The sequence below is a fragment of the Variovorax sp. OV329 genome (assembly GCF_900114785.1).
Lineage (GTDB): Bacteria > Pseudomonadota > Gammaproteobacteria > Burkholderiales > Burkholderiaceae_C > Variovorax.
Genome location: NZ_FOUG01000002.1, coordinates 223,037 through 445,865, shown reverse-complemented (window position 1 = coordinate 445,865; position 222,829 = coordinate 223,037). Strand labels below are relative to the sequence as shown.

General features: G+C 68.1%; 216 protein-coding genes, 1 tRNA gene and 1 pseudogene (2 of these 218 cut by a window edge). 122 read left to right on the top strand and 96 right to left on the bottom strand.

Annotated elements, in window-relative coordinates; translation table 11 throughout:
* Together BM345_RS04885 and BM345_RS04880 are read left to right on the top strand one after the other, a co-directional pair.
* On the top strand, window positions 1–643 hold the 3' end of the coding sequence (locus BM345_RS04885) for an SEL1-like repeat protein (protein WP_175544900.1). It extends 1,064 nt beyond the left edge of the window; the window shows 643 of its 1,707 coding nt (coding positions 1,065–1,707); its start codon lies off the left edge, out of view; its stop codon occupies window positions 641–643.
* Window positions 640–1,683, top strand: coding sequence for an SEL1-like repeat protein (locus tag BM345_RS04880; protein ID WP_093376100.1), 1,044 nt, complete (start codon window positions 640–642; stop codon window positions 1,681–1,683). The genes BM345_RS04885 and BM345_RS04880 overlap by 4 nt, the downstream gene beginning before the upstream one ends.
* 48 nt (window positions 1,684–1,731) lie before the next feature.
* On the opposite strand, the gene ppc is transcribed toward BM345_RS04880, so the two are convergent.
* The gene (gene ppc, locus BM345_RS04875) at window positions 1,732–4,638 is read right to left on the bottom strand and encodes a phosphoenolpyruvate carboxylase (RefSeq protein WP_093376098.1); all 2,907 of its coding nucleotides are present in this window, start codon (window positions 4,636–4,638) and stop codon (window positions 1,732–1,734) included.
* On the opposite strand from ppc, the gene hemC reads away from it, so the two are divergent.
* The 6 genes from hemC (at window position 4,637) to BM345_RS04845 (ending at window position 12,355) form a co-directional block, all read left to right on the top strand.
* Window positions 4,637–5,593, top strand: a complete 957-nt coding sequence (gene hemC / locus BM345_RS04870; protein ID WP_093376096.1) for a hydroxymethylbilane synthase — start codon at window positions 4,637–4,639, stop codon at window positions 5,591–5,593. The two genes, ppc and hemC, sit on opposite strands and share 2 nt — an antisense overlap.
* Window positions 5,590–6,354 (top strand): uroporphyrinogen-III synthase, encoded by a 765-nt coding sequence (locus BM345_RS04865; protein ID WP_093376094.1) that lies wholly within the window; start codon window positions 5,590–5,592, stop codon window positions 6,352–6,354. Before hemC ends, BM345_RS04865 begins: the two co-directional genes overlap by 4 nt.
* A 155-nt stretch (window positions 6,355–6,509) precedes the next feature.
* Window positions 6,510–7,430 carry a uroporphyrinogen-III C-methyltransferase gene (locus BM345_RS04860; RefSeq protein WP_254789563.1) on the top strand — a complete coding sequence of 307 codons (921 nt, stop codon included), beginning with the start codon at window positions 6,510–6,512 and terminating at the stop codon, window positions 7,428–7,430.
* A gap of 16 nt (window positions 7,431–7,446) precedes the next feature.
* Window positions 7,447–8,739 (top strand): heme biosynthesis protein HemY, encoded by a 1,293-nt coding sequence (locus BM345_RS04855; RefSeq protein WP_093376090.1) that lies wholly within the window; start codon window positions 7,447–7,449, stop codon window positions 8,737–8,739.
* Window positions 8,740–9,007: 268 nt separating this feature from the next.
* A complete protein-coding gene (locus BM345_RS04850; RefSeq protein WP_254789531.1) occupies window positions 9,008–10,078 on the top strand; it encodes a polysaccharide biosynthesis/export family protein in 1,071 nt (356 codons plus the stop codon).
* A gap of 6 nt (window positions 10,079–10,084) precedes the next feature.
* The gene (locus tag BM345_RS04845) at window positions 10,085–12,355 is read left to right on the top strand and encodes a polysaccharide biosynthesis tyrosine autokinase (RefSeq protein ID WP_093376085.1); all 2,271 of its coding nucleotides are present in this window, start codon (window positions 10,085–10,087) and stop codon (window positions 12,353–12,355) included.
* A 75-nt stretch (window positions 12,356–12,430) separates the two neighbouring features.
* Here BM345_RS04845 and BM345_RS04840 read toward each other — a convergent pair whose 3' ends face one another.
* From BM345_RS04840 to BM345_RS04805, 8 genes are all read right to left on the bottom strand, one after another.
* Window positions 12,431–13,762 carry a glycosyltransferase WbuB gene (locus tag BM345_RS04840; protein WP_368086473.1) on the bottom strand — a complete coding sequence of 444 codons (1,332 nt, stop codon included), beginning with the start codon at window positions 13,760–13,762 and terminating at the stop codon, window positions 12,431–12,433.
* Window positions 13,755–14,951, bottom strand: a complete 1,197-nt coding sequence (locus tag BM345_RS04835) for a glycosyltransferase (protein WP_093376082.1) — start codon at window positions 14,949–14,951, stop codon at window positions 13,755–13,757. Before BM345_RS04835 ends, BM345_RS04840 begins: the two co-directional genes overlap by 8 nt.
* Window positions 14,952–14,958: 7 nt before the next feature.
* Entirely contained in the window at window positions 14,959–16,314 is a 1,356-nt protein-coding gene (locus tag BM345_RS04830) for a hypothetical protein (protein ID WP_139237462.1), read from the bottom strand.
* Window positions 16,311–17,372: a hypothetical protein gene (locus BM345_RS04825; protein ID WP_139237461.1), complete on the bottom strand. Its 1,062-nt coding sequence runs from the start codon at window positions 17,370–17,372 to the stop codon at window positions 16,311–16,313. Before BM345_RS04825 ends, BM345_RS04830 begins: the two co-directional genes overlap by 4 nt.
* Window positions 17,344–18,330: a GDP-L-fucose synthase gene (locus tag BM345_RS04820; protein ID WP_093376076.1), complete on the bottom strand. Its 987-nt coding sequence runs from the start codon at window positions 18,328–18,330 to the stop codon at window positions 17,344–17,346. Before BM345_RS04820 ends, BM345_RS04825 begins: the two co-directional genes overlap by 29 nt.
* Before the next feature lie 46 nt (window positions 18,331–18,376).
* Complete coding sequence (locus BM345_RS04815) at window positions 18,377–19,825, bottom strand: mannose-1-phosphate guanylyltransferase/mannose-6-phosphate isomerase (RefSeq protein ID WP_093376074.1); 1,449 nt, start codon at window positions 19,823–19,825, stop codon at window positions 18,377–18,379.
* Window positions 19,822–20,424 (bottom strand): sugar transferase, encoded by a 603-nt coding sequence (locus BM345_RS04810; RefSeq protein ID WP_254789529.1) that lies wholly within the window; start codon window positions 20,422–20,424, stop codon window positions 19,822–19,824. The genes BM345_RS04815 and BM345_RS04810 overlap by 4 nt, the downstream gene beginning before the upstream one ends.
* A 533-nt stretch (window positions 20,425–20,957) precedes the next feature.
* Window positions 20,958–24,071 carry an Rne/Rng family ribonuclease gene (locus BM345_RS04805; protein ID WP_093376070.1) on the bottom strand — a complete coding sequence of 1,038 codons (3,114 nt, stop codon included), beginning with the start codon at window positions 24,069–24,071 and terminating at the stop codon, window positions 20,958–20,960.
* Between the two features lie 536 nt (window positions 24,072–24,607).
* Between BM345_RS04805 and BM345_RS04800 the strand changes: the two genes are divergently transcribed.
* From BM345_RS04800 to BM345_RS04785, 4 genes are read left to right on the top strand one after another with little or no spacing between them, the layout of a single operon-like run.
* Window positions 24,608–25,678 (top strand): RluA family pseudouridine synthase, encoded by a 1,071-nt coding sequence (locus tag BM345_RS04800; RefSeq protein WP_093376068.1) that lies wholly within the window; start codon window positions 24,608–24,610, stop codon window positions 25,676–25,678.
* Window positions 25,675–26,355 (top strand): HAD family hydrolase, encoded by a 681-nt coding sequence (locus BM345_RS04795; RefSeq protein ID WP_093376066.1) that lies wholly within the window; start codon window positions 25,675–25,677, stop codon window positions 26,353–26,355. The genes BM345_RS04800 and BM345_RS04795 overlap by 4 nt, the downstream gene beginning before the upstream one ends.
* Window positions 26,356–26,365: 10 nt before the next feature.
* Window positions 26,366–26,731 carry a Rieske (2Fe-2S) protein gene (locus BM345_RS04790; RefSeq protein ID WP_093376064.1) on the top strand — a complete coding sequence of 122 codons (366 nt, stop codon included), beginning with the start codon at window positions 26,366–26,368 and terminating at the stop codon, window positions 26,729–26,731.
* Window positions 26,732–26,741: 10 nt separating this feature from the next.
* Entirely contained in the window at window positions 26,742–27,767 is a 1,026-nt protein-coding gene (locus tag BM345_RS04785) for a S49 family peptidase (protein ID WP_093376062.1), read from the top strand.
* A 12-nt stretch (window positions 27,768–27,779) separates the two neighbouring features.
* Here BM345_RS04785 and BM345_RS04780 read toward each other — a convergent pair whose 3' ends face one another.
* Genes BM345_RS04780 through BM345_RS04770 form a run of 3 tightly spaced genes read right to left on the bottom strand, consistent with a single transcriptional unit; the run spans window position 27,780 to window position 30,309 of the window.
* On the bottom strand, window positions 27,780–28,952 hold the full coding sequence (locus BM345_RS04780; protein WP_093376060.1) for an MFS transporter: 1,173 nt from the start codon (window positions 28,950–28,952) through the stop codon (window positions 27,780–27,782).
* Entirely contained in the window at window positions 28,952–29,728 is a 777-nt protein-coding gene (locus BM345_RS04775; RefSeq protein WP_093376058.1) for an SAM-dependent methyltransferase, read from the bottom strand. The genes BM345_RS04780 and BM345_RS04775 overlap by 1 nt, the downstream gene beginning before the upstream one ends.
* Window positions 29,725–30,309: a Maf family nucleotide pyrophosphatase gene (locus tag BM345_RS04770; protein WP_093376056.1), complete on the bottom strand. Its 585-nt coding sequence runs from the start codon at window positions 30,307–30,309 to the stop codon at window positions 29,725–29,727. Before BM345_RS04770 ends, BM345_RS04775 begins: the two co-directional genes overlap by 4 nt.
* Before the next feature lie 51 nt (window positions 30,310–30,360).
* Between BM345_RS04770 and BM345_RS04765 the strand changes: the two genes are divergently transcribed.
* The 22 genes from BM345_RS04765 to nagZ all read left to right on the top strand — a co-directional run bounded on the left by BM345_RS04765 (window position 30,361) and on the right by nagZ (window position 49,784).
* Entirely contained in the window at window positions 30,361–30,909 is a 549-nt protein-coding gene (locus BM345_RS04765; RefSeq protein ID WP_093376054.1) for a YceD family protein, read from the top strand.
* A 189-nt stretch (window positions 30,910–31,098) separates the two neighbouring features.
* Window positions 31,099–31,281, top strand: coding sequence for a 50S ribosomal protein L32 (gene rpmF / locus BM345_RS04760; protein ID WP_093376052.1), 183 nt, complete (start codon window positions 31,099–31,101; stop codon window positions 31,279–31,281).
* Window positions 31,282–31,342: 61 nt separating this feature from the next.
* Complete coding sequence (plsX, locus tag BM345_RS04755) at window positions 31,343–32,434, top strand: phosphate acyltransferase PlsX (RefSeq protein WP_093376050.1); 1,092 nt, start codon at window positions 31,343–31,345, stop codon at window positions 32,432–32,434.
* Window positions 32,434–33,411: a beta-ketoacyl-ACP synthase III gene (locus tag BM345_RS04750; protein WP_093376048.1), complete on the top strand. Its 978-nt coding sequence runs from the start codon at window positions 32,434–32,436 to the stop codon at window positions 33,409–33,411. Before plsX ends, BM345_RS04750 begins: the two co-directional genes overlap by 1 nt.
* A 55-nt stretch (window positions 33,412–33,466) precedes the next feature.
* On the top strand, window positions 33,467–34,417 hold the full coding sequence (gene fabD, locus BM345_RS04745; protein ID WP_093376046.1) for an ACP S-malonyltransferase: 951 nt from the start codon (window positions 33,467–33,469) through the stop codon (window positions 34,415–34,417).
* Window positions 34,418–34,428: 11 nt separating this feature from the next.
* Window positions 34,429–35,175 (top strand): 3-oxoacyl-ACP reductase FabG, encoded by a 747-nt coding sequence (gene fabG / locus BM345_RS04740; RefSeq protein ID WP_093376254.1) that lies wholly within the window; start codon window positions 34,429–34,431, stop codon window positions 35,173–35,175.
* Between the two features lie 114 nt (window positions 35,176–35,289).
* Window positions 35,290–35,529, top strand: coding sequence for an acyl carrier protein (gene acpP, locus BM345_RS04735; protein ID WP_007830471.1), 240 nt, complete (start codon window positions 35,290–35,292; stop codon window positions 35,527–35,529).
* 93 nt (window positions 35,530–35,622) lie between these two features.
* Window positions 35,623–36,867, top strand: coding sequence for a beta-ketoacyl-ACP synthase II (gene fabF, locus BM345_RS04730; protein WP_093376044.1), 1,245 nt, complete (start codon window positions 35,623–35,625; stop codon window positions 36,865–36,867).
* A 13-nt stretch (window positions 36,868–36,880) separates the two neighbouring features.
* Window positions 36,881–37,336, top strand: coding sequence for a hypothetical protein (locus BM345_RS04725; RefSeq protein ID WP_093376042.1), 456 nt, complete (start codon window positions 36,881–36,883; stop codon window positions 37,334–37,336).
* Window positions 37,333–37,980: an RNA polymerase sigma factor RpoE gene (gene rpoE, locus BM345_RS04720; RefSeq protein WP_093376040.1), complete on the top strand. Its 648-nt coding sequence runs from the start codon at window positions 37,333–37,335 to the stop codon at window positions 37,978–37,980. The genes BM345_RS04725 and rpoE overlap by 4 nt, the downstream gene beginning before the upstream one ends.
* Window positions 37,981–37,999: 19 nt before the next feature.
* Window positions 38,000–38,671 (top strand): sigma-E factor negative regulatory protein, encoded by a 672-nt coding sequence (locus tag BM345_RS04715; protein WP_093376038.1) that lies wholly within the window; start codon window positions 38,000–38,002, stop codon window positions 38,669–38,671.
* A gap of 17 nt (window positions 38,672–38,688) precedes the next feature.
* Window positions 38,689–39,747, top strand: a complete 1,059-nt coding sequence (locus BM345_RS04710; RefSeq protein ID WP_093376036.1) for a MucB/RseB C-terminal domain-containing protein — start codon at window positions 38,689–38,691, stop codon at window positions 39,745–39,747.
* A 105-nt stretch (window positions 39,748–39,852) separates the two neighbouring features.
* Window positions 39,853–41,337 carry a DegQ family serine endoprotease gene (locus BM345_RS04705; RefSeq protein WP_093376252.1) on the top strand — a complete coding sequence of 495 codons (1,485 nt, stop codon included), beginning with the start codon at window positions 39,853–39,855 and terminating at the stop codon, window positions 41,335–41,337.
* Between the two features lie 512 nt (window positions 41,338–41,849).
* Window positions 41,850–43,661 carry a translation elongation factor 4 gene (lepA, locus tag BM345_RS04700; protein WP_093376034.1) on the top strand — a complete coding sequence of 604 codons (1,812 nt, stop codon included), beginning with the start codon at window positions 41,850–41,852 and terminating at the stop codon, window positions 43,659–43,661.
* Between the two features lie 6 nt (window positions 43,662–43,667).
* Window positions 43,668–44,639, top strand: a complete 972-nt coding sequence (lepB, locus tag BM345_RS04695; RefSeq protein ID WP_093376032.1) for a signal peptidase I — start codon at window positions 43,668–43,670, stop codon at window positions 44,637–44,639.
* A gap of 24 nt (window positions 44,640–44,663) precedes the next feature.
* The gene (locus BM345_RS04690) at window positions 44,664–45,026 is read left to right on the top strand and encodes a DUF4845 domain-containing protein (RefSeq protein ID WP_093376030.1); all 363 of its coding nucleotides are present in this window, start codon (window positions 44,664–44,666) and stop codon (window positions 45,024–45,026) included.
* Between the two features lie 23 nt (window positions 45,027–45,049).
* Window positions 45,050–45,745: a ribonuclease III gene (gene rnc / locus BM345_RS04685; protein ID WP_093376028.1), complete on the top strand. Its 696-nt coding sequence runs from the start codon at window positions 45,050–45,052 to the stop codon at window positions 45,743–45,745.
* 53 nt (window positions 45,746–45,798) lie between these two features.
* Window positions 45,799–46,746 (top strand): GTPase Era, encoded by a 948-nt coding sequence (gene era, locus BM345_RS04680; protein ID WP_254789559.1) that lies wholly within the window; start codon window positions 45,799–45,801, stop codon window positions 46,744–46,746.
* Between the two features lie 18 nt (window positions 46,747–46,764).
* Window positions 46,765–47,535, top strand: coding sequence for a DNA repair protein RecO (gene recO, locus BM345_RS04675; RefSeq protein ID WP_093376024.1), 771 nt, complete (start codon window positions 46,765–46,767; stop codon window positions 47,533–47,535).
* A complete protein-coding gene (locus BM345_RS04670; RefSeq protein WP_093376023.1) occupies window positions 47,532–48,287 on the top strand; it encodes a pyridoxine 5'-phosphate synthase in 756 nt (251 codons plus the stop codon). Before recO ends, BM345_RS04670 begins: the two co-directional genes overlap by 4 nt.
* A complete protein-coding gene (acpS, locus tag BM345_RS04665; protein ID WP_093376021.1) occupies window positions 48,284–48,697 on the top strand; it encodes a holo-ACP synthase in 414 nt (137 codons plus the stop codon). Before BM345_RS04670 ends, acpS begins: the two co-directional genes overlap by 4 nt.
* A gap of 4 nt (window positions 48,698–48,701) precedes the next feature.
* Window positions 48,702–49,784: a beta-N-acetylhexosaminidase gene (gene nagZ, locus BM345_RS04660; RefSeq protein WP_093376019.1), complete on the top strand. Its 1,083-nt coding sequence runs from the start codon at window positions 48,702–48,704 to the stop codon at window positions 49,782–49,784.
* Here nagZ and BM345_RS04655 read toward each other — a convergent pair.
* The 4 genes from BM345_RS04655 to BM345_RS04640 all read right to left on the bottom strand — a co-directional run bounded on the left by BM345_RS04655 (window position 49,781) and on the right by BM345_RS04640 (window position 53,895).
* Entirely contained in the window at window positions 49,781–50,293 is a 513-nt protein-coding gene (locus BM345_RS04655) for a YgjP-like metallopeptidase domain-containing protein (RefSeq protein WP_093376251.1), read from the bottom strand. The two genes, nagZ and BM345_RS04655, sit on opposite strands and share 4 nt — an antisense overlap.
* A gap of 11 nt (window positions 50,294–50,304) precedes the next feature.
* Window positions 50,305–51,591, bottom strand: coding sequence for an Hsp70 family protein (locus BM345_RS04650; RefSeq protein ID WP_254789557.1), 1,287 nt, complete (start codon window positions 51,589–51,591; stop codon window positions 50,305–50,307).
* A gap of 23 nt (window positions 51,592–51,614) precedes the next feature.
* Complete coding sequence (lysS, locus tag BM345_RS04645) at window positions 51,615–53,153, bottom strand: lysine--tRNA ligase (protein ID WP_093376017.1); 1,539 nt, start codon at window positions 53,151–53,153, stop codon at window positions 51,615–51,617.
* 100 nt (window positions 53,154–53,253) lie between these two features.
* Entirely contained in the window at window positions 53,254–53,895 is a 642-nt protein-coding gene (locus BM345_RS04640; protein WP_254789526.1) for an LON peptidase substrate-binding domain-containing protein, read from the bottom strand.
* Window positions 53,896–53,948: 53 nt separating this feature from the next.
* Here BM345_RS04640 and BM345_RS04635 point away from each other — a divergent pair, with 53 nt between their 5' ends.
* Window positions 53,949–54,512 (top strand): YggT family protein, encoded by a 564-nt coding sequence (locus tag BM345_RS04635; RefSeq protein WP_093376013.1) that lies wholly within the window; start codon window positions 53,949–53,951, stop codon window positions 54,510–54,512.
* Between the two features lie 52 nt (window positions 54,513–54,564).
* On the opposite strand, the gene accD is transcribed toward BM345_RS04635, so the two are convergent.
* From accD to asd, 7 genes are all read right to left on the bottom strand, one after another.
* Complete coding sequence (accD, locus tag BM345_RS04630) at window positions 54,565–55,437, bottom strand: acetyl-CoA carboxylase, carboxyltransferase subunit beta (RefSeq protein ID WP_093376011.1); 873 nt, start codon at window positions 55,435–55,437, stop codon at window positions 54,565–54,567.
* A gap of 58 nt (window positions 55,438–55,495) precedes the next feature.
* Window positions 55,496–56,341, bottom strand: coding sequence for a tryptophan synthase subunit alpha (gene trpA, locus BM345_RS04625; protein WP_093376009.1), 846 nt, complete (start codon window positions 56,339–56,341; stop codon window positions 55,496–55,498).
* Window positions 56,341–57,615: a tryptophan synthase subunit beta gene (gene trpB / locus BM345_RS04620; RefSeq protein WP_093376007.1), complete on the bottom strand. Its 1,275-nt coding sequence runs from the start codon at window positions 57,613–57,615 to the stop codon at window positions 56,341–56,343. The genes trpA and trpB overlap by 1 nt, the downstream gene beginning before the upstream one ends.
* 77 nt (window positions 57,616–57,692) lie before the next feature.
* The gene (locus tag BM345_RS04615) at window positions 57,693–58,382 is read right to left on the bottom strand and encodes a phosphoribosylanthranilate isomerase (protein ID WP_093376005.1); all 690 of its coding nucleotides are present in this window, start codon (window positions 58,380–58,382) and stop codon (window positions 57,693–57,695) included.
* Complete coding sequence (gene truA, locus BM345_RS04610; RefSeq protein WP_093376004.1) at window positions 58,379–59,191, bottom strand: tRNA pseudouridine(38-40) synthase TruA; 813 nt, start codon at window positions 59,189–59,191, stop codon at window positions 58,379–58,381. Before truA ends, BM345_RS04615 begins: the two co-directional genes overlap by 4 nt.
* Window positions 59,192–59,219: 28 nt before the next feature.
* The gene (locus tag BM345_RS04605; protein WP_368086472.1) at window positions 59,220–61,910 is read right to left on the bottom strand and encodes a motility hub landmark protein FimV; all 2,691 of its coding nucleotides are present in this window, start codon (window positions 61,908–61,910) and stop codon (window positions 59,220–59,222) included.
* Between the two features lie 264 nt (window positions 61,911–62,174).
* Window positions 62,175–63,305 (bottom strand): aspartate-semialdehyde dehydrogenase, encoded by a 1,131-nt coding sequence (asd, locus tag BM345_RS04600; protein ID WP_093376000.1) that lies wholly within the window; start codon window positions 63,303–63,305, stop codon window positions 62,175–62,177.
* A 313-nt stretch (window positions 63,306–63,618) separates the two neighbouring features.
* On the opposite strand from asd, the gene BM345_RS04595 reads away from it, so the two are divergent.
* Window positions 63,619–64,017 carry an SRPBCC family protein gene (locus BM345_RS04595; protein ID WP_093375998.1) on the top strand — a complete coding sequence of 133 codons (399 nt, stop codon included), beginning with the start codon at window positions 63,619–63,621 and terminating at the stop codon, window positions 64,015–64,017.
* Window positions 64,018–64,078: 61 nt separating this feature from the next.
* Here the strand turns inward: BM345_RS04595 and leuB are convergent, their stop codons facing one another.
* The 12 genes from leuB to BM345_RS04535 all read right to left on the bottom strand — a co-directional run bounded on the left by leuB (window position 64,079) and on the right by BM345_RS04535 (window position 74,670).
* Window positions 64,079–65,149, bottom strand: coding sequence for a 3-isopropylmalate dehydrogenase (leuB, locus tag BM345_RS04590; RefSeq protein ID WP_093375996.1), 1,071 nt, complete (start codon window positions 65,147–65,149; stop codon window positions 64,079–64,081).
* Between the two features lie 34 nt (window positions 65,150–65,183).
* Window positions 65,184–65,834, bottom strand: coding sequence for a 3-isopropylmalate dehydratase small subunit (gene leuD, locus BM345_RS04585; protein ID WP_093375994.1), 651 nt, complete (start codon window positions 65,832–65,834; stop codon window positions 65,184–65,186).
* Window positions 65,835–65,860: 26 nt separating this feature from the next.
* Window positions 65,861–67,282 carry a 3-isopropylmalate dehydratase large subunit gene (gene leuC, locus BM345_RS04580; protein ID WP_093375992.1) on the bottom strand — a complete coding sequence of 474 codons (1,422 nt, stop codon included), beginning with the start codon at window positions 67,280–67,282 and terminating at the stop codon, window positions 65,861–65,863.
* Between the two features lie 38 nt (window positions 67,283–67,320).
* Window positions 67,321–68,271: a LysR family transcriptional regulator gene (locus BM345_RS04575; protein WP_093375990.1), complete on the bottom strand. Its 951-nt coding sequence runs from the start codon at window positions 68,269–68,271 to the stop codon at window positions 67,321–67,323.
* A gap of 130 nt (window positions 68,272–68,401) precedes the next feature.
* The gene (locus BM345_RS04570; RefSeq protein ID WP_093375989.1) at window positions 68,402–68,542 is read right to left on the bottom strand and encodes an entericidin A/B family lipoprotein; all 141 of its coding nucleotides are present in this window, start codon (window positions 68,540–68,542) and stop codon (window positions 68,402–68,404) included.
* Between the two features lie 161 nt (window positions 68,543–68,703).
* The gene (gene gltA, locus BM345_RS04565; RefSeq protein WP_093375988.1) at window positions 68,704–70,014 is read right to left on the bottom strand and encodes a citrate synthase; all 1,311 of its coding nucleotides are present in this window, start codon (window positions 70,012–70,014) and stop codon (window positions 68,704–68,706) included.
* An 80-nt stretch (window positions 70,015–70,094) separates the two neighbouring features.
* Window positions 70,095–70,379 carry an FAD assembly factor SdhE gene (locus BM345_RS04560; RefSeq protein ID WP_093375986.1) on the bottom strand — a complete coding sequence of 95 codons (285 nt, stop codon included), beginning with the start codon at window positions 70,377–70,379 and terminating at the stop codon, window positions 70,095–70,097.
* A 26-nt stretch (window positions 70,380–70,405) separates the two neighbouring features.
* Entirely contained in the window at window positions 70,406–71,107 is a 702-nt protein-coding gene (locus BM345_RS04555; RefSeq protein ID WP_093375984.1) for a succinate dehydrogenase iron-sulfur subunit, read from the bottom strand.
* A gap of 19 nt (window positions 71,108–71,126) precedes the next feature.
* Complete coding sequence (sdhA, locus tag BM345_RS04550) at window positions 71,127–72,938, bottom strand: succinate dehydrogenase flavoprotein subunit (RefSeq protein ID WP_093375982.1); 1,812 nt, start codon at window positions 72,936–72,938, stop codon at window positions 71,127–71,129.
* Window positions 72,939–72,941: 3 nt separating this feature from the next.
* Window positions 72,942–73,307, bottom strand: a complete 366-nt coding sequence (gene sdhD, locus BM345_RS04545; RefSeq protein ID WP_093375980.1) for a succinate dehydrogenase, hydrophobic membrane anchor protein — start codon at window positions 73,305–73,307, stop codon at window positions 72,942–72,944.
* 19 nt (window positions 73,308–73,326) lie between these two features.
* Entirely contained in the window at window positions 73,327–73,770 is a 444-nt protein-coding gene (gene sdhC / locus BM345_RS04540; protein ID WP_093375978.1) for a succinate dehydrogenase, cytochrome b556 subunit, read from the bottom strand.
* A 138-nt stretch (window positions 73,771–73,908) separates the two neighbouring features.
* Entirely contained in the window at window positions 73,909–74,670 is a 762-nt protein-coding gene (locus BM345_RS04535; RefSeq protein WP_093375976.1) for a GntR family transcriptional regulator, read from the bottom strand.
* 203 nt (window positions 74,671–74,873) lie between these two features.
* Between BM345_RS04535 and BM345_RS04530 the strand changes: the two genes are divergently transcribed.
* From BM345_RS04530 to BM345_RS30480, 6 genes and pseudogenes are all read left to right on the top strand, one after another.
* The gene (locus BM345_RS04530) at window positions 74,874–75,860 is read left to right on the top strand and encodes a malate dehydrogenase (protein WP_093375974.1); all 987 of its coding nucleotides are present in this window, start codon (window positions 74,874–74,876) and stop codon (window positions 75,858–75,860) included.
* An 18-nt stretch (window positions 75,861–75,878) separates the two neighbouring features.
* Window positions 75,879–76,670, top strand: a complete 792-nt coding sequence (gene tam / locus BM345_RS04525) for a trans-aconitate 2-methyltransferase (RefSeq protein ID WP_093375972.1) — start codon at window positions 75,879–75,881, stop codon at window positions 76,668–76,670.
* Window positions 76,667–77,683 (top strand): HpcH/HpaI aldolase/citrate lyase family protein, encoded by a 1,017-nt coding sequence (locus BM345_RS04520; RefSeq protein ID WP_093375970.1) that lies wholly within the window; start codon window positions 76,667–76,669, stop codon window positions 77,681–77,683. The genes tam and BM345_RS04520 overlap by 4 nt, the downstream gene beginning before the upstream one ends.
* Window positions 77,684–77,726: 43 nt before the next feature.
* Window positions 77,727–78,284, top strand: a complete 558-nt coding sequence (locus BM345_RS04515) for a hypothetical protein (RefSeq protein WP_093375968.1) — start codon at window positions 77,727–77,729, stop codon at window positions 78,282–78,284.
* An 85-nt stretch (window positions 78,285–78,369) separates the two neighbouring features.
* The gene (gene acnB, locus BM345_RS04510; protein ID WP_093375965.1) at window positions 78,370–80,964 is read left to right on the top strand and encodes a bifunctional aconitate hydratase 2/2-methylisocitrate dehydratase; all 2,595 of its coding nucleotides are present in this window, start codon (window positions 78,370–78,372) and stop codon (window positions 80,962–80,964) included.
* A 140-nt stretch (window positions 80,965–81,104) separates the two neighbouring features.
* A pseudogene (locus BM345_RS30480) lies at window positions 81,105–82,151 on the top strand (serine hydrolase domain-containing protein); the annotation flags it as partial.
* A 162-nt stretch (window positions 82,152–82,313) separates the two neighbouring features.
* Here BM345_RS30480 and BM345_RS04500 read toward each other — a convergent pair.
* The gene (locus BM345_RS04500) at window positions 82,314–83,129 is read right to left on the bottom strand and encodes a helix-turn-helix domain-containing protein (RefSeq protein ID WP_093376248.1); all 816 of its coding nucleotides are present in this window, start codon (window positions 83,127–83,129) and stop codon (window positions 82,314–82,316) included.
* A 129-nt stretch (window positions 83,130–83,258) separates the two neighbouring features.
* Here BM345_RS04500 and BM345_RS04495 point away from each other — a divergent pair, with 129 nt between their 5' ends.
* Window positions 83,259–86,120, top strand: a complete 2,862-nt coding sequence (locus tag BM345_RS04495) for an aconitate hydratase (RefSeq protein WP_093375963.1) — start codon at window positions 83,259–83,261, stop codon at window positions 86,118–86,120.
* 45 nt (window positions 86,121–86,165) lie between these two features.
* On the opposite strand, the gene BM345_RS04490 is transcribed toward BM345_RS04495, so the two are convergent.
* A complete protein-coding gene (locus BM345_RS04490) occupies window positions 86,166–87,080 on the bottom strand; it encodes a peptidoglycan-binding domain-containing protein (RefSeq protein WP_093375961.1) in 915 nt (304 codons plus the stop codon).
* Window positions 87,081–87,333: 253 nt separating this feature from the next.
* Here BM345_RS04490 and BM345_RS04485 point away from each other — a divergent pair, with 253 nt between their 5' ends.
* From BM345_RS04485 to BM345_RS04470, 4 genes are read left to right on the top strand one after another with little or no spacing between them, the layout of a single operon-like run.
* Entirely contained in the window at window positions 87,334–87,615 is a 282-nt protein-coding gene (locus BM345_RS04485) for a FeoA family protein (protein ID WP_254789555.1), read from the top strand.
* The gene (locus tag BM345_RS04480) at window positions 87,608–89,479 is read left to right on the top strand and encodes a ferrous iron transporter B (RefSeq protein WP_093375957.1); all 1,872 of its coding nucleotides are present in this window, start codon (window positions 87,608–87,610) and stop codon (window positions 89,477–89,479) included. The genes BM345_RS04485 and BM345_RS04480 overlap by 8 nt, the downstream gene beginning before the upstream one ends.
* Before the next feature lie 13 nt (window positions 89,480–89,492).
* On the top strand, window positions 89,493–89,777 hold the full coding sequence (locus tag BM345_RS04475) for a DUF6587 family protein (protein WP_093375955.1): 285 nt from the start codon (window positions 89,493–89,495) through the stop codon (window positions 89,775–89,777).
* A gap of 6 nt (window positions 89,778–89,783) precedes the next feature.
* Complete coding sequence (locus tag BM345_RS04470; protein WP_093375953.1) at window positions 89,784–90,983, top strand: FAD-dependent monooxygenase; 1,200 nt, start codon at window positions 89,784–89,786, stop codon at window positions 90,981–90,983.
* A gap of 19 nt (window positions 90,984–91,002) precedes the next feature.
* Here BM345_RS04470 and BM345_RS04465 read toward each other — a convergent pair whose 3' ends face one another.
* From BM345_RS04465 to BM345_RS04435, 7 genes are all read right to left on the bottom strand, one after another.
* On the bottom strand, window positions 91,003–92,223 hold the full coding sequence (locus BM345_RS04465; RefSeq protein ID WP_093375951.1) for an SMI1/KNR4 family protein: 1,221 nt from the start codon (window positions 92,221–92,223) through the stop codon (window positions 91,003–91,005).
* 34 nt (window positions 92,224–92,257) lie between these two features.
* Window positions 92,258–93,109 carry a tryptophan 2,3-dioxygenase gene (gene kynA / locus BM345_RS04460; protein ID WP_093375949.1) on the bottom strand — a complete coding sequence of 284 codons (852 nt, stop codon included), beginning with the start codon at window positions 93,107–93,109 and terminating at the stop codon, window positions 92,258–92,260.
* A 1-nt stretch (window position 93,110) separates the two neighbouring features.
* Window positions 93,111–94,394, bottom strand: coding sequence for a kynureninase (kynU, locus tag BM345_RS04455; RefSeq protein ID WP_093375947.1), 1,284 nt, complete (start codon window positions 94,392–94,394; stop codon window positions 93,111–93,113).
* A 13-nt stretch (window positions 94,395–94,407) separates the two neighbouring features.
* Window positions 94,408–95,052, bottom strand: a complete 645-nt coding sequence (gene kynB, locus BM345_RS04450) for an arylformamidase (protein WP_093375945.1) — start codon at window positions 95,050–95,052, stop codon at window positions 94,408–94,410.
* A gap of 81 nt (window positions 95,053–95,133) precedes the next feature.
* Window positions 95,134–95,448 (bottom strand): YkgJ family cysteine cluster protein, encoded by a 315-nt coding sequence (locus BM345_RS04445; protein ID WP_093375943.1) that lies wholly within the window; start codon window positions 95,446–95,448, stop codon window positions 95,134–95,136.
* A 29-nt stretch (window positions 95,449–95,477) separates the two neighbouring features.
* Window positions 95,478–96,413, bottom strand: a complete 936-nt coding sequence (gene argF, locus BM345_RS04440) for an ornithine carbamoyltransferase (protein ID WP_093375941.1) — start codon at window positions 96,411–96,413, stop codon at window positions 95,478–95,480.
* Window positions 96,410–97,615, bottom strand: a complete 1,206-nt coding sequence (locus tag BM345_RS04435; protein ID WP_093375939.1) for an aspartate aminotransferase family protein — start codon at window positions 97,613–97,615, stop codon at window positions 96,410–96,412. Before BM345_RS04435 ends, argF begins: the two co-directional genes overlap by 4 nt.
* 172 nt (window positions 97,616–97,787) lie before the next feature.
* On the opposite strand from BM345_RS04435, the gene BM345_RS04430 reads away from it, so the two are divergent.
* From BM345_RS04430 to BM345_RS04410, 5 genes are all read left to right on the top strand, one after another.
* On the top strand, window positions 97,788–98,111 hold the full coding sequence (locus BM345_RS04430) for a DUF3579 domain-containing protein (RefSeq protein WP_093375937.1): 324 nt from the start codon (window positions 97,788–97,790) through the stop codon (window positions 98,109–98,111).
* A gap of 46 nt (window positions 98,112–98,157) precedes the next feature.
* A complete protein-coding gene (locus BM345_RS04425; protein ID WP_093375935.1) occupies window positions 98,158–99,624 on the top strand; it encodes a sensor histidine kinase in 1,467 nt (488 codons plus the stop codon).
* A gap of 19 nt (window positions 99,625–99,643) precedes the next feature.
* The gene (locus tag BM345_RS04420; RefSeq protein WP_093375933.1) at window positions 99,644–100,282 is read left to right on the top strand and encodes a response regulator transcription factor; all 639 of its coding nucleotides are present in this window, start codon (window positions 99,644–99,646) and stop codon (window positions 100,280–100,282) included.
* 134 nt (window positions 100,283–100,416) lie between these two features.
* Window positions 100,417–100,923 carry a GlcG/HbpS family heme-binding protein gene (locus BM345_RS04415; RefSeq protein WP_093375932.1) on the top strand — a complete coding sequence of 169 codons (507 nt, stop codon included), beginning with the start codon at window positions 100,417–100,419 and terminating at the stop codon, window positions 100,921–100,923.
* Window positions 100,924–101,053: 130 nt separating this feature from the next.
* On the top strand, window positions 101,054–101,443 hold the full coding sequence (locus BM345_RS04410) for a hypothetical protein (RefSeq protein WP_093375930.1): 390 nt from the start codon (window positions 101,054–101,056) through the stop codon (window positions 101,441–101,443).
* Between the two features lie 109 nt (window positions 101,444–101,552).
* On the opposite strand, the gene rpsT is transcribed toward BM345_RS04410, so the two are convergent.
* Complete coding sequence (rpsT, locus tag BM345_RS04405) at window positions 101,553–101,855, bottom strand: 30S ribosomal protein S20 (RefSeq protein WP_093375928.1); 303 nt, start codon at window positions 101,853–101,855, stop codon at window positions 101,553–101,555.
* Window positions 101,856–101,960: 105 nt separating this feature from the next.
* Here rpsT and murJ point away from each other — a divergent pair, with 105 nt between their 5' ends.
* Genes murJ through BM345_RS04390 form a run of 3 tightly spaced genes read left to right on the top strand, consistent with a single transcriptional unit; the run spans window position 101,961 to window position 104,852 of the window.
* Window positions 101,961–103,526 (top strand): murein biosynthesis integral membrane protein MurJ, encoded by a 1,566-nt coding sequence (gene murJ, locus BM345_RS04400; protein ID WP_093375926.1) that lies wholly within the window; start codon window positions 101,961–101,963, stop codon window positions 103,524–103,526.
* A gap of 50 nt (window positions 103,527–103,576) precedes the next feature.
* Window positions 103,577–104,428: a SirB1 family protein gene (locus tag BM345_RS04395; protein ID WP_093375924.1), complete on the top strand. Its 852-nt coding sequence runs from the start codon at window positions 103,577–103,579 to the stop codon at window positions 104,426–104,428.
* On the top strand, window positions 104,415–104,852 hold the full coding sequence (locus BM345_RS04390; RefSeq protein WP_254789524.1) for a bleomycin resistance protein: 438 nt from the start codon (window positions 104,415–104,417) through the stop codon (window positions 104,850–104,852). Before BM345_RS04395 ends, BM345_RS04390 begins: the two co-directional genes overlap by 14 nt.
* A 34-nt stretch (window positions 104,853–104,886) precedes the next feature.
* Here the strand turns inward: BM345_RS04390 and BM345_RS04385 are convergent, their stop codons facing one another.
* The 5 genes from BM345_RS04385 to purM form a co-directional block, all read right to left on the bottom strand.
* The gene (locus tag BM345_RS04385) at window positions 104,887–105,888 is read right to left on the bottom strand and encodes a GlxA family transcriptional regulator (protein WP_093375920.1); all 1,002 of its coding nucleotides are present in this window, start codon (window positions 105,886–105,888) and stop codon (window positions 104,887–104,889) included.
* On the bottom strand, window positions 105,855–106,478 hold the full coding sequence (locus BM345_RS04380) for a DJ-1/PfpI family protein (RefSeq protein WP_093375918.1): 624 nt from the start codon (window positions 106,476–106,478) through the stop codon (window positions 105,855–105,857). Before BM345_RS04380 ends, BM345_RS04385 begins: the two co-directional genes overlap by 34 nt.
* A complete protein-coding gene (locus BM345_RS04375; protein ID WP_093375916.1) occupies window positions 106,475–107,035 on the bottom strand; it encodes an isochorismatase family protein in 561 nt (186 codons plus the stop codon). Before BM345_RS04375 ends, BM345_RS04380 begins: the two co-directional genes overlap by 4 nt.
* A 107-nt stretch (window positions 107,036–107,142) precedes the next feature.
* Window positions 107,143–108,213, bottom strand: coding sequence for an AI-2E family transporter (locus BM345_RS04370; protein ID WP_093375914.1), 1,071 nt, complete (start codon window positions 108,211–108,213; stop codon window positions 107,143–107,145).
* A gap of 25 nt (window positions 108,214–108,238) precedes the next feature.
* The gene (gene purM / locus BM345_RS04365; protein ID WP_093375912.1) at window positions 108,239–109,279 is read right to left on the bottom strand and encodes a phosphoribosylformylglycinamidine cyclo-ligase; all 1,041 of its coding nucleotides are present in this window, start codon (window positions 109,277–109,279) and stop codon (window positions 108,239–108,241) included.
* Window positions 109,280–109,422: 143 nt separating this feature from the next.
* Between purM and hda the strand changes: the two genes are divergently transcribed.
* From hda to BM345_RS04335, 6 genes are all read left to right on the top strand, one after another.
* Entirely contained in the window at window positions 109,423–110,109 is a 687-nt protein-coding gene (gene hda, locus BM345_RS04360) for a DnaA regulatory inactivator Hda (RefSeq protein WP_093375910.1), read from the top strand.
* 33 nt (window positions 110,110–110,142) lie between these two features.
* Complete coding sequence (gene pcnB / locus BM345_RS04355) at window positions 110,143–111,750, top strand: polynucleotide adenylyltransferase PcnB (RefSeq protein WP_093375908.1); 1,608 nt, start codon at window positions 110,143–110,145, stop codon at window positions 111,748–111,750.
* Entirely contained in the window at window positions 111,747–112,205 is a 459-nt protein-coding gene (folK, locus tag BM345_RS04350; protein ID WP_093375906.1) for a 2-amino-4-hydroxy-6-hydroxymethyldihydropteridine diphosphokinase, read from the top strand. Before pcnB ends, folK begins: the two co-directional genes overlap by 4 nt.
* Window positions 112,206–112,334: 129 nt before the next feature.
* The gene (locus tag BM345_RS04345) at window positions 112,335–112,979 is read left to right on the top strand and encodes a DUF47 domain-containing protein (RefSeq protein WP_093375904.1); all 645 of its coding nucleotides are present in this window, start codon (window positions 112,335–112,337) and stop codon (window positions 112,977–112,979) included.
* 10 nt (window positions 112,980–112,989) lie between these two features.
* The gene (locus BM345_RS04340) at window positions 112,990–114,000 is read left to right on the top strand and encodes an inorganic phosphate transporter (protein ID WP_093375902.1); all 1,011 of its coding nucleotides are present in this window, start codon (window positions 112,990–112,992) and stop codon (window positions 113,998–114,000) included.
* A 107-nt stretch (window positions 114,001–114,107) separates the two neighbouring features.
* Window positions 114,108–114,770, top strand: coding sequence for an FABP family protein (locus tag BM345_RS04335; RefSeq protein WP_093375900.1), 663 nt, complete (start codon window positions 114,108–114,110; stop codon window positions 114,768–114,770).
* Between the two features lie 33 nt (window positions 114,771–114,803).
* Here BM345_RS04335 and BM345_RS04330 read toward each other — a convergent pair whose 3' ends face one another.
* The gene (locus BM345_RS04330; protein ID WP_093375898.1) at window positions 114,804–115,250 is read right to left on the bottom strand and encodes an NINE protein; all 447 of its coding nucleotides are present in this window, start codon (window positions 115,248–115,250) and stop codon (window positions 114,804–114,806) included.
* The gene (locus BM345_RS04325; protein ID WP_093375896.1) at window positions 115,247–115,774 is read right to left on the bottom strand and encodes a GNAT family N-acetyltransferase; all 528 of its coding nucleotides are present in this window, start codon (window positions 115,772–115,774) and stop codon (window positions 115,247–115,249) included. Before BM345_RS04325 ends, BM345_RS04330 begins: the two co-directional genes overlap by 4 nt.
* Window positions 115,775–115,931: 157 nt before the next feature.
* Between BM345_RS04325 and rpsP the strand changes: the two genes are divergently transcribed.
* The 7 genes from rpsP to hisC all read left to right on the top strand — a co-directional run bounded on the left by rpsP (window position 115,932) and on the right by hisC (window position 120,992).
* Window positions 115,932–116,195, top strand: coding sequence for a 30S ribosomal protein S16 (rpsP, locus tag BM345_RS04320; RefSeq protein WP_093375893.1), 264 nt, complete (start codon window positions 115,932–115,934; stop codon window positions 116,193–116,195).
* 18 nt (window positions 116,196–116,213) lie between these two features.
* Window positions 116,214–116,783 carry a ribosome maturation factor RimM gene (gene rimM / locus BM345_RS04315; protein WP_093375891.1) on the top strand — a complete coding sequence of 190 codons (570 nt, stop codon included), beginning with the start codon at window positions 116,214–116,216 and terminating at the stop codon, window positions 116,781–116,783.
* A gap of 14 nt (window positions 116,784–116,797) precedes the next feature.
* Complete coding sequence (gene trmD, locus BM345_RS04310) at window positions 116,798–117,550, top strand: tRNA (guanosine(37)-N1)-methyltransferase TrmD (protein WP_093375889.1); 753 nt, start codon at window positions 116,798–116,800, stop codon at window positions 117,548–117,550.
* Window positions 117,551–117,649: 99 nt separating this feature from the next.
* Complete coding sequence (gene rplS, locus BM345_RS04305; RefSeq protein WP_093375887.1) at window positions 117,650–118,027, top strand: 50S ribosomal protein L19; 378 nt, start codon at window positions 117,650–117,652, stop codon at window positions 118,025–118,027.
* A 158-nt stretch (window positions 118,028–118,185) separates the two neighbouring features.
* A complete protein-coding gene (locus BM345_RS04300) occupies window positions 118,186–118,860 on the top strand; it encodes a CoA pyrophosphatase (protein WP_368086475.1) in 675 nt (224 codons plus the stop codon).
* A 42-nt stretch (window positions 118,861–118,902) separates the two neighbouring features.
* The gene (locus tag BM345_RS04295; RefSeq protein WP_093375883.1) at window positions 118,903–119,904 is read left to right on the top strand and encodes a CobD/CbiB family protein; all 1,002 of its coding nucleotides are present in this window, start codon (window positions 118,903–118,905) and stop codon (window positions 119,902–119,904) included.
* Entirely contained in the window at window positions 119,904–120,992 is a 1,089-nt protein-coding gene (gene hisC, locus BM345_RS04290) for a histidinol-phosphate transaminase (RefSeq protein ID WP_093375881.1), read from the top strand. Before BM345_RS04295 ends, hisC begins: the two co-directional genes overlap by 1 nt.
* On the opposite strand, the gene BM345_RS04285 is transcribed toward hisC, so the two are convergent.
* From BM345_RS04285 to BM345_RS04270, 4 genes are read right to left on the bottom strand one after another with little or no spacing between them, the layout of a single operon-like run.
* Complete coding sequence (locus tag BM345_RS04285) at window positions 120,993–122,120, bottom strand: glycosyltransferase family 4 protein (RefSeq protein ID WP_093375879.1); 1,128 nt, start codon at window positions 122,118–122,120, stop codon at window positions 120,993–120,995. It abuts the gene before it with no gap.
* The gene (rsgA, locus tag BM345_RS04280; RefSeq protein WP_093375877.1) at window positions 122,117–123,061 is read right to left on the bottom strand and encodes a ribosome small subunit-dependent GTPase A; all 945 of its coding nucleotides are present in this window, start codon (window positions 123,059–123,061) and stop codon (window positions 122,117–122,119) included. The genes BM345_RS04285 and rsgA overlap by 4 nt, the downstream gene beginning before the upstream one ends.
* 44 nt (window positions 123,062–123,105) lie before the next feature.
* Window positions 123,106–123,447 carry a 4a-hydroxytetrahydrobiopterin dehydratase gene (locus BM345_RS04275; protein WP_093375875.1) on the bottom strand — a complete coding sequence of 114 codons (342 nt, stop codon included), beginning with the start codon at window positions 123,445–123,447 and terminating at the stop codon, window positions 123,106–123,108.
* A 22-nt stretch (window positions 123,448–123,469) separates the two neighbouring features.
* Entirely contained in the window at window positions 123,470–124,729 is a 1,260-nt protein-coding gene (locus BM345_RS04270) for a M48 family metallopeptidase (protein ID WP_093376246.1), read from the bottom strand.
* Between the two features lie 37 nt (window positions 124,730–124,766).
* Between BM345_RS04270 and orn the strand changes: the two genes are divergently transcribed.
* The gene (gene orn, locus BM345_RS04265; protein WP_175544897.1) at window positions 124,767–125,387 is read left to right on the top strand and encodes an oligoribonuclease; all 621 of its coding nucleotides are present in this window, start codon (window positions 124,767–124,769) and stop codon (window positions 125,385–125,387) included.
* Window positions 125,388–125,628: 241 nt separating this feature from the next.
* Window positions 125,629–127,446 (top strand): DEAD/DEAH box helicase, encoded by a 1,818-nt coding sequence (locus BM345_RS04260; RefSeq protein WP_093375873.1) that lies wholly within the window; start codon window positions 125,629–125,631, stop codon window positions 127,444–127,446.
* 166 nt (window positions 127,447–127,612) lie between these two features.
* Here the strand turns inward: BM345_RS04260 and BM345_RS04255 are convergent.
* Window positions 127,613–127,689, bottom strand: a tRNA-Pro gene (locus BM345_RS04255).
* 39 nt (window positions 127,690–127,728) lie between these two features.
* Window positions 127,729–128,715 carry a polyprenyl synthetase family protein gene (locus BM345_RS04250; RefSeq protein ID WP_093375871.1) on the bottom strand — a complete coding sequence of 329 codons (987 nt, stop codon included), beginning with the start codon at window positions 128,713–128,715 and terminating at the stop codon, window positions 127,729–127,731.
* A gap of 228 nt (window positions 128,716–128,943) precedes the next feature.
* Between BM345_RS04250 and rplU the strand changes: the two genes are divergently transcribed.
* The 4 genes from rplU to proB all read left to right on the top strand — a co-directional run bounded on the left by rplU (window position 128,944) and on the right by proB (window position 131,877).
* The gene (gene rplU / locus BM345_RS04245) at window positions 128,944–129,255 is read left to right on the top strand and encodes a 50S ribosomal protein L21 (RefSeq protein WP_093375869.1); all 312 of its coding nucleotides are present in this window, start codon (window positions 128,944–128,946) and stop codon (window positions 129,253–129,255) included.
* Between the two features lie 12 nt (window positions 129,256–129,267).
* The gene (rpmA, locus tag BM345_RS04240) at window positions 129,268–129,528 is read left to right on the top strand and encodes a 50S ribosomal protein L27 (protein ID WP_093375867.1); all 261 of its coding nucleotides are present in this window, start codon (window positions 129,268–129,270) and stop codon (window positions 129,526–129,528) included.
* An 83-nt stretch (window positions 129,529–129,611) separates the two neighbouring features.
* Window positions 129,612–130,676: an Obg family GTPase CgtA gene (gene cgtA / locus BM345_RS04235; protein ID WP_093375865.1), complete on the top strand. Its 1,065-nt coding sequence runs from the start codon at window positions 129,612–129,614 to the stop codon at window positions 130,674–130,676.
* A 58-nt stretch (window positions 130,677–130,734) separates the two neighbouring features.
* Complete coding sequence (proB, locus tag BM345_RS04230) at window positions 130,735–131,877, top strand: glutamate 5-kinase (protein ID WP_093375863.1); 1,143 nt, start codon at window positions 130,735–130,737, stop codon at window positions 131,875–131,877.
* A gap of 24 nt (window positions 131,878–131,901) precedes the next feature.
* On the opposite strand, the gene BM345_RS04225 is transcribed toward proB, so the two are convergent.
* Complete coding sequence (locus BM345_RS04225; RefSeq protein ID WP_175544896.1) at window positions 131,902–132,402, bottom strand: CNP1-like family protein; 501 nt, start codon at window positions 132,400–132,402, stop codon at window positions 131,902–131,904.
* Window positions 132,389–133,051, bottom strand: a complete 663-nt coding sequence (locus BM345_RS04220; RefSeq protein WP_093375859.1) for an RNA pyrophosphohydrolase — start codon at window positions 133,049–133,051, stop codon at window positions 132,389–132,391. Before BM345_RS04220 ends, BM345_RS04225 begins: the two co-directional genes overlap by 14 nt.
* Before the next feature lie 124 nt (window positions 133,052–133,175).
* Here BM345_RS04220 and BM345_RS04215 point away from each other — a divergent pair, with 124 nt between their 5' ends.
* The 3 genes from BM345_RS04215 to BM345_RS04205 all read left to right on the top strand — a co-directional run bounded on the left by BM345_RS04215 (window position 133,176) and on the right by BM345_RS04205 (window position 136,894).
* A complete protein-coding gene (locus BM345_RS04215) occupies window positions 133,176–134,921 on the top strand; it encodes a proline--tRNA ligase (RefSeq protein WP_093375857.1) in 1,746 nt (581 codons plus the stop codon).
* Window positions 134,918–135,550, top strand: coding sequence for a lytic transglycosylase domain-containing protein (locus BM345_RS04210; RefSeq protein ID WP_093375855.1), 633 nt, complete (start codon window positions 134,918–134,920; stop codon window positions 135,548–135,550). Before BM345_RS04215 ends, BM345_RS04210 begins: the two co-directional genes overlap by 4 nt.
* Before the next feature lie 150 nt (window positions 135,551–135,700).
* Window positions 135,701–136,894: an MFS transporter gene (locus tag BM345_RS04205; RefSeq protein ID WP_093375853.1), complete on the top strand. Its 1,194-nt coding sequence runs from the start codon at window positions 135,701–135,703 to the stop codon at window positions 136,892–136,894.
* A 12-nt stretch (window positions 136,895–136,906) separates the two neighbouring features.
* Here the strand turns inward: BM345_RS04205 and BM345_RS04200 are convergent, their stop codons facing one another.
* The 6 genes from BM345_RS04200 to hemA form a co-directional block, all read right to left on the bottom strand.
* On the bottom strand, window positions 136,907–138,229 hold the full coding sequence (locus tag BM345_RS04200; RefSeq protein ID WP_093375851.1) for a polyamine export protein PaeA: 1,323 nt from the start codon (window positions 138,227–138,229) through the stop codon (window positions 136,907–136,909).
* Window positions 138,230–138,407: 178 nt separating this feature from the next.
* On the bottom strand, window positions 138,408–138,890 hold the full coding sequence (locus tag BM345_RS04195; RefSeq protein WP_093375849.1) for a cupin domain-containing protein: 483 nt from the start codon (window positions 138,888–138,890) through the stop codon (window positions 138,408–138,410).
* A gap of 12 nt (window positions 138,891–138,902) precedes the next feature.
* Window positions 138,903–139,229, bottom strand: a complete 327-nt coding sequence (gene grxD / locus BM345_RS04190) for a Grx4 family monothiol glutaredoxin (protein WP_093375847.1) — start codon at window positions 139,227–139,229, stop codon at window positions 138,903–138,905.
* Between the two features lie 26 nt (window positions 139,230–139,255).
* Entirely contained in the window at window positions 139,256–140,104 is an 849-nt protein-coding gene (gene prmC / locus BM345_RS04185) for a peptide chain release factor N(5)-glutamine methyltransferase (protein ID WP_093375845.1), read from the bottom strand.
* Between the two features lie 127 nt (window positions 140,105–140,231).
* A complete protein-coding gene (prfA, locus tag BM345_RS04180) occupies window positions 140,232–141,323 on the bottom strand; it encodes a peptide chain release factor 1 (RefSeq protein WP_093375843.1) in 1,092 nt (363 codons plus the stop codon).
* A gap of 108 nt (window positions 141,324–141,431) precedes the next feature.
* Window positions 141,432–142,703, bottom strand: a complete 1,272-nt coding sequence (hemA, locus tag BM345_RS04175; RefSeq protein ID WP_093375841.1) for a glutamyl-tRNA reductase — start codon at window positions 142,701–142,703, stop codon at window positions 141,432–141,434.
* A gap of 83 nt (window positions 142,704–142,786) precedes the next feature.
* Between hemA and BM345_RS04170 the strand changes: the two genes are divergently transcribed.
* On the top strand, window positions 142,787–143,062 hold the full coding sequence (locus BM345_RS04170) for a hypothetical protein (protein ID WP_093375839.1): 276 nt from the start codon (window positions 142,787–142,789) through the stop codon (window positions 143,060–143,062).
* 7 nt (window positions 143,063–143,069) lie between these two features.
* On the opposite strand, the gene BM345_RS04165 is transcribed toward BM345_RS04170, so the two are convergent.
* From BM345_RS04165 to ugpB, 6 genes are all read right to left on the bottom strand, one after another.
* Entirely contained in the window at window positions 143,070–145,505 is a 2,436-nt protein-coding gene (locus tag BM345_RS04165; protein ID WP_093375837.1) for a DUF3772 domain-containing protein, read from the bottom strand.
* A 40-nt stretch (window positions 145,506–145,545) separates the two neighbouring features.
* A complete protein-coding gene (ugpQ, locus tag BM345_RS04160) occupies window positions 145,546–146,295 on the bottom strand; it encodes a glycerophosphodiester phosphodiesterase (protein ID WP_093375835.1) in 750 nt (249 codons plus the stop codon).
* A complete protein-coding gene (gene ugpC, locus BM345_RS04155) occupies window positions 146,292–147,305 on the bottom strand; it encodes a sn-glycerol-3-phosphate ABC transporter ATP-binding protein UgpC (RefSeq protein ID WP_093375833.1) in 1,014 nt (337 codons plus the stop codon). The genes ugpQ and ugpC overlap by 4 nt, the downstream gene beginning before the upstream one ends.
* Window positions 147,306–147,313: 8 nt before the next feature.
* Window positions 147,314–148,162, bottom strand: coding sequence for a sn-glycerol-3-phosphate ABC transporter permease UgpE (gene ugpE, locus BM345_RS04150; RefSeq protein ID WP_093375831.1), 849 nt, complete (start codon window positions 148,160–148,162; stop codon window positions 147,314–147,316).
* Window positions 148,163–148,201: 39 nt separating this feature from the next.
* A complete protein-coding gene (ugpA, locus tag BM345_RS04145) occupies window positions 148,202–149,083 on the bottom strand; it encodes a sn-glycerol-3-phosphate ABC transporter permease UgpA (protein ID WP_093375829.1) in 882 nt (293 codons plus the stop codon).
* 156 nt (window positions 149,084–149,239) lie between these two features.
* Entirely contained in the window at window positions 149,240–150,550 is a 1,311-nt protein-coding gene (gene ugpB, locus BM345_RS04140; RefSeq protein WP_093375827.1) for a sn-glycerol-3-phosphate ABC transporter substrate-binding protein UgpB, read from the bottom strand.
* A gap of 149 nt (window positions 150,551–150,699) precedes the next feature.
* Between ugpB and serA the strand changes: the two genes are divergently transcribed.
* The 18 genes from serA (at window position 150,700) to BM345_RS04050 (ending at window position 169,272) form a co-directional block, all read left to right on the top strand.
* The gene (serA, locus tag BM345_RS04135) at window positions 150,700–151,935 is read left to right on the top strand and encodes a phosphoglycerate dehydrogenase (RefSeq protein WP_093375825.1); all 1,236 of its coding nucleotides are present in this window, start codon (window positions 150,700–150,702) and stop codon (window positions 151,933–151,935) included.
* A gap of 86 nt (window positions 151,936–152,021) precedes the next feature.
* Window positions 152,022–155,918, top strand: a complete 3,897-nt coding sequence (locus BM345_RS04130; protein WP_093375823.1) for a DUF3683 domain-containing protein — start codon at window positions 152,022–152,024, stop codon at window positions 155,916–155,918.
* Window positions 155,919–155,980: 62 nt separating this feature from the next.
* A complete protein-coding gene (locus BM345_RS04125; protein WP_254789522.1) occupies window positions 155,981–156,364 on the top strand; it encodes an HIT family protein in 384 nt (127 codons plus the stop codon).
* A gap of 4 nt (window positions 156,365–156,368) precedes the next feature.
* Window positions 156,369–156,791 carry a gamma-butyrobetaine hydroxylase family protein gene (locus tag BM345_RS04120; protein ID WP_093375821.1) on the top strand — a complete coding sequence of 141 codons (423 nt, stop codon included), beginning with the start codon at window positions 156,369–156,371 and terminating at the stop codon, window positions 156,789–156,791.
* A 73-nt stretch (window positions 156,792–156,864) separates the two neighbouring features.
* Entirely contained in the window at window positions 156,865–157,596 is a 732-nt protein-coding gene (gene ubiE, locus BM345_RS04115) for a bifunctional demethylmenaquinone methyltransferase/2-methoxy-6-polyprenyl-1,4-benzoquinol methylase UbiE (protein WP_093375819.1), read from the top strand.
* A gap of 30 nt (window positions 157,597–157,626) precedes the next feature.
* The gene (locus tag BM345_RS04110; RefSeq protein ID WP_093375818.1) at window positions 157,627–158,637 is read left to right on the top strand and encodes a Tim44 domain-containing protein; all 1,011 of its coding nucleotides are present in this window, start codon (window positions 157,627–157,629) and stop codon (window positions 158,635–158,637) included.
* 60 nt (window positions 158,638–158,697) lie between these two features.
* Window positions 158,698–159,255, top strand: a complete 558-nt coding sequence (locus BM345_RS04105) for a ubiquinone biosynthesis accessory factor UbiJ (RefSeq protein WP_093375816.1) — start codon at window positions 158,698–158,700, stop codon at window positions 159,253–159,255.
* A complete protein-coding gene (gene ubiB / locus BM345_RS04100; protein ID WP_093375815.1) occupies window positions 159,252–160,817 on the top strand; it encodes a ubiquinone biosynthesis regulatory protein kinase UbiB in 1,566 nt (521 codons plus the stop codon). The genes BM345_RS04105 and ubiB overlap by 4 nt, the downstream gene beginning before the upstream one ends.
* Window positions 160,818–160,879: 62 nt before the next feature.
* Complete coding sequence (locus BM345_RS04095) at window positions 160,880–162,322, top strand: high affinity choline transporter 1 (RefSeq protein ID WP_093375814.1); 1,443 nt, start codon at window positions 160,880–160,882, stop codon at window positions 162,320–162,322.
* Window positions 162,323–162,438: 116 nt separating this feature from the next.
* Window positions 162,439–162,777, top strand: a complete 339-nt coding sequence (locus BM345_RS04090; protein WP_093375813.1) for an FmdB family zinc ribbon protein — start codon at window positions 162,439–162,441, stop codon at window positions 162,775–162,777.
* A gap of 20 nt (window positions 162,778–162,797) precedes the next feature.
* Window positions 162,798–163,415, top strand: a complete 618-nt coding sequence (locus BM345_RS04085; protein WP_093375812.1) for a DUF502 domain-containing protein — start codon at window positions 162,798–162,800, stop codon at window positions 163,413–163,415.
* A gap of 57 nt (window positions 163,416–163,472) precedes the next feature.
* The gene (gene aspS, locus BM345_RS04080) at window positions 163,473–165,278 is read left to right on the top strand and encodes an aspartate--tRNA ligase (RefSeq protein ID WP_093375810.1); all 1,806 of its coding nucleotides are present in this window, start codon (window positions 163,473–163,475) and stop codon (window positions 165,276–165,278) included.
* 68 nt (window positions 165,279–165,346) lie between these two features.
* Complete coding sequence (nudB, locus tag BM345_RS04075) at window positions 165,347–165,820, top strand: dihydroneopterin triphosphate diphosphatase (protein ID WP_093375808.1); 474 nt, start codon at window positions 165,347–165,349, stop codon at window positions 165,818–165,820.
* Entirely contained in the window at window positions 165,817–166,575 is a 759-nt protein-coding gene (locus tag BM345_RS04070; protein ID WP_093375806.1) for an endonuclease/exonuclease/phosphatase family protein, read from the top strand. Before nudB ends, BM345_RS04070 begins: the two co-directional genes overlap by 4 nt.
* A gap of 71 nt (window positions 166,576–166,646) precedes the next feature.
* Entirely contained in the window at window positions 166,647–167,396 is a 750-nt protein-coding gene (folE, locus tag BM345_RS04065; protein ID WP_093375804.1) for a GTP cyclohydrolase I, read from the top strand.
* Window positions 167,397–167,402: 6 nt separating this feature from the next.
* Entirely contained in the window at window positions 167,403–167,825 is a 423-nt protein-coding gene (locus tag BM345_RS04060) for a BLUF domain-containing protein (RefSeq protein ID WP_093375802.1), read from the top strand.
* A gap of 28 nt (window positions 167,826–167,853) precedes the next feature.
* Complete coding sequence (locus tag BM345_RS04055) at window positions 167,854–168,672, top strand: DUF429 domain-containing protein (protein ID WP_093375800.1); 819 nt, start codon at window positions 167,854–167,856, stop codon at window positions 168,670–168,672.
* Window positions 168,673–168,789: 117 nt separating this feature from the next.
* Entirely contained in the window at window positions 168,790–169,272 is a 483-nt protein-coding gene (locus tag BM345_RS04050) for a BON domain-containing protein (RefSeq protein ID WP_254789551.1), read from the top strand.
* 63 nt (window positions 169,273–169,335) lie between these two features.
* On the opposite strand, the gene BM345_RS04045 is transcribed toward BM345_RS04050, so the two are convergent.
* The 6 genes from BM345_RS04045 to BM345_RS04020 form a co-directional block, all read right to left on the bottom strand.
* Window positions 169,336–169,893 carry a ferritin-like domain-containing protein gene (locus tag BM345_RS04045; RefSeq protein ID WP_093375796.1) on the bottom strand — a complete coding sequence of 186 codons (558 nt, stop codon included), beginning with the start codon at window positions 169,891–169,893 and terminating at the stop codon, window positions 169,336–169,338.
* A complete protein-coding gene (locus BM345_RS04040; RefSeq protein ID WP_093375794.1) occupies window positions 169,890–170,321 on the bottom strand; it encodes a hypothetical protein in 432 nt (143 codons plus the stop codon). The genes BM345_RS04045 and BM345_RS04040 overlap by 4 nt, the downstream gene beginning before the upstream one ends.
* Window positions 170,311–170,691 carry a phage holin family protein gene (locus BM345_RS04035; protein ID WP_093375792.1) on the bottom strand — a complete coding sequence of 127 codons (381 nt, stop codon included), beginning with the start codon at window positions 170,689–170,691 and terminating at the stop codon, window positions 170,311–170,313. Before BM345_RS04035 ends, BM345_RS04040 begins: the two co-directional genes overlap by 11 nt.
* Window positions 170,692–170,797: 106 nt before the next feature.
* A complete protein-coding gene (locus tag BM345_RS04030) occupies window positions 170,798–171,169 on the bottom strand; it encodes a hypothetical protein (RefSeq protein WP_093375790.1) in 372 nt (123 codons plus the stop codon).
* Between the two features lie 71 nt (window positions 171,170–171,240).
* On the bottom strand, window positions 171,241–171,405 hold the full coding sequence (locus tag BM345_RS04025; RefSeq protein ID WP_093375788.1) for a DUF1328 domain-containing protein: 165 nt from the start codon (window positions 171,403–171,405) through the stop codon (window positions 171,241–171,243).
* 106 nt (window positions 171,406–171,511) lie between these two features.
* Window positions 171,512–172,855 (bottom strand): CHASE3 domain-containing protein, encoded by a 1,344-nt coding sequence (locus tag BM345_RS04020; RefSeq protein ID WP_254789519.1) that lies wholly within the window; start codon window positions 172,853–172,855, stop codon window positions 171,512–171,514.
* A 155-nt stretch (window positions 172,856–173,010) separates the two neighbouring features.
* Here BM345_RS04020 and BM345_RS04015 point away from each other — a divergent pair, with 155 nt between their 5' ends.
* The gene (locus BM345_RS04015) at window positions 173,011–173,643 is read left to right on the top strand and encodes a response regulator (RefSeq protein WP_093375784.1); all 633 of its coding nucleotides are present in this window, start codon (window positions 173,011–173,013) and stop codon (window positions 173,641–173,643) included.
* Between the two features lie 139 nt (window positions 173,644–173,782).
* Here the strand turns inward: BM345_RS04015 and BM345_RS04010 are convergent, their stop codons facing one another.
* The 4 genes from BM345_RS04010 to gpmA form a co-directional block, all read right to left on the bottom strand.
* Window positions 173,783–174,196, bottom strand: coding sequence for a response regulator (locus BM345_RS04010; RefSeq protein ID WP_093376240.1), 414 nt, complete (start codon window positions 174,194–174,196; stop codon window positions 173,783–173,785).
* A gap of 153 nt (window positions 174,197–174,349) precedes the next feature.
* The gene (locus BM345_RS04005; RefSeq protein WP_093376238.1) at window positions 174,350–175,126 is read right to left on the bottom strand and encodes a HesA/MoeB/ThiF family protein; all 777 of its coding nucleotides are present in this window, start codon (window positions 175,124–175,126) and stop codon (window positions 174,350–174,352) included.
* A 56-nt stretch (window positions 175,127–175,182) separates the two neighbouring features.
* The gene (locus BM345_RS04000) at window positions 175,183–176,619 is read right to left on the bottom strand and encodes a S41 family peptidase (protein ID WP_093375782.1); all 1,437 of its coding nucleotides are present in this window, start codon (window positions 176,617–176,619) and stop codon (window positions 175,183–175,185) included.
* Between the two features lie 83 nt (window positions 176,620–176,702).
* Complete coding sequence (gene gpmA / locus BM345_RS03995) at window positions 176,703–177,446, bottom strand: 2,3-diphosphoglycerate-dependent phosphoglycerate mutase (RefSeq protein WP_093375780.1); 744 nt, start codon at window positions 177,444–177,446, stop codon at window positions 176,703–176,705.
* A 131-nt stretch (window positions 177,447–177,577) separates the two neighbouring features.
* On the opposite strand from gpmA, the gene BM345_RS03990 reads away from it, so the two are divergent.
* From BM345_RS03990 to BM345_RS03970, 5 genes are all read left to right on the top strand, one after another.
* On the top strand, window positions 177,578–177,961 hold the full coding sequence (locus BM345_RS03990; RefSeq protein ID WP_093376236.1) for a rhodanese-like domain-containing protein: 384 nt from the start codon (window positions 177,578–177,580) through the stop codon (window positions 177,959–177,961).
* 21 nt (window positions 177,962–177,982) lie between these two features.
* Complete coding sequence (gene grxC, locus BM345_RS03985) at window positions 177,983–178,243, top strand: glutaredoxin 3 (RefSeq protein WP_093375778.1); 261 nt, start codon at window positions 177,983–177,985, stop codon at window positions 178,241–178,243.
* Between the two features lie 115 nt (window positions 178,244–178,358).
* The gene (secB, locus tag BM345_RS03980; RefSeq protein ID WP_093375776.1) at window positions 178,359–178,808 is read left to right on the top strand and encodes a protein-export chaperone SecB; all 450 of its coding nucleotides are present in this window, start codon (window positions 178,359–178,361) and stop codon (window positions 178,806–178,808) included.
* A gap of 42 nt (window positions 178,809–178,850) precedes the next feature.
* Window positions 178,851–179,849 (top strand): NAD(P)H-dependent glycerol-3-phosphate dehydrogenase, encoded by a 999-nt coding sequence (locus tag BM345_RS03975; RefSeq protein ID WP_093376234.1) that lies wholly within the window; start codon window positions 178,851–178,853, stop codon window positions 179,847–179,849.
* A 106-nt stretch (window positions 179,850–179,955) separates the two neighbouring features.
* Window positions 179,956–180,639, top strand: coding sequence for a hypothetical protein (locus BM345_RS03970; RefSeq protein ID WP_093375774.1), 684 nt, complete (start codon window positions 179,956–179,958; stop codon window positions 180,637–180,639).
* Window positions 180,640–180,813: 174 nt separating this feature from the next.
* Here BM345_RS03970 and BM345_RS03965 read toward each other — a convergent pair whose 3' ends face one another.
* The 6 genes from BM345_RS03965 to metG form a co-directional block, all read right to left on the bottom strand.
* Entirely contained in the window at window positions 180,814–181,668 is an 855-nt protein-coding gene (locus tag BM345_RS03965) for a segregation and condensation protein A (protein ID WP_093375772.1), read from the bottom strand.
* Between the two features lie 15 nt (window positions 181,669–181,683).
* Window positions 181,684–181,893, bottom strand: a complete 210-nt coding sequence (locus tag BM345_RS03960) for a DUF3460 family protein (RefSeq protein ID WP_093375770.1) — start codon at window positions 181,891–181,893, stop codon at window positions 181,684–181,686.
* A gap of 30 nt (window positions 181,894–181,923) precedes the next feature.
* Window positions 181,924–183,591, bottom strand: coding sequence for a SulP family inorganic anion transporter (locus BM345_RS03955; protein WP_093375768.1), 1,668 nt, complete (start codon window positions 183,589–183,591; stop codon window positions 181,924–181,926).
* 294 nt (window positions 183,592–183,885) lie between these two features.
* Window positions 183,886–184,098 carry a SlyX family protein gene (locus tag BM345_RS03950; RefSeq protein ID WP_093375766.1) on the bottom strand — a complete coding sequence of 71 codons (213 nt, stop codon included), beginning with the start codon at window positions 184,096–184,098 and terminating at the stop codon, window positions 183,886–183,888.
* On the bottom strand, window positions 184,098–184,361 hold the full coding sequence (locus tag BM345_RS03945) for a hypothetical protein (protein WP_093375764.1): 264 nt from the start codon (window positions 184,359–184,361) through the stop codon (window positions 184,098–184,100). Before BM345_RS03945 ends, BM345_RS03950 begins: the two co-directional genes overlap by 1 nt.
* A gap of 5 nt (window positions 184,362–184,366) precedes the next feature.
* Complete coding sequence (gene metG / locus BM345_RS03940; protein WP_093375762.1) at window positions 184,367–186,448, bottom strand: methionine--tRNA ligase; 2,082 nt, start codon at window positions 186,446–186,448, stop codon at window positions 184,367–184,369.
* 142 nt (window positions 186,449–186,590) lie between these two features.
* On the opposite strand from metG, the gene BM345_RS03935 reads away from it, so the two are divergent.
* Window positions 186,591–187,070 (top strand): GNAT family N-acetyltransferase, encoded by a 480-nt coding sequence (locus BM345_RS03935; protein WP_093375760.1) that lies wholly within the window; start codon window positions 186,591–186,593, stop codon window positions 187,068–187,070.
* Here BM345_RS03935 and BM345_RS03930 read toward each other — a convergent pair.
* Both BM345_RS03930 and BM345_RS03925 read right to left on the bottom strand, forming a co-directional pair.
* Window positions 187,004–188,281 carry a patatin-like phospholipase family protein gene (locus BM345_RS03930; protein WP_093375758.1) on the bottom strand — a complete coding sequence of 426 codons (1,278 nt, stop codon included), beginning with the start codon at window positions 188,279–188,281 and terminating at the stop codon, window positions 187,004–187,006. The genes BM345_RS03935 and BM345_RS03930 overlap by 67 nt on opposite strands.
* An 8-nt stretch (window positions 188,282–188,289) precedes the next feature.
* Entirely contained in the window at window positions 188,290–188,838 is a 549-nt protein-coding gene (locus tag BM345_RS03925) for a cytochrome b (RefSeq protein WP_093375756.1), read from the bottom strand.
* Window positions 188,839–188,997: 159 nt separating this feature from the next.
* On the opposite strand from BM345_RS03925, the gene apbC reads away from it, so the two are divergent.
* The 14 genes from apbC (at window position 188,998) to BM345_RS03855 (ending at window position 205,852) form a co-directional block, all read left to right on the top strand.
* A complete protein-coding gene (apbC, locus tag BM345_RS03920) occupies window positions 188,998–190,089 on the top strand; it encodes an iron-sulfur cluster carrier protein ApbC (protein WP_093375754.1) in 1,092 nt (363 codons plus the stop codon).
* A 319-nt stretch (window positions 190,090–190,408) separates the two neighbouring features.
* Window positions 190,409–192,268, top strand: a complete 1,860-nt coding sequence (locus tag BM345_RS03915) for an NADH-ubiquinone oxidoreductase-F iron-sulfur binding region domain-containing protein (RefSeq protein WP_254789517.1) — start codon at window positions 190,409–190,411, stop codon at window positions 192,266–192,268.
* Between the two features lie 17 nt (window positions 192,269–192,285).
* Entirely contained in the window at window positions 192,286–195,153 is a 2,868-nt protein-coding gene (fdhF, locus tag BM345_RS03910) for a formate dehydrogenase subunit alpha (RefSeq protein ID WP_093375752.1), read from the top strand.
* A 6-nt stretch (window positions 195,154–195,159) separates the two neighbouring features.
* Complete coding sequence (locus BM345_RS03905) at window positions 195,160–195,756, top strand: DUF3305 domain-containing protein (protein ID WP_093375750.1); 597 nt, start codon at window positions 195,160–195,162, stop codon at window positions 195,754–195,756.
* Window positions 195,749–196,408, top strand: coding sequence for a DUF3306 domain-containing protein (locus tag BM345_RS03900; RefSeq protein ID WP_093375748.1), 660 nt, complete (start codon window positions 195,749–195,751; stop codon window positions 196,406–196,408). The genes BM345_RS03905 and BM345_RS03900 overlap by 8 nt, the downstream gene beginning before the upstream one ends.
* Window positions 196,332–198,455 carry a 4Fe-4S binding protein gene (locus BM345_RS03895; RefSeq protein WP_254789515.1) on the top strand — a complete coding sequence of 708 codons (2,124 nt, stop codon included), beginning with the start codon at window positions 196,332–196,334 and terminating at the stop codon, window positions 198,453–198,455. Before BM345_RS03900 ends, BM345_RS03895 begins: the two co-directional genes overlap by 77 nt.
* A complete protein-coding gene (locus tag BM345_RS03890) occupies window positions 198,452–199,066 on the top strand; it encodes a TorD/DmsD family molecular chaperone (protein ID WP_093375744.1) in 615 nt (204 codons plus the stop codon). The genes BM345_RS03895 and BM345_RS03890 overlap by 4 nt, the downstream gene beginning before the upstream one ends.
* 137 nt (window positions 199,067–199,203) lie before the next feature.
* A complete protein-coding gene (locus tag BM345_RS03885) occupies window positions 199,204–199,425 on the top strand; it encodes a formate dehydrogenase (RefSeq protein ID WP_093375742.1) in 222 nt (73 codons plus the stop codon).
* Window positions 199,426–199,437: 12 nt separating this feature from the next.
* Window positions 199,438–202,431, top strand: a complete 2,994-nt coding sequence (locus tag BM345_RS03880) for a formate dehydrogenase subunit alpha (RefSeq protein ID WP_093375740.1) — start codon at window positions 199,438–199,440, stop codon at window positions 202,429–202,431.
* A 9-nt stretch (window positions 202,432–202,440) separates the two neighbouring features.
* Complete coding sequence (gene fdh3B, locus BM345_RS03875; RefSeq protein ID WP_093375738.1) at window positions 202,441–203,061, top strand: formate dehydrogenase FDH3 subunit beta; 621 nt, start codon at window positions 202,441–202,443, stop codon at window positions 203,059–203,061.
* Window positions 203,058–203,318, top strand: coding sequence for a hypothetical protein (locus BM345_RS03870; protein ID WP_093375736.1), 261 nt, complete (start codon window positions 203,058–203,060; stop codon window positions 203,316–203,318). The genes fdh3B and BM345_RS03870 overlap by 4 nt, the downstream gene beginning before the upstream one ends.
* A gap of 16 nt (window positions 203,319–203,334) precedes the next feature.
* Complete coding sequence (locus BM345_RS03865; RefSeq protein WP_093375734.1) at window positions 203,335–204,570, top strand: formate dehydrogenase subunit gamma; 1,236 nt, start codon at window positions 203,335–203,337, stop codon at window positions 204,568–204,570.
* Complete coding sequence (locus BM345_RS03860; RefSeq protein WP_093375732.1) at window positions 204,567–204,971, top strand: hypothetical protein; 405 nt, start codon at window positions 204,567–204,569, stop codon at window positions 204,969–204,971. The genes BM345_RS03865 and BM345_RS03860 overlap by 4 nt, the downstream gene beginning before the upstream one ends.
* Window positions 204,968–205,852, top strand: a complete 885-nt coding sequence (locus BM345_RS03855) for a formate dehydrogenase accessory sulfurtransferase FdhD (protein ID WP_093375730.1) — start codon at window positions 204,968–204,970, stop codon at window positions 205,850–205,852. Before BM345_RS03860 ends, BM345_RS03855 begins: the two co-directional genes overlap by 4 nt.
* A 21-nt stretch (window positions 205,853–205,873) precedes the next feature.
* On the opposite strand, the gene BM345_RS03850 is transcribed toward BM345_RS03855, so the two are convergent.
* The 5 genes from BM345_RS03850 to BM345_RS03830 form a co-directional block, all read right to left on the bottom strand.
* The gene (locus tag BM345_RS03850) at window positions 205,874–207,565 is read right to left on the bottom strand and encodes a GMC family oxidoreductase (protein WP_093375728.1); all 1,692 of its coding nucleotides are present in this window, start codon (window positions 207,563–207,565) and stop codon (window positions 205,874–205,876) included.
* Between the two features lie 118 nt (window positions 207,566–207,683).
* The gene (locus BM345_RS03845) at window positions 207,684–208,139 is read right to left on the bottom strand and encodes a RidA family protein (protein ID WP_093375726.1); all 456 of its coding nucleotides are present in this window, start codon (window positions 208,137–208,139) and stop codon (window positions 207,684–207,686) included.
* A gap of 72 nt (window positions 208,140–208,211) precedes the next feature.
* On the bottom strand, window positions 208,212–209,141 hold the full coding sequence (locus BM345_RS03840) for a transglutaminase family protein (RefSeq protein ID WP_093375724.1): 930 nt from the start codon (window positions 209,139–209,141) through the stop codon (window positions 208,212–208,214).
* 1 nt (window position 209,142) lies between these two features.
* Window positions 209,143–211,791 (bottom strand): circularly permuted type 2 ATP-grasp protein, encoded by a 2,649-nt coding sequence (locus BM345_RS03835; protein ID WP_175544905.1) that lies wholly within the window; start codon window positions 211,789–211,791, stop codon window positions 209,143–209,145.
* 105 nt (window positions 211,792–211,896) lie between these two features.
* Entirely contained in the window at window positions 211,897–215,400 is a 3,504-nt protein-coding gene (locus BM345_RS03830; protein ID WP_093375720.1) for a transglutaminase family protein, read from the bottom strand.
* A gap of 117 nt (window positions 215,401–215,517) precedes the next feature.
* Here BM345_RS03830 and BM345_RS03825 point away from each other — a divergent pair, with 117 nt between their 5' ends.
* The 5 genes from BM345_RS03825 (at window position 215,518) to BM345_RS03805 (ending at window position 221,786) form a co-directional block, all read left to right on the top strand.
* Window positions 215,518–217,890: a DNA internalization-related competence protein ComEC/Rec2 gene (locus BM345_RS03825; protein ID WP_254789513.1), complete on the top strand. Its 2,373-nt coding sequence runs from the start codon at window positions 215,518–215,520 to the stop codon at window positions 217,888–217,890.
* Between the two features lie 71 nt (window positions 217,891–217,961).
* Window positions 217,962–219,482: a circularly permuted type 2 ATP-grasp protein gene (locus tag BM345_RS03820; protein ID WP_093375716.1), complete on the top strand. Its 1,521-nt coding sequence runs from the start codon at window positions 217,962–217,964 to the stop codon at window positions 219,480–219,482.
* A 20-nt stretch (window positions 219,483–219,502) separates the two neighbouring features.
* Window positions 219,503–220,459 carry an alpha-E domain-containing protein gene (locus tag BM345_RS03815; RefSeq protein ID WP_093375714.1) on the top strand — a complete coding sequence of 319 codons (957 nt, stop codon included), beginning with the start codon at window positions 219,503–219,505 and terminating at the stop codon, window positions 220,457–220,459.
* A gap of 44 nt (window positions 220,460–220,503) precedes the next feature.
* Complete coding sequence (locus tag BM345_RS03810) at window positions 220,504–221,220, top strand: zf-TFIIB domain-containing protein (RefSeq protein ID WP_302847482.1); 717 nt, start codon at window positions 220,504–220,506, stop codon at window positions 221,218–221,220.
* Window positions 221,221–221,318: 98 nt separating this feature from the next.
* Window positions 221,319–221,786, top strand: a complete 468-nt coding sequence (locus BM345_RS03805) for an SH3 domain-containing protein (RefSeq protein ID WP_254789511.1) — start codon at window positions 221,319–221,321, stop codon at window positions 221,784–221,786.
* Between the two features lie 49 nt (window positions 221,787–221,835).
* Here the strand turns inward: BM345_RS03805 and BM345_RS03800 are convergent, their stop codons facing one another.
* Window positions 221,836–222,829, bottom strand: partial view of a porin gene (locus tag BM345_RS03800; RefSeq protein WP_093375710.1) — the 3' portion only. Its footprint extends 131 nt past the window's final position; the window shows 994 of its 1,125 coding nt (coding positions 132–1,125); the start codon falls outside the window, past its right edge; its stop codon occupies window positions 221,836–221,838.

Here is a 222,829-nt window from a genome sequence, read left to right as displayed (position 1 = left end):
TGCGCTGCCGGAACGCGCCGTGGTGCCCGCCAGCGAATGGCGCGATCCCGACAGAAGCCACACGGCGTACGCCGTGGCGCCTGAAAGGGAAGGAGCGGCCGTTCCCTTCAGCGGCTACTGGATCGCCCGTCTGAACGAGTCGCATAGGGAGTTCCAGTTCGCCTGGAACGAGGGCCAGGTGCCCCAGCGCTACGCCCGCGCCGAAACCTTCGCATTCGTAAACAAGCAAGAACTGGACTGGGCACCCCCGCAGGGTGTGAGCTGGCACTACCTGGGCACGCCCGTGAAGCTGCCCGATCCGCCCGTGCACGACCTGGCCCGCCGGGGTGTGGCGCGCTTGACGCGCCTTCCCGAAGGCCCGCGGCTGGATTGCTGGGGCAGCAAGCCCTGCCCGCGCACCGGCGTGTGGGTGGGCCTGCTCGTGAACCGTGAGCATCCCTTGTTCAAGGTCTTCGATCGCCTGGACCGCCAGGCCTATGTGCAGGAGGGGCAGGCATTCCCCGACCCTCGCACGCTGGGCCTGGACGTTGCACGAGAAGAGGTGCAGTGGCTGTGGTTGGACAACGCCAACCAGCCCGGCCCCAGCGGCACCCGCATCACCTTGTCGGACCTGCATGACGACGAAGGCAGCGCCAAGGGATGAGCGTGGCCGGGCGCGTCTTGGCTGTACTCATGCTGTTTGCATTGGGCGCCTGCGACATCAACCCGTTTGACCGCCAGGCGGCCAAAGAGCCCCTGCCGCGTCACCAGGCACTCAAGACCTTCGATCCGCATCGCAAGGACTTCACCTGCAAGTACGAAGCCAACGCGGTGCCGCCCATCGATCCAGAGGCGGAGGCCTGGAACCAGGAGGCGCTGTACGTCACGCGCTATGCGCTGTGGCAGAACCAGAAGGACTGGAAGAAGGCCGAGGCGCTGTGGATCAAGGCTGCGCAGCGCAAGCACTGGAAGGCCATGATGAATCTGGCCAGTCTGTATGAAAAGGGGGAGGGCGAAAGTGCTTACCAGGGGCAGGCCCTGTCGGTGGTGAAAGCCGACCCGGACAAAGCCGTGACCATCGTCGAGGAGGCGATGCGTCTTGGCATCCCGGCGGCCTACGACAAGATGGGCAACTACCACGCCAACGGCACGGGCGGCATCCGTATCAGCGGCAGCCGCGCCTGGGCGTTCTGGCAAATGGCCGCCGACATGGGCAACCCCCAGGCCCTCACCCACATCGGCAAGGCGACCGCTGCCACCTACGACAACCCCGAGGAAGGCTTCTGGGGCAACCTGCCCATTGCCATCCAGATGCTCGAATGCGCGTTCGCTCAAGGGTTCGGACGAGCGGCCTACGAACTGGGCACCGTTCTGCAGACAGGTGATCGTGACAACGCCCGCGCGCTTAGAGTCTTGCACGAGGGTGTCAAACTGGGATGTGAGGCTTGCGCGAATGCCCTCGGCTCTAAGTTTCGGCATGGTAGTCCTGTTGTGGGCGGCAGCAAGGACCAAGCTCGTGAAGAGCGCTATGACGCTCTTGGCGACGCCCTGTACCACAACCCCGACCTTCGGTTCCCCAATCTGGACAAGGTCGTGCCCCTGCCGCCGGCGAAGCTGCCTTCGTGGGACTTGAGCCAGCCCCAGACCCTGGTCGACGCCGCCAAGGGCCCGGTTCTCGCTCAGATCGTCAAGCCCGCACGCTGAACCAGGACCAGCTGCGCGGACGCTCCGAGCAAGTCAAGCGCTTGGCATCTACCCGGTATTACGCAACCCGGCCGCCACCCCGTTGATCGAGATGTGGATGCCGCGCTGCAGCCGCTCGCCGCTGTCGCCCGCGCGATAGCGGCGCATCAGCTCCACCTGCAGGTGGTGCAGCGGGTCGATGTAGGGGAAGCGATAGCGGATGGAGCGCTGCATGTCCAGGTTGCCCTCCAGCCGCTGCTTCGCGCCCGTCACCAGACTCAGGGCTTCCGAGGTGCGGTGCCACTCGGCATCGATCATCGCGAACACCTTCTTTCGCAGCTTGCGGTCTTCCACCAGCTCGGCGTAGCGCGTGGCCAGCGCCAGGTCGCTCTTGGCCAGCACCATGTCCATGTTCGACAGCAGGGTGCGGAAGAAGGGCCACTGCGCGTACATGCGCTGCAGCAGTGCCAGGCGCTCCTTGCGCTTGGCCGGACTTCCGGCGGACTGCAGGAAGGCCTGCACGCCCGAGCCGAAGCCGTACCAGCCGGGCAGGGTGAGCCGGCACTGGCCCCAGCTGAAGCTCCAGGGCACCGCGCGAAGGTCCTCGATGCGGTGGCTGGGGTTGCGTGAGGCGGGGCGCGAGCCGATGTTGAGCTCGGCGATCTCGCGGATGGGCGTTGAGCCGAAGAAGTAGTCGCCGAAGCCCGGCGTGCCGTAGACCAGCTCCCGGTACGCGGCCATGCTGGCGGCCGAGAGTTCGTCCGCCGCCGCCGTGAAGGCCGCAGGCGCCGCCTTGGTGGTGGGCAGCAGGGTGGCTTCCAGCGTGGCGGCCACCAGCGTCTCGAGGTTGCGCCGGCCGATCTCGCGGTTGGCGTACTTGGAGCCGATCACCTCGCCCTGCTCGGTCAGGCGGATCTGCCCGCGCACGGTGCCGGGGGGCTGCGCAAGGATGGCCTGGTAGCTGGGGCCGCCGCCGCGGCCCACGGTGCCGCCGCGGCCATGGAACATGCGAAGGCGCACGGCCTGGCCCTCGGGCGCTTCCTTGGCCATTTCGTCGAACAGCGCGACCAGCGCCGCGCCGGAGCGGAACAGCTCCCAATTGCTGGTGAAGATGCCGCCGTCCTTGTTGCTGTCGGAGTAGCCCAGCATCACGTCCTGCTCGGCGCCCGAGCGGCGCACCAGCGCCGCGATGCCGGGCAGCTGGTAGAAGGCGCGCACGATGGGCGCCGCGTTGCGCAGGTCGTCGATGGTCTCGAACAGCGGCACCACGATCAGGTCGGCCACCGCGTCGCCGTCCAGCGTGCCGCGCATCAGGCCCACTTCCTTCTGCAGCAGCAGCGCCTCCAGGAGGTCGCTCACCGTCTCGGTGTGGCTGATGATGTAGTGGCGGATGGCGTCGCTGCCGTAGGTGGCGCGGGCGGCACGGGCCGCGACGAAGATCGCCAGCTCGCTCTTGGCCAGCGGCGAGTAGTCGGCGTCGGGCACGCGCAGCGGGCGGGCCTCGTCCAAGAGGCGCAGCAGCAGGGTCTGCTTGGCTTCCTCGGCCAGCGAGGCATAGGCCGGCTCGATGCGGGCGGTGGCCAGCAGTTCGGCGATGACGGCCTCGTGCTTGTCGGAACTCTGGCGCAGGTCCACCGTGGCCAGGTGGAAGCCGAACACCTCGACGGCGCGCACCAGCGGCGACAGGCGCTGCCCGATCAGCGCGGCGCCATGCTTCTCGCGCAGCGAATCCTCGATGCAGCGCAGGTCGGCCAGGAACTCGGCGGCCGTCTTGTAGGGGTTCTGCGGCGCGATGGCGTGGCGTGCCGCCTGGCCGCCGGTGAGGACCTGCAGCGTGGCCGCCAGCCGCGCATAGATGCCGGTGAGGGCGCGGCGGTAGGGCTCGTCGCGGCGGTGCTCGCTGGTGTCGGGCGAGCGCTCGGCCAGCGAATGCATCTCGGGCGTGAGGTCCACCAGCGTGGCCGACAGCGAGAGCTCGCCGCCCAGGTAGTGCACCTCGGTCAGGTAGTAGCGCAGCACCAGCTCGGCCTGGCGGCGCAGCGCGTACTGCAGCGTGTCGGCCGTGACGTTCGGGTTGCCGTCGCGGTCGCCGCCGATCCACTGGCCCATGCGCAGGAAGGGCGCCACGCCGTCGTGGCCCAGCGCGCGTTCCAGGTCGGCGTACACGCGCGGGATCTCGCGCAGGAAGGTGGCCTCGTAGTAGCTCAGCGCGTTCTCGACTTCGTCGGCCACGGTCAGGCGCGAGAAGCGCAGCAGCCGCGTCTGCCACAGCTGGGTGACGCGGGTGCGGATCTGCTCCTCGTTCTGCGCCAGCTCCGCCGGCGTGAGCGCATCGGTCTTGCCGCCGGCCTGGCTGGCCCAGACGCGCTGGCGCAGCAGGATGTCCTCGCGCGCCGCCAGCAGCTGGCCGATGCCGCGCTCGGCGTCCAGGATGCTCTTGCGCTGCACTTCGGTGGGGTGGGCGGTGAGCACCGGCGAGACGTAGCTGCGCGCCAGCGTCTCGACGATGGCCTCGGTGGACACGCCCGCCTTGCGCACGCGCGCCAGCGCCACGTCCAGGCTGCCCTCGATGTTCTGGCCGGCACGCTCGGCCTCCGTGCGGCGGCGGATCTGCTGCCGGTCCTCGGCCAGGTTGGCCAGGTGGCTGAAGTAGGTGAAGGCGCGGATCACGCGCACGGTCTGCGCCGCGGACAGGCCCTTCAGGAGGTTCTTGAGCGCGCGGTCGGCCGAGTGGTCGGCATCGCGGCGGAAGGACACCGACAGGGTTCGGATCTTCTCGACCAGCTCGAAGGTGGCCTCGCCCTCCTGCTCGCGGATCACATCGCCCAGGATGCGGCCCAGCAGGCGGATGTCGGCGATCAGTGCATGGTCGTCGTTGTCACTGCCCTTGCGCGGCGTGGGGGAAGTCTTCTTGTCCTTGCTGTTTTTCACTTCGTTGTGTCCTCGTCCTCGCCGCGGGTTGCTGCGACGCAGCATGCTAGCATCCGGCGCACTTTTTCCTCAGCGCCGGAGACACGCTTTGACCCCTCTCGTGATCGCCACGCGCGAAAGCCGGCTGGCCCTGTGGCAGGCACGACACGTTCAGTCGCTGCTCGAGGCCCGCGGCCACGCGGTCAGCCTGCTGGGCATGACCACCCAGGGCGACCAGATCCTGGACCGCTCGCTCAGCAAGGTGGGCGGCAAGGGCCTGTTCGTGAAGGAGCTCGAGGCGGCCCTCGAAGAAGGCCGCGCCGACCTCGCGGTGCATTCGCTCAAGGACGTGCCCATGGAGCTGCCGCCCGGCTTCGCCCTGGCCTGCGTGCTCGAGCGCGAGGACCCGCGCGACGCGCTGGTCTCGCCCCGCTACGAACGCCTGGCCGACCTGCCGCAGGGCGCGGTGGTGGGCACCTCCAGCCTGCGCCGCATGGTGCTGATCCGCGCGCTGCGCCCCGACCTTCGCATCGAGCCGCTGCGCGGCAACCTGGACACGCGCCTGCGCAAGCTGGACGAGGGCCAGTACGACGCCATCGTGCTGGCCGCCGCGGGCCTCAAACGCCTGGGGCTCGAGGAACGCATCCGCACCGTCTTCGAGCCGGACGAGATGCTGCCGGCCGCAGGGCAGGGCGCCCTCGGTATCGAAGTGCGCGCTTCCCGGCAGGACCTGATCGACCTTTTGGCGCCGCTGTCTTCTTCCAGCGATGCACTGGCGACGGCTGCCGAACGCGCGGTCAGCCGCGCCATGGGCGGCAGCTGCTCGATGCCGCTGGCCGCACATGCCCGCTGGCAGGGCCAGCGGCTTCGCATCGACGCCGCCTGGGGCGATGCCGAGGCCATGGCGCCCCTGGTGCGCGTCCAGCTCGAGGGCGAGGCCGGCACCCCGGAGCAAGCCGAGGCACTGGGCGAGCAGGTGGCGCAATCCCTGCGCCAGGCCGGAGCGCGAGTGGGCGCATGACGGGCCGGCGCGTGCTGGTGACCCGGCCGGCGCGCGAGGCAAGGCGCTGGGTCGATGCACTGCGCCAGCGCGGCCTCGATGCCCATGCGCTGCCGCTTCTGGCCATCGAGCCGCTGGGCGACGACGCCGCCCTGCGCGCCACCCGCGCGCGAGCCGACCTGTTCGACGCCTGGATGTTCGTCAGCGCGGCGGCGGTGGAGCACTTCCTCGTGTCGCCGCAGCCGGCCGAAGGCCCGCGCTGCTGGGCGACGGGCCCCGGGACCGCGTCGGCGCTGGAGGCGGCCGGCGTGCCGCTTTCCCGCATCGACGTGCCGGGCCCGCAGTCCAACCAGTTCGATTCCGAGTCGCTGTGGCGCATCGTGCAGCCGCAGGTGCATGCCGGCACTCGGGTGCTGTTCGTGCGCGGTGCCGATGCCGGCGGCCAGCCGGCCGGCCGGGATTGGCTTTCGCGCCAGGTGGCCGAGGCTGGCGCCGAGCAGGAGGCGCTGGCGGCTTACCGGCGCGTTCCACCCGCTTGGAGCGAGGACGATCGCCGCACCGCGATGGCGGCCGCCACCGACGGCAGCCTGTGGCTTTTCAGCAGCTCGCAGGCCATCGCCAATCTGCGCGAGGCGCTGCCGCAGGCCGACTGGTCGGGCGCCTTTGCCGTCGCCACGCATCCGCGCATCGCGCAGGCCGCGCAGGTCGCGGGTTTTGGCCGTGTTTTCCATTCGTCTGCGCAGTTCGATGCCGTGGTGGCGTCTATAGAATCCTTTCAATGAGCATTGCCTCCACCGACCCAGCCATGCCCGACCACGGTGAACGCGTGCCGGTCCCGCTGGCGGCGCCAGCGGCCTCGGTATCGCATGCGGCTTCCCACAACGCCTCGCGCCTCGTGCTGGGCGTGCTGGCGGCAGTCGCCTTCGTGGCGCTGCTGATGGTGATCGCGCTGTGGCAGAAGGTCAGCGGCATGCAGGAGCAGCTCGCGCGCCAGAGCGCCGACGCGCTCGCGCAGTCGGCCGAGGCGCGCACGCTGGCGCGCCAGGCCAGCGAGACGGTGCGCGACGCGGCCGCCAAGGTGGCGCTCAACGAGACCCGCGTGGCTGAACTCACATTGCAGCGCTCGCAGCTCGAGGAGCTGATGCAGAGCCTCTCGCGCTCGCGCGACGAGAACCTGGTGGTCGACATCGATTCCGCCATCCGCCTTGGCCTTCAGCAGGCGCAGGTCACCGGCAACGTGGAGCCGCTGCTGGCCGCGCTCAAGGCGGGCGAGCAGCGCGTCGCCCGCTCCTCGCAACCCCGGCTGGCGCCCCTGCAGCGCGCCCTGGCGCGCGATGCCGACCGCATCCAGGCCACCTCCACCGGCAACATCGCCGACGCGCTGCACAAGCTCGATGACCTGATGCGTCTGGTCGACGACATCCCCACCTTGAATGCGGTGGCCACGCAGACTGGCACCCCGCTGTGGGGAGCCGACCCGCTGCCGGCGGACGCCCCCTGGTGGCAGCGCATGCTCGCGTCGGTGCGGCAGGAACTGCGTTCGCTGGTGCGCGTCGGGCGCGTCGACAAGCCCGAGGCGGTGCTGGTGTCGCCCGAGCACGTGTTCTTCCTGCGCGAGAACCTCAAGCTCAAGCTGCTCAACGTGCGGCTGTCGCTGCTTTCGCGCCAGGTCGATTCGGCACGCAACGAGTTGGCCTCGGTCACCACTGCGCTCAACCGCTATTTCGACCCGCGCTCGCGCCGCACCCAGAGCGCGGCCACGCTGCTGCAGCAGCTGCAGGCGCAGGTGAAGGAAAGCGCGGCGCCCAACGTCGACGAGACGCTGGCCGCGCTGTCCACGGCCGCGGCCGGGCGCTGAAGGCACGCCACCGACGATGCGCGCCGCACTCTGGCTCCTGGCCCTCTTCGGCATCGCCGCCGCGGTGGCGCTGTTCGCCGGCAACAACCAGGGAACGATCACCGTCTTCTGGCCGCCCTGGCGTGTGGACTTGTCGCTCAACCTGGTGCTGCTGGGGCTGGTTGCGCTCTTCGTGGTCCTGCATCTGGCGCTGCGCGGCCTGGCGGCCCTGTTCTCGCTGCCGCGCCAGGCGCGCCAGTGGCGCCTGCAGCAGAAGGAGCGGGCGGTGCATGCCTCGCTGCTCGACGCCCTGGCCCAGCTGCTGGCCGGCCGCTTCTCGCGCGCGGGCAAGGCGGCGCAGGCGGCGCTGGCGCAGGAGCACGTGCTGGAGGGGCTGGATGCCGGGCTGCCTCAGGCGCTGCAGGTGCGCACCATGGCGCATCTGCTGGGCGCGGAAAGCGCCCACGCGCTGCAGGACCGTGCCTCGCGCGATGCCCACATGCAGCACGCGCTCAACGAGAGCGCCAGTGCCGGCGCCCAGCTCAGCCCCGAGACCCGCGAAGGCGTGCAGTTGCGTGCTGCCCACTGGGCCCTGCAGGACCGCGACGCGCCCACCGCCCTGGCCCGCCTCAAGGAATTGCCGCACGGGGCGCAGCGCCGCACCCTGGCCCTGCGCCTGCGCCTGAAGGCCGCGCGCATGGACCGCCGCACGCTGGAAGCGCTGGAAACCGCGCGCCTGCTGGCCAAGCACCGCGCCTTCTCGCCCACGGCGGCGCACAGCATCATCCGCGGCCTGGCCACCGACCTGCTGTCCGAGGCCCATGACGCCGGCCAGCTGATGCGCGCCTGGGCGGAGCTGGAGGCCGAGGAGCGAGAGATGGCCGAGGTCGCCATCCACGCGGCGCAGCGCCAGGTGCTGCTGCGCGGCGACCTGGCGCTGGCGCGCACCTGGCTGCTGCCGGTGTGGGAGCGCATGGTGGCCGATCCGCGCAGCCTCAACGACGGGCTGCGGGTCAAGCTGGCACGCGTGCTCGAGGCCGGGCTGGATTCGGTGGATGCCGACTGGCTGGCGCGCATCGAGGCGGCCCAGCGCAACAACCCGCGCGACCCCAACCTGCAATACCTGGCCGGCATGGCCTGCATGAAACGCCAGCTGTGGGGCAAGGCCCAGCAGTTGCTGACCCAGGCAGGCCTGGGCCTGCAGGACATCGGCCTGCACCGCCAGGCCTGGCAGGCGCTGGCGCGCCTGGCCGAGGAGCGCGGCGACCAGGAAACTGCTGCCGCGGCCTGGAAGCGCGCCGCCGGCACCGACGTCTCTTCCCAGGCCTGAGCTTTTTCCGCCCGGGTGGGTCTGCGCACGGACATGGGACAGGCGCGTCAGTTGCCGACCTACATGGGGCGGCCGGGAAGGTGACTTTTCCCCAGCCATTAGTGATAGCTCTCAAGTGGGCTGGCCTTCCGTTGACATTCCCTGTACATTCAGTAACTGATTGCAAAAGTATTACTGCTTTGCAGTAGCGGAGGTTTTTTTGAAGTCCTTGTACCTACACGGCGCCAGCCTGCTGTGCATCGGGGCCCTGCTCCAGGGATGTGCTGTCGTGCCCGGTTACGACTCGGTGCGTTACGAAAAGTCGACGGCCATGCCCGTGCCCGGCACGGACACGGCGGACTTGCCGCCCGACGGCGCCATCACGTCGATCACCCCCGAGGTGATCGCCAAGCTCAAGGGTGATGAGGTCAAGCCCATCGGGCCGGAGGTCCAGGCCCTGCTGGGCGAGCCCGAGCCCTACCGCATTGGCGTGGGCGACACGATCGGCATCTACGTCTACGACCATCCCGAGCTCTATTTCAACCAGACGGCGCCGCCCACCACCGTGGCCGACCCTGCATCGGTGTCGCCGGCGCCCGGCTTTATGGTGTCGAGTTCGGGCATGCTCAACTTCCCTTATGCCGGCCAGATCAAGGCGCAGGGCATGACGATCCAGGAGCTGACCGACCTGCTGTCGCAGCGCCTGAGCCGGGTCTTCAAGAACCCGCAATTGCAGGTGCGGGTGGAGGCCTTCCGCAGCAAGCGCGTGTATGTCGAAGGCGAAGTGCGCAACCCTGGCATCCACGTCATCGCCGACATTCCCATGACCCTGCCGGAGGCGATCAATCGCGCCGGCGGTTTCGCGCCCACGGGCGACCGCTCCTTCGTCACGCTGACCCGCAAGGGCGTTACCACCTCGATCGACATGATGCGCCTGGCGCAGGCGGGCGTGGACCCGTCGCGCATCCCGCTGACGAATGGCGACATCGTCTTCGTGCGCAACCGCGACGAGCGCAAGGTGATCGTGATGGGCGAAGTGCTGGTTCCTCAGGCCCTGCTGATGCGCAATGGCCGCCTGTCGCTCAACGATGCGCTGGCCGAGGTGGGCGGTGCCAACCTCAACCTGGCCAACCCGCGCCAGATCTACGTGATCCGCAACCAGCCGCAGGGCGGCTATTCCATCTATCACCTGGACGCGAAGAGCGCGACGGCGCTGGCCCTGGCCGACGGCTTCCCGCTCAAGCCCAAGGACGTGATCTACGTCGATCCGGTCCCACTGGTTCACTGGAGCCGCGTGGCCAACCTGATCCTGCCTTCGACCAGCGCCTACACGTCGGTTGTCAACCTTCCGAAGAACTGACCTGACATGAATTCCAAACTGCCTTATTCGGGATTCGGTCCGGCCACGGCGCCGGTGGCGGCGGTCGACCCGGCCGCCGAGGGGGACGTGGACCTGGGCCGCTACCTGGAAGCCCTGATCGTCAACCGCTGGCTGATCGTCGGGATTGCCGTGCTGGTCACGGTGCTGGGCGTGGTCTACGCACTGCTGCAGAGACCCATCTACGCGGCCAACCTGGTCGTGCAGGTGGAGGACTCCGAAGGCGCATCCAAAAACGTCCTGGGTGCGGCCAGCACGCTGTTCGATCTGAAGACGCCGGCGGCTGCCGAGATGGAGATCATCCGCTCGCGCACCGTGATCGGCGAGGCGGTGGATGCCTCCCACCTGAACATCGAGGCAGCGCCGCGCTATGCGCCCTACGTGGGCGAATGGCTGGCACGCCGCGCCAGCGGGCTGTCCGATCCCGGCTTCCTCGGCATGCCGGGCTACGTGACGGGCAGCGAGCGCATCTCGGTGTCGCGCTTCGAAGTGCCCCAGCGCCTGGAGACAGTGCAGTTCTTGGTCACCGCGGAAGCCGACGGCCGTTACACGCTGAGCAGCCCGCGCCTGGCCGAGCCACTCAAGGGCCAGGTCGGCGTGCCGCTCAAGGCCGACACGCCGGACGGGCGGATCGAGTTGCTGGTCGACGCCCTGGCTGGCAAGCCGGGGGCCGAGTTCTACGTCACGCGACTGTCGCGCCAGGCGACCATCTCTGCCGTGCAGGGCGGCATGTCGCTGGTGGAGATGGGCAAGCAGTCGGGCATCATCAATGTCGGCCTGCAAAGCGGCAATCCGGTGCAACTGGTGCGTGTGCTCAATGCGATCGGCGACCAGTACGTGCGCCAGAACGTCGAGCGCCGCGCGGCCGAGGCACAGAAGTCGCTTGCTTTCCTGGACGTGCAACTGCCTGCGTTCAAGCGCCAGCTGGAGCAGTCCGAAGAGGTCTACAACCGCTACCGCAACCAGAAGGGCACGGTGTCCTTTACCGAGGAAGCCACGATCGCACTTGGCCAGGCGGTGGACCGCCAGACCAAGCTGCTGGAACTGCAGCAAAAACGCAAGGAGCTGGAAGCGCGCTTCACCCCGGCCCATCCGATGGTGCAGACGCTGGATTCGCAGATTGCCGCCCTGCGGGGCAACCTGGGCGAGGTGCAGAGCCGCATCAAGGCGCTGCCTGAAACACAGCAGGAAGCCGTGCGCATGGAGCGCGACGTCAAGGTCAACACCGAGCTGTACCAGTCGCTGTTGAACAACGCCATGCAGCTTCGCCTGGTGAAGGAAGGCAAGGTCGGCAACGTGCGCGTGCTGGACGCCGCCGTCGAGCCGCAACTGCCGATCAAGCCGCAGCGCAAGACCATCGTCGCGGCAGCGCTGGCGCTGGGCGTGTTCCTGGGCGTGGTGGCTGCGCTGATCCGCAACATGCTGGTCGAGCAGCGCATCAAGGATCCCTTCGAGGTCGAGGCGCAGACCGGCATGGCCGTGTTCTCCACCATCCCGACCAGCAACCAGCAGGCAGGCATCGCCCAGCGCCGCCTGACCGGTCCCACCGGGGTGCGGCTGCTGGCCATCGAGCATGCGGACGACCCGACCGTGGAAAGCCTGCGCAGTCTTCGCACCGCGATGCAGTTCGCCATGCTGGAAGCGCCGAGCAACCGCGTGCTCATCACCGGCGCCACGCCGGGCGTGGGCAAGAGCTTCGTCACCGCCAACTTCGCAGCGCTGCTGGCCGCCTCGGGCAAGAAGACGCTGATGATCGATGCCGACCTGCGGCGAGGCCACCTGCACCAGTACCTGGGCTTGCAGCGCCACGGCGGCTTGTCGGAACTGATCGCTGGCAGCCTCACGATCCAGCAGACGGTGCACCGCCAGGTGGTGCCCAACCTCGACTTCCTGGCCACCGGCCAACTGCCGCCGAACCCGGCCGAACTGCTGACCTCCGAGTCCTTCACCAGCATGATGCAGAAGCTGTCGGAGCAGTACGACTTCGTGGTGATCGACACGCCGCCGGTGCTGGTGGCCTCGGACACCTCGTCGATCGCCACGCATGCCGGCACCGTGCTGCTGGTGGCGCGGGCCGAACTGTCGACCATGGGCGAGCTCAAGGAATCCATGCGCCGGCTGTCGCTGGGCGGCAAGACCGCCGCGGGCGTGCTGCTCAACGGCGTGGACAACAAGCGCCGCAATATCGGCAGCTACCGCTACGGCCGCTATCGGCACGCCGACTACAGTTACGAGAGCATCCTGCCGGAAAACCAGTAAGGGCCGGCAGATCCTCGAGAAGGGCGCGCACCGACGGGTGCGCGCCCTTCGTCTTTTCGAAGGCGCCTGGAGGGCCTAGCGGCGGGCCTGGGCGATGCAGTCGTGCAGGGCGAGCTCGAACTGGCGCAGCACGGAATCGCGCGCCAGGTTCTGCTCGGCCCAGTCGCGCGCACGGCGGCCCAGTTCCTGGCGCAGCGCGGGCTGGCTGGCGAGATCCTCGATCGCCGCCGCAAAGGAATCGGCGTCGTCGGGCACGGCCAGCCTGCCGCACTGGGCCACGACCTGGCCCAGTTCGGTGTCCGGCCGCGAGCCGGCCACCACCGGCCGGCCGCTGCTGAGCATGCCGGTGAGCTTGGAGGGCATGACCAGGTCGGCGGCATCGGCTCGCTGGGGCAGCAGGTGGATGTCGGCCAGGCCCAGCAGTTCGGGCAGGCGCTCGACCGGCTGCAGATCGAGGAAGTGCACGTTGGCCAAGCCCTGGCAATCTCGCAGCAGCGCATCGCGTCCTGCACCTTGCCCGCAGTAGACGAACTGGATGTCGCCGCGGTGCTGCAGCTTTCTCGCCAGGCCCGACAGCACCTCCAGGCCCTGCTTGGCGCCCATGTTGCCCGAGTAGAGCGCCACCACCGCATCGTCGGCAATGCCCAGTTGTGCGCGGTAGCTGCTGGCGCCGGCGAGCGGCCTGACGGCCGACACGTCGACCCAGTTGGGAAGCGAGACCAGCCGATCCGGCGCCACGCCCTTGTCGCGGGCGCGCTCGAGCATGCGCTGGGAGATGGTGGACACGCGGTCGAAGCGGCGCAGCACCCAGCGCTCCGCCGCGCTGACCCATGCGCGCAGCCGCTCGCCCTTGAGCAGGCCCAGTTCGAAGGCGGCATCGACCTCGTAGTCCTGGATGTGCAGCCAGGCGCGTGCGCCCGACAGCCGGGCCAGCGCCAGCGCGCCGGGCGTGCAGGCGAAGGCGGGCGCCACCACCCACACCACGTCGGGCCGCCAGCGCCACTGGCCGGCGAGGGCCGGCAGGCTGGCGAGCGCGAAGCTGCCCAGGTGCACCAGGCGCCGCAGGCCCGAGGGCCTGGCCGGCACCCACAGCGGCGTGCGCGTCACTTCCACGCCATGCCAGATCTCGCGCCGGAATCGCCGAGCGCTGTAGCCGGGCCACACCGCCCATGCGGGGTAGTAGGGCGGCGCGGTGATCACGCGCACCTCGTGGCCCTGGGCCGCCAGCCACTGCGCCATCTCGCCGGTGTACTTGCCGATGCCCGTCATCTCCGGCGCGAAGTTGATGCCGTAGAGGAGAAGCTTCATGCGATGGCCCGGCAGCTGCGCCGCGCCTGTGTGGTCGGTGTCGTGGTGCGCAGGCTTCGCACCGGGAGGAACGAGGGCCTGTCGCTGCGAATCAGACATGGGCCCCCTGCTTCTGCAAGGGAGACATTGGCGTGGTCCGGGAATCCTGCACGATGCCCGTCAGCGTGCGGGCAACCTGGTCCATGCGGAAATGCGCGTCGAAGCACGCGCGGGCGGCCTCGCGCATCTGCTGCCACTGCGGCGCGGGCATGGCCAGCCAGCGCTCCAGGAGACTCACCGTGCCTTCCAGGGTGTCGGCCGCCACCAGGCCGGCTTGTGCCGACTCGATCTCGCGCCAGATGTTCACCTTGTCGCTGACCAGCACCGGGCATTCGCAGGCCATGGCTTCCACCACCGCGATGCCGAAGTTCTCCTGGTGCGAAGGCAGGCAGAAGGCGTCGGCGCTGCGGAAAGCGCCCCACTTGGCCGCGCCCGTCAGCATGCCGGCCCAGCAGATGCGGTCCGCCACGCCCAGGCGCCGTGCCATCTGTTCCAGCGTGGGCTGCCAGTGAGTCTGGTCGGGCCCGGCCATGACCAGGTGCACCTCGGGCCGGTTCGCGCAGACCTTGGCGAAGGCCTCGACCAGCAGGTCGCATCCCTTCTTGGAATGGATGCGGCCCAGGAAGAGCAGCGTGCGCTTGCCGCGCAGATCCGGAAAGGCGCTGAAGAAGGCGTCCTTCGACACCGCCGGGTCATCGGCCGGCGGCGCCGTGCCGAAGGAGACGATGGCTTCCCTGGCGCTGTACAGCCAGAAGCTCTGGCGCGCCAGCAGGCGTTCTTCCTCGCAGGTGAAGAGCACGCGCCGCGCGTCGCGCAGCACGCGGTACTCGGCCCAGGGCCAATAGGCCCATTTCTTCAGGTGCTTGAGCGGATAGCGCCGCTTGAACCAGGGGTCGAGCATGCCGTGCGGAAACACGTAGTAGGGCGTGCCGGTGCCGGCCAGCGCCTGTCGCGTACCCAGGCCGATGTACTGCCACAGGCCGTTGACGATCACGGCGTCGAAGCGGCCCGCGTTGGCCTGCAGCCAGGGCACGAAGGCGGGGCTGTAGCCGAAGCGGCCGCGTGCCGGGCCGAGTGCATGAAGCGGCGCCGTGTCGAATTCGCCCACGCAGGCTGCCGCCGGATCGTCCAGCGATGCGAACTCGCCCGTGTGCCCCTGGACTGCCAGTGCGCGCTGCAGTTGGGTCGCACCCTCGATCGGTCCGCCGCCGGCGGCGTCCACCGAGGCGATGACGTGCAGGAACCTCATGCGAGCCTCATCCAAACAGCCGCAGCGTCGGGTAGCGCAGGCTCAGGAAACCCAGGGCCAGCAGCACGCCGAACATGCCGTTGGCGGTGAGCTGGCCGATCACAGGCCAGGTGATCAGCGCCAGCGAGATCGCGATCCACACCAGGATGGGAAACACCGCTTTCGTCTGCAGCGAGCGCTTGAGCGCGATGCCGATGCCGCCCACCACCACCGCCAGCTTGACCAGCACGAAGAGGGCGCCGACCAGTCCGCCTTCGATCAAGGTGCGGCCTGCTTCCGATTCGGAATAGAGGAACACCGTGCGCCCGCTGAACTGCACGTACTGCGCCAGGTTGGAGCCGATGCCGATGCCCGCGCCCAGCCAGGTGAAGCGGTCCAGAACGCCGCGCTCGCCCAGGAAGATGGAGGAGATGCGCTCGACCAGGTCTTCGCTTTCCGCGGCCACCTGGAAGCGTTGCTGCGTGGCTTCCACCGCGCCCTGGAAGAGGTAGACCAGGGCCACCACCGCCAGCACGGCGACCACGGCGGCAATGAGGGCCAGGCCCTTGCGCCGCATGGGAGCGAACACCAGGTTGCCCAGCAGGAAGATGGCGAACATGCCGCCGGTGTAGATGATCGAGGCCCGCGCGCCGCTCACCAGCGCGCAGGCCGCGAGTGCGCCCAGGAAGGCCAGCGCGATGAAGCGATGGCTGAACTTGCGCTTGCGCGCCTCGAACGCGCCCAGCGCAAAAGGTGCGCAGGTGGCCAGGAAGATGGTGAAGCCAGAGGTGAAGCTGAAGGTGCCGGTGGTGCGTACCACGCCGGCGATCACCACGAACACCGAACCCTCGTCGGCGTCCAGTGACTGGTTGATGAAGGCCCCGGGCGGCGACTGGTGCTGAAGCACGGCCAGCGGCGCCATCAGCACCAGCGTGGCGAGCAGCACGCGCAGCGAGACGATGTAGTCGCGCTCGCTCATTCCCACCGCGGCCGCCAGGCCGAACCAGAAATACAGCAGCCAGAAGCGCAGGCCGATCAGCAGCACGGCGAAGGTGCTTTCGCCCAGCGTGAGCTGCAGCAGGCCCCAGCCCAGCACGCAGGCCGACCAGGCGCCCATGATCGTGGCCAGCTGCGGCAGGCGGCGGAAGTGGCCGCGGGTGATGGCGCGCACCACCATGTAGCTCGCCAGCACGTCGCGCAGCAGGATGAGGGGCAGTGTGCTCGACTCCGCCACCCATTTGCGCACGGCACCCTCGAAGATGATGATGAGCATCACCGAGATGAACAGGCGTCCGGTCAGGCTCATGCGCGCGCTGGTTGCGCTGGACGAGGAAGCGGGACGGGCAAGGGCGGCGGCGCCGGGCATCATGGCCGATGATCTCATGGCGATGCCCGCATCAGGTCGCGGAAAGCCTGGGCATGGGCGTCGACGCGGTGGGGCTGGTACCACTGGAAGGCGGCCGTGCCGACGCGGTCTGGGTCGAGCCGGCCGGCCGATACGCCGGCGTAGCCCGCGGCGTAGTGGTGGTCGGGCACCAGGCCGTCGTGGGCCTGGTAGTCGTCGGCGAACAGCAGGGTGGACACGCCGTGCGCACTGTAGGCCGCGAACACGCCGCTCTTGGCGACCACGTGCGGCGGATAGCACAGCAGGCCGAAGCGCGCTTCCGCCAGGCGCTCGCTGACCTGCTCGGGCGGGAGGCTGCCGTGGGCATGGATGCGCTGCGACTCGCGCAGGCGGTCGTAGTCGTTCGAGCAGATGGGCGGACCGATGTCATGCACCGCCAGGCCCTGCTCCATTGTCCAGCGCCAGAAGCCGGCGTCGAGCCGGCGATACACCTGGGCACGGATGGACGGGCCGCCGAACACCACGATCTTGTCGGCGCGCTGCGTGGGCCGCGTCGCCGGCTCGCCGACGTTGGAATACACCGGCAGCACGCGATGCGGCACAGGCCCCGAATGCGCGCGCAGCCAGTGCGCCGCCATGTTGCAGTTGGTCAGCCAGTAGCTGGACAGGCTGCCCAGGTCGGCGGCGATCCGGCGCTGCATCGGGCCCAGCCAGAAGGCCGAGCGCCAAGGGGGCTCCACCGCGAAGAGTTCGTGGAAGAAGATGCCTACCTGCGTGCCGCGCGTGCGCAGTTGCGTGAGCCGCTGCACCAGCCAGTTGGGAATGCCGCGCGGGTGATAGCCATAACCGCTGAAGTTCAGCATCACGCTGCCCGAGCCGTACTCCGACAGCGGGGTGTCGGCGGTGGGCGCGAGGATGCGGCCGGGGATGTGCCGGTTCATGATCTCCGCGTAGTCGCGCACACCACCGGTGCCCGGTGGAATCAGGGTGACGAGTTCGGGGGACATCAAGGCAGCGGCGCGCGCGAAATCCGACCCGCCCAGCGGCGCGCCGTCGGGATGGAGGCGCTCAAGCCGCAGCAACGGCTTCGGGCTCACGCGCCTGCTGGGCCAGGAAATCTGCGTAGGCACGTGACAGGCCCTCGCGCAGCGGAGTGCTGGCCTTCCAGCCCAGCTTGTGCAACAGCGACACGTCCAGCAGCTTGCGCGGCGTGCCGTCGGGCTTGCTGGTGTCGTACTTCAGGCCGCCGCTGTAGCCCACGGCCTCGGCCACCAGGCTGGCCAGCTCGCCGATGGAGAGGTCTTCGCCGGTGCCCACGTTGAGGTGGCTTTCCATCGGATTCGTGCTGGCCGCGTACACGTCGTGCGGCAGGGCCATGGTGTGCAGGCAGGCCTCGGCCATGTCGTCCACGAACAGGAACTCGCGCTTGGCGCGGCCCGTGCCCCAGATGGTGACGAAGGGCGCATCGGCCAGCTTGGCCTCGTGGAAGCGGCGGATCATGGCCGGCACCACGTGGCTGTTCTCGGGGTGGTAGTTGTCGCCCGGGCCATAGAGGTTGGTGGGCATCACGCTGCGATAGTCGGTGCCGTACTGCCGGTTGTAGCTCTCGCACAGCTTGATGCCGGCGATCTTGGCGATGGCATAGGGCTCGTTGGTGGGCTCCAGCTTGCCCATCAGCAGCGCGGTCTCGGTCATGGGCTGCGGCGCCAGGCGCGGGTAGATGCAGCTGGAGCCGAGGAACAGCAGGCGCCGCACGCCGGCGCGCCAGGCTTCATGCACCACGTTGTTCTGCACCATGAGGTTCGAATAGATGAACTCCGCCGGATAGGTGTTGTTGGCATGGATGCCGCCCACGCGCGCGGCTGCCATGTAGACCTCGTCGGGCCGCTCCTTGGCGAAGAAGGCGCGCACTTCGGCCTGGTCGGTCAGGTCCAGTTCGGCATGGGTGCGGGTGATGATCGACTTCACGCCCTGACGCTCCAGGCTGCGCACGATGGCACTTCCCACCATGCCCCGGTGACCTGCGACGAAGATCCGTTTTTGCGAATTGCTCATGACGTTAGCGCAATGGCCTGTGGTTGTGACAGAAGGGAGGGGCGGCTCAGGCGATCCGCCGCTGTAGCGTTTCGTCGTCGGGCGTGCCGGTTTCCTGGCCTTCCTCGAAGCGGACGATGTCGTCGTCGCCGAGGTAGCCGCCGGTCTGGACTTCGATGATCTCGACGGTGGTCTTGCCAGGATTGCTCAGCTGGTAGACCGTGCCCGGCGAGATGTAGATGGACTGGTTCTCGTGCACGAGCGTGGTTTCGCCGTCGCGCAGCACCTGCGCCGTGCCCTGGACCACCACCCAGTGCTCGGCGCGGTGGTGGTGCATTCGCAGCGCGAGCTTCGCGCCTGCCTTGACCGTGAGGCGCTTGACGGCGAATCGCTCGCCGTCGTCCACGCTGTCGTAGGCGCCCCAGGGCCGCGGCACGCGTCGGTGGTGCGTGGCCTGGCTGCGGCCGCGGGTGGTGAGCAGGCTCACCGCGTCCTTGACCTGCTCGGCGTTGTCGCGGTGCGCCACCAGCAGGGCGTCGGGCGTGTCGACGATGAGCAGGTCCTGCGTGCCCAGTGCAACCACCGGCCGGGTGGGCGCGTGAATGAAGGTGTTGGCCGCGGCGATGGTGAAGCCGTTGCCGCTGATGCGGTTGCTCTGCTCGTCGCAGGGATGCAGGTCGGCCACCGCGTTCCAGCTGCCCACGTCGCTCCAGGCGCCTTCGAAGGGCACCACCGCGACGCGGCCGGACTTCTCGAGCACCGCGTAGTCGATGCTCTGGCTGCGGCAACCCTCGAAGGCCGCGCGATCCACGCGGATGAAGTCGCCGTCGTGCATCGGCCGCGCGGTGGCGCGCCGGCAACTGTCGAGGATGTCGGGCGCGTGCTGCGCGAGCTCGTCGATGAGCACCTGGGCGCGCACCAGGAAGATGCCGGCGTTCCAGAGGTGGCCGCCGGCCAGGATCATTTCAGCCGCACGCTCTGCCGATGGCTTCTCGAGAAAGGCTTCGACCCGGTTCGCGCCCTGGCGGCCGGCCTCGCCTTCGAGCACCTCGCCCTGGCGGATGTAGCCGTAGCCCGAACTCGGAAAGGTAGGGACCACTCCGAAAGTCACGAAGCAGCCACTCTCTGCCGCCGGCACGCCCTTGCGAATGGTGGCGGCCAGCTTTTCCGGCTCGGGAATGTGATGGTCGGCCGGCGCGAACAGCAGCAACTGATCAGGCTTGGCCAGCAGCGCCGCCGCAGCCATGGCCGCCGCCGTATTGCGCGCGCAGGGCTCCAGCACCTGCGAACCGCCGACCCCGGCGGCCTGCGTCACTTCCTGCACCAGGAAGCGGTGTTCCTCGGCCGCCACGCACATCACGTCCGGCCCCAGCAGGCGCAGGCGCTCCAGCGTGAGCTGCAGCAGGCTCTTGTCTCCCAGTAGGGGTGCGAACTGCTTGGGCAGCGTCTTGCGCGACAGGGGCCACAGCCGGGTGCCGCTGCCGCCGCACAGGACGACGGGCAGGATGGCGCTCATCGCGAGCCGTCTCCGGTGATGACGACCAGCACCGTCTTGACGAGGATCTTCAGGTCCAGCCAGAGCGACCAGTTGTTGACGTAGTAGGCGTCCAGCTCTACCCGTTTGGCGTAGGGCAGACGATTACGTCCACTGACCTGCCACAGCCCGGTGATGCCCGGGCGCATGGCGCAGTAATGCTCCCAGTCGCGTCCGTAGAGCGTGCGCTGGCGCTCCATGCAGGGGCGCGGGCCCACCAGGCTCATGTCGCCCTTGAGCACGTTCCAGAACTGGGGCAGCTCATCCAGGCTGAGCTTGCGGATCCAGTGGCCGATGGGGGTGATACGCGGGTCTTTTTCCAGCTTCTGGAAGGTGTCCCACTCGGTGCGGGCCATGTCGTTCTTGCTGAGGAACTGGTCCAGGACGGTGTCCGAGTCGCGCACCATGGAGCGGAACTTGAAGAAGCGAAAGCGCCGGCCGCCTTCGCCCAGGCGCACCTGGCCGAAATGCACCGGGCTGCCCATGCTCAATCGCACGCACAGCGCCACGGCCAGGTAGAAGGGGCCGAGGACCAGGAAGAACACCAGGGCGCCCACGATGTCGATGGCGCGTTTGGCCACGCGCTCCGGCACGCTCAGCCTGCGGAGGACAGGGGCCGCGATATATGGCGACGAACTGCTCCCTCCACCGGGGGACAGTTGCCGGTCTAGTCGACCGCGTGCGCTGGAATCAGGTCGGAACATGCAAATTCCTCGAATTTGGTGCAGTAGCGGCGCCACTTCGGTGGGGAGTGGCAGTGTAACGCTTTACTACTATTCGCAAGAATTTGAACACATTCTGCTGACATTGTCGCGCTCCCGAAAGTGGTACGCCATACGGCGAATGGGAGACCGTGACATTCGGCCGGGACCGGATTTTGCGTCATGCTTCAGTGCAGCAAGCGACAGTCTATGTGTAATCCCTTCGTTTGCATCGCGCGTAACAGCTTTCGTGCGGCAGATGTGGTGTGTGTGCACCAACTAAAAGGCCCCGGAGCTCTTGCGAGGCTGTCGACGAGCGGCGAGCACGGCGCGCCCGACGGCAAGAAAAAAGGCGACCAGGACAGTTCCTGGTCGCCTTTGGGGAGGCGCAAAGGCGGCTGTGCCGCCAAAAATCAGCTCAGGTGGGCCGAGCCACCGGGTTGGCCGCCCTCGAAGGGCAGCACCACCTGCGCCAGATCACGGCGCGTTTCCACCAGGATCAGCGGACCTTCGTCGAGCTGGACCACCGCGGGACGCTCGCGCGGTACGTGCACCGGCTTGGGTTCCGCAGCAATGGCGGCCTGGACCTGGGCGACGCGTTCGGCGTCCGAATTGACCCAGTGCAGGCCGGATCCTTCCGCGATCTGCGCCAGATCGGCCAGTGGCAGGTCGAAAGAGGACACCTTCGGCATGCCGCGCGAAGGCGCTGCGGGCGCCGCCGGAACCTCGATCGGCCTGGTGGCGGCTGGCAGTTCCAGCGAAGGCGGGGCCACCTCGATGTTGCTGCGCACCGGCTGCATCGGTGCTGCGGCCTGGAGCGGCGCTTCTTCCGCGGTGCCAGCTTCGGCGCGGGGCTCGCCGCCCTCGCGCGGGGCACGCTCTCGGCGATCGCGGCCGTAGCGGTCACGCGAACGCGGACGGCGCTCTTCGCCTTCGGCGCGCGCTGCCTCGGGGGCTTGCGCGCCTTCGGCTTCCGGTGCGTTCGAGGCTTCTGCCTGAGCCGGGTCGGCATGGGTCTGCTCGTCGAAACGGCGTTCGACGCGCTCGCCACGTTCACCGCGCTCGCGGCGCTCGCCGCGGCTGCGCTGCGGGCGCTGCTGCTCGGCATTCACCGGCGCTTCTTCACCGACGAACTGCTCGGCGGCTGCCAGTTGGCCCTCGGGCAGGACTGCCGGGTTCTCTTCGCGGTTGCGTGCATCGCCCTCGCGGCGCTCGCCACGGCCAGAGCGGCGCTCGCCTTCGCGGGGTTCGCGCGGCTCGCGTGCCTCGCGCGGCTCGCGCGGCTCACGGGCCTCGCGTGGTTCGCGGCCTTCACGCGCTTCACGGTTTTCACGCGGCTCGCGACCCTCGCGCGGTTCGCGACCCTCGCGCGGTTCGCGGACTTCGCGACCTTCGCGTCCTTCGCGCGGTGCGCGGGGTTCACGCGGCTCGCGCACTTCGCGGGCCTCGCGCGGCTCGCGCACTTCGCGGGCTGCCTGTTCGCGCGGCTCGCGCGGTTCGCGCACCGGCGCGTCGCCGCGTGCCTCGCCACCACGGCCCTGGCCTTCGCGGCGCTGCTCGCCGTTGCGGCCGGCACCACCGCGGCGCTCGCCGTCGCGTCCGCCACGGCCCTCGCCGCGACGACCTTCGCCGTCGCGTCCGCCGCGGCGCTCGCCATCGCGTCCACCACGTGCTTCGCCATCACGGCCGGTGCGGCCGTCGCGACGACCGGTCTTGGCTTCCGCAGCCGCTGCAGCGGCAGGCGCCGGCGCAGGGGCGGGTGCCGGTGCGGCGTTGCCACCGAACAGGCCCTTGAGCCAGCCCATGAAGCCGCCTTCGGCGACCGGGCGCTGCGCCGCCACGGGGGCAGGCGCGGCAACCGGTGCGCGCGGCGCAGCCGGTGCGGCCTGTGCCGCCTCGGGCTTGGGCGTGGCGATGGGGGCCGGCGCGTCGGGCAGCACGCCCTTGATCACCGGCGTCTGCTTGTTGGTGGGCTCCTGCGAGCGGCGCGTCACCGAGGTCGGGTCCTCGATCTCGTCGGCCATCTTGTAGCTGGCTTCGATGTGGTCCAGTCGCGGGTCGTCGTGCTTCAGGCGCTCGAGCCTGTAGTTGGGCGTTTCCAGCGTCTTGTTGGGCACCATCAGCACGTTCACGCGCTGCTTGAGCTCGATCTTGGCGATTTCCGTGCGCTTCTCGTTCAGCAGGAAGGAAGCCACTTCCACCGGCACCTGTACGTGCACGGCGGCGGTGTTGTCCTTCATGGACTCTTCCTGAATGATGCGCAGGATCTGCAGCGCGCTCGACTCGGTGTCGCGGATGTGGCCGGAGCCGCCGCAGCGCGGGCAGGGGATGGAGGCGCCTTCGGAGAGCGCCGGCTTCAGGCGCTGGCGGCTCATTTCCATGAGGCCGAACTTGCTGATCGAGCCGAACTGCACGCGGGCGCGGTCCTGGCGCAGGGCGTCGCGCAGGCGGCTTTCGACTTCGCGGCGGTTCTTCGACTCGTCCATGTCGATGAAGTCGATGACGATCAGGCCGCCCAGATCGCGCAGGCGCATCTGGCGGGCCACTTCATCGGCGGCCTCGAGGTTGGTGCGGGTGGCGGTTTCCTCGATGTCGCCGCCCTTGATGGCGCGGGCCGAGTTCACGTCCACCGAGACCAGGGCTTCGGTGTGGTCGATCACGATGGCGCCGCCCGAGGGCAGCTGCACGGTGCGGGCGTAGGCCGACTCGATCTGGTGCTCGATCTGGAAGCGGCTGAACAGGGCGGCGTCGTCGCGGTAGCGCTTCACGCGGGCGGCATGCTCGGGCATGACGTGCGCCATGAACTGCTGGGCCTGCTCGTAGATGTCGTCGGTGTCGATCAGGATGTCGCCGATGTCGTGATTGAAATAGTCACGGATCGCGCGAATGACCAGGCTGGATTCCTGGTAGATCAGGAAGGCGCCCTTGCCGCCCTTGGCGGCGCCGTCGATGGCGCCCCACAGCTTGAGGAGGTAGTTCAGGTCCCATTGCAGTTCGGGCGCAGTGCGGCCGATGCCGGCGGTGCGCGCGATGATGCTCATGCCCTTGGGGTACTCGAGCTGGTCCATGGCCTCTTTCAGCTCGGCCCGGTCGTCACCCTCGATGCGGCGGCTCACGCCACCGCCGCGCGGGTTGTTGGGCATCAGCACGACGTAGCGGCCGGCCAGCGAGATGAAGGTGGTGAGGGCCGCGCCCTTGTTGCCGCGTTCTTCCTTTTCCACCTGGACGACCAGTTCCTGGCCTTCCCGGATGGCTTCGTTGATGCGCGCCGAACTGGCCGACACGCCTTCTGCGAAGTACTGCTTGGAGATTTCCTTGAACGGCAGGAAGCCGTGGCGGTCTTCGCCGTAGTCGACGAAGCAGGCTTCCAGCGAAGGCTCGACGCGGGTGACGACGGCCTTGTAGATGTTGCCCTTGCGCTGTTCGCGCCCTTCGATTTCGATTTCGTAGTCGAGGAGCTTCTGTCCGTCGACGATGGCCAGGCGGCGTTCTTCGGCCTGCGTGGCATTGATCAGCATCCGCTTCATGATGCGTTGTCCTTTTGTCTATCGCTCTACATGCCCATGACGGGCAACGATGCACGGACGATCGCTCGCGAAACGACGGGATTGCCGCTTGACTCCGGATGCATGGAGGCGGCCAAGGCGCGCAAGATGCGCGCAGCGGCCGCCCGAGCGCTAGCTCGTCAGCCGGGGTGGGGGCGCATGGATGGGCGCGAGCCCGATGTGATGCTTGCGCGCCGTCTGGGGGACGGCAGGGGGCGCGTGGGTTGCGACGCGCTCCAGGGTGAATTCAATGGCTGCGGCCACCGGCTTTAGCCAGTGCAGCACCATATGAATCAGCAACATCAGCACAAGAGACTCGCTTCGATCCGCCGGCAGATGTGGGTCTGCCGGCTGGGTATTCCGTTTTCGTGTTTCGTTGGCGTCGGCTTGACTTGTGCAGCGCACCTGCCACTTTGCGCTCTAGCGCGGGGTTTGCAGGAGGCGTCGCCAAAGCGGCATCGACCTTTCAGCGTGGACCGTGGGGGTGCTCTAAACTTCTCGTCTAATCAAGCACTTACATGACCGCGCTGGTAAAAAACATTATAGGTGCGAAGCGCGAGCCCGGGACAGGGCCAGCCCTTGCGCCTGCCGAATCGGTCAAGTTTCTGACCGTTGACGACGGCTCGGCCGGTCAGCGGCTGGACAACTACCTGTTCAAGCACCTCAAGGGCGTGCCCAAGACCCACGTCTACCGGATCATCCGCTCTGGCGAGGTGCGGGTGAACAAGGGCCGCGCCCAGGCCGAAACGCGTGTCGAGGAGGGCGACGTGGTGCGCCTGCCGCCCACCCGGACCAGCGCCAGTTCGGCCCCCGAGGCGTCCGCCAAGCCCGCGCCGGCACGGGTTTTCACCGTGTTGCACGAAGACGACGCCGTCCTGGCCATCGACAAGCCGGCCGGAGTGGCGGTGCATGGCGGCAGCGGCGTGAGCTTCGGCGTGATCGAGCAGCTGCGCGCCGCCCGGCCCACGGCCCGCTTCCTGGAACTGGTGCACCGGCTGGACCGGGAAACCTCCGGCATCCTCCTGGTGGCCAGGAAGCGCAGCGCCCTCACCAATTTGCAGGACCAGTTCCGCGAGCGCGAGACCGGCAAGACCTACCTGGCGCTGGTGCTGGGCGAATGGCCTGCCAACAAGAAGGTGATCGATTCGCCGCTGGCGCGCTACCTCTTGCCGGCCGGCGACGTGTCGGGCGGGGAGGGCGAGCGCCGGGTGCGGGTGGTGCCCAAGGACCATCCGGACGCCATGAAGGCCGTCACCCTGGTGAAGGTGCTGGATCGCTTCACGCTGCCGGGCGAGGCCGCGCCGATGTCGCTGCTGGCCGTCACCATCAAGACCGGCCGCACCCACCAGATCCGGGTGCACCTGGCCTCCAGCGGGCATCCCATCGCCGGCGACGAGAAGTACGGCGACTACGCCCGCAACCGGCTCCTGCAGAAGCAGGGGCTCAAGCGCATGTTCCTGCACGCCTGGCGCCTGCAGTTCAACCATCCGGCGGACGGCCGGCGCATGGCGCTGCAGGCCGGGCTGCCCGACGACCTGGCCGGCGTGCTGCCCGCCGCCACCCGCGACAGCCTTTCGACGCATCCATGACCATCGCTTCCTCTTCTTCCTCCGACCGCCGCTTCGACCTCATCGCCTTCGACTGGGACGGCACGCTGTACGACTCCACCCAGATCATCGTGCGCTGCATCCAGGCGGCGGTGGTCGACGTGGGTGGCGCGCGTCCCAGTGACACCGATGCCGCCTGGGTCATCGGCCTGGGCCTGGGCGAGGCCCTGGCGCGCGTCGCGCCCGACGTTCCGCGCGACAAGTACCCCGAACTGGGCTCGCGCTACCGCCACCACTACCTGCGCCACCATGACGACCTGGTGCTCTTCGATGGCGTGCTGCCTCTGCTGGATGTGCTGCGCGGCCGCGGATACAAGCTGGCGGTGGCGACAGGCAAGTCGCGCTCCGGGCTCAACGCCGCCTTGGCCACCACCGCCCTGCAGGGCCGCTTCGATGGCTCGCGCACGGCCGACGAGACCTTGGGCAAGCCGCATCCACGCATGCTGCTCGAGTTGATGGAAGAGCAGGGCACCTCGCCCGAGCGCACCTTGATGATCGGCGACACGACCCACGACCTGCAGTTGGCCCGCAACGCCGGCTGCCCCAGCGTGGCCGTGAGCTACGGCGCGCACCCGATCGACAGCTTCGGCGCGCTGGAGCCCCTGTACGTGGCGCATTCGGTGGCCGGTCTGCAGGCGTGGTTGCTGGAAAACGGCTGAAATCGAAGGCATGGACGAACGGATCCCGCTGTGCAATTCCGCCGACCTGGTCGAGGGCGGCCGGGCCGTGTCCTTCGACGTGGTGCACGCGGGGTTGAGCTGCCGGGCCTTCGCCATCCGCTTCGAGGGCGCCGTCCATGCCTTCCTCAACCGCTGCACGCACGTGGCGATGGAGATGGACTACCAGCCCGACCGCTTCTTCGACGACACCGGCCAGTGGCTTTTGTGCGCCACCCATGGCGCGGTCTACAAGCCCGACACCGGCGAATGCGCCGGCGGCCCCTGCCGCGGCGGCCTGGTGAAGATCGCCCTGAGCGAGGACGACGGCGTGGTGCGCTGGCATACTGACTGGAACCTGAAACCTCTGGTTTTCTAGAAGCCCCCCAATGACCGAACCCACCCGCACGGAACCCGAAGGTTTCGAACCCTTCGAACGTCCCCCGGCGCGCGCCGCAGTCTCCGCCAGTCCCAAGGACCAGCCCGCCGGCTGGGAGCGCGCCACGCTCGAGAAACTGGCCTTTGCCGCCCTCAACGAGCAGCGGGCCGCGCGCCGCTGGAAGACCTTCGTGCGCCTGGCCTGGCTGGTCTTCTTCATCACCATCGGCTGGCTGGCCTTCTCGCGCGCGCAGCCCGCGGCGGTGAAGTCCACCGCCCACACCGCGGTGGTCGAGATCAAGGGCGAGATCGCCGAAGGTGCCGACGCCAGCGCCGAGTTCATCTCCTCGGCCATGAAGTCCGCCTTCGAGGACGACGGCGCCAAGGCCGTCGTGCTGCTGATCAACTCGCCCGGCGGCAGTCCGGTGCAGGCCGGTATCGTGGCCGACGAGATCAAGCGCATGCGTGCCAAGTACAACAAGCCCGTCTACGCGGTGGTGGAAGAGACCTGCGCCTCGGCCGCCTACTACATCGCCTCGGCCACCGACAAGATCTTCGTCGACAAGGCCAGTCTGGTGGGCAGCATCGGCGTGCTCATGGACGGCTTCGGCTTCACCGGCGTGATGGAGAAGGTGGGCGTGGAGCGCCGCCTGCTCACCTCGGGCGAGAACAAGGGCTTCCTCGACCCCTTCAGCCCGGTGAGCGACGCCCAGCGCGCCCATGCGCAGCAGATGCTCGACCAGATCCACGCGCAGTTCATCAACGTGGTGAAGGCCGGCCGCGGCGACCGCCTCAAGCTGCAGACGCCGGGCCTGTTCAGCGGCCTGTTCTGGACCGGCCAGCAGGCGGTGGAGATCGGCCTGGCCGACCAGATCGGCAGTGTGGACTTCGTCGCCCGCGACATCGTCAAGGCCGAGGAACTGGTCGACTACACCCGCCGCGAGAACGTGGCCGAGAAACTGGCCAAGCGCTTCGGCGCCGCCATGGGCGAGGCCACGGTGCGCGCCGCCTCGCGCATGGCGCCCTCCGTCCGCTGAGGACTTTCCTTCTCAGTCCCCTGGCCGGGTTGCGCCCCCGTGGCGCGCGAACACGGCCAGGACCACGGCGAACAGCACCACCAGGTACAGCGCTGCCGTCAGTGTGTGCAGCTTGGCCACGAAACCGATCACCGGCGGTCCGGCCATGAAGCCCAGGTACGCGGCCGCCGCCACCGCCGCGATGCCTTGCGATGGCGCGACGCCCGGCAGGCGCGCCGCAGCGGCAAACAGGATGGGCACGATGTTGGCAAAGCCCATCCCCACGCCGGCAAAGGCTGCCAGCGCGATCCAGGGTTGTTTCGCCAGCAAGGCCAGCGTCATCGACGCGGCCGCCAGCAAGGCGCTGGCGCGCAGCAGCGTACGGGGCGTGAAGCGGGCGCGCAGCGCGTCGCCGGCGAAGCGGGTCGCCGCCATCGCCGCGGAGAAGCTGGCGTAGGCCAGGGCCGCCTGTTCCTGCGGGCTGCCCAGTTCCTGCTGCAGGTAAAGCACGCTCCAGTCGTAGATCGCCCCTTCGGCGATCAGCCCCAGGGCGGCCAACGCACCCAGGACCGCCAGGGCTCCACGCGGGAGACGGAATGCGTGGTCGCCGCCGGCCGAGGCCGTGGCATCGCGCGGCAGCATGCGCGTGGTGGCGAAGCCGATCGCGCCGGCCATGGCCAACGCCACCAGCAGCAGGTGCCACTGCGCACCCATGCCGGCGCCCAGGGCCATGCCGCCGGTCAGCGCGCCCACCATGCCGCCCAGGCTGAACATGCCGTGCATGCCGCTCATCAGCGGACGGCCGTCCTGCAACTCGAGTTGCGCTGCCTCGGTGTTGATGGCGACGTCGAATACGCTGGTGACTACGCCGAACACCGCCAGGAGTCCAAGCAGCGCGGCGTAGCCGGGCATCACCAGCAGCCCGGCCAGCATCAGGGCGTAGACGACGCCGGTGAGCCCGGCCATCGCCCTGGCGCCGCGCCGGCCGATCCAGGCGCCGGCGCGCGTGAGGCCCAGCAGCGCGCCGATGCCGGCAGCCAGCAAGGCGAAGCCCAGCTGCGCCTCGTCCACGCCATAGTGCGCCTTGACAGTGGGAATGTGCACGCCCCAGGTGGCGAAGATGAAGCCCGAGCAGAAGAACTGCGTGCGCGAGGCCCAGCGGGTGGCGGCGTAGATGGGATGGACGGCCGTGCTTGCGGAAGACATCAGCGTCCGATGGCGAAGACAGCCGGCGCGCGCTCGTCGGCTGCCACCGCGGGCGTGGCGCGCCAGCCCTTGACCGTGTTGGAGCGCACGTCGGCGGCTGCCAGCGTCAGGCCGCGGGCGATGGACAGGCGAGTGTTGTGCTGAAGCGCCTGCAGCAGGGCTTGCGTGAGAGCGGCGTTGCGGTAGGGCGTCTCGATGAAGAGCTGCGTCTGGCCGGTGCGCAGGGCCAGCGCTTCCAGCTCGCGGATGCGCTGCGTGCGTTCCGCCGCGTCCTGCGGCAGGTATCCCACGAAGGCGAAGTTCTGGCCGTTGAGGCCGCTGGCGGCCAGTGCCAGCAGCAGCGACACCGGCCCGCTCAGCGGCACCACGCGCAGCCCCAGTTCATGGGCCGCCCGCACCACGGAAGAGCCCGGGTCCGCCACAGCCGGCATCCCCGCTTCGCTGAGCAGGCCCATGTCGTTGCCTGCGAGGGCAGGGGCGAGCAGCGGTCGGGCGTCGAACTGGCCGCCGTGGTCGCCCTTCTTGTGGACTTCTCGTGGCAGTTCCTGGATCTGCTGCGCCTGCAGGGGCGCGGCCAGCGGGGTGACCGCGTCGACGCGCTTCAGGTAGGCGCGCGCCGACTTGGCGTTCTCGCAGATCCAGTGGGTGATCGCGGCGGCTGCCTGCAGGGTGCCCAGGGGCACCGACTGCTCCACCGGCGGCTGCGGCTCACAGCCGAAATCCAGTGGCGCGGGCACCAGGTAGAGCGCGCCGCGCTTCGTCGTCGCCTCCGTCAAAGCAGGCTCACTCCGGCGGCACGCAGCATCCTGCAGGTGCGGATCAGCGGCAGGCCCACCAGGGCGCTCGGGTCGTCGCTGTCGATGGCTTCCAGCAGGGCGATGCCCAGGCCCTCGCTCTTGGCGCTGCCGGCGCAGTCGAAGGGCTGCTCGGCTTGCAGGTAGGCCTCGATGGCGGCGTCGCCCAGGTCGCGGAAGACCACGCGCACCGGGGCGATGTCCTGCTGCTGGAAACCGGTGGCCTGGCACACCACGGCCACCGCGGTCTGGAAGATCAGCGTCTGGCCGCGCATGCGGCGCAACTGCTCGACCGCGCGGTGGTGGGTGCCGGGCTTGCCCAGTGACTCGCCATGCAGGTCGGCCACCTGGTCGGAGCCGATCACCACCGCCTGCGGGAAGCGCTGCGCCACGGCCTGCGCCTTCGCCAGCGCCAGGCGCTGGGCCAGCGCGCTGGGCGTTTCACCGGGCAGGGGCGTCTCGTCGACCTCGGGCGAATGCACTTCGAAGGGGAGCTTGAGCCGGTTCATCAGTTCGCGCCGGTAGCGCGAGGTGGAAGCCAGGATGACGGTGCGTTCTTGCATGTCCGCGATTGTCCCGGATGCTGCCGGCCAACGCGGATTAGACTCCTGCCGATGAAGAGAGATTTCGTGCCCGAGCACCTGCATGTCGCCGAGTTCGCCAAGGCGGGCGGGCAGCTGTCCGGCGACAACCCACTGGCTGAGTTCAAGCGGCTGGCGGCAGAGGCGGTCGAATCCGTCGAAGACCGCCAGGTGCACTGGGAAGCCGAGGGCGAAGAGCGCGAGGAAACCGGCGGCCGCGCCGAGCCCTGGATCCACTTGCGCGCCGGTGCCACGCTGCCCCTGACCTGCCAGCGCTGCCTGACGCCGGTGCAGACGCCGATCGAGGTGGACCGCTGGTTCCGCTTCGCAGCCGACGAGGAAAGCGCAGCCGCGCTGGACGAGGAACTGGAGGACGATGTGCTCGTCGCCAGCCGCGACTTCGACCTGCTGGAGCTGATCGAGGATGAACTGCTGATGGAAGTGCCCATCACGCCGCGCCACGAGGTCTGCCCGCAGGACCTTCCGCTGTCCGTCCAGGATGCGGACTTCGATTCGAGTGAAAAGGAGCGCGTCAATCCCTTTGCCGCACTGGCCAAATTGCGCTCCGACAAGGCCGAGTAACAAGGGCTGGCGCTACGCACACTGGCTAGGCTATAATCATGGGCTTCGCGCGTAACCCAAACCAGTTGCTCGAGCGTGACCGTCGTGGTCGGGCATTCGAATTGGAATTGGGAATGGCAGGCGTCCTCGGTGTTCTGGGGTCGATTCTGCAAAAGCGTCCCGCCAACCAACCAGATTCCAGGAGCCATCATGGCCGTTCAGCAAAACAAGAAGTCGCCCTCCAAGCGGGGCATGCACCGTTCGCACAATGCGCTGAACGTGCCCGGCATCGCCGTGGAACCCACCACCGGCGAAACGCACCTGCGTCACCACATCAGCCCCAACGGCTTCTACCGTGGTCGCCAGGTGCTGAAGACCAAGAACGAAGCCTGATTCGCATTTCCCAGGCGCGGGCCCGAGGCTACTTCTGCTGTAGCGTCGGGCCTTTGTTTTGATGGCTACGCCCTCCCAATTCGCTTCCGCTCCCCTGGATGCGGTCACCCTGGCGGTGGACTGCATGGGGGGTGACCATGGCGCTTCGGTCACGCTGCCCGCCTGCAGGTCCTTTCTGGAGCGCCATGAGCAAGCTTCGCTCATCCTCGTGGGCGCGCCTGCCGCACTGGCCGGCTTCTCCCACCCCCGCGCCCGAATCGTCGAGGCCAGCGAGGTGGTGGGCATGGACGATCCAATCGAGATTGCCCTGCGCAAGAAGAAGGATTCCTCCATGCGCGTGGCCATCGCGCAGGTCAAGGACGGAGCTGCCCAGGCGGCCGTGTCCGCCGGCAACACCGGTGCGCTGATGGCCATTGCGCGCTATCTGCTCAAGACCCTGGACGGCATCGACCGCCCCGCCATCGCGCCACAACTGCCGAACGTCAAGGGGGGCGCCACCACGGTGCTGGACCTGGGTGCCAACGTCGATTGCGACGCCGAAGACCTCCTTCAGTTTGCGGTTCTGGGGTCGGCGCTGGTATCGGCGTTGACCGGAAACGAGTCGCCATCGGTCGGCTTGCTCAACATCGGCGAAGAAGCCATCAAGGGCAGCGAAACAATAAAAAAAGCGTCGCAACTGCTGCGTACGGCTGCCAATTCGCAAGATCTGAACTTCTTCGGCAACGTGGAGGGCAACGACATCTACAAGGGCACGACCGACATCGTTGTATGTGACGGTTTTGTCGGAAATGTTGCACTCAAGGCGAGCGAGGGCGTTGCGTCGATGATTGGCGAGTTCATTCGCATGGAGTTTTCGCGCAGCATCTTCACTAAACTTGCTGCCATTGCCGCCTATCCGGTCCTGAAGTCCTTTAAGAGTCGGCTGGATCATCGGCGCTACAACGGCGCGGCGCTGCTGGGCCTGCGCGGCTTGGTGTTCAAGAGCCATGGGTCTGCTGACGAGATGGCTTTCGGGTACGCGCTGGATCGCGCTTATGATGCCGCTCGCAACAATCTGCTCGACCGCGTTCGAGCCCGCATCGCGCACGCCGCACCGCTTCTTGCGCGTAGAGAGTCCGCGGCGCCGGCCGAGTCGGCGGCACTTCAAGTCTGATGGCTTCATATTCAAGAATTACCGGAACGGGCAGCTACCTGCCGCCGCGCCGGGTGACCAACGACGATCTGGCGCGCGAATTGGCGCAGCGCGGGATCGAGACCTCCGACCAATGGATCATTGAGCGGACCGGCATCCGTGCCCGCCATTTCGCCGCCCCCGAGGTGACGAGCAGCGACCTGGGCTTCGAGGCCGCCAGGCACGCCCTCGAATCCGCCGGACGCAAGGCGGAAGAGGTCGACCTGATCATCGTGGCCACGTCAACGCCGGACATGGTGTTTCCGTCGTCCGCGGCGATCCTGCAGAACAAGCTCGGCATCGCCGGCTGCCCGGCCTTCGACGTGCAGGCCGTCTGCAGCGGTTTCGTCTACGCCCTGACGGTGGCCGACGCCATGATCCGCACCGGCAGCGCCAAGTGCGCGCTGGTGGTGGGCGCCGAGGTTTTCTCCCGCATCCTGGATTTCAACGACCGCACCACCTGCGTGCTGTTCGGCGACGGCGCCGGCGCCGTGGTGCTGGAAGCCAGCGAGACTCCCGGCATCCTGGCCAGCGACCTGCACGCGGACGGCAAGCACGTCGGCATCCTGTGCGTGCCCGGCCATGTCTCCGGCGGCCAGGTCAGCGGCACGCCCTTGCTGCACATGGACGGCCAGGCCGTCTTCAAGCTGGCGGTGCGCGTGCTGGAAGAAGCCGCCCGCGCCACGCTGGCCAAGGCCGGCAAGACCGACGCGGACATCGACTGGCTGATTCCGCACCAGGCCAACATCCGCATCATGGAAGGCACGGCCAAGAAGCTGAAGCTGGACCGTGAGAAGCTGATCGTGACCGTGCACGAGCACGGCAACACCTCGGCAGCCTCCATTCCGCTGGCGCTCGACGACGCCGTGCGCAGCGGCAAGGTGAAGAAAGGCGACACCGTCATGCTCGAGGGCGTGGGTGGCGGCTTCACCTGGGGCGCCGTCCTATTGAATATGTAGGGCGCGCCGGCCCGACCCACGGGCCGCGCGTCACTGCAGGAGACAGAACAGAACAATGAAATCATCCGCCTTCGTATTCCCGGGCCAGGGTTCGCAATCGGTTGGCATGCTGGACGCCTGGGGCGACCACGCCGTCGTGCGCGAGACGCTGGCAGAAGCTTCCGATGCACTGGGCGAGGACGTCGCCAAGCTGATCCATGAAGGCCCGAAGGAAGCGCTCGCACTCACCACCAATACGCAGCCGGTGATGCTGGTGGCTGCCGTCGCTGCCTGGCGCGCCTGGCTGGCCGAGGGCGGCGAGACGCCGTCGGTGGTCGCCGGCCATTCGCTGGGCGAGTACTCGGCGCTGGTCGCCTCCGGTGTCCTCACGCTGGCGCAGGCCGCGCCGCTGGTTCGCTTTCGCGCCCAGGCCATGCAGCAGGCCGTGCCGGTGGGTGCCGGCGCCATGGCCGCCATCCTCGGCATGGACGCGGCCAAGGTCATCGCCGGCTGTGCCGAAGCCACCGCCACCTTCGGCGCCGGTTCGCCCGAGGTGGTCGAGGCCGTCAACTTCAACGATCCGATGCAGACCGTGATCGCCGGCAGCAAGGCCGCCGTCGAGAAGGCCTGCGAGATGCTCAAGGCCAGCGGCGCCAAGCGCGCACTGCCGCTGCCGGTATCGGCGCCTTTCCATTCGAGCCTGATGAAGCCTGCTGCCGACGCGCTGCGCGCCAGGCTGGCCGAGGTGAGCTTTGCCGCGCCCCAGATCCCGGTGGTCAACAACATCGACGTGGCGGTCGAGAGCGACGGCGATCGCATCCGCGAGGCGCTGGTGCGCCAGGCCGCCGGCCCGGTGCGCTGGGTCGAGACGGTGCAGGCCCTGCAGGCGCGCGGCGTCGCGGCCGTGATCGAATGCGGTCCGGGCAAGGTGCTGGCCGGCATGGCCAAGCGCATCGCCCCCGATCTGGCATCGGGTGCCATCTACGATCCGGCCTCGCTGGCCGAAGTGAAACAACAACTGGCTTGAGCAAGAGCGACATGAGCGATTCCATTGCATTCGAAGGCCAGGTGGCCCTGGTGACCGGCGCCACCCGCGGCATCGGCGCAGCCATCGCGCTCGAGCTGGCGCAGCGCGGCCTCAAGGTGATCGGCACCGGCACGACGGCCGAAGGCGCTGCTTCCATCGGCGCGGCGCTGTCGGCCCACGGCGGCCAGGGCCAAGTGCTCAACGTGAACGATGCCGCCGCGACCGACGCGCTGATCGACGCCATCGTGAAGGAGCACGGCGCCCTGCATGTGCTGGTCAACAACGCCGGCATCACCCGCGACACGCTGGCCATGCGCCTGAAGGACGAGGACTGGGACGCGGTGCTGGACACCAACCTGAAGGCGGTGTTCCGCCTCTCGCGCGCCGTGATCCGCCCGATGATGAAGCAGCGCTACGGCCGCATCATCAGCATCACCAGCGTGGTGGGCGCTTCCGGCAACCCCGGCCAGGCCAACTACGCGGCCGCCAAGGCCGGGGTGGCGGGCATGACCCGCGCACTGGCCCGGGAGCTGGGCAGCCGCAACATCACGGTCAACTGCGTGGCGCCTGGCTTCATCGCCACCGACATGACGTCCTCGCTGCCCGAGGCCCAACAGCAGGCGCTGCTCACGCAGATCCCGCTGGGCCACCTGGGCAAGCCGGCCGACATCGCCCATGCCGTGGCCTACCTCGCGTCGCCGCAGGCGGGCTACGTCACGGGCCAGGAATTGCACGTCAACGGCGGCATGTACATGTAGGCGTTCACCCGCCACCCGTTCGACCACCCATTTCACTAAGCGGCGGGTCAGGCAAAACAATGTGCCCGGCCCGCTAAAATCCACAGGTTACTTACAACCCTCAGAGGGAACCAAATGAGCGATATCGAAGCACGTGTCAAGAAAATCATCGCCGAGCAGCTCGGCGTGGAAGAGTCCCAAGTCACCAACGAAAAGGCTTTCGTGGCCGACCTCGGCGCGGACTCTCTGGACACGGTCGAACTGGTGATGGCGCTCGAAGACGAATTCGGCATCGAGATCCCGGACGAAGACGCCGAGAAGATCACGACGGTGCAGAACGCCGTCGACTACGCCACCAAGAACCAGAAGGCCTGATCGGCCTCCCGGAGTTCCGCTCATCGGTGCGCTGCCCTTTTGGATGACGCGCCGCGCCAGCGGGTCTCACTCATCCCAGAAAGGTATGCAGGCATGACCAAACGCCGCGTCGTCGTGACCGGGCTGGGTTGCCTGGCTCCAGTCGGAAACACCGTCACGGAAGCCTGGGCCAACCTGTTGGCTGGACAGTCCGGCATCGACACCATCCAGAGCTTCGATGCCAGTGCCTTCGCCTGCAAGTTTGCCGGTGAGGTCAAGGGCTTCGACATCTCGAAGTTCATTCCCGAGAAGGAAGCGCGCCACATGGACCGCTTCATCCATCTCGGCCTCGCCGCGGCCATCCAGGCCGTGGAGGACAGCGGACTGCCCACGGGCGACGCATTGAGCCCCGAGATGGCCGATCGCATCGGCTGCAACATCGGCTCGGGCATCGGCGGCCTGCCGATGATCGAGAACACGCATTCGGAGCTGGTCAACCGCGGCCCGCGCCGCGTGTCGCCCTTCTTCGTGCCTGCGTCGATCATCAACATGATCTCGGGCCACGTGTCGATCAAGTACGGCTTCAAGGGCCCGAACATCGCCGTGGTCACCGCCTGCACGACCGGCCTGCATGCCCTTGGCATCGCAGCGCGCATGATCGAGTACGGCGATGCGGACGTCATGGTCGCGGGCGGCGCCGAATCCACCGTGTCCCCCCTGGGCATCGGCGGCTTCGCGGCTGCACGTGCCCTGAGCACCCGCAACGACGATCCCAAGACGGCTTCGCGCCCCTGGGACAAGGACCGCGACGGCTTCGTGCTGGGCGAGGGTGCCGGCGTGATGGTGCTCGAGGAATACGAGCACGCCAGGAAGCGCGGCGCCAAGATCTACGCCGAGCTCTCGGGCTTCGGCATGTCCGGCGATGCGTACCACATGACCGCGCCCGACGTGGACGGCCCGCGCCGCTCCATGGTCAACGCGCTGGCCAATGCTGGCGTCAACGCCGACCAGGTGGGCTACATCAATGCGCACGGCACCTCCACGCCGCTGGGCGACGTCAACGAGACGAACGCCATCAAGCTGGCTTTCGGCGACCAGGCGAAGAAGCTGGTGGTGAACTCGACCAAGTCCATGACCGGCCACCTGCTGGGCGGCGCGGGCGGCATCGAGTCGGTGTTCACGGTGCTGGCGCTTCATCATCAGAAGAGCCCGCCCACCATCAACATCTTCAACCAGGATCCGGAGTGCGATCTCGACTACTGCGCCAATGAGGCGCGCGATCTGAAGATCGACGTCGCGGTCAAGAACAACTTCGGCTTCGGCGGCACCAACGGCACGCTGGTGTTCAAGCGGGCTTGATCTGCAAACATCCATGCACAGCGCCCCATCGGTAAGCTTTCCGGTGGGGCGCTCGCGCATGGCGCGGCGCCTTCTCGGCTTTCTCTGGACGCTGGGTGCGGCGGCGCTGTGCGCATGGGCGCTCCAGTTCAGTGGCCCCTTCGTCTGGCGCACGGGCTTGCTGCTTGCCGCGGTGCTGCTTGCCGGCGTTTCGGCCCGGCATGCGTCGCGACTGGGGGAGGGCGCCGAGTTGCGCTGGGACGGCCAGCACTGGTCGTGCAACGGACGCGCAAGCTTCCACGCCGCGACCGCCACCATTCACCTGGACCTGCAATCACTGATGCTTGTTTGCCTGCAAGAGCCCGGCCGGCGCGCCGCCTGGCTGTGGCTGGACCGCGCATGCCTTCCCGCGCGCTGGCTCGATCTGCGCCGCGCATTGCATGCAGCGCAGCCCCAGCAGGATCCTCCTGAGGGGCTCGTCCAGCCATGAGCGAAAGCATCACACCCCCCGCGCCACCTCCGCCGGCCAATTCCGCGGATGCGGACTTCCAGCTGGTCCAGCGCACCGTCGCGGGTGACGACAAGGCCTACGAGCTGCTGGTGCTGAAGTACCAGCGGCGCATCGAGCGGCTGATCGGCCGCATGGTGCGCGACGTGGACCTGGTCGAGGACATCGCCCAGGAAACCTTCATCCGCGCCTACCGGGCCTTGCATCAGTTCCGGGGCGAGGCCCAGTTCTACACCTGGCTCTACCGCATCGCCGTCAACACCGCCAAGAAGGCGCTGGTGGACATGAAGCGCGACCCGACGGTGAGCGAAGCGGCCTTTCGCTCCAGCGACGACGACGATGAAACTTACCGGCCCGGAAATGAACCAATCAGCGACGAGAGCCCGGACACGATCCTTGCTGCCAAGGAAATCGCGGCCGCTGTGAACGCTGCCATGGAAGCGCTGCCCAACGAATTGCGGCAGGCGGTGACCCTGCGCGAGATCGAGGGCTTGAGCTATGAAGAGATCGCCGAGGTCATGAACTGCCCCATCGGGACCGTGCGCTCGCGAATCTTCCGGGCCCGTGAAGCCATTTCGGCCCGGGTCAAACCGCTCCTGGACAGCCAGTCCGGGAAGCGCTGGTAAGTCTTAGCAGGTGAACGAAATGAACGACTCCGACAATTTGCGCGAACAGGTCTCGGCATTGGTGGACGGCCAGTTGCGTGGCGACGACTTCGCCCGTGCCGTCGAGCAGGTCTGTGGCCAGGAAGAACTGCGTGCCACCTGGCACGCCTACCACGTGGTGGGCGATGTGCTGCGCACGGGCGAGCATGTCGCCTGCCAGAACGCTTCGGCCTTCCTGGGTCGGTTCCGCGAGCGCCTGGCGGCCGAAGGCCGTCTGTCGAGCGCGCCGGTGGCCGTGGCAGAGCCCGTGGCCCACATCCGGGCGGAAGCGGCCAACGAGCCGGTGTTCCGGTGGAAGCTCGTGGCCGGCATCGCCTCGGTGGCTGCCGCCGCCGCCATCGGCTGGAACTGGAGCAGCACCCTGATGCCGGGCTCGGCCGGCCCGCACGTCGCCCAGCAGTCGAGCGTGCCCGGCGTGCAGCAGCAAGGCATTGCCGCGGGGCCGGTGCTGGCTTCGGCCGTCGAACCGGCCGCCGCGCCGCAGGCCACCACGGCCACCCGCGTGCTGGTGGGCAACAACCCCGTGCCCCAGGTGATGCTTCGCGATCCGCGCCTGGATGCGCTGCTCGAAGCGCACCAGCAGGCTGGCGGCGCCTCGCACATGCCCTCGGGCTTCCTGCGCAACGCCACCTTCGAAGGGCAGTCGCGCTGAACTTCAGCCCAGGACCGATGACGATTTCCACGCGCCGCTCCGTTTCGCTTTTCCTGCCGGCCCTGGTCCTGCTTTGCATGGCCCAGATCGCGACGGCGCAACCCGCACCGCCGGCGGCGTCCACGCCTTCCGCGTCGAGCGGCGGCCCTGACGAGAGCTCGAACCTGAGCGTGGTCGAGTGGCTCAAGCGCATGCATGGCGCGGCCCGCAGCCATGCCTACGTGGGCACTTTCGTGGTGACCGTGGCGGCCGGCAACCTGTCGAGCGCGCGCATCTGGCACGCGTGCGAAGGCGATCTGCAGATCGAGCGCGTCGACGTGCTCTCCGGACCGCCGCGCACCACTTTCCGCCGCAACGAGCAGGTGCTCACCTTCCTGCCCGACCAGCGCGTGATCAAGAGCGAGAAGCGCGAGAACTCCGAGCTTTTTCCCAACCTGCTGGGCGTGCCCGACTCCGCCATCGCCGACTTCTACACCGTCAAGGTGGTCGGCAAGGGCCGCGTGGCCGGCTTCGACACCGACGTGATCCAGCTGATGCCGCGCGACCAGCTGCGCTTCGGCTACCGCGTCTGGACCGAAAAGCGCACCGGCCTGCTCACCAAGCTGCAGACCGTGGACAGCGACGGCAAGGTGGTGGAGCAGTCGGCCTTCTCCGAACTGCAGCTGGATGCCCCCGTGAAGGTGCAGGCCCTGTCGCAGATGATGGGCAGCACCGCCGGCTACCGGATGGAGAAGTCGCAGGTGGAGCGCACCACGGCCCAGGCCGAAGGCTGGGCGCTGAAGAACCCCGTGCCCGGCTTCAAGCCGATGAGTTGCAACCGCCGCGCGATCGCCGGTTCTGAGCGCACCCTGCAATGGACCTTCTCCGACGGCCTGGCCACGGTGTCGCTGTTCCTGGAGCCTTTCGACGCCAAGCGCGATGCGCAGGAAGGCACGATGGCGCTGGGCGCCACCTACACCCTCACGCGGCGCATCGCCGACCCGGCGGGCGACTGGTGGCTCACTGCGGTGGGCGAAGTGCCCGCGCGCACGCTCGAAGCCTTCGCCCAGAACCTGACGCGCCAGCCCACGCGATAAGGCGTAGGAGAGCGCCATCAGGCTGAACCATTGCGCCCGTTCGGGTTCATAGTGCTGACTTGCTATTGCTTCTTTCTTAATTCCTGGGAAAGCCATTCGATGATGATGCTGTTCAAAGCTGAGGGAAAAGAGCTTCGCGCCTATGCCATGGCGGCGGGGCTGGCCTTGGGTGCCATGCTGGGCCTGGTGCCCGCAACGCCCGTGCAGGCGCAGACGGCCTCGCGCACGCTGCCGGACTTCACCGACCTGGTGGACCAGGTGGGGCCGTCGGTGGTCAACATCCGCACCATCGAGCGTGTGAGCCAGCGCGGCGGCAATCCGGAGATGGACGAGGAGATGCAGGAATTCTTCCGCCGCTTCTTCGGCCAGCCCATGCCCGGTGCGCCACGTTCCGGACCCCGGCCCAACCGACCCTCGCCGCAGGAAGAGGAGCGCCCGCGCGGCGTCGGCTCCGGCTTCATCCTCACGCCCGACGGCTACGTGATGACGAATGCGCACGTCGTGGAGGACGCTTCCGAGGTGCTGGTCACGCTGCCCGACAAGCGCGAGTTCAAGGCACGCATCGTCGGCTCGGACAAGCGCACCGATGTGGCCGTGGTCAAGATCGACGCCACCGGCCTGCCCGCGGTGAAGGTGGGCGACGTGTCCAAGCTGCGCGTGGGCGAATGGGTGATGGCCATCGGCTCGCCCTTCGGCCTGGAGAACACCGTGACGGCCGGCATCGTCAGCGCCAAGCAGCGCGACACCGGCGACTACCTGCCCTTCATCCAGACCGACGTGGCCATCAACCCCGGCAATTCGGGCGGCCCGCTGATCAACATGCGCGGCGAGGTGGTGGGCATCAACAGCCAGATCTACTCGCGCTCGGGCGGCTTCATGGGCATCTCCTTCTCGATCCCGATCGACGAGGCGTGGCGCGTGGCCGAGCAGCTGCGTACCAGCGGCCGCGTCTCGCGCGGACGCATCGGCGTGCAGATCGACCAGGTCACCAAGGACGTGGCCGAGTCCATCGGCCTGGGCAAGCCCGCAGGCGCACTGGTGCGCAGCGTGGAAACCGGCTCGCCCGGCGAGAAGGCGGGCATCGAGGCCGGCGACATCATCACCAAGTTCGACGGCAAGGCCATCGACCGTCCGAGCGACCTGCCGCGCCTGGTGGGCAACACCAAGCCCGGCACGAAGAGCGTGGTCACCGTGTTCCGCCGCGGGGCATCGCGCGACCTGAACGTGACCATTGCCGAGATCGAGCCCGACAAGGCGCCGAAGATCGCGGCCGAGCGTGAGGAGCCCGCACCCAAGGCCTCGGCCTCGGTGGCGGCGCGCTCGCTGGGCCTGGCGGTGAGCGAGCTCACCGATGCGCAGAAGCGCGAACTCAAGCTCAAGGGCGGCGTGAAGGTCGAGTCGGCCAACGAGGCCGCGGCCCGCGCCGGCCTGCGCGAGGGAGATGTGATCCTCGCCGTGGGCAATACGGAGATCGCCAGCGTGAAGGAGTTCGACAACGCCCTGGGCAAGGCGGACAAGTCCAAGCCCATCAGCATGCTGTTCCGCCGGGGCGACTGGGCCCAGTACGCCTTGGTGCGTCCTGCCCGCTGAAGAGCGGGCGGTCGTCAAGTGGCCCCAGCCGCTAGTCGGGTTTGGGGCCCTTTTTGGCCAAATGAACACGCTCCAGAAAAATATTCTTCAGCCAGTTTTTCGCGTTAGTTAGTTTGCGCACACTAACTTACCAAAGGGCTAACAACCCGATTTGATAGAATACGCGGGCGCTCCAGCAGGTTCCTATGCATAAGCCGAAGGCTCTTGTTCACGATGCGGGATGGCTTGTGACAGTCCACCGGCGCTCCACAGATCGCCCACAAGTTGTCCAAACCATAGCCCACAGCATTTGTTGACAAGCTGTTGATAAGTTTCATGTTGCTGACCCGCAACGAGCCTTTTGGCCGGTCCGCTCGGCTGTACGCGCCCCCCTTTTTGCCTACAATGAAGCTCCAACTACTGCAGTTGCCATTGCTTGTTGGTTCAGGGCGCGTCTCTCAGAGGACGCGCCCTTTTTTCTTGCCTGTTGCTCGCGTGCACGAGGCAATTCAAGTACTTAAGCGTCCCCGTTGATGAATCACATCAGAAATTTTTCGATCATTGCGCACATCGACCACGGCAAGTCGACGCTCGCCGATCGCTTGATCCAACGCTGCGGCGGACTCGCGGATCGCGAGATGGAAGCGCAGGTCCTCGACTCGATGGACATCGAGAAAGAGCGTGGGATAACCATCAAGGCACAGACCGCTGCGCTGCACTACAAGGCACGCGACGGCAAGGTCTACAACCTCAATCTCATCGACACACCGGGGCACGTCGACTTCTCTTATGAAGTGTCGCGCTCGCTGTCTGCATGCGAAGGCGCGCTGCTCGTCGTCGATGCGAGCCAAGGTGTGGAAGCACAGACGGTGGCCAACTGCTACACCGCGCTCGACCTCGGTGTGGAAGTGCTGCCGGTGCTCAACAAGATGGATCTGCCGCAAGCCGATCCCGACAACGCGAAGGCCGAGATCGAGGACGTGATCGGCATCGATGCGACCGACGCGATTCCGTGTTCCGCGAAGACCGGCATGGGCATCGACGAAATCCTCGAGGCCGTGGTCGCGAAGGTGCCGGCGCCGCGCGGCAATCCCGAAGGCGCTCTGCGCGCGATGATCATCGACAGCTGGTTCGACGCCTACGTGGGCGTGGTGATGCTGGTGCGCGTGGTCGACGGCCGCCTGGCCAAGGGCGATCGCATCAAGATGATGGCCAGCGGCGCGAGCTACAACGCCGACAACCTGGGCGTCTTCACGCCGGCGAACGAGTCGCGCAATTCGCTGGAGGCGGGCGAGGTGGGCTACATCATCGCCGGCATCAAGGAACTGCAGGCCGCGAAGGTGGGCGACACCGTCACCCAGATCAAGCAGGGCAGCGGCGGTGCGGCATTCACGTCCACCGAGCCGCTGCCGGGCTTCAAGGAAATCCAGCCGCAGGTCTTCGCCGGCCTGTACCCGACCGAGGCCAGCGAGTACGACGCGCTGCGCGATGCGCTGGAAAAGCTCAAGCTCAACGACGCTTCGCTGCAGTACGAACCCGAAGTGAGCCAGGCGCTGGGCTTCGGCTTCCGCTGCGGTTTCCTGGGCCTCCTGCACATGGAGATCGTGCAGGAGCGCCTGGAGCGCGAATTCGACCAGGACCTCATCACCACCGCGCCCAGCGTTGTCTACCAGGTGATGAAGAACGATGGCGAAGTTCTCATGGTGGAGAACCCGTCCAAGATGCCCGACGTCGGCCGCATGGCCGAGATTCGCGAGCCCATCGTCACGGTGCACCTGTACATGCCGCAGGAGTACGTGGGTGCGGTGATGACGCTGGCCAACCAGAAGCGCGGCGTTCAGATCAACATGGCCTACCACGGCCGGCAGGTGATGCTCACCTATGAGATGCCGCTGGGCGAGATCGTGCTGGACTTCTTCGACAAGCTGAAGTCGGTGAGCCGCGGCTATGCCTCCATGGACTACGAATTCAAGGAGTACCGGGCATCGGACGTGGTGAAGGTCGACATCCTGCTCAACGGCGAGAAGGTCGATGCGCTGTCGATCATCGTGCACCGCAGCCAGTCGCAATACCGCGGCCGGGCGGTGGTGTCGAAGATGCGCGAGATCATTTCGCGCCAGATGTTCGACGTTGCCATCCAGGCAGCGATCGGGGTCAACATCATTGCGCGTGAGACAATCAAGGCGCTTCGCAAGAACGTGCTCGCCAAGTGCTACGGCGGCGACATCACCCGCAAGAAGAAGCTCCTGGAAAAGCAGAAGGCGGGCAAGAAGCGAATGAAACAGATCGGCTCGGTCGAGGTGCCCCAGGAGGCCTTCCTCGCCATCCTGCAAGTCGAAGACTAAGAACAAATGCCTTTTCTCACTTCCCTCATCCTCGCGGCCTTTGCCGGCTATATCGGTGCCTGGTATTTCGGCGCGGTCGAAGGCAATTTCTCGCTGCTGCTGTTTCTCGCCACGCTGGTGACCGGGCTGTACTGGGTGGCGGAGCGCTTCTATTTCCTGCCGCGCCGGCGCCAGGCGGCGCATGCGCTCGAGAGCTCGCTGTCGCAGCGCCAGTCCGATCTGGCGAAGCAGGGCATCACGCAGGTCGACACGGTGGACCCGAAGGCGCGCGAGCGCCTGCTGATGCAGCCCTGGTGGCTGGACTGGACCGCGGGCCTGTTCCCGGTGATCCTGGCCGTGTTCCTGCTGCGCTCCTTCATCGTCGAGCCGTTCAAGATTCCGTCGGGTTCGATGATGCCGACGCTGCTTACCGGCGACCTGATCCTGGTCAACAAGTTCACCTACGGCCTGCGCCTGCCGGTGATCAACACCAAGATCACCGACGGCACGCCGCCCGCGCGTGGCGACGTGATGGTGTTCCGCTATCCGCCCAAGCCGAGCATGGACTACATCAAGCGCGTGGTCGGCCTGCCGGGCGACGAGGTGGCTTACCTGAACAAGCAGCTCACCATCAACGGCAAGCCGGTGACCAAGACGGCCATTCCGGATTATTTCGACGAGGAGAGCATGCGCTACCTCAAGCAATTCAGCGAAGACCTCGGCGGAAAAGAACACAAAATTCTCAATGACGAGAGCCGCCGTGCTGGTTTGTCCGAGGTCGAGATTGCAGAGTTCCCGAATCGTGACAATTGCCGTTACAGTATTGAAGGCGTGGTTTGCAAAGTTCCCGCGGGTCACTATTTCATGATGGGTGACAACCGCGACAACTCGCTGGACTCGCGCTATTGGGGCTTCGTCCCGGATGAGAACATCGTCGGAAGAGCGTTCTTCATCTGGATGAACTTCGGCAATTTCAAACGCATTGGCTCGTTCCAATAAGCGTTCAAAAAAACGAGGGTAGTCATGAGGGTTAAGCGGTGGAGCCGCCCGGCTGGGCAGCGTGGCATCTCGTTCATCGGCCTGCTGTTCGTGGCGGTTGTGGTCGGGTGCGTGGGCGTGGTGGTGGCGCAGGTCATCCCGACGCTGATCGAATACCAGGCCATCCTCAAGGCGACCAACAAGGCCAAGGACGGCACCACGGTGCCCGAGGTTCGCGCGATCTTCGACCGCGCCCAGGCCATCGACGACTTCCAGTCCGTCGCCGGCAAGGACCTCGATATCCAGAAGGTGGGCGACAAGGTCGTGGTCTCTTTCGCCTACGACCGCGAAATCCACCTCTTCGGCCCGGCCTACCTGCTGCTTAAATACAAGGGCCAGTCGAGCTGACGGCTCGGCGCGCATGACAGGCTGTGTCGGATAGCGGACTTGCCGCGCTGCAGGCGCGTCTTCAACACAGCTTTGCGGACCAGCGCCTGCTGACCCGCGCGCTCACCCACCGGAGCTTTTCCGCCGATCACAACGAGCGCCTGGAATTCCTGGGCGACTCGGTGCTGAATCTCGCGGTTTCGCATCTCCTTTTCACCCGCCTGGCGGACCTGCCGGAAGGCGATCTGTCGCGCGTGCGCGCCAACCTGGTCAAGCAGGACACCCTGCACCAGCTGGCGGTGAAGCTGGCCTTGTCGCCGCTGCTGCGCCTGGGCGAGGGCGAATCGCGTTCCGGCGGTGCCAACCGCCCCTCCATCCTGGCCGATGCGCTGGAGGCGGTGATCGGCGCCGTGTACCTCGACGCCGGCTACGCGGCCGCGCAGGCGCTGGTGCACCGGCTCTATCAGGCGGTAGAAATCAATCCGCGGATGGAAGCCGCCTCCAAGGACCCCAAGACCGAACTGCAGGAATGGCTGCAGGGTCACAAAATGAAGTTGCCCGTCTACCGGGTGGCGGCCACACTGGGGGCCGCGCACAAGCAGACCTTCGAGGTGGAGTGCGAGGTGGCCGAGAACGGCTGGACCGAGCGCGGCATCGGCGGATCGCGCCGGGCCGGCGAGCAGGCGGCCGCGGCCGCCATGCTCATCCGCCTGAAGGCAATGCACCAGAGAAGCAAATGAACCAGGATTCCAACGACACGCCGCCGCCATCCCCGGACGCGGCGATTCCCCCCATGCCGGCGTTGCCCGGCGGCCCCCCGGTGCCCGGCCGGCGCTGCGGCCTGATCGCCATCGTCGGCAAGCCCAACGTGGGCAAGTCCACGCTGCTCAACGCGCTGGTGGGCCAGAAGATCAGCATCACCTCGCGCAAGGCGCAGACCACGCGGCACCGCATCACCGGCATGCGCACGCTGGCGCAGCCCGACGGCAAGGGCACGCAGTACGTCTTCGTCGACACGCCCGGCTTCCAGACGCGGCATGCCAACGCGCTCAACCGCTCGCTCAACAAGACGGTGCTGGGCGCGGTGGCGGACGTGGACCTGATCCTCTTCGTGGTCGAGGCCGGCAGCTTCACGCCGGCCGATGCCAGGGTGCTGAAGCTGCTGGGCAAGCACATTCCCACGCTCTTGATCGCCAACAAGCTGGACAACGTGCACCGCCGCGCCGAGCTGGCGCCCTGGCTGGCGCAGATGCAGACCGAGCACCAGTTCGCCGAATACGTGCCGATGACGGCCAAGAACGCCGCCGACATCCAGCGCCTGCTGGGCATCTGCGAGAAGTACCTGCCCGAGCAGGACTGGTGGTACGACCAGGACGAGCTCACCGACCGCAGCGAGAAGTTCCTGGCCAGCGAGACGGTGCGCGAGAAGCTCTTCCGCCTGACCGGTGACGAGCTGCCCTACACCTCCACGGTCATCATCGACAAGTTCGAGGAAGAGCCGCCGCAGCGCAAGGGCCAGAAGCGCCTGCTGAAGATCGCCGCCACCATCGTGGTGGAGCGTGACGGCCACAAGGCCATGGTGATCGGCGACAAGGGCGAGCGCATCAAGCGCATCGGTACCGAGACGCGCCAGGAACTGGAGAAGCTGATGGACGCCAAGGTGTTCATCGAGCTGTGGGTCAAGGTGCGTTCCGGCTGGGCCGACGACGAGGCGCGGGTCAAGTCCTTTGGCTACGAATAGCGGCCGGGCAGGGCGCTAGTGGCCACCCATCGCGTCTCGCACGAGCCGGCTTACGTCCTGCACCGCTACGACTGGAGCGAATCCAGCCTGATCCTGGAAGTGTTCACCCGCAACCACGGGCGCATCGCGCTGGTGGCCAAGGGGGCCAAGCGGCCCAGCTCCAACTTCCGCCCGGTGCTGTTGCCGCTGCAGCCCTTGCACCTGAGCTTCGGCGGCGACAGCGAGATCCGCACCCTCAAGTCCGCCGAATGGATGGGCGGCCACGTGATGCCCACCGGCGACTCGCTCATCTCCGGCTACTACCTGAACGAACTGCTGATGCGCCTGCTGGTGCGCGACGATCCGCATGCGGCCCTGTTCGAGGCCTATGCCGGCGCGGTGGAGGTGCTGGCCGGCGAGCATGCCGGTGCCCAGACCGCGGCGCAGTCGGCCGCACTGCGGGCCTTCGAGCTGATCCTGCTGCGCGAGACCGGCTTCCTGCCCAGCCTCGAGGCGCAGACGCTCACCCTGGCGCCGGTGCTGCCGTCGGCGGCCTATGCCCTGGTGCCCGAGGCGGGTCTGCGCGAGGCCCAGGACGAGGAGCCGGCGCTCTCGGGCGCCGACTGGCTGGGCCTGCAAGCCGCACTGGACGAGCGCCTGCCCTTCACCGCCGCCTTGCGCGCCATCGCCGGCCTGCCTCCCGGAGGCAACAGCGCCCTGCGCAACCAGTTGCGGGTGCTGCTCAACTACCATTGCGGCGTCGCCACGCTGCGCACGCGGCAACTCATGCGAGACCTTCAAGCCCTATGAGCTCTCCAGTCACCACCGCCCTGTCGGTCAACCTCAACAAGGTCGCCCTGGTGCGCAACACGCGCCACCTGGGCATACCCAGCGTGCTCTACGCGGCCGCCGTCTGCCTGGACGCAGGAGCGCATGGCATCACGGTGCATCCGCGGCCAGACGAGCGCCACATCCGCGGCCAGGACGTGCACGAGCTGTCCGCGCTGCTGGCCAAGGACTGGCCCAAGGCCGAGTTCAACATCGAGGGCAACCCCTTCCACAACCTGATGGAATTCGTGCGCGAGTTGCGCCCCACCCAGGCCACCTTCGTGCCAGACAGCGCGGACCAGTTCACCAGCGACCATGGCTGGACCTTCCCGGACGATGCCGCGCGCCTGAAGCCCCTGATCGCCGAATGCAAGACCCTGGGCGTGCGCGTGAGCCTGTTCATGGACCCGGACGCCGACATGATGGCCGGTGCCAAGGCCGCCGGTGCGGACCGCGTCGAGCTCTATACCGAAGGCTTTGCCGCCTCGCGCGGTACTTCGCGCGCCGACGCTGTGCTGCAGCTCTATGCGGACGCCGCCAAGGCGGCGGTGGCTTCGGGGCTGGAGGTGAACGCGGGCCATGACCTCAGCCGCGACAACCTGACGGAGTTCCTCAAGGCGGTGCCCGAAGTTCGCGAGGTGTCCATCGGCCATGCCTTCATCGCCGATTCGCTGGAGCTGGGCTACGCCGCCACCACACGCGACTACCTGCGCTGCATCGGCGAGGCCAAGTGATCTACGGCATCGGCACCGACATCTGCGACATCCGCCGCATCACGGCCACGCTGCAGCGGCAGGGCGATCGATTCGCCACCAAGGTGCTGGGCGACGACGAGTTGGCCGTCTGGCGCAGCCGCAGCGCGCGCTGGCCCCAGCGCGGCGTGCGCTATCTGGCCACCCGCTTCTCGGCCAAGGAAGCCTTCAGCAAGGCAGTTGGCATGGGCATGCGCATGCCCATGAGCTGGCGGCTGTGCGAGATCCTCAACGAGAAGAGCGGCAAGCCCCGCATCGTTCTGCACGGCGAACTCAAGGCCTGGTTCGAGGCCCAGGGCCTGCGCGCCCATGTGACGGTGACCGACGAGACCGACTACGCGGCCAGCTTCGTGGTGGTGGAGCGCGACCTTCCGCCGCCGGCCAACTCCTGACTGCATGACTTCCAACACCGCACCGCATGCGCCGCTGATCATCGACATCGCCGGCACCGAACTCACGGCGGACGACCGCCGGCGCCTCTCGAACCCGCTGGTGGGCGGCTTGATCCACTTCACCCGAAACTGGCACAGCCGGGTGCAGATGCGCGAACTCAACCGCGAGATCAAGTCGCTGCGGCCGGACCTGCTCATCTGCGTGGACCACGAAGGCGGTCGGGTGCAGCGTTTCCGCACCGACGGCTTCACGCGCCTGCCCGCCATGGGCCGGCTCGGACAGTTGTGGATGCAGGACGCCATGCAGGCCATGCAGGCAGCCACCAGTGCCGGCCACGTGCTGGCCACCGAACTGCGCGCCTGCGGCATCGACTTCAGCTTCGCACCGGTGCTCGACCTCGACTGGGGCGAGAGCGGCGTGATCGGCGACCGCAGCTTCCACCGCGACCCGCGCGTGGTCGCACTGCTCGCCAAGAGCGTGATGCACGGCATGCTGCAGGCGGGCATGGGCAATTGCGGCAAGCACTTCCCGGGTCACGGGTCCGTGAAGGCCGATTCGCATGTCGCGATCCCGGTGGACCAGCGCGGCCTGAAAGCCATCCTCGGCGAGGATGCGAAGCCCTTCGAGTGGCTGGGCGGCTCGCTGAGCGCGGTGATGCCGGCGCATGTGATCTACCCCAAGGTGGATGCGCTGCCAGCGGGCTTTTCCGCGCGCTGGCTCCAGGCGATTCTGCGCGGGCGCCTGGGCTTCACCGGCGCCATCTTCAGCGACGACCTGAGCATGGAAGCCGGTCGCTACATCGACGGCCGCCTGCTGAGCTTCGGCGAAGCCGCCCTGGCCGCGCTGAAGGCCGGCTGCGACCTGCCGATGCTGTGCAACCAGAGCGTGGGCGAGAAGGCGGCTGGCCTCGACCAGATGCTCGATGACGTGGCCGCTGCGTTGCGCGATGGCAGCTGGTCGCCCGATCCGGCGAGCGATGCCCGTCGGCGTGCCCTGCTGCCCATGGGCGATGCGCCCGGCTGGGACGCGATGGCCGCCGCACCCCGCTACCAGGACGCGCTGCGCCGCCTGCAGTCCCTCGGCTAGGCGGCAGCCGGCGTCCACAGCGCCTGGCCGCCCAGGTCCAGGTGCGTCATGTACAGCCGCAGGTCGAATTCATGCTGGTGGTAGGCCGGCTCCATGTGCGTGCACAGGGCGTAGAAGGCTTTGTCGTGCTCGCGCACCTTCAAGTGCGCCAGTTCGTGCACGACGATCATGCGCAGCCACTCGAGCGGCACTTCGCGAAACAGGCTGGCCACGCGGATCTCGTGCCGCGCCTTGAGCTTTTGGCCCTGCACCCGCGACACGGTGGTGTGCGTGCCCAGGGCATGGCGCACCACGTGCAGCTTGCTGTCGTAGAGCACCTTGGACAGCGGCTGCGCGTTGCGCATGAATTCGCTCTTGAGCGACTGGGTGTAGTCGTACAGCGCACCGTCGGTGCGGACGTCGTGCGCCTGGGGAAAGCGCCGCTGCAGTGCCTCGCCAAGTCGTCCGGCCTCGGCCAGCGGGCGCACCTGCGCCTGCAGCGGCTCCGGGTAGTGAGCCAGATACTTCAGGCGCATGCCGTTCAAGCCAGGCCGCGGCGCTGTGCCGTGCACGCCAGCCCGGCGGCCACGCCACCGAAGAGGTCGCCCTCGATCATCGGCACGCCCGCGAAGCTGTGCGCGAGCGCATGCCGGAAGGGCCGCAGCGCCGAGGAGCCGCCGGTGAGGTAGATGCCGTCGAGCTGGCGCGTGTGCAGTCCCGCGCGGCGTACGCACTCGTGCGCGCAGGCCACCACGCGGGACAGGGCCTCGTCCAGGTGGGTGGACAGGTCCTCCGGCCGCAGCGTCGCCGACAGGCCCTTTTCGGCGAAGTCCAGGTCGATGGCAGCCGGCGCATCCTGGTTCGAGCCCAGGATCTTGGCCTGCTCCACCTCGCTGGCGATGCGGTGCCCCTGCGCCTCGCGCAGCACGCGCATCAGGCGATCGTGCAAGCGCAGGTCGGTGTAGTTGCTGCGCAGTTCGTTGGCCTCGCGCACCGCCTTGGGCGTCTGCGCCCAGTGGATCAGGTGCCAGGTCGAGAGGTCGAAGAACACCTTGCTGGGCACCTCGCGGCCCTGCGGACCCTGGTGGCGCAGGCCCAGCAGGGGCATCACGCATTCGAGGTTCAGGCGCTGGTCGAAGTCGGTGCCGCCGATGTGCACGCCGCTGGTGGCCAGGATGTCCTGCGCCCGGTCGGCCAGGGCCACGCGCTCGGGACCCAGGCGCACCACGGTGAAGTCCGACGTACCGCCCCCGATGTCGGTCACCAGCACCAGCGACTCGCGGGTCACGCGCTGCTCGTGGTCGAAGGCGGCTGCGATGGGCTCCAGCTGGAACTCGATGTGCCTGAAGCCCGCGGCGCGGGCCGCCTGGCGCAGCGCGTCTTCCGCCTGGCGGTCGCGCTTGGGGTCGTCGTCGACGAAATGCACCGGCCGGCCCAGCACCACGCTCGCGGGCCGCTGGCCCAGGTGGCCCTCGGCGCGCGATGCCAGTTCGGCCAGGAAGCGGGTGACGATGTCCTGGAAGCTGACCAAGCCGTCGTACACGGCCGTGGTCTCGTTCATGAGCGAGCTGCCCAGCAGGCTCTTGAGCGAGCGCATCAGCCGCCCTTCGACGCCGGCCAGGTAAAGGCTCACGGCGTCGCGGCCGAAATGCGTGCTGCGATCCTCGGAATTGAAAAAGACGGCCGTGGGCAGGGTGGTGGCGTCGCCTTCCAGCGGCAGGGCGCGCACCGGCCCGCTCGGCCCGGCGAAGGCGACGGCGGAGTTGGAGGTGCCGAAGTCGATGCCGACCGCGGCGCCCATCGTCTTGTGCGCGGCGCCCTGGCTCATGACTGCCGGCGCAGCGCCGGCTCTCATGATTCCCTGCGCAGGGCGGGGAAGAGGATCACGTCGCGGATGCTCGGCGAATCGGTCAGCAGCATCATCAGGCGGTCGATGCCGATGCCGCAGCCGCCGGTGGGCGGCATGCCGTATTCCAGCGCGCGCACGAAGTCGTGGTCGTAGAACATGGCTTCGTCGTCGCCGCTGTCCTTGGCAGCCACCTGCGCGTTGAAGCGCGCGGCCTGGTCCTCGGCGTCGTTCAGTTCGCTGAAGCCGTTGCCGAACTCGCGGCCGGTGATGTAGAGCTCGAAGCGCTCGGTGACCTCGGGGCGCTCGTCGTTGGCGCGTGCCAGCGGCGAGATCTCGGTGGGGTGCTCCATGATGAAGGTGGGCTGCCAGAGCTTCTCTTCCACCGTCTCCTCGAAGTACAGCACCTGCAGGCTGGCCAGGCTGCGGCCGGACAGGCGGTCCTTCTCCTCGGTCATGCCGAGCTTGCGCAGCGCGTTGACCAGCCACTGGGCGTCGTCCACGTGGTCGCCGGCCTCGGTGTACTTGAGGATGGCTTCGCGAATCGTCAGGCGCGCAAAAGGCTGCGCCAGGTCCACCGGCTTGCCCTGGTATTCGAGCTGCAGGCCGCCCGCGGCCTTTTGCGCAATGGTGCGGATCAGCGTCTCGGTGAAGTCCATCAGGTCGCGGTAGTTCCAGTAGGCCGCGTAGAACTCCATCATCGTGAACTCGGGGTTGTGCCGCACCGAGATGCCCTCGTTGCGGTAGCTCCGGTTGATCTCGAACACGCGCTCGAAGCCGCCCACGATCAGGCGCTTGAGGTACAGCTCGGGCGCGATACGCAGGAACATCTCCTGGTCCAGCGCGTTGTGGTGCGTCTTGAAAGGCTTGGCGTTGGCGCCGCCCGGGATCGGGTGCAGCATGGGCGTCTCGACTTCCAGGAAGTCGTTCGCCACCATGAATTCGCGCAGTGCCGACACGGCGCGGCTGCGTGCCGTGAAGCGTGCGCGGGCCGACTCGTCGGTGATCAGGTCGACATAGCGCTGGCGGTACTTCTGCTCCTGGTCGGCCATGCCGTGGAACTTGTCGGGCAGCGGGCGCAGGCTCTTGGTGAGCAGGCGCAGGCGATCGACCTTGATCGACAGCTCGCCGGTCTTGGTCTTCATCAGCGTGCCTTCGGCCGCCACGATGTCGCCCAGGTCCCAGCGCTTGAACTCGGCATAAGCCTCTTCCCCGATGGCGTCCCGGGTCACGTAGAGCTGGATGCGGCTGGTGGCGTCCTGCAGCGTGGCGAAGCTGGCCTTGCCCATCACGCGCTTGAGCATCATGCGGCCGGCCACGCTGGCCGCCACCGGCTGGGCATCGAGCGTTTCGGTCGCGGTCTCGCCATGAGCGGACTGCAGCTGGGCTGCACGGTCGGCCGGCTTGAAGTCGTTGGGGAAGGCGACGCCCTTGCCTTCGGCCTGCGCGCTGCGCAGCGCCTTCAGTTTCTCGCGGCGCTCGGCAATCAGTTGGTTGTCGTCGGGCGCGGGTGCGGCGGCAGTGTTGGGCGTAGGCTGGGTCATGGAAGGGGCGGAATGGGGAATCGCGCGAATGATTCGAAGTGCCCGTCGGGCGGCGCGAAACCCACTATTTTAATCCGCCGCCCTGGGCAGACGCGCTCTGTCAGGCTATGCCGTGGCGAGAGAGCAGGTCGGCTACGAGTTCGAGGCGCATCAGGGGGCTTTCCAGCTCCATGAGCCGCTGCTTGAGTTCCGTCTGCAGGGGCAGAAGCTCGCACCAGCGGTTGGCCACCCAGCCGCAGTCGTCGAAGCGATAGGGCGCAGCGACGGGCAGACGAACATCCTCGCGGTCTTCCGCCGCCTTGCGGGCTTCCAGCGTGTCGATCAGGCGCTTGAGGGCCTCCGGCACTTGCGCCAGGTCCTCCGGCACCGGCATGGCCAGGTCATCGGCCAGCCATTCGACATCGGCGGTCCACAGGCCATTCTTGTGCTGCGTGCTGCCGTGCACCCGGAAACGTCGGGTGCCCAGGCATTCGATCTGCAGCAGCGCCGGTTGCTGCGCATCGAAGCGGCGGATTTCGGCCAGCGTGCCCACCGAGGCGAAGCGCTCGGCCTCGGCGCCTGCCACCCGCACCTCCGAGCCCTGGGTGAGCGCCACCACGCCGAAGGGCGAGCCGGCCTTGTGCGCCTCGCCGACCATGTGCAGGTAGCGCACCTCGAACACGCGCAGCGGCAGCAGGCCGCCGGGGTAGAGAACGCTGCCCAGTGGAAACAGCGGAAGGGTGACGAGGGGAGAAGAGGTCATTGAATGCGTTCCAGGGCTGGCTATCATCGCACTCCCTTCCCAAGCGGCTTGCCATGCTCTACCAGATTCCCTCGTTTCTCCTCGATGTGATCACTGGCTTGTTCGGTGGCGCCTGCCTGCTGCGGCTTTACATGCAATACCACCGGGTGCCTTTCGGCAATCCGCTGGGCCGCTTCATCTTTGCCATCACCGACTGGATCGTGCTGCCGCTTCGGCGCATCGTGCCGGCTTTCCGCCGCTGGGACCTGGCCAGCCTCATTGCCGCCTGGCTGCTGGTGATGGTGAAATTCCTGCTGCTCTTCCTTCTGGTCGGCGCGGGAGGCGGCTATGCAATCCTGCCACTGCTCTCGTTCCTGGGGCTGCTGCAGCTGGCGATCTCGGGTTTGACGGCCTTGCTGATCGTCTACGCCATCCTGTCGTGGATTCCCACCGCCTCCTCGATGCTGCAGGACCTGGTGGCACGCCTGGCCGAGCCGCTGGTGCGGCCGGTGCGCAAGCTCATTCCGCTGGTGGGTGGGGTGGACCTGTCGCCGCTGGTGGTGATCGTGCTGCTGCAGATCGTGGCCATCGTGCTGGGCGACGCACTGGCCTGGGCCTACGCGCTGGGGCGCCGCTGAAATGAGATCCGGGCCACGAAGGCCCGGATGAATCAGCGGCAAGACAAGAAGATCAGAGCACCGCGTCGGCGGGCTGGCGCAGCAGCATGGCCAGCGTGCTGGCGATGGTCTTGCGCAGTTCGCGGCGGTCGCAGATGAAGTCGATCGCGCCCTTGGTCTGCAGGAACTCGGCGCGCTGGAAGCCCTCGGGCAGGGTCACGCGCACGGTGCTTTCGATCACGCGCGGGCCGGCAAAGCCGATGAGTGCCTTGGGCTCGGCGATGACGACGTCGCCCATGAAGGCAAAGCCGGCGCTCACGCCGCCCATGGTCGGGTCGGTCAGCACGCTGATGTAGGGCAGGCCCTTCTTCGCCAGGCGGGTGAGCGAGGCGTTGGTCTTGGCCATCTGCATGAGCGAGAGCAGGCCCTCCTGCATGCGGGCGCCGCCGGTGGCGGTGAAGCAGATGAAGGGTACCTTCTGCTCGATGGCGGTCTCGACGCCGCGCACGAAGCGCTCGCCCACCACGCTGCCCATGCTGCCGCCCATGAACTCGAACTCGAAGCAGGCCACCACCGCGTTGATGCTGTGGATGGCGCCGCCCATGACCACCAGCGCATCGGTCTCGCCGGTGTTCTCCAGGGCTTCCTTCAGGCGCTCGGGGTACTTCCGGCTGTCCTTGAACTTGAGCGCGTCCACCGGCAGGACTTCCTGGCCGATCTCGTAGCGGCCCTCGGGGTCGAGGAAGGCGTCGAGGCGGGCGCGGGCGCCGATGCGGTGGTGGTGCGCGCAGCTCGGGCAGACGTTCTGGTTGTGTTCCAGGTCGGTCTTGTAGAGCACCGTCTCGCAGCTCGGGCACTTGATCCAGAGGCCTTCGGGCATCTGGCGGCGTTCGCTCGGGTCGGACGGGGTGATCTTGGGGGGGAGAAGTTTTTCTAGCCAGCTCATGCGGTCACTCCAAATGGGTGCGTGCTGTATTTTGCCAAATGCCAATACAGGCCAATTTCTAGCGGCCCGAGGCGTTCTTGGGGGTGTTGGCGGGCAGGGCGTCGAGCGCCTCGCGGATGCCCGACAGGAACTCGCCCACCAGCGGCACCACGCGATCGCGCGGGGCCTCCTCGATGAGCTGGATGATCTTGCTGCCGATCACCACGGCGTCGGCGGCGCTGCCCACGGCCTGCGCGGTGCGCGCGTCGCGGATGCCGAAGCCCACGCCGACGGGGATCTTCACGTGCTCGCGGATGCGCGGCAGCATCTGGCCCACCGCCTCGGTGTCGAGGTGGCCGGCGCCGGTCACGCCCTTGAGCGAGACGTAGTAGACGTAGCCCGAGGCGATGCGCGCCACCTGGGCCATGCGCTCGGGCGTGCTGGTGGGCGCCAGCAGGAAGATCAGGTCGATGCCCTGGGCGCGCAACTCTTCGGCAAAGGCCTCGCACTCCTCGGGCGGGTAGTCGACGATCAGCAGGCCGTCGACGCCGGACTTGGCCGCGTCGCGCACGAAGGCGCCCTTGCCGTGCCTTTGGTCATAGCGCTCCACCGGGTTGGCGTAGCCCATGAGCACCACCGGCGTGACCGCGTCCTTCTTGCGGAAGGCGGCGACCATGTCCAGCACCTGCTTCATGCCCACGCCCAATGCCAGCGCGGCTTCGCCGGCCTTCTGGATCACCGGGCCGTCGGCCATGGGGTCGGAGAAGGGCACGCCCAGCTCGATCACGTCGGCGCCGGCGGCGACCATGCCGTGCATCAGCTCGGGCGTGACGTCGGCGTAGGGAAAGCCGGCCGTCACGTAGGGGATGAGGGCTCGGCGGCCCCCGGATTTCAGCTTGTCGAAGGTGGCGGCAATGCGGCTCATCACTTGCCTCCCTTCACCGACAGGCCGCGCATCGACGGTCGGTCGTAGAAATCGACGCCCGACAGGTCGGCCACCGTGCCGATGTCCTTGTCGCCCCGGCCCGAGAGGTTGACCAGGATCGACTGGTCCGGCCGCATGGTCCTGGCCAGCTTGAGCGCGTAGGCCACCGCGTGGCTCGATTCCAGCGCCGGGATGATGCCCTCGGTGCGGCACAGGTAGTGGAAGGCGTCCAGCGCCTCCTTGTCGGTGATGCCCACGTATTCCGCCCGGCCGATGTCGGCCAGGAAGGAGTGCTCGGGGCCCACGCCGGGATAGTCCAGGCCGGCGCTGATGCTGTGCGTCTCGGTGATCTGGCCGTTGTCGTCCTGCAGCAGGTAGGTGCGGTTGCCGTGCAGCACGCCCGGACTGCCGCGCAGGATGGAGGCCGAGTGCTTGCCGCTGTCCAGGCCTTCGCCCGCCGCTTCCACGCCGATAAGGCGCGTGTTCTCGAAGGGGATGTAGGGGTAGAAGATGCCCATGGCGTTGCTGCCGCCGCCCACGCAGGCGACCACCACGTCGGGCTGCTTGCCTTGCATCTCGCCCGCGATGCCTTGCTGCGACAGCATGGCCGGCATCTGCTCGATGCACTCGTTGCCGATCACGCTCTGGAAGTCGCGCACCATGGTCGGGTAGGGGTGCGGGCCGGCGACGGTGCCGATGATGTAGAAGGTGTCTTCCACGTTGGTGACCCAGTCGCGCATGGCTTCGTTCAGCGCGTCCTTCAGGGTGCGGCTGCCCGATTCGACCGGCACCACCGTGGCGCCCAGCAGGTTCATGCGGTAGACGTTGGGGCTCTGGCGCCGCACGTCTTCCGCCCCCATGTAGACCACGCATTCCAGCCCGTAGCGGGCGCAGATGGTGGCGGTGGCCACGCCGTGCTGGCCGGCGCCGGTCTCGGCGATCACACGCGGCTTGCCCATGCGGCGCGCCAGCATGGCCTGGCCGATGGTGTTGTTCACCTTGTGGGCGCCGGTGTGGTTCAGGTCCTCGCGCTTGAGGTAGATCTGCGCGCCGCCCATCTCGCGGCTGCTGCGGGCGGCGTGGTAGATGGGCGAGGGCCGGCCGACGAAGTGCGCCAGCTCGTAGCGGAATTCGGCCAGGAAGTCGGGGTCGTTCTTGTAGCGATCGTAGGCCTCACGCAGCTGGTTGATGGCGTGGGTCAGCGTCTCGCTGGCGAAGGTGCCGCCATAGATGCCGAAATGGCCGCTGGCGTCGGGTTGCTGGTATTCGAACATGGATGCAAAGCCTCGATGGGTGCCGGCGCGGCCGACCCATGCTTCTTCTTCGAAAGATGGGAGGCGGCTGCCAGCGCTTACTGGGGGGAGGCGAAGGCGTCGGCGGCCCGCACGGCCGCCACGAATTCGCGGATCTTGCCGGCGTCTTTGATGCCCTTGCGGGCTTCCACGCCGGAACTCACGTCAACGGCCAGCGTCCTGCAACGCGGCCGGAGCACGCGAATGCCATCGCCGACGTTGGCAGGCGTCAACCCACCAGACAAGACGAGGTGAGCGTTTGCGACGTGTGGAAGGAGTGACCAATCGAATGCCTTGCCGCCTCCGCCATATCCCTCGACATGGGCGTCGAGCAGGATGGCCTGGGCGTTTGAGAATTCCTGGGCGTATTTTACGAGGTCGAAGTCGATCCCGGCCGCACCCATGGGAATGCGGGCGGCACGCATGTAACGGTGGGCGCCCGCGGCGCTGCCGGCATGGCATTGGGCGGGGGTTTCATCGCCGTGGAACTGGGCCATGGCCCCGGGGATGGATGCCAGCGCTCGGCTCGAGGCGGCCGGGTCCTCGTTCACGAACAGCAGCACCGGCGTCACGAAGGGCGGCAGGCGCGAGGCCAGCTCGGCTGCCCGCCCGATGGGCACGAAGCGCGGGCTCTGGGGATAGAGCACGAAGCCGATGGCGTCCGCGCCGGCGTCCACGACCGCATCCACATCCTCTTCGCGGGTCAGGCCGCAGATCTTGATCCGGGTGCGGGCGGCGGGCTGGCTCATGGCAGGCCATGATACGCAGGCGCCCCGGAGCCCAGCGTCACCTCCGGCGGGAGACCCCACTCGGGGCCGTATTGCGGGCCGAGGAAGTACAGGCCCGCAGGCGAGAAGGTGGGGGCGGCGATCAGGCGGCTCCTCGCGTCCAGTACCTCCTGCACCCATTCGGGCCGGGCCTGGCCCTGGCCCACGCGCACCAGGCAGCCCATGATGTTGCGGATCATGTGGTGCAGGAAGGCATCGGCCTCGAATTCGAAATACCAGCGGCAGCGCTCGTTCTCGGTGTCGCGGCGGATCTCGATGCGCCGCACCTCCTTCACCGGCGACAGCGCCTGGCAGGCCGAGGCGCGGAAGGAGCTGAAATCGTGCCGGCCCACCAGGATCTGCGCCGCGGCGCGCATCGCCTCGCCGTCGAGCGGGTACATGGTCCAGCCGACCCGGCCGGATTCGACGCTGGGCCGCACCGGCGACTGCGAGAGCACGTAGAGGTACCGCCGCGAGAGGGCGCTGGCCCGGCAGTGGAACTCGCGCGGCACGACCTGCGCCCACTGGACGGCGATGTCCTCGGGCAGGAAGGTGTTGGTGCCGCGCACCCAAGAGTTGGTGCTGCGCTCGACCTCGGTGTCGAAGTGCACCACCTGCATCAGGCCATGCACGCCGGAGTCGGTGCGGCCGGCGCACAGCGTGGACACAGGAGAAGCGGCGAAGGCCGCAAGCGCGGCCTCCAGTTTGTCCTGCACCGTCTTGCCCGAGAGCTGGCTCTGCCAGCCCTCGTAGGCACGGCCCAGGTAGCGAACGCCGAGGGCCACCCTCACTGGTCGACCCCCAAGCAAAAGCCCCGTATCAGCGCAGCTGGCCGAGCAGCTGCTGCGCCTGGGCGCGCATGTCGCCGGTGCTCTCGGCGGCCACTTCCTCGACCAGCGAGCGGGCGCCTTCGGCATCGCCCAGGGCGTGCAGTTCGCGCGCCAGGGTCAGCTTGATCGCGTGCGGGCTCTCGCCGCTGTCCTCGAAGGCGGGTTCCAGGCGGGCGGGCGAGGTGTGGGTGCCCAGCGAGCCGCCGCGGGTGCTCATGTCGAACTCGACGAAGCCCGAGTCGCCCGGCAGGCCGGCACGCAGGGTGGCGGGCTGGGTGTGTTCCTCGTCGTCGGCTGAAATGCGCGGGACCGGGCGTGCCGAGGGCTCCAGGGCGGCCGGGGCGGTGTCGAAGTCGTTTTCCAGGTCGGCCATGTGGCGGCCGGCGCCGTTCATTGCACCGCGGGCAGCCGCGGCCGCGACGGCGGGGGCTGCCACGGGGGGCAGGCTGGCCGTCAGGGGCGTGGGCTTGGTGGCGGGCTTGTCGAGTTCCAGGTCGAAGTCCAGCGGGGCCACCGAGGGCACGAAGGCCGGCTGGGGCTCCAGCGGCGCCGGCGCCGTCACGGGCGTCAGCGGAATGGGCGCGGAGATCGACGGCGCGGCGGGCGCGGAAACGACCGGGGCCGCGGCCGTCACTGCAGATGCGCCGGAAGAGGGTTGGTACAGCGGGTTGCCCGGGTCCAGGTCTCGGCCCAGTTCCACCACGCGGGCCCACTCGGTGCCGGAGCCGCCGGTCAGCTTGTGCACGTCCGAAGCCAGGGCCTCGTAGGCGCGCAGGTCACGGCGCTTGGCATGGATCTCGAGCAGCTTGAGGTGGATGGCGCTGCGCTCGGGATTGATGCGCAGCGCCTCGCGCAGGATTTCCTCGGCCTGCAGGTCGCGGCCGTAGGCCAGGTAGACGTCGGCCTCGGCGACCGGGTCCACGTCGCCGGCATCCAGCTGGCTGGGCGAGTAGGACATCGAGGACGTGGCCGACAGGCCCTGGTTCTTGGTGTCCACCGACTCGCCGCCGCTGCTGCCGAAGAAGGAGTCCTTCGGGATGCGGCTTTCCAGGAAGATGCTTTCACTGGAATTTGCACGGCGGCGGCTGGCCACGCGGTAGCCCAGCCAGCCCAGCAGCACGACGAGCAAGCCGCCACCACCCAGGGCCAGCGGGTTGTCCATCAGATCGTCGAAGAAGCCCTTGGGCGGGGGCGGCGGAGGTGCCGCCACCTTCGGCTTGGGCGGGGCGACAGCGGCCGGGGGCGGCGTCGCGGGTGCGGCAGGTGCCGGTGCGGCGGCGGAAGCGTCGGCAGCGGCGGCCGGACTGGCGCCCGGTGCTGCTGCGGCGTCGGCGCCGGCAGCCGGGGCGGGCGTGCCCGGCGTAGCGGCAGGCGTGGCGCCCGCACCGGCGGCAGCAGGCGTCGGCGCAGGCGGGGTGCCGGCTGCGGGGGCGCCTTGTGCGGCGGCTGCGGGGGCAGCGGCGGGTGCCGCGGGATTCAGGCCGGCCGGAGTCGCAACGCCCGCGGCAGGCGGTGCAGCGCCAGGTGCAGCGGCGGGCGCAACTGCCGAGCCGGCGGGTGCTGCACCGGGGGCGCCGCTGGCGGCCTGCAGCTTGTTCAGGTCGTTCAGGTTCTTGGACAGTTCGGCCACGCGCGAGCTGTCGGCAGCGGACTGGCGGTTGGCGACCAGCTTGTCGTCGGCCGCCTTGGCGCCGGCATTGCCTTGGCTGATGGTGAGCTTGTCGGGCGAAGCGGCAGCCGCATTGCGGTCTTCCACGTTGGCCTGCAGCTTGCCTGCAGCCTGGCGGTCAGCCCCCTCCACGCGCGAGGCGGGGGCGTTCTCGGCCAGGCGGCGGCGGTACTGGTTGAAGTCCTGGCTCTGGGCCGTGACGGTGCGCTTGGCATCGTCACCCGTGACCGAGCCCGCCTGCGCGGCGCTGGGCACGTTGAGCACCGAGCCGGCCTTGATGCGGTTCACGTTGCCGCCGATGAAGGCGTTCGGGTTGGCGCGCAGCATGGCGACCAGCATCTGGTCGAGAGAGACGTCGGCCGGCTTGTAGGTGGCGGCGAGCTTGCCAGCGGTGTCACCGGCCTTGACGGTGACCTGCTGTTCTTCGCCGCTGCCGGTGCGAACTTGCGATTCGGCCGGTGAAACCGGCGCGGCGGGCGCAGCGGCGGCACGTTGCCGGGCGGGCGCCGCCGGGGCGGCTTCCACCGGGGTCGCCGGGGCGGCCTGGGCACGGGCGGCGCGGCTGGAGCGCGGCAGCGTGCCGGGCGCGGCGGGCGCCAGTTGGGGAGCAATCGGGGAAATGGCCACCTGCGACTTGGGGCTGGCCGGCGGGTCCAGCAGGACCGTGTAGTCGCGCACCACGCGGCCGGCACTCCAGTTCGCTTCCAGCAGCAGGTCGATGAAGGGGTCGTTCATCGAGCGGTTGCCCGTCAGGTTGACGACGTAGCGACCGTCCGCGCGACGCTGCAGCGAAACGCGCACGTCGCCCAGGGCCGGGTTGTAGTTGACGCCAGCGGCATTGAAGGCCGAAGGCGAGGCGATGTTGATGCGCAGGCCGTCGGCCTCGGCGGCGGTGATCTCGGTGACCTCGATCTCGGCGCGCAGCGGTTCGCCCAGTGCCGAGCGGACATTCATGCGGCCAAGGGCCAGGGCGCTCGCGTCGGTGGCCAGGGTGCTCAGGGCGAGCGCCACGGCAGCCCCCAGAACACTCAGCTGACAACGACCAGGATTTTTCGAGATCGCACGGGTCGCCACCCCGGGGGCGGCAGGCAACGAATGTCTTGTCATGCTGATAGGGGCAGGTCCGGCCCAAAAGTGTAAGTGGACGTTAACACCTTAACCCTGCCAATGACAAGGCGGCAACGCTTGTTAACCGGGCAAGTACGACGTTCGTCGCACTTTGGTCGTTGCAAGTGAGCAACGGCGGGTGCCGGAGACTAGCACCCGCAGCCCTCATCAGGCCTCCAGCAGGATCCGCAGCATGCGGCGCAGCGGCTCGGCAGCACCCCACAGGAGCTGATCGCCGACGGTGAACGCACCCAAATACTCCGGGCCCATGGCCAGCTTGCGCAGGCGGCCGACCGGGATGTCCATGGTGCCGGTCACGGCGACCGGTGTCAGGTCCTTGATCGAAGCCTCGCGGGTGTTGGGAACGACCTTCACCCACTGGTTGTCGGCGGCGATCATGCCCTCGATCTCGGCCAGCGGCACGTCCTTCTTCAGCTTGAAGGTCAGGGCCTGGCTGTGGCAGCGCATGGCGCCGATGCGCACGCAGAAGCCATCGACCGGCACCGCGGCCGTTTCGAAGCCGGCGCCCTGGCCCAGGATCTTGTTGGTCTCGGCGCCGCCCTTCCACTCTTCCTTGCTCATGCCGTCGCCCAGGTCCTTGTCGATCCAGGGGATCAGCGAGCCGCCCAGCGGGACGCCGAAGTTGGCGGTTTCCTGCGCCGACAGGCTCTGCTGCTTTGCAAGGACCTTGCGGTCGATTTCCAGGATGGCGGACTTCGGGTCGTGCAGCAGGTCGCGCACTTCGGCGTTGAGCGTGCCGTACTGCGTCAGCAGTTCGCGCATGTGCTGCGCGCCGCCGCCCGAGGCTGCCTGGTAGGTCATCGAGGTCATCCACTCGACCAGGCCGGCCTTGTAGAGCGCGCCAACGCCCATCAGCATGCAGCTGACGGTGCAGTTGCCGCCGATCCAGTTGTTGCCGCCCTTGGCCAGGGCGTTCTTGATCACGGGCAGGTTGACCGGGTCAAGCACGATGACCGCGTCATCCTTCATGCGCAGGGTGGAGGCCGCATCGATCCAGTGGCCCTTCCAGCCTTCGGCGCGCAGGCGGGGGAACACCTCGGTGGTGTAGTCGCCGCCCTGGGCCGTGATGATGATGTCGCAGCGCTTGAGGGCGGCGATGTCGAAGGCGTTCTGGAGGGTGCCTTCGTTCCTGGCCATGCCGGGTGCCTTGCCGCCGGCGTTGGAGGTGGAGAAGAACAGGGGTTCGATGAGATCGAAGTCCTTCTCCTCGACCATGCGGTCCATCAGCACAGAGCCGACCATGCCGCGCCAGCCGACCAACCCTACCAACTTGCTCATTTCAGATGCCCTTTCAGTGTCAAACAGTGAGACCGCGCCGAAGGGACTGCCCGCCTGGCTCGTCCGGGGCCAGGGAAAGGCGCACGACGAACCAGGCTGGGTCAGCCCTTAATCTTGGTCGTGGTTTTGGTGGAGGAAACGATGGATGCGCGCGCAGCCTTGCCAACCGCGGAGGCGGGCAGGGTGTTCAGCAGGAACGGATGGGCGGCAAACATGGCCGTCGATTGTACCGGAGGGTGGCGAAATCGCGCTTGGTCAAGCGGCGCGAGGCGCTCACACTTGCAGGATTACCACACCACCGCGGAGCTCTTCGATGGCATCCATCCGACGCGAGACCCTGATCCATGCGCCGCCCGAGGAGTTGTGGAGCGCCCTGCGCGACGTCGGTGCGCTGCACACGCGCCTGGTGCCCGGCTTCGTCATCGAGTGCGTGTGGGACGGCGAAGGCCGGGACATCACCTTCGCCAACGGCGTGAAGACGCGCGAGCTGATCATCGACGTGAACGACGACGATCGCCGGGTGGCGTGGACGGCGGCAGGGCAGCTCAAGCACTACAACGCGTCCGCCCAGGTCTTCCCCGAGGGCGCGGGGAACTGCCGCGTGGTCTGGATCGCCGACCTCCTGCCCCACGAGATGGCGCCGGCCATCGCCGGCATGATCGAGCAGGGGCTGGCCGCCATGAAGCGGCATGCCGAGCGGCCCAAGGGTTGAACACCCCATGAAAAAGGGCGGCCGCCCGGCCGCCCTGTCTTCGCGCCCCGAGGGCTGGCAATCAGCCGAGTGCCTTGAGCACCGCGTCGCCCATCTCGCGCGTTCCGACCCTGGTCGTGCCTTCGCTGTAGATGTCCGGCGTGCGCAGGCCCTGGGACAGCACCTTCTTGACCGCGTTCTCGATGCGCTGGGCAGCTTCTTCCTGCTCCAGCGAGAAGCGCAGCATCATCGCGGCCGAGAGGATGGTGGCCAGCGGATTGGCCACGCCCTTGCCGGCGATGTCGGGGGCGCTGCCGTGGCTGGGTTCGTACAGGCCCTGCTTGCTGGCGTTGAGCGATGCCGAAGGCAGCATGCCGATGGAGCCGGTCAGCATGGCAGCCTCGTCCGAGAGGATGTCGCCGAACATGTTGCCGGTGACCACCACGTCGAACTTCTTGGGCGCCTTCACCAGCTGCATGGCGGCGTTGTCCACGTACATGTGGTCCAGCTCGATGTCGGGATAGTCCTTGTGCACCTCGGTGACCACGTCCTTCCAGAACTGGAAGGTCTCCAGCACGTTGGCCTTGTCCACGCTGGTCACGCGCTTGCTGCGCTTGCGCGCGGCCTCGAAGGCGACGCGGGCGATGCGCTCGATCTCCGGGCGGGTGTAGCGCATGGTGTCGAAGGCTTCCTCGGCACCGGGGAAGTTGCCGTCGGGCGAGGTGCGCTTGCCGCGCGGCTGGCCGAAGTAGATGTCGCCGGTCAGCTCGCGGATGATCAGGATGTCCAGGCCCGCCACCAACTCGGGCTTGAGGCTCGAGGCGTGCGTCAGCTGCTCGTAGCAGATGGCGGGACGGAAGTTGGCGAACAGGCCCAGGTTCTTGCGCAGGCCCAGGATGGCCTGCTCGGGGCGCAGCGCGCGCTCCAGCTTGTCGTACTTCCAGTCGCCCACGGCGCCGAAGAGCACCGCGTCGGCTTCCTTGGCCAGCTTGAGCGTGGCCTCGGGCAGCGGACGGCCGCTGGCCTCGTAGGCGGCGCCGCCGACCACGGCGGTCTCCATCTCGAACTTCAGGTCCAGCGCGCCCAGCACGCGCACGGCCTGCTCGACGATCTCGGTGCCGATGCCATCACCGGGAAGGACTGCGATCTTCATATGCGTGTTCTCTCTTCTCTTGGGTTCAGTCGGTTCAGGAAATCATCTGGTGCGTCAGCCAGGGCTTGGCGGCCAGGCGCTGCGCCTCGAAGGCGGCGATCTTGTCCTTGTGGCGCAGGGTCAGGCCGATGTCGTCCAACCCGTTGAGCAGGCAGTACTTGCGGAAGGCCTGCACCTCGAAGGGCAGCGTGCTGCCGTCGGGCTTCTCGACCACCTGGCGCTCCAGGTCGACGGTGAGACTGTAGCCGGGGAAGGCTGCCACTTCGTCGAACAACTGGGCCACCTGCGCCTCGGGCAGCACGATGGGCAGCAGGCCGTTCTTGAAGCAGTTGTTGAAGAAGATGTCAGCAAAGCTGGGCGCAATGACGGCGCGGAAACCGAACTGGTCCAACGCCCAGGGCGCGTGCTCGCGCGAGGAGCCGCAGCCGAAGTTCTTGCGCGCGATCAGCACCGACGCGCCCTGGTAGCGCGGCAGGTTCAGCACGAAGTCGGGATTGGGCTTGCGGCTGGCCGGGTCTTGCCCGGGCTCGCCACGGTCCAGGTAGCGCCACTCGTCGAAGAGGTTCGGGCCGAAGCCGGTCTTCTTGATGGACTTGAGGAACTGCTTGGGAATGATCGCGTCGGTGTCGACGTTCTCGCGGTCCATGGGCGCCACGAGGCCCTTGTGAACGGTGAATTTCTGCATGGTGATGTCTCTCTCGTAGCGGCGGATCAGGCGAACTGGCGGACGTCGACGAAGTGGCCGTGCACTGCGGCAGCCGCGGCCATGGCCGGACTCACGAGGTGCGTGCGTCCACCGGCGCCCTGGCGGCCTTCGAAGTTGCGGTTGCTGGTGGAGGCGCAGCGCTCGCCCGGCTCCAGCCGGTCGGCGTTCATCGCCAGGCACATCGAGCAGCCGGGCTCGCGCCACTCGAAGCCGGCAGCCTTGAAGATGGCATCCAGGCCTTCGCGCTCGGCCTGTTCCTTCACCAGGCCCGAGCCCGGCACCACCATCGCGAGCTTGACGTTCTTGGCCACCTTCTGGCCCAGGCGCTTGACCACCGCGGCGGCCTCGCGCATGTCCTCGATGCGGCTGTTGGTGCACGAGCCGATGAACACCTTGTCGACGAAGATGTCGTTCATCGCCTTGTTGGGCTCCAGGCCCATGTACTTCAGGGCGTTCTCGATGGCGTGGCGCTTGCTGGCGTCCTTCTCGCGGTCCGGGTCCGGCACGCGGCCGTCGATGGCCACCACCATCTCGGGCGAGGTGCCCCAGGTGACCTGCGGCAGGATCTGCGTGGCGTCGAGTTCGACCACGGCGTCGAAGTGCGCGCCCGGGTCGGAATGCAGGGTGCGCCAGTGGGCCACGGCCTGGTCCCATTCGACACCGTTGGGCGCGAGCGGGCGGCCCTTCACGTAGGCGATCGTCTTGTCGTCCACCGCCACCAGGCCGGCGCGCGCGCCGGCCTCGATGGCCATGTTGCACACGGTCATGCGGCCTTCCATGCTGAGGTCGCGGATGGCCGAGCCGGCGAACTCGATGGTGTAGCCGGTGCCGCCTGCCGTGCCGATCTTGCCGATGATGGCCAGCACGATGTCCTTGGCGTTGCAGCCCAGGGGCAGCTTGCCTTCCACCTTCACCAGCAGGTTCTTGGCCTTCTTGGCCAGCAGGGTCTGCGTGGCCATCACGTGCTCGACCTCGCTGGTGCCGATGCCGTGCGCCAGCGCCCCGAAGGCGCCGTGGGTGGAGGTGTGCGAGTCGCCGCACACCACCGTCATGCCCGGCAGCGTTGCGCCCGACTCGGGGCCGATCACGTGCACGATGCCCTGGCGCTTGCTCAGGAAGGGGAAGAAGGCGGCGGCGCCGAATTCCTGGATGTTGTGATCCAGCGTGGTGATCTGTTCCTTGCTGACCGGGTCGGCGATGCCGTCGTAGCCCAACTCCCAGTTTGTGGTGGGCGTGTTGTGGTCGGCCGTGGCCACCACCGAGCTGATGCGCCACAGCTTGCGGCCGGCCTCGCGCAGGCCTTCGAAGGCCTGCGGGCTGGTCACTTCATGCACCAGGTGGCGGTCGATGTAGAGGATGGCGGTGCCGTCCTCCTCGGTGTGGACGACGTGTTCGTCCCAGAGCTTGTCGTAGAGCGTGCGTGCCATGGTGGTCTTTCGTGGGAAATGCTTGTGGTTGGATGTGTTCAGGCCGCCAGCGCGTGCGGCGCGTCGGCGCCGGCGCGCAGGTGCGTGACCAGGGTGCGGGCGGCCACCGGCAGGGTGGAGAAGTCACGCGCCACCAGCTGGATCTGGCGCACGGCCCAGGCGTCTTTCAGGGCGACGCTGGCCAGGCCGGCGCCGATGCCGCCCTTCATGAGCTCGAAGGCCCGCAGCGGCATGATGCCGATGCCCAACCCGTTCTGGATCATGCGGCACATGGCGTCCAGCCCGGTGACGTGGATGCGCAGCTTGATGCCCCGGCCCGCCTCGGTGGCCGCCTGGTGCATGGCGACGTAGATGGAGCTGTTGGTGTGCAGGCCCACGTGGTCGAAATCCAGCGTGGAGATGAAGTCGATGGCCGGCCCCAGCTTCGTGAGTGGGTGGCCGGCCGGCACGACCAGGGCGAGGCGATCCTGCCGGTAGGGCAGGGCCTGCAGTTCGTGCGTGCCCTGGCTGGCATGGCAGATGCCCAGGTCGGCGGCGCCTTCCTGCACGGCGCGCAGCACCTCGCTGCTCAGGTGCTCTTCCAGGTCGATCTTGATGGCCTCGTGCTCACGCGTGAAGACGCCCAGGTCTTCCGGCAGGTACTGCACGATGGCCGAGATGTTGGCGTGCACCCGCACGTGTCCGCGCACGCCGTCGGCGTACTCGCTGAGTTCGCCCTGCATCTTCTCCAGGCTGTAGAGCACGCTGCGCGCATGGTGCAGCAGGCTCTCGCCGGCGGGCGTCAGGTCGACGCCGCGGGTGTGGCGGTAGAGCAGGGGGGTGTGAAGGGCCGCTTCCAGGTCCGACAGGCGCTTGCTGATGGCCGAGGCGGCAATGAATTCGCGCTCCGCCGCACGGCCGATGCTGCCGAGCTCGCACACCGCCACGAAAAGCTGCAGCGAGGTGAGGTCGACGCGACGGACGAAGTTGCGGTCAGGGAGGGAGGACATGGGGCGGAGGCATCGCCATTCGCGATGCGTTCCGCCATTTTGCTACCGAAAAAGAAGCCTGGTCATCGCGAACGGCGATGACCAGGCTTCCCGGTAGCGATGCTGAGGGGCCCGAAGGCAGCCGCCAGGCTTACTTCTTCTTGTCGGCGCTGTTTTCCAGCTTCTCGCCACCCTTCTGGATGTCCTGGCCGGCACCCTTCATGGTGTTGCAGCCGGCGAGCGGCACGGACAGGGTGAAGGCGATGGCGATGAATGCGGCGAGTTTTCTCATGGTTGGCTCCTTCGACGGTTTTGAAAGCGAGGCAGATCCCTCTGGCAGCAAAGTTACGCGTTGGAAGGCACCAACCGTGTCAGCCAAGACGCAAAAAAGCTGCCCGAAGGCAGCTTTCCTGGGTGCGGGCGCAGAGCGCGCGCGGGTGCTCGAGCAGCAGATCAGCGGGCGCCGATCGGCTTGACGTCGCGCTTGGGCGAGCCTTCGAAGAGCTGGCGCGGACGGCCGATCTTGTAGTCGGGGTCGCCGATCATCTCGTTCAGCTGGGCGATCCAGCCCACCGTGCGGGCCAGCGCGAAGATCGCGGTGAACAGCGGCACCGGGATGCCGATGGCGCGCTGCACGATGCCCGAGTAGAAGTCCACGTTGGGGTAGAGCTTGCGCGAGACGAAGTACTCGTCTTCCAGGGCGATCTTCTCCAGGGCCATGGCCAGCTTGAAGAGGGGATCGTTCTCCAGGCCCAGCTCGCCCAGCACTTCGCGGCAGGTTTCCTGCATCAGCTTGGCGCGCGGGTCGTAGTTCTTGTAGACGCGGTGGCCGAAGCCCATCAGCTTGACGTTGGAGTTCTTGTCCTTCACCTGCTTGATGAACTCGCCGATCTTCTCGACGCCGCCAGCCTTCTGGATGTCGTAGAGCATGTTCAGCGCCGCTTCGTTGGCGCCGCCGTGGGCGGGGCCCCACAGGCAGGCCACGCCGGCCGCGATGGCCGCAAACGGGTTCGTGCCCGACGAGCCGCACAGGCGCACCGTCGAGGTGGAGGCGTTCTGCTCGTGGTCGGCGTGGAGGATGAAGATGCGGTCGAGCGCGCGCTCGAGCACCGGGCTGACCTTGTACTCCTCGCAGGGCGTGGCGAACATCATGTGCAGGAAGTTGCCTGCATAGCTCAGGTCGTTCTTCGGGTACATGTACGGCTGGCCGACGGTGTACTTGTAGGCCATGGCCACCAGCGTGGGCATCTTGGCGATCAGGCGCACGGCGGCGATTTCGCGGTGCTTCGGATTGTTGATGTCCGTGCTGTCGTGATAGAAGGCCGACAGGGCGCCCACCAGGCCGGTCATGATGGCCATCGGGTGCGCATCGCGGCGGAAGCCGCGCAGGAAGAACTGCATCTGCTCGTTGACCATCGTGTGGTGTGTCACGAGGTCGGTGAACTTGGCCTTCTCGTCGCTGTTGGGCAGCTCTCCGTACAGCAGCAGGTGGCAGGTTTCCAGGAAGTCGCAGTTGGTGGCCAGCTGCTCGATGGGGTAGCCGCGATACAGCAGCTCGCCCTTGTCGCCGTCGATGTAGGTGATGGCCGATTCGCAGGACGCGGTCGACATGAAGCCCGGGTCGTACGTGAACATGCCGGTTTGCGCGTAGAGCTTGCGGATGTCGATGACATCCGGGCCCAGCGTGCCCTTGTAGATCGGCAGGTCGACGGCTTGCCCGCCGTTGCTGAACGACAGGGTGGCCTTGGTATCGGAGGCTTTCATGGCTGAGGTCTTTCTGAAACTGAAGGGGCTGGAGAGGTTGAAGAAGTTGGCGGCAGCAGAACGCTCAGGATCGCACTGGATCAGGTGCGCAGCAGCTGCAGGAGTTCCGCCACGCCGGCCCCGGCCAGTTCAGGCTCGGGCTCCTTTCGGCGCAGCAGAAGATCCAGCAGGTCGTTGTCCGACAGATCCATCAATGTCTCCAGTGCCTGTGCCTGGCCCTGGGTGAGGGTGGCTTCATATCGCTCGAAGAAGCGGGCGATGAACAGGTCGTTTTCGAGCAGGCCGCGGCGGCAGCGCCACTTCAGCCGGCTGAGCCTGCGCTCGTCGATCGGCTGGTCGTGCAGGGCTGTGTCGGCGGCTTGCATGATGGGCGGCTTGGCTGGCTACAGGATCAGATGGCCCGGCGGACCATCAATTCCTTGATCTTGCCGATCGCCTGCGTCGGGTTCAGGCCCTTGGGGCAGACGTCGACGCAGTTCATGATGGTGTGGCAGCGGAACAGGCGGTACGGGTCTTCCAGGTTGTCCAGGCGCTCGCCGGTGGCTTCGTCGCGGCTGTCGGCGATGAAGCGGTAGGCCTGCAGCAGGCCGGCGGGGCCCACGAACTTGTCGGGGTTCCACCAGAAGCTGGGGCAGCTGGTCGAGCAGCTGGCGCAAAGAATGCACTCGTACAGGCCGTTGAGCTCATCGCGCTCCTCGGGCGACTGCAGGCGCTCCTTCTCGGGCGGCACGTTGTCGTTCTGCAGGTAGGGCTTGATCGAGTTGTACTGCTTGAAGAACTGCGTCATGTCCACGATCAGGTCGCGGATGACCGGCAGGCCGGGCAGCGGCTTGAGCACCACGGTGCCCTTGAGCGTGTTCATGTTGGTCAGGCAGGCCAGACCGTTCTTGCCGTTGATGTTCATCGCGTCGGAGCCGCAGACGCCTTCGCGGCACGAACGGCGGAACGACAGCGTGGGGTCCTGCGCCTTGAGCTTCATCAGGGCGTCCAGCAGCATGCGCTCGTGGCCGTCGAGTTCGACCTCGATGGTCTGCATGTAGGGCTTGGCGTCCTTGTCCGGGTCGTAGCGGTAGATCTGGAATGTGCGCTTCATCGTGAAAACCTTGTTGTGCTTAGAAGGTGCGGACCTTGGGCGGAACGGACTCGACGGTCAGCGGCTGCAGCTTGACCGGCTTGTAGGACAGGCGGTTGTCCGCGCTGTACCACAGGGTGTGCTTCATCCAGTTGGCGTCGTCGCGGCCCAGCGGCGCGACCGGATCGTCGGCGGGACGCTCGTAGTCTTCCACCGTGTGCGCGCCGCGGCATTCCTTGCGGGCGGCCGCCGACACCATGGTGGCCTGCGCTGCCTCGATCAGGTTGTCGACTTCCAGTGCCTCGATGCGGGCGGTGTTGAACACGCGCGACTTGTCCTTGAGGGTGATGGCGTTGACGCGCTCGCGCACGGCGGCGATCTTCTGCACGCCCTCGTCCATCGTGACCTGCTTGCGGAACACGGCGGCGTGCTGCTGCATGGTGGCGCGGATGTCGTTGGCCACGTCCTGCGCGTAGATGCCTTCCTTGGAGTTCTCCAGGCGGTTCAGGCGCTCCAGCGTGCGGTCGGCCGCGTCGGCCGGCAGCGGCTTGTGTTCCTTCTGCTTGTCGTTGAACTGCACGATGTGGTTGCCGGCCGCGCGGCCGAACACCAGCAGGTCGAGCAGCGAGTTGGTGCCCAGGCGGTTGGCGCCGTGCACGCTCACGCAGGAGCATTCGCCCACCGCGTACAGGCCGTTGACCACGGCGCTGTTCTCCTCGCCCTGCTGCACCACGACCTGGCCGTTGATGTTGGTGGGAATGCCGCCCATCTGGTAGTGGATGGTGGGCACCACCGGGATCGGTTCCTTGGTGATGTCGACGTTGGCGAAGTTGATGCCGATCTCGTACACCGAGGGCAGGCGCTTGTGGATGGTCTCGGCGCCCAGGTGGTCGAGCTTGAGCAGTACGTAGTCCTTGTTGGGACCGCAGCCACGGCCTTCCTTGATTTCCTGGTCCATCGAGCGCGAGACGAAGTCGCGCGGTGCCAGGTCCTTCAGGGTGGGCGCGTAGCGCTCCATGAAGCGCTCGCCGTTGCTGTTGAGCAGGATGGCGCCTTCGCCGCGGCAGCCTTCGGTCAGCAGCACGCCAGCGCCGGCCACGCCGGTGGGGTGGAACTGCCAGAACTCCATGTCCTGCAGCGGGATGCCCGCACGTGCGGCCATGCCCAGGCCGTCGCCGGTGTTGATGAAGGCGTTGGTCGAGGCGGCGAAGATGCGGCCGGCACCGCCGGTGGCCAGCAGCACGGTCTTGGCCTGCAGGATGTGCAGGTCGCCGGTTTCCATTTCCAGGGCGGTGACGCCCACCACGTCGCCTTCGGCGTCGCGGATCAGGTCCAGGGCCATCCACTCGACGAAGAACTGGGTGCGTGCTTCCACGTTCTTCTGGTAGAGCGTGTGCAGCATGGCGTGGCCGGTGCGGTCGGCCGCGGCGCAGGCGCGCTGCACGGGCTTTTCGCCGTAGTTGGCGGTGTGGCCGCCGAAGGGGCGCTGGTAGATCGTGCCGTCGGGGTTGCGGTCGAAGGGCATCCCGAAGTGCTCGAGCTCATACACCACCTTGGGTGCTTCGCGGCACATGAACTCGATGGCGTCCTGGTCGCCCAGCCAGTCGGAGCCCTTGATGGTGTCGTAGAAGTGGTAGTGCCAGTTGTCCTCGCTCATGTTGCCGAGCGAGGCGCCCACGCCGCCCTGCGCCGCCACGGTGTGCGAGCGGGTGGGGAACACTTTGGACAGCACGGCCACGTTCAGGCCGGCGCGTGCCAGTTGCAGCGAAGCGCGCATGCCGGAGCCGCCGGCGCCGATGATGACGACGTCGAACTTGCGCGAGGTGATTTGGTCTTTGGTGTAGTTGGGCATTTTTTAGACTCTCCAGAGGACCTGAATGGCCCAACCCGCGCAACCGACAAGCCAGACGATCGTGAAGATTTGCAGGACCAGGCGGATGGCGACCGGCTGGACGTAGTCCATCCAGACATCGCGCATGCCGACCCACACGTGATAGAGAAGCGAAGCGATGACGGTGAAGGTGAGCACCTTCATCCATTGGGACGAGAAGATGCCCGCCCACTTGTCGTAGCCGATCGGGCCCCTGGAGAAGATCACCTGTGCCAGCAGCACGATGGTGAAGAGCGCCATGAGGACGCCGGTGACGCGCTGGCTGAGCCAGTCGCGCATGCCGTAATGCGCACCGACGACGGTGCGCTTGGAGCCGTAGTTCACTGCCATGTTGTTCTGCTCCTTGTTCTCAATAGACGCCGAACAGCTTCAGGCCCAGCACCACGGTGAGCAGCACGCTGATGGCCAGGACGGCGAGGGCGGAGGTCTTGCCGAACTCCTTGTTGACGGCGGAGTGGCTCACGTCCATCCAAAGGTGGCGCAGGCCGGCGCAGAAGTGATGCAGGTAGGCCCAGATCAGGGCCAGCGCCACCAGTTTCACCAGGAAGCCCGGGACAAAAGAAAAGCCGCTGTTGAAGACGGCCTTGAACTTGGCAAAGGAGATTTCGGAAGACACCGATGCGTCGAACATCCAGATGATGAAGGGCATCAGCAGGAACATCAGCACGCCGCTGACCCGGTGAAGGATGGACACGAGGCCCGCCGGAGGCAGCCGGTAGCTCGGCAGGTCGGTGAGGGCGTTGATGTTGCGAAATTCGCGGCGTGGAGGCCGGCTTGTTGCAAGCTCTGTCATGGGGGCTTTCGTGGCTTTCTTGGAGGACGGCTTGTTCTTCGTTGTCAAAGAAGCAAACAACCCAAAATTCTATTGCAATGCACCATCACTCAGCACGGGCGTGCGCGAGAAGGCCGACAAGAACGCACCAGGATTCATTCAGCCCAGCTCGTTGCGGTAGTGATGCGTGTCGGTGCGGTACAGCCCTCGGCGCAGTTCCATGGGCGTATCGTGGTACGTGTGCGCCACACGCTCCACGCTCAGAAGTGGGGTAGCGCCATCCACCTGAAGCAGGGTCGCCTGCTCGATGTCCGGCAGCACGGCACGGATTCTCTCCTCTGCGCGCACCATGCGCACGCCGAACTCGGTCTCGAACATGGCGTACATCGGGCCATGCCACTGCTCCAGCCGCTCGGCGGTGAGGCCCTTGAAGGGGGCGCCAGGCAGCCACAGGTCTTCCAGGATGGTGGGCACGGCGCGGTAGGCAAGCACCCGCCGCACCTGCAGCACGGCGTCGCCGGTGCGCAGCGCCAGGGCGCGCGCCACGTCGGCCGTGGCCCGCTGGCGCTTGCAGTCGACGATGGTGCGCACCGCAGGGCCCTCGGCCGTGGCGTCGCCGTCGTCGGGCACCAGCTTCAGGAAGCGGTACTGCACATGCTGCTCGGCGTGGGTGGCGACGAAGGTGCCCTTGCCCTGGCGGCGCACCACCAGGTTCTCGGCGGCCAGTTCGTCGATGGCCTTGCGCATCGTGCCCTGGCTGACGCGAAAGCGCGCCGCCAGTTCGATTTCGCTCGGAATGGGCTCGCCCGGCTTCCATTCGCCGGCCTGCAGGCTGCGCAGGATCAGCGTCTTGATCTGCTGATAGAGCGGGCTGAAGGCGGGCGCCGGATTGTCGGCGGTCGGGTGGGGAGCGGTGGTCATGGGCGTGGGCGTGCCGCATCGCGATGCGATGCAACACCTCGTATCTTATATAAGACATAAGACATCCGCCATCCCATGGGCGAATCGGAATAGAATCGCAGACGTTTTTCAGGCGGGGCGCCCGAGCCCGCGGACACAAGCGCAATGCACACTCCGCCGCCCGCGTCCGCCCCTCGTTTTCATCACCATCTGGAGTCCTTCCCATGAGCAAGAAGCCCGTTCGCGTTGCCGTCACCGGCGCCGCAGGCCAAATCGGTTACGCCCTGTTGTTCCGCATCGCATCCGGCGAAATGCTCGGCAAAGACCAGCCCGTGATCCTGCAACTGCTCGAGATCCCCGACGAGAAGGCCCAGAAGGCGCTCAAGGGCGTGATCATGGAACTGGAAGACTGCGCCTTCCCGCTGCTGGCCGGCGTGATCCCCTCGGGTGATCCGGAAGTCGCGTTCAAGGACGCCGACTACGCCCTGCTGGTGGGTGCCCGTCCGCGCGGCCCCGGCATGGAACGTGCCGACCTGCTGGCCGCCAACGCCCAGATCTTCACCGCCCAGGGCAAGGCCCTGGACAAGGTCGCCAGCCGCAACGTCAAGGTGCTGGTGGTGGGCAACCCGGCCAACACCAACGCCTACATCGCCATGAAGAGCGCGCCCAGCCTGCCGCGCGAGAACTTCACCGCCATGCTGCGCCTGGACCACAACCGCGCTGCCAGCCAGATCGCCGCCAAGACCGGCACGGCCGTGGGCGACATCGAGAAGCTGACCGTCTGGGGCAACCACTCGCCCACGATGTACGCCGACTACCGCTTCGCCACCGTCGGCGGCAAGAACGTCAAGGACCTGATCAACGACCAGGTCTGGAACGCCGACACCTTCCTGCCCACCGTGGGCAAGCGCGGCGCCGCCATCATCGAGGCGCGCGGCCTGTCTTCGGCGGCCTCGGCTGCCAACGCCGCCATCGACCACATGCGCGACTGGGCCCTGGGCTCCAACGGCAAGTGGGTCACCATGGGCGTTCCGTCCAATGGCGAGTACGGCATTCCCAAGGACGTGATCTTCGGCTTCCCGGTCACCACCGAAGGCGGCAAGTACAAGATCGTCGAGGGCCTGGCCATCGACGAGTTCAGCCAGGAACGCATCAACAAGACCCTGGCCGAGCTGCAAGGCGAGCAGGACGGCGTCAAGCACCTGCTCTGATCCGACTCGGACGCCGGCATGGCTGACTGGAATCCCGCGCTCTACACCCGCTACGAGGACGAGCGCACCCGCCCGGCGCGCGACCTGCTCGCGCGTGTGGCGCTCCAGTCGGCCCGCCTGGCCGTGGACCTGGGCTGCGGCCCAGGCAACTCGACCGAGCTTCTCGTCGAGCGCTTCCCCTCCGCCGCCGTCATCGGCACGGACAACTCGCCGTCGATGATCGAATCGGCGCGCGAGCGCCTCCCCGAGGCCCAATACCCGAAGGTGCGTTTCGCGCTCAGCGACATCGCGAGCTGGCAGCCCGAGACCGCACCCGAGCTCATCTACGCCAACGCCGCCCTGCAGTGGGTGCCCGACCACGAGACGCTGCTGCCGCGCCTGCTGCAGTCGCTGGCCCCGGGTGGCGTGCTGGCCATCCAGATGCCCGACAACCGCGACGAGCCCACCCACTGCCTCATGCGCGAAGTGGCGGCCGAGCCCACCTGGGCCGCGGCGATCGGCGACTACTCCAAGCTGCGCACCGAGCTGCTGGGCCTGCAGGGCTACTACGACCTGCTGGCGCCCATCGCCGGCAGCATCGACATCTGGCGCACCGCCTACCAGCACCCCATGGCCTCGGCGCGCGCCATCGTCGACTGGGTGCGCGGCACCGGCCTGCGGCCCTTCGTCGACCCGCTTTCGCCCGAGTTGCGCGAGAGCTACCTGGCCGAGTACGAGCGCCGCATCGATGCCGCCTACCCGGCGCGCACCGACGGACAGCGACTGCTGGCCTTCCCGCGCCTGTTCATCGTGGCCACCCGCAAGGCATGAACGGCAAGACCGCCTTCCACCATCCGCGCCAGGTGCTGCTGGGCGCGCAGGCCGGTGCCGTGGCGCTGCCGGTGTGCGACCACTACAGCGGCGTTGAAGCGCGCATGAAGAAGAGCCTGCAACTGCAGGCCGAGATGGCGCAGGAGTTCGGCGCCTGCGTGTTCGACGTCACCCTCGACTGCGAGGACGGCGCCCCGGTGGGCGGCGAGGCCGAGCACGCGCAGCTGGTCACCGAACTGGCCCTGGCGGCCGCGCCGGGCATGCGCGTCGCGGTGCGGGTGCATCCGGTGGACCATCCGTCCTTCGCGGCCGACATCGCCACCATCGCGGGGCGGGCCGCTTCAAAGCTGTGCCACATCATGGTGCCCAAGGTCGAGTCGGCGGCCGACGTGGTCAAGGCCGCCGCCGCCCTCGATGCCGCTGGCGCCGGCGCGCTGCCGCTGCAGGTGCTGATCGAGTCGCCGCTGGCGGTGCGCAATGCCTTCGACATCGCCGCGCATCCGCGGGTGCAGTCGCTGAGCTTCGGGCTCATGGATTTCGTCTCCGCCCATGCCGGGGCCATTCCCGCCGAGGGCATGGCCGCCGCAGGGCAGTTCAGCCACCCGCTGGTGGTGCGCGCCAAGCTCGAGATCGCCTCGGCCGCGCATGCCTACGGCAAGGTGCCGTCGCACTGCGTGGTCACCGAGTTCAGCAACGTGGACGCGATGCGCGCCGCGGCCCGCCGCGCGGCCGACGAGTTCGGCTACACGCGCATGTGGAGCATCCACCCCAACCAGATCCGCCCCATCCTGGACGCTTTCGCGCCCAGCGAGCGGCAGATCGAGACGGCCACGCGCCTGATCGAGGCGGCCCTGGCCGCCGAGTGGGCGCCGGTCAGCTTCGATGGCGTGTTACATGACCGCGCCAGCTATCGGCTCTACTGGCAGGTGCTCGAACGCGCCCATGCCACGGGCCGCACCTTGCCGCCGCCGGCCCGCGCCTGGTTCGACCACCACCACGGCGCGCAGCCTTGACCTTTCACCCGTAGACCTCAGCTTTTCTTTCAAGGAAGCCCACATGAAAAAAATCCTCCTCGTTGCTGCCTTGGCCCTGTCGCTGCCGCTTGCCGCAAATGCACAGACCTCCACCACGACGCCCAAGCCCTACAAGGCGCCGACGACCGGCAAGCGCGTCACGCAAAAGGTGGTGCCCAAGCCCATCATCAAGGAAATCGAAGAGGCCAAGCCCATCTCCGACGACACCAACGTGGTGCTGACGCCGGAAGACATCGCCGTCGCCAAGTCGGTGATCACCGGCCACATCAAGTGCGAGCTGGGCGCCAGCGTGGACATCGCGGCCGACCCTGCCAAGGAAGGGTTCTTCAACGTGTCACTGGGCAAGCAGAAATTCCGCATGCACCCGGTCAACAGCCGCACCGGCGCGATCCGCCTGGAAGACCCGCGCGCCGAAGCCATGTGGCTGCAGCTGGGCAACAAGTCCATGCTGATGAGCCAGAAGAAGGGCGAGCGCCTGGCCGACCAGTGCCAGGCGAACCAGCAGCTGGCGGTGGAAGAGGAAATGAAGAAGAACCCGCCCAAGAGCCTGTTCGAGGGCGCCGACGCCCCGGCCAAGTAAGCCTGCGCTCCTGACGCCCCACGGCGACGGCGGCCCGCCTCTTGCATAGGCCGCCAGAGTTTCGAGAACCGAAAGAGAACGAAAAATGTTGCAAGCCTACCGTGCCCATGTCGCCGAGCGCGCCGCCCTCGGCATCCCGCCGCTGCCGCTGTCGGCCCAGCAGACGGCCGAGCTGATCGAGTTGCTGAAGAAGCCTGCGGACGCGGCCGAGGGCCAGTTCCTGGTCGAGCTGATCACCCACCGCGTGCCCGCCGGCGTGGACGATGCCGCCAAGGTCAAGGCCAGCTACCTGGCCGCCGTGGCGCACGGCAGCGAGAAGTGCTCGCTGATCTCGCGCGCCCGCGCCACCGAGCTGCTGGGCACCATGCTGGGCGGCTACAACATCAGCCCGCTGATCGACCTGCTCGGTGACGCCGAAGTGGGCGCCGTCGCCGCCGACGGCCTGAAGAAGACCCTGCTGATGTTCGACCAGTTCCACGACGTCAAGGAACTGGCCGACAAGGGCAATGCCAACGCCAAGTCCGTCCTGCAGAGCTGGGCCGATGCCGAGTGGTTCACCAGCCGCCCCGAAGTGCCCAAGAGCCTGACCATCACGGTCTTCAAGGTGCCTGGCGAGACCAACACCGACGACCTCTCGCCGGCCCCCGACGCCACCACCCGTCCCGACATCCCGATGCACGCCCTGGCGATGCTGAAGAACAAGCGCGAAGGCGCCTCCTTCACGCCCGAAGAAGACGGCAAGCGCGGCCCGATCAAGTTCATCGAGGCCCTCAAGGACAAGGGCCACCTGGTGGCCTACGTGGGCGACGTGGTGGGCACGGGTTCCTCGCGCAAGAGCGCGACCAACTCGGTGCTGTGGTTCACCGGCGACGACATCCCCTTCATCCCGAACAAGCGCTTCGGCGGCGTGTGCCTGGGCAACAAGATCGCCCCCATCTTCTACAACACGATGGAAGACGCGGGCGCCCTGCCCATCGAGCTGGACGTGAGCCAGATGAACATGGGCGACGTCGTCGAGCTGCGCCCCTACGAAGGCAAGGCCCTGAAGAACGGCGAAGTCATCGCGCAATTCCAGGTCAAGAGCGAGGTGCTGTTCGACGAAGTGCGCGCCGGCGGCCGCATTCCGCTGATCATCGGCCGTGGCCTCACGTCCAAGGCGCGCGAGGCCCTGGGCCTGCCCGCTTCCACGCTGTTCCGCCTGCCTCAGGCGCCGGTCGACAGCGGCAAGGGCTTCTCGCTGGCCCAGAAGATGGTCGGCCGCGCATGCGGCCTGCCCGAAGGCCAGGGCGTGCGCCCGGGCACCTACTGCGAACCCAAGATGACCTCGGTCGGCTCGCAGGACACCACCGGCCCGATGACCCGCGACGAGCTGAAGGACCTGGCCTGCCTGGGCTTCTCGGCCGACCTGGTCATGCAATCGTTCTGCCACACGGCGGCCTACCCGAAGAAGGTCGACGTGAAGATGCACCACGAGCTGCCCGACTTCATGGCCACGCGCGGCGGCGTCTCGCTGCGCCCGGGCGACGGCGTGATCCACAGCTGGCTCAACCGCCTGCTGACGCCCGACACCGTGGGCACCGGCGGTGACTCGCACACCCGCTTCCCCATCGGCATCAGCTTCCCGGCCGGCTCGGGCCTGGTGGCCTTCGCTGCCGCGACTGGCGTCATGCCGCTGGACATGCCCGAATCGGTGCTGGTGCGCTTCAAGGGCAAGATGCAGCCCGGCGTCACCCTGCGCGACCTGGTCAACGCCATTCCGCTGTACGCCATCAAGGCGGGCCTGCTGACGGTCGAGAAGAAGGGCAAGAAGAACATCTTCTCCGGCCGCATCCTCGAGATCGAGGGCCTGCCCGACCTGAAGGTGGAACAGGCCTTCGAGCTGTCCGACGCCTCGGCCGAACGCTCGGCCGCCGGCTGCACCGTGCGCCTGAACAAGGAACCGATCGCCGAGTACATCAACAGCAACATCACGCTGATGAAGTGGATGATCGCCGAAGGCTATGCCGACGCCCGCACGCTGGCCCGCCGCATTGCCGCGCAGGAAGCCTGGCTCAAGAACCAGGAACTGCTGCAGCCCGATGCCGACGCCGAATACGCGGCCGTCATCGAGATCGACCTGGCCGACGTGCACGAGCCCATCGTGGCCTGCCCGAACGACCCGGACGACGTGAAGACGCTGTCCGAAGTCGCCGGCGCCAAGATCGACGAGGTGTTCATCGGCTCGTGCATGACCAACATCGGCCACTTCCGCGCAGCCTCCAAGCTGCTGGAAGGCAAGCGCGACATCCCGGTGAAGCTGTGGATCGCACCGCCCACCAAGATGGACGCGCAGCAACTGACCGAGGAAGGCCATTACGGCGTGTTCGGCAATGCCGGCGCACGCACCGAGATGCCCGGCTGCTCGCTGTGCATGGGCAACCAGGCACAGGTGCGCGAAGGCGCCACGGTGATGTCCACCAGCACCCGCAACTTCCCCAACCGCCTGGGCAAGAACACCAACGTGTACCTGGGCAGCGCCGAGCTGGCCTCGATCTGCTCCAAGCTGGGCAAGATCCCGAGCAGGGACGAGTACATGGCCGACATGGGCGTGCTCAACTCCAGCGCCGGCCAGATCTACCAGTACCTGAACTTCGACAAGATCGAGGAGTTCACCGAAGCGGCTGCCACCGTGGCGGCCTGATCCCTTCGCCTCGCGCGACGCCTGAAAAAGACCCGCCTCGGCGGGTCTTTTTCTTTGGTGGCCTCCGGTTCATTGCGGATGCGGCGCATGCGGGGATTGCTGTCCAATGCGCCGAACACACAGCAACGCGGGATGGCAGCATGAAGCTCGGAAGAATCGTACTTGGAATCCTGGCCCTGGTGCTCGTCGCCGGCGCCGCCGGATGGTCGAGCCTGGACAAGGAAACGCGCGGCCTGCTGGCCACGCTGCCCACCAACCGCGACGTGCTCTTCTGGAGCCAGCCGCAGCGCGACGCGGCTTTCCGCGCGCTGGACCGGCTGCCCATCCTGGCCAAGGCGCGCGTGGTGGCCGCGGCCGACAAGCCTTCGCCGCTGCCGGCCGGCGCGCCGCTGGCCCTGCCGCTGGACCTGAACGAGTACATGGCAAGCCAGCGCAGCGCGGCCATCGTGATCCTGCAGGACGGCAAGCTGCGCCTGGAGCGCTACGGCCTCGACTTCGACGCCCAGGGCCGCTGGACCAGCTTCTCGGTGGCCAAGTCCATCACCTCCACGCTGATGGGTGCCGCGGTGCGCGACGGCCAGATCCGCAGCCTGGAGGACAAGGTCAGCGATTACATCCAGGAGATGAAGGGCTCGGCCTATGACCAGGTGAGCATCCGCCAGTTGCTGACCATGACCTCGGGCGTGAAGTGGAACGAGGACTATGCCGACCCGAGGTCGGACGTGGCCCGCTTCAACAACCACCAGCCCGAGGAGGGCGTGGACTCGCTGGTCAGCTACCTGCGCAAGCTGCCGCGCGTCGCGCCGGCCGGCACACGCTGGAACTACAGCACCGGCGAGACCAACCTGGTGGGCGTGCTGCTCTCGCGCGCCACGGGCAAGCCGCTGGCCACCTACCTGTCGGAAAAGATCTGGGTGCCTGCGGGCATGGAGCAGCAGGCTACCTGGATCCTCAGCCGCACCGGCCAGGAGATCAGCGGCTGCTGCATCCAGGCGGCCACGCGCGACTTCGCGCGCTTCGGCCAGTTCATCCTCGATGGCGCGAAGGCCAACGGCCAGCCGGTGGTGCCCGACGGCTGGCTGGCCCAGGCCACCACCCGCCAGGCCGACATCGGCTACCCCGGTCGCGGCTACGGCTACCAGTGGTGGACCTACGACGACGGCAGCTTCTCCGCGCGCGGCATCTTCGGCCAGGGCATCTTCATCGACCCCAGGCGCAAGCTGGTGATCGCGTCCAACGCCAACTGGGGCCGGCGGCGCGCAGGACCGCACGGCCAGCGCGGCACGCGAGGCCTTCTACCGCGCCGTGCAGAAGGCCGTCGACGACGAGGCGGCGGGCAAGCCGGGCGGCTAGCGTCGCAAGGCGGACAGTGCCTCGGCCGTGCGGGCATCGGCGGGGAAGAAGGATTCCACCGCCAGTTCCTGCAGCGTCACGTCCACCGGTGTGCCGAAGATGGTGGTGGTGCTGATGAAGCTGAGCACGCCCTGCGGCGTCATGAGCTGGAAGGGCACGACCACGCCGGCCAGTTCGCCCCCCGCGACCGGCGCCTCGTGGCCGGCGTGCCCGACCGGATAGGCCGCGAGCTCGCTGCGCAGGGCAGAAAGCACGCTGTCGCCCGTGACCGAGATCTGCTGGGCCAGCCGTTCGAGCAGATGCTCGCGCCACTGCGCCAGGTTGGCGATACGCGGCGCCAGGCCCTTGGGATGCAGGCTCAGTCGCAGTACGTTGATGGGCGGCTTGAGCAGTTCCGGTTCGGCACCGGCCATGAGCAGCGGCACCACTGCGTTGGCGGCCACCAGGTGCCAGTGGCGGTCCACCGCCAGGGCAGGAAAGGGCTCGTGCCCCTTGAGCACCAGGTCCACCGCCTGCCGCGCCGCCGCCATGGCCGGATCGTCCAGCGAGCGCTGGCGGTACATGGGCGCATAGCCGGCGGCCACCAGCAGGGCATTGCGCTCGCGCAGCGGCACTTCCAGGCGCTCGGCCAGGCGCAGCACCATCTCGCGGCTGGGCGCGGCGCGGCCGGTTTCCACGTAGCTCAGATGGCGGGTGGAAATATCCGCCTCCTGGGCGAGATCGAGCTGGCTCAGGCGCCGTTGCTGGCGCCAGTGGCGCAGGTGCTTGCCGAATGGATCGGCGGCGTTGGGCGGCGCGGCATGCATTGTCATGGTGCGCATCCTAGGCGTGTCCAGTCACCAAAGACATGACCTTGCAGGTCATGAGGGGCATGCCGGCTTCATCGTTCCCTGCTATCTTCAAACCCGATCCCCACATCCGCCCCCAAGAAGGAGTTGCCCATGGCCCAGGATTCGGCGCACGCCTTTGCCTCCACGCTCAAGTCGTTCAAGACCGCGTCGGGCAAGGCCGGCAGGTTTTATTCGCTGCCCGAGCTCGCCAAGAAATACCCCAACATCGACAAGCTGCCAGTGTCGATCCGCATCGTGCTGGAGTCCGTGCTGCGCAATTGCGATGGCCAGAAGGTGACGCCCGAGCATGTGGAGGCGCTCTCCAACTGGGCCGCCAATGCCGAGCGCGTGGACGAGATCCCCTTCGTGGTCACCCGCGTGGTGCTGCAGGACTTCACCGGCGTGCCGCTGCTGGCCGACCTGGCCGCCATGCGCAGCGTGGCCGCCAAGCTGGGCAAGTCGCCCAAGACCATCGAGCCGCTGGTGCCGGTGGACCTGGTGGTGGACCACTCGGTGATGGTGGACCACTACGGCACGCCCAAGGCGCTGGACCTGAACATGAAGCTGGAGTTCCAGCGCAACCATGAACGCTACCAGTTCATGAAGTGGGGCATGCAGGCCTTCGACACCTTCGGCGTGGTGCCGCCTGGCTTCGGCATCGTGCACCAGGTCAACCTGGAGTACTTCGCGCGGGGCGTCTACAAGCACCCGAGCGACGATTCGAAGGCGCCCGTGTACTACCCCGACTCGCTGGTGGGCACCGACAGCCACACCACCATGGTCAACGGCATCGGCGTGGTGGCCTGGGGCGTGGGCGGCATCGAGGCCGAGGCGGCCATGCTGGGCCAGCCGGTGTACTTCCTCACGCCCGACGTGGTGGGCTTCGAGCTCACCGGAAAGTTGCGAGAAGGCGTTACCGCCACCGACCTGGTGCTGTACGTCACCAACATCCTGCGGCAGGAAAAGGTGGTGGGCAAGTTCGTCGAGTTCTTCGGGCCCGGTGCCGCCTCCATCCCCGTGCCCGACCGCGCCACCATCGGCAACATGGCGCCCGAGTACGGCGCGACCATGGGCTTCTTCCCGGTGGACGACAAGACCATCGAGTACTTCAAGGGCACCGGCCGCAAGGACGACGAGATCGAGCGCTTCGAGGCCTACTACAAGGCGCAGGGGCTGTTCGGCATGCCCGCGGTGGGCGAACTGCACTACACCAAGACGGTCAAGCTCGACCTGGGCACCGTCACGCCCAGCTTGGCCGGCCCCAAGCGGCCGCAGGACCGAATCGACCTGGGGCAACTGTCGAGCAAGTTCGCGGAGCTCTACAGCAAGCCCATCGAGGCCAATGGCTTCAACCAGCCGACGGACAAGCTCCACCTGCGCCATCCGCTGCCCGCGGGCGGCGAGCCCGCCATCGCCGACGCGCCGCCGCCCCCGCCCGGCTCGCCCCGCCCGGTGGTCGAGATGGTGGCCAACCGCGACACGCGGGCCGCCGCCAACACCGTGGCGCCGTCCGCTGCCGACGAGGTGGTGAGCATCGGCAATGGCGATGTGCTCATCGCCGCCATCACCTCCTGCACCAACACCTCCAACCCCAGTGTGCTGCTGGCCGCGGGCCTGCTCGCGAAGAAGGCGGTGGAGGCGGGCCTGAAGGTCAAGCCGCACGTGAAGACCTCGCTGGCGCCCGGCTCGCGCATCGTCACCGGCTACCTGGAGAAGGCGGGCCTCTTGCCCTACCTGGAGAAGCTGGGCTTCTACCTGGCGGGCTACGGCTGTACCACCTGCATCGGCAATGCCGGCGACCTGGCGCCCGAGATCAACGAGGCGATCACGTCGAACGACCTGGTGTGCGCCGCGGTGCTCTCGGGCAACCGCAACTTCGAGGCGCGCATCCACCCGAACCTCAAAGCCAACTTCCTGGCCTCGCCGCCGCTGGTGGTGGCCTATGCCATCGCGGGCAACGTGATGGTCGACCTGATGACCCAGCCGGTGGGCAAGGGCAAGGGCGGCAAGGACGTGTACCTGGGCGACATCTGGCCCAGCGCGAAGGAGATCGACCAGAACCTGCGTCTGGCCATGAATGCCAAGGCCTTCCGCCAGAACTACGACCAGATCAAGAACGACCCGGGCAAGCTCTGGACCAGCATCGAGGGCGTGACCGGCCAGGTCTACAACTGGCCCAAGTCCACCTATATTGCCGAGCCGCCATTCTTCGAGGGCTTCAAGCTCAAGCCCACCGCGGCCGATGCCGGCATCAAGGGCGCGCGCGTGATGGCGCTGTTCGGCGACTCCATCACCACCGACCACATCTCGCCGGCCGGCTCCATCAAGGAAAGCTCTCCCGCTGGCAAGTGGCTCAAGGAGCACGGCGTGATGAAGGCCGACTTCAACAGCTACGGCTCGCGCCGCGGCAACCACGAAGTGATGATGCGCGGCACCTTCGCCAACGTGCGCATCAAGAACCTGATGATCCCGGCCGATGCCAACGGCACGCGGGAAGAGGGCGGCGTGACGCTCTACCAGCCCGGCGGCGAGAAGATGTACATCTACGATGCGGCGCAGAAGTACATGGCCGCCGGCGTGCCGACGGTGATCTTCGGCGGCGAGGAATACGGCACCGGCTCCTCGCGCGACTGGGCGGCCAAGGGCACGCAGCTGCTGGGCATCAGGGCCGTGGTGGCGCGCAGCTTCGAGCGCATCCACCGCGCCAACCTGGTGGGCATGGGCGTGCTGCCGCTGCAGTTCCTGGGTGGCGACTCCTGGGAGTCGCTCAAGCTGCAGGGCGACGAGACCATCGACGTGGTGATCGGTGGCCAACTCAGGCCGCAGATGGACGTGAAGATCGTGATCCACCGCGCCGATGGCAGCGACCAGGAAGTGACGGTGCGCCTGCGCATCGACACGCCGATCGAGGTGGACTACTACGCGCACGGCGGCATCCTGCCCTTCGTGCTGCGGCAGCTGCTCGCAGGGTGATCGGCGCGGCCGGAAGAAGGCGCCCCCTGCGAGCGCCTTCTTCCATCAGTCCTCGACACTGTAGAAGTACACGACGCTGCTCAGCGGCCTGGGCTTGACCAGGATGGCCTGGTTGTTCGAGTTCCCGTTGATGGTGACGATCTCGTCGCCCAGCGGGCTGGCCACGATGAAGTGGTGCACGTCCTTGGCCATGACGGCGATGTCGCCGGGCCGGCAGTTGCGCCCGAAGTTCAGCTTGAGCCCCGTGGGCCCGGCGCCGATGCGCCACTTGGTCTGGGCGCCGGCCGTGCGCGCCACCCAGGTCGCGAAGATGCCGCACCAGCTCACGCCGGAGGTGCCAGGCTGCGGGATGCGCTTGCCCGGGATGCGCACGCCGTCCCAGGTGGCCTTGTCCTTCCACTTCTGCTCGCTCCAGCCTTCCACGCCCTCGTCGAAGTACTGCTTCAGGCGCTGCCAGCCGGCGCGCACCGTCTCGTTGCCGTCGCGCACGGTTTTCAGGTCGGTCACGGCGGGCTCGGGCTGTGCCTCGCCCATGCCGATTTCCAGGATCCGGCGGCGCAGCGGCGAAAGGCCGGGCGGCATGGCGAAGGTCGGCGATGCACCGGGGTCCGACTTGGGCGGCAGGAAGCCCGGCGGCGTCACGATCTGCGGCGGTGCAATGCCGCCCGGCAGCGGCGCCGGCGCTGCGCCTGGCCCCTGGTCGAAGCCCTGCAGGCGCTCGATGGTGCGGTGGCCCACGTCCACTCGGCCGTCCGCGGCGTTGAACTGCGTGAACTGGAAGTTGCGGATCGCGCCCACCGTCAGTGGGCCGCATTTGCCGTCGGTGTCCAGTCCCGGCGCCGGTCCACCCTTGCCGGAGGGCACGTGGTTGAGCATGGACTGCACTGTCGCCACGTCGTTCGCCAGGTTGGCGCCGCCCAGGCCCACCGACGCCAGGATGTTTCGTGCCGCTGCTGTCATCGCCTGCTCCTCCCTTTCCATCCGCGAAATGCGCTAGGAAAAGTCTAGGTTGAAGGCCCGGCTGGCGTCATTGGCCGGAGGTCCAGCCGGCCCGCCGGCGGCCCTATGGCTTCCGGCCCCGGTTGGGTTGCCCATGCGGCGTAGGGCGGCAAATTCGACGTGGCTTGTAGGCTGTTTGGGGTCATCAGCGCGGAGGAGCTAGTTTTCGAGAATAATTCTCATTTTTAAAACAGGATCTCCACGGGTGACGACTTTGACCGGTGTAGCGGCGGCCGCATTGAGCCTCGATCAATTTCCCAGCCACCAATGGGCGACCGTGCTGGACGTGCAGCGGCCCGAGTCTGCCGAGGACCGCGAACTGGCACTTCGCCTGATCGAGATCGGTTTCGTGCCTGGCGAGGCCGTGCGCATCGTGGCCAGCGGCGTGCCGGGCCGCGAGCCGCTGGCCGTGCGCCTGGGCCACACCACCTTCGCCTTGCGTCGCCACGAGGCCGCGCTGATCCGCGTCGTGCCGGGAGCCGAGCACCATGGCTGAGGCAAGCGCCCTGAACCTGCCCGACCGCGTCGCGCTGCTGGGCAATCCCAACTGCGGCAAGACGGCGCTGTTCAACCTGCTGACCGGCAGCCGCCAGAAGGTGGCCAACTACGCCGGCGTGACGGTGGAGCGCAAGGAAGGCATTTTGCGCACGCCCTCGGGCCGGCGCGTCTTCGTGCTCGACCTGCCTGGCGCCTACAGCCTCAACGCGCTGAGCGCCGACGAGGCCGTGACCCGCGACGTGGTCACCGGCCAGAGCAGGGAAGAACTGCCCGACCTGCTGGTGTGCGTCACCGACGCCACCAACCTGCGCCTGAACCTGCGCCTGGTGCTGGAAGCGCGCGCCCTGGGCCTGCCCATGGTGGTGGCGCTCAACATGAGCGACATGGCGCGCCGCCAGGGCATCGAGGTCGACACGAAGAAGCTTTCGCAGGAACTGGGCTTGCCCGTGGTCGAGACCGTCGGCGTGAGCACCGATGGGGCCAAGGCGCTGATGGCGGCCATCGACGTTCCGGTGCAGCCGGCCAGGCCCAGCGGCTGGAAGGCACCCGCCTTCGAGGACGTGCTGGCGACCCAGCGCGAAGTGCGCCGCATCCTCTCGGTGGCGGTGCGCGAGCCGGTGGGCAGCCTGGCCACCAGCGACAGGATCGACCGCGTGGTGATGCACCCCGTGTGGGGCATGCTGGTGCTGGCGGTGGCCTTGTTCCTGATGTTCCAGGCGGTGTTCAGCTGGGCCGAGGTGCCGATGGACGCGATCAAGTCCGGCACCGAGGCGCTGGGCAACCTGCTCAAGGCCTGGATCCCCGAAGGCCATCTGCAGAGCCTGCTGGTGGACGGCATCATTGCCGGCGCCGGCGGCGTGATCGTCTTCCTGCCGCAGATCCTGATCCTGTTCCTCTTCATCCTGGCACTGGAAGACTCGGGCTACCTGCCGCGCGCGGCCTTCCTGCTGGACCGGCTGATGGGCACCGTGGGCCTGTCGGGCCGCTCCTTCATTCCGCTCCTGTCCAGCTTCGCCTGCGCGATTCCGGGCGTGATGGCCACCCGCACCATCAGCAACTGGCGCGACCGTATCACCACCATCATGATCGCGCCGCTCATGACCTGCTCGGCGCGGCTGCCGGTGTATGCGCTGCTCATCGCCGCCTTCATCCCGGCACGCGACGTGGCCGGCATCTTCAACCTGCAGGGGCTGGTGCTGTTCGCGCTGTACGTCTTCGGCATCGTCTCGGCCATGGCCGTGGCCTGGGTGATGAAGCGCTTCCGCAGCGGCGTGGTGCACTCGCCGCTGATGATGGAGCTGCCGGCGTACCGCTGGCCCAACCTGCGCAACCTCTTGCTGGGCCTGTACGAACGCGCCTGGATCTTCATCCGACGCGTGGGCACGATCATCCTCACGCTGACCATCGTGCTGTGGTTCCTGTCCACCTTCCCCGCGCCGCCCGAAGGCGCGACGGGGCCGGCCATCCAGTACAGCCTGGCCGGCATGATCGGCCGCGGGCTGGAGTACATCTTCTCGCCCATCGGCTTCAACTGGCAGATCTCGATCGCGCTGGTGCCCGGCATGGCCGCGCGCGAAGTGGCGGTCAGCGCCCTGGGCACGGTGTACGCGCTCTCGGCCACCGGCGACGACGTGGCCGGCGCGCTGGAGCCGCTCATCGCCGGCAGCTGGTCGCTGGCCACCGCGCTCTCGCTGATGGTGTGGTTCGTCTTTGCGCCCCAGTGCCTGTCGACGCTGGCGGCGGTCAAGCGCGAGACCAACTCCTGGCGCTATGTGTGGATCATGGCCGCCTACCTGTTCGGCCTGGCCTATATTGCTTGCTTCATCACCTACCACGTGGCAGTGGCCCTGGGGGCCGGCTGAGAAGAATCACGCCATGCAAGAAGTCATCGTCGCTCTCATCGGCGCCTGCGCGGCGCTCTACCTCGCCTGGCGCTACATGCCCGGCGCCTGGCGACGCGCCCTGGCTGCGAAGATGGCGGCGGGCGGGCAGCGCGCCGGCCTCGTGAACGAGCAGGGCGCCCAGAAGCTGGCGGCCACGCTCTCCAAGTCATCCGGCTGCGGCGCCTGCGACAGTTGCTCGCCCACCTGCGCGAGCAAGGGCCAGGCCGCACCGAACCAGAAAGAGCCGACCGAGGTTCCGCTGACCCGCATGCGCTAAGAGCCCATGCCGGCGCGCATCCTCATTGCCGGTGGCGGCATCGGCGGACTCGCGGCCGCGGTTGCGCTGGCCCGCCGCGGCCAGAGCGTCGAGGTGCTGGAGCAGGCACCGGCCTTCGCCGAGATCGGTGCCGGCATCCAGCTGGGCCCCAACGTCACCCGCCGCCTGAAGTCGCTGGACCTGCTCGACGGCGCCCTGAAGCTGGCGGCGCGTCCGCCCGCCGTGGCGGTGCGAGATGCGCAGGACGGCAGCCTGCTGGCGCGCATGCCGCTGGCCGACACCATCGAGCGCAAGTACGGCGGCCCCTACCTCTGCATCCACCGCGCCGACCTGCATGGCGTGCTGCTGGAAGCCGCGCGAGCGCTGGCCCCGCGGGTCGAGCTGAGCACCGGCGTGCAGATCACGCAGGTGGCGGCGCGCGGCGACACCGTCTGCGTGGGCGCCGGCGCCGAGCACGCCTGGGAGGGTGACGGCCTGGTCGGTGCGGATGGCCTGTGGAGCCTGGTGCGCCGGCGCGTGTCGGAAGATGCAGCGCCGCCGCGCGCCACAGGCCACACCGCCTGGCGCGCGCTGGTGCGCATCGATGCGCTGCCGGCGGCGCTGCGCAGCAGCGAAGTGCAGGTCTGGCTGGGCGAGCGCCTGCACGCCGTGGCCTACCCGGTGCGCGCGGGTGCCTTCCTCAACGTCGTCGTCATCGCCGAGGTCCAGCCCGGCGGCGCCTGGGTGCAGAAGCCCGACCCGGCCGACTGGGACCAGCAGGCCGACCTCGCAGCGCTGCTGGCGGCCATCGGCAAGCGCTGCGATGGCGTGTTCCCGCTGATCGAAGCGATGCCGCAGTGGCGGGCGTGGCTGCTCAACGACCTGCCGCCGCTGTCGGGCCCGCAGGACATGGTGCGCGAGCGCATTGCGCTGCTGGGTGACGCGGCGCACCCCATGCTGCCCTACCTGGCGCAGGGGGCCGGCATGGCGATCGAGGATGCGGTGGCGCTGGCCGATCGCGTGGGGACAGGCGCCGCCGCCGATCTGCCCGCCGCCTTCGCCCGTTACGCCGCAGCCCGCTGGCAGCGCAATGCGCGGGTGCAGGCGCGCGCGCAGCGCAACGGCGAAGTCTTCCATGCGGGCGGCGCACGGCGCATGGCGCGCGACGCGGCCCTGCGCGTGCTGGGCGCGCACCTGCTGGACAACCCCTGGCTCTACGAAGGCTGAGCCGGGACCGGGCGCCGGTTCAGAGCGTGAAGCTCTGCAGGTGCTCGATGCGCTCGGCCAGGCCTTCGGCGCCCGCGTCCTGCCCCAGGCCGGCGCTGCTGGCTTCGGCCAGGGCGGCCTGCAACTGCTCGAGCAAGGCGTTGCGTGCTGATTCGAAGGCTTGCGGCAAGTCCGCGTTCTGCTGCTGGTAGGCCTGCGCGATGAGGCGTGCCGCGTCGGGCGCGCCGGCGGCCACGCATTGCGCAATGGCGCGTGCGCTGGGCTTGGCGCCGCGCGCGAGCAGCTCCTGCGTCAGTTCCGGCGAGATCGGGCCTTCGATGTTGTCCAGCGCATGGCCGGAGAGCGGCGCATCGCCTGCCACGAGCGCGGCCGCCGCTTCGAAGGCGCCGTGCGCCAGCGCCAGGTCGGTGGGCAGCGCGCTGCCGTGCAAGGGCACGTCGAAGCGCACGCCGGCGGCCGCCAGCTCGTTGATGAGTGCCGGGTCGTCGGTGGCAATGGCGTGGCGCTGCGCGATCTGTGCCGCCAGCGGGGGGACTTCCGACAGCCGCCCTTCGCTGAGGGGCTTGCGCCAGTCGACGACCGCGCGGCGGTAGTAGGCCACCAGCTTGTCGGCCAGGTCCAGGTCCATGCCGTGGTCGCCGTGGCGCTCGTCCAGGTAGTCGAGCAGGGCCTGGCCGGTGTAGTAGTCACCGGCGGGCTCCAGCGGGTCTTCCGCCAGGTGCAGCGCCGCGAAGGCGCCTTCGAGGTCGGTGGCGACCGTCGCCAGGCCGTCCTCGTGCATGGCGTGCGGCCAGGCCTGGGGCAGGGCCTGCTTCCAGGCCAGCACCTGGCCGTGCCGTGCGCCGGGCTCGGTCAAGACCAGCAGGCGATCGGTGTCCTCGAAGCCGCCGAAGGGCAGGGCGGCGAGCTGGGGCGAGCCGGCCGCCTGGCGCTCGTGCTCGATCCATCCGGGAAGGTCGTGGAAGCCGTCCGGGCCATGGCCGAAAAGCTCGGCCCAGAGGATGGGTTCCTCGCCGCCGTTCATGCGCACCGAGAGGTCGTAGTCCAGCGCGCCGCCGCAGGTCTCCTTCCACAGCGCGAGCAGCTGCGGCGGCACCGGGCCGGCGCTGGCCGCCTCGACGGCGGCGAGCTGCTCCGCGCCGATGGGCGGGCGGGCATCGAAGATCACACGGCCTGCGAAGAGCACGATGCCGTGCTCGCGCAGTTGCGCCAGTTCGGCGGCGGTGAAGAAGTCATCCATCCAGGCTCCCTTCCTTGTGGACTGGCTTGCGGGCCTACAGGTCGGTGCGCAGCTTCCAGATTTCCGGAAAGAGCACCACGTCGAGCATCTTGCGAAGATAGCTTACGCCGCCCGTGCCGCCGGTGCCACGCTTGAAGCCGATGACGCGTTCCACGGTGGTCACGTGGCGGAAGCGCCAGAGGCGGAAGGCGTCCTCCAGGTCGGTAAGCTTCTCGCCCAGCTGGTAGAGGTCCCAGTGCGCCTGCGGCGCGCGGTAGACGGTGAGCCACGCGGCCTCCACGCCATCGCTGGCCTCGTAGGGCTGCGTCCAGTCGCGATCCAGCCGGTCGGCGGGCACGGGCAGGCCGTGGCGCGCCAGAAGGCGCAGGGCCTCGTCGTAGAGCGAGGGTGCGTGATATGCGGCCTCCACCTGCGCAAGCAGGTCGGCCCGGTGCGCGTGCGGCTTGAGCATGGCCGCGTTCTTGTTGCCCAGGGCGAACTCGATGCAGCGGTACTGCGCGCTCTGGAAGCCGCTGGAGCTGGCCAGGTAGGGCCGCATGGCGGTGTACTCGGGCGGCGTCATGGTCGAGAGCACGGTCCACGCGCTGACCAGCTGCTCCATGATGCGGCTCACCCGCGCCAGCATCTTGAAGGCGTCGGGCAGGCGGTCGGTGGCGATGCAATCGGTGGCGCCGCGCAGCTCGTGCAGCATCAGCTTCATCCACAGCTCGCTGGTCTGGTGCTGGATGATGAAGAGCATCTCGTCATGCGCCGGCGAGAGCGGGTGCTGCGCGCTGAGCACCTGGTCCAGGTGCAGGTAGTCGCCATAGCTCATGGACTGGCTGAAGTCGAGCTGCGCCTTCTCGTCCTTGACGATGTTCTCGGTGTGATTGACGGGGCAGCTCATTTCAGGTCACCGCGTTCCTGGCGTTGAACTCGTCGCGCTTCCATTCGGCGCGCTCCATCACCTGCACCAGGTGCTCGACGGAATTCCACACGTCGGCCAGCCCAAGGTACAGCGGCGTGAAGCCGAAGCGCAGGATGTCGGGCATCTGCGAATCGCCCGCGCGGTAGTCGCCGATCACGCCCCGTGCGATCAGCGCCTGCACGATCGCGTAGGCCTGCGTGGGCGTCTGCTGCTGGGTCAGTGCGAGGCATACCTGCGAGCCGCGGCGTGCATGCTCGCGCGGCGTGATGAGCTCGAACTGTGCCGGCAGGCGTCCCTCGACCAGCGCGATGAAGGCGTCCGTCAGTTCCAGCGACTTCTTGCGCAGCGCCGCCATGCCGCCCTGGGGCTCGGCGGCGAGCACGGTGTCCAGGCCGCATTCCAGCGCCGCCAGGCTCACGATGGGCTGCGTGCCGCAGAGGTAGCGGCCCACGCCCGGCGCCGGCCGGTACTGCGGGCTGAACTCGAAGGGCGCCGCGTGGCCCCACCAGCCCGACAGCGGCTGCATGAACTGGCCGGCGTGCCTGGTGTTCACCCAGGCGAAGGCCGGCGCGCCGGGGCCGCCGTTGAGGTACTTGTAGCCGCAGCCGATGGCGAAGTCGGCCTCGCTTTCGTTGAGCGCCACCGGCACAGCGCCCGCGCTGTGCGCCAGATCCCACACGGTGAGCGCGCCGGCGGCGTGCGCGGCGGCAGTGATGGCCTTCATGTCGTGCATGGCGCCGGTACGGTAGTTCACGTGGGTGAGCATCAGCACCGCCACTTCCTGCGTCAGGGCGGCGGGCAGCTCGGCCTCGCTGTCGATCAGTTTGAGCGTGAGGCCATGCTCGCGGCAAAGCGACTCGGCGATGTACAGGTCGGTGGGGAAGTTGCTGCGCTCGCTCACCACCAGGCGCCGTTTCGCATCGCCGGCTTTGGCCTGTGCGATGGCGGCAAACAGCACCTTGTAGAGGTTGATGGAGGTGCTGTCGGTGCACACCACCTCGCCGGGCGCGGCGCCGATGAGGCGCGCCACCTTGTCGCCTAGGCGCTGTGGCAGGTCGAACCAGCCGGCGGTGTTCCAGGAGCGGATGAGGCCTTCGCCCCATTCCTTGGCCACCACCTCGGCCACGCGCCCGGGTGCGGACTTGGGCAGCACGCCCAGCGAATTGCCGTCGAGGTAGATCACGCCTTCAGGCAGCAGGAATTGATCGCGCAGGGCGCGCAGCGGGTCTTGCGCATCGAGGCGCTGGCAGTCGTCGAGTTTCATGGGCGGCAGGTGTTCAGGAAGCAAGTTCGCGCAGCACGGCGCGAACGGGAGAGGCATCGGCGCTGACCAGCTTCAGCGGCAGCGCGATGAGTTCGTAGTCGCCTTCGGGCACCTCGTCGAGCACGAGGTTCTCCAGCACGCGCAGGCCGCGGCGGCGGATGACCTGGTGGCTGTCCAGCGTCTTGCTGTCGGCCGGATCGATGCTGGCGGTGTCGATGCCCACCAGCTGCACGCCCAGGTCGGCGAAGCGCTCGATGGTGGAAGGGGCGTAGGCCGAGAGCTCCGGGTCCCAGCGATCGACGGGCATCTGGCGATATGTGCGCAGCAGCACGCGCGGCGGCAGGTCGTGCAGGGCGTGCGCCACATGCCGCCACTCGACCAGCGCTCCGCAGTCGATTGCATGGATGACCCGGCAGCGGCCGAGAAAAGGCGTCAGGCCGAGGTCGCCGATGGTGGCGCCGTCGGCGTCGTAGTGCAGCGGGGCGTCGGCATGCGCGCCCACGTGCGGCGAGAGCGCGATCTCGCTGACGTTGACCGGGCACTGGGGGCCGATGGTCGCGGCCCAGCGCTGCCGGTAGGGCGTGTCGCCGGGGAACACCGGCGCGCCTGCATGCACGGGCGGCGAGATGTCCCACAGGCGGGGTGATTTCGAATCCATGGCGCAGAAGGTAGCGCCGCGGGAATAACCGTGGTGTCGGTTATTTCCAACGAAGGAGAATCAAAACATGACAGCGCTTCTTCAGTGCGGCAGCGGCAACGCCAGCAGGCCGTGCCGGGCGCGGGCGCGGCCGCAGGCATCGCTGCCGGCCTCCAGCTCGTGGCAGGGGTTGGGCCGCCACTCGTAGATGCCGCAGGCCACCTTCTGGCCGATGGTTCCGGTCAGGGCTGCGCAGCGGGGCCGGGCGTGGTCGGTGCCTCGCATGCGGCACAGCGTGTCGTTCACCTCGACCGCCAGGCCCGAGGGCACGCGGCCGCCTTGCTCGTCCAGTTCGTGGACGCTGAAGTCGACCCGGTAGCTGGCGCAGCAGGCGCCGCATTGTTGGCAGGGAGACATGCCTCGGGCCGAAGGTGAAAGCGATCGGATCAGAGCCTGCCGAGCAGCAGGAACTCCATCAGCGACTTCTGCACGTGCATGCGGTTTTCCGCCTCGTCCCACACCACCGACTGCGGTCCGTCGATGACCTCGGCCTCGACTTCCTCGCCGCGGTGGGCGGGCAGGCAGTGCATGAACAGGGCGTCGGGCTGGGCGGCGCGCATCATGTCCTGGTCGACGCACCAGTCGGCAAAAGCCTTGCGGCGCGCCTCGTTCTCGGCCTCGTAGCCCATGCTGGTCCACACGTCGGTGGTGACCAGGTCGGCGCCGCGGCAGGCTTCCATCGGGTCCTTGAAGACCTTGTAGCTGTCGCTGGAGCGGATGCCGGCCACCGACTGGTCGACCTCGTAGCCGGTGGGCGTGCTCACGTGCACGGTGAAGCCCAGGATCTCGGCGGCCTGCAGCCAGGTGTTGGCCATGTTGTTGCCATCACCCACCCAGGCCACGGTGCGGCCCTTGATGGAGCCGCGGTGCTCGATGAAGGTGAAGATGTCCGCCAGGATCTGGCAGGGGTGGAACTCGTTGGTCAGCCCATTGATGACCGGCACGCGCGAATGCGCCGCAAAGGCCTCGATCTTGGCCTGCTCGAAGGTGCGGATCATCACCAGGTCGACCATGCGGCTGATCACCTTGGCGCTGTCCTCGATGGGCTCGGCGCGTCCCAGCTGGCTGTCGCCGGTGGTCAGGTGCACCACGCTGCCGCCCATCTGGTACATGCCGGCTTCGAAGCTCACCCGCGTGCGGGTGGAGGCCTTCTCGAAGATCATGGCCATCGTTCGGTCCACCAGGGGCTGGTGCTTCTCGTAGGTCTTGAACTTCTTCTTGATCAGGGCCGCACGCGCGAAGACGTGCGCGTACTCGTCCGCCGTGAAATCGGCGAACTGCAGGTAGTGGCGGATGTTGGGGGCTTGCGCGTTGCTGCTCATGCCTTGGATTCTGCAAGAAAGCTCTTCACGATAGGCGCCAGGATGGCCACGATCTCGTCGGCCTCGGCCTGGTTCAGGATGAGCGGGGGCACCAGGCGGATCACGCTGTCGGCAGTCACGCTCAACAGCAGGCCGGCGTCGCAGGCGCGCTGCAGGATCACGCCGCAGGGGCGGTCCAGCTCGATGCCCAGCATCAGGCCCTGGCCGCGCACTTCCTTCACGCCGGGAAGGCCGGCGAACTCGCGCTGCAGCGATTCCTTCAGGTGCGTGCCCACCTTGTCGGCGTTCTCCAGCAGCTTGTGCTCTTCCATGATGCGGATGGTCTCGATGCCCGCGCGCATGGCCAGCGGGTTGCCGCCGAAAGTGGTGCCGTGGTTGCCGGGGCCGAAGATGTTGGCGGCCTTGGGGCCGGCCACCACCGCGCCGATCGGCACGCCCGAGCCCAGGCCCTTGGCCAGCGGCATCACGTCCGGCTTGATGCCGGCCCACTGGTGGGCGAACCACTTGCCGGTGCGGCCCATGCCGCACTGCACCTCGTCGATCATCATGAGCCAGTCGCGCTCGTCGCACAGCTGGCGCACCTGCTTGAGGTACTCCACGCGCATCGGGTGGATGCCGCCTTCGCCCTGGATGGTCTCGAAGAATACGGCCACCACGTTGGGGTTGCCCTCGGTCGCCTTCTTCAGCGCCTCGATGTCGTTGAGCGGCACGCGGATGAAGCCTTCCACCAGCGGGCCGAAGCCGGCCTGCACCTTGGGGTTGCCGGTGGCCGACAGGGTGGCGATGCTGCGGCCATGGAAGGCGGCCTCGTAGACCACGATCTCGGGGCGCTCGATACCCTTGTCATGGCCGAACTTGCGCGCCAGCTTCAGCGCGGCCTCGTTGGCTTCCAGGCCGGTGCAGCAGAAGAAGGCGTTGGTCAGGCCCGAGAGCTCGGTGAGCTTGGTGGCCAGCTTCTCCTGCCCCGGCACGTGGTAGTAGTTGGAGCTGTGGATCAGCTTGCTGATCTGGTCCTGCAGCGCGGGCACCAGCTCGGGGTGGTTGTGGCCCAGGGTGTTGACCGCGATGCCGCCCAGGCCGTCCAGGTAGGCCTTCCCGCTGGTGTCCCAGACTCGGCAACCCTGGCCATGCGACAAGGCGATCGGCAGGCGACCGTAGGTGTTCATGACGTGGGGCGACGAGGGCTGGGCGTTGGAGCTCATTCGGTTCTCCGGAAAGAGGGAGGTAGACGGGAAAGGAAGGCAAATTCTAGGCGCCGTGGATGACGGCTTCCTTGAGGATTGCGCATCACAGCAATGCCCCCGGGCGGGGCGGCGAAGGTCTCGAAAGGTAGAATCCTTGTGCGCTGCAGCATTGCAGCACATTCCCTCACTCATGGTCTCTCCCACCGCCAAAGAAATCTTCATCCAGGGCATCACGTCCGACGGCCGCACCTTCCGGCCGAGCGACTGGGCGGAGCGGCTGGCGGGTGTCATGTGCTCCTTTCGTCCGGGGGGCGCCCAGCCGGGCAGCCACCTGAGCTATTCGCCCTGGTGCGTGCCGATGATCGTCAACGGCATCAAGTGCGTGGTGGTCAACCGCCAACTGCGCGACTACGAGCCGATGGCCTGGGATTTCGTGCTGAATTTCGCCCGGGACAACGACCTCCAAGTGGCCGAGGCCTGCCTGGTGCCCGACGAGCCCCGCAAGCCCGCCTGAGCGACCCGCGCGGCAGGCGCCGCGCCACACAGCACAATGGCGCCCGATGAAATATCGATGGGGCGCGCTCGGAATCTGGCTCGCGGCCTGGCTGCTGGCCAGCGCCGCCGGCGCCGCATGGGTCGCCCGTGACGGCCTGCGCCAGCTGCAGGACGACTCCGACACCCAGGCCCGCATCACCCACCGCCTGCTGAGCCAGCAGGTGGTGCAGTACGACGCCGTGCTGGCCACGCTGGCGCTGCTGGGCGGCAGCGGGGCGGAGCAGCGCCTGTCCACCGTCTACCCCTCCATCCGCGCCGTGGTACGCCGCGATGCCGATGCCGCCTGGCCCGACGCCCGGCTGGCCGCGGCCGAAGCGCAGTCGCGCAGCGCCCAGCGCCCGCAACTGGGCCCGCTCGACCTGCCGGGCGGCCGCTACTGGCTGGTGATGGCCGCGCAGCCGGCCAGCTTCGCGCTGGACGTGGACCTGGACCACACCGTCCCCTGGGCCGACTGGCCGATGGACCCGAAGACCAGCCCCATCCGCCTGAGCCTGCAGCATGCCGGCCAGCAGTTCGTGGTCCAGCCGGGCGCACGGGAAACGGGTCCGTGGCATTTCGAATTCCACAAGCACCTGGCCTCCGCCAGCCAGGACTTCGACGTGGTGGCCGAGCGCAGCGTGCGCCTGGCCGAGCTGCCCTGGGGCTGGATGGCGGCCTGGACCCTGGCCGTCGGCCTGCTGCTGGCCGGCACGCGCTGGCTGCAGCAGCAGCGCACCGAGCGCCGCCGGGCCGAGGAGCGCGTGCGCTTCGCCCAGGTGGCGCGCCTGAATGCCCTGGGCGAGCTGGCCGCCGGCATGGCGCACGAACTGAACCAGCCGCTGACGGCCGTGCTGGCCAACACCCAGGCCGCGCGCCGCCTGCTGGACGAGGAGGCCGGCCCCGACGAGCTGGCCACCGCGCGCAGCGCCATGGGCCAGGCGGCCGAGCAGGCCCGGCGCGCGTCCGACGTGGTGGGCCGCCTGCGCCGCGCCATCGAGCGGCCGGCCAGCGATGGCACCGGCCAGGTGGTCGATGTGCACGATGTGCTGCGCCGCGCGCTCGACCTGCTGGAACCCGAGCTGCAGCGCCAGGGCGTGGACGTGCGCCTGCACGCCATCGGCAGCGCCCAGGAGCCGGTGCGCGTGAACGGCGACCGTGTCGCGCTGGAGCAGATCGTTCACAACCTGCTGCTCAACGCGATGCAGGCCATGTCGCAGCAAACCGCCGGCACGCGGCGCATCGACCTGGGGTACGGTTGGGCAGAGGACGTGCGCCACTGCCAGGTGCGCGTGTGCGACAGCGGCCCGGGAATCGCGCCCGACGCATTGCCGCGCATCTTCGAGCCCTTCTTCAGCACGCGCGAGCACGGGCTGGGACTGGGCCTGAGCCTGTGCGAGACGCTGGCGCAGGAGATGGGCGGCTCGCTGCATGCCGGCCCCGGGGACAACGGCCGCGGCGCCTGTTTCGTGCTGCGGCTGCCGCGCGCGGCCTGACTCACCCAAGTTGAAAGCAATGAACGAAGCCACCTCGCACCAGTCGCCCCTGATCCACCTCATCGACGACGACGCGGCCGTGCGCGACAGCCTGGCCCTGCTCATCGGCACCATCGGCCTGCGCGTGCAGACCTGGAGCGATGCACAGCGCTTCGTGGCCGAGTTCGACCGCGGCGGCATCGGCGCCATCGTGCTGGACGTGCGCATGCCGGGCATCAGCGGGCTCACGGTGCTGGAGACACTGGTGGGCGAGGGCGTGGACCAGCCCATCCTGATGCTCACGGGCCACGCCACGGTGGAGATGTGCCGGCGCGCCTTCAAGTCCGGCGCGGCGGAGTTCCTGGAGAAGCCCGTCGACGACGAGGAACTGCTGGAAGCCCTGCGCCAGGCGGTGCGCCGGCACGTGCGCTCGCGCGAGCGCGGCCGCATCGACCAGGCCACGCGTGCGCGCTTCGCGCAGCTGTCCGAGCGCGAGCGCGAGGTGCTGGTGCACATCGTGCGGGGCCTGTCGAACAAGGAGATCGCGCGGGCGCTGAGCCTCTCGCCGCGCACGGTGGAAAGCCACCGCGCCAACATCTTCGCCAAGCTGGAGAGCGACTCGCTCGCGCAGCTCATCCGGCACTACGCCGACCTGGTGGACGGCGAGGGCGCACCGTAGAACTACGGAGCCGCGCGCGTAGCCGTACGAATGGACCCGGCGCAGGGCGTTTTCAACAATGCGTGCAGCGGTGGCGACGTGCCCCGCACACCACCGAATGTTGACCCGAACGAACCCCTGGAGCTGAACGCATCATGTTGTCCATCCGTCCCCGCCTTGCCCTGGTCGCCGCCTCCCTGCTGCTGGCCTTCGGCGCCCAAGCGCAGAACGCCGCCGCCGTGCGCGCCGAGAAGAACATCTCGCTGGAACTGGCCAGCCAGCTGGCTTCGGCCACCGTCGCGGCCTGCGCCGCCAACGGCTACGCCGTGACCGCCACGGTGGTCGACCGTGCAGGCGGCGTGCGCGCAGTTCAGCGCGCCGACAACGCCGGCCCGCACACCGTGCAGGCCAGCGAGCGCAAGGCCTATACCTCGGCCTCGGCCAAGGCGCCGACCAAGGCCATGCTCGAGAACTCGCAGAAGAATCCCGGCGCCGCCACGCTGGGCGACATCCCCGGCTTCCTGCTGCTGGGCGGTGGCCTGCCGATCAAGGCGGGGAACGAGGTCATCGGCGCCATCGGCGTCGGCGGTGCGCCCGGCGGGCACCTGGACGAGCAGTGCGCCCAGACCGCGCTGGACAAGTTCAAGGCCGACCTGAGCTGATCGCCTCCGCTTTCCTCTGACACCGGGGCCTGGCTGCTTTTTGCGCCAGGCCCTTGTCTTTTTGCACTGCTTTTATGCGGACGTGACCAGACTGGGCTGCATCTTCACGACGAGAGAAAGGTGCACTTCGATGGCTTACGCCGCCTACCGCGATCACGAGGTGCTGGAGCCGCCGCGACATCCGCCGCTGGATGCCGGGCCGTTCCAGGTGCTGCATGTGACCGTGCGCTGTGCCGATGCGTGGCGGGTTCGGCGGGCGATCGCGGCTTGCGCCGACGCCGGCGTGTTGCGCTCCCAGTTGTTGCTGCACGAAGGCGCGTCCACCACCGAGTGCATGGCGCCACGCGCGCGGCTGATGATCCGGCTCGCTTCGTCGAGCTACCTCGCCGTGCTGCAGGCCTTGATGCATGCGGTGCCTTCGGGCGAACTGGGCCAGCTCGTCAGCTGGCGCGAACATCTGCGCCGCTGCGGCCTCGAAGCCTGTTCGCCAGGCGCATCGACTGGCCGCGCGCGCTTGTGACCCTGAAATGAAAAAACCGCCCGAAGGCGGTTTCTCATCTTTGCTGCAGCGCACCCCGATCAAACGGCGGACCGGCGGGCGGTCCGGGCGGGTGTTGCCTGTTGGAGCCTCAGGCGGCGGCGGTAGCCAGGGCCTTGACCTTGGCCGACAGGCGGCTCTTGTCGCGAGCTGCCTTGTTCTTGTGGAAGATGCCCTTGTCGGCAACCGTGTCCACGATGCTTTGCGCCTTGGCGAAGAGTTCGGCCGCCTTGGTCTTGTCACCAGCGGCGACAGCCTTCTCGACGTTCTTCACCGCGGTGCGGTATTTGGAACGCAGCGAGGTGTTCGCGGCGTTGAGCTTGACGTCCTGGCGGACGCGCTTGCGGCCCGACGCCAGGCGCGGGTTCTTTTTCTTGGGCTTAGCAGAAGCCATGTCTATATATCCTTTAGTGTCTGGGGATGTTGCAGCAAAGCCCTCGATTGTAGCCCAAGCGCGCTACCCGGGCGAAGGTCGGTTGCAAGCCAATACACTCGGGCGGTGTCACTGTTCAAGTCCGCCTCCACCGTTTCCCTGCTGACCCTGGCTTCCCGCATCACCGGCCTCGTGCGCGACGTGCTCTTTGCCTCGGTGTTCGGCGTCAGCGCACTCACCGACGCCTTCAACGTCGCTTTCCGCATTCCCAACCTTTTTCGTCGGGTATTCGGGGAGGGCGCCTTTAGCCAGGCCTTCGTGCCGGTGCTGGCCGCGCGCAAGGCGGAGCAGGGCGAGGAAGGTGCCAAGGCGCTCATCGACCACGTCGCCACCCTGCTGGCCTGGGCGGTGCTGTTCCTGAGCATCGCCGGCGTGCTGGCGGCGCCCGCCCTGGTGTGGGCCATGGCCAGCGGCCTGGAGCAGACCTCGCACGGCTACGAGGCGGCGGTGGTCATGACGCGCTGGATGTTCCCCTACATCGGCTTCATGTCGCTGGTGGCGCTGGCCGGCGGCATCCTCAACACCTGGAAGCGCTTTGCGGTGCCGGCCGCCTCGCCGGTGCTGCTCAACCTGTGCCTGATCGGCTCGATCGTGCTGGGCGCGCCCTGGTTCCGCCGCCGCGGCATCGAGCCCATCTACGCGCAGTGCGTGGGCGTGCTGGTGGGCGGCGTGCTGCAGCTGGCACTGCAGTTGCCGGCGCTGCGCCGCCTGGGCCTGCTGCCCAGCATCGGCCTCGGTTGGGGCCGGATCCGCGCGGCCTGGCAGGACGAAACCACCCGCAAGGTCATGCGCCTGATGCTCCCGGCCCTGCTGGGCGTGAGCGTGGCGCAGATCTCGCTGCTCATCAACACGCAGATCGCCTCGCATCTTGCGCCGGGCAGCGTGACCTGGGTGACCAACGCCGACCGCCTGATGGAATTTCCCACCGCCATGCTGGGCGTGGCGCTGGGCGTGGTGCTGATGCCGCAGCTGGCCGGTGCGCGGGCGGCGGGCGACGATGCGCGCTATTCCTCCATGCTCGACTGGGGTCTGCGCCTGGTGCTGCTGCTCTCGCTGCCCTGCGCGATGGCGCTGCTGGTGTTCTCGGGGCCGCTGGTGGCGGTGCTCTTCCACTACGGCCTGTACAGCGGCGGCGACGTCGCGCGCACCAGTGCCGCGCTGGTTGGCTATGGCGTGGGCCTGCTGGGCATCGTGGCCATCAAGGTGCTGGCTCCGGGCTACTACGCCAGGCACGACATGAAGACGCCCATGTACATCGCGGTGGGCGTGCTCGTCTTCACGCAGGTGCTCAACTTCTTCCTGGTGCCGCACCTGCAGCACGCGGCGCTGACGCTGTCCATCGGCATCGGCGCGCTGGTGAATTCGACCTGGCTGCTGGTGGGCCTGCTGCGCGCCGGCAGCTACAAGCCCGTGGCCGGCTGGCCGCTGTTCATCCTGCGCGTGCTGGTGGCCACTGCGGCGCTGGGCGGCCTGCTTTATTGGGGTGCGCATCACTTCGACTGGGTGGGCATGCGCGCGGATCCGCTGCGCCGCATCGGCATGCTGGCGGCCTTCCTGGCCGGGGCTGCCGTCTTGTATTTCGGCATGCTGCTGGCCAGCGGCCTGAACCTGAGAAAACTGTTGCGCCACTAGCGCACGGGACTTGCCTTGACGCCCACTTGGGCGTCCACTACAAAGCCACAATGTCCCTGAGCATCACGGCCCCGACAGCCCTCGAATACTTCGCCACGCTCGTGCAGAGCGACGAACAGTTTCCCTTGCTCGAAACCGCCGCCAGCCTGGCGCAGGACGAGTATCCCGACCTCGATGTGCAGCAGGTGCTCGGCGATGTGGACCAGCTGCTGGCGCGCCTGCGCCGCCGCCTGCCGGCCGACGCGGCGCCCCTGCAGCGGCTGCGCGCGCTCAACCAGTTCTTCTTTCACGACCTGAGCTTCGGCGGCAACGTCAACGACTACTACGACCCCGACAACAGCTACCTGAATGCCGTGTTGCGCACGCGCCGCGGCATCCCGATCTCGCTGGCGGTGCTGTGGCTGGAGCTGGCGCAGGGCCTGCACCTGCATGCGCGCGGCGTGGGCTTTCCGGGCCACTTCATGCTCAAGGTCACCATGCCCAAGGGGCAGGTGGTGATCGACCCCTTCACCGGCCGCTCGCTCTCGCGCGAAGAGCTCAGCGAGCGGCTGGAGCCCTACAAGCGCAGCAGCGGCCTGGTGGGCGAATTCGACGTGCCGCTGGGGCTGTACCTGCAGCCGGCGTCGCCGCGCGAGATCATCGCGCGCATGCTGCGCAACCTGAAGGAAATCCACCACACGCAGGAAGACTGGCAGCGCGCCATCGCCGTGCAGGACCGCCTCGTGGTGCTGCTGCCCGAAGCCTGGGGCGAGCACCGCGACCGCGGGCTGGCGCATGCGGGCCAGGGCAACCATGCGCTGGCCGTGCGCGATCTCGAAACCTACCTGGCCCACGCAGAGGACGCGCTCGACATCGATGTCATCGCCGAACGCTGCGCCGCCCTGCGCCGTGCAGCCGGTTGAAGACTCCGCCAGCGCCAGGCCCGACCTGGGCACGCGGCACCAGTTCCATGGCATCCAGCCAGTGCTGCCGGTGGCCGATGCCGCGCGTGCGGCGCGCTACTTCCGCGACGTGCTGGGCTTCGAGATCGACTTCATCGCCGGCGAGCCGCCCAGCTACGCGCGCGTCAGGAAGGGCCAGGAGCGCCGCCACGGCGATCCGGTCTACATCCGCTTGTGGCAGTGCCGTGGCGCGCCGGACACGGGCCGCGCCTGGCGGGGCGAGATCGTGATCCACGTCGGCCATGACGTGGACGGCCTGCACGAGGCCTATGCGCGCCGCGGAGTCGACATCATCGAGCCGATCGCGTCCCAGCCCTGGGGGCTGCGCGAGTTCGCCATCCGCGAGCCGGATGGGCATGTGCTGCGCTTCTGCGGCTACCTCTGAAGAGCGTTGACGCCTTCGGTGGCGTCGCCGGACCCTAACTTCGCGCTGCCGGCGCGGTGGCCAGCGACGGCGATCCGTCCAGCCCGAAATGGCGCCAGGCGCGCCGCAATTGCGTGTCCGATCCGAATCCCGAGACTTCCGCGGCCCGCGTCACGCTGGCGCCCGCCTGCAGCGCCCGCTGCGCACTGGCCAGGCGCAGCCGACGAAGGTAGGCCAGCGGTGCCACGCCGGCATGCTCGACGAACAGGCGCGTCAAGTGGCGCGGCGAGGTGTGGGCGACTTGCGCCATGCGCGGCACGTTCCAGTCGTGGCCAGGCTGTTCGCTCACCGCGTCCTGTACGCGGTGCAGGGCGGCATGCAGGTGGTTGCGGTAGGCCAGGAAAGGCGAGAGTTCCGGGTCGTGCGGGCCGCGCCTTTGCGCCACCACCATGGTCTGCGCCACCTGCGCGGCAAGCGCCGCATCGCACACCTCGCCGATGCGGTGCAGCACCAGGTCGATGCCGGTGGTGACCCCGGCGCTGCTGTAGATGGGCGGGTCGAGCACGAAGACCCGGTTGGCCACCACCTCGCAGCGCGTGTCTGTCTCGCGCAGCTCCTGCAGGTGATGATGGTGCGTGGTGGCCCGCCGGCCGCTGAGCACGCCGGCATGCGCCGCGAGCAGGGCCCCGGCGCAGATGCTCAGCAGCTCCAGCCGGCCGGTCTCGAAGCGCAGGCCGCGCAGCCAGTGCACGAGCGCCTGCGCCGCCTCGCCGTCCACGCGGATGGTGCGGCCAGGCAGGCCGACCAGCACGATCCAGGCCGGTCCATCCCATTGCGTGGGCAGGGGCGCCAGCCCGCTGATCTGCACGCCCACCGAGCCGACCGTGGTGGGCGTCGGGCTCGCGAATTCGATGCGGAAGCGCTCGGCCTCGCCGCGAGCGCGCAGCAGCGAGTTGGCGATGCGAAGCGCTTCCGCCGGACCGGCCCAGTCCAGCACCAGGCTCTGGTCCAGCAGCGCGAAGACTACGCGGATGGGTTGCTCAGGTTCGTGGTCCATGCGAAGTCCATCTGGCGCGCGGTGCACAATGCCAGGTCGCGGCCGGCCAGGCGCTCCACCAGGTGCAGGCTCATGTCGATGCCGGCGCTGATGCCGGCCGAGCTGACGATGCGCCCGTTGTCCACCCAGCGCACGTCGTCCACCACGTCCAGCTGCGGGAAGCGATCGTGCAGGTCGGCAATGTCTTCCCAATGGGTGGTGCAGCGTGCATCGCCCTGAAGCACGCCGCTGGCCGCGAGCAGGAAGGCGCCGGTGCATACCGAGGCGGTGATGCGCGCGCTGCGCGACTGCGCCGCGATCCAGTCCAGGGTGGCCTGGCTGGCGAGTGCGGCATCGACCACGCCACCGGGAACGATCAGCACGTCGGCCGCCGGCGCATCGGCCAGCGTGTGGTCGGCGAGCAGGCGCAGGCCCGCGCGGGCACGTACTTCCTTGGCGATGGCGACCGAGCGCACCTCGAAGAGCGGCGCCTGCCCCGGGTGCTGGCGCGCATGCACGCGGCTCGCGGTGGTGAACACCTCGAAGGGGCCGGCGAAATCCAGCGCCTCGACATCGTCGAAGGCCAGGATCAGGACGCGCAGGGTGCTCACGTTCCGGCCCGTGCCAGGGCCTCGTCCACGGTGGCCAGCGTGGCGAAGCGGCCCGCCAGCACGGTGGCGGTGCGGGCCTTGATGTCCGCCGCCGGCAGCGGGCTGCCGTCGGGCTGCTTCATGTCCCAGGTCAGCGTGGCGTCGGTCGCGAAGTCCACCGACCAGCCCAGGTCCGAGGCATGACGGGCCGTGGTCTCGCAGCACTGCTCGGTGCGAACGCCGCTCACGATGATCCGGCCCACGCCCTGCTGCGTCAGCCACACGTCCAGGCCGGTGCCCACCAGGGCGCTGTGGCGGCGCTTCTTCACGGTGAGTGCGGCCTCGAAGTCGTCCAGCCCTTCCAGCGGCCGCACATGGCCGGACTCCACGGCGAATGGGTTGGACGCCTCGGTCGGGCCGTCGACATGGAAGACCCGCACGATCGGCAGGCCCGCCGCCTGCGCGCCGGCGATGAGGGCGTTCTGCGCCGCCAGGTAGGCCGGCAGGTCGCGCTCGCTGAAGAAGGGGCGCTGGCGGAAGGACTCCTGCGCGTCGATCACAATGAGACAGGTCTTCATGGAAGCATCCGGGACTGAAAAGTTGAACGGTACGTCCATTTTCCGCCGTATGCATGCGGGTTTGCCGCGCGCCCTGGGACTTCAATCGATCAATTCAGGACATCGCCCTAGACCAGTCCGCCGGCCTGCAGTTCCTTCTTGAGGTAGGCGTAGAACAGCGGCGCGGCCACCAGCCCGGCCGGCCCGAACACCGCCTCGGCGGCGAACATCACCGCCAGCAGTTCCCACACCGCCATGTGGGTGCGCCGGCCTACCACCTTGGCGTTGATGAAGTACTCGGCCTTGTGGATGAGGATCAGGAAGGCCAGGCAGGCCGCGCCCGTCAGCGGCGAGACCGACAGGCCCACGATGGTGATGACGCCGTTGCAGATGAGGTTGCCCACGATGGGCACCAGTCCGCCCAGGAAGGTGAGGGTGATCAGGGCCGGCGTGTAAGGCAGGTGCTGGTTCCACAGCGGCAGCACGAAGAGCAGGAAGATGGCCGTGAGCACCGTGTTGAGGCTGGCGATCCAGAACTGCGCTGCCACGATCTGGCCAAAGGCTTCGCCGAAGAGCGTGACCCGGTCGCGCAGCGCCAGCGCCAGCGGGCCCGAGGCCATGTTGCGCCGCGTGACCGCTGCCACCGAGCCCACGATGAGGCCCACGTAGGCGAAGAGCAGGGCGTTGAGCCAGGCCCGGCCGGCCATGGCCAGCGAGCCGGCCTGTGCGCTCAGGTAGCGGGCCACCAGTTTCTGCAGGTCGCCGACCCCGTCGGGCAGGTACACCGCCATGTCTGGCGAGAGCTTGGAGCGCAGTTCCAGCACCGTGCGGGCCACGTAGTCCAGCAGTTCCCGGTATTGCTGCGGCGCGTACAGCATCACCTCCCGAGACTGGGAAAGCGTGCCGGTGAGGATGGCAATGGGCGAGGCCACCAGCAGCAGCACCGCCAGCACGTCGGCGATCTGGCCCAGCCGGCGCGGCGACAAGAGGCGGCCGGCCAGCGGAGTGAGTCCCGCCAGGATCCAGCGCGCGAACCAGCGCGCCGCCAGGAAGCCCACGCACACGGCCAGCAGGCCGGTGAGCAGGTGCGCCGTGAGGCAGATGAGCAGGGCGCCGGCCATCAGCACATAGCTGGCGACCTGCACCGGGCGCGAGTAGACGCGTTCTCGCGTCGGCTGAAACGCGGGCGGGTTTTCCATCGGCGGCTTCGTGTCGCCTGACGAATCAGGCGACCACGACGGCCGCGCCTTGCCCGCGCTCGGCGATGGTTCCGATCTCATGGACGGTCTCGCCGGCCGCGCGCAGCGTGTCGGCACACGCCTTGGCGTGCGCGGCATCGATCACCACCACCATGCCGATGCCGTTGTTGAAGGTGCGGTTCATCTCGATGTCGTCGATGCCGGCGACCTTCTGCAGCCAGGCGAACAGCTCGGTCTGCGGCCAGCTGCCCTTGCGCAGGTGGGCCGCCGTGCCTTCGGGCAGCACGCGCGGGATGTTCTCAAGCAGGCCGCCGCCGGTGATGTGGGCCAGCGCCTTGATGGGGTGCTGCGCCAGAGCCTGCAGCACCGGCTTGACGTACAGGCGGGTCGGGGCCATCACGGCTTGGCGGAAGGGCTTGCCGTCCAGCGTGGCGGGCAGCTCGGCGCCGGCGCGCTCGATCACCTTGCGCACCAGGCTGAAACCGTTCGAATGCACGCCCGAGGACACCAGGCCCAGCACCACGTCGCCGGGCTTCACGTCGGCGCCGGTGAGGATCTTCGACTTCTCGACCGCGCCGACCGCGAAGCCGGCCAGGTCGTATTCCCCGGCGGGGTACATGCCCGGCATTTCCGCCGTCTCGCCGCCGATGAGGGCGCAGCCGCTCTGCTCGCAGCCGGCGGCGATGCCGCCGACCACGGCGGCGGCGGTGTCCACGTCCAGCTTGCCGCAGGCGAAATAGTCCAGGAAGAACAGCGGCTCGGCGCCCTGCACCAGCACGTCGTTCACGCTCATGGCCACCAGGTCGATGCCCACGGTGTCGTGCATGTTCCACTCGAAGGCCAGCTTGAGCTTGGTGCCCACGCCGTCGGTGCCGGAGACCAGCACCGGCTCCTTGTAGCGCTTGGGCACCTCGAACAGGGCGCCGAAGCCACCGATGCCGGCCAGCACGCCTTCGCGCATGGTCTTCCTGGCCAGGGGCTTGATGCGGTCGACCAGCGCGTCGCCCGCGTCGATGTCGACTCCGGCATCTTTGTAGCTGAGCGGGGCGTTGGAGGCGGAGGTCATGGCGTGCAAACGGGCAAAAGGGTGGGAGAAAATCGGGTCCGGCAGGGCCCGCGCCGGGGCGGCCGGGGCCGGACCGATAGAATTCCGCACGATTTTAAGGGCCCGGCAATAGACCTTCGGCCCTGAACACCCAACCCCTTTCCATGAAGCAGCTCGCGCTCGACATCGGCTTGACGACGGGTCCGACGCTCGAAGGCTACTTCGCGGGACCCAACGAGGCAGCCCTGCACCATCTCCGGCTCTGGCTGGGTGGCGCCGGACACGCCCACCAGCTTTCGCCCGTCCCCACCTACCTGTGGGGCGAGAGCGGAAGCGGCAAGACGCACCTTCTCGAAGGCGTGCGCGCCGCGCTGGCCGGGCAGGGCGCCCGGGTGGGCTGGCTGCACGCCGGCCTGCACGAGCCGCCCGAGTTCGACGAGGGCTGGGCCGCGGTGCTGCTGGACGACGTGCACCTGTACACCGCCGTGCAGCAGCACGCCGCCTTCAACTGGTTCGTGAACGCGCAGAGCCTGCAGCGCGGCGTGGTGGCGGCGGGCCTGCTGCCGCCGGCCGACCTGCCGCTGCGCGAGGACCTGCGCACCCGCCTGGGCTGGGGCCACGTGTTCGCGCTGCACGTGCTGACCGAGGCCGAACGCCGGGCGGTGCTGCGCCAGGCGGCCGACGCCCGCGGCGTGATGCTGTCGGACGACGTGCTCAACTACATGCTGCACCGATTCAGCCGCGACCTGGGCAGCCTGATGGAACTGCTGGTGCAGCTGGACGCCTTCGCCCTGCAGACCCAGCGTGCCATCACCATCCCGCTCATCCGGGCAATGCTCGAAAATGAATGAGGGCCCCGGGTGGCCCCTCGAAGAAGAAATCCAATGATCAAGAAATTCATCGACAAGTTGCTGGGCAAATCCGGCGACAGCGGCGCCAAGGCCCGTTTCGGCAAGCGCCAGGAGCACGGGGCCAGCGTGCACGGCATCGACCCGTCGCTCGTGGACGAACGCGCCAAGAATGTCGTGACCACCCTGCAGCAGGCGGGCTACGAGGCCTACGTGGTGGGTGGCGCGGTGCGCGACCTGCTGCTGGGCCTGCGGCCCAAGGACTTCGACGTGGCCACCAATGCCACGCCGGAGCAGGTCAAGGCGCTGTTCCGCCGCGCCTTCATCATCGGCCGGCGCTTTCGCATCGTGCACGTGGTGTACGGCCGCGGGCGCGAGCACGAGGTGATCGAGGTCTCCACCTTCCGCGCCTACATGGACAACGCGGCGGCCGAGCAGGTGGCCGGCAACGAGCGCACCAGCAAGGGCGAGCTGGCCGCCATGAAGCATGCGGTGGACGCCAGCGGCCGCGTGCTGCGCGACAACGTCTGGGGCCCGCAGGACGAGGATGCGGCGCGCCGCGACTTCAGCGTCAACGCCATGTACTACGACCCGGCCCGCGAGCTGGTGGTCGACTACCACAACGGCCTGAAGGACGCGAAGAAGCTGATGCTGCGCATGATCGGCGACCCCGCCACGCGCTACCGCGAAGACCCGGTGCGCATCATCCGCGCCATCCGCTTCTCGGCCAAGCTCGCCGCCCTGGGCTTCAAGCTGGAGCCCAAGACGGCCGCCCCGCTGGTCGAGATGAGCAAGCTGCTGGCCGACGTGCCGCAGAGCCGCCTGTTCGACGAGATGCTCAAGCTGCTGCAGACCGGCCATGCGGTGGCCACGGTGGCGCAGCTGCGCACCCTGGGCCTGGAGCGCGGCATCTACCCGCTGCTGGACGTGGTGGTGGAGCGGGCCGACCTGCCCTTCGTCAAGGCCGCCCTGCAGGACACCGACCGCCGCGTCGGCGAGGGCAAGCCGGTGGCGCCCAGCTTCCTGCTGGCCTGCGTGCTCTGGAAGGACGTGCGCGACGGTTGGGCGCAGCGAATGGAAGGCCGCCATGGCCAGCGCGGCCAGGCGCCGTTCCCGGCGCTGCAGGATTCGATCGACGACGTCTTCAACGCCCGCATCGGCGACGTGTCGGGCCGCGGCAAGCTGGCCGCGGACATGCGCGAGATCTGGATGATGCAGCCGCGCTTCGACAAGCGCAGTGGCGCCACGCCCTACAGCCTGGTGGAACAGGCGCGCTTCCGTGCCGCCTTCGACTTCATGCGCCTGCGCGCCGACGTGGGCGAGGTGAGCGAGGCGATCGCCGAGTGGTGGCAGGAATTCAGCACCGCCGACGACATGCGCCGCCAGGACTTGCTGGACCAGGTGCGCGAGGAGCAGCACAAGGGCCGCCGCGTGCATGCCCGCGCGCCGAAGACGCGTGAGGCGGATGCGGCATCCGCATCCGAGGCGGGGGAGGTGGCCGAGGCCGAATCCGCCGTCACCAGCGAGGTCGGCGAGGGTGAGGGTGCCTCCGGCGCCCCGCGCAAGCGCCGGCGCCGCCGCAAGCCGCGCAGCGGTGGTGGCGGCGGCGGCGGCGACAGCGGCGCGGCAGAAAGCGGTCAATGACCCAGACCGCCTACGTCGCGATCGGCGCCAACCTCGGCGACGCGCGGCAGGCGGTCGAAGGCGCGATCCAGGCCCTGGGCCGCTTGCCGCAAAGCCGGCTGGCAGCCTGTTCCTCGCTGTACCGCACGGCGCCGGTCGATGCCGGCGGTCCCGACTTCGTCAATGCCGTCGTGGCACTGGAGACCGACCTGGCACCGCTGGACCTGCTGGCCCGGTTGCAGGCGCTGGAACTGGCGGCCGGGCGGGAGCGCCCCTACCGCAACGCCCCGCGCACGCTGGACCTGGACCTGCTGATGCACGGCGCCACGGTGCTCGACACGCCTGTCCTGACCCTGCCGCACCCGCGCATGCACCAGAGGGCCTTCGTCCTGGTCCCCTTGGCGGAGATTGCCCCGAAGCGGGTCTCGCCCGCGCAGCTCGCCGCCGTGACGGACCAGGCCATCGAGCGCCTCTAGGACGGCCGCCACCGCCAGGCTGCTGGCGTCGTGCCGGCAGGAAGCTGCCTGGGTTTACCCGGGCCCTTTACACTCGCGGGTTCGCGCCCTGTCATCAAACTGACACAAAAGACCAAAGGGATTCACGCCATGTTCGGCAAGCTGCTGCCCCGCGAGGGCAATTTTTTCGAGATGTTCAACCAGCATGCCGAGCGCATCGTCGAGGCGGGCCACGCCTTCGAGCAACTGGTGGCGAACTACAACGACCTGCACCTGCGCGAGCAGTACAACCGCGATGTCGACAACGCCGAGCGCGCCGCCGACCGCGTGACGCATGACGTCAACCGCCTGCTGCACAAGACCTTCATCACGCCGATCGACCGCGAGCAGATCCACAAGCTGATCAACACCATGGACGACGTGGCCGACCTGATCCAGGACTCGGCCGAGACCATGGCCCTGTACGACGTGCGGCACATGACGGAGGAGATCGCGCGCCTGACCAGCCTGTCGGTCAAGTGCTGCGAGCGGGTGAAGGACGCGGTGAAGTTCCTGGGCAAGATCGCCGACCCGGCCACCGCCGAGGCCACGCTCAAGGCCTGCGAGGAAATCGACCGCCTCGAATCCGATGCCGACCGCGTGATGCGCAGCGCCATGAGCAAGCTCTTTCGCGAGGAGCCGGACGTGCGCGAGGTCATCAAGCTCAAGGCCATCTACGAACTGCTCGAGACCATCACGGACAAGTGCGAGGACGTCGCCAACGTGATCGAGGGCATCGTCCTCGAGAATTCCTGAGCCCCCTGCCATGACGACAGTCCAGGCCAGCCTGTGGTTGGTGATCCTGCTCGTGGGCCTTGCGCTGGCCTTCGACTTCATGAACGGCTTCCATGACGCCGCCAACTCGATCGCCACGGTGGTCTCCACCGGCGTGCTCAAGCCGGGGCAGGCGGTGCTGTTCGCCGCCTTCTTCAACCTGCTGGCCATCGGCGTCTTCCACCTGAGCGTGGCGGCCACCGTGGGCAAGGGCATCGTGGAGCCCGGCGTGGTGGACGTCCACGTGGTTTTCGGGGCGCTCCTGGGCGCCATCACCTGGAACCTGGTGACCTGGTACTACGGCATCCCCAGCAGTTCCTCGCATGCGCTCATCGGCGGCATCGTGGGCGCGGTGATGGCCAAGGCGGGCTCCAGCGCACTGCTGGCGCCGGGCATCCTGAAGACGGTGGCCTTCATCTTCGTCTCGCCGGTGCTGGGCTTCTTCCTGGGCGCGCTGATGATGGTGGCGGTGGCCTGGGTGTTCAGACGCTCCACGCCTTCCCGGGTCGACCGCTGGTTTCGCCGGCTGCAGCTGGTCTCGGCCGGCGCCTACAGCCTGGGCCACGGCGGCAACGACGCACAAAAGACCATCGGCATCATCTGGATGCTGCTGATCGCCACGGGCCACGCCGGAGCCGGCGAGGCGGCACCGCCGGCCTGGACCATCGTGAGCTGCTACACGGCCATCGCGCTGGGCACCATGTTCGGCGGCTGGCGCATCGTCAAGACCATGGGCCAGAAGATCACCAAGCTCAAGCCCGTGGGTGGCTTCTGCGCGGAAACGGGCGGGGCGCTGACCCTGTTTCTGGCTACCTTCCTCGGCATTCCGGTGTCGACCACGCACACCATCACCGGCGCCATCGTCGGCGTGGGCGCGGCGCAGCGAATGAGCGCGGTGCGCTGGGGCGTGGCGGGCAACATCGTGTGGGCGTGGATCTTCACCATCCCCGCCAGCGCCTTCGTGGCCGCCATCGCCTACTGGATCAGCCTGCAGCTGTTCTGAACCCAGGGCCGCGCGGGCGGCAAGGATCCGGCTCGAATGGCGGATTCCGGACGGCCCGCATGCGGCTACAGTCGGGCGCAAATTCAACCCGAAAAAGAAGAACTCGCATGCCCCCGACTTCCTCGTCCGACACTGCCGTCAGCTTCCCCGACGACATCTACACCGAGCCTTCGCCGCTGGACGGCAACACGCTGGCCAACCTGGGGCCCTTGCGCAGGATGGCCGGTGTGTGGACGGGCGAGAAGGGCGTGGACGTCAAGCCCAAGGCGCAGGGGCCGAAGACGCAGGTCTACGTGGAGCGCTACGCGCTGCATCCCGTCGACCCGCAGACCAACGGGCCGCAACTGCTCTACGGCCTGCGCTATCACACCTTCATCCACAAGCCGGGCTTCACGAAGATGTACCACGAGCAGGTGGGCTTCTGGCTGTGGGAGCCGGCCACGTCCACCGTGATGCACACGCTGGCGATTCCGCGCGGCCAGGTGGCCATGGCGTCCGGGCAGGCCAGCGCCGATGCGGACCGCTTCGAGTTGCGCGCGGTGCGCGGCAGCCTGGTCAACGGCATCGTCTCCAACCCTTTCATCGAGCATGCTTTCACGACGACGGACTGGCGTATCGAGGTGCAGTTCCACGCCGACGGCAGCTGGAGCTACGACCAGGACACCGTGATGCAGATCCGCGGGCAGGCCGAGCCTTTCCATCACACGGATCGGAACACGCTCACGAAGGTTGGCGAGCCGGTGCTCAATCCGCTGGCCGTCCCGGCCTGAGCGACAGGTACGAGCCGGCCCGCGCCGGCCGCCTCACTGCGACATCCGTCGGCCTTCCTCGACCTGGTGCTCAAAGTAGCGCTGGAAGCTGAAGGCAATGCTCGCCATCAGCACCGTGGCGCCGATGAACAGCGACACCACCACCGCCCCGATGGTCAGCCAGCCGGTGCGGCCAGCCGGTGCGTCGGCCGCGCCCTGCGGGTTGTGTCGCGCGTTCCACTTCTCCGGCGTCATCAGGCCGTAGACGATGGCGGTGAGCGCGCAGGCCGCGATGGTGAAGCCCAGGAAGGGGATCAGTACCCAACTCAGGCCGTCGTCCAGCCCGAACATCCGCGCGCGCTCGATGCCGTACAGGCCCAGGGCGGTGGGAATGGGCAGCAGCCAGCCCACCCAGTCACCCAGGCCATGCAGGTAGAAGCGGTGCAGGCCCAGCGGGCCGCCAAGAAAGGCGAGCCAGGCGGCCAGCGTCTTGTTCTTCATTCCGGGCGTTCGCTGCTGCCGGCGCCGATGACCTTTTCCATCAGGACGATGTCGCGCCACTCGCCGAACTTCCAGCCGCAGTCCTTGATGACGCCGACCTGGCTGAACCCCTGCTTGCGGTGCACGCCCACCGAGCCCACGTTGGCCGAATCGCCGATCACCGCGATCAGCTTGCGCACGTTGACGGCCTCGGCTGCCTTTTCCAGGGCGGCCAGCAGTTGGGCGCCCACGCCCTTGCCGCGGGCCGAATCGGCAATGTAGATCGAGTCCTCGGCCGAGAAGCGGTAGGCGGGCCGCGGCTTGAACCAGTTGCAGTAGGCAAAGCCCAGCACCTTGCCGTCTTCCTCGGCCACCAGGTAGGGCAGGTTCTTGGACAGCACGTCGGCACGGCGCGCGGCCATGTCGGTGGGGCTCGGGGGCTCGGTCTCGAAGGTGCCGGTGCCGTTCAGCACGTGGTGGGCGTAGATGGCGGTGATCTGGGCGACGTCGTCGTCCTGGCTGGGTCGGATGGTGATCGATGGCATGGAAAAACAGCGCTCAGGCTATAATCGAGGGCTTTTCAGCGTGTCGCTGGCCGGGTGGCCTAGTCGCGTGTCTCAACGCTGAAGGAAAAACTGCTGATGGCTTCGAGTGCAATTTGTTTGCAAGAACACGCCATCAGCACCACCCGAAGGATAAATCATGGTCGTGATTCGACTCTCCCGCGGCGGCTCCAAGGGCCGTCCGTTCTTCAACATCGTCGTTGCCGACAAGCGCGTTCGCCGCGACGGCCGTTTCATCGAGCGCCTGGGCTTCTACAACCCCACCGCCAAGGAAACGGAAGAGGGCCTGCGCATCGCCCAGGACCGCCTCGCGTACTGGCAAGGCGTCGGCGCCCAGGCTTCGCCCACCGTTGCCCGCCTGATCAAGCAGGCCGCTTCGGCTGCCCCCAAGGCCGCCGCCTAAGCGCCGCCGCATACGGTCATGCTGCCCGCGCTCGAAGCCGCCGAATTGCCGGCGGACGCCATCGAAGTCGGGCGTATCGCCGATGCCTGGGGCATCAAGGGCTGGTTCAAGGTCCTGCCCCACAGCGCCCAACCCGAGGCGCTTTTCTCTTCCAAGCGCTGGTTCCTCAAGCCGCCCGGAGCGGTTGCCGGGGCCACCGCCGCGTTCCGCCTCCCCATCTCCGAGGCAAAGGAACATTCCGACTGCATCGTCGCCACCTCGCCCGAGGTGCCTGACCGCAATGCCGCCGAGGCACTGCGGGGTGCCCGCGTGTTCGTGCCGCGTTCCAGCTTCCCCTCCGTGGGTGACGACGAGTACTACTGGGTCGACCTGATCGGCCTGGCAGTCGTCAACCGCGAGGGCGTGGCCCTGGGCACCGTGCGCGAACTGCTGGCCACCGGGCCGCAGACCACCCTCGTGCTGGAACTGCCCGGCGAGGGCGAAAACGCCAAGCCGGTGGAGCGGATGATTCCCTTCGTCGGTGCCTTCGTCGACAAGGTCGACCTGGCCGGCCGCACCATCCTGGTCGACTGGCAGGCCGACTTCTGAGGCCGCCGCGCGCCATGCGCTTCGACGTCCTCACGCTTTTTCCCGAACTCTTCGCGCCCTTCCTCGAAAGCGGCGTGACCCGGCGCGCCTTCGAGTCCAAGCTCGTCGAACTCGTGCTGTGGAACCCGCGCGACTTCGCCACCGGCAACTACCGCCGCGTGGACGACCGCCCCTTCGGCGGCGGCCCGGGCATGGTGATGATGGCCGAGCCCCTGTCGGCCTGCCTGGATGCGGCCCAGGCCGCCCGCGGCAACGATGGCGCCCCGGTCGTGCTGTTCTCGCCCCTGGGCGAGCGCCTGCGCCACTCGGTGGTGGAGCAGTGGTCGGCCAGTGCCGGCGCCGTGCTGGTGTGCGGCCGCTACGAAGGCATCGACCAGCGCTTCATCGACACCCGGGTCACGCACCAGTTGAGCCTGGGCGACTTCGTGCTGTCGGGCGGCGAGATCGCCGCGCTGGCCCTGCTGGACGCCGTGGCGCGCCTGCAGCCGGGCGTGCTGGGCGACGAGGCCAGCCATGTGCAGGACAGCTTCAACCCGGCCCTGGATGGCCTGCTGGACTGCCCGCACTACACCCGGCCGGAAACCTGGCAGGGACAGTCGGTTCCGGCGCCGTTGATGTCGGGCAACCACGCCCTCATCGAGCGCTGGCGGCGCGACCAGCGCCTCAGCATCTCGCAGGCCAGGCGGCCGGAGCTGGTGGAGGCGGCTCGGGAGGCTGGGCGTCTCACGAAGCTGGACGAATCGGCGCTCAGTAAAAAGACGCTATAATCCTTGGTTCCCCGATCCTCTGGCCGGCCGCGGGCTCCAGCATTATTTGCCGAGAGACCGCCTTCAGTGCAGCGCGGCCACGATCGAGAGCAGGAAAACATGAACCTCATCCAGACCCTCGAGCAGGAAGAAATTGCGCGCCTTGGCCGCAAGATCCCCGAATTCTCCCCCGGTGACACGGTCATCGTCAGCGTCAACGTCGTCGAAGGCAGCCGCAAGCGCGTGCAGGCCTACGAAGGCGTGGTGATCGCCAAGCGCAACCGCGGCCTGAACAGCGGCTTCACGGTGCGCAAGATCTCCAGCGGCGAAGGCGTGGAACGTACCTTCCAGACCTACAGCCCGCTGATCGCCGGTATCGAAGTCAAGCGCCGCGGTGACGTCCGCCGCGCCAAGCTGTACTACCTGCGCGACCGCAGCGGCCGTTCGGCCCGCATCAAGGAAAAGCTGCCGGGCAAGGCCAACGCTTCGGCCGCGTAATCCGCTACCCCGAAGAGGCCCAGCCTTTGCAAAAAGCCGCCGTCATGGCGGCTTTTTGCTTTTCTGACCTAATCCATATCCAACAAAGAATCACAACCTTGAGCCGTCCTGCTTCCCCCGTCGTCACATCCACCAAGCCCGTCGAGCCGATCAACGCCGTGTCGTTGGCCGTGTTCGACCCCCGTGGCGTGCCGGTGGTGGCGGTGGACAGCGACCTGCCCGCGGTGGATGCCGAGCGGCTCACGCCCGAGGCGCTGCGAGCGCGCTTCGCGCACCCGCCCCACTGGACGCCTGAGGTCCGGCGCGAGCCCAAACTGGACGGCCGCGTGCCCGCGCAGGCGGCGGTCCTGGTGCCCATCGTGCTGCGCGAGGTGCCCACGGTGCTGCTCACCGAGCGCTCGAGCAAGCTGAGCACGCATTCGGGCCAGGTGGCCTTCCCCGGCGGTCGCGTCGACCCGACGGACCCCAACATTGCCGCCGCCGCATTGCGCGAGGCCTGGGAAGAAGTGGGTCTGCGCTCCGAATACATCGAGGTGCTGGGCAGCCTGCCCACCTACACCACCATCACCTCCTTCGTGGTGACGCCGGTGGTCGCGCTGGTCAAGCCGGGCTTCGAACTCACGCTCAATCCCTACGAGGTGGCCGACTCCTTCGAGGTGCCGCTGCACTTCCTGATGAACCCCGCGCACCACCGCCGTCACGCGATGGTGGGCGAGGGCATGAGCGCTCGGCAGTGGTTCTCCATGCCCTACCAGGACGGCGCGCTCGAGCGCTTCGTGTGGGGCGCCACGGCCGGCATGCTGCGCAACTTCTACCGCTTCCTCAGTGCCTGAGGAGCGTTCGATGGCGACATGGGCTGTCGCTATCATCGACGCATGAGCTTTTTCGCCATCCTGTGCGCCCTGCTGATCGAACAGGTGCGTCCCCTGGGCTATCACAACCCGGTGTACGCAGGCGTGCTGGACTGGACGCGCTGGATCAGCCGCAACTTCGACGCCGGCAAGCCGCAGCACGGCTGGGTGGCCTGGTCCCTGGCGGTGCTGGTGCCCACGGTCGCGGCGCTGGCGGTGCACTGGCTGCTGATCCTCACGCTGGGCCTGCCCTTTGCGGTGCTCTGGAGCATCGCGATCCTCTATGTCACCCTGGGCTTCCGGCAGTTCAGCCACCATTTCACCGGCATCCGCGACGCACTGGAGGAGGGCGACGAGGCGCTGGCCCGTTCGCTGCTGGCGCACTGGCAGCACATCGACGCGGCCAACCTGCCGCGCAGCGAGATCGTGCGGCATGTGATCGAGCATTCGGTGATCGCGGCGCATCGCCATGTGTTCGGCGTGCTGGCGTGGTTCTCCATCCTGGCGGCCATCGGCCTGGGGCCGGCGGGCGCGGTGTTCTATCGCATGAGCGAATTCGTGGCGCGCTACTGGGCGCACAAGGGCGCCGGGGCCCTTCAACCCGCGAGTGCCCACGTCAAGGATGCCTCGCAGCGCGCCTGGTCGCTCATCGACTGGCTGCCCGCGCGCATCACTGCGCTGGGCTTCGCGGTGGTGGGCAGCTTCGAGGAAGCCATCGACTGCTGGCGCAATGACGCCGAGCGCTTTCCCAACGAGAACGACGGCGTGATCCTGGCCGCCACGTCCGGGGCGGTGAACGTGCGGCTGGGCGGCGGCGTCCTGCGCAGCGAGCCGGTGCTCGACCCGCTGCAGCGCGCCCAGGCCGGCGAATCCATCATCGGCGCGCTGCCCACCGACGGTGGCAGCACGCCGGGGCGCGAGCCCGAGCCCGCCCACCTGCGCAGCGTGGTGGGCCTGGTGTGGCGCTCGGTGGTGATGTGGCTGGTGCTGCTGGCGCTGCTGACGCTGGCGCGCCTGCTGGGCTGATGCCGGCGTCGCTCGAGGAATTCTGGAGCCCGCGCGTGCGGGCGCTGGAACCCTACGTGCCCGGAGAGCAGCCGCGCATCGCGGGTCTGGTGAAGCTCAACACCAACGAGAACCCCTATCCGCCCTCGCCGATGGTGCTGGATGCCATCCAGCACGCCGCAGGCGACAAGCTGGCCCTGTACCCCGACCCGGAATCACTGCAGCTTCGCGAGGCGGTGGCGGCCCGCCATGGGCTGCAGGTCGACCAGGTGTTCGCGGGCAACGGCTCGGACGAGGTGCTGGCGCATGCCTTCTTCGCCTTCTTCCAGCGCGCCGAGCCGCTGCTCTTTCCGGACGTCACCTACACCTTCTACCGGGTCTACGTGCAGCTTTACGGCATCGATGCCGAACTGCAGCGGGTCGACGGGCGGCTGCGCATCGACGTTCCGGCGCTGGCGGAACGGGCAAGCCAAGGATGCGCAGGCATCGTGCTGGCGAACCCGAACGCGCCTACCGGCATCGGCCTTGCGCTGGCCGACGTCGAGGCGCTGCTGCGGGCCTGCCCGGACCGCGTGGTGCTGGTGGACGAGGCCTACATCGATTTTGGCGGCCAGAGCGCCATGCCGCTCATTGCGCGCCATGCCAACCTGCTGGTGGTGCAGACGCTGTCCAAGTCGCGTTCGCTGGCCGGGCTGCGGGTGGGCTTCGCCTGCGGGCAGGCGCATCTCATCGACGCGCTGACGCGGGTGAAGAACAGCTTCAACTCCTACCCGCTGGACCGGCTTGCGCAGGCCGGTGCCGCCGCCGCGCTCGAAGACGAGGCCTGGTTCACGAAGACGCGCGATGCCGTGGTCCACACGCGCGAAGGCCTGGTGCTTGAACTGGAGGACCTGGGCTTCGAGGTGCTGCCTTCGCAGGCCAACTTCGTCTTTGCGCGGCATCCGTCCCGTGACGCGGCCGCGCTCGCGGCGGGGCTGCGCCAGCGCAAGGTGCTGGTGCGGCATTTCCGCCAGCCGCGCATCGAGCAGTACCTGCGCATCAGCATCGGCACGCGCGAGCAATGCTCGGCCCTCGTGGGCGCGTTGCGGGAAGTCCTGGCCGAAACCTGATCAGCGCTTGCGCGAGGCCTCGCGCAGCAGTTCGATGTACTGGTCGACGAAGCGGTCCGGCGTGAAGAGTGCGGAACGCTGAAGCGCGCGCTGGCCCAGCGTGTGGCGCAGGTGGGGCTCGGCAAGAACCTGCAGCATGCGTTCGGCCAGCGCCTGTGCATTGCCATTGGGAAAACGCAGCCCGGCATCGCCCGCGCATTCGGCCAGGCCGCCGTGCTCCGACACGATCAGCCCGCGCCCCGCGGCCATCAGCTCGATGGCCACGCCGCCCATGGGCTCCTGCCAGGCCGAGGGCACGATGCCCAGCGCGCCCTGGCCGACCCAGTCCACCAGCGCCTGGCCGCTCTGTCGGCCGGCGAAATGCACCTGTTCCTCGACGCCCAGGGTTCGCGCCAGCTGCTGCATCGCGGCCAGCCGGTCGCCGTCGCCGATGAGCAGCAGCCGCGGCTTCACGTGCGCCTGCCCGACCACGCGGGCGAAGGCCTCGACGAGCGTGTCCACGCCCTTCTCGGACACCATGCGGCCCAGGTAGACGAAGTCGTAGGGCGCCTCGCTCACCGGCGCAGCGCCACGGAAGCGGTCGATGGGGAAGGGGTTGTAGATCTGCACCTGGCGCGGGAGCGGCTGCGCCTCGTCCATCCAGCGGGTGATGGCGACGTGGCGGGCCACGAAGCGCTTCGCCACGATGCGGCGCAGCAGCAGCTTGAGGCCACCGGCCATGGCCTTCGCCGGGCCGCTGCGCTTCAGGTGGAAGCCGAGTGAAGCCCAGGGCGTCATCGGCGCGGCCACGCCGTCGACCCAGCCCAGGCCGTCGATGCACGAGACCTGGTAGCCCACATGCACCCAGATGAAGGGCTTGCGCGAGAAGATCAACGCGGGCTGCAGCGCCAGGCTGGCGCCGTTGAAGAGCACCACGTCGGCCCAGCCGAGCAGTTCGCGCACCCGAGCCGCGTCGGGCGTCCGGATCACCTCGAATGGGAAGGCGCTGCGGTCCTTGTCCGCGGGCGTGCTGGTCAGCAGCTTGAAGTCGATGCCTCGCTGCGCAAACCCCTCGGCCAGTGTCCGGGAGACGGTCTCGACCCCGCCGGTGGAAGGATGGAAGACGTGCGAGTAGAGCAGCACCTTCATGGGAAGCGGGGCTGGCTCAGTTCTTCGAAGAGTTCGCCGTAGATGCGGTAGCGCGAGGCGTTGATGTCGCCCGCCTCCACGTGCGCGATGACGCCGCAGCCGGGCTCGTGCAGGTGGGTGCAGTTGTAGAACTTGCAGTCGCCGGCGTACTCGGCCACGTCGGGCATCAGCCGGGCCAGGTGCGTGGCTTCGATGTGATGCAGGCCGAATTCCTGGAAGCCCGGCGAATCGATGAGCGCGGTGCCTGCTTCGCGGTCCACCCAGTACCAGGTGGTGCTGGTGGTGGTGTGGCGGCCCGAGTTGAGCGCCTGCGAGATCTCGCCGGTCTGCGCGGCTGCACCGGGCACCAGCAGGTTGATGAGGGTGCTCTTGCCGGCGCCGGAAGGGCCCAGCACCAGCGTCGTCTTTCCGTGCAGGCGCTCGAGCAGGGACTTGCGGTCGATCTCGCCGGAGGAGGTGAGCGACAGCGGCAGCACGCCGTGGTGCATGCGCCTGTAGGGCGCCAGGCGGGTCCAGGCACGCTCGAAGGGCGCCACCAGGTCGCTCTTGTTGAGCGCGATGATGGGCGTGATGCCCTCGGCCTGCGCGGCGATCAGCGCGCGCGCCAGCTGGTGCTCGGAGAACTCCGGTTCTGCCGCGATCAGGATCAGCACGTGGTCGAGGTTGGCCGCGAAGGACTTGGTGCGGATTTCGTCCTGCCGGTAGAAGAGGTTGCGCCGCGGCTCGACCTTTTCCACCGTGCCCTCGTCCTGGCTGGCCTGCCAGAGCACGCGGTCGCCCACCACCGCCTGGCTCTTCTTGCCGCGCGGGTGGCAGATCAGGCGCTGCCCTTCGGGTGTCTCGACCAGGCAATGGCGGCCGTGGCTGGCCACCACCAGTCCCTGCTGCAGCTGCGCGTTCGCGGCAGCGTTGCGGGCGCCGGCCTTAGCGGGCCTGGCCATGCGGATCGTGTGCGTGCTGGCGCGGCATGGGCTGGCGCGAGCCTTTACTGCGCCAGCAGCGCATCGACACGCGTGGCGCAGTCGATGTCGGTGGCCGAGATGCCACCCACGTCGTGCGTGTTGAAGCGCACGACGCAGCGGTTGTAGTGCACCGACAGGTCCGGGTGGTGGTCCTGCACGTGCGCGACCATGGCCACGGCGTTCACGAAGGCCATGGTCTCGAAGTAGTTCGCGAAGTGGAAGCTCTTCTCGATCGCCACATTGGCGCCGTCGCCGGAAAGCTTCCAGCCTTCGAGCCGCGCGAGCGCAGAGACGGCTTCGGCGCCCCCCAATGCTCGGCGGGTCTGGCCTTGCCAGACCTTGGGTTGGAACATGCTGCTGCTCATGGCGAAGGCCTCGAAAAAGATGTCATGCCACCGCCATGCGCGCGAGGCGCTCGGAAGCCGGTGGGTGCGAGTAGTAGAACTTGACGAACACCGGGTCCGGCGTGAGCGTGGACGCGTTGTCCTGGTAGAGCTTGAGCAATGCGTTGGACAGGTCGGCGCTGCTGGTCTGCGCCACCGCGTAGGCGTCGGCCTCGAACTCATGCTTGCGCGAGAGCATGGCGGCCAGCGGCGAGACGAATACGCCGAAGACCGGCACCGCCAGCATGAACAGCAGCAGCGCCAGTGCGTCGTTGGGCGCCGCCATGTTGGGCTGCACGCCCAGGCCGGTGTAGAACCAGGCCTGCGAGGACAGCCATCCCAGCAGCGCGAAGCCGGCCAGGCTCATCGCGAACATGGCGATCATGCGCTTGAGCACGTGCCGGTGCTTGAAGTGGCCCAGCTCGTGGGCCAGCACCGCCTCCACTTCGCCGGCGCTCAGCTGGCGCAGCAGCGTGTCGTAGAACACCACGCGCTTGCTGGACCCGAAGCCGGTGAAATAGGCGTTGGCATGCGCGCTGCGGCGGCTGCCATCCATCACGAACAGGCCCTTGGCCGCAAAGCCGCAGCGCTTCATCAGCGCGGTGACGCGGTTCTTGAGCGTGGCGTCGTCCAGCGGCTTGAACTTGTTGAACAGGGGTGCGATGAAGGTGGGGTACACCAGCATCAGTGTCAGGTTGAAGCCCACCCACACGGCCCAGGCCCACACCCACCACAGCGTGCCTGCCGCGCCCATCAGCCACAGGATGAGCGCCGCCAGCGGCAGGCCGATGACGGCGCCCAGCAGCATGCCCTTGAGGCCGTCGACCAGCCAGAGCCGCAGCGTCATCTTGTTGAAGCCGAAGCGCTCTTCCAGCCTGAAGGTCTGCCACAGCGAGAAGGGCAACTCGAGCAGCCCGCCGATCAGGCTGAAGGAGGCGAGCAGGGCCAGCTGCTGCCACATGCCGCCGCCCAGCTGGTCCGCGAGGACGCGGTTGAGAAGGTCCAGTCCGCCGAGCAGCGTCCAAGCCAGCAGCACGGCGGCAGACCAGGCCATCTCGACGATGCCGAAGCGGCCCTTGGCCACGGTGTAGTCCGCCGCCTTCTGGTGCGCCGCCAGGCTGATCGTGCTGTCGAAGGGGGCGGGCACGGCGCCGCGGTTCTGCGCCACGTGGCGCACCTGGCGGGTGGCCAGCCAGAACTTCAGCAGCAGGCCGGCTGCCAGGGCGGCGGCGAAGACGTAGGTCAGGGCGAGGGAGGCGGACATGCGGGGCGCAGTGTAGGCCATCGACGACAATCGGCCGATGCCCGAATCCATTGACCCGACCCCCGCCGCGCCCACTCCGGACGCGGCCACGCAGCCTGCGGCCACCCTGAAGAAGAGCGACCAGAACCTGGTCTGGCTCGACTGCGAGATGAGCGGCCTGGACCCCGAGAAGGAACGGCTGCTGGAGATCGCCGTAGTGGTCACCGGCCCCAACCTGACGCCGCGCATCGACGGCCCGGTGCTGGTGATCCACCAGAGCGACGAGGTGCTGGACGGGATGGACGCGTGGAACAAGGGTACGCACGGCCGCAGCGGCCTGATCGACAAGGTGAAGGCCTCGACGATCGACGAGTCGGCGGCCGAGCAGCAACTCATCGATTTCATCGCCCGCTACGTGCCCCGCAGCGGCTCGCCCATGTGCGGCAACACCATCGGCCAGGACCGGCGCTTCCTGGTGAAGTACATGCCCCGGCTGGAGGCCTTCTTCCACTACCGCAACCTGGACGTCAGCACCCTCAAGGAACTGGCCAAGCGCTGGAAGCCGGCGGCCTACAACGCCTTCAAGAAGCAGCAGGCCCACACGGCGCTGGCGGACGTGCACGAGTCCATCGACGAGCTCGAGCACTACCGGGACACCCTCCTGAATTTGAAGGATTAGGTAAAAACCCCAGGACATGCGATAATTCGAGGCTTCGCGCAACAGTCGGGCGGCCGACGTTGAAAAAGAAACGCGAATTTCCCGCATCTCCCTATCTTGCACAGTGCGCCCCTCGAAATGGGCCGCAGCCCGGCGTTTGCCTTGCCGGACTGATTGTCGTCGGATGGTTGATGTTTTTTGACCATCCGCATGCAGCAAGGGCCAACGGCCTGCGCTTGGCGTGCAAGAAAGTATTTCTTTCATGAACGACGCTTTTGAAGCGCAGGGCGAACTCGTGCCCGCGCAATCCATTTCCGCATCCGCCGATTTCAACGTCGGCACCGACGCGCCCGAACTCGAGGCGCTGGACGCCGCCCCCGCGCCCAACGAGCCCAACGGCTTCGAGCGCCTGGGCCTGGCTCCGCAACTGATCGCCGCCGTCAAAGACCTCGGCTTCACCCAGCCCACGGCCGTCCAGGACAAGGTGATCCCGCTCGCCATGGGCAGCGAGGCCAACGGCCTGGTCGACCTGATGGTGTCCAGCCAGACCGGCTCCGGCAAGACCGCCGCCTTCCTGCTGCCGGTGCTGCACACGCTGATCCAGCAGCAAGCCGCTGCCGAAGAAGCTGCCCGCCTCGAATTCCAGCGCCAGGCCGACGAGGCCGCTGCGCGCGGCGAAGCCGCACCGAAGCGCCCTAAGCGCAAGGACCCGACCAACACGCGCCACTTCAAGGCGGCCGTGCCTGGCGCCCTGGTGCTGTGCCCCACGCGCGAACTCGCCCAGCAGGTGGCGCACGACGCCGTCGGCCTGGTGCAGCACTGCCGCGGCCTGCGCATCGCCAGCGTGGTGGGGGGCATGCCCTACCAGCTGCAGATCGCACGCCTGCAGAACGCCAACCTGGTGGTGGCCACGCCCGGCCGCCTGCTGGACCTGCAGCGCTCGATGCAGATCAAGCTCGACCAGGTGCAGTTCCTGGTGGTGGACGAAGCCGACCGCATGCTCGACCTGGGCTTCTCCGACGACCTGGCCGAAGTCAACCAGCTGACCATCGCGCGCAAGCAGACCATGATGTTCAGCGCCACCTTCGCGCCGCGCATCCAGCAGCTGGCTGCCCGCGTCATGCGCGAGCCGCAGCGCGTTCAGATCGACTCGCCGCAGGAAAAGCACGCCAACATCAAGCAGGTGATGTTCTGGGCCGACAACGCCCAGCACAAGCGCAAGCTGCTGGACCACTGGCTGCGCGACACCAGCATCAACCAGGCGATCGTGTTCGCCAGCACCCAGGTCGAATGCGACGGCCTGGCCAACGACCTGCAGCAAGAGGGCTTCAGCGCCGTCGCGTTGCACGGCGCCCTGAGCCAGGGCCTGCGCAACCGCCGCCTGATGGCGCTGCGCAATGGCCAGGTGCAGATCCTGGTCGCCACCGACGTGGCCGCGCGCGGCATCGACGTGCCCACCATCACCCACGTCTTCAACTTCGGCCTGCCGATGAAGGCCGAGGACTACACGCACCGCATCGGCCGCACCGGCCGTGCCGGCCGCCAGGGCCTGGCCGTGACCTTCGCCGAGTTCCGCGACCGTCGCAAGATCTTCGACATCGAAGCCTACAGCCGCCAGCAGTTCAAGGCCGAGACCGTTCCGGGCCTGGAGCCGCAGCAGCGCTTCCCGCAGTCGCGCCCGCAGGGTGACTTCGGTGGCCGTGGCCGCGAGAACCGCGAGCACCACTCGCGTGACCGCAAGTTCGGCGGCGGTGGCCAGCGTTCCGGTGGCGGCTTTGGCGGCGGCGATCGTCGCGGCTTCAGCGGCGGCAACGGCGGCGGTTTCGGCGGTAACAACGGCGGCGGCTTCGGCGGCGGCAATGCCAACGGCTTCGGTGGCGGCAACGGCTTCGGTGGCAACCGCGGTGGTGGCGGTGCGCGTGAAGAGGGCGGTGGCTATGGCCGCAAGCCGGGCTGGGGCGAAGGCCAGCGCGATGGCGCGCAACACCGCGGCCACGGCAACAACCACAACGGCGGTGGCCGCGGCTTTGCCCAGCGCGATGGCCAACCGGCCAAGCGCGCCTTCAAGCCGGGTCGCTGACCCCTTCGCTTGAATCGGCCCGTGAGGGCTGAATGGCAAAAAGCCCGACTTCGTGAGAAGCCGGGCTTTTTTCTTATGCGGTGTGAATCGGCGAATGCCGCGCGATGCGAATGTGATGGCGGCTGGACCGGATGTCGCTGCCCGCCGCATGGGCGAACAGGAAATCTGGTCGGGGTGAGAGGATTCGAACCTCCGGCCTCTACGTCCCGAACGTAGCGCTCTACCAGGCTAAGCTACACCCCGAAGTGCAGTGATTTGAGAAAGCGGCCCTTGCTTTTGACTTCAGGCGCGTCGCTCAGTCAGCTGAGCCGCCAATTGTAGCAAACCTTCTGAGTGCTCATTGCGCGGCAGCGAACGAAGCGCATCGATTGCACGTTGCGCTTCGGCAGCGGCGGCGGCGCGCGTTGCATCCAGCGCACCCGTCTGCTTCACGATGGCGACGATCTGCGGGAGCTGATCGGTGTCGCCGGCCTCGATCGCGGCCTTGATGAGCAGGCTCTGCTCAGGCGTACCGCGTTGCATCGCCAGGATCAGGGGCAGGGTGGTCTTGCCTTCGCGCAGGTCGTCGCCCAGGTTCTTGCCGGTCTCGTTCGCGTCGCCTGCGTAGTCGAGCACGTCGTCGATCACCTGGAAGGCGGTGCCCAGCGCCTGGCCATAGGTGGCACAGGCCTCTTCGATTTCCGGCGGCGACTTGGACAGCACGGCCGCCAGGCGTGTGCTGGCTTCGAAGAGCTTGGCGGTCTTGGAGCGGATGACTCGCAGGTAGGCGTGCTCGTCCAGCCCCGCGTCATGCATGTTCATGAGCTGCAGGACCTCGCCCTCGGCGATGACGTTGGTGGCGTCGGCCAGGATCTCCATCACGCGGATGTCGTGCGCGTCCAGCATCATCTGGAAGGCGCGCGAGTAGAGGAAGTCGCCGACCAGAACGCTGGCCGGGTTGCCAAAGGATTCGTTGGCCGTCGGGCGACCGCGCCGCAGGGTGGATTCGTCCACCACGTCGTCATGCAGGAGGGTCGCGGTATGGATGAACTCGATCACCGCCGCAAGGTTGAATTGCTGGTCGCCCTGATAGCCTAGGGCGCGGCTCATCAGGAGCAGCAGGGCGGGGCGCAGGCGCTTGCCGCCGGCCGAGATGATGTAGCGCGAGACCTCGGCCACGAGCGGCACGCCCGTGTCCAGGCGCTTGGCGATGACTCGGTCGACTTCGTCCATGTCCTCGGCAATGAGGCCGAGCACGGACGCGGTGGTGGATGCGGCGGGAACTGGCAAATCGCGGGGCGCCTGGCGCCAAAGAATTGTGAGAAAGGCGCCGTCGAGGTCGCCCGAAGCCCGCGATTATAGAAAGTGGCTGACAAGTGCCCCGGCCTGCCGGAATCCGGGCCTGGCTGCCCTGGTGCCCAGTTAGCCCCTTCGTGCTAGAATATTGGGCTTCGTGGAAATTCGTCCGCGAAGACTCACGAGGGGCCCTACCCGGGTCCCCAATCCTAGAGGTTAAACATGTACGCGGTCATAAAAACCGGTGGCAAGCAGTATCGCGTTGCTTCCGGCGAAAAAATTAAAGTAGAACAGATTGCTGCGGACGTTGGCCAGGAAATCGTGATCGACCAGGTTCTTGCCGTCGGAAGCGGCAGCGAGATCAAGGTTGGCACGCCCCTGGTGTCCGGCGCAACGGTGACGGCCACTGTGCTGTCGCACGGCAAGCACGACAAGGTCCACATCTTCAAGATGCGCCGTCGCAAGCACTATCAGAAACGTCAAGGCCATCGCCAGCAGTTCACCGAACTGCAAATCGGCGCGATCGCCGGCTAAGGAGCGGACACCATGGCACAGAAAAAAGGCGGCGGCTCTACGCGAAACGGGCGCGATTCCAAGCCTAAGATGCTCGGCGTGAAGGCCTTCGGCGGCGAACTGATCAGCGCAGGCTCGATCATCGTGCGCCAGCGCGGCACCCAGTTCCACCCCGGCACCAACGTCGGCGTGGGCAAGGACCACACCCTGTTCGCCCTGGTGGACGGCCACGTGTCGTTCCGCACCAAGGGTTCGCTGAACAAGCACACGGTCATCGTGACGCCGGCGGCCTGAAGGCCCTGTCACTTCGACCATTGCTCGAAGCCCACTCGAAGCCCCGCCTGGCGGGGCTTTGTTGTTTGTAAACTGGACAAACCATGAAGTTCGTTGACGAAGCCTTCATCGACATCGCCGCGGGTGATGGCGGCAGCGGCTGCGTGTCGTTCCGTCACGAGAAGTACAAGGAGTTCGGTGGCCCGGACGGCGGGGATGGCGGACGCGGCGGCCATGTGTTTGCCGTGGCCGACGTCAACCTCAACACCCTGGTCGACTTCCGCTTCTCGCGCCGGCACGAGGCCAAGCGCGGCCAGCACGGCATGGGCTCGGACATGTTCGGCGCCGCCGGCGACGACATCACGCTGCACATGCCGGTGGGAACCATCATCTCGGATGCCGAAAGCGGCGAGGTGCTGTTCGAGTTGCTCGTGCCGGGCGAACGCCTGACCATCGCCAAGGGCGGCGACGGCGGCTTCGGCAACCTGCGCTTCAAGAGCGCGATCAACCGCGCGCCGCGACAGAAGACCCCGGGCCACCCCGGCGAGAAGCGCAGCCTCAAGCTCGAACTGAAGGTGCTGGCCGACGTGGGCCTGCTGGGCATGCCCAATGCGGGCAAGTCGACCCTCATCTCCGCTGTCTCGAACGCGCGCCCGCGCATTGCCGACTATCCCTTCACCACCCTGCATCCCAACCTGGGCGTCGTGCGCGTGGGACCCGAGCAGAGCTTCGTGGTGGCCGACCTGCCCGGGCTGATCGAGGGCGCGTCCGAGGGCGCGGGTCTGGGGCACCTCTTCCTGCGCCACCTTCAGCGCACGCGTCTGCTGCTGCACGTGGTCGACCTCGCACCTTTCGACGAAGGCGTCGATCCGGTCGCACAGGCCAAGGCCATCGTCGGTGAACTCAAGAAGTACGACGCCGAGCTGCATGCAAAGCCGCGCTGGCTGGTGCTGAACAAGCTGGACATGATTCCGGTCGAAGAGCGCGCTGCCAAGGTCAAGGACTTCGTCAAGCGCCTGCGGTACAAAGGCCCTGTATTCGAGATTTCGGCCCTCACGCGTGAAGGCTGCGAGCAACTGGTGCAGTCGGTCTATCAGCAGGTGAGGGCTGCGCAGGTCGCGGAGCAGCCGCCGGCTGAAGTGGATCCGCGCTTCGCCGATCCGTCCTGAAACCCGCCTGCCTTCGTGCAGGTCCAGCCCCTCCACCCGATCCCCGTCAAATCCCTAGATGACTGCCAAAGCTGGTTCCACGGTTCTTCGCGACGCCCGTCGCATCGTCGTCAAGGTGGGCTCCAGCCTGGTGACCAACGAGGGCCGCGGGCTGGACGAGGCGGCGATCGGCGAATGGTGCCGGCAGCTTGCTGCGCTGGTGCGCGACGGGCGCGAGGTGGTCATGGTCTCCAGCGGCGCCATTGCCGAAGGCATGAAGCGCCTGGGATGGAAGACCCGGCCGCACGAGGTGCACGAGCTGCAGGCGGCCGCGGCCGTCGGCCAGATGGGCCTGGCGCAGATGTACGAGACCAAGCTGCGCGAGAACGACCTGGGCAGCGCGCAGGTGCTGCTCACGCATGCCGACCTGGCCGATCGCGAACGCTATCTCAACGCCCGCTCCACGCTGCTCACGCTGCTGGGCCTGGGCGTGGTGCCCGTCATCAACGAGAACGACACGGTGGTCAACGACGAGATCAAGTTCGGCGACAACGACACGCTGGGCGCGCTCGTGGCCAACCTCGTCGAGGCCGATGCGCTGGTGATTCTCACCGACCAGAAGGGCCTGTTCACCGCCGACCCGCGCAAGGACCCGGCTGCGCAGTTCGTGCACGAGGCCGCTGCTGGGGACCCCGCGCTGGAAGCCATGGCCGGCGGCTCGGGCAGCAGCATCGGCAAGGGCGGCATGATCACCAAGATCCTCGCGGCCAAGCGCGCGGCGGGTTCGGGCGCCTCCACCGTGATCGCCTGGGGCCGCGAGACCGACGCGCTGCTGCGGCTGTCCAAGGGCGAATCCATCGGCACGCTGCTGGTGGCGCAGACGGCCAAGCACCAGGCGCGCAAGCGCTGGATGGCCGATCACCTCCAGTTGCGCGGCGCGGTCACGGTGGATGCCGGCGCGGCCGCCAAGCTGCGCGGTGAAGGCAAGAGCCTGCTGCCCATCGGCATGACCGCGGTGGAAGGCGAGTTCTCGCGCGGCGACGTCATCGCGGTGCGCGACCCGGAAGGCCTCGACGTGGCCCGCGGCCTGGCGAACTATTCGAGCGCCGAGGCCCGCCTCCTGTGCCGCAAGGCTTCGGGCGAGATCGAGCGCCTGCTCGGCTACGTGGCCGAACCCGAGATGGTCCACCGGGACAACATGATCCTGATGGCCGCCGGCTGAGGCGGACAGTCCGCCATCGGCGGCTTAGTCGAGGTACTCGCGCTTGCGCAGGGCCTGCACCATCTCGCCGGTGGTCGCACGCGGCGCGCCGCTGCGGCACAGCGCCTGCCGGGCCAGTGCCAGGTTGTAGCGGGTCCGGGCCCGCTCCAGCGGAATCCACTCCGGGTTCTCGACCGCGTGCCAGGAATCGCCGCTGAAGCGAGCGTAGCTCTTGGTCTCGCCGGTGGCGCAGCGCACGCCGTCGTAGAAGGCGTTGACCGCGCCGCCCGGGCCGGTGTTCTTGGCGATGATCACGTAGCGCACCACGCCGTCGTCGGTCACGACCAGGGTCTTTGGGTCCACGCCGTACTTCAAGTCGAGCATGCGCGGCATGTCGATCTCGAGCATGCGCTTGGCGTCGAATTCGGGCGCCGGGGGTACCGGCGATTCCTTCCAGTCGGGATTGGCGAAGAGCTGTGCGGATGCGGCGGGTGCCAGCACAAGGGCCGGCAACGCCACCGCCAGCAGTTGGCTAGCGCGACGCAAGCAGCGGGTTGGACGCTGGCGTGGCAGCGCTTTCGGGAGCAGCGGGAACATTGGGATCGGGTTCGAAGGTGGCCCCGGGCGGCAGCTCGAAGCCCGGCTCGTGCCCGCCGCCGGCGGGATGACGATCGAACTCGCGGCCGCGCACGTTGCCACGCAGGAAGCGGTTGCGGAAATCCTGCCGGGGCAGGTAGCGGGCGAGTTCGGTCAGCGCCATTTCGTAGACGCCGCGCTTGAACTCGACGACGACGTCCAGCGGCACCCAATAGTCGTGCCAGCGCCAGGCGTCGAACTCTGGATGGTCGGTAGCGCGCAGGTTCAGGTCCCAGTCGTGGCCCGTGAGCTGCAGCAGATACCAGATCTGCTTCTGGCCCTTGTAATGGCCGCGCGCATCGCGGCGAATGAACCGATCCGGCACCTCGTAGCGCAACCAGTCGCGTGTACGGGCCACGATGCGCACATGCTCCGGCGCCAAGCCGACTTCTTCATGCAGTTCCCGGAACATGGCCTGCTCGGGACTCTCGCCGCGGTCGATGCCGCCTTGCGGAAACTGCCAAGAGTGGGTGCGTATGCGCTTGCCCCAGAAAACCTGATTGCGCTGGTTGAGCAGGATGATGCCGACGTTGGGCCTGAAGCCGTCTCGGTCGAGCATAATCGAACCCCAATTTTTGAACTGAGTCGATTATGCATGCCGGGTTGCACTCGGCAAGTGGACCGGTTCGATGGCCCCGCCTCTGGGGCATCCTGTTTTTCCCGTATTTTTTGATCGCCACTCGATGAAAGCGTCCCGTTTCTTCGTCTCCACCCTCAAGGAAGCGCCGGCCGACGCCGAAGTCGTCAGCCACCGCCTCATGACCCGCGCCGGCATGATCAAGAAGCTGGGCGCGGGCATCTACACGTACATGCCCATGGGCCTGCGCGTGATCCGCAAGGTGGAAGCCATCGTGCGCGAGGAAATGAACCGCGCCGGCGCCGTCGAGCTCACCATGCCGGTGGTCCAGCCCGCCGAGCTGTGGGAGGAAAGCGGCCGCTTCGACAAGATGGGCCCCGAGCTGTTGCGCATCCAGGATCGGCACGAGCGCGACTACATCGTGCAGCCGACCAGCGAAGAGGTGGTGACGGACATCGCGCGCCAGGAGATCCGCAGCTACAAGCAGCTGCCGCTCAATCTCTACCAGATCCAGACCAAGTTCCGCGACGAGCGCCGTCCCCGCTTCGGCCTGATGCGCGGACGCGAGTTCACCATGAAGGACGCCTACAGCTTTGACCGCGACCTGGACGCTGCCAAGCTGAGCTACCAGGGCATGGCCCAGGCCTACCGCAACATCTTCGACCGCTTCGGCCTGCGCTACCGCGCCGTGCGTGCCGACAGCGGTGCCATCGGCGGCGACATGAGCGAGGAGTTCCAGGTCATCGCCGCCACCGGCGAGGACGCCATCGTCTACAACCCGGACAGCGACTACGCCGCCAACATGGAAAAGGCCGAGGCGCTGGCCCCGGCCGGACCGCGTCCGGCTGCAAGCCAGGCCGCGACCAGGACCCCGACCCCGGGCAAGGCCACCTGCGAGGAAGTCGCCGAGTTGCTGAACGTGCCGCTGTCCACCACCGTCAAGTCGCTGGTGCTGGCCACCGACAAGACCAACGACAAGGGCGAGATCGTGGGCAGCCAGGTCTGGCTGCTGCTGCTGCGCGGCGACCACGACATGAACGAGATCAAGGTCGGCAAGCTGCCCGGCCTGGACGCGGGCTTCCGCTTCGCGACCGTGCCCGAGATCGAGGAACATTTCGGCTGCAAGCCGGGCTACCTGGGCCCGCTGCACCTGAAGAAGCCGGTCAAGCTCGTGGCCGACCGCGACGTGGCCGTGATGGCCGACTGGATCAGCGGCGCCAACGAGGTGGACTTCCACATCACCGGCATCAACTGGGGCCGCGACCTGCCCGAACCCGACCTGGTGGCCGACATCCGCAACGTGGTGGCCGGCGACAAGTCGCCGGACGGCAAGGGCATTCTGGCCATCGAGCGCGGCATCGAGGTGGGCCACGTCTTCGTGCTGGGCACCAAGTACAGCAAGGCGATGAACGCGACCTTCCTGGACGAGTCGGGCAAGCCGCAGCCGCTGGAGATGGGCTGCTACGGCATCGGCATCACCCGCCTGCCGGCCGCGGCCATCGAGCAGAACCATGACGAGCGCGGCATCATCTGGCCGGACGCCATCGCGCCCTTCACCGTGGTGCTTTGCCCCATCGGCATGGACCGCAGCGAGGACGTGAAGGCCGCTGCCGGCAAGCTCTACGACGAGTTGCTGGCCGCCGGCGTGGACGTGATCCTGGACGACCGCGGCGAGCGCCCCGGCGCCATGTTCGCCGACTGGGAACTCATCGGCGTGCCGCATCGGGTGGTGATCTCCGACCGCGGCATCAAGGAAGGCCAGTTCGAATACCAGCATCGCCGCGACGCCGCGGCGAGCAAGGTGCCGGCCGCCGACGTGGCGGCCTTCATCAAGGGCAAGCTGGCTGCATGACGCTGTCGCGGCGCCAGTGCGTGGGGGGTGCCGCGGCGGGTGTGTTCTCGCTGCTGGGCGCGCCGCGCCTGGCCGTCGCCGGCGCGCAGATCGAGGAGCCGCTGGTCGACTCGGTGCGCACGGCGCTCAGTTCGGCCATCCACAACAGCGCGCCGCCGGTGCCCGAGTTCAAGGACACCGAGACCCGCATGGCCTACCTGCGCTGGCTGGGCAACATGGGCGAGCGGCTCAGGAAGCGCATTCCCGACTGGAACTCGCGCAAGGAATTCCTGCAGACCATCTGGTATGAGGCGCGGCGCGCCGGCCTGGACGTGAGCCTGGTGCTGGGACTGGTGCAGGTGGAGAGCAACTTCCGCAAGTTCGCCGTGTCCAGCGCCGGCGCGCGGGGCTACATGCAGGTGATGCCCTTCTGGACGCGCGTCATCGGCGACGGCGATGCCTCCACGCTCTTCCACATGCAGACCAACCTGCGCTTCGGCTGCGTGATCCTGCGCCACTACCTGGACCGCGAGCGCGGCGACCTGTTCCTGACCCTGGGCCGCTACAACGGCAGCCGCGGCCAGTCGCCATACCCCAACGCGGTCTTTGCCAACCAGCGAAACTGGAAGTTCGTCGACCGGCAGGACTGAGGCGGCGAGTCGGACGGTTCGCATGCTTGCGACGCATGCAACACATTCCAATTCATCGTTTGTGAGCGGAGGGGCTGCCCCGTATATTGGCGGACCCGAAACGGGTAGCCTTGCGGCCCGTCGCATTCCTGAATCCAATTCCAAAACTCCATGTCTCCCATGCTCTGGGCCCTGCTGGCCGGCAACTTCGCCATCGGCACCGGCGTGATGGTGGCCAGCGCCACGCTCAACGAGGTCAGCGCCTATTTCCACGTGCCGGTGCCTGTGGCCGGCTACCTGATCTCGGTGGCCGCGCTGGTCGTGTGCCTGGGTGCGCCGGCCCTGGCGGCGGTGGTGGCGCCTTTCGATCGGCGGAAGCTGCTGGCGCTGTCCATGGTCTGGTATGGGCTGCTGCACGCGGCCTGTGCGCTGGTGAGCGACTTCAACCTGCTGCTGGCTCTGCGGGTGCTGGCGGTGATCCCCGCTGCGGTGTTCACGCCCCAGGCCGCGGCCTGCGCCGGACACCTGATGCCGGCGGAGCAGCGCGGCCGTGCCATCACCTTCGTGTTCCTGGGCTGGTCGCTGGCCTCGGTGCTGGGCATGCCGCTGAACGCCTGGCTCAGCGGCATGCTGGGCTGGCAGGGTGCCTACGGCCTGGTGGCGGTTCTCTCGCTGGCGAGTGCCGCCTGGGTCTGGCTGGCCATGCCGGCGGCGGTGCGGCCGCCGCGCTTCTCGCTGGCCAGCTGGGGCACGGCGCTGCGCATGCCGTCGCTGACGATGTGCGTCGCCGTGACCTTGCTCTACTCGGCGGGGCAGTTCGTGCTCTTCGCCTACTTCGCGCCGTACTTCCGCAACACGCTGGGCACCAGCGTGCATGAGCTGAGCGCGCTCTTCATGTTCTTCGGTGCCTTCGGGCTGCTGGGCAACGTGCTGATGTCCCGCTACATCGACCGGCTCGGCGCGCCGCGCGGCGTGATGATCGCCGTGGGCTCGATCGCGCTGAGCATGCTGGCCTGGCCGCTGGGCACGACGCTGGTGCTGGCCGGCCTGGTGATCATTCCCTGGGCCATGGGCTGCTTCTCCGCCAACTCGGCGCAGCAGGCGCGGCTGGTGGGACTGGCACCTGCCCTGGCGGGTGGCTCGGTGGCGCTGAACACCTCGGCCATGTATGCCGGCCAGGCCATCGGCACGGCCATCGGGGGCTGGATGATCGCGCACCAGGGCATGAAGGACCTGCACCTGGCCGGCGTGCTGCTGCTGGTGGCGGCCATGGCGGTGAGTGCACAGGCCGCTCGCCTGGCGCGCCGCGGTGGCGCGGACGCGGCCTCGCCGGGCGTGGTGCCGGCTGCCAAGCGCTCGGCCTGAAGCGGAGCCTTTTCAGCCGGCGGCGCTGGACTCGGGCTGGCGCGCGTCCTCGCGCGTGACCATGACCTGGTCGATGCGGTGGCTGTCGACGTCCAGCACCTCGAACTTGAAGCCCGCCCAGTTGGCGCTGTCGGTGCGCCGGGGCACGCGACGCAGCATGAACATGAGGAAGCCCGCCAGCGTCTCGTACTGGTCGGTCTGCGGCATCTCGTCGATGTCCAGCGCGCGCTGCACGTCCTGGATGGGCGTGTCGCCGTCGATGAGCCAGGAGTTCTCGTCGCGCCGCACGATCTGCTGCTCCTCGTCCCAGGGCGGCGGCACCAGGTCGCCCATGACGGTGCTCATCACGTCGTTGAGCGTGATCACGCCCACCACCAGGCTGTACTCGTTGACCACGATGGCGAAGTCCTCGTGCGCCTGGCGGAACTGCTCCAGCACCTCGGTCAGCGAGATGCGGTCGGGGATCACCAGCGCCTTGTTCAGGGGCAGGCCCTGGTCGAAGGAGAGGGCCTGGCCGCTGAGCACGCGCTGGAACATGTCCTTGGCATCCACGTAGCCCAGCACGTGGTCGATGTCGCCGTCGCACACCGGGTAGGCGGAGTAGGGCTCGGCGATGATGCGCGCGCGCAGCATGGCCTCGGCGTCGCCCTTGTCGAACCAGACCACGCGGTCGCGCGAGGTCATCACGGTGTTCACCTGGCGCGTGTCCAGCTCGAACACGTTGGCGATCACCTGCTGCTCGCGCTCGGCCAGCACGCCGGCGCGCAGGCCGGCCTCGGTCATGGCCAGGATGTCGGCGGAGGTGATGGTTTCCTCGCGCTGCATGGGCATGCCCAGCAGCTTGAACAGCATGTCGGTGCCGCGCGTGAACAGCCACACCAGCGGCTTGAAGGTGGTGATGAGCAGTTCCATCGGCCCCACCAGCCGCATCGCCAGCCGCTCCGGCTCGTTCATGCCCAGGCGCTTGGGGAACAGGTCAGCAAAGATCAGGAAGATCGAGATGATGATGACGAAGGAAGTCAGGAAGGCCGCTCGCTGCGCCAGTTCGGGGCTGAGCCAGTTGGCGTACAGGTCTGCGAAGTAGGGGCTGAAGGCGCCTTCGCCCACCACGCCGCCGAGGATGGCCACGGCGTTCAGCCCGATCTGCACGACGGTGAAGTAGTGGCCGGGCTTCTCCTGCAGCGCCAGCACCTTCTCGGCCCGCGGGTCGCCGTCGTCGGCCATCTGGCGCAGGCGCAGGCGGCGCGATGCCGCCAGGCAGATCTCGGCGAGGGAGAAGAAGGCGCTGGTGGCAATCAGCAGCGCAATGACGAGCAGGCTCTGGGTCAGGGTCATGGATGGATCTCAGGCTCCGGATGGTGCCATGAGCGCCAGGCGTCGCCGCGCAGCAGTCGCGCTGGGCCCCGTGCGAGCTCCACGCCGCGGAACCGGCTTTGCCGGGCCGCAGGTGGGGTCCCCTCCTCGGGAGGCGGCGAACTACACGCAGCGAAGCGGAGTGAGAAGCCGGGAAGCCTCAGGTCGCGCCGTGAGGATGCGTAGGGTCGACCCACAGCACCGAGTCGGGCTTCTCGACGGGCTCGATGTCCAGGTTCACCGCCACCGCCTCGCCGTCGCTGCGGCACAGCACGCACTCCAGCGTCTCGGTGCTGCTGGCATTGATTTCCTGGTGCGGCACGTAGGGCGGCACGTAGATGAAGTCACCCGGCCCGGCCTCGGCGGTGAACTCGAGCTTGTCGCCCCAGCGCATGCGTGCGCGCCCGCGCACCACGTAGATGACCGACTCGAGGGGCCCGTGGTGATGGGCGCCGGTCTTGGCATCGGGGTGGATGTGCACCGTGCCGGCCCACAGCTTCTGGGCGCCGACGCGGGCGAAGTTGATGGCGGCCGCCCGGTTCATGCCGGGGGTCTGCGCCGTGTTGGCGTCCAGCCGGTCGGCCGGTATCACCCGCACGCCATCGTGTTTCCAGTCGGTGGGGTGCGGGTGCGCGTCGGCCATGGCAGGCGCGGGTCAGGCGGCGGGCGCCGACAGCACCTGCTGCAGTTCGCCCGACTCGTACATCTCCATCATGATGTCCGAGCCGCCGACGAATTCGCCGCGCACGTACAGCTGCGGGATGGTGGGCCAGCTGCTGTAGTCCTTGATGCCCTGGCGGATAGCGTCGTCTTCCAGCACGTTCACCGTCTTGAGCGACTTCGGGTCGACCCCGCAGGCCTTCAGGATCTGGATGGCGCGGCCGGAAAAGCCGCACATGGGAAAGCTGGCGCTTCCCTTCATGAAAAGAAGAATCTCGTTCTGCTTGACCAGGTCGTCAATGCGTTGCTGGGCGTCGCTCATGGGGGCTCCTCGAAAGAATGCGTTGATTATTTCACCGAGCGCCAATGGCCGCCGGAGCAGCGCTCGATGCCGGCAAGATCCCTGCGGCTTTGTACCTGATCGAAGCCGCGGGCGCTGAGCAGTGCCCGAACCTCGGCAGCCTGGTCGTGGCCATGTTCCAGCAGCAGCCAGCCGCCTTCGGCCAGATGCTGCGGTGCCGCATCGACGATCCGGCGGATGTCGGCCAGGCCGTCCGCGCCGGAGGCCAGCGCCGAAATCGGCTCGTGCTGCAGCGCCGGAAGGTGCGGATCGTCCTCGCGCACATAGGGCGGGTTGCTCACGATCAGGCAGTAGCCGCTGCCGGCGCCCTCCAGCCAGTCGCCGTGGGCGAAGCGCACGGGCAGGCCCAGGCGCTCGCCGTTGGCGCGTGCCACGGCCAGGGCGTCCACGCTGGCGTCGACGGCGTGGATCTGCAGGTCGGGCCGCACGTTCTGCAATGCCAGCGCGATGGCGCCGCTGCCGGTGCCCAGGTCCATCACCCGCACTTCGCGCAGGCCGGTCAGGCGCTCGATGGCCCAGTCCACCAGGGTTTCGGTGTCCGGCCGGGGCACCAGCACGCGCGGGTCGACCTGGAGCAGGAGGCCGTGGAATTCCTTCTCGCCCACCAGGTAGGCCACCGGCTCGCCGGCCAGGCGGCGCGCTAGCAGGTCCCGGTAGCGCGCAGCCACGTCCTCGGGCAGGAGATCGGTGTCGTGGGCCAGAAGCCAGGCGCGCTCGTCGCCGGCGCGGCCGAGGGCGTGCAGCAGCAGCAACTGGGCGTCCAGCCGCTCCACGCCCAGGGTCGCGGCGCTCGAGAGGGCCTGCGCGACGGTGGTGGCGGCGGCCGGATCGCTCATGGGAGTACCTTCGTGCCTCGCACTGCAGTGCGCGCTTGCTCGAGACGACCGGGCGCTGTGCTCATTGAAAGTACCTCCGTGCTTCGCATCGCGGTGCGAGCCTGGCTTGTGGCGACCCGGCGCGCGCTCATGCCGCCAGTCCCGCCGCTTCCAGCTCCGCCAGCTGCTCGGCCTCGTGCGCGGCCTTGAGGGCAGCCAGCACCTCGTCCAGGTCGCCTTCCATGATGAACTGCAGCTTGTATAGCGTGAGGTTGATCCGGTGGTCGGTCAGCCGCCCCTGCGGGAAGTTGTAGGTGCGGATCCGGTCCGAGCGGTCGCCGCTGCCGATCAGGCCCTTGCGCATCGCCGCGTCCTTGGCAGCGCGCTCGCTGCGCTCCTTCTCCTGGATGCGCGCCGACAGCACCTGCAGCGCCTTGGCCTTGTTGCGGTGCTGGCTGCGGTCGTCCTGGCACTCGGCCACGATGCCGGTCGGAAGGTGCGTGATGCGCACCGCCGAGTCGGTCTTGTTGATGTGCTGGCCGCCGGCGCCGCTGGCGCGGTAGGTGTCGATGCGCAGGTCGGCAGGGTTGATCTGCACCGCCTGGGCTTCGTCCGGCTCGGCCAGCACGGCGACGGTGCAGGCGCTCGTGTGGATGCGGCCCTGCGTCTCGGTGGCGGGCACGCGCTGCACACGGTGGCCGCCCGACTCGAAGCGCAGGGCGCCGAAGACCTCGTCGCCCACCACGCGCACCACCACTTCCTTGTAGCCGCCCAGTTCGCTCTCGCTCTCGCTCACGATCTCGCAGCGCCAGCCGGCGCGCTCGGCGTGGCGGGTGTACATGCGCAGCAGGTCGCCCGCGAACAGGGCCGACTCGTCGCCGCCGGTGCCGGCGCGGATTTCCAGGAAGGCGTTGCGCGCGTCGTCCGGGTCCTTGGGCAGCAGCAGGCGCTGCAGCTCGTCTTCCAGCTTGAGCAGCTCCACCTCGGCGCCCTCGATCTCCTCGCGCGCCATCTCGGCCATGTCGGGGTCTTCCAGCATCTCGCGGGCACCTGCCAGGTCCGATTCCACCTGCTTGAAGCGCTGGTAGCGGCCGGCCACCTGCGTCACCTGCGCATGCTCGCGCGACAGCACGCGGTACTGCGACATGTCGCCCATGATGTCCTCGCGCGAGAGCAGGAAGTCCAGCTCCTCCAGGCGTTGCAGGTAGCGTTCGAGTTGATTGCGCAGGAAACTTTTCACGTTGGGCGGCCGAGCGGCGAAGAGGCGAGGGAAGGGCGTTGGTGGCCCCGCAGGAAACGGTTGCGAAACCGTCGGGCCCGCGGCGGGCCCGGCTGTCGGGGAGCGTCGCTAACGCTCTTTGCGCAGGAAAAGGCGCGCAATGGTCTGCGCCGTCTGCTCGCGCGCGGCGGCATCGCCGGCATGCAGCTCGGCCATGGCGCCGTGCAGCATCTTCTGGGTAAGGCCGCGCGACAGCGCGTCCAGCACCGCATCGAGGTCCTCGCCCCGGGCCAGCAGCTTCTTCGCGCGGGCCAGCTCGGCGGCGCGCCAGGCATCGGTCTGGGCGTTGAGCTGCTGGATCAGCGGCACCGTTCCGCGCTGGCCCAGCCAGTGCATGAAGCTCTGCACGCCGGCGTCGATGATGACCTCGGCCTGCGCCACGGCGGCCTGCCGCTGGGCCTGGCCCTGCTGGACCACCTGGGCCAGGTCGTCCACGGTGTAGAGGTACACGTCCGACAGCGCCTTCACCTCGGGCTCGATGTCGCGCGGCACCGCCAGGTCGACCATGAACATCGGGCGGTGGCGGCGCTGCTTGAGCGCGCGCTCCACCGCGCCCAGGCCGATCAGCGGCAGGGTGCTGGCCGTGCAGCTGACGACGATGTCGAACTCGGCCAGCCGGGCCGGCAGGTCCGCCAGCCGCATGGCCTCGCCGCCGAAGCGCGATGCCAGCTTCTCGCCGCGCTCCAGGGTGCGGTTGGCGATCACGATGGACTTGGGGCTGCGCGCCGCGAAGTGGGTGGCCGCCAGGTCGATCATCTCGCCGGCGCCTACGAAGAGCACGCGGGTCTGCTTCAGGTCCTCGAAAAGTTGGCTGGCCAGGCGCACCGAGGCGGCGGCCATGCTGATGGAATGCGCCCCGATCTCGGTGGCGGTGCGCACTTCCTTGGCCACCGCGAAGGAGCGCTGGAACAGCTGGTTGAGCGTGCTGCCCAGCGCGCCGGCGTTTTCCGCGGCGCGGACCGCGTCCTTCATCTGGCCCAGGATCTGGGCCTCGCCCAGCACCATGGAATCCAGCCCGCTGGCCACCCGGAAGGCATGGCGCGCGGCGTGGTCGCCCTCCAGCGTGTAGGCATGCGAGCGCAGCAGCGAGGGCGAGACGCCGCCGCTTTCCGCCAGCCACCCCACCGTGTGGTCCAGCGCGGCATGGTCGGCGGCGCAGTAGATCTCGGTGCGGTTGCAGGTGGAGATGATGGCCGCCTCCACGTCGGGGTGGCGGCTGGGGGCGAAGGACCCCCGCAGGCTGTGCAGCGTGGGAGTCAGCTGGTCGAGGGCGAACGCAAAACGACCGCGCAGATCGAGCGGCGCGGTCGTGTGATTCAAGCCCAGGGCCCAGACTGCCATGTTCACGATTATAAAATTTACCGATCCCCGGGCTTTTTGCGATGCATCAATAGCCTTGAGACTCTATTTCTTATCCCCCTGGAATGACGCCTTTCGCCCTCGCCAACCACGTGGCCAACTTCGCCGCGCCCGCCCTCTTCCTGGCGCTGGTGCTGGGCCTGGGCGGACGGTTGATCCTGGGCAAGGGCGCGGCCCTCGGCCTGCTGGCGCAAATGGCGATCAACTTCGCCACCGGCGTGGCGGTGCTCGCGGGAGGCATGGTCTACTTCGGCCGCGACGGGATGATGGCCACCTATGTCGCCCTGGTGCTGGTCTGCGGCACGCTGCAGTGGCTGCTGGGCGGCGGCCTGCGCCGCTGACCCCGCATCAGCTCCCGGCCAGGGGCGATGGCGGCGAGGGCGCCGGCGGCGGAACGCCAGGGGCGAGCGATGCGCCCAGGGTTCCGGCCACGGGGGCTGCCGTGGTCGCCGCCATGGACAGCTGGGCCTCGCGAAGCCCATCGAGAATCGCGAAGAGCAAGTCGCTGCGAACCCCGCCCGCCATGCGGGGGTTGGGCACGAAGGCAATGGCCTGGAAAACCAGCAGCCCGTTCTCGACCCCATCCAGCGTCACGCCGGGCTCGGGCGAAGGCAGCACGCCGGTGTGCTCGTGGCAGGCCTTGAGCATCACCTCGCGCACCTTCTGCGCGTCGGTGGTCAGCGGCATGGGCAGGCGGATGAGCACCCGGCCCTCGGCATTGGCCAGCGTCATGTTGCGCACGGTCTTGGTGATGAACTCCGAGTTGGGCACGATCAGCGTGGACCGGTCGCCCAGCTGGATCTCGGTGGCCCGCACGTTGATGCGCCGCACGTCGCCCTCGGCCGTGCCCAGCACCACCCAGTCGCCCACTTTCACCGGCCGCTCGGCCAGCAGGATCAGGCCCGAGATGAAGTTCTGCACGATGGCCTGCAGGCCGAAGCCGATGCCCACCGACAGCGCGCTGGCCACCCAGGCGATGCGGTTGACGCCGATGCCCAGCGCCGACAGCGCCAGCGCCACCACCACCACCGCGCCCACGTAGTTCAGCAGCGTACTGATGGAGCTGCGCATGCCCGATTCGAGCTGGGTGTTGGGCAGGTAACTGTTCTCCAGCCAGCGCTTGAACAGGCGCAGCACCACGAAGCCGACCACCAGCACCAGCAGCGAGCCCATCATGGCGCCCGAGTCCAGCTCGAACTCGCCCACCTTCAGCCTGGTGCCGATGCGTCCGCTGCGCTGCACCAGCTCGCCGGGCGTGCTGCCCAGCGGCGCGATGAAGGCGATCACCATGTAGAAGAAGACCAGGATGCGGCTGAGCGCCGACATCAGCACTGCCGCCTGGTCCAGCGTCTGCGGGCGCAGGTTCATGCTCTTCTGCAGCCGCTGGCCCGAGGTGCTGCGCGCGGACAGCAGCGACATCCACAGGTCGTCGGCGAACTTCAGCAGCAGGTAGCCAAGGCTGATCACGATGCCGGCCCACAGCACCTGTCCCGCCAGCACGCGGGCGAAGGCGAGGTAGCCGAAGGCGATCACCACCACCAGCGCCAGCAGCATCAGGCCCACCAGGCCACGCAGCAGGCTCACCCAGGCCGGGCGCGCCGCGGCCGCGCCGTCGTCCGGGTCGCCCTCCAGCGCGTCGCCGCGTGCATGGCGGACCAGGTACAGGGTCAGCAGCGCAGTGATGACGAAGGCCGCCACCGGCACCAGGTTGGTCAGCACGCTGTTGAGCGGGTCGTCGATGACCTGGTTGATCTGCACCGGCGCGCCGGCGATCAGGGCGCACACCGCCACCAGCCAGGGCAGCGGACGCAGGCGCCGGGCCATGGGGTCGGGAATGGGCGGCAGCCGCCACGAGGGGCGGCCGTTGGACAGCATCGCCCGGCCCAGGCCGACCACGAAGGCCAGGAACATGACCATGCGCACCATCTGGATGGCCAGGCGGCTGCTGCGCGTGCCCCAGTTGCCCAGTTCGTCCAGCAGGCCCCAGGCGGCCGAGGCGGCCAGCCCGGCGAGCAGCACATAGGCCAGCACCGTCAGCAGGGCCAGCAGCGAGCGGCGCAGCCGCCCGATCGGAAACTTGCGTGCCGCCAGCCAGGCCAGTCCCACCTCCACGCCCCAGATCGCCAGCACCAGCACGCCGATGCCCAGCAGGGTCCACAGCACGATCGAGCCCCAGCCGCTGCTGGCCAGCGCGCTGCTCATGCCCATGCGGAACTCGCGCGACAGGCCGGACAGGTCTTCCTTGTCGCCTTTCCATTCCTCCGACATCTGTTCCCAGAACTGGGCCGTCAGCGGCGAGAGCGAACGCTCGAACAGCTTGGCCTCGAACACCGCGCGGCGCTGCGCCAGCAGCTCGGTGCGGTGCTGCTGTGCGTTGACGCTGAGCAACCGTGCCAGGCGGATGTCCGCATCCACCACATTGCGCTGCTTCGTGAGGGTGGCGCGCTGGCGCGTGATGTCGGCCGCCTCCGCGCTGCCGCCGGCCGCCGGCGCCGGGCCCAGCTCGCCCAGGCGGGCGTTCAGGTCATTGAGCTGCGTGGTGCGCGCGGCCACGAAGCGGTCGGACTGGGCGACGAGCTCGTCGGTGAGCGTGATGAGCCGCTGCACGTCATCGTCCGCCTCGGCGCTGTCGGGCACCTGCTCCATCTTGGCGCGCAGGCTGTCCAGCGTGATCTCGGGCTGGGCCGGCGGGACGGAGGACGGGGCTGCCGGCTGCGCCACCGCGCCGCTGCAGGCCAGAAGCAGGGCCGCCAGCAGGAGAACGCAACGAGTGATCCAGGTCATCGGCGCATCATAGAAAAGCCCGGACCGGTTCGGTCCAGCTTCAGGTCGGCGGGAAGAGATCGACGCGGTCGGTCACGATGCCGTCGGTGCCAAGTTGCCAGAGCCACTGGGCCACGCTGGGATCGTTGACGGTGTAGCTCAGGGCGCGCATGCCGGCGCCGTGCACCTGGGCCACGGATTCGGTGTCCCACAGGTTGTACTGGCAGACCACGGCGGCGCACTGCAGCGCACGGGCCTCGTCCAGCCAGCCGCTGCGCATGCGGTCCAGCAGCAGGCCGCGCGGCAGCTGGGGCGCCACTTCGAGCGCGGCCTGGAGGGACTCGGGCTGGAAAGAGGTCAGGAAGGGGGGCACCGGCGCCCCGGCCCACAGGGCCGCGGCCTCGCGCGCCACGGCCTCGCCGGTCTGACGCTCGGTGCCGGGCGTGGGCTTGATCTCGATGTCCAGCAGGTGGCCGCTGGCCAGGCACCAGCGCGCCAGGTTGGCCAGCGTGGGCAGCGGCTCGCCGGCGTACTCGCGCGAATGCCAGCTGCCGGCGTCCAGCTGTGCGAGCTGCGACCAGGGCAGCTTGCCGCCGGTGCCGCGGCCGCTGGTGGTGCGCTCCAGCGCGGCGTCGTGCATCAGGAAGACCACGCCGTCGGCGCTGAGCTTGGCGTCGCACTCGAACATGCGAAAGCCGTGGTGTGCGCCCAGGCGGAATGCCGCCAACGTGTTCTCGGGCGCGAGCTTGCCGGCGCCACGGTGGGCGATCCAGCGCGGGTAGGGCCAGGCGGGCAGGGCGGCGCTGCTCATGCGTCGGACAGCCGCTTTCCGGAGCCGGCGTCGAACCAGTGCAGCTTCTCGGGCCGCGCGGCGATGCGCGCCGGCGTGCCGATGGCCGGCACGGGCAGGCCTTCGTCCACGCGCATGACCAGCTGCTCGTCGCCGATGCGGGCGTAGATCAGGCGCTCGGCGCCCAGCATCTCGACCTGCTCCACCTGCACGATCCAGCCGTCGTTGCCGAACACCAGGTGCTCGGGACGGATGCCCAGCACCGTGCCCGGCTTCACGCCCGGGGCATGGCGCAGCAGGTTCATCGGCGGCGAGCCCATGAAGCTGGCGACGAAGGTGGTGGCAGGGCGGTTGTAGACCTCTTCGGGCGTGCCGAACTGGTCCATCACGCCGCCGTTCATCACCATGATGCGCTGGGCCAGCGTCATGGCTTCTACCTGGTCGTGCGTGACGAAGAGCGAGGTGATGCCCAGCTCGCGGTGCAGCTTCTGGATTTCCAGGCGCGTCTGCGCGCGCAGCTTGGCGTCGAGGTTGGACAGCGGCTCGTCGAAGAGGAAGACCTGCGGCTGGCGCACGATGGCGCGGCCCATGGCCACGCGCTGGCGCTGGCCGCCGGACAGCTCGCGCGGCTTGCGCTCGAGCAGGTGGCCCAGTTCCAGGATCTTCGCGGCCTTGTCCACCCGCGTCTTGATCTCGTCCTTGCCGACGCCCGCGATGCGCAGGCCGTAGGCCATGTTGTCGAACACGCGCATGTGCGGATACAGCGCGTAGTTCTGGAACACCATGGCGATGTCGCGTTGCGCCGGCTCGACGTTGTTGACCACCTTGTCGCCGATGGCGATGTCGCCGGCGCTGATTTCCTCCAGGCCCGCGACCATGCGAAGAAGGGTGGACTTGCCGCAGCCCGACGGCCCGACGATCACGATGAATTCGCCGGCCTCGACCTCGGCCGAGACGCCGTGGATCACCTGGTTGGCCTTGGGGCCCTTGCCGTAGCGCTTGATGACGTTGCGAAAGGAGATGGCAGACATCTTGTTCTTTATTTTTCAGTGTCGACGAGGCCCTTGACGAACCAGCGCTGCATGAGGATGACGACGATGGCGGGCGGGATGAGGGCCAGGATGGCGGTGGCCATGACCAGGTTCCAGTCCACCGCGGCGTCGCCCGAGGCGATCATCCGCTTGATGCCGATCACCACCGGGTACATGTCCTCGCTGGTGGTGGCCAGCAGGGGCCACAGGTACTGGTTCCAGCCGTAGATGAACTGGATCACGAACAGCGCCGCGATCGAGGTCTGCGACAGCGGCACCAGGATGTCCTTGAAGAAGCGCATGGGCCCCGCGCCGTCGATGCGCGCCGCCTCCACCAGCTCGTCGGGCACGCTGAGGAAGAACTGCCGGAACAGGAAGGTGGCGGTGGCCGACGCAATGAGCGGCACCGTCAGGCCGGCGTAGGTGTTGAGCATGTTCAGGTCCGCCAGCACCTTGTAGGTGGGCAGGATGCGCACCTCCACCGGCAGCATCAGCGTCACGAAGATCAGCCAGAACACGGTCTTCTTGAACGGGAAGCGGAAATAGACGATGGCGAAGGCCGATAGCAGCGAGATGGCGATCTTGCCGATGGCGATGGTCAGCGCCGTCACCAGGCTGATCCACATCATGCGGCCCACCACCACGCGGGCGCCCTGCGTGTCGGCGCCCATCAGGGCCGAGGTGTAGTTCTCGATCATGTGCGTGCCGGGCCAGATGGGCATGGGCACGTTCAGGATCTCGTCGCGCGTGTGGGTGGAGGCGACGAAGGCCAGGTAGATCGGGAAGGCGACGACGGCGATGCCCAGGAGCAGCACCACGTGCGAGAGGATCGTGAGGCCGGGGCGGCGTTCAACCATGGCAGGGCCTCCGGGTGCTGGGTTTGATAGGGGGGGCCATCAGTACTGGACCTTCTTTTCGACGTAGCGGAACTGGATCACCGTGAGCGCGACGACGATCGCCATCAGCACCACCGACTGCGCGGCCGAGCCGCCCAGGTCCAGCGCCTTGAAGCCGTCGTGCCAGACCTTGTAGACCAGGATCGCGGTGTCGCGTCCCGGGCCGCCCTCGGTCGTGGCGTGCACGATGGCGAAGGTGTCGAAGAAGGCATACACGATGTTGATCACCAGCAGGAAGAAGGTGGTGGGCGAGAGCAGCGGGAACTGGATGTCCCGGAAGCGGCGCAGCGGTCCGGCCCCGTCGATGGAGGCGGCCTCGATCAGCGCCTTCGGGATGGATTGCAGCCCCGCCAGGAAGAACAGGAAGTTGTAGGAGATCTGCTTCCACACCGCTGCCGCCACGATCAGCGAGAGCGCCTGGTTGGAATTGAGCAGGTGGTTCCAGTCGATGCCCACCTTGCGCAGCCAGTAGGTCACGATGCCGATGCTCGGCGAGAACATGAACACCCACAGGATGCCGGCGATGGCCGGTGCGACCGCATAGGGAATGATGAGGAAGGTCTTGTAGGCCAGCCCGCCGCGCAGGATGCGGTCCGCGAAGATCGCCAGCACCAGCGACAGCGCGATGCCGATGCCGGCCACCAGCACCGAGAAGATCGCCGTGACCTTGAAGGACTCGATGTAGGCCGGGTCGGCGAACAGCGTCTTGAAGTTCTCCAGCCCCACGAAGGACACCGACGTGCCGAAGGCGTCCTCGGATTGCATCGACTGCAGGATGGCCTGGCTGGCCGGCCAGAAAAAGAACACCAGGATCACCACCATCTGCGGCGCGATCAGCAGCCAGGGCAGCCAGCCCGACCTGAAAAGAACGCGTTTCTCCATACCTCAACCCCTCAAAAAACGAAACGCCCGCCCCGACATCAATTCAGGGCGGGCGTGCGAGTCTACTGCGGCGTCACCTCACCGGCAGGCACCCTCCCCGCTTGGCGGGGAGGGCAGGGAGGGGTGCCACTACACGCTGAAAGCGAGCAAGGGCTTTCAGCCCTTGTTCGCTTTCTGGAAGCGCTCGAGCTGCTCGTCCCCCCGCTTGACCGCGGTGTCCAGTGCTTCCTTGGCCGTCTTCTTGCCGCTCCAGATCTGCTCGGTTTCCTCGTCGATGATGGTGCGGATCTGCACGAAGTTGCCCAGGCGCACGCCACGCGACTTGTCGGTGGTCTTGCGGATCATCTGCGTCACGGCCACGTCGGTGCCCGGGTTGTCCTTGTAGAAGCCCGAGGCGTCGGTCAGCTTGAAGGCGGCCGTCGTGATGGGCAGGTAGCCGGTACGCTTGTGGCTTTCGGACTGCACCTTGGTATCCGACAGGAAGGTGAAGAAGCTGGCCACGCCCTTGTAGTGCTCGGCCGGCTTGCCCGACATCACCCACAGGCTGGCGCCGCCGATCACGGTGTTCTGCGGCGCGCCCTTCACGTCGGAATAGACGGGCAGGGTGGAAATGCCGTACTTGAACTTGGCGTCCTTGGCCACGCGTGCGTACAGGCCCGAGGAGCCGGTCATCATGGCGCACTCGCCCGAGGGGAAGGCGGCGTCGGGCGTGTTGTTGCGGCCCTTGTAGACGAAGGTGCCGTCCTTGGCCATCTTGGCCAGGTTCTCGAAGTGCTTGACGTGCAGCGGCGAGTTGAAGGCCAGGCGCGCCGAGGTGCCGCCGAAGCCGTTGTTCTGCGTCGCATACAGCGTGTTGTGCCAGGCAGAGAAGCTCTCGAGCTGGGTCCAGCTCATCCAACTGGTGGTGAAGGGGCACTTGTGGCCGCTGGCCTTGAGCTTGTCCGCGGCCGCGATCACCTCGGGCCAGGTGGTGGGCGCCTTCTCGGGGTCGAGGCCGGCCGCCTTGAAGGCGTCCTTGTTGTAGTAGAAGATGGTCGTCGAGCTGTTGAAGGGGAAGCTCAGCATCTGGCCGTTGGGCGCGGTGTAGTAGCCGGCCACGGCGGGCACGTACACGCTGGGGTCGAACTTGGCGCCGCCCGAACTCATCACCTCGCCCACCGGCTTGATGGCGCCCTTGGAGGCCATCATGGTGGCGGTGCCCACTTCGAACACCTGCAGGATGTCCGGCGCGTTGCCGGCACGGAAGGCCGCGATGGCCGCGGTCATGGACTCGTCGTACTGGCCCTTGTAGGTGGGGAGGATCTTGTAGTCCTTCTGGCTCGCGTTGTACTGCTTGGCCAGGTCATTGACCCACTCGCCGAGCGGGCCGCTCATCGAATGCCACCACTGGATCTCGGTCTGTGCGTGGACGGGGGCGCTGAACACGGCCGCCAATGCGGCGGCAGCCGCGACGCTCTTGAATTGCATAAGGGAACACTCCTGCTTGGGGAATACGGAACCGTGTAGGGTATGTGTCAGTTGTTACACAGCGGAGTCAGCGTTTGTCACATGTTTTGCGACGCGCATGTCACCGTGGAAACCCTTTCCGATTGTCACCTCTCCCCTAGAAGGCTTTCATGACCAGCGCGCGCACTTCCCTGCCCAAGGACAAGATCCACTTCCTGCTGCTCGAGGGCATCCATCCCTCGGCCGTGCAATCGCTGCACGAGCAGGGCTACACGCAGATCGAGCAACTGACCGGCGCGCTGGGCGAGGAGGAGCTGAAGTCGCGCCTGGCCGACGTGCACTTCCTGGGCATCCGCTCGCGCACGCAGCTCACCCGCGCCGTGTTCGAGGCCGCCCCCAAGCTGGTGGCGGTGGGCGCCTTCTGCATCGGCACCAACCAGATCGACTTGGATGCGGCGCGCGAGCACGGCGTGGCGGTGTTCAACGCGCCCTTCTCCAACACCCGCTCGGTGGCCGAGCTGGTGCTGGCCGAGGCCATCCTGCTTCTGCGCGGCGTGCCCGAGAAAAGCGCGGTGGCGCACCGCGGCGGATGGCTCAAGTCGGCCGACAACGCCTTCGAGATCCGGGGCAAGACGCTGGGCATCGTGGGCTACGGGTCCATCGGCGCGCAGTTGTCGGTGCTGGCCGAGGCGCTGGGCATGCAGGTGGCGTTCTACGACGTGGTGACCAAGCTGCCCCTGGGCAACGCCCGCCAGGTGCGCAACCTGCACGAGCTCCTGGGCCAGAGCGACATCGTCAGCCTGCACGTGCCCGAGACGGCCGCCACGCAATGGATGATCGGCGAGGAGGAAATCGCGGCGATGAAGCCGGGCAGCATCCTCATCAACGCCTCGCGCGGCACGGTGGTCAAGATCGAGGCCCTGGCCGCGGCGCTGAAGGAGAAGAAGCTGCTGGGCGCCGCCATCGACGTCTTCCCGGTCGAGCCCAAGAGCAACAAGGACGAGTTCCAGTCGCCCCTGCGCGGGCTGGACAACGTGATCCTGACGCCGCACATCGGCGGCTCCACCATGGAGGCGCAGGCCAACATCGGCCTGGAGGTGGCCGAGAAGCTGGTGAAGTACAGCGACAACGGCACCACCACCTCCTCGGTGAACTTCCCCGAGGTGGCGCTGCCGGCGCATCCGGGCAAGCACCGGCTGCTGCACATCCACCGCAACGTGCCGGGCGTGCTGTCCGAGATCAACCGGGTGTTCGCCGAGAACGGCATCAACATCGCGTCCCAGTACCTGCAGACCAATGACAAGGTGGGCTACGTGGTGACGGACATCGACGCCGCCTACTCCGACCTGGCCCTGGAAAAGCTCGCGCAGGTGCCCGGAACCATCCGAAGCCGGGTGCTCTTCTGAGCCCGCGGGCAGGGTGCCGGGCCCTGCCTTAAAATCAGGGGCCCCGGTTCATGAGGCGCGCAGCGCCCGGCCGAGACCCCATCCCGATGAATGCTCCGACCGCGTTGACCGCGTTGTTGTCGCAGGCCGCAGAGCCCGTGCGACTTCGCGAGATCCCGTACAACTACACCAGCTTCTCCGACCGCGAGATCGTGATCCGCCTGCTGGGCGAACGCGGCTGGTCCCTGTTGCAAGTCTTGCGCGACGAGCGCCGCACCGGCCGATCGGCCCGCATGCTCTACGAGGTGCTCGGCGACATCTGGGTCGTGCAGCGCAACCCCTACCTGGTCGACGACCTGCTGGACAACCCGCGCCGCCGCAGCCAGCTGGTGGAAGCGCTTCACCACCGCATGGCCGAGGTGCAGAAGCGCCGCACCCCCGAGGCCGACTCGCAGCGCGACGCCCTGGTGGGCGAGCTCACCGGCATGGTCTCGCAGGCCATCGACGCCTTCGACGCCATGTTCCGCGACGTGGCGGCGCTGCGCCGCAAGGCCACCCGGGCGCTGCGCCGGGTCACGGCCAAGGACAACATCAAGTTCGACGGCCTGTCGCGCGTCTCGCACGTCACAGACGCCACCGACTGGCGGGTGGAGTATCCCTTCGTCGTGCTCACCCCCGACACCGAGGCGGAAATGGCCGAGCTGGTGCGGACCTGCATCGAGCTGGGCCTGACCATCATCCCCCGCGGGGGTGGCACCGGCTACACCGGCGGCGCCATTCCTCTTACCTGGAACAGCGCGGTCATCAACACCGAGAAGCTGGAGGCCATGACCGAGGTCGAGATGGTCTCTCTGCCGGGCCTCGAATCGCCCGTCCCGACCATCTACACCGAGGCCGGCGTGGTCACCCAGCGCGTGGCCGATGCGGCCGAGCGCGCCGGCTTCGTGTTCGCGGTCGACCCGACCTCGGCCGAGGCTTCCTGCGTGGGCGGCAACGTGGCCATGAACGCGGGCGGCAAGAAGGCCGTTCTGTGGGGCACGGCGCTGGACAACCTGGCCTCGTGGCGCATGGTGACGCCGCAGGCCGAATGGCTGGAAGTGACCCGCGTGGGCCACAACCTGGGCAAGATCCACGACGCCGAGCTGGCCGTCTTCGACCTGACCTACTACGCCGCCGACGGCAAGAGCCTGCTGCGCACCGAGCGCCTGGAAATTCCGGGCCGCAGCTTCCGCAAGGAAGGGCTGGGCAAGGACGTCACCGACAAGTTCCTCTCGGGCCTGCCGGGCATCCAGAAGGAAGGCTGCGACGGCCTCATCACCAGCTGCCGCTGGGTGGTGCACCGCATGCCGGAGCACACCCGCACGGTGTGCCTGGAGTTCTTCGGCAACGCCAAGGACGCGGTGCCCAGCATCGTCGAGATCAAGGACTTCATGTTCGCCGAGCAATTGCGCTCGGGCGTCATGCTGGCCGGCCTGGAGCACCTGGACGACCGCTACCTGAAGGCGGTGGGCTACGCCACCAAGTCCAAGAAGCACGGCGGCGGCCTGCCCAAGATGGTGCTGGTCGGCGACATCGCCGGCGACGACGCCGACGCGGTGGCGCGGGCGACCTCCGAGGTGGTGCGCATCGCCAATTCGCGCAGCGGCGAGGGCTTCATCGCCATCAGCCCCGAGGCGCGCAAGAAGTTCTGGCTGGACCGCAAGCGCACCGCGGCCATCAGCCGCCACACCAACGCCTTCAAGATCAACGAGGACGTGGTGATCCCGCTGCCGCGCATGGCCGAGTATTCGGACGGCATCGAGCGCATCAACATCGAGTTGAGCCTGAAGAACAAGCTGGCGCTGTGCGACGCGCTGGAGGCCTTCCTCACCCGCGGCAACCTGCCGCTGGGCAAGAGCGACGACGCCAACGACATCCCCACGGCCGAGCTGCTGGAAGACCGCGTGGCCCAGGCCGTGACGCTGGTGCAGGAGGTGCGCGAGCGCTGGGCCGGCTGGCTGCGCGACGTGGATGCGCTGTTCCCGCACCTGCAGGACCACAGCCTGCGCGCCAGCTGGAAGACGCAGATCCGCGCGCCGCTGGAGCAGATCTTCGCCGGCGCCTCCTTCGCGCCCATCCTGGCCGAGTGCAGCGCGATCCACCAGCGCGTGCTCAAGGGCCGCGTGTGGGTGGCGCTGCACATGCACGCCGGCGACGGCAACGTGCACACCAACATCCCGGTCAACAGCGACAACTACGAGATGCTGCAGACCGCGCATGCCGCGGTGGCCCGCATCATGGTGCTCGCGCGCAGCCTGGACGGCGTGATCTCTGGCGAGCACGGCATCGGCATCACCAAGCTGGAGTTCCTCACGGACGAGGAGCTCGCGCCCTTCACCGACTACAAGCGCCGGGTGGACCCCGAGGGCCGCTTCAACAAGGGCAAGCTGATCCGCCAGAATGTCCAAGGACAGGGGCAGGGCGCCGTCCAGGTGCTGCATGCCGACCTGACCAACGCCTACACGCCCAGTTTCGGCCTGATGGGGCATGAGTCGCTGATCATGCAGCAGAGCGACATCGGCGCCATCGCCGATTCGGTCAAGGACTGCCTGCGTTGCGGCAAGTGCAAGCCGGTGTGCGCCACCCACGTGCCGCGCGCCAACCTGCTCTACAGCCCGCGCAACAAGATCCTGGCGACCTCGCTGCTGGTCGAGGCCTTCCTGTACGAAGAGCAGACCCGCCGCGGCATCAGCATCAAGCACTGGGAAGAGTTCGAGGACGTGGCCGACCACTGCACGGTGTGCCACAAGTGCCTGACGCCCTGCCCGGTGAAGATCGACTTCGGCGACGTGTCGATGAACATGCGCAACCTGCTGCGCAAGATGGGCCAGAAGAGCTTCCGGCCCGGCAATGCGGCCGCCATGTTCTTCCTCAACGCCACCAACCCCACCACCATCAAGGCGGTGCGTACCGGCATGGTCGAGGTGGGCTTCAAGGCGCAACGCTTCGCCAACGACCTGCTGCGCGTGGCGACGAAGAAGCAGACCGCGCACCCGCCGGCCACGCTGGGCCCGGCGCCGGTGAAGGAACAGGTCATCCACTTCATCAACAAGAAGATGCCCGGCAACCTGCCCAAGAAGACGGCCCGGGCCCTGCTGGACATCGAGGACGCCGACTACGTCCCGATCATCCGCGACCCGCGCGCCACCACCTCGGAGACCGAGGCGGTGTTCTACTTCCCGGGTTGCGGCTCCGAGCGCCTGTTCTCGCAGGTGGGCCTGGCGACGCAGGCCATGCTCTGGCATGCGGGCGTGCAGACCGTGCTGCCGCCGGGCTACCTGTGCTGCGGCTATCCGCAGCGCGGCAGCGGCCAGTTCGACAAGGCCGAGAAGATGATCACGGACAACCGCGTGCTCTTCCACCGCGTGGCCAACACGCTGAACTACCTGGACATCAAGACGGTGGTGGTGAGCTGCGGCACCTGCTACGACCAGCTGCAGGGCTACCAGTTCGACAAGATCTTCCCGGGCTGCCGCATCGTGGACATCCACGAGTACCTGCTGGAAAAGGGCATCACCCTGGGCGATGCGGCCGGCGGCGGCTACCTGTACCACGACCCCTGCCACAGCCCGATGAAGCAGCAGGACCCGATGAAGACCGTGAGGGCGCTGGTGGGCGACAACGTGCTCAAGAGCGACCGCTGCTGCGGCGAGTCGGGCACGCTGGGCGTGAGCCGGCCCGACATCTCCACGCAGATCCGCTTCCGCAAGGAAGAAGAGCTGAAGAAGGGCGAGGCCGCGCTGCGCCAGGCCGGCCAGGTCGGTGCCAATGACAACGTGAAGATCCTCACCAGCTGCCCGAGCTGCCTGCAGGGCCTCTCGCGCTACGGCAACGACCTGAACAACGGACTGCTCGACGCCGACTACATCGTGGTGGAGATGGCACGCCAGATCCTGGGCGAGGACTGGATGCCGCAGTACGTGGCGGCCGCCAACGAAGGCGGGATCGAGCGGGTGCTGGTGTGAACGCGCTGGCTGTGACGCGTGTGGCTGGCTGTCCTCTTTGCGAAGGCAGCGGTGGCCGATTGGTGCACGAGGCGCCGAAGTTCCGCGTCATCTGCGCTGCCGAGGCGGGCTTTCCCGCCTTCTACCGCCTCGTCTGGCGTGAGCATGTGCGCGAGTTCTCCGACCTGGACAAGGAAGACCGCATGCTGTGCATGGAGGCCGTCACGGCCGTCGAGCAGGGCATGCGCGAGCTGCTCGCGCCCAGCAAGATCAACCTGGCGACGCTGGGCAACGTGGTGCCGCACCTGCATTGGCACGTGATTGCCCGCTACGACTGGGACAGCCATTTTCCGGGCCCGGTGTGGGCCGGGGCACAGCGCGAGCGGGCGCAGGCTCGCGAGGCCGAGGTGGCTGCGAAGCTGCCTGCGCTGGAAACGCGCATCATCGAGCGTTTGAGGAGCATCTGAAGTCATGGCCGGTCTGCAATCCGGGGCGCCGACGCCCCAGTCGATCACGCTGCACGAGAAATCGCGCGTGCTGGAGGTGGGCTTTTCTGACGGTGCCACCTTCCGCATTCCCTTCGAGCTGATGCGCATCTATTCGCCATCGGCCGAGGTGCAGGGCCACGGGCCGGGGCAGGAGATCCTGCAGACCGGCAAGCGCGATGTGCTGGTGGTCGACCTGCAGCCGGTGGGCAACTACGCGGTGCAGCCCACCTTCAGCGACGGCCACGATTCGGGTATCTACTCATGGGACCTGCTCTACGAGCTGGGCGCCAACGAGAAGGCGCTGTGGGCGCAGTACGAGCAGCGCCTGGCCGATGCCGGCGTAGCCCGCGACACGCCGATGGCCGCCAAGGGCGGCGGCGGCGGACACGCCTGCGCAAGCCACTGAAATGCGACAAATGCCCGGCGACCTTGCGGGGTCGTCGGCTTGGAATGAGGGCTTCCGTCCTAACATGCACAGGATGAGCAGCACGCATTTCGGTTTCGAACAGGTTCAAGAGCAGGACAAGGCCAGCCGCGTGCGCGGCGTCTTCGATTCCGTGGCCCCGCGCTACGACCTGATGAACGACCTGATGTCGGGCGGCATGCATCGCGCATGGAAGGCCTACACCGTCATGGTCGCCAACCTGCGCGAAGGCTCGCGCGTGCTCGACATCGCCGGCGGCACCGGTGACCTGTCCATGGCCTTCGCCCGCAAGGTGGGCGAGTCGGGCCAGGTGGTGCACACCGACATCAACGAGGCCATGCTGCGCACCGGCCGCGACCGCCTGCTCGACGCCGGCGTGGCCCTGCCCACCCTGGTGTGCGACGCCGAGAAGCTGCCCTTTCCCGACAACCATTTCGACGTCGTCAGCGTGGCCTTCGGCCTGCGCAACATGACCCACAAGGACGTGGCCATCCAGGAGATGAACCGCGTGCTCAAGCCCGGCGGCAAGCTGCTGGTGCTGGAATTCTCCAAGGTGGCCAAGCCGCTGGAGAAGGTCTACGACTGGTACTCGTTCCAGGTGCTCCCGCGCCTGGGCAGGCTGGTGGCCGGCGACGACGCCAGCTACCGTTATCTCGCCGAATCCATCCGCATGCACCCCGCCCAAGAACAACTCAAGACCCTCATGAAAGAGGGCGGTTTTGGACATGTGGACTATCACAACATGACCGGAGGGGTGGTCGCCCTGCATGTTGGAATCAAGTGTTGAATCCCAGAAGTCTTGCGTAGAGGAGACGTGATGAAGAAATTTTTGCCAGTCCTTTTTGCCTGTGTCATTGCCCTCGTGAGCATGCAGGCGGACGCCGCGCGCATGGGCGGCGGCAAGTCCATGGGCCGCCAGTCGAACAACGTGACGCAGCGTGAAGCCGCGCCGTCCGCACCCGCCAACAATGCGGCCCCCGCCCAGTCGGCCAACCCGTCGGCGGCGAAGCCCGCCGGTGCAGCGCCCGCTGCTGCCGCCCCCAAGCGCCCATGGGGCGCCATGCTCGGCGGCCTGGCCGCGGGCCTGGGCCTCGCCTGGCTGGCCAACTCGCTGGGCTTTGGCGCGGCCTTTGGCAACTTCCTGCTGATCCTGCTGGTGGGTGTGGCCGCGCTGGTCGCCTGGCGCATGTTCGCCGCCTCCCGCAACAAGGGCCCGGCCACCCGCCAGGGCGGCTACGCCTTCCAGGGCGCGGGCGGCCCTGCCTCGGCCACCGCGCCGGCGCAGTACAGCCCCAACAACGTCGGCAACGACGCCTCGGCCCGTCCGTGGGAACGCCAGGGTGCGGCCTTCGAGGCCAGCACGCCGGCGCAGCACGGCTCGGCGGCCCTGTCCGGCGGCACCATGATCGGTTCGGCGCTCTCGGGCTCGCAGAGCTGGGGCATCCCCGCCGGCTTCGATGTCGACGGTTTCCTGGCTGCGGCCAAGCGCAACTTCGTCACCCTGCAGGACGCGTGGGACAAGAGCGACATCAGCAGCCTGCGCTCGATGATGACCGACAGCATGGTCAACGAGATCCGCACGCAACTGGCCGAGCGCGAGTCGCACATGGGCGGCGCGCCCAACAAGACCGAGGTGGTCATGCTCGACGCGAAGCTGCTGGGCATCGAGGAGCTGCCCGACGTCTACATGGCCAGCGTGGAGTTCTCCGGCATGATCCGCGAGGATGTCTCGGCCGGCCCGAGCCCCTTCCGGGAAGTCTGGAACATGACCAAGCCGGTCAACGGCGCCAGCGGCTGGCTGGTGGCCGGCGTTCAGGCGCTGCAGTAGTCGTAGACGGGACGCCACATGCGGGGCCGAAGGGCCTCGCGCAGGCTGGATAATGGGGACATGGCCACACCATCGTCCCCATTTGCTTTTCTGTCCGAGCTTTTCGACAAGGCCTCGGCGCGGCTCCAGCCTCCGGCCTGGGCCATCCACGAGATCCAGCATCGGGCGGTGCTCTTCCTCAACCACGTGCTCCAGCAGGAGCCCGAGGCCCAGGCGCGCGTGAAGCGCCAGGAGGGCCGGGTGGTGGAGGTGCGGTGGCGCAACGTCCTCATGCGGCTGGTGGCCACACCCGCCGGGCTGGTCGACCTGGCGCCCGAAGGCGCCACGCCCGACCTCACGCTGAGCGTCACCCAGGAGAACCCCTTCGCACTGGCGCAGTCCGCGCTGCTGGGTGACAAGCCCATGGTGCGCATCGTGGGCGACGTGCAGTTGGCCGCCGAGATCAACTGGCTGGTCGACCACGTGCGCTGGGACGTGGAAGACGACCTGGCCCGCGTGATCGGCGACGTGCCGGCCCATGCCATCGGCAACACGGCGCGCAAGGTGGTGGCCGCGCTGCGGCAGTTCATCGACAAGGCGGCCCGCTCCGGCCCAGCTGAAAAGCCCGATACCGAATGAGCCGTTTCTATCGCGGCGCGTTCATCGTCCTGGTCGCGCTGCGCTACGGCCTGGACGAGCTCATCCTCACCAGCTTCCAGAAACCCTGGCTGCATGCGCTCGCGCGCATCGTGTCCGTCGGGCGCAAGCTGGACGCACCGCGCGGGCAGCGCCTGCGCGAGGCGCTGGAGCGCCTGGGCCCCATCTTCGTGAAGTTCGGCCAGGTGCTGTCCACCCGGCGCGACCTGCTGCCGGCCGACATTGCCGACGAACTGGCCTGGCTGCAGGACCGCGTGCCGCCCTTCGACTCCCGCGTGGCCATCGCCACCATCGAGCGAGCCTTCCACCGGCCGGTGAACGAGATCTTCGAGCAGTTCGACGAGGTGCCCATCGCCTCGGCCTCGATCGCGCAGGTGCACTTCGCCCGGCTGCGCAAGAGCGACGGCAGCATGCGCGACGTGGCGGTGAAGGTGCTGCGCCCAGGCATGCGCGGCGTGATCGAGAAGGACCTGGCGCTCATGGCCATGATGGCCGGCTGGGTCGAGAAGCTCTCGCCCGACGGCAAGCGCCTCAAGCCCCGCGAGGTGGTGGGCGAGTTCGACAAATACCTGCACGACGAGCTGGACCTGGTGCGCGAAGCCGCCAATGCGGCCCAGCTGCGCCGCAACATGAGCCAGCTCGACCTGGTGCTGATCCCGGAGATGTTCTGGGACTTCTGCCACCCGGAAGTGATCGTGATGGAGCGCATGAACGGCGTGCCCATCGCCCAGCTCGACCGCCTGCGCGCGGCCGGCGTGGACGTGCCCAAGCTGGCGCGCGACGGCGTCACCATCTTCTTCACCCAGGTGTTCCGCGACGGCTTCTTCCATGCCGACATGCACCCCGGCAACATCCAGGTGAGCCTGGCGCCTGCCACTTTCGGACGCTACATCTCGCTGGACTTCGGCATCGTGGGCACGCTCACCGAGGTCGACAAGGAATACCTGGCGCAGAACTTCGCCGCCTTCTTCAGGCGCGACTACAAGCGCGTGGCCGAACTGCACCTGGAAAGCGGCTGGGTGCCGCCCGGCACGCGGGTCGACGAGCTGGAAGCCGCCATCCGCACCGTGTGCGAGCCGTACTTCGACCGGCCGCTCAAGGAGATCTCGCTGGGCATGGTGCTGATGCGCCTGTTCCAGACCTCGCGGCGCTTCCACGTCGAGATCCAGCCGCAGCTGGTGCTGCTGCAGAAGACCCTGCTCAACATCGAGGGCCTGGGCCGCCAGCTCGACCCCGACCTGGACCTGTGGGCCACCGCCAAGCCCTTCCTCGAGAAGTGGATGATCGACCAGCTGGGCCCGAAGAAGCTGCTGCAGCAGTTGCGCGCCGAGGCGCCGCGCCTGGCCAAGCTGCTGCCCCAGCTGCCGCGCCTCATGCACGACTACCTGGAGCGCGAGCCGGTCGACCACCGGCGCGAGCTGCTGGAGCTGCTGGCGGCGCAGAAGCGCACCAACAAGCTGCTGCAGGCCATCATCTACGGTGGCATGGGATTTGTATTGGGTCTGATCGCCATGCAGGTGCTGGTTCGCGTGAAGCTGTTCTGAGCGCCCGCCACGACAAGAGACATCGACAAGAGACATCGAAAAAGAGGACTGAGGAGAATTTCGTGCTGCTGACCCTGGTCATCGTCTACCTGCTGATCACCATCGCCATCGGCCTGTGGGCTGCCCGGCGGGTGAAGAACACGACCGACTTCGCCATCGCCGGCCGGCACCTGCCGCTGTACATGATCGTGACCACCACCTTCGCCACCTGGTTCGGGTCGGAAACGGTGCTGGGCATCCCGGCCAAGTTCATCGAAGGCGGGCTGGGCGCGGTGGTGGAAGACCCCTTCGGCGCCGGCACCTGCCTGATCCTGGTGGGCCTGTTCTTCGCCGGCAAGCTCTACCGCATGACGCTGCTGACCATCAGCGACTACTACCGCGAGCGCTACGGACGCACGGTGGAGGTGGCCTGCTCGCTGATCATCATGCTGAGCTACCTGGGCTGGGTTTCGGCGCAGGTCACGGCGCTGGGCCTGGTCTTCAACGTGCTCTCGGGCGGCGCGCTCAGCATTCCGGTGGGCATGACCATCGGCGTGGTGTCCATCCTGGCCTACACGCTGTTCGGCGGCATGTGGTCGGTCGCGGTGACCGACTTCATCCAGATGATCATCCTGGTGGTGGGGCTGGCCATCATCGCGATGTTCGCGGGCAACATGGCCGGCGGCGCCGGCAAGGTGATCGAGTTCGCCGCCAGCAAGGACCTGTTCCGCTTCTGGCCCGAACCCAGCTTCAAGGACATGGTCTTCTTCCTGGCCGCGGCACTGACCATGATGCTGGGCTCCATTCCGCAGCAGGACGTGTTCCAGCGCGTGATGTCGGCCGACAGCGTGAAGTCCTCCACCCGCGGCCCCGTCATCGGCGGCGTGGCCTACATCCTGTTCGCCTTCGTGCCCATGTTCCTGGTGGCCAGCGCGCTGCTGATCATGCCGGACGCCACCGCCACCTTGCTCAAGGAAGACCCCCAGCGCGTGCTGCCCACCCTGGTGCTGGAGAAGATGCCCTTCGTGATGCAGGTGCTGTTCTTCGGCGCGCTGCTCTCGGCCATCAAGTCCACCGCCTCGGCCACGCTGCTGGCGCCCAGCGTCACCTTCACCGAGAACATCTGGCGCCAGTTCCGCCCGTCCGGCTCGGACAAGGCCAACCTGCGGACCATGCGGATCACCGTGCTGGTGTTCAGCGCCGCCGTGCTGGCCTACGCGATCCGCATGCAGGGCACGCCGATCTACGAACTGGTCTCGGGTGCCTACCAGGTGCCGCTGGTGGGCGCCTTCGTCCCGCTGGTCTTCGGGCTGTACTGGCAGCGTGCCACCACCCAGGGCGCCATCCTGGCGATCGGGCTGGGCATCGGCGTGTGGGTCGCCGGCCTGGCGATGCCCTGGGGCCAGGTCTTCCCGGCGCAGCTGGCGGGGCTGCTGGCCTCCATGTTCGGCATGGTGGCAGGCTCGCTGGCGCCCCAGCGGCTGTCCAACGTGCGTACGCCGCACCGCCCGATCGCCGCCAGCTGAGGCTGGGCCGCGGGGGAAGGGGCTCCTCGCGGCGGCCGCTGGAAGGGGAGGGTCGCCCTTATAATTGAAGGCTTTGCTGGCGCTTTCGTGCCAGCGCCATCTCTCCCCCCATTTCGATGCCTATCTACGCCTACAAGTGCAGCGCCTGCGGCCATGCCAAGGACGTGCTGCAGAAAATGTCCGACGCGCCGCTGACCGATTGCCCGGCCTGCGGCGCCGCCGCATTCAGCAAGCAGGTGACGGCCGCCGGCTTCCAGCTGAAGGGCTCGGGCTGGTACGTGACCGACTTCCGCGACGGCGGCAAGTCCGCCAAGTCCGACGGCGAGGGCAGCAAGGCCCCGGCTGCCACCGACGCGCCCGCCGCCGCCCCGGCCCCCGCAGCGGCAGCTCCGGCCGCGGCACCCGCGCCGGCCGCCGCTCCGGCCGCGAGCCCCGCGCCCTCCAGCGCCAGCTGAACCAGGAAATACACGGCACCATGCTCGCGTTGCGCAAATGGCTGTTCTCCGGGCTGCTGGTCATCGTTCCCCTGGCAATCACGCTGTGGGTGCTGAACTGGATCATCGGCACGCTGGACCAGACGCTGTGGCTGCTGCCCGAAGAATGGCAGCTGTGGGTGGGCCAGCACCGCGTGCGCGGGCTGGGCGTGATCTTCACCCTCGCGATCCTGCTGGGGGTGGGCGCCATCGCCAGCAACTTCGTGGGCAAGCGCCTGTTGGGCTGGGGCGATGCCGTGGTGCGTCGCATCCCGGTGGTGCGATCCATCTATTCCAGCGTCAAGCAGGTCTCCGACACGCTCTTCTCCGAGAGCGGCAACGCCTTCCGCACGGCGGTGCTCATCGAATGGCCGCGCCAGGGCGCCTGGACCATCGCCTTCGTCACCGGAACGCCCGGTGGCGACGTGCTCAACTACCTGCAGGACGACTACCTGGGCGTCTACGTGCCCACCACGCCGAACCCCACCGGCGGCTACTTCGTGATGCTCAAGCGCAGCGACTGCATCGAACTCAAGATGAGCGTGGACGAGGCGCTCAAGTACATCGTGTCGATGGGGGTGGTCGTTCCTGGCGCCCCCGCATCGATCGCCACCGCTTAACCGACAAGACATTCAGACAAGAGGAGTAGGCGCCTCGCGAAGGCGCCGGCAACCACCATGGCCATGCGTTCACACTACTGCGGTCTCGTGACCGAAGCCCTGATGGGCGAAACCGTCACCCTGTGCGGCTGGGTCAATCGCCGCCGCGACCATGGCGGCGTGATCTTCGTGGACCTGCGCGACCGCGAAGGTTACGTGCAGGTCGTGTGCGACCCCGACCGCGCCGAGACCTTCGCCACCGCCGAAGGCCTGCGCAACGAGTTCTGCGTGCAGGTCAAGGGCATCGTGCGTGCCCGCCCCGAGGGCACCGTCAACGACCAGCTCAAGAGCGGCAAGATCGAGGTGCTGGCGCACGAGCTGAAGGTGCTCAACCCCTCCGTCACGCCGCCCTTCCTGCTGGACGACGACAACCTGAGCGAGACCACGCGCCTCACGCACCGCGTGCTGGACCTGCGCCGCCCCGTCATGCAGAAGAACCTGATGACGCGCTACAAGGTGACGATGGAGGTGCGCAAGTTCCTCGACGCCAACGGCTTCGTCGACATCGAGACGCCCATGCTGGGCAAGTCCACCCCTGAAGGCGCGCGCGACTATCTGGTGCCCAGCCGCGTGCATGACGGCAGCTTCTTCGCGCTGCCGCAGTCGCCCCAGCTGTTCAAGCAGCTGCTGATGGTCTCGGGCTTCGACCGCTACTACCAGATCGTCAAGTGCTTCCGCGACGAGGACCTGCGCGCCGACCGCCAGCCCGAGTTCACGCAGATCGACATCGAGACCTCCTTCCTGGCTGAAGAAGAGATTCGCGACATGTTCGAAGGCATGATCCGCAAGGTCTTCCTGGCGGCCGCCGACATCGACCTGCCGGTGTTCCCGACCATGACCTATGGCGACGCCATGTTCAAGTACGGCTCGGACAAGCCCGACCTGCGCGTCAAGCTCGAGTTCACCGAGCTGACCGACGTGATGAAGAACGTCGATTTCAAGGTCTTCGCCAGTGCCGCCACCATGCAGGGCGGCCGCGTGGTGGCCCTGCGCGTGCCCGGCGGCGGCGCCGAGGGCGGCCTGTCGCGCGGCGACATCGACGCCTACCAGGAGTTCGTGAAGATCTACGGCGCCAAGGGCCTGGCCTACATCAAGGTCAACGACGCGGCCGCCGGCCGCGAGGGCCTCCAGAGCCCGATCGTGAAGAACCTCGACGACAAGGCGCTGGCCGAAATCATCGCCCGCACCGGCGCGGCCAATGGCGACATCGTCTTCTTCGGCGCCGACAAGGCCAAGGTGGTGAACGACGCCATCGGCGCGCTGCGCGTGAAGATCGGCCACAGCGCCTTCGGCCGCAAGAACGGCCTGTTCGAGGAACGCTGGGCACCGCTGTGGGTGGTCGACTTCCCGATGTTCGAGTACGACGAGGACGGCCAGCGCTGGTCGGCCGTGCACCATCCCTTCACCGCCCCCAAGGACGGCCACGAGGACCTGATGGACACCGCGCCCGAGCAGTGCATCGCCAAGGCCTACGACATGGTGCTCAACGGCATCGAGATGGGCGGCGGCTCGGTGCGTATCCACCGCGAGGAAGTGCAGAGCAAGGTCTTCCGCGCCCTCAAGATCAACGCGGAAGATGCGCAGGCCAAGTTCGGCTTCCTGCTGGACGCGCTGCAGTACGGCGCGCCCCCGCACGGCGGCATCGCCATCGGCCTGGACCGCCTGGTCATGCTGATGACCGGCGCCGAGTCCATCCGCGACGTGATCGCCTTCCCCAAGACCCAGCGCGCGCAGGACCTGCTGACCCAGGCCCCGAGCCCTGTCGACGAGAAGCAGCTGCGCGAACTGCACATCCGCCTGCGCAACACCGCCGCGCCGGCCTGACGCCCGGGCGCTTCGCGTATCCTTCGACGCGGCCCCCATCCCCTTGCCGGGGTGGGGGCCGCGCCGCCATGGAAGCCCTGCAAAAGCCCTACAAGATCCCCGAGTCGGTGCTGGTCGTGATCCACACGCCGGCGCTGGACGTGCTGCTGATCCGCCGTGCCGACGCGCCGGACTTCTGGCAGTCGGTCACCGGCAGCAAGGACACGGCCGAGGAGCCGCTGGCCGAGACGGCCGCCCGCGAGGTGATGGAGGAGACCGGCATCGACTGCCGGCCCGGCAGTCCGCTGGCCGATCGGCTGCGGGACTTGAAACTCTCCAACGTGTATTCGATCTATCCCCAGTGGCGCTGGCGCTATGCGCCGGGCGTGCTGCGCAATACCGAGCACGTGTTCGCTCTTTGCGTGCCGGAGCGGATCGAGCCGGTGCTGGAGCCGCGAGAGCACGACGCCTGGCAATGGCTGCCCTTCCGGCAGGCCGCCGATGCCTGTTTTTCGCCATCGAATGCCGAGGCCATCCTGTTGATGCCAAAATTTCTCACATGAGTTCCGACGCCGACAAGCTGCGCATCGCCACCTACAACATCCACAAGGGTGTTCAGGGGCTCGGCCCGACCAGCCGGCTGGAGATCCACAACCTGGGCCACGCGGTCGAGCAGCTCGATGCCGACATCGTCTGCCTGCAGGAGGTGCGCAAGCTCAACCGCAAGGCGGCCCTGAAGTTCGCGCGCTGGCCCGAGCAGTCGCAGGCCGAGTTCCTGGCGCCCGAGGGCTACACCGCCGTCTACGAGACCAATGCCTACACGCGCCACGGCGAGCACGGCAATGCACTGCTCACGCGCTGGCCGGTGGTGCGCACCACCCATCGCGACATCTCCGACCACCGCTTCGAGCAGCGCGGCCTGCTGCATGCGGTGATCGACGTCAACGGCGCGCCCCTGCATGCCATCGTCGTGCACCTGGGCCTGATCAAGGCCAGCCGGGTGCGGCAGGTTGCGGCGCTGCACGATTTCATTCATCGGGAGATTCCGGCGGGCGAGCGCCTGGTGGTGGCTGGCGACTTCAACGACTGGGGCGCACGGATGCGCTACGCCATGAACGCCATGGGCCTGCGCGATTCCAGCGACCTGCGCGGGCCGCGCACGCTCACCTATCCCTCCCGGCTGCCGCTCACGCAGTTGGACTTCATCTATGCGCGCCACCTCAAGCCGGTGGAAAGCTCCGTGCCCCGCGGGGCGGTGTGGGCGCGCATGTCGGACCACCTGCCCCTGGTGACCGACTTTTCGCTACAAGATTCATAGCAAGCCAGCCAGTAGCCATGTGCATTCCGGGCCGGGAGGGCCGGGAATCCATTCACTGATAGGATGCGCCAATGCTGACCAAGATCGACGCCAAGCTGCGCCCCGTCGAAGCGCAGGCTGCCACGCCGGAAGCGGAGGACGAGGGCACGCCCGTCTCCGTGAAGATTCGCGAGCGCCTCCAGGCCGCACGCAAGCGCTTCTACGCCAACGACAACATCGCCGAGTTCATCCAGCCGGGCGAGCTCGAAGGCCTGCTCGACGAGGTCGAGGACAAGATGAAGGGCGTGCTGGAAAGCCTGGTGATCGACATCGAGGGCGACCACAACACCGGCAACACCGCGCGCCGCGTGGCCAAGATGTACCTCAACGAGGTGTTTCGCGGCCGCTACGTGCATGCGCCTTCGCTCACCGAGTTTCCCAATGCCGAGCGCCTGAACGAGCTGATGATCGTCGGCCCGATCACCATCCGCAGCGCCTGCTCGCACCACTTCTGTCCGATCATCGGCAAGCTGTGGATCGGCGTGATGCCCAACGAGCACACCAACGTGATCGGGCTGTCAAAGTACGCGCGCCTGGCCGAGTGGGTCATGGGACGCCCGCAGATCCAGGAAGAGGCCGTCGTTCAACTGGCCGACCTGATCCAGGAAAAGACCAGCCCCGACGGCCTGGCCCTGGTGGTGGAGGCCGAGCACTTCTGCATGCAGTGGCGCGGCGTCAAGGAGATGGACAGCAAGATGATCAACTCCGTCATGCGCGGCGCCTTCCTGAAGGACTCCTCGCTGCGCCGCGAATTCCTGTCCCTGCTGCCGCGCAAAGGTTGAAGCCAGATGCTCGTTCGTCTTCTCTATGCCAGCCGCGCGGTGGACACCAACCCGCAGACCATCGAGGCCATCCTGGCCCAGGCGCGCGCGCACAACACTTCCAGCGGCATCACGGGCATCCTCTGCCATGGCGCCGGCGTGTTCCTGCAGGCCATCGAGGGCGGCCGCGAAGCGGTGAGCGATCTCTTCGGCCACATCCAGAAGGACCCGCGCCACAAGGACGTGGTGCTGCTGCACTTCGAGGAAATCAACGAGCGACGCTTCGGCGGCTGGACCATGGGGCTGGTGAGCCTCACCAAGGTGCACTCCTCGATCCTGCTGCGCTACTCCGAGCGTCCGGAGCTGGACCCGTACGCGGTCTCCGGCAAGGTCTCGCTGGCCCTGCTCGAAGAGCTGATGGCCACCGCATCCATCGTCTGCCGTCCCTGAGCCTGGCGGCGCAGGCGCGGCGCTCGCAGTGCTGCTGATCGGCTGCGATTTCTCCAGCGCGCCCACGCGGCGCAAGACCATCGTGGTGGCCACTGGTGCGCTTGCACCGGATTCCAAGTCCGTCCGCCTGCACGAGCTGCATCGCTTTGCCACGCTGGACGCGTGGAGCGAGTGGCTGGCGGCGCAGCCCGCGTGGATCGGCGGCTTCGACTTTCCTTTCAGCTTGCCGCGCGAATTGGTCGAGCACCTGGGCTGGCCCACCGACTGGCCCGAGCTCATCGCCCATTACGCGGCGCTCGAACGCTCCGAGATCCGTCGCCTCTTTGCCGCCTTCTGCGCTGCGCGGCCCGTGGGCGGCAAGTTCGCACACCGGGGCTCGGACGGCCCGGCCGGCGCCAGCCCCTCGATGAAGTGGGTGAACCCACCGGTCGCCTACATGCTGCATGCGGGCGTGCCGCGCCTGATGGCAGCCGGCGCGTGCTTTCCCGGCCTGCACATGGGGCCGGCAAGCGAGCGCGTGGCGCTGGAAGCCTACCCGGGGCTGCTGGCGCGCGAGCTGGTCGGCCGCGCGAGCTACAAGAGCGACGACAGGGCGCGGCAGAACGAAGCGCGCCGAGCCGCGCGTGCTGAACTATTGGCCCGCCTGGGGCGCGGCAACTCGCGGCTCGGCCTCTCGGTCGACCTGGCACCGGCCCACGAGACCTTGCTGATCGACGACGCCACCGGCGACGCCCTGGACGCTCTCTTGTGCCTCGTCCAAGCGGCCTGGGCCGCCCGCGAGGGCGCGCCGCGCTTCGGTCTGCCTGAAGGCACCGATCCGCTGGAAGGGTGGATTGTCAGCGCGTGAGGCGCATGCTTGTCCTACACCCATTCGCGGGCTCCGAAGACAATCCGGCGCGTTTGGGCTGGCTAGATTGCAGGCATCAGAATTCCAAGGAGATTTGTCATGATCGGAAGCAAAGCCATGCGGAACCTGAACCTTCGAACGGGCTGGCTGCTCGCGCTGGTCGGTGCCGGCGCGTTGACGCTCGCAGGATGCGACAGGAACGACAACCGCACCACCGGTGAAAAGGTGGACGCCGCCATTGCCAAGACCGAGCGCGCCGCCGACCAGGCAGCCGCCAAGACCGAGCAGATGGCCAAGGACGCGCGCGAGAAGATGAACTCGTCCGATGCCGGCGCGCGCGTGTCGGAAGCGGCCAAGGATGCGGGCCGGGCCATCTCGAATGCGGCGGACGATGCGAGCATCACCGCCGCCGTGAATGCCGGCCTGGCCAAGGACCCGGACCTGAGTGCCGTGAAGATCGACGTCGACACCAGCGCGGGCAAGGTCACGCTGCGCGGCCCGGCGCCCACGCCGATGGCCAAGGAGCGCGCCGAGCAGATCGCCAAGGACGTGAAGGGCGTGAGCTCGGTGGACAACCAGCTCGAAGTCAAGACGATGTGAGTCCGATCGCCCCATAAGAAAAGCCCTGCATTGCAGGGCTTTTTCGTTGGCGTGGGGCGCGGCTCAGTGCGCGAGCCAGTCCTTCAGTTCGTCGGCGTGCTCTTCCTCGTCGGTGAGGATCTCCTCGAGCATGCGTCGCGTGGTCGGGTCCTTGTCGCCGATCAGGTTGATCATCTGGCGGTAGCTCTCCACCGCAATGCGCTCGGCAACCAGGTTGGCGCGCACCATGGCCTGCAGGTCCATCGACTCGTCGTAGCCGGCGTGGCTGCGGTCCAGCAAGTGGGTCGGCGAGAAGTCCGGCTCGCCGCCCAGTTGCACGATGCGCTCGGCAATCTTGTCGGCGTGCGCGGTTTCCTCGTTGGCATGCACCAGGAACTCGTCGGCGATGGCCGGGGACTGCACGCCGCTGGCGGTGAAGTAGTGGCGCTTGTAGCGAAGGATGCACACCAGCTCGGTGGCCAGGGCGTCGTTCAGCAGTTTCACGATGTCGTCGCGCCAGGGGCCGAAGCCGGGCGTGACCGCCCCTTCATCCAGGTTCTGGCCGGCGGCCTTGATGGCGGCTTCGTCCAGCTGCAGGTGCTTCCTGGACGACGGGTCCGTGTTGGAGGTCTGTTGTGTCATTGGGATTCCTTTCGTGGGGAAGATTTGCGCTGCATCAAGGCGTTGACCACGCCGGCAACGTCGGATGTCTTGAACACGGCTGCCAGCAGCACGGAGGTGCTGAGCAGGCGCCACGGCCTGACGAGTACTGCCGCCGCGCCCACCGCCGCCGCCACGGCCACCAGCTTGAGCGGCTCGTCGTGCGCATAGCGCTCCAGCACCGGTCGTACCAGCTGGCCCGCCGCGTGGACGGGATGGCGTTGCCACCAGTGGCGCGCCACGCCGCGTGCCAGCGGCGCCCATTCGAGGCCGCCGAGCAGCGACTTGTGGGCAGGCCGGGGAGCGGCCGCGGCCGCAGGCGCGTTGCTGCCGTGGAGCTGGCTCACGAGCGCATGGCGCGAGATGGCGAGGCGCTCCTGCGCGCTGAGCTTGGGTTGTTCAGCGGGCATGTTGATCTCCCGCCAGGTGCAGGGCGCGCACGTCGGCGTCCAGCTGTGCACGGATGTCCTCGAAGCCGTCGAAGTGCGAGGGCCGCGATGCATAGTAGCCGGCCACTGCCGCTACCAGCACCGCCACGCCGGGAACTGCCACCAGCACCCAGTGGAAGCTGCCGTGCAGCACGCCCATCATGACGGCGATGCCGATCAGGCCGAGCGCCATGATGGCGCTGATGGCCGCCAACACCCCGGCGATGATCCGCGCCACCATCTGGCGGGTGGCTTCCCCGGCCTCTTCGCGCACCAGTGCCATGTAGTTGGCGAGATGGTCGGCGACCAGTTCCGGGTGCCGGAGGACCGTGGTGTAGATGGGATGCAGCATGTGGTTGCGGGCTGTGCCCGGAAGGCAAGGGATGTGTTCGAGACTGGCCGCTGCAAGGCGAGCGCCGGAATGCAAAGGGGCGACCCGGTCGCCCCTTGATTTGCCGTCAGTCTTCTTCGCGGCGCGTGGCCAGCACGATCAGCGCCGTGATGGCCGCGCCCGCCGCAGCGGCCAGCAGCACCGAGCGCACCGGCTGGTCCGCGATGTAGCGGCCCGTCACCTCGGCGGCTTCCTCCATGCGCCGCTGAGCGCGCGCGCTGGTCTTGGACGCCGACTCCAGGCCCCTCTGCACCGCCTGCTGCACGCGGGCCGCGATCTGTTCCATGGTCGGTTCTGCGTCCCGGCGGAAATCGCGCACCTTCTCGCCTGCGGCATCCACGGCGTTCTGCGCATAGGCGCGGGTCGACTCGACCGTGTCGCGTGCGGCCTGGCGGTATTCGTCGGCCAGTTCGGCTGCGGACTTGGTAGTTGCGTTCATTGCTTCTTCCCTTCTATGGATGAGGTTTGGATGAGGACGATTGGAACCCTGGGCCGTTCATCGTAGCTGCGCTAGCCGCGTCGCATCAAGCTCGCGATGAAGCCCGCAATGGCCAGCACCGCAAAGATGACGAACAGCACCTTGGCAATGCCGACGGCGCTGGCCGCGATCCCGCCGAAGCCGAAGACGGCGGCGATCAGGGCAATGATGAGGAAGACGACTGCGTAGTGCAACATGGTGAACTCCTGAGGCGTGGCCTCTCGATGGTCATGGGCAGGCTCCGTGCCGCCACTGCCAGCGGCGGCATGCCATGACCATAGGATTTCCCGGTTGCGCGCAGTGTCAGCCGCCGGGCGCGGGAATCGTAGGAGGCGGGCGACTGGGCGACGACGATGCCGAGACGGGCAGTACCGCGCGCAGCAGCGTTCCGTTGCCAGGCGTCGAACTGATGCTGAGCCTGCCATGCGCTGCCTCCACCCGATGGCGCATCCCGGCGAGGCCATGGGTGGCCGGCTTCATCTTCTGCGCCTCGAAACCCTGCCCGTTGTCGGCCACCTCCACGTGTACGTGGGTGCCGTAGTTCTTCAGCACGATGGTGGCCTCGCTCGCCTTGGCGTATTTGCCGATATTGGTGAGGCTTTCCTGCACCATCCGGTAGACCGTGAGCTGCCGGCCCTCGTCGAGGTTGACCGGCTCCAGCGCCATTTCCACCTGTATGCCCGAGCGCTCCCCGAACTCGCGGCCGAGGATCTCCAGCGACGCCACCAGTCCCAGGTTGGCCAACGAGGAAGGGCGCAGGTCCTCGATGATGCGGCGCTTCAGCGCGATGCCGTTGTTGAGCAACTCGGTGAGGTGCTGCAGCCGCTCGATGGCGTCGGGCGAGGCGGCAAGGCGCGACTTGAGGCGCGCGGCGTCGAGCTTGGCAGCGGTGAGCAGGGCGCCCAGCTCGTCGTGCAGCTCGCGCGCGAGAAAGCCGCGCTCGTTCTCGCGCACTTCCTGCAGGTGAGTGGCCAGTTCGGCCAGGTTGGCGGTCCGCTCGCGGACTTCGTCCTCCAGGGCGTTGCGCTCGCGCTCGAGCGCCTGCTGCGTGCGCGCGCCCGCATCGCGCAGGCGGTGCGTCTGGCGCAGGTAGAGGTAGAAGGCGAACAGACCGGCGAGCGCGGCCAATCCGATGCCCAGACGGGCCGTCGCCAGCGAGCGCGCGATCTGCGCCTGGCCGGCCATCAGCGACTGATTGCTCAGGGCCATCAGGTTCGCGGCCTCGGCGCGGATGGCGGCCATCTCCTCGCGGCCCACGTCGGTGGTGATCACGAATTTCCAGGCGTCGTCATTGCCAGACTCGCGAAGGCGCACCGTCATCTCGATCTCGGCCAGCTTTCGCATCACGTGGTCGGTGAGCGTGACAAGGCGTGCGCTTTCCGTCGGCTTGCCCTCATAGAGCTTGCGCAGCGCGGCCAACTGGTTGGAGATCTGCTTGGCCGCTGCATCGTACGGTTCCCGGTAGCGGGCTTCGCCGGTCAGCAGGTAGCCGCGCTGACCGGTCTCCGCGTCCACGATGTTCTGCACCAGCGAGTTCAGGACCAGGCGCTCGCCCTGGGCCTCGCCGATCTCCTGCAGCGCCCGCGTCGACCGCCGGTAACCGGTTTCGTTGATCGTCACCAGCACCAGCGCGGCCAGGATAGCCAAGCCCAGGCCGAGCGTTAATGGGCGAAAAGCCAACCAACGCTGAAGGCGCTGTCCGACAAAACGCGGCGACAAATTGTGAATAATCATCTTTAACCAGGGACGGAACCGTAAGCGCGCATCAGAATGCGAACAAGCGACAAAGACAAAGGGAACAGATGATCAGGATCGGAATTGTCGACGACCATGCCATTGTGCGGTCCGGCTTGCGCCAGTTTTTCTCGGAGCATGTCGACCTCCGCGTGGTGGGCGAAGCAGCCAGCGGCCGCGAAGCCATCGACCTGGTTCGCAACACGGAGATGGACGTGCTCGTCATGGACTTGTCCATGCCGGGCCAGAGCGGCATCGACGCCTTGGCGATGATTCGCGCCAAGGCGCCGGATGTGGGCATCCTCATTCTCAGCGCCTACCCGGAAGAGCACTACGCGCTCAACCTCATCCGGCAGGGCGCCAGCGGCTACCTCAACAAGGAGTGCGAACCTGCGGAGATCGTGAATGCGATCCGCACCATCGCTCTGGGCCGACGCCACATCACGCCGGCCGTGGCCGACCTGCTGGCGCGCCAGCTCGACCGCAAGACCGACAGCGCACCGCACGAGCAGCTGTCGGAGCGCGAGTTCCAGGTTTTCCTCAAGCTCGCCAAGGGCGAGACGGCCGGCGACATCGCCAAGGCCCTGTCGCTGTCGGTGAAGACGGTGAGCACTTACCGCACCCGCCTGATGGAGAAGATGAATCTTTCCTCCAACAGCGACCTGACCTACTACGCGCTGAAGAACAAGCTGATCGACTGAGGCGAGGTCGGCGGGCTGCGGCCTCCTCGAGGGGGCGCGGCCGCCGCGTGGCTTGTGGGCGCCAGGATGCCGCGGCGCAGTTGCACATGGATATGGCCGGTGCACTGGATTGGCGGCCGCCATCGATGCGGCGCCGTGCCTACCGCGGTGCAGCGGGTGCAGTCGATGCACCGGCGTCGCTGGACAGCCAGGCACAGAAGTCCACCAGTGCATCGATTTCATTGGACTTGTCGAACACGGCATCCGCGCCCAGTTGTGCGCAGCGCTTGCGGATGTCCGGCGTGGCGTAGTTGCTGAGCACCACCACCTTCTGGGTGCTGCGGCGCTGCATGCATTCCTGCAGCACGCCCAGACCGCTGCCCTGCTTGAGAAAGAGATCGACGATGGTCAGGTCCCACTCGTCGGCGTGTTCGATGAGCCAGCGGCGTGCCTCGGCTTCGGTTTCGGAATGGCCGATGGCCGAGACGCGGGTCAATTCTTCCAGCGTACCGACCAGGTTCTCCCGGATCGTTGCGTTGTCTTCGACGATGTATGTCTTGAGCGTCCTTGTCATGTCGAAAGACATTTCCCTTGGTGCCAGGTCATCAGCAGTGATGGCCCAGGGCTGCCATCGTATCGATGTAGGCCCTCGCGTCGTGCAAGTTGGCAGGGGGTAGCGCTGTAGGACTGTGCCGACACGATGTTGGCACGACGAAGAAAACGGGGCTCAGCCCGGTGTCGCATCATGGGTCGTGTGGCGCTGCCCGCAGACAGGGCAGGCCGGGTCGCGCGAGACGCGCAGGGTGTCGAAGCTCGCCGAGCGGCCATCGAACATCAGCAGACGTCCGGCCAGCGGCTCGCCGATGCCCGCGAGCAGCTTCAGCGCCTCGCCCGCCTGCAACACGCCGATGGTGCCGACCACCGGGGCAAACACGCCCAGCACGGCGCAGCGCGTCTCTTCGAAATGCGCGTCCGGCGGAAACAGGCACGCATAGCAGGGCGAGGCCGTGTCGCGCGTGTCGTACACGCTCAGCTGTCCGTCGAAGCGGATCGCCGCGCCGGCCACCAGGGGCTTGCCGTGGCGAACGCAGGCCTGGTTCACCAGCTGCCGGGTGGCGAAGTTGTCGCAGCAGTCGATGACCACGTCGGCGTGCGGCACAAGCTCTTCCAGCAAGGCCGCATCGGCGCGGCGCACATGCGTCCTGACCAGGATGGTCGGATTGATCTCGCCCATGGCCACGGCGGCGGATTGCACCTTGGCCTGGCCCACGCGCGATGCCGTGTGCGCGATCTGGCGTTGCAGGTTGGTGAGGTCGACCTCGTCGTCGTCGACCAGCGTGATGCGGCCCACGCCCGCGCCGGCCAGGTAGAGCGCCACCGGGGAGCCCAATCCGCCGGCGCCGATGACGAGCGCATGGCTCGCGGACACGCGGACTTGGCCCTCGATGCCGAATTCCTCCAGGAGGATGTGGCGCGAATAGCGCAGCAGATCGTCGTCGTCCATGCGCTTGGCGATTGGCAAACGCGGCGGCTCCCGGACGCGGGAGCCGGCGGTTCGCCTTAGTTTTCCTTCTTCTCTTCCTTGCGCTCGACCTGCGTCTTGCTCACCAGCACCGGCTGGCCCTTGAGTTGCGCCAGGGCCTGCAGAAGGGGGAAGTCCTTGTCGGTGCCGAATTCAGGCACCTTGCGGTCCTGCGCCGGCTTGAGGGCCTCGGCCTCCAGGCGCTTGCGGGCTTCCTCGCGGGCCTTCTCGCGCTCGGGATTCTTGTCTTCCGGGCCCTGGCCGCTGGCCAGGTGCTTGTCCAGGTCGGCCTCGCGCATGCGCAGGATGGCGTAGGGACTGCCCTCGGCGCTGTCGTCGACCATCACGTTGGGCACGATGCCGCGCGCCTGGATGGAAGTGCCGCTGGGCGTGTAGTAGCGGGCCGTGGTGATCTTCAGGCCGGTGTCGGGGCCCAGCGGACGCACGGTCTGCACCGAGCCCTTGCCGAAGGTCTGGCTTCCCATGACGGTGGCCCGCTTGTGGTCCTGCAGGGCGCCGGCCACGATCTCGCTGGCCGAGGCCGAGCCTTCGTTGACCAGCACCACCAACGGCACCGACTTGAGGCCGGCGGGGAGGCCGCGCAGCGGGTCGCTGCCGGATCGGCGCTGGTAGTACTCGGGCGAGGCCTTGTAGATGGACTTGCTCTCCGGCAGCTGGCCGTCGGTGGTCACCACCGTCACGTTCTCGGGCAGGAAGGCGGCCGAGATGGCCACCGCCGCGTCGAGCAGGCCGCCCGGGTCGTTGCGCAGGTCGAGCACCATGCCCTTGAGGTTCGGATCGGCCTTGTACAGCTCCTCGACCTTCTTGACGAAGTCGTCGACGGTGCGTTCCTGGAACTGCGACAGGCGGATCCAGCCGTAGCCCGGCTCGATCATCTTGCCGCGTACGGACTGGGTGCGGATCTCTTCGCGGGTGATGGTCACCGGGAAGGTGCGGTTCTCGTCCTTGCGGAAGATGGTCAGCTGCACCTTGGTGTTGGCCTCGCCGCGCATGCGCTTGACCGCCTCGTTGAGCGTCAGGCCGCGCACCGCCGTGTCGTCGATCTTGGTGATCAGGTCATTGGGCTTGAGGCCGGCACGGAAGGCGGGCGAGCCCTCGATGGGCGAGACCACCTTGACCAGGCCGTCTTCCTGCGAGATCTCGATGCCCACCCCCACGAAGCGGCCGGAGGTGCCCTCCTTGAATTCCTTGAAGGACTTCTTGTCGAAGTACTGGGAATGCGGATCGAGCCCGGCCACCATGCCGGAGATGGCGTCGGAGATGAGCTTCTTCTCGTCCACCGGCTCGACATAGTCGCTCTTGACCATGCCGAACACCGCCGCGAGCTGCTGCAGCTCTTCAAGCGGTAGCGGGGCCAGGGAGCCTCGTGCGACGGTTTGCAGCGAGACGGTGGTCAGCGCGCCGGCGAAGGCGCCAGCGGCGACCCAGCCTGTAATTTTCAGTTTCTGGCCCATGTGGGTGTCCTATCAACGAACCGGATCAATATACACAGCTTGGAAGCGAACTTTTAGCAACAGTTCCAAGCCTGTGCATGCCGCTAGGCCTTTCCCTGGTTGGCGACGGCCGCGGCGGCCTTGGCGGCGGCCTCGGCATCGCCCAGGTAGTAATGGCGCAGCGGCTTGAGGTCGCTGTCCAGTTCATACACCAGCGGGATGCCGTTGGGAATGTTCAGGCCGACGATGTCGGCGTCGGAAATGCCGTCCAGGTACTTGACCAGCGCCCGGATGGAATTGCCATGGGCCGCCACGACCAGCCGGCGGCCGGCGCGGATGGCCGGCGCCATGGATTCGTTCCAGAAGGGCAGCACGCGGGCCACGGTGTCCTTCAGGCATTCGGTCAGCGGGACCTGCTCGGGCGACAGCTTGGCGTAGCGGACGTCGGCACGCTCGCTGCGCGGATCGTTCGGCTCCAGCGGCGGGGGCGGGATGTCGTAGCTGCGGCGCCAGACCAGCACCTGCTCGTCGCCGTACTGCTTGGCGATGTCGGCCTTGTTCAGGCCCTGGAGGGCGCCGTAGTGACGTTCGTTCAGGCGCCAGGAATGCACCACCGGCAGCCAGGTGCGGTCGAGCTCGTCCAGGGTGTGCCAAAGGGTCCGGGTGGCGCGCTTGAGAACGCTGGTATAGGCAATGTCGAAGTCGTAGCCTTCGGCCTTGAGAAGGCGGCCGGCCTGCTTGGCCTGCTCCACGCCCGTGGGCGTCAGGTCGACGTCGGTCCAACCGGTGAAGCGGTTCTCGAGGTTCCAGGTCGATTCGCCGTGGCGAATCAGCACCAGCTTGTACATGTGTGAGGGCCCTTTTTCGACTGGATATTGACTGGGTTGGCAGGTCTGCAAAACCTGACATTCTAAAATCCGGGGTTCGACATCCAAGGACTCCCGTGAAATTCTTCTTCGACTTCGTCATTGCCAACTGGATGCTGTGGCTCATCGCGCTCAGCGCGGGCGCCATGCTGCTGGTGCCCATGCTCCAGAAGGCTGGCCAGGGCGCGCTCAGCGCCGAGGGCGCCGTGCAGCTCATCAATCGCCAGCGGGCGGTGGTGGTGGATATCCGCGCCCCCGAGGAATTTGCCACCGGCCACGTGACCGGCGCGCGCAACGTGCCGCTGGACCAGCTGGAAGCCAAATTGGCCAGCACGGTCAAGAACAAGTCGCTGCCCCTGCTCATCGTGTGCGCCAGCGGCGCCCGCGCCCAGCGCGCCGTGGCCGTGGCACGTAAACTGGGTTACGAGCAGGCCCAGGCCCTCTCGGGCGGCCTGAAATCCTGGCAGGCGGCCAACCTGCCGCTTGAAAAGGCCTGAAAACGGCGCCAAGTGAGAGCCATGCAACCCGTCAAGATGTACACCACCGCGGTCTGCCCCTACTGCATCCGCGCCAAGCAGTTCCTCAAGTCCAAAGGTGTGGACCAGATCGAGGAGATCCGCATCGACACCGATGCGGACGCCCGCGCCACCATGATGCAGGTCACCCAGCGCCGCACGGTGCCGCAGATCTTCATCGGCGACACCCACGTGGGCGGTTGCGACGACCTGATGGACCTGGACAGCCGCGGCGGCCTCGAGCCCCTGCTGAAGGCGGCCTGAGCCTGCCCCGCCGCCGGGCGTGTCACGCCCAGCGGTCATAATCATCGACTCACCTTCTGGCCCGCGACGGAGATGCGCTCCTGCGGGCCTTGTCTTGATACCCGAAAGAATCAGCATGGCCGACAACCAAGAACCCGTCTTCCAGATCCAGCGCGTCTACCTGAAGGACCTGTCGCTGGAGCAGCCCAATTCGCCGGCCATCCTGCTCGAACAGGAAGCTCCCACCGTCGACATCCAGCTGGGCGTGGATGCCCAGCCGGTGAACGAAGGCATCTTCGAGGTCACCGTGTCTGCCACCGTGCAGACCAAGATCAAGGACAAGACCGTGTTCCTGGTCGAGGCCAAGCAGGCCGGAATCTTCGAGATCCGCAACCTGCCGCAGGACCAGATGTCGCCCATCCTGGGCATCGCCTGCCCGCAGATCGTCTACCCCTACCTGCGCGGCAACGTGGCCGACGTGGTGCAGCGCGCCGGCTTCCCGCCGGTGCACCTGGCCGAGATCAACTTCCAGGCCATGTTCGAGCAGCAGCAGGCGCAGGCCGCCACCGCGGTCACCACGCAATAACCGGTTGATGCCGCGCGACTTGCGCGGCGGGGCGGCGCCATGATGAAGATCTGCGTGCTCGGCGCCGGCGCCTGGGGAACGGCGCTGGCCATCAATGCCGCCGGGCGGCATGAGGTGAGCCTCTGGGCGCGCGATGGCGCCCAGCTGGCCGACATGCGGGCCGGGCGCGAGAACCGCCGCTACCTTCCCGACACCCCTTTCCCTGCCGGCCTGGGGCTGCTCGGCGGCAGTGCCGTCGATGCCGCAGCCGCGGCCGACCTGGTCATCATCGCCACGCCGATGGCGGCGCTGCGCGAGCAGCTTCTGGCGCTGCGCGAGCTGCGCGTGCCCACCGCCTGGCTGTGCAAGGGCGTGGAGCCGGCGCAGGGCGGCGAGGGCATCGGCCTGCTGGCCCACGAAATCCAGGCCCAGGTGGCGCCCGGCCTGCCGGCTGGCGTGCTCAGCGGCCCCAGCTTCGCCCAGGAAGTGGCTCGCGGCCAACCCACCGCCCTGGTGGCGGCGAGCGGCCATGCCGCAGTGCGGCAGGCTTTGGTCGAAGCCTTCCATGGGCCCTCGCTGCGGGTCTATGCCAATGACGACATCGTCGGCGTGGAGGTGGGCGGTGCGGTCAAGAACGTGCTGGCCATCGCCACCGGCCTGGCCGACGGGCTGGCCCTCGGACTCAATGCCCGTGCTGCGCTCATCACGCGCGGCCTGGCGGAAATGACCCGGCTTGGCATGGCGCTGGGCGCCCGGGCCGATACGTTCATGGGCCTGTCCGGACTGGGCGATCTGGTGCTCACCGCCACCGGCGACCTCTCGCGCAACCGCAAGGTGGGCCTGCTGCTGGCGCAGGGGCACACCCTGGCCGAGGCGGTGCAGTCGCTGGGCCATGTGGCCGAGGGCGTCTATTGCGCCCGCACGGTGCTGCAGCGCGCTTCGCGGCTCGGCGTGGAGATGCCCATCGCCAGCGGCGTGGTGGCCTTGCTGGACGGCGGCGCGCGCCCTGAGGACGTGGTGGCTGCGCTCATGGGCCGCGGACCGACCGCCGAGTTGGGCTGATTGGTCCGCCGCCCAGGGTGGGCCCCTGGGCAGTGGTTCCCGCCTTGAAGCGGTCAAGGCCTTGCGATAGCGTGGCGGCTCCTTCAACAACCCCTGGGAGCCGTTCATGACCCATCACACCCGATCGATCCGTCTTGCTGCCGCACTGGTGGGCGCCGCTGCGCTGGTGGCCGCCTGCGCCACCGGCATGGGTGGTTCCAAGCCCATGGGCTTCTTCATCAGCAGCACCAATCCCGGCAAGGGCGGCGACCTGGGCGGCCTGGTGGGCGCAGATGCCTGGTGCCAGGCGATGGCGGCCTCGGCAGGCCAGGGCAGCCGGACCTGGCGCGCCTACCTCAGCACCACGGCCACCGGCGCAACCCCGGCGGTGAACGCACGCGACCGCATCGGCAGCGGCCCCTGGTACAACGCCAAAGGCGTGCTCGTCGCCAACAACGTGGCCGACCTGCACAGCGCCAGCGCCAACCTGGGCAAGGAGACTTCGCTGACCGAGAAGGGCGACGTGGTGAGCGGCTTCGGCGACCCCGTGAACCGCCACGACATCCTCACCGGCTCGCGCCCCGACGGCACCGTGGCCGTGCCCGAGCCCGGCAAGGACACCACCTGCGGCAACTGGACCCGCAGCGCCGACGGCTCGGCCATCGTCGGCCACCACGACAAGAAAGGCACCAACCCCGACCCGGTCGCCAACGCCTCCTGGAACGCCTCGCACGGCACCCGCGGCTGCAGCGTCGACCAGCTGAAGATGAGCGGCAGCGCTGGGTTGATGTACTGCTTCGCCACGAACTGAGGCCCCCCGGCTTTTCACTTCGCTTCGCTGCGGGACTGAAGCCCCCGGCTTTTCACTCCGCTTCGCTGCGTGTAATTCGCCACCCCCCGAGGGGGTGACCCCACCTGCGGCCCGGCAAAGCCGGTTCCGCGGTGCGGGGCTGGCGAAAGCCGGCGCCCGAGCGCGGTGCGTTCTCTATGCTGGGGAGTAGGCCAGGCGCACGTAGATGGGCGCGAAGGCCTCGGCCTGCGTGATCTCGATCAGGCATTCCTTGGCCAGCTCCAGCATCGCGATGAAGGTGACCACCATCACCGGCTGGCCGCGGCTCACGTCGAAGAGGTTCTCGAACTCCACGAAGCGCCGGCCCTGCAGGTGGCGCAGCACGATGCTCATGTGCTCGCGCACGCTGAGTTCCTCGCGCGAGATCTTGTGGTGCTGGACCAGCTTGGCCCGCTTGAGAATGTCGGCCCAGGCGTCGCGCAGGTCGACCACGTTCACGTCGGGGAAGCGCGGCTTGATCGACTGCTCGATGTGTACGTGCGCCCGCCAGAAGTCGCGCCCGAAGGTCGGCATGGCACCGATGGCGGCGGCCTGCATCTTGGTCTGCTCGTACTCCATGAGCCGGCGCACCAGCTCGGCGCGCGGGTCTTCCGCTTCCTCGCCTTCCGCCGTCTTCTTGGGCGGCAGCAGCATGCGCGACTTGATCTCGATGAGCATCGCCGCCATCAGCAGGTACTCGGCGGCCAGCTCCAGGTTGGTCTGCCGGATCTCGTCGACGTAGGCCAGGTACTGGCGCGTCAGCCCCGCCATGGGGATGTCGAGGATGTTGAAGTTCTGCTTGCGGATCAGGTACAGAAGCAGGTCCAGCGGCCCTTCGAAGGCCTCCAGGAAGACCTGCAGCGCCTCCGGCGGGATGTACAGGTCGTTGGGCAGCGAGAACAGCGGCTCGCCATAAAGGCGGGCGAGCGCGACCTGGTCGACGACTTCGGGCATGGCAGCGACCAGCGGCGTGCCGTCCTCGTCCTGCGGGCTGAAGACCGGGGGGGTCATCGACCGGGGCGCGGCTTACTTGGTTCGCGTCTGGTAGACGTAGGGCTGCTGTGGCACGCGGGCTTCGGCGAATTCGCCCTGGGTCTCGCGGTCCAGGTGCTTGTCCCACAGCAGGGCGCGGCCGGCGCGCTGCTCCGCCTCGAGGGTGGGCTTCTTTTGCCGCATTTCCTCGATGAAGTTGGTGATCTCGGAGTTGTAGTCGGCGCGGCGGAAGAGGGTAAGCATGGGGTGGGGACCTTTGGACTGGCCCCGATTTTACCGGTGCCCGGGCGCCGCGCCGACACCGGCCAGCTCAGCGGCGAAACCGGAGCGCTCGATCAGGTCCTGCGGTTGTGGTTGCAGCGACTCCAGCCGCAGCACGCCGCCGCGCGCCGCCACCGTCCGGTTCAGCTGGCGCAGGGCGTCCAGGCCGGTGGTGTCCAGCTGGATCATGTGCATGGCATCCAGCACCACCGTCATGCCGCGCGGCGCCCGCTCCACCGCGTGGATGGCGGCATCCAGCTTGTTGGCCGCGCCGAAGAAGAAGGCGCCGTACAGGCGGTAGGTGAGCACCGGCGGCTCCAGCGACACCAGTTCCACCCGGAAGAGCGTGTTCATGCGCCGGATGAAGAGCACGCAGGCCAGCACGACGCCGGCCTGCACTGCCACCGTGAGGTCGAACACCACCGTCAGGAAGAAGGTGCCCAGCATCAGCAGCCGGTAGTGGTTGCTGAAGCGGCGCAGCATGTAGGGCGCGAACTCGCGCCACTCGCCCATGTTCCAGGCCACGAAGACCAGGATGCCCGCCAGCACCGACAGCGGCACCATCCGCGCCAGCGGCGCCGCCAGCAGCACGATCGCCAGCAGCACCAGCGCGTGCACGATGCCAGCGACCGGCGAGGTGGCGCCGGCCCGGATGTTGGTCACCGTGCGGGCGATGGTGCCGGTGGCCGGCATGCCGCCGAAGAAGGGCGTGACCAGGTTGGCCGCCCCCTGCGCCATCAGCTCCTGGTTGGGATCGTGCCGGCTCAGGCCGCCGACCTGGTCGGCCACCCGTGCGCACAGCAGCGACTCGATGGCCCCCAGCAAGGCGATGGTGAGCGTGGGCGTCACCAGCTGCTTGACGGTTTCCCAGCTGAAGGCAGGCAGGGCGAAGGCCGGCAGGCCCTGGGGAATGCCGCCGAAGCGGCTGCCGACGGTCTCCACCGGCAGCTCGAAGCCCCAGGCCAGGGCAGTGAGGCTGGCGAGCGCGACGATGGGTCCCGGCACCCGAGATGCCACCTGCACCGCCTTCAGTTCGGTCATCCGCCCGAAGAAGGGATGCACGGCGTAGCCGAAGCGTGAACGGTCGCGCAGCAGCAGCGGCCACACGAACAAGCCGGCGATGCAGGCGCTGCCCAGCGCGAAGGCCCAGGGGTTGAAGCTGTCCAGGTTCCGCCACAGCGTGGCCATCTGCGAGAACATGTCGGCGGGCATCTTCCCGACGGACAGCCCAGCCAGGTCGCGCAGCTGCGAGAGCAGGATCAGCACCGCGATGCCGTTGGTGAAGCCCACCACGATGGACACCGGCACGAAGCGCACCAGCGTGCCCAGCCGGAACAGGCCCAGCAGGAAGAGCAGCACGCCTGCGCAGGCGGTGGCGATCAGCAGGTTGGCCACGCCGTAGCGCTCCACGATGCCGTAGACGATGACGATGAAGGCGCCGGCCGGCCCGCCGATCTGCACCGCCGAGCCGCCCAGCAGGGCGATCAGGAAGCCGGCGATGATGGCCGTCCAGATGCCCGCCTCGGGCTTGAGCCCCGAGGCGATGGCAAAGGCCATGGCCAGCGGCAGGGCGACGATGCCCACCGTGGCGCCTGCACCCAGGTCCTTGAAGAAGCGGGCGCGGTCATAGCCGCGCAGGGCGTCCAGCAGCCTGGGCCGGAACTGGAATTGAAATGACAAGATGCCTCCGGAAAACGAATGAACGACAGGGTGTGGTTCAGTTCGATTCCGGCGGCGGCCCGCAATGGCGCAGCCGCATGATGAAGCGCCGGCGGCGCGACAGGTGAGGGGCGGGCTGCGGGGCCATGGCCGGAGTATGCGCCCGAGCCCGCCACGTGCACCAGCCGGCAGCAAGGGAGCTCCAGATGCCAGCCCCACACCGCGGGACTGGCTCCGCCAGACCGCAGGTGAGGTCCCCTCCTCGGGAGGTGGCGAACTACACGCAGCGAAGCGAAGTGAGAAGCCGGGAGGCCGTCAATAGTGCGGGGGAAGTTCGTCGCGCGGGTCGCGCATCGACGGCTCCTGCCTCGAGCTTTGCACCTGGTCGCGCAACTGCGTGAGCTGCAGGCTCAGGCTGTCGATCTGCTGCTGCTGGCGGTAGATCGTCATGTTCAGCTGCTCGAGCAGGTCCTCGGCATAGCTGGCCTTGATCTCCAGCTCGGTGATGCGGTCCTCGAGCTCGCTCATCAGGGCGCCGCCGCGGGTTCGGAGGACGAAGGCAGCACCGCATCGGCCGCCGCACCCACGGCCTTGCCGGTGATGCGCGCAGTGCCGATCGCTGCGTCTGCGGCCAGGCCGACCGCACCCGCACCCACGCTCACGGCGGTGCTGGCGACGCTCACCGTGGCGCTGGCCACGCTGACCACGGCGCAGCCGGTGAGGGCCGCGCCCGACAGGCCGAGCGCCGCTGCCAGCAGGCCCGCGCGATGCAACGAGGAAGAAGCCTTCATGCCGCTCAGCGTACCCGCATCCCCGGCGTGGCGCCCGGCCAGGGCTCCAGCACGTGGATGCCCGGCTGCGCCTTCTCGTCGGCGTGGCTGGCGGCCAGCACCATGCCTTCGGACACGCCGAACTTCATCTTGCGTGGCGCCAGGTTGGCCACCAGCACCGCGAGCTTGCCCACCAGCTGCTCGGGCTGGTAGGCACTGGCAATCCCGGAAAACACGTTGCGCGTCTTGCCTTCGCCCGCGTCCAGCGTCAGGCGAAGCAGCTTGGTCGAACCCTCGACCTTTTCGCAGGCCAGGATCTTGACGATGCGCAGGTCGATCTTCGCGAAATCGTCGATGCCGATGGTCTCGGCCAGCGGCTCGCCGCCGGGGGAGGGCGCCGCCTGCTCCTCGACCACGGGCGCCGGAGCTTCGAGGAGTTGGTCCAGCAGCTTGGGGTCCACCCGCTGCATCAGGTGCTTGTAGTCGGCAATCGCGTGGCCGGCGCCCAGCAGGCGGCCGGCATCCTGCCATTCCAGCGCGTCGCAGCCCAGGAAGGCCTCGACCTGCCTGGCCAGCGAGGGCAGCACGGGCTTGAGGTAGAGCGTGAGCAGGCGGAAGGCCTCGATGCAGGTGGTGCACACGTCCTGCAGGCGCTCGGCCTGGTCGGGCTTCTTTGCCAGTTCCCAGGGCTTGTTCTGGTCGACGTACTCGTTGACCTTGTCGGCCAGCTGCATCACGTCGCGCAGGGCGCGGGCGAAGTCGCGGCTGTCGTAGAGCTGGGCGATGCCAGCCGCCTCGGCCTGCAGGGTTGCCAGCAGCGCAGCGCCGTCGGCGCTGGGCGTGCCCAGCTTGCCGTCGAAGCGCTTGGCGATGAAGCCGGCCGAGCGGCTGGCGATGTTGATGAACTTGCCCACCAGGTCGCTGTTCACCCGGGCGATGAAGTCCTCGGGGTTGAAGTCGATGTCCTCGTTGCGGCCGTTGAGCTTGGCCGCCAGGTAGTAGCGCAGCTGCTCGGGGTTCAGGCCCAGGCTGAGGTACTTGAGCGGGTCGATGCCGGTGCCGCGGCTCTTGCTCATCTTCTCGTTGTTCACCGTGAGGTGGCCGTGCACGTAGATGGCATCGGGCGCCTTGCGGCCCGAGAAATGCAGCATCGCCGGCCAGAACAGGGTGTGGAAGGTGATGATGTCCTTGCCGATGAAGTGCACCTGCTCCAGGTCGGGCTGCGCCATGTACTCGGAGTAGGAGATGCCCTGGCCGGCGGCTTCCACGCAGGTCTTGTCCAGCAGGTTCTTCAGCGAGGCCAGGTAGCCCACCGGGGCGTCCAGCCAGACGTAGAAGTACTTGCCCGGGGCATCGGGAATCTCGATGCCGAAGTAGGGCGCGTCGCGGCTGATGTCCCAGTCGCCCAGGCCGCCGGTGCCGTCCTCCTTCTTGACCAGCCACTCGCGGATCTTGTTCTGCACTTCCGGCTGCACGTGGCCGGGCGCGGTGGTCCATTCCTTCAGGTAGGCCTCGCAGCGCGGGTCGGAGAGCTTGAAGAAGAAGTGGTCGGAGCTGCGCAGCTCGGGCTTGGCGCCCGACAGGGCCGAGTAGGGGTTGATCAGCTCGGTGGGTGCGTACACCGCGCCGCACACCTCGCAGTTGTCGCCGTACTGGTCCTTGGCGTGGCAGTTGGGGCACTCGCCCTTGATGAAGCGGTCGGCCAGGAACATCCCCTTCTCGGGGTCGTAGAACTGCTCGACCGAGCGCGTGTCGATCAGCCCGGCCTTCTGCAGGTCGAGGTAGATCTGGCGGGCCAGCTCGTGGTTCTCCGGCGCGTCCGTGGAATGCCAGTTGTCGAAGGCGATGTGGAAGCCGTCCAGGTAGGGCTTGCGGCCCGCGGCGATCTCGGCCACGAACTGCTGCGGCGTCACGCCCGCCTTGTCGGCGGCGATGGTGATGGCCGCGCCGTGGGCGTCGTCGGCGCAGACGAAGTTCACCTCGGCGCCCTGCATTCGCTGGTACCGCACCCAGATGTCGGCCTGGATGTATTCCATGATGTGGCCGATGTGGAACTTGCCGTTCGCGTAGGGCAGGGCGGTGGTGACGAAGAGTTTGCGCTGGGTCATCGAGCGTGCGCTTTTCTTGGGTGGTAGTGGGAGAAACGGAAGTGGGTGCCAGCCAGCCGGGGCCTGGCGGGCCCGGCACCCGGCAAGGGGGGAGCGGTATTTTAGTTGGCGGGCTATAGTCATCGGGCATCCGGGCCCACTCGTGACTTCCGAACACGACATCACCCTCGCAAGAACCACCGACGCGCTGGCCATCGCCGAGCTTTCTCGCGATGCCATCGAGTACGGGCTGACCTGGCGCTGGACCGTGCGCCGGGTGATGCGCTGCATCCACGACGCCGACACCAACGTGGTGGTGATGCGCCGCGGCGGCACCGGCGTGCCGGCCTTCGCGATCATGCAGTACGGCGAGCAAGAAGCGCATGTCTCCCTGCTGGCGGTGCATCCGGGCCATCGCCGCCAGGGCCTGGCCTCGGCCCTGCTGACCTGGCTGGAGGCCACCGCGCGGGTGGCGGGCTGCACCGCCATCCACCTGGAGGTGCGCATCACCAATCCCGGCGCCATGGCCTTCTACCGGCGGCACGGCTTCGGCGAGACCGGCGTCTCGGTGGGCTACTACGAAGGCGTGGAGGACGCGGTGCGCATGGTCAAGCCGCTGTCGGTGTCGGCCGACGCCGCCTGATCCCCGCCTGCATTCCAGCCGAAGAAGGCGCACACCGCCGCGCGCTGCGCCAGGGTGTCGGCGCGGCCCAGGGCGATCAGTTCCTCGGTGAAGGGCGTCTCGAAGAGCAGGTAGCTGGCGAAGGCCGCGGCCTTGAGCTGGGTCACGCTGTTGGGCTGCAGGCCCACGAAGAGGCGCTGCACCGGGCGCGGCAGCGCGTTCACGTGGCGGGCGGCGATGGCGTCGATGCGCTTCGAAGGCGAGATCAGCAGCAGTTCCAGCGGGCGCAGGCCGCTGGCCGCGCGCGCATCGGGCGGAATCAGCGTCAGCGTGTGGTTGATGCGGCGCAGCCGCTCCACGTCCACCGCCAGCGAGTCCAGGAAGATGCTGGACATCACGTGGCCGGCGATCTGCGCCATCGACGGATGGCCGGTGAGCGTGTTGGGCGGCAGCTGCGACTCGTCGTGCGGCTCGTTCATGCGTCCGGCGCCGATGGCCAGGATGCGCTGCGCGCCCAGGTGGATGGCCGGCGCCAGCGGCGCGGATTGCCGCATGGAGCCGTCGCCGAAGTATTCGGTGCGCCCGCGCAGCTGCAGCGCCACCGCCGGAAAGATGAAAGGAATGGCCGAGGAGGCCAGCAGGTGCGCATGCCCGATGCGCCCGTGCGACGACAGGCGCTGGCTGCGCACCCAGGGCTGCACCTGCCCGGCGCTGTCGTAGAAGCACACATGCTCGCTGGAGCTGTAGCTGGAGGCCGTCACCGCCAGCGCCTGCAGGTGGCCGTCGCGCATCAGGCCCGGCAAGCGCTCCAGCGGCACGGTGCGCTGCAAGAGTTCGGACAGCGGCGTGTTGTCCAGCAGCGAGCGCGGCTTGATGCGCAGCATCCGGGCCAGCAGCTGCCCCATCCCCAGCAGCAGCCGCCAGCGCGCCGCCGCGTCCAGCATGGCCAGCGAATCGACCCGGTAGACCTGCTCGGCGTGGAAGTTGCGCCAGGTTTCGACCAGTCGCTTGACGGTGGTGTGGAAGTCGTCCGCCCCGCAGGCCAGCGCGGCCGCGTTGATGGCGCCGGCGGAGGTGCCGGTGATGATGTCGAAAGGGCTGCCGCCCAGGTGCCCGGGCGCGTGCGCGCGGCGCAGTTCGCCAATGGCTTCCAGCACGCCCACCTGGTAGGCGGCACGGGCGCCGCCGCCTGTCAGCACCAGGCCGGTGGCGGGGCGGGCACGCGCGTCCAAGGCCGGCCTCAGAGCATGCGCTGCATGACGTTGTCGCGGCCCTTGAACCAGTGCCAGAGCGCGGCGGCGATGTGCAGGCCGATGACGGCGTAGAACACCGTGCCCAGCTGCTCGTGCACGCCCTCGATGGCCTTGGCCAGCGCGCGGTCGGCCATCACCGAGGGGATCGCCCAGCCGGTGAAGGGCACGCCGATGCCGCGGCCCGACACCAGGCGGGTGGCGATGCCGAGCACCGGTTGCACCACCAGGAAGATGAACAGCGCCAGGTGCATGGTCCAGGCGGCCAGGCGCGCGGCGGCGCCGGGCGGCGGAGTGACAGGTGGCGTGCCTTCGCGCGTGCGCAGCAGCACGCGCGGCAGCGTGATGAGCAGCACCGCGATGCCCAGCCAGTAGTGCAGCTGCACCACCGCCATGCGCGCCGCCGAGCCGCGCTCGAGGAAGCTGCGCGACTCGATGCTGAGGTAGGCCAGCACCACCAGCGCAAAGGTCAGCCAATGGGCGCGCCGGCGCCAGGCGCTGTAGCGCGCCGATGAGGCGGCAAAAGAGATCGTCGTCATGAAGTTCGTCGGCAGGGAAGGCCGCCAGCCTACCCCAAGGTGCGAGATCGAAAACCCTGGCGCCCATGCGGCACCGCCGCGCGTCCGGCCAGAAGTTTTCGCCCAGGCCCTAGACTAGCCGCCATCGAATCGCAGCAGATCCACCAGAAGAACCCCACCATGGCCGTTACCCAGGAAGCACTCTCGCAGGCGCTCAAATCCGTCCTCGACCCCAACACCGGCAAGGACTTCGTCGGCTCCCGCGCCTTGAAGAACGTGCAGATCGCCGAAGGCGACGTGTCCTTCGACATCGAGCTGGGCTACCCGGCAAAAAGCCAGGTGCCGGCACTGCGCAAGGCGCTGGTCGCAGCCGCCAAGACCGTGCCGGGCGTGGAGAACGTCTCGGTCAACATCACGACCAAGGTGATCTCGCATGCGGTGCAGCGCGGCGTGCAGCTGATGCCCAACGTGAAGAACATCATCGCCGTGGCCTCGGGCAAGGGCGGCGTGGGCAAAAGCACCACCGCGGCCAACCTGGCGCTGGCACTGGCGGCCGAGGGTGCAGCCGTGGGCTTGCTGGACGCCGACATCTACGGCCCCAGCCAGCCCATGATGCTGGGCATCAACCGCCGTCCCGAAAGCGAAGACGGCAAGACCATGGAGCCGCTGGAGAACCACGGCGTGCAGGTCATGTCCATCGGCTTCCTGGTCGACCAGGACGAAGCCATGATCTGGCGCGGCCCCATGGCCACCCAGGCGCTGGAGCAACTGTTGCGCCAGACCAACTGGAAGGACCTGGACTACCTCATCGTCGACATGCCGCCGGGCACCGGCGACATCCAGCTCACCCTGAGCCAGCGCGTCCCCATGACCGGCGCCGTCATCGTCACCACGCCGCAGGACATCGCCCTGCTGGACGCTCGCAAGGGCATCAAGATGTTCGAGAAGGTGGGCGTGCCCATCCTGGGCATCGTGGAGAACATGGCGGTGCACGTGTGCTCCAACTGCGGCCACGTGGAGCACATCTTCGGCGCCGATGGCGGCAGGAAGATGGCCGAGCAGAACGACATGGCCTACCTGGGCGCGCTGCCGCTGGACATCAACATCCGCCTGCAGGCCGACAGCGGCAAGCCCACCGTGGTGGCCGACCCCGACGGCGAAGTGGCGTCCATCTACAAGGCAGTCGCGCGCAAGGTGGCCGTCGGCATCGCCGAGAAGGCCAAGGACTTCTCCGCCAAGTTCCCCACCATCACGGTCAGCAAAAACACGTAAGTTGCTTGACCGTGCTGCGGGTCAAGCCCCGCACCGCGGAACTGGCTTTGCCAGGCCGCAGGTGGGGTCCCCTCCTCGGGAGGTGGCGAATTACACGCAGCGAAGCGAAGTGAAAAGCCGGGAGGCTCCAGTTCATTCAATTTGCTAATCGATCGGTTCGCCGATTGAATTTGACGCTTTGCCACGCCTGCGAAGACACTGGAATTGATTTGCATAGGTCCCTTTTCTCCTCAGGGACAAGGGCCTTTGCAAAGAGGATGATCCAGAAATCGAGACAAGCGCCGGCCGCCCCACGGACCGGTGCCGAAGGCCCAGGCAGATGCAGCAACACCCCGGCACGGCAGGCAGCCGCAGCAACAGCAGCGTCCAGGCGATCCCGCTTGGCACGGTCGACGACATGCGCGAGCGCATCCGCAAGAAGAGCAAGCTCAAGGGCCGCCAGCCCGACGGCAACGCGATGGAGGAGGTGCGCGCCCTCATCGGCCACAAGCCGCAGGGCGGCTACCGGCGCGACCTGCTGATCGAGTTCCTGCACAAGGTCAACGACGCGCACAACGGCCTGCACGACCAGCACCTGGTGGCCCTGTCGGCCCTCACGAACATCCCGATGGCGGAGGTGTACGAGGTCGCGACCTTCTACCATCACTTCGAGATCCTGCGCGGCGGCGAGGCGCTGCCCGCCGTGACCATCCGCGTGTGCGACAGCCTGTCGTGCTCGCTCGCCGGCGCCGGCGACCTGCTGGCGCGCCTGCCGCAGATCCTGGGCCTGGCCGGCCGCGACGACGTGCGCGTCATCGCCGCGCCCTGCATCGGCCGCTGCGAGCAGGCGCCCGCGGTCGCGATCAACCAGCAGGCGGTGCCCCTGGCCACGCCCGAGCGTGTGCTGCAGGCGCTGCAGCCGGAGCCACCCACCGGCGAGTCGCCGCGGGAGCTCGTCGTGTTCAATCCGGCGGAACTGGCCGAGCGCAGCGTCTCGCCCGAACTGGCGCAGGTGCGCACGCTGCCTGCCTTCACCGACTACGACACCTACCGCGCGCACGGCGGCTACCGCCTGGCCAAGGCGGTGGCGACCGGCCAGGTGGACGAGGGCGAGCTCATCCGCGAGGTCGAGCACGTCATCAAGGCGATGGAAGACTCCGGCCTGCGCGGCCTGGGCGGCGCGGGCTTCCCGTCGGGGCGCAAGTGGCGCATCGTGCGCGACCAGCCGGCGCCCAAGCTGATGGCCGTGAACATCGACGAAGGCGAGCCCGGCACCTTCAAGGACCGCACCTACCTCGAGCGCGATCCGCACCGTTTTCTCGAAGGCCTGCTGGTGGCCGCGCACTGCGTGGGCATCGACGCCTGCTACATCTACCTGCGCGACGAATACCACGACTGCCGCGCGCTGCTGGAAGAAGAGCTGGCGAAGCTGCAGGACGACCCGCCTTACCTGCTGCCCCACATCGAGCTGCGCCGCGGCGCCGGCGCCTACATCTGCGGCGAGGAGTCCGCGATGATCGAGAGCATCGAGGGCAAGCGTGGCGAGCCGCGCATGCGCCCGCCCTACATCGCGCAGGTGGGCCTGTTCAACCGGCCCACGCTGGAGCACAACTTCGAGACCCTCTACTGGGTGCGCGACATCGTCGAGAAAGGCCCCGAGTGGTTCGCCGGCTTCGGCCGCCACGGCCGCAAGGGCCTGCGCAGCTTCAGCGTCAGCGGCCGGGTGAAGCACCCGGGCGTGAAGCTGGCGCCCGCCGGCATCACGGTGAAGGAACTCATCGACGAGTACTGCGGCGGCATGCTGGACGGCCACGAGCTGTACGCCTACCTGCCCGGCGGTGCCTCGGGCGGCATCCTGCCGGCGAGCCTGGGCGACATCCCGCTGGACTTCGACACCCTGCAGCCCTACGGCTGCTTCATCGGCTCGGCCGCCGTGATGGTGCTGAGCCAGCACGACAAGGCGCGCGACGCCGCCCTGAACGTGATGCGCTTCTTCGAGCATGAAAGCTGCGGCCAGTGCACGCCCTGCCGCGTCGGCACCGGCAAGGCCGCCGCGCTGATGGAAGAGAAGCAGTGGGACAACACCACGCTGGAAGACTTGGCGCAGGTGATGGGCGATGCCTCCATCTGCGGCCTGGGGCAGGCCGCGCCCAACCCGATCCGCTGCATCCAGAAGTACTTCCCCGAGGAAATCGCCTGAGCGAGGAGAACAAGAACATGAACGCTCCCATCAACCTCCAGAACCTGATGCCGCAGACCCTCGAGTTCCAGCTCGACGGCAAGGCGGTCGAGGCCTACGAAGGCGAGACCATCCTGCAGGCCGCCAAGCGCGCCGGCGTCGACATCCCCCACCTTTGCTACAAGGAAGGCCTGCGCCCCGACGGCAACTGCCGCGCCTGCGTGGTCGAGATCAAGGGCGAGCGCGTGCTGGCCCCCAGCTGCTGCCGCGCCGCCACCCCCGGCATTGAAGTGCAGGCCTGCAGCGAGCGCGCCGTCAAGAGCCAGAAGATGGTGGTCGAGATGCTGCTCTCGGACATGCCGGACCAGGGCTACAAGTGGAACGATGCGGAAGGCGGCGCCGGGCAGCACGGTGAGCTGAGCGAATGGGCCGAGCGCCTGGACATCGAGGTGCGCCCCGAACTGAAGGCGCTGCGCCGCGAGCAGCCCAAGGCGGACGTGTCGCACCCGGCCATGGCTGTCAACCTCGACGCCTGCATCCAGTGCAACCGCTGCGTGCGCGCCTGCCGCGAGGAGCAGGTCAACGACGTGATCGGCTACGCCATGCGCGGCGGCGACTCCAAGATCGTGTTCGACCTGGACGACCCCATGGGCGACAGCACCTGCGTGGCCTGCGGCGAATGCGTGCAGGCCTGCCCCACCGGCGCGCTCATGCCCAAGACGCAGGTCGGCTCGCAGGTGGTGGACCGCAAGGTCGACTCGGTCTGCCCCTTCTGCGGCGTGGGCTGCCTCATCACCTACAACGTGAAGGACGAGAAGATCGTCAGCGTGGACGGGCGCGACGGCCCGGCCAACCACGGGCGCCTGTGCGTCAAGGGCCGCTTCGGCTTCGACTATGCGCACCACCCGCAGCGCCTGACCAAGCCGCTGATCCGCAAGCCCGGCATTCCCAAGAGCATCGACGACGGCCAGCCGCTCAATTGGAGCGACGTGTTCCGCGAGGCCAGCTGGGAAGAGGCGCTCGAGCTGGCCGGCGGCAAGCTGGCGCAGCTGCGCGACACCTGCGGCCCCAAGAGCCTGGCCGGCTTCGGCTCGGCCAAGGGCAGCAACGAGGAGGCCTACCTGTTCCAGAAGCTGGTGCGCACCGGCTTCGGCAGCAACAACGTGGACCACTGCACCCGCCTGTGCCATGCATCGAGCGTGGCCGCGCTGCTGGAGGGCGTGGGCTCGGGCGCGGTGAGCAACCAGGTGAACGACGTGGAGAACGCCGAGATGATCTTCATCATCGGCTCCAACCCCACCGCCAACCACCCGGTGGCCGCCACCTGGATGAAGAACGCCGCCAAGCGCGGCGCCAAGATCGTGCTGGCCGACCCGCGCCGCACCGACATCAGCAAACACGCCTGGCGCACGCTGCAGTTCAAGGCCGACACCGACGTGGCGATGCTCAACGCGCTGATCCACGCGGTGATCGACGAGGGCCTGGTCGACGAGAGCTTCATCCGCGAGCGGGCCAGCAACTTCGAGGCGCTCAAGGAGAACGTGAAGGGCTACAGCCCCGAGGCCATGGCGCCGATCTGCGGCATTCCAGCAGAAACGCTGCGCGAAGTCGCGCGGGCCTTCGCCACCGCCAAGGGCGCGATGATCCTGTGGGGCATGGGCGTGAGCCAGCACGTGCACGGCACCGACAACTCGCGCTGCCTGATCGCGCTGGTCTCCGTCACCGGCCAGATCGGCAAGCCGGGCTCGGGCCTGCATCCGCTGCGCGGCCAGAACAACGTGCAGGGCGCCAGCGACGCGGGCCTGATCCCGATGATGTTCCCCAATTACCAGCGCGTGGACAGCCCGGCTGCGTACGAGTGGTTCGAGAAGTTCTGGGGCCAGCCGCTGGACAGGACGCCCGGCTACACCGTGGTCGAGATCATGCACAAGGCCCTGGCCGAGGACAGCGATCCGCACAAGATCCGCGGCATGTACGTCATGGGCGAGAACCCCGCCATGAGCGACCCGGACCTGAACCATGCCCGCCACGCGCTCGGCGCGTTGGAGCACCTCGTGGTGCAGGACATCTTCATGACCGAGACCGCCTGGCTGGCCGACGTGGTGCTGCCCGCCAGCGCCTGGCCGGAGAAGACAGGCACGGTGAGCAACACCGACCGCATGGTGCAGCTGGGCAAGCGCGCGCTCAACCCGCCGGGCGATGCGAAGCCCGACCTGTGGATCATCCAGCAGCTTGCGAAGCGCATCGGCCTGGGCTGGAACTACCAGGGCGAGGAATGCGGCGTGGCCGAGATCTACGACGAGATGCGCCAGGCCATGCACGCGGCCATCAGCGGCATCACCTGGGACCGGCTGCAGCGCGAATCCAGCGTGACCTACCCCTGCCTGAGCGCCGACGATCCGGGCCAGCCCATCGTGTTCGTGCAGGACTTCCCGACCAGCGACGGCCGGGTAAAACTGGTGCCGGCCGACATCATCCCGGCGGCCGAGCGGCCCGATGCGGAATATCCCTTCGTGCTCATCACCGGCCGGCAGCTGGAGCACTGGCACACCGGCAGCATGACGCGCCGCGCCACCGTGCTGGACGCGCTGGAGCCCATCGCCACCGCCTCGATGACCCAGGCCGACCTGAGCAGGCTGGGCCTGTCGCCGGGCGACGTGATCACCATCCAGTCGCGGCGCGGCGAGGTGGCCATCCACGTGCGGCGCGACGACGGCACGCCGCAGGGCGCGGTGTTCGTGCCCTTCGCCTACTACGAGGCGGCGGCCAACCTGATGACCCACGCGGCGCTGGACCCCTTCGGCAAGATTCCGGAGTTCAAGTACTGCGCGGTGCGATTGACCCGCGGCGGCACGCCGGCGCCGGTGGCAGGCTATTCTCGCGAGGTGCAAGACATCACCTCCTGAGGAACCATGCCGGAAGACGCGGCGCGCAACGACCAAGACCCGACGACCCCCAAGCGGCCCTACCTGGACGTCGCGGTGCTGATGCGCCGCGAGCGCGTCCGGGGGCCGGCCGCGCGCTGGCAGGAATGGCGCTGGGTCTTCGACAGCGTGCTGCCCGACGAGCCGGGCGCCGGCACCGAGCCGCGCCTGGTGCACGAGAGCGAGGAGGGCGAGCAGCGCTGGCTGCACCCCGGCTTCGTGGTGGAACTGTTCGCCGACGATGCCGAGGGCTACTACCTCAACGCCAGCACCGAGTCGCCCTGCTGGTTCGTGCTGTGGCGTCTGGAGGAAACGGCGACCGTGGCAAGCGAGCCCATCGCGCGCCCGGTCATCGTCACGCTCAGCTACCACGACGCCGGCCGCTGGCTCGATGCGCAGGAGATGGTCGAGCAGGTGCCGGCCCAGCCCGAGGTGGTGCAGTTTCTGCGCGGCTTCGTCGAGGAGCACTACAAGGCCGAGCCCAAGCGCCGCCAGCGGCCGCAGAGCTTCAGGCCGCTGACGGACCGCTTCGGCAATGTCGCCAGCGTGAGCACCAGCAAGAAGCGGGGGGCGGGCGATGTCTGAAGAAGGCTTCCTGCAGCGTTGGTCGCGCCGCAAGACGCAGGGCGAAACCGCTCCGCCCGAGGAGCCCCGCCCGCCCAAGGCCGAGGCCCCGAAAGCTGTGCCGGCAACGCAATCGCGGCCGCCCGAGTCGCCGCCTGCCGAAGGCGCGAGCCCCGACGCGGCATCGCAGCAAGCCGAGGCGCCGCCGCCGACGCTGGAAGACACGCAAGCCCTGACGCCCGAGTCCGACTTCAAGCCCTTCATGGCCCGCGACGTGGCGCCCGAGGTGCGCAACGCCGCGATGAAGAAGCTGTTCGCCGATCCGCACTTCAATGTGATGGACCGGATGGACGTCTACATCGACGACTATTCCAACCCCGCGCCGCTGCCGGCGGCCACCCTGCGCAAGATGGCCAGCGCGGCCTTCCTGAAGCTCGTGGACGACGACGAGGAAGGGAAGAAGGGGCCGGTCCAAGAAACCCCTGCCCTGACGTCGGTCCAGGACGTGGCACAGTCGGAGCATTCCCTGAAGGAAGTTCCCAGCCCGCCAGGCGCAGCACCCGACCAGGGTGCGCGCACGGCCAGCCAAGAGACCGATGACGACCACGCTGATCTGCGACTGCAACAAGACGATGCCGCTGGAGCCGAAGACCCTCGGCGCGGCACTGCCTGACAAGAGAGAGCTTCCCCTCCACACCACCCTGTGCCGGCGCGAGGCCCCGGCCTTCCAGCGCGCCATCACCGGCAGCGGTGGCGACGAGGTGGTGGTGGCCTGCACCCAGGAGCAGCGCCTGTTCACCGAGCTGGCCGAGCAGACGCCTGGGGCCACCTCGCCCATCCGCTTCGTCAACATCCGCGAGACCGGCGGCTGGAGCCGCGATGCGCGCACGGCCATGCCCAAGATCGCCGCGCTGCTGGCTGCCGCCGGCCTGCCCGATCCGGAGCCGGTGGCCACGGTGTCCTACAAGAGCCAGGGCCGCCTGCTGGTCATCGGTCCCCTCGACCAGGCCGAGCAGGCCGCGTCGCTGCTGGCCGACTCGCTGCAGGTCAGCATTTTCTCCACCGGCCCCGGCGCGCAGGGCGGGGCGCAGGAGCGGCGCTTCCCGGTCATGGCCGGCCGCATCGAATCGCTGGCCGGCTGGCTCGGCGCCTTCAAGCTGGGCTGGACGCAGGACAACCCCATCGACCTGGACCTGTGCACCCGCTGCAATGCCTGCATCGCGGCCTGCCCCGAACAGGCCATCGGCTTCGACTACCAGATCGACGCCTCCCGCTGCACCTCGCACGCCGACTGCGTGAAGGCCTGCGGCGTGGCCGGCGCCATCGATCTGCAACGCGAGCCGCAGCTGCACGGCGCCGAGTTCGACCTGGTGCTGGACCTGGGCGCCACCGCGCGCATCGACTGGCACGCGCCGCCGCAAGGCTATTTCCACGTCGCCGGCGGCCTGGCCGGACGGCCCGATGCGCTGCAGACCGTGCTTCGGCTGCGCGAGATGGTGGGCGAGTTCGAGAAGCCCAAGTTCTTCGACTACAAGCAGAAGCTGTGCGCCCACAGCCGCAACGAACAGGTGGGCTGCAACGCCTGCGTAGAGGTCTGCTCGGCGCATGCCATCCGCAGCGAGAAGGAACGCCAGCGCATCGTCGTCAACCCCAACCTCTGCGTGGGCTGCGGCGCCTGCACCACCGTCTGCCCGACGGGCGCGCTGGCCTACAGCTACCCGCGCGCGCCGGACCAGGGCCTGAAGCTGCGCACGCTGCTGACCACCTACCTGCAGGCGGGCGGGCGCGAGCCGGCGCTGCTGCTGCACAGCGAGGAGGGCGGCCGCGCGCTGGTCGAGCAGCTCGGCCGGCAGGCGCAGCTGGGCAAGGCGCAGGGCGTGCCGGCGAACGTCATCCCGGTCGGCCTGTTCCACAGCGCCAGCACCGGCATCGACCTGTGGCTGTCGGCGATCGCCTTCGGCGGCGCGCAAGTGGCCGTGCTCTTCACCGGCGAGGAAGCGCCGCAGTACCGGGCGGCCATCGCCCATCAGATGGAGATCGCGCAGGCCCTCTTGAGGGGCCTGGGCTACACGGGCACGCACTTCGTGGCGATCGACGCGATCGGGCCGGCGCAACTGGATGCCGCACTGGTCGCACTGCGTGGCGCGCGGCAGCAGGTGCCGCTGAACGTCGCGCGCTTCGCGGTCGGCGCGGAGAAGCGCGCCACGCTCGAAATGGCGCTGGACCACCTCATGGACGCCGCCCCGGCGCTGAAGACGCCGCAGCCCGCGGCCATCCCGCTGCCGGCCGGCGCGCCCCTGGGCGCCATCGAAGTCGACAAGGACAAGTGCACCCTGTGCCTGGCCTGCGTCAGCGCCTGCCCCGCCAGCGCGCTGCAGGACAACCCCAACGCCCCGCAGCTTCGCTTCATCGAGAAGAACTGCGTGCAGTGCGGCCTGTGCGCCACCACCTGCCCGGAAGACGCCATCGCGCTGGTGCCGCGCCTGCTGCCCACGCCCGAGCGCGCGCAGCCCGTGGTGCTCAACGAGGCCAGGCCGTGGACCTGCATCCGCTGCAGCAAGCCATTCGGCACCCAGAAGGCCATCGAGGCCATGCTGGGCAAGCTGGCCGGCCACGCCATGTTCCAGGGCGAGGCGCTGGAGCGCCTGAAGATGTGCGGCGACTGCCGCGTCATCGACCTCTATGCCGCCACCAACGAAGTGAAGATCACCGAGCTATGAACGCGCCCACCGTTTCGTCCGCCCTCGACGAGGAGATTGCCCGCGCCGAGCTCTACGGGCTGCTGGCGCGCCTCTGGTATGCGGCGCCCGATGCGCAGCTGCTCGAGGCCTTCTCGGTCGCCGCCACGCAGGCGCCGGTGGAAGGTGCACTGCTGGAGGAACCGTGGCGCCAGCTGGTCGGCGCCGCGCGCGAGCGCAGCGAGGACGAACTTCGTGCCGAGTACGACGCGCTCTTCGGTGGCATGGGCAAGCCGGAGATCTACCTCTTTGGTTCTCACTACATGAGCGGCTTCCTCAACGACAAGCCGCTCGCCAAGCTGCGCGGCGACCTGGCCCGCCTGGGCCTGGCGCGCGACGAGACCATCGGCGAGACCGAGGACCACGTCGCCTGTCTCTTCGAAGTGATGCGCTATCTCATCGCCGGCGAGGACGTGAGCGTGGCAAACCTGACACAGCAGCAAGCCTTCTTTTCTTCGCACATCCAGCCCTGGCTGGGCGACATGTGCGAGGCTGTCGCGGTGCACCCGCGCGCGGGCTTCTACGCAGTGCTGGCGCGCTTTACGCAGGGTTTTGCCCTGGTCGAAGCGCAGGCTTTCGACCTGCTGAATTGATCGATTTCACCGGCCTGATGGCCTGACCAAAGTTCGGGGGCTTTGTTGCCCGCGCTGTAAGGGTCTTGTCTACTATGCAAACCTATGTAATTGGGTTCATATCTCCCGATCGATGAAGCCAATCCTGGAGTGAACACATGCAGGACAGCCACATGAACGAAAAAGAAAAAAGCTCGCGCCGGCGATTCTTCGCCGGTGCCGCAGGAGTGGGTGCAGCCGCCGCCGCCGTCGCGGTGCTGCCCCGGGTCGATGCCTCGGGCCTCGCAGAAGAGCCAAGCGCCAAGCCGGCGCCCGAGAAGGGTGGGGGCTACCAGCTTTCCGAACACGTGAAGCGCTACTACCGGACCACTTCCGCCTGAGGACCACCCACGATGCTGCTGACCCGCAAGCCGAATGGCGCCTCCGCCATCGCTTCAAACCAAAACCCCGACACCTCCAGCAACTCACTCTTCGTCCACAGCCTGCGGCGCGGCCTGGCCCATGCCATGCCGACGATGGACCGGCGCTCCTTCCTGCGCCGTTCCGGCCTGGGCGTCGGCGTCGGCCTCGCGGCCGGCCAGCTCACCCTGATGCGCAAGGCGCAGGCGGCGCCGGGCAGCGCCCCGGCGATCGGCGCCGGCAAGGTCGAGGTGCGGCGCACCGTCTGTTCGCACTGCTCGGTGGGCTGCGCCTCCGATGCGGTGGTGGAGAACGGCGTGTGGGTGCGCCAGGAGCCGGTCTTCGACTCGCCCATCAACCTGGGCGCGCACTGCGCCAAGGGCGCCGCGCTGCGTGAGCACGGCCATGGCGAATACCGCCTGCGCTACCCGATGAAGCTGGTCAACGGCAAGTACGAGCGCATCAGCTGGGACACGGCCCTGACCGAGATCGTGGCGCGCATGCAGGAGCTGAAGAAGGCCAGCGGGCCCGATTCGGTCTACTTCATCGGCTCGTCCAAGCACAGCAACGAGCAGGCCTACCTGCTGCGCAAGTGGGTCAGCTTCTGGGGCACCAACAACTGCGACCACCAGGCGCGCATCTGCCACTCCACCACGGTGGCGGGCGTTGCGAACACCTGGGGCTACGGTGCCATGACCAACTCCTACAACGACATGCGCAACGCCAAGGTGGCGATGTACATCGGCTCCAATGCGGCCGAGGCGCATCCGGTGAGCATGCTGCACCTGCTGCATGCCAAGGAGAACGGCTGCAAGGTGATCGTGGTCGACCCGCGCTTCACCCGCACGGCGGCCAAGGCCGACGAGTACGTGCGCATCCGCTCGGGCTCGGACATCGCCTTCCTGTTCGGGATGCTGCACCACATCTTCAAGAACGGCTGGGAAGACAAGAAGTACATCAACGACCGCGTCTTCGGCATGGACAAGGTGCGCGAAGAGGTGATGACCAAGTGGACGCCCGACAAGGTCGAGGAAGTCTGCGGCGTGCCCGAGGCGCAGGTGCTGAAGGTCGCCACGTGGATGTCGCAGAACAAGCCGAGCACGATCGTGTGGTGCATGGGCCAGACCCAGCACACCATCGGCAACGCCATCGTGCGCGCCTCGTGCATCCTGCAGCTGGCGCTGGGCAACGTGGGCGTGTCGGGTGGCGGCACCAACATCTTCCGCGGCCACGACAACGTGCAGGGCGCCACCGACGTGGGCCCCAACCCCGACTCGCTGCCGGGCTACTACGGCCTGGTGGAAGGCTCGTGGAAGCACTTCGCTGCCGGATGGGGCGTGGACTACGAGTGGATCAAGGCGCAGTACGCCTCGCCGGCCATGATGTTCAAGCCCGGCATGACGGTCTCGCGCTGGATCGACGGCGTGCTGGAGAAGAACGAGCTGATCGACCAGGATTCCAACCTGCGCGGCGTGTTCTTCTGGGGCCATGCGCCCAACTCGCAGACCCGCGGCCTGGAAATGAAGCGGGCCATGGACAAGCTGGACCTGCTGGTGGTGGTGGACCCGTACCCGTCGGCCACCGCCGCGATGGCGGCCATGCCGGGCCGGCCGGAAGACCAGAACCCCAACCGCGCCGTCTATCTGCTGCCCGCATGCACGCAGTTCGAGACCAGCGGATCGGTGACCGCATCGAACCGCTCGCTGCAGTGGCGCGAGAAGGTCATCGAGCCGCTGTGGGAAAGCCGCAGCGACCACATGATCATGCAGCAATTCGCGGACCGCCTGGGCTTCGGCAAGGAGCTGTCCAAGAACTACAAGATGCAGAAGGTCAAGGGCATGGACGAGCCGGTGCCCGAGGACATCCTGCGCGAGATCAACCGCACCAACTGGACCATCGGCTACACGGGCCAGAGCCCCGAGCGCCTGCAGGCGCACATGCGCAACATGGGCGCCTTCGACGTCACCACGCTGCGCGCCAAGGGCTCGGTGAAGGACAAGGTCAACGGCTACGACATCGCGGGCGACTACTTCGGCCTGCCGTGGCCCTGCTACGGCACGCCCGAACTCAAGCACCCGGGCAGCCCCAACCTGTACGACACCTCCAGGCACGTGATGGACGGCGGCGGCAACTTCCGCGCGAACTTCGGCGTGGAGCGCGACGGGCAGAACCTGCTGGCCGAGGACGGCTCCTGCTCCAAGGGTGCGGACATCGCCACCGGCTACCCCGAGCTCGACCACGTGCTGCTCAAGAAGCTGGGCTGGTGGGACGAGCTCACGCCGGAAGAAAAGCCCAAGGCCGAGGGCAAGAACTGGAAGACCGACTCCTCGGGCGGGATGATCCGGGTGTTCATGAAGAACCATGGCTGCCATCCCTTCGGCAACGCCAAGGCGCGCGCGCTGGTGTGGAACTTTCCGGACCCGGTGCCGGTGCACCGCGAGCCGCTGTACGGCAACCGGGCCGACCTGGTGGCCAAGTACCCGACGCACAAGGACATCGCCACCTTCTGGCGCCTGCCCACGCTCTACAAGAGCGTGCAGGACAAGAACGTGGCGGACAAGGTGGCGGAGAAATTCCCGTTCATCCTCACCTCCGGCCGCCTCACCGAGTACGAAGGCGGTGGCGAGGAGACGCGCTCCAACCCCTGGCTGGCCGAGCTGCAGCAGGAGATGTTCGTCGAGATCAATCCCAAGGTGGCGGCAGAGAAGAACATCCGCAACGGCGAGCGCGCCTGGGTGCACACGCCCACCGGCGCGAGGCTCAACGTGCAGGCCCTGGTGACCGAGCGCGTGGCGCCCGACACCGTGTTCATGCCTTTCCACTTCTCGGGTCGCTGGCAGGGCGCCGACATGCTGCCCTACTACCCCGCCGGCGCGCACCCGGTGGTGCGCGGCGAGGCGGTCAACACCGGCACCACCTACGGCTACGACAGCGTGACCATGATGCAGGAAACGAAGTCGACCATCTGCAACGTCGAGAAGGCCTAAGGAAGTCCAATGGCACGAATGAAATTTGTCTGCGACTCTGAACGTTGCATCGAGTGCAACGGCTGCGTCACCGCCTGCAAGAACGAGAACGAGGTGCCCTGGGGCGTGAACCGCCGCCGCGTGGTCACGCTCAACGACGGGGTGCCGGGCGAGAAGTCGATCTCGGTGGCCTGCATGCACTGCTCCGATGCGCCCTGCATGGCGGTGTGCCCGGTGCAATGCTTCTACCGCACCGAAGAAGGCGTGGTGCTGCATGACAAGGACGTGTGCATCGGCTGCGGCTACTGCTCCTATGCCTGTCCCTTCGGCGCACCGCAGTTCCCGGCCCAGGGCACCTTCGGCGCCCGCGGCAAGATGGACAAGTGCACCTTCTGCGCCGGCGGCCCCGAGGCCAACGGCTCGCAGGCCGAGTTCGAGAAGTACGGCCGCAACCGCCTGGCCGAAGGCAAGCTGCCAGCCTGCGCCGAGATGTGCTCGACCAAGGCCCTGCTGGCCGGCGACGGCGACGTGGTGGCCGACATCTTCCGCACCCGCGTGCTGCATCGCGGCAAGGGCGCCGAGGTGTGGGGCTGGGGCACGGCCTACGGCTCGCAGCAGGCCGGCAAGCCCACCAACGGGGTGAAGCAATGAAGCGCGCCGCCGCAGTGATCGCAGCGCTCGGTGCTGCGTCGCTTCTCGTCGCCTGCGGCGAGAAGCCGCAGACCAACGCCGAGGGCGTGAAGCTCGATGCGGCGCCGTGGAGCGGCACCGCCAACGGCACGCAGAAGGAAGGCGGCGGCACCGCCTTCACCGCGCCGGGCTGGAAGGTGGGCGACAAGGCCTCCTGGCAGGAAGAGCTCAAGACCCGCGCCCAGAACGGGCAGAACGAGTACACGCGCACCCAATGACGAAGGGAGCCCCGGCATGAACAGAACGCTGAGCGCCCTGGTCCTCGCGGCCGCGGCCCTGGGCGCCGCCTTCGCAGGCGGCGTGCAGGCGCAGCAGTCCCAGGCACCGACGGCCCAGGGCACCGTCGCCCCGGCACCCGCTGCCACGCCCGCTGCTCCGGCCGCCGCCCCCGGCGGCATCCAGAGCCAGAACATCTTCGACGTGAAGCCCGAGGCCAGCGAGCAGCCTGGCTATCTGCAGCAGAGCAACGGCGAGCGCGCCAAGGTGCAGCCTGGCAACAATGCGCCCATGTGGCGGCAGGTGGGGCAGGGCCTCACCGGCTACTCGAGCCTGCCCAGGTCCGAGGCGCCCGAGGCCGGCAACCTGATCCAGCCGATCGTCGACTACCCGGGTGCCCTGCGCACCAATGCCGGCGAAGCCTGGCGCCAGGTGCGCAACAACTGGATCATTCCCTACGGCGCGGCGCTGATCTTCGTCACGCTGCTGGCCCTGGCCATCTACTATTTCTCGCGCGGCCCCATCCAGCTGCACAGCCACGAGACCGGCCGCAAGATCGAGCGCTTCACGCCCTTCGAGCGCGCCACGCACTGGTCCAACGCCATCGCCTTCGTCACGCTGGCCATCAGCGGCATCGTGATGGCCTTCGGCAAGTTCTTCCTGTTGCCGGTGATGGGCGCGTCGCTCTTCGGCTACCTCACGTACGCGCTCAAGAACATCCACAACTTCGTCGGTCCGCTGTTCGTCATCACCACGGTCTTCATGATCGTGACCTTCATCCGCGACAACCTGCCGCAGAAGGGCGACCTGCACTGGCTGCTCAAGGCCGGCGGCCTGTTCGGCGGCAAGAGCGAGCCGCCGTCGAACCGCTTCAATGCCGGCGAGAAGGCGGTGTTCTGGGGCGGCGTGATGTTCCTGGGGCTGATCGTCGCCGTCTCGGGCCTGTTCCTGGACAAGCTGCTGCCCGGCTTCGTCTACACCCGCGGCGAGATGCAGATCGCGCACATGATCCACGCAGTGGCCACGCTGCTGATGATCTGCCTGATCCTGGGCCACATCTACATCGGCACGCTGGGCATGACCGGCGCCTACAAGGCCATGCGCGAAGGCTACGTGGACGAGACCTGGGCGCGCGAGCACCATGCCTACTGGTACCGCGACATCGTCGACGGCAAGATCCCTGCACAGCGCAGCGGCCCGCCGGGGTCGGCCAGCGCTGCTCGTCCCATGGCGACGGAAGGAAGCTCCACATGAAGAACTCACCCGCTGGCCTGGCACTGATGCTGGCAATCGCGGCCGCCGCGCCGGTGGCGCTGGCCAAGCTGCCGCCGCCGCCCGCGCCGACGCCCGAAGCGAAGGCCAAGGCCGCCGAGGCCGCGGCGAAGACGGCGTGGACCGGCAAGGTCGATGCCTACAAGCTCTGCCTGGCGCAGGACAAGGCGGCCGCGGCCTACCGCGCCAGCGCGACCGCTGCCGGCAAGACGGTGCCTGCCGCCGTTTCCACCCCGCCGTGTACCGACCCCGGCGTCTTTGCCTACGTGCCACCGGAGGCTGCCAAGCCGCTGGAGGCCGCAGGCGCCCATTCGCCCGCGACGCCCGCGACTTCGCCACCCAACTCGGCGCAGCCCGGGGCAGCGGCGCCCAAGCAGCAGTGACGCGGCAAGGCGGCAGCACAGCGACCCCACCGCTTCCTCGCCTGACCGCCGCGCGTGCACCGCTCACGCGCGAGGTCGAGGTGGTCGACGAGCACGGCGCGCGCGAGCGCGTGTCGATCCCGGCCGAGCGCGACCTCACGATCTACGTCGACCGGCGCGAACTGGTCACCCTGATGACGCTGGGCGCGCAGCCCGAACTGCTGGTGCTGGGCTACCTGCTCAACCAGCGGCTGGTCAAGAGCGCCTTCGACATCGAGTCGATCACGGTCGACTGGGAAGTGGGCGCAGCGGCGGTGAAGACACATGCCGGCGTCGACCGCATCGAGGAGCGCACCGCCAAGAAGGTGGTGACCACCGGCTGCGGCCAGGGCAGCGTGTTCGGCGAGCTGATGGCCGACGTCGACCGCATCGCGCTGCCACCCACGCGCATGACGCAGGCGCAGCTGTACACGCTGGTCAACGCCATCCGCCTCCAGGAGAGCACCTACAAGTCGGCCGGGTCGGTGCATGGCTGCGCGCTGTTCACGCTGGGCGATGAAGGCGGCGCCGACGCCGAGATGCAGATCTTCGTGGAGGACGTGGGCCGCCACAATGCCATCGACACCATCGCCGGCTGGATGGCCATGCGGCCGCAGGAAGGCGAGGGCGCCCTGGGCCCGGCGCGGGTGTTCTACACCACGGGCCGGCTGACCAGCGAGATGGTCATCAAGTCCGCCCAGATGGGCGTGCCCATCGTGGTCTCGCGCAGCGGCATGACGCAGATGGGCTACGACGTGGCGCAGCGCGTGGGCCTGTGCGCCATCGGGCGCGCGACCAACCGGCGCTTCGTCTGCTACGCGGGCGCCGATCGGCTGGTGCTGCAGCCCGAACTCGCGTCGTAGTCCGGCGCGCCCGGCACGTTCTCAATAGGCGCTGATGGTCGAGGTCTGCTCGACCGTCACGTGCGGAGCAATCGCTTCCGCTTCCGCCGCCATGCGCTGCTGGCGCGCCGCGCGCATCCATTCGGCCGCCCGCTCGGCGATCATGATGGTCGTCGCGTTGGTGTTGCCGCCGATCAGCGTGGGCATCACCGAGGCATCCACCACGCGCAGGCCCTCGACACCGTGCACGCGCAGCTGCGGGTCGACCACCGCCATCGGGTCGCTGCCCATCCTGCAGGTGCCCACGGGGTGGTAGATGGTGTCGGCACGCGAGCGGATGTGCCGCTCCAGTTCCTCGTCGCTCTCCTTGCCGCTCAGGTAGACCTCCTGGTGACGGAAGCCCGCCATGGCCGGCGCATCGAGGATTCGCCGCGCCATGCGCGTGCCCTTGAGCAGCACCTCCATGTCCTGCGCATGCTCCAGGAACTTCGGGTCGATGCGCGGCGGTGCATCGGCGTTCGGGCTGGCCAGCGTCACCTCGCCGCGGCCCTGGGGGCGCAGCACGCAGGTGTGCAGCGAGAAGCCGTAGCCCGCGTGCAGCTTGCGCGCATGGTCGTCCACCACCGAGATCACGAAGTGCAACTGCACGTCGGGCCGCTCCAGATCGGGCGAGGTCCTGAGGAAGGCGCCCGCCTCGGCAAAGGGCGTGGCGATCAGGCCCGTGCCGTCGCGGCGCCACTGGCGGATGGCCTTGAGGAGGTTCCAGCTGCCGGCGGCACCGATGCCGAACAGGTCGGTGACCTTCGAGCGCCACGAGAGGATGAAGTCGGCGTGGTCCTGCAGGTTCTGCCCCACGCCCGGCAACGCGTGCGCCACCTCGATGCCGTGGCTGGCCAGGTGCGCTGCATCGCCGATGCCCGAGAGCATCAGCAGCTGCGGCGAGTTGAAGGCGCCGCCGCACAGCGCCACCTCGCGCCGCGCGCGGATGATTTCCTTCACGCCGGCCCGCCGCACCTCCACGCCCACCGCGCGCCGGCCGGCCATCACCACGCGCAGCGCCTGGGTGTCGGTGCGCACGTGCAGGTTGGCCCGGTGCGCCATCACCGGATGCAGGTAGGCCGCGGCGGCCGAGCAGCGCTCGCCGTTGCGCTCGCCGCCATGGAACTGCGTGACCTGGTAGTAGCCCACGCCTTCCTGGTCGAGGCCGTTGAAGTCGTCGTTGCGCTGGAAGCCGCATTGCATCGCGGCATGGATGAAGGCCGGCGTGATGCCGCGCGGGCTGCGCTGCTCCGAGACCTTCAGCGGGCCGTGGCCGCCGTGCAAGGTGCTCTCGCCGCGCTCGTTGCCTTCGGCGCGCCGGAAGTAGGGCAGCACGTCCTGGTAGCGCCAGCCGGGGCAGCCGTTGCGCGCCCAGTCTTCGTAGTCGGTGGGATGGCCACGCACGTAGAGCATGGCGTTGATGGCGCTGGAGCCGCCCAGGCAGCGCCCGCGCGGCTGGTAGCCGCGGCGCCCGCCCAGGCCGGGCTGCGGCACGGTCTCGTAGGCGTAGTTGTTGATCCTGAAGGGCCGGCCCGGCAGCAGGGCCACCACGCCGGCCGGCGCGCGCACCAGCACGCCGCGGCCGTCGCCGCCGGCCTCGATCAGGCAGACGGTGACGCGCGGATCCTCGCTCAGGCGCGAGGCCAGGGTGGCGCCGCCCGAGCCGCCGCCGACGACGATGTAGTCGAATTCCATGCGGGCCCTCTCTCCTCGTCCTCGCCCCCGTCGTTGGGGGCAAGGGACTTTAAGGAGCCCCGGCCCGGCGCCGAAGGGTGTTTTCCCGGGGCCGGGTCTGCCCGAAGAGAGTGGCCGCTCAGGCCACTTCGGCGATCAGCTCGATCTCGACCAGCACGCCGAAGGGCAGCTGCGCCACGCCGAAGGCGCTGCGCGCATGCGCACCCTTGTCGCCGAAGACTTCGGCGAAGAGGTTGCTGGCGCCGTTGGTCACCAGGTGGTGCTCGGTGAAGGTGGAGGAGGAGTTCACCAGGCTCATCAGCTTGACGATGCGCGTGACCTTGTTCAGGTCGCCCACCGCGGCATGCAGGGTGCCCATCAGGTCGATGGCCACGGCGCGTGCGGCCTGCTGGCCTTCCTCGGTGCTGGCGCCCGAGCCGAGCTGGCCGACCCAGGGCTTGCCGTCCTTCTTGGCGATGTGGCCGGAGAGGAAGACCAGGTTACCGGTGCGCATGAAAGGCACGTAGGCTGCGGCCGGCACGGCCACCGGGGGCAGGGCGATGCCCAGTTGGGAAAGCTTGTCGTAGACGCTCATGGCGGTATCTCCTGGTTCGCGGCAAAGACGCGCATTCTCGCTCGGCCCGCGGCCGCATTCGAAAGGCAGTCTTCAGGCGGCCGGTGCCTGCGCATCTTCGTCTTCGGCCGGCGCGTCGACGGGCTGCACCGTCACGCCGACCTTGAGCGTGTGGCGCGCGCCGCCATGCAGCACGCCGCGCATGGGCGAGACGTCGGCGAAGTCGCGGCCGACGGCCAGGCTGACGTAGTCCTCCCCGGGCTGGCGGCCGTTGGTGGGGTCGAAATCGACCCAGCTGCCCGCTTCCTCGCCGCCCGGCAGGTAGACCGACACCCAGGCATGCGAGGCATCGGCGCCGACCAGCCGCTCCTCGCCCGGGGGCGGCTGCGTGAGCAGGTAGCCGCTCACGTAGCGCGCCGGCAGGCCAAGGGTGCGCAGGCAGGCGATCATGATGTGCGCGAAGTCCTGGCACACGCCGCGGCGCTGGGCCAGCGCCTGCACCGCGGGCGTGCTGATCTCGGTGCTGTCGCCGTCGTAGATGAAGTCGGTGAACATGCGCAGCGTCAGGTCCTCCGCCGCCTCGAACAGCGGGCGGCCCGCGGCGAAGCTGGGGCGGGCGTAGGCCGCGAAGTCGTCGTGGCGCGGCACGTAGCGCGAAGGAAACACGAACTCCGCCGCGGCGTCGTAGGGCGCGCCCTTTCGGTAGCGGAAGCGCTCGCGCACCTGCTCCCAGGGCAGGGCAAGCGCCGCAGCCTCGGGCAGCACGGGCGCCGAGGTGCGCACCAGGCTGCGCGCCACCACGCTGAGCGATTCGTGCGTGGATTCGAGCGCGAAGAAGGCGCGCGCGTTGCCGTAGCCGTCGGCCGATTCGCTGCGCTGCGCCGGCTCGGGCGTGATCTCCAGCCGGTGCTCCAGCAGTTCCTGCGAGGCGGTGACCAGCGGCCTGAGGTGCGCCAGGTGCTGCGCGGTCTCGACCGGCGGCGTGTAGGCGTAGCGGGTTTCGTGCGTGACTTCGAGCAGCATCTCAGACTCCGACCGAACGAAGCGACTCGGAGGTCAGCGTGAAGTAGCGCGTGCCGATCGCATCGGACACGTGGTAGGCGGCCGTCTCGCATTGCTCGAACAGCTCGACCAGCGCCGGGTAGTGCGCGCCTTCGCCCGGCGCGCACAGGTGTTCCAGCGTCCAGTTGGCCGGATCTGGCAACTCGTAGGACAGCGCGGTGAGCTTGCCCGGCGCGCTGCCGGCCAACCGCGCGATGCGCCCGCGCAATGTCTGCGTCACCCAGGCCAGCGAGCGCGGGTTGTCGCCGTCCAGCACCAGCAGGTCCACCAGCGTGGCTACGTCGCGGCGCTGCTGGTAGCGGGCATGGAAGGTGATGGTGCTGTCGAACAGCGCCACCATGGCCTCGAAGCCGGACAGCTCGTGCACGGCGCCGATGTCGAAGCCCACGCCCAGGGCGTCCGAGAGGAAGGACAGGCGCTCGATGTGCCGGCCGATGGACAGCAGCCGCCAGGCGTCGTCGCGCGTCATGCGGTCGGTCTGCACGCCGGTGAGTGCGGCCAGCGACTGGCTGGCCGCCTCCAGGTTGCGCAGCACCGCGCTGGTGACCAGGCCGCCCATGGCGACCTCCGCCGCCTGCTCGCTGGCCTGGCGCGAGAACTCCGCCTCGCCACGCACGATCTGGTTCCACACGTCCTGCGACATGCGCTCGCGCACCGCGCCGGCGGCGTCGCGGATGCAGCGCAGCGAATAGCCCACGCTGCCGCCGTCGGGGTTGCCCAGCTCGGCGATGAGCGAGCGCTCGAACACGCGGCGCGAGCGCGGCGCGCTGGGCACGTCGCGCGGCACCAGGGCGTTGTGGCGCGCCATCTGGTGCAGCCATTCGAGCAGCGCGTGCGAGGACTGGTCTTCGCTGGACAGCAGGCTCAGCGCAAGCCGCGCCAGGCGCACCGCGTTCTCGGCCCGCTCGGTGTAGCGGCCCAGCCAGAACATGTTCTCGGCCGCGCGGCTGGTGACCGGCGCGCGGTGCCGCGCGAGCGAGGCCGGCGTGGCATGCACCGGCAGCAGGCTGGTGCGGTCGATGGGCTGGTGGGTCTGCACCCACACGTCGGCGCTGCTGCCGCCGCGCTGCATGGAGGCGATCTGCAGGTCCTGGCCCGCCAGGCGCGCCAGGCCGCCGGGCAGCACGCGCCAGCTTTGCGCGCCGTCGCTCACCGCGAACACGCGCAGCAATGCCGCGCGCGGGGCGATCTGGCCTTCGCGCGACCAGGTCGGCATCTGCGACAGCGGCTGGTAGCCCTGCACCGTGTGCGCCTCGCCCTGCAGCGCGATGCGGCCGGCCCATTCGTCCAGCTCGCGGCGGTTGAGCTGGCTGCCCAGCACGGCGCTGAAGTTGCGCTCGTCGTCCGGGTACGTGGCCTTGATGGCGCACTCCGTCAGTTGCGGCAGCGCCGCTTCCATGGCGGCGCGCTCGCCGCACCACCAGGTGGGCAGCGAGGGCAGCTCCAGCGGCTCGCCGAGCAGGCGCCGCGACAGCGCCGGCAGGAAGCCCAGCAGCGCGGGCGATTCCAGGAAGGCCGAGCCCGGCGCGTTGGCCACCAGCACGTTGCCCGCGCGGATGGCCTGCAGCAGGCCCGGCACGCCCAGGGTGGAATCGGGGCGCAATTCAAGCGGGTCGAGAAACTCGTCGTCCAGGCGCTTGATGAGGCCGTGCACCGGGCGCAGGCCCTGCAGCGTCTTCAGGTACAGGCGCTGGTCGCGCACCGTGAGATCGTTGCCCTCCACCAGCGTGATGCCCAGGTAGCGCGCCAGGTAGGCGTGCTCGAAGTAGGTCTCGTTGTAGGGGCCGGGCGTGAGCAGCGCGATGTGCGGCGGCGCGCCGGCCGGGCACAGGCGCTGCAGCGCTTCCATGAGTGCGCTGTAGGTGGCCGCCAGCCGCTGCACGTGCAGCGATTCGAAGGCCTGCGGGAACTGGCGCGAGATCGCGATGCGGTTTTCCAGCAGGTAGCCCAGGCCTGAGGGCGCCTGCGTGCGTTGCGACAGCACCCACCAGTTGCCGTCCGGGCCGCGGGCCAGGTCGAAGGCGGCGATGTGCAGCCAGGTGTCGCCCGGCGGCTTCACGCCCTGCATGGCGCGCAGGTAGCCGGGGTGGCCCTGCACCAGGGCGGGCGGCAGCAGGCCCTCGGCCAGCATCTGCTGCTCGCCGTAGACGTCGGCCAGCACGCGGTCGAGCACGCGCATGCGCTGCAGCACGCCGGCCTCGATGCCGGCCCAGCTCTCGGGCGAGACGATCAGCGGGAAGAGGTCCAGCGACCAGGGCCGCTGCGGCCCGTCGCGGTCGGCATAGACGTTGTAGGTGACGCCGTTGTCGCGGATCTGGCGGGCCAGGCTGACGGCGCGGCGCGGCAGGTCGGCGAAGCCGCCCGGGCCCAGCTCCTCGAAGAAATGCGACCAGGCGGGGGCGATCGCGTCGTCGTCAAGGTCCGCGCGTTCGTCGGCCGTGCCCGTTTCGGCTGCAGGCTCGGGCGAGGCCACGTCGCGCAGCAGCGTCGCAGGCGCGCTTGCGGGGGCGCCATTGCCGCGCGGCGGGGGCAGGCGCGTGGCCCGGCCGCGCAGTTCGTCGAAATGCCCGGGCGCGGCCGGCGGCGCCAGGCTGGCGGCCAGGGCCGCCATGCCCTGGGGCGAGGCGGCGTCGAAGAGAGAAGGGTTGATCGGGTCCACAGGCGGTCGATTGTCACATCGCCGTCATGTGCGGGGGCGCCCGACCGGTCTGCTTCTTCAGCGGCGCAGGTCCAGCGTGAACGGAAATTCACGACTCCCGGCGATTTCGATGGTGGCCGGCGGCGTGCGCAGCATCCCGGGCGTGTGGCCCATGCGGGAGAAGCGCGCGTGGCGGCGGCTCTCGGCCTCGTAGGCGTTGACCGGGAAGGTGTCGTAGTTGCGCCCGCCCGGGTGGGCCACGAAATACTGGCAGCCGCCCAGCGAGCGCTTCATCCAGGTGTCGACGATGTCGAAGGTCAGCGGCGCGTGGGCGCCGATGGCCGGGTGCAGCGACGAGGGCGGGTTCCACGCCTTGTAGCGAACGCCGGCCACGAATTCGCCCACGGTGCCGGTGGGCTGCAGAGGCAGCACGCGGCCGTTGACGGTGACGACATGGCGGCTTTCGTTGAGGCCCGTCACGCGCACCTCGATGCGCTCCAGCGAGGAGTCGACGTAGCGCACGGTGCCGCCGGGCGCGCCTTCCTCGCCCATCACGTGCCAGGGCTCCAGCGCGTTGCGCAGCGTGAGTTCCACGCCCATGGAGCGCACTTGGCCCACCAGCGGGAAGCGGAACTCCAGGTGCGGAGCGAACCAGTCGGCGTCGAAGGCGAAGCCGGCCGTGTTCATCTCGGCGATCACGTCCTCGAAGTCCATCTTCACGAAGGTGGGCAGCAGGAAGCGGTCGTGCAGCTCGGTGCCCCAGCGGGTGGCCGGCGCGGTGTAGGCGCGGTCCCAGAAGCGCGCCACCAGCGCGCGCAGCAGCAGCTGCTGGGCCACGCTCATTCGGGCGTGCGGCGGCATCTCGAAGGCGCGCAACTCCAGCAGGCCCAGGCGGCCGGTGCTGGAGTCGGGCGAGTAGAGCTTGTCGATGCAGAACTCGCTGCGGTGCGTGTTGCCGGTGACGTCGATCAGGATGTTGCGCAGCGTGCGGTCCACCAGCCAGGGCGGCATGTCCTGGCCGTACTTCTCGCGGTTGCGAACGATCTGCGCCAGTGCGATCTCCAGCTCGTAGAGCTGGTCGTTGCGGGCCTCGTCCACGCGCGGCGCCTGGCTGGTCGGGCCGATGAACATGCCCGAGAACAGGTAGCTCAGCGAGGGGTGGTTGTGCCAGTACAGCAGCAGGCTGGCCAGCAGCTCGGGCCGGCGCAGGAAGGGACTGTCGGCCGGCGTGGCGCCGCCCATCACGAAGTGGTTGCCGCCGCCCGTGCCGGTGTGGCGGCCGTCGGTCATGAACTTCTCGGCGGACAGGCGCGTCTGGAAGGCCGCGTCGTACAAAAACTCGGTGTGCTGCACCAGTTCTCGCCAGTCGTGGGCCGGGTGGATGTTGACCTCGATCACGCCCGGGTCGGGCGTGACCTGCAGCAGCTTCAGGCGCGCGTCGCGCGGCGGCGGGTAGCCCTCCAGCACGATCTTCATGCCCAGGTCCTCGGCGGTGGCTTCCACGGCCGTGAGCAGGTCCAGGTAGTCTTCCAGGCGCGCCAGCGGCGGCATGAAGACGTAGAGCACGCCCGAGGCGCTGCCCACCTTCTCGGCCGCCGGGCCGTTGGCGCGGCGCGGGTCGCGCACTTCCACGCACAGGGCGGTGCGGGTGATGCCGTGGGCCGATTCGCCGCGCCTGGGTGCGGCCAGGGCGGCCGCGGCCTGGCGGTCGCTCGCGCTGTCCTGGAAGCGAAGGGCCGCCGGCGGGGTGGCGGGCGTGCCGAAGGCATAGGGCACGGCGCCCCGGTCGCCGCGCCCGGGCTGGCCTTCGCCCGTGCCGCCACCGGCGCCCGCGCTGCCCTGGCCGTAGCGGCCGCGCAGCTGGTCGGCGCCGGGCAGCGCGCCCTGCGGTGCGTTCGGGTCGCGGTCGATCAGGTAGGGGTAGTCGGTCTTGCGCGTCCAGGGCTGCGAATCCAGCGGCAGGCGCAGGCCCATGGGCGAGTCGCCGGGAATGAGGTAGAGCCGGTCGTCGCGCAGGAACCAGGGGCCGGTCTTCCAGCCGGGGCCGGCCAGCGCCGGTGCGCCCTGATTGGCGTTGGCCGGCTCGATGGGCAGCATGTAGCCGATCACCGCGTCGAGCTTCTGCGTGAACACGCGCTGCAGGCGGGCACGCTCCATCTCGTCGTCGAGCTTGGAGTCGAAGGGGTCGACGTTCACCGGCAGGCGGCGTTCGCGCCAGAGGAAGTAGTAGACGTCCTCATAGCCGGGCAGGATGTAGCCGGTGGTCAGGCCGAGCTTGCGCGTCAGCCCGTCGATGAAGCGCTTGGCGTCGCCGACCGTGTAGTGGGTGGGATGGCGCTCGTCGGCGAAGAGCTCGGGGTTGCGCCACACGGGCTGCCCGTCGGCACGCCAGCAGATCGACAGCGCCCATCGCGGCAGCTGCTCGCCGGGATACCACTTGCCCTGGCCGAAATGCAGGAAGCCGCCGTCGCCATACTCGGCGCGCAGCCGCTGCACCAGCTCGGTGGCGTAGCCCCGCTTGGTGGGGCCCAGGGCCTCGGTGTTCCATTCGGGCGCGTCGCGGTCGGCGGTGGCCACGTAGGTGGGCTCGCCGCCCATGGTCAGGCGTACGTCGCCGGCCACCAGCTTCTTGTCGACCGCATCGCCCAGGGCCAGCACGGCTTCCCACTGCTCGGCGGTGTAGGGCTTGGTGACGCGCGGGGCCTCGTAGATGCGCGTGACCTTCATCTCGTGACCGAACTCCACCTCGGCCTCGTCGACCGCGCCCTCGATGGGCGCCGCGCTTGAGGGCGTTGGCGTGCAGGCCAGCGGGATGTGGCCTTCGCCGGCCAGCAGGCCGGAGGTGGCGTCCAGCCCGATCCAGCCGGCGCCGGGCAGGAAGACCTCGCACCAGGCATGCAGGTCGGTGAAGTCGTGCTCGGTGCCGCTGGGGCCGTCCAGCGCCTTCACGTCGGGCGTGAGCTGGATCAGGTAGCCCGAGACGAAGCGTGCCGCCAGGCCCATGTGGCGCAGCAGCTGCACCAGCAGCCAGCCCGAGTCGCGGCAGGAGCCGCTGCCGCATTCCAGCGTCTGCTCGGGCGACTGCACGCCGGGCTCCATGCGGATCAGGTAGCGAACGTCCTGCTGCACCTGCTGGTTGATCTTGACCAGGAAGTCGATGGTGCGCTGCTCGCTGCGGTCGACCTTTTCCAGGTAGGCGGCCACCAGCGGCGTGGGCGGCTCCACCGCCAGGTAGGGGGCGAGTTCCTGCGCCTGCGCCTCGGTGTAGCCGAAGGGGAAGTTCTCGGCCTGCGGCTCCAGGAAGAAGTCGAAGGGGTTGTAGACCGCCATCTCCACCACCAGGTCGACCGTGACCTTGAACTCGGTGGTCTTCTCCGGAAAGACCAGCCGCGCCAGGTAGTTGGCGAAGGGGTCCTGCTGCCAGTTGATGAAGTGTTCCGCCGGCTCGATGCGAAGCGAATACGAGATCACGTTGCTGCGGCAGTGCGGTGCCGGGCGCAGGCGCACGACCTGCGGCCCCAACTGCACCGGCCGGTCGTACTTGTAGTGGGTGACGTGATGAAGCGCGGCGTGGATGGACATGGTTCTCCTGACTGGACTTACGGCGTGCGCCGCCAGCATGGCCGATAAATGGTCCGGCGCATACTAGCGGACAAGAATGCAAGTAATGCGCCAATCAGGCGCTGGCAGGGAGTGGAGTTGTCGGAGTTCAGGGAGGCCGCACGGGCCGCCTGGCCCTTTGCGGCGCTGGGCGGATGGGTGCTGGGCGATGCGTTGCAGTTGCGGCAGCCGGCGCTTTGGGCGTGGCCCGGCTATGCGGCCCTGGCCGTTCTCGGGCTGCTGGCCGTTGCCGCCATCGTCTGGTGGCGCACACGCTGGACGCGCTTTGTGCTCCTTGCCGCCTTGGTGGGCGGCGCCTGCCTGGGCGCGGGCGTGACCGGCCTTCGGGCCTGTGCCTTCGCCACCCAGGCCATCGACCCGGCGGACGAAGGGCGCGAGCTGGTGGTCACCGGCACGGTGGCGCAGATGCCGCAGCGCTTCGAGGGTGGCATCCGCTTCCGCTTCGATGTCGACGGATCGCCGCCCGATGCGCGCTTGCCGCCCGGCATATCGCTGGGCTGGTACGCCGAGGCCGACGCGGGCGCCTCAAGGCCGCGCGCCGGCGAGCGCTGGCGCTTCACCGTGCGGTTGAAGGCGCCGCATGGCAGCCGCAATCCGCATGGTTTCGACTACGAGCTGTGGGCCTGGGAGCAGGGCGTACAGGCCACGGGCTACGTGCGGCTGGGGCCGGGCGATTCGGCACCGGTGCGCCTGTCGCAAGGCTGGGCGCATCCGGTGGAGCGGGCGCGCGAGGCGGTGCGCGATGCCATCGAGGCGCGGGTCGACGACAGGAAGGTGGCGGGCGTCATTGCGGCGCTGGTGACGGGCGACCAGTCGGCCATCGAGCGCGCCGACTGGGACGTGTTCCGCGCCACGGGCGTGGCGCACCTGATGAGCATCTCCGGCCTCCACGTGACCCTGTTCGCCTGGCTGGCCGGCTGGGCCGTGGGCGCGCTGTGGCGGCGCAGCGCGCGCCTGATGCTGCGCTGGCCCGCCCCGCATGCCGCGCTGGCGGGCGGCGTGCTGCTGGCCGGCGCGTACGCGCTTTTCAGCGGCTGGGGCGTGCCTTCGCAGCGCACCGTGTGCATGCTGGCCGTGGTGGCGCTGCTGCGCATCGCCGGGCTGCGCTGGCCCTGGCCCATGGTGTGGCTGTGCGCCTGCGCGGCGGTGGTGGCGCTGGACCCGTGGGCGCTGACGCAGGCGGGCTTCTGGCTCAGCTTCGTGGCGGTGGGCGTGCTCTTCGCATCCGATGCCGGTGCCCCGGTGCACCCGGGCGGGCTGCGCGGCGCGGGCGTGCGCATGCTGCGGGAGCAGGCAGTCGTCACGCTGGCGCTCACGCCGCTGGGCCTGCTGCTGTTCCAGCAGGTGTCGGTGGTCGGCCTGCTGGCCAACCTCGTCGCCATTCCCTGGGTGACGCTGGGCGTGCTGCCGCTGGCCTTGCTCGGGACCTTCGTTCCTCCCCTGTGGACCGCGGCCGCGTGGGCTGTGCAGGCGCTGATGTGGCTGCTGCATGCAGTGGCGGCATGGCCCTGGGCCACCCTGTCCTGGCCCGCGCCGCCCTTGTGGGCCGCAGCGGCCGGCGTGGCCGGCGGACTGCTTCTGGCGATGCGCCTGCCCTGGCAGATGCGCGTGCTTGGGTTGCCGCTGCTGCTGCCCGCCTTGCTCTGGCTGCCGCCCCGGCCGCCGACCGGCGAGTTCGAACTGCTGGCGGCCGACGTGGGGCAGGGCGCCGCCGTGCTGGTGCGCACGGCCCACCACAGCCTGCTCTACGACGCCGGCCCGCGCTACGGCGTGGACAGCGACGCCGGCCAGCGCGTGCTGGTGCCGCTGCTGCGCGCCCTGGGCGAGCGGCTGGACGAGGTGGTGCTGAGCCATCGCGACAGCGACCACACGGGCGGAGCGGCAGCCGTGCTGGCCATGCAGCCGCAGGCCGGCCTGCTGAGCTCGATCGAGGCCGGTCATCCACTGCAGAAGCTGCGCCCCGCCCGGCGCTGCCTGGCCGGCCAGCACTGGGAATGGGACGGCGTGCGCTTCGAGCTGCTGCATCCGTCGCCGGGCGACGAGGCGCGGCCCGGCATCAAGCCCAACGCCCTGTCCTGCGTTCTGCGCATCGTGGGCGCGCATGGCAGCGCCCTCCTGGCCGGCGACATCGAGCGCGACCAGGAAGCCGCGCTTGCGGCGGCCGGCGTTCCGCACGCCGATTTCCTTCTCGCGCCGCACCATGGCAGCAAGACCTCCTCGTCCGCCGTCTTCCTCGATGCGGTGGCGCCGCGCCTGGCGGTGGTGCAGGCCGGCTACCGCAACCGCTTCGGCCATCCGGCACCCGAGGTGCTGGCGCGTTATGCGGCACTAGGGGTGCCGGTGGCTGACACGGCCGCTTGCGGGGCAGTACGATGGCGCAGCAGCGAGCCAGCCGGCTGGCGCTGCGAAAGGGAGGTGTGGCAACGCTACTGGGAGCACCGGATACGGTGAATCAGGGACGAGGCACAGGCTGCTGGCCTCGAAATTGCTAAGCAAGTACGCAGGAGAGACGGGTCGTAACCATGCACAGATTCGACGAGATGTACGAGCAGCTGCCCTATGCGGGCGCGGCGGTTCGCAAGCACTACCAACGCTACGACCAGTGGCTCGCCAAGCAGCCGGGCGAGCTGATGCGAAGGCGGCGCGAAGAAGCCGAGATGATCTTCCGGCGGGTGGGCATCACCTTCGCCGTGTACGGCGCCAAGGACGAGGACGGGGCCGGCACAGAGCGGCTGATCCCCTTCGACCTCTTGCCGCGCATCATCCCGGCGCACGAGTGGTCGTCCATGGAAAAGGGGCTGGCGCAGCGCGTCACGGCGCTCAACCGCTTCATCCACGACGTCTACCACGACCAGGAAATCCTCAAGGCCGGCATCATCCCGGCCGAGCAGATCACCAACAACGCGCAGTTCCGTCCCCAGATGATGGGCGTGAACGTGCCCAACGACGTGTACTCCAACATCGCGGGCATCGACATCGTGCGTGCGCCCGACTCGGACGGGGCCGGCGAGTACTACGTGCTGGAGGACAACCTGCGCGTGCCCAGCGGCGTCAGCTACATGCTGGAAAACCGCAAGATGATGATGCGGCTCTTCCCCGAGCTGTTCAGCCAGAACCGCATCGCGCCGGTGGCCCACTACCCCGACCTGCTGCTCGAAACGCTGCGCGCCAGCGCGCCGCCGGCCACGGCCGAGCCCACGGTGGTGGTGCTCACGCCCGGCATGTACAACAGCGCCTACTTCGAGCACGCCTTCCTCGCCCAGCAGATGGGCGTGGAGCTGGTCGAGGGCCAGGACCTGTTCGTCAAGGACGACTTCGTCTACATGCGCACCACCCAGGGGCCGATGCGCATCGACGTCATCTACCGCCGCGTCGACGACGACTTCCTCGACCCCGAGGTGTTCCGCCCCGATTCCTCGCTGGGCTGCGCCGGCCTGATGCGCGCCTACCGCGCCGGCAACGTCGTGATCTGCAACGGCGTGGGCACCGGCGTGGCGGACGACAAGTCCATCTACCCCTACGTGCCCAAGATGATCGAGTTCTACCTGGGCGAGAAGCCGATCCTGAAGAACGTGCCCACCTACATGTGCCGCAACAAGGAGGACCTGGACTACACCCTGGCCCACCTCAAGGACCTGGTGGTCAAGGAAGTGCACGGCGCCGGTGGCTACGGCATGCTGATCGGCCCGGCCGCCACGCATGCCGAGATCGAGGAATTCCGCGCCGCGCTGCTGGCCAAGCCCGACGGCTACATCGCGCAGCCCACGCTGAGCCTGTCGACCTCGCCCACCTTCGTGGACGCCGGCATCGCGCCGAGGCACATCGACCTGCGGCCCTTTGTGCTCTCGGCCAAGGAGGTGCAGATGGTGCCCGGCGGCCTGACCCGCGTGGCGCTCAAGGAAGGTTCGCTGGTGGTCAACTCCTCGCAGGGCGGCGGGACCAAGGACACCTGGATCATGGAAGGCGAGCGCAACGGGCGCTCCGGCCAGTCGCAGTCGCAGTCGCAGGGCCAGTCCCAGTCGCAGACGCAGTCGAGCAACTGAAGAAGAGGGAGACAAGAACAATGCTGTCGCGAACCGCCGACCACCTCTACTGGATGTCGCGCTACACCGAGCGCGCCGAGAACACCGCGCGCCTGCTGGACGTGAACTACCAGACCTCGCTGCTGCCGCAGTCGGCCGAAGTGGCCAAGTACGGCTGGCAGGGCCTGCTGTCCATCAGCGAGCTGCTGCCGGCCTTCAACGAGAAGCATGCGCAGATCACGCCAGAGGCGACCATGGAATTCATGGTCAAGGACGAGAGCAACCCATCGTCCATCGTCTCGTGCCTGCGCGCGGCGCGCGAGAACGCCCGCGCCGTGCGCGGCGCGCTCACCACCGAAGCATGGGAGACGCAGAACACCACCTGGCTCGAAGTGAACCGCATGCTGCGCAACGGCGAGTTCGAGCGCGATCCGGGTGCCTTCTTCGAGTGGGTGAAGTTCCGCTCGCACCTCTCGCGCGGCGTCACGCTGGGCACCATGCTGCAGGACGATGCCTTCTACTTCTCGCGCCTGGGCACCTTCCTGGAGCGCGCCGACAACACGGCCCGCCTGGTGGACGTGAAGTTCCATGCGCTCAACAGCGAGTTTTTCGGCACCGCCACGGAAGAAGACCAGGAATACGACTTCTATCACTGGAGCGCGATCCTGCGCAGCGTCTCCGCCTTCGAGGTCTACCGCAAGGTGTACCGCGACGTGATCCGTCCCGAGCGCGTGGCCGAGCTGCTCATCCTGCGCGCCGACATGCCGCGCTCGCTGCATGCCTGCCTGCATGAGGTGGTGCTCAACCTGGACAAGGTGCGCAACCAGCAGAGCGCCCAGACCCAGCGCCGCGCGGGCAAGCTGCTGGCCGACCTGCAGTACGGCCAGGTCGAGGAGATCCTGGCCACCGGCCTGCACGCCTACCTCACGCAGTTCCTCGACCGCGTGAACGACCTGGGCGGGCGCATCAGCCAGGACTTCCTGGTGCCCTGGCACTGACCCAGGCGAGCTGAAGGCCGCGGGGCGGGTGAGATACTCGCCCCGTGCCATCCAACTGTCCGTCCTGCCTCCAGCCCATGGAGGCCCACCGCTTCGCCACGCGAATCGGCAGCCACGTCGAACTCGACATCTGTTTTGCCTGCCAGGGCCTGTGGTTCGATCCGCGCGAGAACACGCAGCTGGCGCCCTCGGCGGTGCTGGACCTTTTCAAGCTTCTTCACGCGCACCGCGACGACGCCCGCCATTCGCTGGCCGATCCGCTGCGCTGCCCGCGCTGCCGAAGCGGCCTCGCGCATGGCTTCGATGTCGTGCGCAGCGGGCGCTACGTCACCTACCGCTGCACGCAGGGCCATGGGCGCTTCGCCACCTTCTCCTCCTTCATGGTGGAGAAGGGATTCGTGCGCCAGCTGACGCCCCCCGAGATCGAGGACCTGGCGCGGCGCGTGGATGCGATCTTCTGCACCGGCTGCGGCGCACCGGTCGACATCCGCCGCGACCATGCCTGCCCGCACTGCCGCGCGCCTTTCTCGCTGCTGGACCCGCAGGCGGTGGAGCAGGCGCTGAACCGCCACGCACAGGCCGCGAAGCCGGCTGCGGCGGCCGAGCGCAGGACCGACCTGGCCGACGCGCTGGTCGCCATCGAGCGCAGCCGTTCGCAGGCGCAGCGCGAGGAACAGAAGGAGCGCATCGACAACCTGGCGCTCACCGGCGACCTGTGGGCCGCGGGGGTCGAGCTGGTGTGGCGCATGCTGATCCGCTGAGCGCGCGCGGAACTTAATCCTCTCAGGCGACCCGGACGAAGTGCCTGCCATGTCGGCAGGCATTTTTCTTGATCGAACCAGAAAGGAAATCGCAGTCCATGTTGTTCCGAATCGGCCGATGGCCAGCCCTGCTGCTGGGCGCCCTGTTGTTGTGGTGGGGCGCGATGCTGCCCGCGATGGCGGCGTCGCCCAGGATGGTCAGCGCGAAGACGGATGAACTGAGCCTGCGCAGCGGACCCGGCACGCGCCACGCAGCGCAATGGACCGTGAGCAAGGGCTTCCCGCTCAAGGTGCTGGCCCAGCGCGGCCAGTGGCTGCAGGTGAGCGACTTCGAGAACGACAAGGCCTGGGTCTACCGCCCCATGACCACCGCCACGCCGCACCACGTGGTGAAGGCCAAGGTCGCCCAACTGCGGCGCACTGCGAGCACGCGCAGCCCGGTGGTGGCACGGCTTGAATATGGCGATGTGCTGCGCACGCTGGCAGAGCGTGGCGACTGGGTGCAGGTGCGCACGGCGAGCGGCCGCACCGGCTGGGTTGCGAAACGGCTGGTGTGGGGCTGGTGAAGGCCCTCCTGCACCCGCGGCAGGCCGCGGGCGCAGAGGGCTCAGGGCGTCAGAAGACGTGCGCGATGCCGGCCGCCAAACCTTGAACCGTGCCGCCGAACTGGGTCGGCGCGTAGCTCATGAAGGTGTTGGCCGAATTGCGCTGGTTGCCCACGCGGCCGTAGGCCACGTACAGCTCCGTGCGATTCGACAGGAAGTGGTTGTAGCCGATGCCCAGGCCGTCGGAGCCGCAGTCGCTGCATGAACTGACGGTCTTGCGCGCATAGTTGGTCCACAGTTCGCCCGAGCTGGTCCAGTAGGACGCGCCCAGCATGGCGTCGCGACCCTGGATGGTCGCGCTCGCGCCGGCGCCCGGATCGACTTCCCAGCCGTGCACGTTGCCCCAGATCTTGAAGCTGCTGGTGATGGCGTACAGCGCGCCCAGCACCGCCTCGTCCGAGCGCTGCAACGCGCCGGTGGCTGTCACCTTGCCGTACTTGCGGTTGATGCCGCCCCCTGCGTAGAAGGCGCCGTTGCGGTATTCGATGTTGCCGCCGTACAGCTTGGTCGAGTCCGTGTAGTTCTCCGAGGGACTCGCCGACACCGAGGCGGTGAAGCCCGCGAAGGTGGGCGTCTTGTAGAGCAGCTGGTTGTCTTCCCAGCTGGAGCCGGTGCCCGCGCTGTAGGTGCCCTTCGCGCCGCTGGCCAGCGCGCCGTTGGCTACCGGCACCGTCAGCGCGGCCTGCGCCACGCGCAGCAGGTTGGTGCGCTGGATCGAGTTCACGGTGCTGTAGTTGCCCAGCCGCAGCCGCCCGGTCTCGTCGGCGTTCAGGAAGGGATAGAACATGGGCGTGTACTGCCGGCCCAGCGTGAGCGTGCCCAGTGACTTGTCCGCGAGGCCCATGTAGCTGCCGCGGTTGAACAGCCTGTTGCCGTTGCCGGCGGTGCCGCTGTCGGCGGCGATGCCCATCTCCAGGTGGTACAGGGCGCTGAGGCCACCGCCCAGGTCCTCGGTGCCGCGAAAGCCCAGCCGCGAGCTGGTGTAGTTGCCGCTGTCGACGCCG

Excerpts from the sequence above, each read along its gene's own strand:
- BM345_RS04880 (WP_093376100.1), top strand. The coding sequence starts at position 640 with ATGAGCGTGGCCGGGCGCGTCTTGGCTGTACTCATGCTGTTTGCATTG.
- hemC (WP_093376096.1), top strand. The coding sequence starts at position 4,637 with ATGCTAGCATCCGGCGCACTTTTTCCTCAGCGCCGGAGACACGCTTTG.
- ppc (WP_093376098.1), bottom strand. The coding sequence starts at position 4,638 with ATGCTGCGTCGCAGCAACCCGCGGCGAGGACGAGGACACAACGAAGTG.
- BM345_RS04865 (WP_093376094.1), top strand. The coding sequence starts at position 5,590 with ATGACGGGCCGGCGCGTGCTGGTGACCCGGCCGGCGCGCGAGGCAAGG.
- BM345_RS04860 (WP_254789563.1), top strand. The coding sequence starts at position 6,510 with ATGGTGATCGCGCTGTGGCAGAAGGTCAGCGGCATGCAGGAGCAGCTC.
- BM345_RS04855 (WP_093376090.1), top strand. The coding sequence starts at position 7,447 with ATGCGCGCCGCACTCTGGCTCCTGGCCCTCTTCGGCATCGCCGCCGCG.
- BM345_RS04845 (WP_093376085.1), top strand. The coding sequence starts at position 10,085 with ATGAATTCCAAACTGCCTTATTCGGGATTCGGTCCGGCCACGGCGCCG.
- BM345_RS04840 (WP_368086473.1), bottom strand. The coding sequence starts at position 13,762 with ATGTCTGATTCGCAGCGACAGGCCCTCGTTCCTCCCGGTGCGAAGCCT.
- BM345_RS04835 (WP_093376082.1), bottom strand. The coding sequence starts at position 14,951 with ATGAGGTTCCTGCACGTCATCGCCTCGGTGGACGCCGCCGGCGGCGGA.
- BM345_RS04830 (WP_139237462.1), bottom strand. The coding sequence starts at position 16,314 with ATGAGATCATCGGCCATGATGCCCGGCGCCGCCGCCCTTGCCCGTCCC.
- BM345_RS04820 (WP_093376076.1), bottom strand. The coding sequence starts at position 18,330 with ATGAGCAATTCGCAAAAACGGATCTTCGTCGCAGGTCACCGGGGCATG.
- BM345_RS04815 (WP_093376074.1), bottom strand. The coding sequence starts at position 19,825 with ATGAGCGCCATCCTGCCCGTCGTCCTGTGCGGCGGCAGCGGCACCCGG.
- BM345_RS04805 (WP_093376070.1), bottom strand. The coding sequence starts at position 24,071 with ATGAAGCGGATGCTGATCAATGCCACGCAGGCCGAAGAACGCCGCCTG.
- BM345_RS04800 (WP_093376068.1), top strand. The coding sequence starts at position 24,608 with ATGACCGCGCTGGTAAAAAACATTATAGGTGCGAAGCGCGAGCCCGGG.
- BM345_RS04795 (WP_093376066.1), top strand. The coding sequence starts at position 25,675 with ATGACCATCGCTTCCTCTTCTTCCTCCGACCGCCGCTTCGACCTCATC.
- BM345_RS04790 (WP_093376064.1), top strand. The coding sequence starts at position 26,366 with ATGGACGAACGGATCCCGCTGTGCAATTCCGCCGACCTGGTCGAGGGC.
- BM345_RS04785 (WP_093376062.1), top strand. The coding sequence starts at position 26,742 with ATGACCGAACCCACCCGCACGGAACCCGAAGGTTTCGAACCCTTCGAA.
- BM345_RS04780 (WP_093376060.1), bottom strand. The coding sequence starts at position 28,952 with ATGTCTTCCGCAAGCACGGCCGTCCATCCCATCTACGCCGCCACCCGC.
- BM345_RS04770 (WP_093376056.1), bottom strand. The coding sequence starts at position 30,309 with ATGCAAGAACGCACCGTCATCCTGGCTTCCACCTCGCGCTACCGGCGC.
- BM345_RS04765 (WP_093376054.1), top strand. The coding sequence starts at position 30,361 with ATGAAGAGAGATTTCGTGCCCGAGCACCTGCATGTCGCCGAGTTCGCC.
- rpmF (WP_093376052.1), top strand. The coding sequence starts at position 31,099 with ATGGCCGTTCAGCAAAACAAGAAGTCGCCCTCCAAGCGGGGCATGCAC.
- plsX (WP_093376050.1), top strand. The coding sequence starts at position 31,343 with ATGGCTACGCCCTCCCAATTCGCTTCCGCTCCCCTGGATGCGGTCACC.
- BM345_RS04750 (WP_093376048.1), top strand. The coding sequence starts at position 32,434 with ATGGCTTCATATTCAAGAATTACCGGAACGGGCAGCTACCTGCCGCCG.
- fabD (WP_093376046.1), top strand. The coding sequence starts at position 33,467 with ATGAAATCATCCGCCTTCGTATTCCCGGGCCAGGGTTCGCAATCGGTT.
- fabG (WP_093376254.1), top strand. The coding sequence starts at position 34,429 with ATGAGCGATTCCATTGCATTCGAAGGCCAGGTGGCCCTGGTGACCGGC.
- acpP (WP_007830471.1), top strand. The coding sequence starts at position 35,290 with ATGAGCGATATCGAAGCACGTGTCAAGAAAATCATCGCCGAGCAGCTC.
- fabF (WP_093376044.1), top strand. The coding sequence starts at position 35,623 with ATGACCAAACGCCGCGTCGTCGTGACCGGGCTGGGTTGCCTGGCTCCA.
- BM345_RS04725 (WP_093376042.1), top strand. The coding sequence starts at position 36,881 with ATGCACAGCGCCCCATCGGTAAGCTTTCCGGTGGGGCGCTCGCGCATG.
- rpoE (WP_093376040.1), top strand. The coding sequence starts at position 37,333 with ATGAGCGAAAGCATCACACCCCCCGCGCCACCTCCGCCGGCCAATTCC.
- BM345_RS04715 (WP_093376038.1), top strand. The coding sequence starts at position 38,000 with ATGAACGACTCCGACAATTTGCGCGAACAGGTCTCGGCATTGGTGGAC.
- BM345_RS04710 (WP_093376036.1), top strand. The coding sequence starts at position 38,689 with ATGACGATTTCCACGCGCCGCTCCGTTTCGCTTTTCCTGCCGGCCCTG.
- BM345_RS04705 (WP_093376252.1), top strand. The coding sequence starts at position 39,853 with ATGCTGTTCAAAGCTGAGGGAAAAGAGCTTCGCGCCTATGCCATGGCG.
- lepA (WP_093376034.1), top strand. The coding sequence starts at position 41,850 with ATGAATCACATCAGAAATTTTTCGATCATTGCGCACATCGACCACGGC.
- lepB (WP_093376032.1), top strand. The coding sequence starts at position 43,668 with ATGCCTTTTCTCACTTCCCTCATCCTCGCGGCCTTTGCCGGCTATATC.
- BM345_RS04690 (WP_093376030.1), top strand. The coding sequence starts at position 44,664 with ATGAGGGTTAAGCGGTGGAGCCGCCCGGCTGGGCAGCGTGGCATCTCG.
- era (WP_254789559.1), top strand. The coding sequence starts at position 45,799 with ATGCCGGCGTTGCCCGGCGGCCCCCCGGTGCCCGGCCGGCGCTGCGGC.
- BM345_RS04670 (WP_093376023.1), top strand. The coding sequence starts at position 47,532 with ATGAGCTCTCCAGTCACCACCGCCCTGTCGGTCAACCTCAACAAGGTC.
- nagZ (WP_093376019.1), top strand. The coding sequence starts at position 48,702 with ATGACTTCCAACACCGCACCGCATGCGCCGCTGATCATCGACATCGCC.
- BM345_RS04650 (WP_254789557.1), bottom strand. The coding sequence starts at position 51,591 with ATGAGCCAGGGCGCCGCGCACAAGACGATGGGCGCCGCGGTCGGCATC.
- lysS (WP_093376017.1), bottom strand. The coding sequence starts at position 53,153 with ATGACCCAGCCTACGCCCAACACTGCCGCCGCACCCGCGCCCGACGAC.
- BM345_RS04640 (WP_254789526.1), bottom strand. The coding sequence starts at position 53,895 with ATGACCTCTTCTCCCCTCGTCACCCTTCCGCTGTTTCCACTGGGCAGC.
- BM345_RS04635 (WP_093376013.1), top strand. The coding sequence starts at position 53,949 with ATGCTCTACCAGATTCCCTCGTTTCTCCTCGATGTGATCACTGGCTTG.
- accD (WP_093376011.1), bottom strand. The coding sequence starts at position 55,437 with ATGAGCTGGCTAGAAAAACTTCTCCCCCCCAAGATCACCCCGTCCGAC.
- trpA (WP_093376009.1), bottom strand. The coding sequence starts at position 56,341 with ATGAGCCGCATTGCCGCCACCTTCGACAAGCTGAAATCCGGGGGCCGC.
- trpB (WP_093376007.1), bottom strand. The coding sequence starts at position 57,615 with ATGTTCGAATACCAGCAACCCGACGCCAGCGGCCATTTCGGCATCTAT.
- BM345_RS04615 (WP_093376005.1), bottom strand. The coding sequence starts at position 58,382 with ATGAGCCAGCCCGCCGCCCGCACCCGGATCAAGATCTGCGGCCTGACC.
- asd (WP_093376000.1), bottom strand. The coding sequence starts at position 63,305 with ATGAGCAAGTTGGTAGGGTTGGTCGGCTGGCGCGGCATGGTCGGCTCT.
- BM345_RS04595 (WP_093375998.1), top strand. The coding sequence starts at position 63,619 with ATGGCATCCATCCGACGCGAGACCCTGATCCATGCGCCGCCCGAGGAG.
- leuB (WP_093375996.1), bottom strand. The coding sequence starts at position 65,149 with ATGAAGATCGCAGTCCTTCCCGGTGATGGCATCGGCACCGAGATCGTC.
- leuD (WP_093375994.1), bottom strand. The coding sequence starts at position 65,834 with ATGCAGAAATTCACCGTTCACAAGGGCCTCGTGGCGCCCATGGACCGC.
- leuC (WP_093375992.1), bottom strand. The coding sequence starts at position 67,282 with ATGGCACGCACGCTCTACGACAAGCTCTGGGACGAACACGTCGTCCAC.
- BM345_RS04575 (WP_093375990.1), bottom strand. The coding sequence starts at position 68,271 with ATGTCCTCCCTCCCTGACCGCAACTTCGTCCGTCGCGTCGACCTCACC.
- BM345_RS04570 (WP_093375989.1), bottom strand. The coding sequence starts at position 68,542 with ATGAGAAAACTCGCCGCATTCATCGCCATCGCCTTCACCCTGTCCGTG.
- gltA (WP_093375988.1), bottom strand. The coding sequence starts at position 70,014 with ATGAAAGCCTCCGATACCAAGGCCACCCTGTCGTTCAGCAACGGCGGG.
- BM345_RS04560 (WP_093375986.1), bottom strand. The coding sequence starts at position 70,379 with ATGCAAGCCGCCGACACAGCCCTGCACGACCAGCCGATCGACGAGCGC.
- BM345_RS04555 (WP_093375984.1), bottom strand. The coding sequence starts at position 71,107 with ATGAAGCGCACATTCCAGATCTACCGCTACGACCCGGACAAGGACGCC.
- sdhA (WP_093375982.1), bottom strand. The coding sequence starts at position 72,938 with ATGCCCAACTACACCAAAGACCAAATCACCTCGCGCAAGTTCGACGTC.
- sdhD (WP_093375980.1), bottom strand. The coding sequence starts at position 73,307 with ATGGCAGTGAACTACGGCTCCAAGCGCACCGTCGTCGGTGCGCATTAC.
- sdhC (WP_093375978.1), bottom strand. The coding sequence starts at position 73,770 with ATGACAGAGCTTGCAACAAGCCGGCCTCCACGCCGCGAATTTCGCAAC.
- BM345_RS04535 (WP_093375976.1), bottom strand. The coding sequence starts at position 74,670 with ATGACCACCGCTCCCCACCCGACCGCCGACAATCCGGCGCCCGCCTTC.
- BM345_RS04530 (WP_093375974.1), top strand. The coding sequence starts at position 74,874 with ATGAGCAAGAAGCCCGTTCGCGTTGCCGTCACCGGCGCCGCAGGCCAA.
- tam (WP_093375972.1), top strand. The coding sequence starts at position 75,879 with ATGGCTGACTGGAATCCCGCGCTCTACACCCGCTACGAGGACGAGCGC.
- BM345_RS04520 (WP_093375970.1), top strand. The coding sequence starts at position 76,667 with ATGAACGGCAAGACCGCCTTCCACCATCCGCGCCAGGTGCTGCTGGGC.
- BM345_RS04515 (WP_093375968.1), top strand. The coding sequence starts at position 77,727 with ATGAAAAAAATCCTCCTCGTTGCTGCCTTGGCCCTGTCGCTGCCGCTT.
- acnB (WP_093375965.1), top strand. The coding sequence starts at position 78,370 with ATGTTGCAAGCCTACCGTGCCCATGTCGCCGAGCGCGCCGCCCTCGGC.
- BM345_RS04500 (WP_093376248.1), bottom strand. The coding sequence starts at position 83,129 with ATGACAATGCATGCCGCGCCGCCCAACGCCGCCGATCCATTCGGCAAG.
- BM345_RS04495 (WP_093375963.1), top strand. The coding sequence starts at position 83,259 with ATGGCCCAGGATTCGGCGCACGCCTTTGCCTCCACGCTCAAGTCGTTC.
- BM345_RS04490 (WP_093375961.1), bottom strand. The coding sequence starts at position 87,080 with ATGACAGCAGCGGCACGAAACATCCTGGCGTCGGTGGGCCTGGGCGGC.
- BM345_RS04480 (WP_093375957.1), top strand. The coding sequence starts at position 87,608 with ATGGCTGAGGCAAGCGCCCTGAACCTGCCCGACCGCGTCGCGCTGCTG.
- BM345_RS04475 (WP_093375955.1), top strand. The coding sequence starts at position 89,493 with ATGCAAGAAGTCATCGTCGCTCTCATCGGCGCCTGCGCGGCGCTCTAC.
- BM345_RS04470 (WP_093375953.1), top strand. The coding sequence starts at position 89,784 with ATGCCGGCGCGCATCCTCATTGCCGGTGGCGGCATCGGCGGACTCGCG.
- BM345_RS04465 (WP_093375951.1), bottom strand. The coding sequence starts at position 92,223 with ATGGATGACTTCTTCACCGCCGCCGAACTGGCGCAACTGCGCGAGCAC.
- kynA (WP_093375949.1), bottom strand. The coding sequence starts at position 93,109 with ATGAGCTGCCCCGTCAATCACACCGAGAACATCGTCAAGGACGAGAAG.
- kynU (WP_093375947.1), bottom strand. The coding sequence starts at position 94,394 with ATGAAACTCGACGACTGCCAGCGCCTCGATGCGCAAGACCCGCTGCGC.
- kynB (WP_093375945.1), bottom strand. The coding sequence starts at position 95,052 with ATGGATTCGAAATCACCCCGCCTGTGGGACATCTCGCCGCCCGTGCAT.
- BM345_RS04445 (WP_093375943.1), bottom strand. The coding sequence starts at position 95,448 with ATGTCTCCCTGCCAACAATGCGGCGCCTGCTGCGCCAGCTACCGGGTC.
- argF (WP_093375941.1), bottom strand. The coding sequence starts at position 96,413 with ATGAGCAGCAACGCGCAAGCCCCCAACATCCGCCACTACCTGCAGTTC.
- BM345_RS04435 (WP_093375939.1), bottom strand. The coding sequence starts at position 97,615 with ATGAGCTCCAACGCCCAGCCCTCGTCGCCCCACGTCATGAACACCTAC.
- BM345_RS04430 (WP_093375937.1), top strand. The coding sequence starts at position 97,788 with ATGGTCTCTCCCACCGCCAAAGAAATCTTCATCCAGGGCATCACGTCC.
- BM345_RS04425 (WP_093375935.1), top strand. The coding sequence starts at position 98,158 with ATGAAATATCGATGGGGCGCGCTCGGAATCTGGCTCGCGGCCTGGCTG.
- BM345_RS04420 (WP_093375933.1), top strand. The coding sequence starts at position 99,644 with ATGAACGAAGCCACCTCGCACCAGTCGCCCCTGATCCACCTCATCGAC.
- BM345_RS04415 (WP_093375932.1), top strand. The coding sequence starts at position 100,417 with ATGTTGTCCATCCGTCCCCGCCTTGCCCTGGTCGCCGCCTCCCTGCTG.
- BM345_RS04410 (WP_093375930.1), top strand. The coding sequence starts at position 101,054 with ATGGCTTACGCCGCCTACCGCGATCACGAGGTGCTGGAGCCGCCGCGA.
- rpsT (WP_093375928.1), bottom strand. The coding sequence starts at position 101,855 with ATGGCTTCTGCTAAGCCCAAGAAAAAGAACCCGCGCCTGGCGTCGGGC.
- BM345_RS04395 (WP_093375924.1), top strand. The coding sequence starts at position 103,577 with ATGTCCCTGAGCATCACGGCCCCGACAGCCCTCGAATACTTCGCCACG.
- BM345_RS04385 (WP_093375920.1), bottom strand. The coding sequence starts at position 105,888 with ATGGACCACGAACCTGAGCAACCCATCCGCGTAGTCTTCGCGCTGCTG.
- BM345_RS04375 (WP_093375916.1), bottom strand. The coding sequence starts at position 107,035 with ATGAAGACCTGTCTCATTGTGATCGACGCGCAGGAGTCCTTCCGCCAG.
- BM345_RS04370 (WP_093375914.1), bottom strand. The coding sequence starts at position 108,213 with ATGGAAAACCCGCCCGCGTTTCAGCCGACGCGAGAACGCGTCTACTCG.
- purM (WP_093375912.1), bottom strand. The coding sequence starts at position 109,279 with ATGACCTCCGCCTCCAACGCCCCGCTCAGCTACAAAGATGCCGGAGTC.
- hda (WP_093375910.1), top strand. The coding sequence starts at position 109,423 with ATGAAGCAGCTCGCGCTCGACATCGGCTTGACGACGGGTCCGACGCTC.
- pcnB (WP_093375908.1), top strand. The coding sequence starts at position 110,143 with ATGATCAAGAAATTCATCGACAAGTTGCTGGGCAAATCCGGCGACAGC.
- folK (WP_093375906.1), top strand. The coding sequence starts at position 111,747 with ATGACCCAGACCGCCTACGTCGCGATCGGCGCCAACCTCGGCGACGCG.
- BM345_RS04345 (WP_093375904.1), top strand. The coding sequence starts at position 112,335 with ATGTTCGGCAAGCTGCTGCCCCGCGAGGGCAATTTTTTCGAGATGTTC.
- BM345_RS04340 (WP_093375902.1), top strand. The coding sequence starts at position 112,990 with ATGACGACAGTCCAGGCCAGCCTGTGGTTGGTGATCCTGCTCGTGGGC.
- BM345_RS04335 (WP_093375900.1), top strand. The coding sequence starts at position 114,108 with ATGCCCCCGACTTCCTCGTCCGACACTGCCGTCAGCTTCCCCGACGAC.
- BM345_RS04330 (WP_093375898.1), bottom strand. The coding sequence starts at position 115,250 with ATGAAGAACAAGACGCTGGCCGCCTGGCTCGCCTTTCTTGGCGGCCCG.
- BM345_RS04325 (WP_093375896.1), bottom strand. The coding sequence starts at position 115,774 with ATGCCATCGATCACCATCCGACCCAGCCAGGACGACGACGTCGCCCAG.
- rpsP (WP_093375893.1), top strand. The coding sequence starts at position 115,932 with ATGGTCGTGATTCGACTCTCCCGCGGCGGCTCCAAGGGCCGTCCGTTC.
- rimM (WP_093375891.1), top strand. The coding sequence starts at position 116,214 with ATGCTGCCCGCGCTCGAAGCCGCCGAATTGCCGGCGGACGCCATCGAA.
- trmD (WP_093375889.1), top strand. The coding sequence starts at position 116,798 with ATGCGCTTCGACGTCCTCACGCTTTTTCCCGAACTCTTCGCGCCCTTC.
- rplS (WP_093375887.1), top strand. The coding sequence starts at position 117,650 with ATGAACCTCATCCAGACCCTCGAGCAGGAAGAAATTGCGCGCCTTGGC.
- BM345_RS04295 (WP_093375883.1), top strand. The coding sequence starts at position 118,903 with ATGAGCTTTTTCGCCATCCTGTGCGCCCTGCTGATCGAACAGGTGCGT.
- hisC (WP_093375881.1), top strand. The coding sequence starts at position 119,904 with ATGCCGGCGTCGCTCGAGGAATTCTGGAGCCCGCGCGTGCGGGCGCTG.
- BM345_RS04285 (WP_093375879.1), bottom strand. The coding sequence starts at position 122,120 with ATGAAGGTGCTGCTCTACTCGCACGTCTTCCATCCTTCCACCGGCGGG.
- rsgA (WP_093375877.1), bottom strand. The coding sequence starts at position 123,061 with ATGGCCAGGCCCGCTAAGGCCGGCGCCCGCAACGCTGCCGCGAACGCG.
- BM345_RS04275 (WP_093375875.1), bottom strand. The coding sequence starts at position 123,447 with ATGAGCAGCAGCATGTTCCAACCCAAGGTCTGGCAAGGCCAGACCCGC.
- BM345_RS04270 (WP_093376246.1), bottom strand. The coding sequence starts at position 124,729 with ATGTCCGCCTCCCTCGCCCTGACCTACGTCTTCGCCGCCGCCCTGGCA.
- orn (WP_175544897.1), top strand. The coding sequence starts at position 124,767 with ATGCCCGAATCCATTGACCCGACCCCCGCCGCGCCCACTCCGGACGCG.
- BM345_RS04260 (WP_093375873.1), top strand. The coding sequence starts at position 125,629 with ATGAACGACGCTTTTGAAGCGCAGGGCGAACTCGTGCCCGCGCAATCC.
- rplU (WP_093375869.1), top strand. The coding sequence starts at position 128,944 with ATGTACGCGGTCATAAAAACCGGTGGCAAGCAGTATCGCGTTGCTTCC.
- rpmA (WP_093375867.1), top strand. The coding sequence starts at position 129,268 with ATGGCACAGAAAAAAGGCGGCGGCTCTACGCGAAACGGGCGCGATTCC.
- cgtA (WP_093375865.1), top strand. The coding sequence starts at position 129,612 with ATGAAGTTCGTTGACGAAGCCTTCATCGACATCGCCGCGGGTGATGGC.
- proB (WP_093375863.1), top strand. The coding sequence starts at position 130,735 with ATGACTGCCAAAGCTGGTTCCACGGTTCTTCGCGACGCCCGTCGCATC.
- BM345_RS04220 (WP_093375859.1), bottom strand. The coding sequence starts at position 133,051 with ATGCTCGACCGAGACGGCTTCAGGCCCAACGTCGGCATCATCCTGCTC.
- BM345_RS04215 (WP_093375857.1), top strand. The coding sequence starts at position 133,176 with ATGAAAGCGTCCCGTTTCTTCGTCTCCACCCTCAAGGAAGCGCCGGCC.
- BM345_RS04210 (WP_093375855.1), top strand. The coding sequence starts at position 134,918 with ATGACGCTGTCGCGGCGCCAGTGCGTGGGGGGTGCCGCGGCGGGTGTG.
- BM345_RS04205 (WP_093375853.1), top strand. The coding sequence starts at position 135,701 with ATGTCTCCCATGCTCTGGGCCCTGCTGGCCGGCAACTTCGCCATCGGC.
- BM345_RS04200 (WP_093375851.1), bottom strand. The coding sequence starts at position 138,229 with ATGACCCTGACCCAGAGCCTGCTCGTCATTGCGCTGCTGATTGCCACC.
- BM345_RS04195 (WP_093375849.1), bottom strand. The coding sequence starts at position 138,890 with ATGGCCGACGCGCACCCGCACCCCACCGACTGGAAACACGATGGCGTG.
- grxD (WP_093375847.1), bottom strand. The coding sequence starts at position 139,229 with ATGAGCGACGCCCAGCAACGCATTGACGACCTGGTCAAGCAGAACGAG.
- prmC (WP_093375845.1), bottom strand. The coding sequence starts at position 140,104 with ATGAGCGATCCGGCCGCCGCCACCACCGTCGCGCAGGCCCTCTCGAGC.
- hemA (WP_093375841.1), bottom strand. The coding sequence starts at position 142,703 with ATGGCAGTCTGGGCCCTGGGCTTGAATCACACGACCGCGCCGCTCGAT.
- BM345_RS04170 (WP_093375839.1), top strand. The coding sequence starts at position 142,787 with ATGACGCCTTTCGCCCTCGCCAACCACGTGGCCAACTTCGCCGCGCCC.
- BM345_RS04165 (WP_093375837.1), bottom strand. The coding sequence starts at position 145,505 with ATGACCTGGATCACTCGTTGCGTTCTCCTGCTGGCGGCCCTGCTTCTG.
- ugpQ (WP_093375835.1), bottom strand. The coding sequence starts at position 146,295 with ATGAGCAGCGCCGCCCTGCCCGCCTGGCCCTACCCGCGCTGGATCGCC.
- ugpC (WP_093375833.1), bottom strand. The coding sequence starts at position 147,305 with ATGTCTGCCATCTCCTTTCGCAACGTCATCAAGCGCTACGGCAAGGGC.
- ugpE (WP_093375831.1), bottom strand. The coding sequence starts at position 148,162 with ATGGTTGAACGCCGCCCCGGCCTCACGATCCTCTCGCACGTGGTGCTG.
- ugpA (WP_093375829.1), bottom strand. The coding sequence starts at position 149,083 with ATGGAGAAACGCGTTCTTTTCAGGTCGGGCTGGCTGCCCTGGCTGCTG.
- ugpB (WP_093375827.1), bottom strand. The coding sequence starts at position 150,550 with ATGCAATTCAAGAGCGTCGCGGCTGCCGCCGCATTGGCGGCCGTGTTC.
- serA (WP_093375825.1), top strand. The coding sequence starts at position 150,700 with ATGACCAGCGCGCGCACTTCCCTGCCCAAGGACAAGATCCACTTCCTG.
- BM345_RS04130 (WP_093375823.1), top strand. The coding sequence starts at position 152,022 with ATGAATGCTCCGACCGCGTTGACCGCGTTGTTGTCGCAGGCCGCAGAG.
- BM345_RS04120 (WP_093375821.1), top strand. The coding sequence starts at position 156,369 with ATGGCCGGTCTGCAATCCGGGGCGCCGACGCCCCAGTCGATCACGCTG.
- ubiE (WP_093375819.1), top strand. The coding sequence starts at position 156,865 with ATGAGCAGCACGCATTTCGGTTTCGAACAGGTTCAAGAGCAGGACAAG.
- BM345_RS04110 (WP_093375818.1), top strand. The coding sequence starts at position 157,627 with ATGAAGAAATTTTTGCCAGTCCTTTTTGCCTGTGTCATTGCCCTCGTG.
- BM345_RS04105 (WP_093375816.1), top strand. The coding sequence starts at position 158,698 with ATGGCCACACCATCGTCCCCATTTGCTTTTCTGTCCGAGCTTTTCGAC.
- ubiB (WP_093375815.1), top strand. The coding sequence starts at position 159,252 with ATGAGCCGTTTCTATCGCGGCGCGTTCATCGTCCTGGTCGCGCTGCGC.
- BM345_RS04090 (WP_093375813.1), top strand. The coding sequence starts at position 162,439 with ATGCCTATCTACGCCTACAAGTGCAGCGCCTGCGGCCATGCCAAGGAC.
- BM345_RS04085 (WP_093375812.1), top strand. The coding sequence starts at position 162,798 with ATGCTCGCGTTGCGCAAATGGCTGTTCTCCGGGCTGCTGGTCATCGTT.
- aspS (WP_093375810.1), top strand. The coding sequence starts at position 163,473 with ATGGCCATGCGTTCACACTACTGCGGTCTCGTGACCGAAGCCCTGATG.
- nudB (WP_093375808.1), top strand. The coding sequence starts at position 165,347 with ATGGAAGCCCTGCAAAAGCCCTACAAGATCCCCGAGTCGGTGCTGGTC.
- BM345_RS04070 (WP_093375806.1), top strand. The coding sequence starts at position 165,817 with ATGAGTTCCGACGCCGACAAGCTGCGCATCGCCACCTACAACATCCAC.
- folE (WP_093375804.1), top strand. The coding sequence starts at position 166,647 with ATGCTGACCAAGATCGACGCCAAGCTGCGCCCCGTCGAAGCGCAGGCT.
- BM345_RS04060 (WP_093375802.1), top strand. The coding sequence starts at position 167,403 with ATGCTCGTTCGTCTTCTCTATGCCAGCCGCGCGGTGGACACCAACCCG.
- BM345_RS04050 (WP_254789551.1), top strand. The coding sequence starts at position 168,790 with ATGCGGAACCTGAACCTTCGAACGGGCTGGCTGCTCGCGCTGGTCGGT.
- BM345_RS04045 (WP_093375796.1), bottom strand. The coding sequence starts at position 169,893 with ATGACACAACAGACCTCCAACACGGACCCGTCGTCCAGGAAGCACCTG.
- BM345_RS04040 (WP_093375794.1), bottom strand. The coding sequence starts at position 170,321 with ATGCCCGCTGAACAACCCAAGCTCAGCGCGCAGGAGCGCCTCGCCATC.
- BM345_RS04035 (WP_093375792.1), bottom strand. The coding sequence starts at position 170,691 with ATGCTGCATCCCATCTACACCACGGTCCTCCGGCACCCGGAACTGGTC.
- BM345_RS04030 (WP_093375790.1), bottom strand. The coding sequence starts at position 171,169 with ATGAACGCAACTACCAAGTCCGCAGCCGAACTGGCCGACGAATACCGC.
- BM345_RS04025 (WP_093375788.1), bottom strand. The coding sequence starts at position 171,405 with ATGTTGCACTACGCAGTCGTCTTCCTCATCATTGCCCTGATCGCCGCC.
- BM345_RS04015 (WP_093375784.1), top strand. The coding sequence starts at position 173,011 with ATGATCAGGATCGGAATTGTCGACGACCATGCCATTGTGCGGTCCGGC.
- BM345_RS04010 (WP_093376240.1), bottom strand. The coding sequence starts at position 174,196 with ATGACAAGGACGCTCAAGACATACATCGTCGAAGACAACGCAACGATC.
- BM345_RS04005 (WP_093376238.1), bottom strand. The coding sequence starts at position 175,126 with ATGGACGACGACGATCTGCTGCGCTATTCGCGCCACATCCTCCTGGAG.
- BM345_RS04000 (WP_093375782.1), bottom strand. The coding sequence starts at position 176,619 with ATGGGCCAGAAACTGAAAATTACAGGCTGGGTCGCCGCTGGCGCCTTC.
- gpmA (WP_093375780.1), bottom strand. The coding sequence starts at position 177,446 with ATGTACAAGCTGGTGCTGATTCGCCACGGCGAATCGACCTGGAACCTC.
- BM345_RS03990 (WP_093376236.1), top strand. The coding sequence starts at position 177,578 with ATGCTGTGGCTCATCGCGCTCAGCGCGGGCGCCATGCTGCTGGTGCCC.
- grxC (WP_093375778.1), top strand. The coding sequence starts at position 177,983 with ATGCAACCCGTCAAGATGTACACCACCGCGGTCTGCCCCTACTGCATC.
- secB (WP_093375776.1), top strand. The coding sequence starts at position 178,359 with ATGGCCGACAACCAAGAACCCGTCTTCCAGATCCAGCGCGTCTACCTG.
- BM345_RS03975 (WP_093376234.1), top strand. The coding sequence starts at position 178,851 with ATGAAGATCTGCGTGCTCGGCGCCGGCGCCTGGGGAACGGCGCTGGCC.
- BM345_RS03970 (WP_093375774.1), top strand. The coding sequence starts at position 179,956 with ATGACCCATCACACCCGATCGATCCGTCTTGCTGCCGCACTGGTGGGC.
- BM345_RS03965 (WP_093375772.1), bottom strand. The coding sequence starts at position 181,668 with ATGACCCCCCCGGTCTTCAGCCCGCAGGACGAGGACGGCACGCCGCTG.
- BM345_RS03960 (WP_093375770.1), bottom strand. The coding sequence starts at position 181,893 with ATGCTTACCCTCTTCCGCCGCGCCGACTACAACTCCGAGATCACCAAC.
- BM345_RS03950 (WP_093375766.1), bottom strand. The coding sequence starts at position 184,098 with ATGAGCGAGCTCGAGGACCGCATCACCGAGCTGGAGATCAAGGCCAGC.
- BM345_RS03945 (WP_093375764.1), bottom strand. The coding sequence starts at position 184,361 with ATGAAGGCTTCTTCCTCGTTGCATCGCGCGGGCCTGCTGGCAGCGGCG.
- metG (WP_093375762.1), bottom strand. The coding sequence starts at position 186,448 with ATGACCCAGCGCAAACTCTTCGTCACCACCGCCCTGCCCTACGCGAAC.
- BM345_RS03925 (WP_093375756.1), bottom strand. The coding sequence starts at position 188,838 with ATGACGACGATCTCTTTTGCCGCCTCATCGGCGCGCTACAGCGCCTGG.
- apbC (WP_093375754.1), top strand. The coding sequence starts at position 188,998 with ATGGCCGTTACCCAGGAAGCACTCTCGCAGGCGCTCAAATCCGTCCTC.
- BM345_RS03915 (WP_254789517.1), top strand. The coding sequence starts at position 190,409 with ATGCAGCAACACCCCGGCACGGCAGGCAGCCGCAGCAACAGCAGCGTC.
- fdhF (WP_093375752.1), top strand. The coding sequence starts at position 192,286 with ATGAACGCTCCCATCAACCTCCAGAACCTGATGCCGCAGACCCTCGAG.
- BM345_RS03905 (WP_093375750.1), top strand. The coding sequence starts at position 195,160 with ATGCCGGAAGACGCGGCGCGCAACGACCAAGACCCGACGACCCCCAAG.
- BM345_RS03900 (WP_093375748.1), top strand. The coding sequence starts at position 195,749 with ATGTCTGAAGAAGGCTTCCTGCAGCGTTGGTCGCGCCGCAAGACGCAG.
- BM345_RS03895 (WP_254789515.1), top strand. The coding sequence starts at position 196,332 with ATGACGACCACGCTGATCTGCGACTGCAACAAGACGATGCCGCTGGAG.
- BM345_RS03890 (WP_093375744.1), top strand. The coding sequence starts at position 198,452 with ATGAACGCGCCCACCGTTTCGTCCGCCCTCGACGAGGAGATTGCCCGC.
- BM345_RS03885 (WP_093375742.1), top strand. The coding sequence starts at position 199,204 with ATGCAGGACAGCCACATGAACGAAAAAGAAAAAAGCTCGCGCCGGCGA.
- BM345_RS03880 (WP_093375740.1), top strand. The coding sequence starts at position 199,438 with ATGCTGCTGACCCGCAAGCCGAATGGCGCCTCCGCCATCGCTTCAAAC.
- fdh3B (WP_093375738.1), top strand. The coding sequence starts at position 202,441 with ATGGCACGAATGAAATTTGTCTGCGACTCTGAACGTTGCATCGAGTGC.
- BM345_RS03870 (WP_093375736.1), top strand. The coding sequence starts at position 203,058 with ATGAAGCGCGCCGCCGCAGTGATCGCAGCGCTCGGTGCTGCGTCGCTT.
- BM345_RS03865 (WP_093375734.1), top strand. The coding sequence starts at position 203,335 with ATGAACAGAACGCTGAGCGCCCTGGTCCTCGCGGCCGCGGCCCTGGGC.
- BM345_RS03860 (WP_093375732.1), top strand. The coding sequence starts at position 204,567 with ATGAAGAACTCACCCGCTGGCCTGGCACTGATGCTGGCAATCGCGGCC.
- BM345_RS03850 (WP_093375728.1), bottom strand. The coding sequence starts at position 207,565 with ATGGAATTCGACTACATCGTCGTCGGCGGCGGCTCGGGCGGCGCCACC.
- BM345_RS03845 (WP_093375726.1), bottom strand. The coding sequence starts at position 208,139 with ATGAGCGTCTACGACAAGCTTTCCCAACTGGGCATCGCCCTGCCCCCG.
- BM345_RS03840 (WP_093375724.1), bottom strand. The coding sequence starts at position 209,141 with ATGCTGCTCGAAGTCACGCACGAAACCCGCTACGCCTACACGCCGCCG.
- BM345_RS03835 (WP_175544905.1), bottom strand. The coding sequence starts at position 211,791 with ATGGCGGCCCTGGCCGCCAGCCTGGCGCCGCCGGCCGCGCCCGGGCAT.
- BM345_RS03830 (WP_093375720.1), bottom strand. The coding sequence starts at position 215,400 with ATGTCCATCCACGCCGCGCTTCATCACGTCACCCACTACAAGTACGAC.
- BM345_RS03820 (WP_093375716.1), top strand. The coding sequence starts at position 217,962 with ATGCACAGATTCGACGAGATGTACGAGCAGCTGCCCTATGCGGGCGCG.
- BM345_RS03815 (WP_093375714.1), top strand. The coding sequence starts at position 219,503 with ATGCTGTCGCGAACCGCCGACCACCTCTACTGGATGTCGCGCTACACC.
- BM345_RS03805 (WP_254789511.1), top strand. The coding sequence starts at position 221,319 with ATGTTGTTCCGAATCGGCCGATGGCCAGCCCTGCTGCTGGGCGCCCTG.